This window comes from Celeribacter baekdonensis B30 (assembly GCF_000299875.1).
Classification (GTDB): Bacteria; Pseudomonadota; Alphaproteobacteria; order Rhodobacterales; family Rhodobacteraceae; genus Celeribacter; species Celeribacter baekdonensis_A.
Genome location: NZ_AMRK01000006.1, coordinates 57,672 through 236,413 on the forward strand (window position 1 = coordinate 57,672; position 178,742 = coordinate 236,413).

Consider the following 178,742-nt stretch of genomic DNA (forward strand, 5'->3'; position numbering starts at 1 on the left):
AAATTGACTATTTTTTATGCATTTGGGCGAAGCAGCCCGTTTTCAAAGGAAAACTCCTGTTCACGAAAAGTTATAAGCACAGTTATCCACAGAAATGGTGGATGAGTTTCCTCTTGCTCTCAAAGCGATAAGATTGCAGCCAGAGGTAGGAATCAGACAAAGAGTCACATGAGCGAAAAAGACGACATAACCGCCCTGAGCGACCCCCACAAAGACGTCCCGCGCGGTCATGCCGTGATCGAGGGCTATCTACGGATGTTGGATGGGTCCCCCGGTGTGTACCGGATGCTCGATCCCGATCATCGGGTGCTCTATGTTGGCAAGGCCAAGCACCTGAGAAACCGGGTGTCGAACTATGCGCGGCCAAGCGGCCATTCCGCGCGCATCGCCAAGATGATCTCGGAAACATCGCAAATGATGTTTCTCACCACGCGCACGGAAACCGAAGCGCTGCTGCTTGAGCAGAACCTGATCAAGCAACTCAAACCGCATTACAACGTGCTGTTGCGCGACGACAAATCTTTCCCGAACATCCTCGTGACCAAGAATCACGACTTCCCTCAGATCACCAAACACCGCGGCGCCAAGTCCAGCAAAGGTGCCTATTACGGTCCCTTCGCCAATGCGACGGCGGTCAATCGCACGCTCAATCAGTTGCAAAAGGCGTTTTTGTTGCGCACCTGCGCCGACAGTGATTTCGCCAATCGCACCCGGCCGTGCCTGCAGTATCAAATCAAACGCTGCACCGCGCCTTGTGTGGGAAAAATTTCAAAAGAGGATTACGCCACCCTGGTGAATGACGCCGAGCGATTCCTTCAGGGCAAGGATTCGGGGATGCAAAAGCGCCTCGCAGAAGAGATGCAAGCGGCGTCTGACGCGATGGAATTTGAGGTAGCTGCTGGTCTGCGCGACCGCATCCGCGCCATGACCCAAGTCCAGACCGCGCAGGGCATCAATCCACGCACCATCAGCGAGGGCGATGTGATCGGTCTGCATATGGAAAGCGGGCAGGCCTGTGTTCAGGTGTTCTTTATTCGCGCCCATCAAAACTGGGGCAACCGCGATTTTTACCCGAAAACCAATGGGGCGGAGGCCGAAGAGGTGCTCAGCGCCTTCATCGGTCAGTTTTACGATCAAAAGGAACCGCCGCGCCAAATCATCCTGTCGCATGATCTCGAAGAGCGGGAGTTGATCGAAGCGGCGCTGTCGGAAAAGGCCGGGAAAAAGGTCGAAATCCTTGTGCCGCAACGGGGCGAAAAGGCCGAGATTGTCGCGGGGGCTGTGCGCAATGCCCGCGAAAGTCTGGGCCGGAAAATGTCGGAAACGGCGGCGCAGGCCAAACTTTTGGCCGGGGTGCAGGCGGCGTTTGATCTACCGAACCTGCCCGCCCGCATCGAGGTCTATGACAACTCCCACATTCAGGGTGCCCATGCGGTGGGGGCGATGATCGTGGCAGGCCCCGAAGGGTTTATGAAAAACCAATACCGCAAATTCGACATCAAGGGCGACGAGATCACGCCGGGCGACGATTTTGGCATGATGAAAGAGATGCTGACGCGGCGCTTCAAACGTCTGCTCAAAGACGACCCGGACCGCAGCAAAGGGCTATGGCCGGACCTGTTGTTGATCGACGGTGGCGCGGGACAGGTGTCTGCGGTGCGCGAAATCATGGTGGAGCAGGGCGTGACCGACATCCCGATGGTCGGTGTGGCCAAGGGCATTGATCGCGACCAAGGCAAAGAAGAATTCTACCGCACGGGCAAACGCCCCTTTGCGCTGCAACGTAACGATCCTGTGCTGTATTTCATTCAACGCCTGCGCGATGAGGCACACCGTTTTGCCATCGGCACCCACCGCGCCAAACGGTCGAAAGCCATTTCTGCCACGCCGCTCGACGATGTCCCCGGCGTTGGGGCCACACGCAAACGCGCGCTTTTGGCGCATTTCGGCTCGGCCAAGGCAGTGTCATTGGCCAATCTGGCGGACCTCAAAGCCGTCACTGGCATTTCCGAGACCATCGCCCAAACCATCTATGACTTCTTCCATGAACAGCGCTAAGCGGATAAAGAGACATCTATGACCTGGAACATTCCCAATATTCTCACTGTGTTTCGCCTGCTTTGCGCCCCCGGCGTGGCTTTGGTGTTTTTGATCCTGCCGCGTCCACTGGCGGATTGGGCGGCACTGATCCTGTTTGTCTCGGCCTCTACCACCGATTTTCTGGACGGCTATTTGGCGCGCAAATGGGACCAGATGTCAAAGTTCGGTACGATGTTGGACCCGATTGCCGACAAGGCCATGGTGGTCACCGCCCTTGCGGTGTTGACCATGTTGCATGGCATCAACGCGCTGGTTGTCATCCCGGCGGCCTTTATCCTGTTGCGCGAAACCTTCGTGTCGGGATTGCGCGAATTTTTGGGCGACACGGCAGGCACATTGAAAGTCACCAAATTGGCCAAATGGAAAACCACGGCACAGATGGTGGCGATTGCGGCGTTGTTTGGCTATGGTGCTTTGGATTTTCCGCCGCTGTTCACCTTGGGGATTTTGATTCTGTGGGTTGCGGGTGTTTTGACCGTGTTGACGGGATGGGATTACCTGAGCAAAGCCCTGCCATATTTGCGAGATGACCATGACGCTTAATCTGCTCTATTTCGCATGGGTGCGCGAACGCATCGGGGAGCCGCGTGAAACCGTCGAGACCTCTGCTGAGACGGTGATGGACCTTGTGGCCGAGTTGAAAGCCCGTGAGCCGCGCTATGAATTGGCCTTCTCCGATCTCGCCTCCCTAAGGGTGGCGTTGGATCAGGAATTGGCGGAATTTGATGCACCTTTAGCGGGGGTACGCGAAGTGGCGTTCTTCCCGCCGATGACGGGCGGCTGAGCATGGCAGTTCCGGTGCGCATTTCGGTTCAGGCAGAGGATTTCGACCTCGCCACGGAGTTGAGCGGCTTTGGTCATGCGGCCAACACCGGCGCAACCGTGACGTTCACCGGGTTGGTGCGCGATGACACGGGCGCATTACAGCACATGGAAATTGAACATTACCCCGGCATGTGTGAGGACGCGATCCGCAAAATCGCCGACGAGGCTGCTAACCGCTGGGCGCTCACTGATTGTCTGGTGATCCACCGCTTTGGGCGCCTTGTGCCAGGAGAGCAGATCATGATGGTCGCCACTGCGGCCCGGCACCGATCAGAGGCCTTTGCCGCCGCTGAATTTTTGATGGATTATCTCAAATCCCGCGCACCGTTTTGGAAAAAAGAAGTCACCCGCGAAGGGGCCGAATGGGTCGCCGCCAAAGACAGTGACGAAGACGCGCTGAGCCGTTGGTAGGCGCATCACAGATGAGGGTCAGCCTGCGCTGTGCTTTTCGATATAGGCGCGCAGCTCTTCGGCCTCTTGCCGCGCCTCGCGCAGCCCGTCCATCGCGGCGCGCAACTCTGCATCTGTTTGGCTTTGCTGATTGATCAACTCGGATTCACGTTGCTGGTAATAGGTGATCGCCTGGTCGCGGACCTCTTCGGCTTCGTGAAGTTGCTGCGCCATTGTGTCGAGATCGCTCATTTCGCCTTGGCCAACGCGTACAAAACGGTGGACCAGCCAATGCGCAAACCATCCCATCAAAAAGGCGATAAAAAGCACGATCGCCGTGGCGATGATCAATTCAATTCTGTTCATTCGGTTGTTCCGTCCGTTGTCTCGCCCGTTTTATCGACCTGGGCCTCACCCGCAGTCTCGTCTGCGGGGGCGTCAGGGGCCGCCTCGGGAGTCACATCCGTGCCGTCGGCCTGTGCGTCTGTCGGCGTTTGCGCGCCCCCGTCGATGAGTTTGAACTCAATGCGCCGGTTCGCCTCCCGGCCTTCTTCGGTCTCATTGTCGCCAATCGGATTGGCCTCGCCATAGCCTTTGGCGGTAAAGCTCACACCGGCCACACGCCGCATCAAAAGCCCGTCCAAAACGGCGTTTGCGCGCTGGGCCGACAGGTTGAGGTTCATTTCCTCACGGCCCTGACTGTCACTGTACGCGCCGATTTCCATTTCGACGTTTTCGCAGTCTTTCAGCGTCTCGGCGATGCGATCCACTGTCTCATTGGCGGCGGCGTTCAATTCCGTGGACCCGGGATCAAACACGATCTTTGAGGCCGCCAAAATTTGGTTGGCGTTTGCAACGCAGTCCGCAGGTGTCGGCAGGTTCAGGACCGGATCGAGTTTGCGGATATAGTCGACAGAGATGTTGAAATTCTGTCCCTCACCCAGTTTCTCAGACAACAGCCCGGCGATCGCGGCTTTGGCATTGGGGTCGCCGGTTTGACCACGCACATCAACGGTATTGGCGGTCATGGTCACGGCGCCTTGGTTGAGTTGCGAGAGCGCTTCGATGGCGGCCATCGCGCGCACGGACCAGCCCTCGGGCAGGCTGTCATCCACGCGCATCGCCGAATAGACGGATTGTGCACCAAAGGCCGCGCGGGCCAAGGCTTCGGTGGCCAATTTGCTGCGTTCATCCGCGATCCGTCCGCGCAATTGGGTCTGGCCTTCGGGCGAACGGGTCACGGTGAATTCCGGGCGGGCGTTTTCTGCCTCGGCCACGTCTGGTTCTGGCAAAATGCTGTGCAGGGTGAAGGTCGGTGGTAGGTCCGCTTCCAATTCGCCAACCACTTTGTCAAACAGCGCTTCTGAGGTGCCTTGACTCGCGATCAGGCTGACATCGCCGTCCGAAAAGGTCACCGATCCACTACCCAATTCTTGCAGTGCGCGCATCCCGGTTTCGACCGCCTGTGCCCATTGCGCCGAAGGGGCACCAAGCCCGATGGTGCAATTTGGATTGGCAATGCCTGCAGCACGCGCCGCGGCAGTGATCCGGGCAAGGCCTTGCGGGGTTTCGGCGGCGCAGGCGTCAAACCGCGGGCCCGTCTCATCAATCAAGAACCGCACGGTGAACGGCGTGATCACCGGGCGTGGCGCCGATATTTCGATCGTCACGGGGATGGCCTTTGGGCGTTCCTCTTTGAGGGTTTTCTCAAATGACGCCTTTTGCGTCTTGCTGTCGGCAAGGGCCGTGACGGTGATTTTGTCTGCGGCCAAGGAAATTTTGGACCGTGGCAAAAGGCCGATGGCCTCCAGGCCAAATTCCATCGCTACGTCCCAATGTTCGGGGCTTGGATAATCCGCCTTTTCGAGGAAATCAGCGATTGACCCTGTGCCACCGGCCTTTTTCAACAGGTCGATGAACTTCGGATGATCCCAAGACGACGGCACCAGCCCGATCAGAGAAATCCCATCGTCATTGCGCAGGATTTCGATAGAAAATCGCGGGGCAGGGATGGCCTCTTTTTGGACCACGCTCATCACATTCATCACCCGCGCCGGATCGACCACATGGCCTGCGGCCCGCTGTGCGGCCAATTGAGTTTGCTCGTCGGGCGCGATGCCTGTCAGGACGATTTGCAACCCATCGCCTTGCACATCCACCCATTCATAACCACGCAGGTTCATTTGATTTTCAACCGCATGGGCCGACATCGTTTCAATCGTACGGGCCCCAACGGCAGCGGCGGCCAGACTTAGGACGGCTCCGGTGAGAATGGCGGCGAGGATGGGTAAAAACTGTGTAATCCGCATGGGCTGCGCTGGCCTATATATTCAATTTGGCCTTTGTCTTAGGGGCATATGGCCTTTGCTGCAATCAAAGGAACACAGATACGGCAAGAAACAGCGCAGCCAAAAGCCCTGTATCGCGGTTGGCGCGGAACAGTTTGAGGCACATGTCTGGGTTTTCGGTGTCAAGTTTGGTCATCTGCCACGTCATATGAAGCCCCATCGCCCAAGGTGCGCCCAAGGCGACGACAAGCGCCAAAATCGAGCGGTCCACAAGGGCCTCAACCACGCCCGCCCCCATCAACACAACGGTGATGACCAAAAACCGTCTGAGCCACCGCGCCGTATCGTCGCCAAACAGAAGTGCAGTGGATTTGATGCCGATCATCGCATCGTCGTCTTTGTCTTGGTGAGCATAGATCGTATCGTAGAAAATCGTCCAGGCGATGCCGGCGAAATAGAAAAAGAACGGGGCGGTGCTCAGGCGACCGGATACGGCAGCATAGGCCAAAATTGCGCCCCAGTTGAAAGCGAGGCCCAAAAACACCTGTGGCCACCATGTAAACCGCTTGGCGAAAGGGTAAATCATCACCGGGACAAGCGAGAGTAGTCCCAGAAGGATCGCCAGCTTGCCAAAGCTCAACAGAATCACAAGGGCGATCAGAGCCTGGAGGACCATCCAGATCGCCGCCTGTTTGACGGTGACTTGACCCGAGGGGATCGGGCGGCTTTTGGTGCGTTCAACTTTGCCGTCAAAATTACGGTCTGAGATGTCGTTCCAGGTGCATCCCGCGCCACGCATCAACCACGCGCCCAAAGCACAGCCGATCATGATCCACAGCGTGCGCAGCCCAAATGTCCCGGTTTCCGCCGCCGCCAATAACGCGCCCCACCAACAGGGGAGCAGGAGCAACCAAGTGCCAACAGGCCGATCCGCCCTTGAGAGGCGCAAATAGGGCCGGGTCCATGCGGGCGCATGACTATCGACCCAATTGCCTTTGACAGCGTCAAAAACCTGTCCACTCGTCTCTGGTGCTTTCGGTGTGTCGATCATATGTTTGCTCCATGAGCGAAGAACAGTTTCAGGCGAAGATCCGCCTCTATGTAGATCACCCTCTGGCCGAGGGGCAATCCATTCCTCTGGAGAGGGATCAGGCGCATTACCTTTTTGGGGTGATGCGACAGCCAGAGGGGGCGTATGTCGCGCTGTTCAATTCGCGCGATGGCGAATATGTGGCCGAGATCACGCAGGCGGGCAAACGCGGTGGGGAACTGACCTGTCGGATACAGAGCAAACCTTTGCAACTGCCGCCCGATCTGTGGCTTTTGTTCGCGCCGATCAAAAAGGCACGCACCGATTTTATCGTGGAAAAAGCCGCCGAGATGGGCACGCAGCGCATTGTGCCTGTGCAGACCGAGTTTACCAATTCGGAACGCATTCGTCAGGATCGGTTGCAAGCCCATGCCATTGAGGCGGCTGAGCAATGTGGTGGGACCTATGTGCCCGAAGTGGCGGGGCTTCATCGTCTGGACCGGATTTTGGCCGATTGGGACCCGGAGCGTCAGATTATGTTTTGTGACGAAACCCTCGTCGGGGCGGCGCAGGCCTTGCAAGCGGTCGAAAGCGGCAAATGGGCGATCTTGATCGGCCCTGAGGGCGGGTTTTCCGAGGCCGAGCGCAAACGCCTTCACGCGCTGCCCTTCACCCATGCCGTCTCGCTTGGTCCGCGCATCCTGCGCGCAGACACCGCCGCCGTCGCCGCCTTGACGATCTGGCAAACCCATCTTGGGGATTGGTCCTGATGCGACCCGAGGTCAAAGCGATGCTGTGGCGCTGGCGCGAGGTTGCCGTAGCGCTCGTCGTTGTGGCGCTTTTGGGCTGGTGGGCGGTGTCCTCTTTTGGCGTGATGCGCTGGATCGCCTTGGGCTTTACCGGACTGGCCATTGTTTTCGCGGTGGCCGCCGTGCAGCGCGCGCGCTTTGCCCATAAGGGCGATGGCTATGGCTCGGTCGAGGTGGACGAGGGCGTGGTCAGCTATTTCACCCCCTACACCGGCGGTCAGGTCGAGATTGACGCGATGACCTGCGTGACCTTGCTTCCTGCTGTCAAAGGCCCGGCGCATTGGCAATTTGACGCACCCGGTCAGCCGCCACTTTTGATCCCTCTGGATGCGTTTGGGGCGGATCGGTTGTTTGACGTATTTGTCACGCTGGATGGGATTGAGACCGAAAAAATGCTGCGACAAATCAAACAGACGCCCGATCATCCAGTTGTGATCTGGCGGAAACGCACAGCGCTTCTGCGCTGAGATGCGAACCGAATGATGGCCTTCGCATTGACTTCATGATCCTCTTGACCCAAGTCTACCGCACTGAATTCAACGCTCCGGAGTAGCCCCATATGTCCATTCCCCAATCCGGCGGAGGCTTGATCGAAAGCTATGACGATCTGGTCAACTTTTTTGCAGAAGGCTGTAAACCTCGCGAAAATTGGAAAATCGGCACCGAGCATGAAAAGTTCGGCTATTGCAAAGACACGCTGAACCCTCTGCCTTACGCGGGCGATCGCTCGATCAAAGCGCTGCTTGAGGGTTTGCAGGATCGGTTCGGTTGGGACCCGGTGTTTGAAGGCGAGCACCTAATTGGTCTGACGCTCAATGGCGCAAATGTGTCGCTTGAGCCGGGCGGGCAGTTGGAATTGTCCGGCGCGCCTTTGGACACCATCCACCAGACCTGCGACGAGGTGAACGAACATCTGCGCGAGGTGCAATCGGTCTCCGACGAGATGGGCGCGCGCTTTATCGGTCTGGGCATGGCGCCGCATTGGACCCATGACCAGATGCCGTTGATGCCCAAGGGCCGCTATAAATTGATGGACGCCTATATGGGCAAGGTCGGGACCACCGGCACCCAGATGATGCGCCGCACTTGCACGGTTCAGGTGAACCTCGATTTCTCCTCCGAAGCCGATATGGTGCAAAAGTTCCGCACCGCTTTGGCGTTGCAACCTGTTGCCACCGCATTGTTCGCCAATTCGCCATTTATGGAGGGCAAACTCAACGGTCATAAATCGTGGCGTTCTTACATTTGGCGTCACCTTGACCCGTCGCGCACCGGCATGTTGCCGTTTGTGTTTGAGGATGGGATGAGTTTTGAACGCTACACCGAGTATGCCCTCGATGTGCCGATGTATTTCGTCTACCGCGATGGCAAATATATCGACGCGCTGGGCATGTCGTTCCGCGATTTCTTGAAGGGCAAATTGCCCGCTCTGCCGGGTGAAAAGCCAACACTCTCTGATTGGGCGGATCACCTCACCACGCTGTTCCCCGAAGCGCGGATCAAGCAATATATGGAAATGCGTGGTGCCGATGGCGGGCCTTGGCGGCGTCTTTGCGCGCTTCCTGCCTTCTGGGTCGGCTTGATGTATGACCAAAACGCGCTGGATGCGACGACCGACCTGATCAAAGGCTGGACGCCGGAGTTTCGTGAGAACCTGCGCGTGGCCTCCTCTGTTGAGGGGCTGCAAGCCCAGGTGGATGGGGTCAAAATGATCGACCTTGCACGCGAATGCGTGTCGATTGCCGAAGCGGGCCTGAAAGCGCGCGGTTGCCCCGGCGCCGGTGGATTGGTGCCGGATGAAACCCATTTCCTGAACGCGCTCAAAGAGAGCATCGAGACCGGACATGCTCCGGCCGACGAACTTATTGAGAAGTTCGAAGGCGAGTGGAATGGCGATGTAACCAAAGTGTTTGGTGAATATTCCTACTGAGACCTCTGAGGTTTCAAACATGAAAAAGGCGGCAAACCAGATGGGTCTGCCGCCTTTTTTCTTGCCATGGATGGCTTATTCGCCGCGATTGACCGGCGGGATTGCACTGTCTGTGTAGCTCAACGGAGCCTCTTCGCCCGTGATCGGGTCGGGGCCAAACCGGTTCGGACCGGATGTGCCTTTGGATACAGCCCAATAGAGAATGAGGAGGACCCCGACGAGCGGCACAAAGCAAATAAAATACCACCACCCGGATTTATTCACATCATGCAAACGTCTCACGAGGACTGAAAGCGACGGTAGAATGATCGCGATAGAGGTAACAGTATAGAAAATCGGCGGCAAACCCAGATTGGATGCGAGCACGATATCAAGTGCCAACGTGCCGAAGGTGGCGAGAAGGGTAAACAGAGCGAAATACCAATATTCTGAGCGTGAGGCGCGGCCACTGAAGGTGATGTATTTCGAGAAACAGGTTTTGATTGCAGTTAAAAAGGTCATGTCATCTTTCCAAATAGAGTCTGATGCGACCTTTTTCTGATCTTACTGCGCCCTACAAGGGGAAAAATACGCCTGATTACACGGTCTTTCCCAAAACGCGCGTTTTGTAATACTCTTGGATTTCCCGACGGCGGGCGTCTTCAAACTCTTCTGAACTGGCCCCACCGACATCCGGCACACGCATCAACGCAGCATAGGCCGAGGTCGAAGAGGGGCTATTGCCCCACCGTTGATTGCCGCCATTCGGCGGCGGTCCCCACCTGTTTTCGCGGGTCTCAGAGGGCAAGATGTAAAAGATGAGAAGGACAAGCGACCCAATGGGGAGGACGCTCAGCAAAAGCCACCACCCGGACTTTCCAGTGTCGTGCAATCGGCGGAATTGGAGTGAGAGGTTGGGGATGATGTTGAGGACAAAGAACCAAACGAGTAATGTGCCGCCTTTGTACAGGTCAATACACAAAAGCCCGAAAACAATCGCGTAATACAATGCAAACCACCAAAATTCAGACCGCGATGCGCGCCCCGAAAAGGTGAAGGCTCTGAAATAGCCGTTCTCAACGGCTTTCAATGGTCCAGCCATACTCGTATTCCCAACCCAATGTCGTCATGGTTAAGCTGACGTCAAATCGGGACAGGAATGGGGCGCAAAGCGCTCTATTTTACGGAAATCAGCCCTTTTTGCCGATCTTTGTTTCCGTGCCGGCTTTCAGGCGGGCGATGTTGTCGCGATGTTTGTAGAAAATCAACGCGGTGAGCACCAAAACAAGGATCGCGCCGTGTAAGTGATAAAACGCCGCCGTGTAAATCGGGGCCATCAATGCGGCGACCAAGGCCGACAGGCTGGAGTAGCGCGTCACAACGGCGACCAAAAGCCATGTTGCACAGGCCAAAAGCCCGACCGGGAGTGAGAGCGCCAAGAGGGTCCCAAGGAAAGTGGCAACGCCTTTGCCGCCTTTAAAGCGCAGATAGATCGGGTAGAGATGCCCCAACATGGCGCAAAGCCCGGCGATCCCGGCGGCCTGTTCGCCCACCAAAAGACGCGCCAAAATCACCGCCAAAGCGCCTTTGCCACTGTCGCCCAAAAGTGTGAGGAAGGCGGCCAGTTTATTGCCGGTGCGCAAAACATTGGTCGCGCCAATGTTGCCCGACCCGATCTGACGCAAATCGCCAAGTCCAAACAGGCGCGCCATGACGATGCCAAAAGGGATCGACCCCAAAAGATAAGCGACCAGCGCGGTGACAATCAGCATCAATAGCGTCATCGGTGTTCTCCGTGGAAAATGAGGGGTCGATTGACGGCGTCTCAGCCTTCGAACACCCGCAGGCCATCGACCCAAGTGCCGATGACTTTGCCTTGCATTCGCGCGCCGTCAAAGGGGGTATTTTTCGATTTCGAGCGCAGTTTAAACCGATCCAGCACAAAAGGCGCATCCGCATCAAACAACACCAGATCCGCGGGCGCACCTTCCGAGAGCCGACCCGAGGCCAGCCCCATGCGATGGGCGGGGTTCAGCGCCATCGCCCGGAACAATTGCGGCAGGCCGAGTTGTCCCGAATGATAGAGGCGAAGCGCGGCGGGCAGCAGTGTTTCAAGAGCGACAGCACCGGACGCCGCCTCTTCAAACGGCAAGCGTTTGCTTTCCTCATCCTGCGGCGTGTGCATCGACGAGATCACATCAATCAGCCCGGAGGCCACACCCTCGACCATCGCCAAACGATCATCTTCGGATCTGAGCGGCGGTTTGACTTTGAAAAAGGTGCGGTAGTCGCCAACGTCCAAATCATTGAGCGTCAGATGGTGGATCGACACGCCTGCGGTGACATCAAACCCGTTGTGTTTCGCACGGTCCAAGGCGGGCAGGGCGCGCGCGGTGGTCAGTTGGTCAAAATGATAGCGCACGCCGGTCATCTCGATCAGCGCCAGATCGCGGTCCAATCCCATCCGTTCGGCCATGGGTGACACGGCGGGCAGGCCGCGCAGGGTGGCGAATTTGCCGGATGTCACGGCGGCACCTTTTGAGAGGCCGGGGTCTTGCGGGTGACCGATGACCAGCGCGCCACAGGAGCGCGCATAGGTCAGCGCGCGCTGCAACACTTTGGTGTCCTCAACCACATGATCGCAATCGGTAAAGGCCACGGCGCCCGCATCCAACATAAAACCGATTTCAACCATCTCACGGCCCGCGCGGCCCTTGGTCAGCGCGGCCATATGTTTGACCTTCACAATGGCGTCCTCCGCCGCGCGGCGTCTGACAAATTCCAACACTTCGGGGGTATCAATCGCGCTTTGGGTGTCGGGGCGGGTGATCATTGTGGTCACACCGCCCGCCGCCGCCGCCCGTCCGGCGGAGGCGAAACTTTCTTTGTGACGCTCGCCCGGTTCCGACACTTTCACCCCAAGGTCCACGATCCCCGGTGCAAGACATTTGCCGCCGCAATCAATGCTTTCGCCCCGTGGTGGTGTGCCCGTGCCGGTTTCTGCAATCACATTGCCTTCCATGCGGAGCCAGCCCAGATCATCGGTCAGGGTTTCGGGATTGATCAGACGCGCATTGGTGAAAATCGTCATGCTTTGCCTCTCTGGATGTCGCGGATCAGCCCAAACACATCTCGGGCGTTTTGAATTTTGGTAAACATGGGCGCGCCATCAAAACGCGTGCCCACAAGCGGTGTGGCCTTATCGAGAAACCGCAATGTGCCGGGGTCCTTGCCGTCGAATTCGATCCCAAGCGCGGGCGTTAGGTCCAGCGCATTGAGGGTGGGACCGACAAAGGGCAGGTGCGTGGCAAAAAACGCCCGACGATTGGTCAGCGAATACCATGTGCGCGAGGCCACAAACGGCATGACGAAAATCGGCCCGATCGCCACGGCCAGCCCGGCAAACAGATGGATCAGGCCAAAGACCCAAATCGTCCCCGCCCGCATCGCCATCGACATCCAAAACACCGCAAATCCCGCGAACATCATGCCGAACAAAAAGACCGGAATCTGTCGCGGCGACAGGCGGGGCGGCACAGACGGCTGTCCCTGCCACAGCACATGTTCGCCGGGTGCCAGGATATCCTGCCAGCCATTCGTCATCTGCCGACCCAGACAAAGGCGGCGACAAACACCGCCAAAAACAGCAAAACAACGGTCGCGACCATGCCCGACATGCGCGCGGATGACATGGGGGCTTTGCCTTCGGGCAATTGGCCAAGGGCGCTTTCGGATGTGATGTCTTCGGGCAAGGTCAGATCCGTGGTCAAGCCATAGCGCCCGATCAGACGGAACGGCGCGTCGGGGTCAAACCGGCGCTCGGCCTCGGCCAGGCCTTGGGAAAACACCACCAAGACCGGGCCGGTGAGCGCGTTCAACATCGCCGCATCATTGCCCACGGCCATGCCATTGGCCTCGCTGAGGTAACGCGCAAATCCGTAGTCTTCGAGGTGTGAAAGATCAAACCGCTCCATCGCCTCAACTTTTGGCGCGCTCCATAGCCCCAAAGCCTCCGCCAAGGCCTCGGGCGAGAGCGCATCCAGTTCGTCGAGCGGTCCGTCAAAGGCAAAGACCCAAACACGCCGTGTTTCACCGCCGGGGATCTCAAAGGGATCGCTCACACCATCACCCCTTGGCCCGAGGTTTCGCGTGAGGCGCGCAGGTTTTGCGCCAAAAGGTCCATCGCCGCCATGCGCACGGCGACGCCCATTTCGACCTGTTCCTGGATCACCGAGCGGTTGATGTCGTCGGCAATGGTGCCGTCAATCTCGACGCCGCGGTTCATCGGTCCGGGATGCATGACAATCGCGTCGGGTTTGGCATGAGCCAGCTTTTCGGCGTCCAAGCCGTAGCGATAGAAATATTCGCGCTCGGACGGGATAAACCCGCCATCCATCCGCTCTTTTTGCAACCGCAACATCATCACCACATCGACATCTTGCAAGCCTTCGCGCATGTCGTCGTAAATTTCGCAGCCAAATTCGCGAAACTGTTCGGGCACCAAGGTCGGCGGGCCGACCAAACGCACACGGTTTTCCATTTTACCCAAAAGGATCAGGTTAGACCGGGCCACGCGGCTATGGGCAATATCGCCGCAAATCGCGATGTTCAGGCGGTGCAACCGGCCTTTGGCGCGGCGAATGGTCAGCGCATCCAATAGCGCCTGTGTCGGGTGCTCATGCCGCCCGTCACCGGCGTTCAGAACCGCGCAATTGACTTTTTGTGACAAAAGATCGACAGCCCCCGAATGCGGGTGACGCACCACCAACAGGTCCGGGTGCATGGCGTTGAGCGTCAGCGCCGTATCAATCAGCGTCTCACCCTTTTTGATCGAACTGGCCTGCATCGCCATGTTCATCACATCCGCGCCAAGTCGCTTGCCCGCCAATTCAAACGAGGCCTGCGTGCGGGTCGAATTTTCAAAAAACATGTTGATCTGGGTGAGGCCTTTGAGCGCGTCGGAGTGCTTATTGGCCTGACGGTTCAGATCGACATAGCGATCCGCCACATCGAGAACGGTTTTGATCTCTTCGGGATGAAGCGGCTCGATCCCCAAAAGGTGTTTTTGCCGGAATGCCATGATGCCCTCTCTCAAACGATCGTGCCTTTGCAGTGCTTATAGAAAAGGGGGCGCGGGCGGGCAATGGCTGCTGTGGCCCTGTCACCGATTTACCTTGGCGTTCGCGCATTGTAGCGTGGGCGAATGGAGACTCAGATCGACTATTGGCAAGCACATGCTCTTTTGGAGTGGCAGATCGAACTCGGCGCAACCGAGGCGATCGCGGAGACACCTGTCAATCGCTATGAGGTCGCAGCCGCTGCGCCCACACCTGCGCCTGACGCGCCCGCTGCGGCTCGCCGCCCCGCCCCGCCCGTTGTGGCGGCGGCCAAGGAGGTTGAGCCGGTTGAGGCGGCGATGGCGCTGGCCAAATCTGCCACTTCATTGGAGGCACTGCGCGACGCAATGGCCAGTTTTGATCTGTGCGATCTCAAACGCGGCGCGCGCAATTTGGTGTTTTCTGACGGCACTCCCAAGGCGCGGGTGATGATCATCGGCGAGGCGCCGGGGCGCGAAGAGGATCAACAGGGCAAACCCTTTGTTGGTCGTTCGGGTCAGCTTCTGGACAAAATGTTTGCCGCCATCGGCCTGGACCGAACCTCACCTGACAGCGAACATGCGCTCTATATCACCAATCCGATCCCGTGGCGCCCGCCGGAAAACCGCGATCCGACGCCTGCGGAAATCGCCATGCTGAAACCGTTTTTGATCCGTCATATCGAATTGGCCGACCCGGATGTGATCGTGCTGATGGGCAATTGGGCCTGCACAGCTCTGTTGGGTCGCGCCGGGATCACCCGGCTGCGCGGCACTTGGCAGACCGTTTTGGGCAAACCCGCCATGCCAATGACCCACCCGGCCTATTTGCTGCGCACCCCCGTGGCCAAGCGCGAGGCGTGGGCCGATCTTTTGGACATCCAAGCGCGGCTCCGGACCCTCACATGATTGTCGATCCGCTGACACTCGCGGCGTTTGTGCCTGCGGCTTTGGCGCTCAATCTAACCCCCGGCGCGGATATGATGTTTTGTCTCGCCCAAGGCCTGCGTGGCGACCGGCGCGCCGCCGTGGCCGCCAGTGCCGGGATTTCTGCCGGTGGCATGATCCATGTGACCTTGGCGGGTCTTGGCCTCGGTGCGCTGGTTGCGGCGAACCCGGCGATTTTTGGGGTCATCCGCTGGATTGGGGTCGCATATCTGCTCTGGCTTGCGCTCAAAACGGTGCTGACCCCGCTGCCTGCGATGCGCTCCAACATCACTCTCAAAAGCCGTGCGCGTGCCTTTCGTGACGGGATGATCGTCAATGTTTCGAACCCCAAGGTCATCCTGTTTATTCTCGCCTTTGTTCCTCAATTCGTCGATCCCGCACGCGGGTCCGTATTGGGTCAATTCCTCATTTTTGGCGCTGTGATTGGCCTCGGGGGCTTTGTGATCAATGGCCTTGTCGGCTGGTTCGCGGTCGGGTTGGGCGGCGTTTTGGCACGGAGCCGCGTGATGGAGCGTGTGTTACGCTATGTCTCTGCCAGTATCTTTGGCGGTCTCGCCTTTAAACTGGGTCTCGATTTTACCCGTTAGATTTCACCATGGAGCGCCGCGCATGAGCCGTATTGACGACAGCCTTGACTTTATCCCCATTCGCATCGCGGTTTTGACCGTCTCAGACACGCGCGGGATTGAGGAGGATCGGTCCGGTGCCGCTTTGGTGGAGATGATCACCGAGGCCGGGCATATTTTGGCGGACCGCCAAATTGTCACCGATGATCGACCTTTGATCCGCGATCAGCTTCAGGCCTGGATCGACAGTCCCGAGGTCGATGTGGTGATCTCGACCGGCGGAACGGGGCTGACCGGGCGTGACGTCACGGTTGAGGCCCATCGCGATGTCTATGAAAAGGAAATTGACGCTTTCGGGACGGTCTTTACCATCGTGTCGATGCAAAAAATTGGCACCTCCGCCGTGCAGTCGCGCGCCACGGGCGGGGTTGCGGGCGGCACCTATTTGTTTGCGCTTCCGGGCTCGACAGGGGCCTGTAAAGACGCGTGGAACGAGATCCTGAAATGGCAGCTAGATTATCGCCACAAGCCCTGCAATTTCGTGCAAATCCTGCCGCGTTTGGACGAGCACCTGCGCCGTAAGTGACCCCTGACGGAAACGTGAGCACTGAGCGCGACGGGTTTTTATCGTTTGTGCGTATGATACTCTGTCGTGGACTGTGCCGGGCCAAGCCCTAACTCTATTCAAAATACGCCTCTCGGGGGCATGAACCAAAGGTTTTACGGAATGCGCTTTTTCCGCCGCTCTTTGATCGGTCTTTTCCTTGTCTCTCTGACGCTCGCCTTGCTGGCGGGCGCGGGCTATCGGTTTTATGCGGCCTTTCAGGCGCGTCTCGCGGCGGAAAGCGTGCCGCCACAGGCGCGCGAGCGGCAGTTTTCGGTTAATGTGATGGAGGTGGTGCCAACCACGGTCACGCCGGTCTTGGTCAGCTATGGTCAAATTGCGGCACGGCAAACCCTGGAGTTGCGTGCGCCAGTGTCAGGGCGGATTGTCGCCTTGGCCGATGGGTTTCAAGAGGGCGGTGCGGTCAAGGCAGGTGATGTGATCTTGCGGATTGATCCGGCGGATGCCGAGGCCGCAGTGCGTGTGGCCGAAGCCGATTTTGCAGAGGCCGAAGCGGGCCTGCGCGAGGCCGAGCGGTCGCAGCTTTTGGCGGTGGATGATTTGGCCGCCGCAGAGGCGCAGCGGGATTTGCGATTGGCCGCGCTTGAACGACAAAAGAATCTTTTGGATCGTGGAGTTGGTAGCCCGAGCGGCGTCGAAGATGCGGCTTTGGCCCATGCCTCTGCGGGTCAGTCGGTTTTGTCCAAACGTCAATCCTTGGCCGATGCCGAGGCCAGCGTGGATCGGGCGCACACCGCCGTTTTGCGTGCCCAAATTGATCTGGACGAAACCCGCCGCCGTTTGGATGACACCACAGTCATCGCCGCGTTTGACGGGGTTTTGAGCGACGTCTCCGGCGCCTTGGGCACGTTGTTGAGCAGCAATGAGCAATTCGCCACGCTGATCGCGCCAGACGCGCTCGAAGTCGCCTTCCGCATCTCCACCGAGCAATATGCCCGCCTTGTGCAAGACCGCGGCGCGCTGCCCGATATGGCCGTGACTGCGACGCTCGATGTGTCGGGGCTTGATCTGGTTGCCATGGGCACGGTCACGCGCGAAAGTGCCGCCGTGGCCGAGGGGCAAACCGGGCGGATGCTTTACGCGCGTTTGGACAGCGCCCCCGGATTTCGACCCGGCGATTTCGTGACGGTTCAGGTGCGAGAACCGGAGTTGGCCAATGTTGCGCTTATCCCTGCGCGTGCGGTTGCGGCCAATGGCACGGTGCTTGCGGTCACCGATCAAAGCCGTCTTGAAGAGGTGTCCGCGCCCCTTTTGCGCCGTCAGGGGGACGATGTGATCGTCGATGTCCGCGCGATTTCCGGGCGTCAGGTCGTTTTGGAGCGCTCGCCACTTTTGGGCGCGGGCATTCGCGTCAAAGTCAACGGCGCGCAACGCGGTGACGCGCAAGCTCCAGAGGGAGTGGAGGCCACACTGGTCAAACTCACCCCGGAACACCGCGAAAAACTTTTGGCCTTTGTCGCCAGCAACACGCAGATGCCCGAAGAGGTGCGCGCCCGGATCACCGAACAACTGGCCGCCGATGAAGTGCCGACTGAGCTGATCACCCGCCTCGAAGACCGGATGGGGAGCTAAATATGAACGCCACATTGGGCAAAGCCAAAGGCATCCTGTCGTATTTCACCCGTCACGGCACGGCCGCAAACCTTGTTTTGGTGATCTTGATCGTAGCGGGTCTGGCCGCGCTGCCCCGGATGCGGGCGCAATATTTTCCCGATGTTGTGGTTGATACGGTGCGGGTTTCGGTCGCGTGGAAGGGAGCCGGGGCGGAAGATGTTGATCATGCCATCGTCCAGCTTTTGGAACCCACGCTTTTGGCCGTCGAAGGCGTCACTGAAAGCAGCGCCAGTTCAACCGAGGGGCGCGCGTCGATCAGCCTTGAATTCGAACCCGGCTGGGACATGCAGCGCGCCGCCGACGACGTGAAGGCGGCGATTGATGCCGAGACCGAGTTGCCAGAAGGCGCGGACGATCCGGTCATTCGTTGGGGCGGATGGACGGATTCGGTCACCGATGTGGTGATTACCGGACCTGTAGGTCTCGATCAATTGGCGCGGTTTGCCGATGAATTGGTGGCGCGGCTGTTTGCCCGCGGTGTGACGAAAACAAGTATTTCAGGTGTTGCTGCCTCCGAAATGATTGTCGAAGTGTCGACCCTCAATCTCATCCAGCACGACATTTCCATGGCCGAGATCGCCAGTGCGATTGCGGCCGAGACCGACACAAGCCCGGCGGGCAATGTCGGCACTGGTGGTGCGCGGGTGCGCGCGGGGGTTGAGAAACGTGAGGCGGCGGATATTTCCGCCATCGTGTTGCGCCGCAATGAGGATGGGTCGGAATTGACCATCGGCGATGTGGCGACGGTGCGGGTCAACGGGGTTGACCGCAATGAGGCGTTTTTTGTTGGCGACAATTCGGCGGTCTCGGTGAAAGTCGCGCGCTCGGATCAAGGCGATTCGATTGAGATTCAGCGGGTCGTTGAAGAGGTCAGCGCCGAGATGGGACTGACCCTGCCCGACGGGGTGACACTCGATCTGTTTCGGACCCGCGCCGAGGCGATCCAGGCAAGGCTCGATCTGTTGCTGTCCAATGGCGCGATGGGGCTTGGGCTTGTCGTGATCTTGTTGTTCCTGTTCTTGAACGCGCGCACGGCAATCTGGGTGGCAGCGGGCATTCCAGTTGCGATGTTGTCAGCGATTGCGATGATGTATTTGGCCGGGCTGACGCTCAACATGATCTCGCTGTTTGCGCTGATCATCACCTTGGGTATCGTTGTCGATGATGCGATTGTCGTTGGTGAACATGCGGATTTTCGCGTCAGACGGTTGAAAGAAGGGCCGGTTGAGGCGGCGGAAAATGCCGCGCGGCGGATGTTCGCGCCAGTGTTTTCCTCAACCATCACCACGGTGATCGCCTTTTTTGGCCTGACGGTGATTTCGGGTCGCTTTGGCGATATGATCTCTGATATTCCCTTTACGGTGATAGTGGTTTTGATGGCCTCGCTTTTGGAATGTTTCATCATTCTGCCCAATCACCTCAGCCATTCCATCGCCTCCACCGCAAAGTCGCATTGGTATGACTGGCCCTCACGTCAGGTCGACAAGGGGTTTCATGTCTTTCGCGAACGCCTGTTCCGACCCTTGGTCGGCTGGTCGGTCAAACTGCGCTATCCGTTGCTCGCCGGGATCGTGCTTTTGCTGGCGATGCAGGTGTCTTTGGTGATCACCGGACAGGTGCAATGGCGGTTTTTCAATTCGCCGGAACAGCCGTTGATCTCTGGCAATTTCGCCATGGTGCCAGCGGCGGAGCGCGCTGACACATTTGCCATGATGCGCGAATTACAACGCGCCACCGAGGCCGTAGGCAGGCGCTATGAAGAGCAATATGGCACCAATCCCGTCGCCTATGCCGTGGCGCAAATCGGGTCGAATGCCGGGCGGGGCCTGTCTGGGACGGACACCAAAGAGGACTACCAACTTGGCGGATTGTCGATCGAATTGATCGACGCGGACCTGCGGCCCTATTCGTCTTATGCCTTTGTTGAGGACCTGCAAGCCGAGGTGGTGAACCATCCTTTGGCGGAAACCGTGTCGTTTCGGCGTGGCCATTTTGGCCCCGGCGGTGATGCGATTGATGTCGATCTTTATGGTGCGGAGTCGGCGACACTCAAGGCGGCGGCAGAGGCGCTCAAAACCCGGCTGGCACAGTTCCCGGAAGTTTCGGCGTTGGAAGACAGCCTCGCCTATGACAAAGAAGAGTTGATCTTGGAGTTGACGCCACAGGGCGAGGCGCTCGGGTTTTCCATCGACACATTGGGCACGACCTTGACCCATCGCTTGGGCGGGATCGAGGCCGCGACCTATCCCGAAGGCGTGCGCACCGCGACGGTGCGGGTCGAATTGCCCGAAGGCGAACTGACCGCCGATTTCATGGACCGTACCCAAATGCGCGCCAGTTCGGGCGTTTATGTGCCGCTGTCTGATATCGTCTCGGTGACGCGCCAGACCGGGTTTTCCACGGTACAACGCGAAAACGGTCTGCGCCTTGTCTCGGTCTCAGGTGATTTGAGCGAAGACAACCCGGCCCGCGCTTCAGACATCCAAGCAGCGATCACAGACGAGATCTTGCCCGCCTTGGACGAAGAATTCGGCATCACCCATCGGGTCTCTGGCCTCTCAGAGCAAGAGAACCAATTCCTCTCCGATGCGATGTTGGGTCTGGGCGGCGTGTTGATCGGGATTTACCTGACGCTGGCGTGGATTTTCTCAAGCTGGACGCGGCCTGTTGTGGTCATGTCGGTTATTCCCTTTGGCCTCATCGGTGCCATTCATGGCCATGCGATTTGGGGCATTCCCCTGTCGATGTTCTCCGTTGTCGGCCTGATCGGCATGACCGGGATCATCATCAACGATTCGATTGTTTTGGTCTCGACCGTGGATGAATATGCCAAAGAACGCGGGCTGTTTCCGGCGATCATTGATGCCGCAACCGACCGTTTGCGCCCCGTGATGTTGACGACGCTGACCACGGTTTTGGGTCTTGCGCCGCTCTTGTACGAACGCTCCGCCGATGCGCAGTTTCTCAAACCGACGGTGGTCACCCTGTCCTATGGGCTTGGGTTTGGCATGGTGGTTGTGTTGATGCTGGTGCCTGCGATTCTTGCGATGCAACTGGATGTGGCGCGTCAGATGGCGGCCCTGCGCCGCGCTGTGCGCCATCCGCGCCGGGCCGGGCTTGTGGGCTCTGCGATCTTGGCTGCGGGGGCTTTCGCGGCTTTGTGGTTCGCGCTGACGCTGGGGCAAGTGATGGTCTTTGGTGCGCTGTCACCGCTCTTGGGCGGTGGCGGGATTGGCGCGGCTTTGGCGCTGTTCCTTGGCGGATTATGTGTGAGCTTTGCGCTGTTGTATGTCGGTATCGCAGGGCGGATGGCGCGTCGGCACAAAGCGAGCTGATTGCTTATGATCCGCCGGTACAGCCCTGTGCCTCATAGGCCTGCCCGCCGCCGATGACGGTGATGGTCAAGGCCGAGCGATCCACCATAAACGGTTGCGCGTCAGATGGGACCAGATCGCTTTGCACCGAAACCGAACTACCGGTGCGGGTGACCATCGCCTCCGACACCCACATATAGCGGTCCGGGTGTTCAACAATCGCCACTTCGCGCGGACCCAAATGCGGTACATTGAGCGTTGCGGTCAGGCGCATCCCGTCGGACAGGGGGGTCGCGCTACAGCGCGCGCCCGTGATCTTTTGCGGTTGATCGGTCAGTGCTTTGCGGATCTGGCCGCTGTCCGCAATAGAACCTGTCCGGGCATTTTGCGCGAATGTTGCGCCGATTGCGGCCTGTAAGGGCATACAAATATCGTTGCACACGCCAAGGTCCATCACCCCATCCAGAGCAATGTCTCCCGCCGCGTTTGGCGTGATCTCGATCGGCAAAACCACCTCGCGCTCATAGCCCAGATACCACATGCCATTCTGGGAAAAGAGTTCGGGCACCGGCCAGTGCACGGTGACGGCAGAGACATTTTCAGACCCGCTCCAATCAAACTGTGGCGGAATGCCCGCCTCGCCGGGCGCGCGCCAATAGGTGTGCCAGCCGGGGGCCAATGTGATGCGAATGGCGGCCATCTGATGGCCATTGTCCATCTGCCATCCGGGCAGAACCTCGATCCGCGCCATATCTGCCGGGCTTTCGGCCAAGGCAGCAGGTGCAAATCCAAGACTGGCAAAACCAAGACTGGCCAAACCAAAACAGGCGGCGACGAATGTGTTTGAGATCGGGTGTGTCATGGCACCCATATAGACACGGGATGCGGTCACACAAACTCACATTTGAGAGACAGCGCCGCTCGCGCGGCTTTGTGTTGCGGCGCAACCGCGATTTTGGCGAGGAATGCCTCGCGCCCACTTGCGTTCAGGGCTGGCTTCAGGTGAGGTGGGGGTATGGTACACCCCGCTCCCATAGAGACCTCAGAGTTGACTGGAAAGCTTTTGATCGCGATGCCGGGAATCGGCGATCCGCGCTTTGAAAATGCCGTGGTGTTTCTTTGTGCTCATTCGTCTGACGGCGCGATGGGGTTGATTATCAACAAAACCTCAACCGAGATCGCCGTCTCCGATGTGTTTGAGCAACTCGACATTCGTGCCACACCTGAGATGCAACCGATCCCGGTCTATTTTGGTGGCCCGGTTGAACTGGGCCGTGGCTTTGTGTTGCACAGTACGGATTATGCCGCCGATCATGCCTCGATGCATGTGGGAGAACAGTTTTCCATGACGGCCTCACGCGAGATTTTGCGCGATATGGCGCGCGGTGCCGGGCCGGATGAGCGCTTGCTGTGTCTGGGATATGCGGGTTGGGGGCCGGGCCAGTTGGAGGAGGAGATTGTCAAAAACGGCTGGCTGGCCTGTGATGCGAACCCGGAGATTGTGTTTTCGACGCCGGATTGGGCCAAATGGCAGGCGGCGCTGAAGTCACTTGGCGTGAGCCCGGCGGTTTTGTCTTCAAATGCGGGCCGCGCGTGACGCAGCGTTTGGGTTGGGTGCCCGCACCCGCTTCGTTACGCTTCTCGTCAATCGTCGGGGTGTCCCGACCCAGGCTTGACAAAAATCTGCTGCAACATGTCGATGTTTTGCGAGCAGAAGGAGACCCACATGACCTATCGCGCCCCGGTTTCTGAGTATCAGTTTATCTTTGATCACATCGTTGATTTTGCGACTGTTCTGGAAACGGACACCTTTGCCGAGATTGATGCCGACACGGTTCAGGCCATTCTGAATGAGGCGGCCAATCTCACCAGCGATGTGATCGCACCGCTGGATCGGGGCGGGGATGTGACGCCCGCCACTTTGGTGGATGGCGTGGTTAAAACCTCTCCGGGGTTTGGCGATGCCTTGACGCAAGTGGCCGAAGGCGGGTGGATCGGCATGTTGGCAGACCCGGAAAATGGCGGGATGGGTCTTCCGCTTACGGTGGCGACGGCCGTGAATGAAATGATGTCGGGCGCTTGCCTGTCTTTGTCGCTTTATCCGCTGATGACACAGGGGCAAATCGAGGCCTTGGAGCATCACGCCAGCGACGAGATCAAAGCGCTTTACCTGCCGAAGCTGATTTCGGGCGAATGGTGCGGCACGATGAACCTCACCGAATCCGGGGCGGGCTCTGACGTGGGCGCGCTGCGGACCAAGGCGACGCGCAATGCCGACGGGTCTTACGCCATCACCGGGCAGAAGATTTTTATCACTTGGGGCGACAATGATTTTTCCGAAAACGTCTGTCACCTTGTCTTGGCGCGTTTGCCGGATGGGGTCGAAGGGACCAAGGGCATTTCGCTGTTCATGGTGCCAAAGATCATCCCGAATGCGGATGGCTCGTTGGGAGAGACCAATAGCCTCAAGGTTGTGAGCCTTGAGCATAAGCTCGGCATTCACGGGTCTCCCACCTGTGTGATGGCCTATGAAGGGGCCAAGGGCTGGCTTGTCGGGCGCGAGCACGAAGGCATGAAATGCATGTTCACCATGATGAACAACGCCCGCTTGGGCGTGGGGGTTCAGGGGGTTGGTATCGCCGAGGCCGCAACGCAAAAGGCGCTGGCCTATGCCGAAGATCGGGTGCAAGGCGCATCTCCGATTGGTCGGGAGGACGGCAGCATTCTGGATCATGCCGATGTGCGTCGGATGGTGGCGACGATGCGGGCTGAGACCTTTGTGGCGCGGTGTCTTTCGTTGGCCTGTGGTGTGGCGCTTGATCTTGGGCGTACGGAGCCGGACCAACAGGCGCGCGGGGCGTTTTTGATCCCGATCACCAAGGCATTTTCCACCGACATTGGTCATGAGGTCGCCCAAACCGGCGTTCAGGTCCATGGCGGCATGGGCTACATCGAAGAAACCGGTGCGGCGCAATATGCCCGTGATGCCCGCATTACCTCGATCTATGAAGGCACGAACGGCATTCAGGCGATGGACCTTGTGGGGCGTAAATTGATGGATGGCGGCGATGCGGCCTTTGCCATTTTGGACGAGATCGAAGCCTTTGCCGAAGAGGCGCGGGCGGTGTTGCCGCGTCGCGCGATTGCGGTGTGGAATGCGGCGGAGACCCTGCGCGAAGGGGTTGAGACCATGTTGGCGTTGCCGATGAATGACCGTTTTGCCGGCGCTGTGCCGTTTTTGCGGGCCTTTGCACGGGTGCTGGGCGGGCATTATCACCTCAAAGCGGCGATTGCCGAGGGCGGTGAGGGCAAGCATTCACGGCTTGCGGCCTTCTATATTAAACGTCTATTGCCCGAACACACCGCTCTTTTGGCGCAGGCGCGCCTTGGCGCGGCGGATGTCTATGCTTTGAGTTCTGAGGATCTGACCGCCTGATGACTGCTCCCATCCGCACGCCGTTTGATCCGCCCGAAATGGGCGAGGTCGTTGAGATTGCGCAAGGTGTGCTTTGGACCCGGATGCCTTTGCCGATCCCTTTGGCGCATGTGAATTGCTACCTCTTCGAGGAGGCCGATGGCTGGACCGTAGTGGACACCGGCGTCGATACCGCCAAAACGCGGCGGCTGTGGCAGCGGTTGATCGACGGGGTTTTGGGCGGCAAGCCGATCCACCGCGTCATTGCCACCCATCATCATCTTGATCACATCGGTCTTGCGGGCTGGTTTGTGTCCGAACATGGCGCGGGCCTAACCACCACCCGCACCGCCTATCTGATGGCGCGGATGCTGCAGCTTGATGTGCAAGAGGCTCCAACCCCTGAAATGTGTGCCTTTTGGCGCTCCTGCGGCATGGCGTCCGAGGTCTATGACAAACGTCTCACCGAACGCCCGTTCAACACCGCCGATGCGGTGACGCCAATCCCGCTTGGGTATACCCGCCTGCGCGAGGGCGATGAGATTGAGATCGGTGGTCGCATGTGGGACGTGCGCTGTGGCAATGGCCATGCGCCGGAACACGCGACATTTTGGAGCCGGGATGCGGATTTGGTGATTGGCGGGGATCAGCTTTTGGGCGCGATCTCTCCCAACCTCGGAGCCTCTGCGACTGAACCTTTGGCCGATCCGGTAGGGGAATGGATCACCTCTTGTGAGGGCTTCGTGCCCCATGCGCAAGACAGCCATCTTGTGATGACTGGGCATAAATTGCCCTACACGGGTCTGCCTGCGCGGTTGCGGCAATTGCTTGACAATCACCACCATGCGCTCGCCCGCCTGATTGAGACCCTAAAAGAGCCACATACTGCCTGCGATTGTTTCGATGTGCTGTTTCGTCGCAAGATCAAGGAGGGCGAATACGGCCTTGCGATGGTCGAAGCCATGGCCCATTGCCGCCATCTTGAAGCACAAGGGTTGGCCACCGGGCACGTCCGCGAGGATGGGGCGATCCTGTGGCAAGTGACGCAGGTATAGGCCCTGGATGGCTCAAGCAAAGCGACTTGTGGCTGATCTGAAACAGATTACCCCCTGATCGCACCCTCTGGATGCAAGCAACGGGTGACAGGCCGATCTGAATCGTCTAATTCAATGCCAAAGAAGATAAAAGGACACGCACAATGGCTGAGTATAAACACGGCGAAATGGATACTTCGGTTCAGGAAAAGACCTTTGCAGGCTTTATCAAATGGTCCACCTGGGTGGCAGGCGCTGCGATTTTCGCTTTGATTTTTATGGCTGTTTTCAACAGCTAAGCCTCGTTTAGGAGTCGGACAGTTCGGATGTTCTCTCGCGTTTTCTGGCTCCTGAGCCTTTTGGTCCTGACGGCCTGTGGAGCCGCCGAGCCCAAATGGGCCCCTGACGATGAGGTCGCGCGCGCGCATTATGTGCATGGCGCGCCCTACACGTTGACCCTGTTCACGGTGATCGGCAATCGCAGCGGCGGCGGGGCACATTCATCCTTGTTGGTCAATGCGCCGTCCGAGCGTGCGATTTTTGACCCTGCAGGCACGTTTTACCACCCGCATTTGCCCGAGCGTAACGATGTGCACTATGGCATGAGTGACGCCGCCGTGGCCTTTTACATAGATTACCATGCGCGCGTGACGTACCATGTGGTTGAACAGACCATCGTGGTCAGCCCTGAAGTCGCGCAGCTCGCGTTGTCAAAAATTCAGGCCCATGGCGCGGTGGCGAAGGCGCATTGTACCGATAGCATTTCGGGTATTTTGTCTGATCTGCCGGGGTTTGCCGGTGCACCAAACACGATGTTCCCCAAAAAACTGATGACGTGGTTCGGCACGTTTGAGGGCGTCAGCGAGAAAAAGCATTATGACGACAGCCCGGATGAGAACGGGCGCCTCATTGAAGCCCCGCCGCTGTTGCTACGTCACAGGCAGGGTGCCTGAGTCACCCTATCAACGCGCCGAAGCCGAAAAACAGCCCAAGCCCGATCAAAATCGCCCAAAGCACATTGCGGGTCAAAATCCCCACGGCAATGGTGGCCGCTGCACAGCCCAATCGCAGTGGGTCAAAGGCGTTTTCACCCTGCCCCAGTAGCATCGGTGCAACCACTGCGGGCAGTACCGCCACGGGCGTATAGCGCAGCAGGCGCAAGAGCCAATTGGGCAAAGGACGGTCACCGACAAAGCCCAAAAATGCAAAGCGGATCAAAAACGTACCCGCCGCCATAGACAGGATGATGGTCCAGATTTGACCTGTCGTGGCTTCGATCATGATGCGGCCTTTCGGTGTTCCATCCAAATCTCAACCTGTGCGCCAACGACCAAAGCAACCGCCGCAGCGACCAAAAGCCCGGAGCCAAAGGGCATAAAGCTCAGGGCCAGCACCAACACGACAGAGGTAAGCGCCGCCGCCAAATGCGCCAGTGTTTTCAACATCGGTGAGACCACGGCCAAAAAGGTGATTGGCACGGCGAAATCGACGCCGAGATCGGTGGGGATTTTCTCACCCAAAACCGCGCCGGTAAAGGTCAGCGCATACCATCCAATGCCGAGCGGGATGGCGACGCCAAAGAAATAGCCGAGCTTTTCAGAGACGCTCAGGTCGGGTTCTTTTTCGAATTTGATCGTCGAGAGCGCATAGGGTTGATCATAGAGCATATAGGCGGCAAAGGCGCGGGTCAGCAGCGAGGATTTGCCAATATGCGGGGTGATCGAAGCGGAATACATCCCCATGCGCAGATTGACGGCCAAAGCGGTGGCGATGACGATCACCGTGGGGGCGTTTTCCGTCATCAATTGCAAAGCGGCCAATTGCGCCGATCCGGCGATGACAAGCACGGAAAACCCCATGACTTCCACGATGTTCAGCCCGGCTTGCGTGGCAATTGCGCCAAAAATTGCGGCAAAGGGCCAGAGCACGATGTGAAACGGCAAACCGTCTTTGATGCCTATAAGGAACTGTCGCGAGGCGGGAGATTTAAACATGGATCTGTCACTTTTGGGGTCATGCCAACCTAAGGCATGTGTTCGCGCATGACCAATGTCGATTTGTGAATATGGGTTTTGCAAATGGTGATCAGACGGGGTCGATCAACAGGCGGGGTCGATCAATCAAACGTCCCGGTGACCCGCCCCAAAAGCATAAAGGCACGCGCGGTACGGGTGTCGGAGAGGGCGGAAATTTCTTCGTCCGTTGCGGTCTGTTCAAACTCGGCAAATGTTTTGTCGAATTTGCGCAGGAAATGGTGCACCGCATCGCGAAACACCGCATCCTGTTTCATCCGCCCCGAAGCCAAAGCCAAAGACGACCGATCCCGAACGCCGCCCAATGGCGCGACCGAATGGCCACGCTCTCCGGTGGCGAAGCGTCGCCACACCTCGGGCTTGGCACGGTCAGGACGCAGGTCGTCCATGTAAATCCCGTCTTGTGACAGCAGGGTCAAGACGTCCTGTGCGGCGTGAACCAATTGGCTGACCTTACGGTCAGACAAGGCGCGGCGCAGGGCGCGAAAACCCTCTTTGTCCTCGGCGGTTTCGGGGAAATTCAAAGCCTTGATAAAATCCGCGACCGAAAGGGGCGGTGCGAGGGATTCGGAGGGGGTGCCAAGCGCCAGCGAGGCCTGTTCTTCGATCAGCGCAGGCGAGGGGATCGCCAATTTGTCCTCCGGCGGCGTGGTGCCGGGGCGGATCGAGGTGAACATCGCAAGGGTGGATTCGGTTTTTCGCTGAGCCGCGACAATCTCTTCGAGCTTTTTCTCAACGCTGCTGGATGCCGTGCCGCCGTGTTGTTGCGCCAGATAGGATTGGCGCATGGCGGAAATCGCCGCCTGAAGGCGGCGGCTCTCCTCTCGCATCGTGACAGAGGCCCGCACCGCCAAGGCGCCGACCCAAATCATCGCCACGGGCATGAAAATCGCGATCAACATCATGACAAAGCGGATGCTGTCAAAATCGTCCGTGCCTTTGCCGACGATCAGAAAATAGCCAATGGTCAGCGCCAGCCAGAACAACGACAGGACTGCCGCGATCATTTCTGTCGCGGTGATCCGAGGGGCGTCATCGGGGCGTTGATACACGCCAAGTTCAATTTTTTTGGGACCTTCGTCTGCCAAAGGGGCCTCCACGACCGCGTCTATAAGGTTAAATATACGCGATCTTGAGGATTTCGTAGCTCTTTTCACCGCCGGGCGTGCGCACTTCGACGCTGTCGCCCTCTTCTTTGTTGATCAAGGCGCGCGCCAAGGGGGAGGCGATGTTCAACAGCCCGTTTTCGATATCGGCCTCGTGTTGGCCAACGATCTGATAGGTTTTCTCTTCGTCGGTGTCTTCATCCACGATTGTCACCGTGGCGGAGAATTTCACAGCGCCGGAAAGTGTTTTTGGATCAACGACTTCGGCCAGGGACAACACGCCCTCAAGCTCCTTGATCCGGCCTTCGATAAAGCTCTGTTTTTCACGCGCAGAATGATATTCGGCATTCTCTGACAGATCGCCAAGCTCGCGGGCTTCGGCAATCGCCTGAATGACAGCCGGGCGTTCCACCGACTTGAGTTTTTTCAGCTCGCTGCTCAACGCGGTGTTGCCCGCGCGCGTCATGAGAATTTTTTCCATCAGGCCACTCATCTGCACGAAAAAAGCGCTGCGAGGTCGGAGCCTCCGCGCGCTTTGGTTATCACAATTTATACTCCCAACTGACCCGGAATAGGGGCAGATTGCAAGGGCTCAGTTGTGCGACGTCCGACATGATGTCTGACATGGCGTGGTTTTAGGGGGTGGCCTGGTTGATGAGGGGCGATTCTTTTGGGGCAGACTGTGTGCTCTGCATGTAGCCTTATGAGATAATTGAGGTGTGGCGCGGGGCTTTGGTCACTTTTGATGCGGCGCTGCGGCGCTTTATCGATGTTTACGCCCAAGGGACGCCACGAAAAACACCATCTGAAATTGACCCGGCTATGGCTTAGCGGTTAGGTAAGCGCCGGAAAGCTGTTTGATCTGGGAGAAACTTTATGTCGAATGTCGAACGTGAGGCGATGGAATATGACGTCGTTATCGTTGGTGCCGGACCTGCGGGTCTCTCTGCTGCGATCCGCCTCAAACAGCTGGATGAGGACCTCAACATTGTTGTGTTGGAGAAGGGCTCCGAAGTGGGCGCGCATATCCTGTCCGGTGCCGTGCTCGACCCCTGTGGCCTTGACGCGCTGATACCGGATTGGAAAGAGCGCAGTGCGCCGATTTCCACCAAAGTCACCGAAGATCATTTCCACCTTTTGGGCGAAGCGGGTTCCATTCGTATCCCAAATACGCCGATGCCACCGTTCATGTCGAACCACGGCAAATACATCGTCTCCATGGGCAATGTCTGCCGGTGGATGGCCGAGCAGGCCGAAGGCATGGGCGTCGAGATTTTCCCCGGCATGGCCTGTTCCGAGCTGATCTACGGCGACAACGGCGAAGTCAAAGGCGTGGTTGCGGGCGAGTTTGGCCGTGGGCCGGATGGCGAGCCGACCGAGGCCTATGAGCCGGGTATGGAGCTGCACGGCAAATATGTTTTGATCTCCGAGGGCGTGCGTGGATCGTTGGCAAAAGAGATCATCGCCAAATACGACCTGCAAAAAGGTCGCGACGTTCAAAAATTCGGTCTCGGCATGAAGGAAATCTGGGAAATTGACCCGGACAAGCACAAAGAGGGCAAGGTGTGGCACTCGATGGGCTGGCCTTTGAATTCAAATGCGGGCGGCGGTGGATTTATCTATCACGCCGAAAACAATCAGATTTTCATCGGGTTTGTGGTCCATCTGAACTACAAAAACCCCTATGTCTTCCCGTACATGGAGTTCCAGCGCTTCAAACATCATCCGCTGGTGGCGGAGCTTTTGAAGGGCGGCAAACGTGTGGCTTATGGCGCGCGTGCGATCTCCGAGGGCGGCTATCAGTCGATGCCAAAAGCGGCCTTTCCGGGGGGCGCACTGCTTGGCTGTTCCGTCGGTCTGGTCAACGTGCCGCGGATCAAAGGCAACCACAACGCCATGCTGTCCGGCAAAGCGGCGGCGGAGCATGTTGTGGCGGCTCTCAAAGAGGGCCGGTCTGGCGACACGTTGGAAGGCTATGAAACCGAGCTGCGCACTGGCGCTGTCGGCAAGGACCTGAAACGCGTGCGCAATGTCAAGCCGCTCTGGTCGAAATACGGCCTGACGGCGTCGCTGATGCTCGGTGGGTTGGATATGTGGACCAATACCCTGTTTGGTGGCTCGCTGTTTGGCACGGTAAAACACGGAAAAACCGATGCGCAATCGACCAGTAAGGCCGATAAATTCAAACCGATCGACTATCCGAAACCCGATGGTGTGATCTCGTTTGACCGGCTGACCAATGTGTCATTTGCCGCGACCAACCACGAAGAAAGCCAGCCCTGCCACCTCAAACTCAAAGATCCGCAAGTGGCGATTGATGTGGATTACAAACAATTCGGCGGCCCGTCCGCCCGCTATTGTCCGGCGGGGGTCTATGAATATCTGACACCCGAAGGGGAAGAGCCGAAATTTGTGGTGAACTTCCAAAACTGCGTGCACTGCAAAACCTGTGACATCAAAGAGGCCAGCCAAAACATCACCTGGACCGTGCCGCAGGGTGGCGATGGCCCGAACTATCCGAATATGTGACTCTCTCACGCCAACGTGTTGACGCAAATGACAGAACGGGGGCCCAGGCGGTCCCCGTTTGCGTTGCAGCCGCCCGGTTTGAACGATAGGCTTTGCGCAGATAACGCGAAGGAGATTTCTGGTGACACACCGCGCGGGTTTTTCGCTTTCGGCCCTGACCGCCGTCGGACTGATTTTAGGCGTCGGGCTTTTCAACCCGTCTCCGGTCTCGGCGGATGCGGGTGCCTATCTTGCGGCGCGCCAGGCGACAATGGATCGCAGTTTTCGCGACCTTGTGGGCTATGCGACGCGCTCGCTGGCCTCTGATCCGCAAAACCCGGTCCTGCTCGAATCCGTGATCTCGGGCCATATCTCCATGGGCAACTTTGATCAGATCAAGGGTTACGCCACCGTGTTGCGCAACCTTGAACCCGGCAATCAAATCGCCGCCATGGGCAATCTGACGCTACTGGCGCGTGATGAGGATTATGACGGTGTGATTGCGGCCCTTGATGAGGGACAAAGCATTTCTACCGTCGTTGACGGGATGGTGCATGCTTGGGCTTTCGTCGGCAAAGGCGATATGTCCAGTGCTCTGGCCCTGTTTGACAGCACGGTTGATGCGGGGCAGGGATTTGAGTTTTTTGGGCCTTATAACAAGGCCCTGGCCCTCGCCCTCGTAGGGGATTACGAAGGCGCGCTTGAAACGCTGTCTTCGGTTGGCATGCCCGCTACGCGTTCTGCCGTCATCGCACAAGCCCAAATTCTTAGCCAATTGGAGCGCAATGACGAGGCGCTTACCCTGATCAATGACAGTTTCGGACCGGCCAGTGATGCGCAAATCGACGCTCTCAAAGCCGCCCTGAGTGCGGGCGAAAACGTGCCGTTCACAGTCGTGCGCAGTGCGCGGGACGGTATGGCGGATGTGTTTTTCGCCGTGGCGTCCGCCCTAGATGGCGGGCTTGATGATGGCTACACGCTTTTGTACGCGCGCATTGCCCAGGAATTGCGCCCGGATGAGGCCAATTATGCGTTGTTCAGCGCTGCGCTTTTGGAGCGGCTCGACAATTACGATCTTGCCACCACCGCTTTTGACGCCATTGGTGTTGATGATCCGGCCTATCCGATGGCCACGCTTGGCCGCGCCGAAGCGCTGCGGGCGGCGGGCAAAGACGATGCCGAGCTTGAGGTTTTGCGCCAGTTGACGAAATCCCATCCTGAATTGGATGACGGGCATATCGCGCTTGGCGATGCGTTGCGTCGCCATGAACGCTATGCGGAAGCGGCCGAGGCCTACACCGTTGCAATTGATCTCAATCGGCCGCCCAGCCGAGCACAATGGCCGCTCTATTTCACCCGTGGCATCGCCTATGAGCGCGAAGGTGTTTGGGACAAGGCCGAGGCCGATCTGCGTCAGGCGCTTGCACTGGAACCCGATCAGCCGCAGGTGCTGAATTACCTTGGCTATTCTTTCCTTGAGATGAAAACCAACCTTGATGAAGCCATGGGGATGATCCGCAAGGCCTCTGCTGCGCGTCCGAATGATGGCTATATCACCGACAGTCTGGCGTGGGGGCTGTACCTTTTGGGTCGCTATGATGAAGCCGTCGATCCAATGGAACGCGCCGCCGCATTGATGCCGGTCGATGCGGTGGTGAACGATCACTTGGGGGACGTCTATTGGGCGGTGGGGCGCGAACGCGAAGCACGGTTTCAATGGGAACGCGCCCTGTCCTTTGATCCCGAGGAGGATGAGGCCAAGCGTATTCGCCGCAAATTGGAGGTGGGGCTGGACCGGGTGTTGGGTGAGGAGGGGCTCGCGCCCACGCGCCCCTTGGATGATGGCTAACCCCATATGATCACAAAGATTTTTGCTCCGGCCAAGATCAACCTTGCCCTACATGTCACCGGGCAACGGTCGGATGGCTATCACCTGTTGGACAGCCTTGTGGCCTTCGTCGATCTCGGCGATCAGATCATCGCCGCACCTGCCGTGCAATCGTCCCTGACGGTGACGGGTCCCTTTGCCGAGGGTGTGCCTGCCGATGGCACCAACCTTGTGTTGAAAGCGGCGGCTTTGGCCGGGCGGCCGATGGCCCTGACGCTTGATAAACATTTGCCGCCGGCCTCCGGCATTGGGGGCGGATCGGCGGATGCGGCGGCGACATTACGCGCGGCGGCCCGTTTGGGAACTCAGCCGGTGACCGCCGATCAGGCGCTGTCGCTGGGCGCGGATGTCCCCGTTTGTTTGCGCTCGAAACCGGTGCGGATGTCGGGGATCGGCGAGGGGCTGACCCCCGTCGTCATGCCCGCGCTGCATCTGGTGTTGGTCAACCCTCGGATCGAAGTGTCGACGCCGGAGGTGTTCGCCCGCCTTGAGCGCAAAGACAATATGCCGATGCCCGATAAGTTGCCGCGTTGGCCGGACACCTTGGCTTTTGTCGATTGGTTGAGCACTCAGCGCAACGATCTTGAACGACCTGCAGTGAAACTTGTGCCCGAGATTGCAGCGGCTTTGGCGGCTTTGGTGCTGGCCCCAAAAGTACAAATGGTGCGGATGTCGGGGTCCGGTGCGACCTGTTTTGGTCTTTTCGAGGATCGTTTGTCTGCGGATGCAGCGGCGGCGCAAATGGCCGCAAGCAATCCGTGGTGGTGGGTCAAATCGGCCAGCACGCTGCCGGGCTAAGGCGCGCTATCGTTTGGCGCAGCCGAGCCACATATTAAATTAGCGCAGCCGAGCCACGACATAATCCGCGATGTCCGACAGCATGTGAACAACCTCACCCGCAGGCAGCACAGACAGCGCCGCCTTGGCTTTTTCCGCCCAGTCCAGCGCCACCTCTCGGGTCTCTTCGAGCGCATTGTGGCGGTTCAACAGTGCGATGGCATGGTCCAGATCGCCCTCGTCCTGTTTGCCTTTCTCGATGGTCTTGACCCAAAAGGCGCGCTCTGTCTCGTCCGCTTTGGCAATCGCTTTGATCACCGGCAGGGTCAGTTTGCGTTCGCGGAAATCGTCACCGATGTTTTTCCCGGTCTGCGCCGAGCCCCAATAATCCAAAAGATCATCGACGATCTGAAATGAAATCCCAAGCGCATCGCCATAGTCAAACAGCGCCTTGACCACCGTGTCATCCGCCTCGGCCAAAACGCCGCCGACTTCGGTTGCCGCCGAAAACAGCGCTGCAGTTTTGCCGCGTACGACTTGCAGGTACACGCTCTCGTCGGTTTTCAAATCTTGCGCGGCGGTCAGTTGCAACACTTCGCCCTCGGCGATGGTCGCGGAGGCGTTGGAGAGGATTTGCAACACGCGCATGTTGTCGGCATCTGTCATCAACTGAAATGCGCGGGCAAAAAGATAATCCCCCACCAGCACCGAAGATTTGTTGTCCCACAACAGGTTCGCCGTGGGACGCCCGCGCCGCTGCGCGCTTTCATCGACCACATCGTCATGCAACAGCGTGGCGGTGTGGATGAATTCGACCGTGGCGGCGAGGTGAATGTGATAGGGGCCCATGTAGCCACAGGCCTTGGCCGCCGCCAAGGTCAACATTGGACGCAACCGTTTGCCGCCCGCCTCGATCAAATGCGCGGTGACTTCGGGAATGCGCGGCGCGTGCTCCGAGGACATGCGTTCACGGATCAGGGCGTTGACGGCCTCAAGCTCGGGCGCAAGATATGCGGCCAATTGCTCATGCGGTTTGATCGCCGCTCGTTTTGTCGCCTCACCCAAACTCATGGGACACTCCTTGTCTCGACAAACCCCTCGGTCTGTCTTTAAATCAAGTGATGAAACAGCTCCTGCGCACAACCGACCTGACCCAGATCATCTATGCCAAAGCCATCTTGTCCGGGGAGGATATAGACTGCTTTGAAATGGACGTCCATATGAGCGTCCTTGAGGGCAGTCTTGGCATATTGCCGCGTCGATTGATGGTCTTAGACGAGGATCTCAATCAGGCGCGGCGGATTTTGCGCGATCATGATTTTGAGTTGGAAGATCTGTGAGTTCGGAGACGACGGAGACCTGTGACGCGTTTTTGGGCGGGCGGGTGCAGCTTTACCAACCGGCAGACGGCTATCGCGCCGGTGTCGATCCGGTTATGTTGGCGGCGGCGACGCCTGCGCAGCCCGGACAGCATGTGTTGGAATTGGGCTGTGGGGCAGGGGCCGCGTTGCTGTGCTTGCATGCGCGCGTTGCGGGGCTGTCGCTGACCGGGGTTGAGATGCAGCCGATGTATGCCGATCTGGCCCGACGCAATGCGGCTCTGAACGGTGCCGATATGAGGGTTGTGGAGGCCGATTTGCGGCATCTACCGCCGGATATAAAGACGCGCGGATTTGATCATGTGATGGCCAATCCGCCTTATTATGATCGCGCCCGTTCGACGTCTTCTCTCAATGCCGGGCGGGATATGGCCCTTGCAGGTGACACGCCGCTGAGCGATTGGATTGACGTGGCCGCGAAACGGCTTGCGCCCAAAGGCTATCTGACGATGATCCAAAAGGCGGATCGCCTCCCGGACATCTTGACACCGCTGATGGCACGGCTTGGCTCTGTACGGGTGCGTGCCATTCAGCCGCGTGTGGGGCGTGTGGCCGAGTTGGTGATTGTTCAGGCGCGCAAGGGCGGGCGGGCGGCGTTTGTGATGGAGCCGCCGCTGATCATGCATGAGGGCGAGCGACATCTGCGCGATGGTGAAAGCTACACGGCTCAGGTGTTAACCATTTTGCGCGAAGGCGGGGATTTGCCCTGGGGGCATTAATCCTTTGGCAATATTTCGCGCGCAACCCTGAGCGCGTCATTTTGTTCCAAAACAAACCCGTGACACGACTCAAAATCTATGGTGCACTTGTTACATAGCTTTTACATTGAAGCTAAATCAAACAGAGAGGAGAAGACATGAGCTTGGTTTCCCATATTGAGGAATTGAAGAAAAAGCACAAATCCCTCTCCGAAGCCGTCGAAATCGCGCAACGCTCCCCAAGCGCAGACGACCTTCGGATCGCAGACCTGAAAAAGCAAAAACTCCGGATCAAGGAAGAGATCGCGCGTTTGAGCACGACCTAAAACGTTATTAAAGCGTCACACCTTTCACCTGAGACAGGGAAAAAGTGTGACGCTGTCAGACATATTAATGTTGTGGGCGTTCCGCCATAAACCCGTGAAACAGGTTTATGGCGGAACGCTTTAAGTACAGATCATCATCCGGTCTGGCGGTTTGTAAAAGCGGCCAGACCGGCACCAGCAGTAATCAATCCCGCCGAGAGCAAAAGCATCAAACGCGGCTCAGTCACCCCTCCAAGGATCAGAGCCCCTGTTGACAAAAGTGGCGCGGCATATGCCGCTGTTCCAAGCAGTTGAATATCGCCCTTTTTCATTCCCACATCCCACAAGTAAAACGCACCGCCTGCGGGACCCAGTCCCAATGCGATCAGCGCCCCCCATCCTATGTAGGTTGCGGGCCAAACGGTCTCTTCAAAAGCCAAATGCGAGATCAACGAGAGGAACGCCGACAAAAGGCAAAATACGGCGACAGAGGCAGTGGTGATATGGCCGATCCGGCGCGAGATCACTGAATATCCGGCCCATGTGAAGGCCCCCGCCAAGGCGAGAAGATAGCCAAGTCCGGCCTCTCCCGCAAAGGATGTGCCACGCGCGATGACGAGGATGGCCCCCGCCAGCCCAAGTACGGCCCCTAAAATGTGCAGTGGGCGAAGGCGTTCGCCGGGCAAAAGGCCGGAAAAGAGGACGATCAGCAAGGGCCAGAGGTAGTTGATCAATCCCGCTTCCGCCGGAGGGGCAAGACGCAGGGATGAAAAATACAGGAAATGAAAGCCAAAAATCCCAAGTGTGCCAAAGCCATAGACCAAGGGCGAGACGCGTTTCAAATCCCTCCATGCACGGTTTTTGGCGATCCAGATCAGGCCAATTCCGCCACCAATGGCAAAGCTGATCGCATTGAGTTGCAGTGCCGGGACCGGCGTGCTGGCCACGGTGAACAGCGCCAAAAGCGCCCAGAGAAGGACGGCGAGAAAGCCGATGGATGTGGCGGTTTTGCGTGTCATTGCGCGAGATAGCCGTAAGTCTTTGAGCTGCGCAATCATAAAAAAAGGGGCCACGGCTGTGACCCCCTTCAAACCGTATCTCAACGCCTTAGGTGAGGTATTGGCCGCCGTTCGCCGTGATGGTCGAGCCGGTGATAAAGCCCGCCTCATCGGAGGCAAGGAACACCACACAGCGGGCGATGTCTTCGGGTTCGCCAAGGCGACCAACGGGAATGGTCGAAATGATTGACTCGCGGACTTTTTCCGGCACGGCCATGACCATTTCGGTCGCGATATAGCCGGGGCAAATCACGTTGACGGTGACGCCAGCGCGCGCACCCTCTTGAGCCAAGGCTTTGGTGAATCCGATGTCACCCGCTTTTGCGGCCGAATAGTTCACCTGGCCAAACTGACCTTTTTGGCCGTTGATCGACGAAATGTTGATCACGCGACCAAATTTACGCTCGCGCATGCCTGGCCAGATTGGGTGAGTCATGTTGAACACACCGGAAAGGTTGGTGTCCATGACCTGCTGCCATTGCTCACGGGTCATCTTGTGGAACGGCGCATCGCGGGTGATGCCCGCGTTGTTGACGAGAATGTCTACGGGGCCAAGCTCGGCCTCGACTTTGGCAATGCCTTCAACACAGCCATCGTAATCTGCCACGGACCATTTAAAGGTCTTGATGCCGGTTTCCTCAGTGAACTTCGCAGCAGCGTCGTCATTGCCTGCATAGTTTGCAGCCACGGTGTAGCCTGCGTCTTTCAGGGCCTTCGAAATGGCGGCGCCAATCCCGCGCGTTCCCCCGGTCACGATTGCGACTTTGGACATGATACTCCTCCCTATCAAATCTTCTGTTGGAAATCTTGTTATCCAAAATATTCTGCAGCCGCAACAATATTACTTAGCTGATGCAGAAATTTTTTGGCGCGACGGCATCGTCCCATGACATGGCTCCCAATGTTTTGGACATGAACACTGTACCGTCCAATCATGACAAACTGAATGCGGCGTGGGATCAAGAGCTATTTTAAGAAGGGAGTGTTTGCGCTACCATTTTGTAGGCTTTGGGCTTGTTTTGAGATCAAGCGGAGGGGAGAGGCCCCGAATTGGCCCCTCCCAGATTGGCTATCAATCGCGTTCGACGCAGAGGGCAACGCCCATACCGCCGCCGATGCAGAGTGTGGCGAGGCCTTTTTTGGCATCGCGGCGCTGCATCTCAAACAAAAGCGTGTTGAGAATACGTGCACCAGAGGCGCCGATCGGGTGGCCGATGGCAATTGCGCCACCGTTTACGTTTACCACGGCCGGATCCCAGCCCATGTCTTTGTTCACGGCACAGGCTTGTGCGGCAAAGGCTTCGTTGGCTTCGACCAGATCAAGATCCTGAGCCTTCCAACCGGCTTTTTCGAGCGCTTTGCGGGAGGCATGGATCGGGCCGACACCCATGATCGACGGGTCGAGACCGGCGGTTGCATAGGAGGCGATGCGGGCCAGGGGTTGGATGCCGCGTTTTGCCGCGTTGTCTGCCGACATCAAAAGCACGCCAGCCGCGCCATCGTTGATCCCTGAGGCGTTGCCTGCGGTGACAGATCCCTCTTTGTCAAAGGCCGGGCGCAGTTTTTGCATGGACTCCAACGTCGCGCCGTGACGGATGTATTCGTCGGCATCAACGATGATTTCGCCTTTACGGGTTTTCACCGCGAAGGGGATGATTTCATCAGAGAATTTCCCAGCCTTTTGCGCCGCTTCGGCTTTGTTTTGCGAGGCGAGGGCAAAGGCGTCCTGCATTTCGCGGGAAATCTGCCATTGATTGGCAACGTTTTCGGCGGTGATGCCCATGTGGTAGCCGTTAAACGCGTCCCAAAGGCCGTCTTTGATCATCGAATCGATGAACTTCATATCGCCCATTTTATGGCCAGCGCGCAGGTTGGCGACATGGGGAGACATGGACATGTTTTCTTGGCCGCCGGCACAGACGATGTCGGCATCCCCCAACATGATGTGTTGGGCGGCGAGGGCGACGGTGCGCAGGCCCGAGCCACAGACTTGGTTGATGCTCCATGCGGCGGATTCTTGTGGCAGACCGGCGTTGATATGGGCTTGGCGTGCCGGGTTTTGACCCTGACCCGCAGTCAGCACCTGACCAAGAATGGTTTCAGACACCTCGCCTTTTTCAATCCCGGCGCGCGCTACCAGCGCTTCAAGGACTGCGGCGCCGAGGTCGTGGGCCGGGGTATTGGCGAAAGCGCCCGAAAAGCTGCCGACGGCAGTTCGTGCTGCGGATGCGATAACGACATTGGTCATGATGGTCTTCTCTCCCAGAATGGTTGTGGGGAGATTGCCCAATGGTTGGATTTTTTGCAACAATATTGCGCGGCTCCCCACCAAAGCAGTAGGCTGCGCGCGCAGCATTTTCAACCATCAATCCCAGGATGAGGCGGTTTGACGCCCGACTAGCTGGCTTTTCGGCGTGTTTCTTTGGTTTGCCACGCCGGATCAATCGTGGCCGCGCCGAAGTAGTGGCCCTGCATGCAATCGATCCCGATTGAACTCAAGTATTGGGCATCTGCTTCGGTTTCGACAAATTCGGCCACCGTATACATGTCAAAATGTTTGGCGACAGAGACCAGTGCCTGCGTCAGCACTTGGTTGTCGGGATTTGTTGCGATGCCACGGATAAAGCTGCCATCAATTTTCACAATGTCGAAATAGAATTCTTTGAGATAGCGGAAGGCGGTATAGCCCGCGCCAAAATCATCAAGAGCAAAGGAAATGCCCATAGATTGTAGCTCTTTCATGAAGACAGACACAAGATCAGGCATCACCATGGCGGAGCTCTCAGTGATCTCCAAAATAAGACGTTCGGCGACGGTTGCGTTTTTGGCCAAACCAATGTGAAGCGTTTCTTTCCAGCGTGGATAGCCAATGGAGCGCGCCGACATGTTGATCGCAAGGCGCAATGTCGGGTGTTTGTTGAGGGCGGTGAGCCCAAGTTCAAGTGCGAGACAGTCGAGTTGGCGACCGGTTTCAGTGGTCTCGGCAACGTCAATAAACTCGCGCGCGGGAATCACCCGTCCGGTTTGATCCAAAACCCGAATGAGGCCTTCGAAAAAGGCGGGACGGTCCGGGCGCAACGTTTGGACAATAGGTTGATATGCAAGCATCACCTGTTTTTTCCGCAGGGCCGAATGCACCATATCCATTGTGTTTTGATCGCGCTCTGCGACCGCAGCCGACAGTGGGCTACCCAAATCATCGTGGCCATAGAAAGAGGTATTCATCCCGTCACCTTGCCTTAAAGCATCCGCATTGTGAGACCGACTTTGAAAGACTTGGGATAACGGTGGGTAAACTTTCAAATTTGTTTGAGATTTTAGAGAAGTTTTAAACAATGTCATAAAGCATTGATGCGATTTGAAAATTTAAGGGAAAACGTGAAATTGATCGAAAATTCGGAGTATTTAAATCGAATTTTTCTTTCTAAAAGGGCGCAGGTTTTGCGGGCCAAGGCAAAAACTGCCGTTGCAAAAATTGAATGGCAAAACAGGATCGATTTGAAATGGCTTAACCATATTGAAAGTAACCTTTGCTCAACTGCGATCAAATCAGACAATTGGGCACAACATGTCATTTCAAAACTCTGCAACAGCCTTTTCCTCAAGCCGTGAAGAGGCGCCGTTCTCAATCGACGAACTGTTCTTTTCACGGACAGATGAGCGCGGTGTGATCGCGGCCGGGAACGAAGTTTTTCGCCGAATTTCCGAATATTCCTGGCAAGAACTTGTTGGTGCCCCTCATAAGATCATTCGACACCCCGATATGCCGAAAGGGGTTTTTTATATTCTGTGGGAGCGGCTCAAAAAAGGGCTAGCCACGGGCGCTTATGTGAAAAACCGTGCGAAAGATGGTCGGTACTATTGGGTCTATGCGGTTATTTCGCCGATTGAGGGCGGCTATGTTTCCGTGCGGATGAAACCCTCTTCGAAAGTCTTTTCTCAGGCTCAGGTCGCGTATGCGGAGGCTCTAAAATTAGAGGCAAATGAAGGGCTTACTCCCGAAGAAAGTGCTGCGAAAATTCGTGAAGTTTTGCGAGATCTCGGGTTCCCAACCTATGCGGCGTTCAGTTCGTTTGCGATTGCACAAGAGATGACGGCCCGTGACACCGCGCTCGCCCGGGTCGAAGACGGGCGTTTACGCAGTATGAAAGAGCTTTTGCCCAGGCTGCATGACCTTGAATCAGAGCAACAGAACCTGTTCACGGCCTTCGCCAAAATTCGTGGGATTCCCTCAAATATGCGCATTGTTGCATCGCGGTTGGAGCCTGCGGGAGGGCCGATTTCTGCAATCTCCCAAAATTATAGATTGATGTCGGACGAAGTGACCAACCATCTTGGAGGGTTCAGGGTCGAAAACGGCGCCCGAAGTATGACCGAATCGGTTCTGTCGCGAGTGCACCACGGTATTTTCATGATGGCCGCGGCACGGCTACAACGTGAAGTGAAAATGGTTGCGCTAGAGGCTTTCTTGACAGCGAAAGAAGGGGATAATTTCAAGTATGAGGTGGAGGTTCTCACCACCTTACTCGACACCTACTCCATTGATTCTGGAGCAGTTTTGGTATCCGTCTTTAACGATGTGACCGCGCTCACGCGCTCGGCAAAGGATCTGCGTCAACTTGTGACGGGGCTTGATTCCATCCGGGTGTTGTGCCGCGTCGAAGCTGGGCGTCTTGGGGCGAATTCGGTATCGCTCATGCCTGTCATTGATCAACTCGATAAATTCCATATCGAAATTGATGCGACTTTGGAGCGGATCATGCATCTCTCGGAACGGGTGAAAACATTGGTTGAGGCGGCCATGCCGCGCACCGCTAATGGATCACTACACTATCATCATTCGTGAGGCCGTATTCATTCAACAGTTCGGTCACAATTGCTTGGGCTGAGGGCGAGAACCAGTCCGCATCTCCGGTCATACGTGCGATTTCCTGGCCTTGTGGAGAAATCAAGATCGACACAGGGAGGCCAAGCACCCCCATATCACGCGCCATTGCGCCTTTTGGGTCAAGTCGTGCCGTCAGCTCTTTGATCTGAGCGGTTTCAAAGAATTTTTCGATCGCGGGTGTGGGGTTGTGTCCGGTCGCAATGGGCAGAACCGCAAACCCTTTGCCGTCAAACTCAGCGGAGAGCGCATCAAGCGCCGGCATTTCTTTGCGACACGGCGCACACCACGTGGCCCAGAAATTGAGAAGGACAAGTTTGCCCGCATGGTCCGCAAGCGTTTCCTCAGCACCATCCATCGTCGTGAACGGCAGCGCACTCACTTCTTTGGGTTCAGTGTGAAATCCCAGTTTTTGCAGGCTGTCCTCGCGCAAATCCATCACGCTTTGCATATCCTGTGCGGCAGCAGGAATTGCACCAAGGCTCAGGGCCGTATAAAGGGTGGCGGCAATCAGATTTTTCAACATGCGGGTGTGTCCATGACCGATAAGAAATCAAACGCGATGTGGGGCGGGCGTTTCGCCGCCGGACCTGACGCGATTATGGAAGCGATCAATGCGTCCATTGGTTTCGACAAACGACTGGCCTCCCAAGATATCGCGGGTTCGCGCGCCCATGCTTTGATGCTTGCGCAACAGGGCATTATTACCGATAGCGATGCGCAGGCCATTCGGGAAGGCCTTCTCACGGTATTGTCAGAAATTGAAGCCGGTGAGTTCGTCTATTCCACAGCGCTTGAAGACATTCACATGAATGTCGAATCCCGGCTCAAAGAGATCATCGGCGAACCGGCTGGGCGGTTGCACACGGCGCGTTCGCGCAACGATCAGGTCGCCACCGATTTCAAACTTTGGACCCGCGATCAAATGGATGCAGCGGTTTCTGGCCTTGAGGCCTTGATCCGCGCGTTGATGGCGCAGGCCGAAAAGGGCGCTGATTGGGTCATGCCCGGCTTCACCCATTTGCAAACTGCGCAGCCGGTGACCTGGGGCCACCACATGATGGCCTATGTCGAAATGTTTGGCCGCGATATGTCTCGCTTCAAAGACGCACGCACCCGGATGAACGAAAGCCCGCTGGGCTCAGCGGCTCTGGCAGGCACGGGTTTCCCGATTGATCGCCATATGACCGCTGAGGCGCTGGGCTTTGACCGTCCGACCGCCAACTCTTTGGATGCCGTGGCCGATCGTGACTTCGGTCTCGAATTTTTGAGCTGCGCGTCCATCACCGCCATGCACCTGTCGCGTTTTGCCGAAGAGTTGGTGATCTGGTCCTCGGCGCAGTTCCGCTTTGTCGCGCTTTCGGACCGGTTCTCCACCGGCTCTTCGATCATGCCGCAAAAGAAAAACCCCGACGCCGCCGAATTGATCCGCGCCAAGGTGGGGCGGATTTTTGGCGCAAATGTCGCGTTGATGATGGTGATGAAAGGCCTGCCTCTGGCCTATTCCAAAGACATGCAAGAAGACAAAGAACAGGTCTTCGACGCCGCCGACAACCTTATGCTGGCCCTCGCCGCGATGACCGGGATGGTATCGGATATGAACGCCAACACCGACAATCTGCGCGCTGCCGCCGCCTCTGGGTTCTCCACTGCGACCGATCTTGCCGATTGGTTGGTGCGCGAAGCGGGCCTGCCGTTCCGCGACGCACATCATGTCACCGGCGCATTGGTGGCGATGGCTGAGAAAAAGGGCTGCGATTTGCCTGATCTGAGCCTGGAGGAGATGACATCCGTTCACGAAGCGATCACTGAAGGCGTCTATGATGTCTTAACGGTTGAAAATTCGGTCGCGTCTCGCACAAGCTACGGAGGCACGGCGCCCTCTCAGGTCCGTGCACAAATTGCGCGTTGGAAAGAGGTGCTCGGATGATCCGTTTTATATGTGCTGTGGCGATGATCGGCCTTGTAGGCTGTGGCGTGGATGGCGACCCTGTCAAGCCTGAGGTGGGCGTGTCGACCACCGTGGGCGTGAATTCCAAACGCGGAAGTTACACCGACACGTCGGTTAACATTCATATTCCGCTGAACTGACCGAGGGCCCTTGGGCCCGGCATCTGAAAGACCCTACATGGATCATTTCCTTTACAGAGACGGTGTTTTATACGCCGAAGACGTGCCCGTGTCTGACATTGCGGCACAGGTTGGCACGCCGTTTTATGTCTATTCCACCGCCACATTGACACGCCATTTTAAGCTGTTCGACGAGGCCTTGGGCGGGATGGATCATCTGGTCTGTTTCGCGATGAAATCGAACTCGAACCTTGCCGTGCTCAAGCTTATGGGTGAGTTGGGCGCGGGGATCGACGTGGTGTCGATCGGGGAGTACCTCAAGGCCAAGGCGGCGGGCCTGCCGGGGGATCGGATCGTGTTTTCCGGCGTGGGCAAAACCCGCGATGAAATGCGTCAGGCGCTGATCGGTGGCATTCGTCAGTTTAACGTCGAAAGCGAACCCGAGCTTGAGGCGCTCAATGAGGTGGCGATGTCTTTGGGCGTCAAAGCCCCGATTGCCTTGCGGGTGAACCCGGATGTGGATGCCAAAACCCATGCGAAAATCGCCACCGGGAAATCCGAAAACAAATTCGGCATTCCGATTGCCACCTGCCGCGATGTCTATGCGCGTGCGGGACAAATGGACGGCATCGATGTGGTTGGCATCGACGTTCATATCGGCTCGCAGTTGACCGAGCTTGCGCCGTTTGAATTGGCCTTCACCAAGGTGGCGGAATTGACCGAAGCCCTGCGCGCCGATGGTCACACCATCCGCCGACTTGATCTTGGCGGTGGATTGGGCATTCCTTATGAGCGCTCAAATGAGGCCCCGCCGCTGCCAGTAGAATATGGCGACGTGATCCGCAAAACCGTCGGCCATCTGGGCTGTGAGATCGAGATCGAGCCGGGGCGGCTGATTTCCGGCAATGCCGGGATTTTGGTGTCTTCGCTGATCTATCTCAAACATGGCGAAGGCCGCGATTTTCTCATCCTCGATGCGGCGATGAACGATCTCGTGCGACCGTCGATGTATGACGCTCATCACGACATCATTCCGGTGATCGAACCCGATGCAGGTGTGGAACAATTGCCCTATGACATCGTTGGCCCGGTTTGCGAAACCGGCGATACCTTTGCCAAGGCCCGCAACATGCCGCTTTTGGCGGAGGGCGATTTGGTCGCGTTCCGTTCGGCGGGTGCTTACGGCGCGGTGATGGCGTCGGAATATAATTCCCGCCCGCTCATCCCCGAGGTTTTGGTGAAAGACGATCAATTCGCTGTCATCCGCCCGCGTCCGAGCTTTGAAGAGATGATAAATCGCGATACCATTCCCCAATGGCTTTGACATCCGCGCGATCCGGCGCGGTAAAATGGGCTGGATCGGGCAAACGTCATGGGATTTGACCAAGAAAAACGAACCCTCAACCTGAACGGGCCTTTGGCGCGGAGGGTGCGTTTTGCTTTGACTGCCACGGCTGTCGGGCTTTGGTTTGAGCGTATCGGGCAGGCCTTTTGGCCATTTTTCTCAGTTCTCGTGGGGTTCTGTGGCTTTGCGCTTTTAGGGCTGCATGATCTGTTTACGCCTTTGGCGCGAACGCTTGTTTTGGCCGGGGCCGCTTTGGGCGTTGTTGCCAGTTTCGGCGTGGGCCTTTGGCAGTTCCGCCGCCCGCCGCCGCATGCGGCTTTGGCGCGGGTGGATGCGACCTTGCCGGGGCAGCCGTTGCAAGCGCTCACCGATACGCCCCTGATCGGCGGGGACGATCCAGCATCAAACAGCCTTTGGACGGCCCACCGCGCGCGTATGCTGACGCGTCTCAAAGATATACGCGCAATCGGCCCAACCCTGCGTCTGTCTGCCGCAGACCCCTATGCTTTGCGTTTGATGGCGCTCACGGCCCTTGGCATGGGTGGCCTGTTTGGCTCGCTTGAACAGGCCCGCACGACCACGGATTTGGGCACATCCGGGTCGAACATTGCCGCTGGGCCAAATTGGGAGGGCTGGGTGCAACCGCCAGCCTATTCGGGCAAGCCGACGCTCTATCTGGAGGATTTGAAAGACCGGTTTGACGTGCCGAAAGGCTCCAATGTGACCGTGCGCTTTTATGGCGAGGACGGGGTTTTGACACTGTCCGAAACCGTGTCCGGCGAACCGCTCTCGGGCACAAGTGCCGCGCCGGATTTTGCCGTGCGTCAACCGGGCGAGATCGAGATTGACGGTCCAACGGGGCGTTTGTGGGATGTGGCGCTACAGCCCGACGCGGCGCCCACGGTCGAGTTGATCGGCCCGATGACCCGCGCTCCTTCGGGTGAAACCCGGCAAAATTTCCGCCTCACCGATGATTTCGGCGTGGCGCGCGCGGTGTTGACGATCACCCGCGACCCGGAGGCGGTGGAAAAACGCTATGGCTATGTGCTGTCGCCTGATGCGCGCCCGGCGCTTGAGGTTACTGTGCCGCTGCCGCAGATCGGGGATCGGCGCGAGATCGAGGGCATGATCGGCGAAAATCTGGCCCAACATCCGTTTGCGGGTCTGCCGGTTCAAATCTCTCTCACCGCGTGGGATGAGGCCGGGCAGGCCAGCGACGAGGCGATTGGCGAGGCCATTCTGCCGACTCGTCGGTTCTTTGATCCGCTGGCCGCGGCTTTGATTGATGTCCGTCAAGAGTTGCTGTGGAACCGCGAAAATGCCGCGCGCGCCGCCCAAGTGATCCGCGCGGTCACGGTTGATCCGACGCAACTGTTTGATGATATGCGCCATTATTTCCGCCTGCGCGAAGTGGTCGGTGTGATCGAGGGGCGCGAGAGCACTCTGACGGATGCGCAGCTTGGTGAGGTGACGGACGCGCTTTGGGAGATCGCGCTTTTGCTCGAAGATGGACAGTTGAAAGACGCGCTTGAGCGGCTGCATCGGGCCCAAGAGCGGCTGAGCCAAGCCATGCGGGACGGGGCAACGCCGGAGGAAATCCAAAAGCTGATGCAAGAGCTGCGCGAGGCGACCCGCGATTATATGCAGCAATTGGCTGAGCAGCAGGGTGAGCAAGGTGATGGCACCGACATGCCCGATCAAGGTCAGCAAGACGGCCAGCAGATCACCGGCGATCAGTTGCAACAATTGATGGACCGCATTCAGGAATTGATGGAGCAGGGCCGGATGGCCGAGGCGCAGCAGCTTTTGGACATGCTGGCCGAAATGCTTGAAAACATGCGTGTGACGCAAAGCGAGGGGCAGGGCCAAGGCGGCGAGAGCATGCAAGGCTTGCAAGACATGCTGCGCGACCAACAACAGCTCAACGATGATACGTTTTCTGACCTGCAAGAGCAGTTTGGCGGCGGTCAGCCGCGGAGCGAACAAGGGGATCAGGGCGAAGGCACACAAGAGGGCCAGCAACCCCAAGCAGGCGAAGGACAGGACGGTAAAGGGCAGGGCGCGGAGCCGAATGGTCAATCCTTGGCCGAACGCCAACAAGCGCTACGCGATCAACTGGCGCGCCAACGCCAGTCGATGAATGGTGCGGGCGGTGGCGACGAAGAGGGGCTTGGCGGGGCTTTGGATCGGGCGGATCGGGCGATGGATGAGGCCGAAGAGGCACTTGGCCAAAACGATTTGTCCGGCGCGCTCGACAGTCAGGCCGAGGCGATGGAAGCCCTGCGCGACGGGATGCGCCAGCTTGGCGAACAACAGGCGCAATCGCAGCAGGAGCAGGAGGGCCAGCAGGGCGAAGCAGGCGGGCAATCCGGCAGTGATCCAATGCGGCGTGATCCGCTTGGGCGCGCGGCCGGGGACACGGGGCAGTTTGGCTCAGATGAGCCGCTTTACGAGGGCGAGGACGTCTATCGCCGAGCAGAAGAACTCACCGATGAAATCCGCCGCCGCTCGGCCGAACAAGATCGCCCAGAAGACGAACGCAACTATTTAAACCGTCTTTTGGACCGGTTTTAAATGCGAGAGTGTTGATCTCGATTAGCTGTTGAGCTGGCTCAAAAGCGCGTTGAGGCGCGCACTTGCCGCCGACATGGCGCGGTCAAGCCAGGCGCGGAACCCATTTGCCACGGTCACATAGGCCTCCATCACACCCCCAAGCGCGGGGACCTTTTGCGCGATCAGTGGCGCAAAGAGATACAGCCCGACCAAGATCACGGTGAGAAGCACCAAAAGCCCAAAGCCCGTGCGGAAACTGGAGCGTTCTGCGCGGGCGCGGCGGGTGTCTTCGTCGGGCACTGTGCCGTCTTCGTCTCGGTCCGATGAGGCGCTGAGGGTGGAGTTGATTTCTTCGATGTCAGGCAACAGATCACGGCGTTTGCCGGTGACCGCGGCGGCACTCCCGGCAATGATCCCCGAATCCGCCGGATCAAGCCCGCGCAACCGGGCCATGCGGTCGCGAAGGCTCTTTTTGGCGGCGTCTTGGGATGGCTCTTCCAGTCCCAAATCGGGTTGGGATTCAAGCGGATCACTTTCCGGGCGACGCATGGTTTGGTCAAATTCGACCTCGGCGCGCAGGATGTCGCGCACGCTGTCTTTAAGCACAGAACTCCGCCGGGCCTCGTCGATTGGAGTGGCTTCATCTTCCAGAGCTGTGTCGTCCGCGCCATCGTCGATGTCCGGCTCAGGTTCCGCCTCCGCTTCGGGTGTGACCTCTGGCGCAGGAGTGGTTTTTGATTCTGGTGTTGGTTCTGCCTCGACTTCGGGCTCAGGCTCCGCGTCAAAATTGGGCACCTCGGCGGCGGCTGGTGCTGGGGCGTCAAAACCGGGTTGCTCTGGTGCCTCTTCAGGATGCTCGTAGCCCAGCTCTTCGGCCAGTTCCTTGTCCTGATGCGCGGGCTGTTGAAACCAAGTGTGACCACAGTTTGAGCATTGAACATCCCGCCCCGTGTCGGGAATGACACGTGCGTCAACTTCGTATTGCGCTCCGCAATTGGGACAAATAAGCCGCATTTTTTCCCCTGCCACAGCAAAATCCGTGCTTAGCACGTTTAGTTTGACGGAATTGTTAACGTCCCAAGCCAGATTGTCCATGTTTTTGCGACAGTTGCATTGAAAGCTTTTGACCAGTGAGGCAAAACTGTCGCGACAGAGAACAGGGGTTTGGGTGTGATCGAGTTTCATAATGCTGGCTACGGCTACGGGGGGCGAGAGCTTCTCACGGAGATGACGCTCTCGCTTGCGCCGGGCTCCTTTCACTTTTTAACCGGCCCGTCGGGGGCGGGCAAAACCACGTTCCTCAAACTGTGCTACCGCGAGCTTCAGGCGACGGCAGGGCGGGTTTCGATCCTTGGACAGGACACCCGCGAGATGGGGCGCGATGAGGTGGCCCAGCTCAGACGCAAGATCGGGGTGGTGCATCAGGATTGCCAGTTTCTGGATCATTTGAGTCTGGCCGAAAATGTGGCCCTGCCTTTGACCGTGGCTGACCGGCCGCGCGACGATCAGGATCTGGTGGACCTTTTGGCCTGGGTTGGATTGACGGAACAGATCAAAGCCAAGCCGCCCGAACTCTCCGGCGGCGAACGCCAGCGCGCCGCTTTGGCGCGGGCGGTGATCATGTCCCCCGATGTGATTTTGGCCGACGAGCCGACCGGCAACGTCGATTGGGAGATGTCTTTACGGCTGTTGCAATTGTTGGTCGAACTCAATCGCATGGGCAAAACCGTGGTGATTGCGACTCATGATATGCACTTGATCAGGCAAGCGAAATCGCAGGTGCAAGCGCGCGTTTTGCGGATTTCCAATCGACGCATCCAACAATCGGGGGCGGATCTATGAGAACCATTCTTTTGCCGTTCCTGAATTTTTCTGAAAGCGCGCAGGGCCGCGTTGTGCCACCCTCGGGTTTTACCGCGCGTCTGACGGTGCTGACCGCAGCGGCGATGGCGTTTTTGGCGGTGTTTGCGCTGGCTTTGTCTTTGGCGACGGGCCGATTGGCGGAGCGTTGGGGCAATGAGTTGGCGCGCGCTTCCACGGTACGCATTTCCGCGCCTGAAGATCAGGTCGACGCTCAGATCAAGGCAACGCTTGATGTGCTGAACACCACGCCGGGCGTCGCCTCGGCGCGGGCGTTGAGCCGGGACGAAGAGATGGCGCTGCTTGAGCCATGGTTCGGCCCGTCTTTGCCGGTTGATACCCTGCCTTTGCCCGCACTGATCGAAGTGATCGAGACGGCGGAGGGTTATGATGGTGAAGGCCTGCGATTGCGTTTGGCCGGAGAAGCGCCCGGCGCGGTCCTTGATGATCATAGTCGTTGGCGTCGTCCTTTGATCAAGGCAGCCAGTCGGCTTCGGTTCTTGGGCTATGTGTCCTTGATCTTGATGGCGGGGGTGACGGCGGGGATGATCACCCTTGCCGCCAATGCCGCACTTGCCGCCAATGCCCAAGTGATCCGCACCCTGCGTCTTGTCGGGGCCACGGACAGCTATATCGCCCGCGCCTTTGAACGCCGCTTTACGGTGCGCGGCTTTACCGGGGCCGTCATCGGTGCGTTTTTCGGCACCGTTGCCGTTGCGCTTTTGCCCTCTGCGCAGCAAGAAGGTGGATTTCTCACCGGGCTCGGCTTTTCCGGGCTACAGTGGTTCTGGCCCTGTGTGATCCCGCTGCTGGCGGCCTTCGTGGCGTTTCTGGCCACACGGTTTGCCGCGCTGCAAACCCTACGGAGATTGATGTGATGCCCTATCCGATCCAATGGATTCTCTCTTTGATCTTCGTGGTTCAGATGTATCTGGCGATGCTTGTGCTGGCGATTGTCTTTACGCCCTTCGCAATGATCAACCGGGTCTATGCCTATGCCGCGTGTCGGACCTATTGCCGTTGGGTGCGGTTTTCGGCGCGCTGGCTCGTCGGGCTGCGCTCGGACATTCGGGGCGATATCCCAACAGATGAGGTTTTGATCGCCTCCAAACACCAAAGTTTTTTCGACATCATCATGATCGTTTCGGTCGTCCCGCGGCCAAAATTCATCATGAAAAAGCAACTGAGTTTGACCCCGATTGTTGGCTATTACGCCAAGCGCATCGGCTGTGTCGCAGTGGATCGCGGCAAGCGCGGGCAGGCGATCAAAAAGATGGTTGCGGATGTGAAATCCGGTTCCACCTTGCCGGGGCAATTGATCATTTTCCCGCAAGGCACCCGAGTGGCTGCTGGAGTGCATATGCCGTATAAAGTGGGCACGGGTGTTCTGTATGAACAAACCGGGCAAGGCATCGTGCCCGCCGCCACCAATGTGGGCGTATTCTGGCCGCGTCGCGGCGTGTATCGCGCACGCGGTTTGGCCGTGGTCGAGTTCCTGCCCCGGATCACGCCAGGAAAGCCGATCAAAGAGGTTATGACAGAGCTGGAAGAGGTGATTGAAACTGCCTCTGATCAATTGATGGCTGAGGCTGGGTTTACGTTGCCGTCGCGTGCGACATAATTCGTCATCGTTGTGTCATCCTTTCGGGCTAGGCCGCCTGTAAAAGGAAGATGCAAGATGACGCCGATCAAAACCATTGAAGACCTTGAGGCGTTGTATGGTGTGCCCGGACCCGCCGCGACGCAAAAGGTGGCGCGTCGCGTCACACCGGAGTTTCGCATCTGGCTTGCCCGGTCGCGGTTTTGCATTCTCTCAACGGTGGGACCGGAGGGGACTGACGCCTCGCCGCGTGGCGACGACGGCGCTGTGGTGCGCGAATTGGATGCCGGGACGCTGGCTTTGCCGGATTGGCGTGGCAACAATCGGATCGACAGCCTGCGCAATATCGTCCGCGACCCTCGGGTCTCTTTGATGCTGTTTGTGCCGGGGTCCAATAATGTGGTGCGGATCAATGGCCGGGCGTTTGTCACCGGAGACGACGATCTGTGTCGGTCCTTTGAAAAGGACGGGCGTCATCCCCGGACCGTCATCGTGATCGAGATTGCTGAGATTTACACCCAATGCGCGCGCGCTTTGATCCGCTCCGGGCTTTGGGCTGCGGGGGACGAAAGTGAAGGCCTGCCGAGTGTGGGCGATATTTTGGCGGCGCTGACCGAGGGCCGTGTCGGCGGCAAAGCCTATGACGAAGAATGGCCGGAGCGCGCCGCGAACAGCATGTGGTAAAAACGCCGCGAGAAGGCGGCGTTTTGTCTGAAATAAATGTGTTAGGCCGCGAGTCCTTTTGACCCCACGTCCAGGAACTTCTTACGACGCTCTTTCAGGATCGCATCGGGCTTTTTCTTTTTCAGCGGTGCAAGCAGGGCTTCAATCGCTTTGCCAACGGCGGCGATGGTTGCTTGCGGGTCGCGTTGCGCGCCGCCCAGAGGTTCGGGAATAATCTGATCAATCACGCCGAGTTTCTGCAAATCCTGCGCGGTCAGGCGCAGGGCCTCAGCCGCTTCGCGCATTTTCTCGGCGTCTTTCCAAAGGATCGAGGCGCAGCCTTCCGGCGTGATCACCGAATAGACCGAATGTTCCAACATCGCGACCTTATTGGCCGAGGCGAAGGCGACTGCCCCGCCAGAACCGCCTTCGCCAATGATCACGGAGATCAGCGGGACTTTCAGTTGCAGGCATTTTTCCGTCGAGCGGGCGATGGCTTCGGATTGACCGCGCTCTTCGGCGCCTTTGCCGGGGTAGGCACCGGGGGTGTCGACCAAAGTGATCACCGGAAGGCCAAACCGATCCGCAAGCTCCATCAAACGGATGGCTTTGCGGTAGCCTTCGGGGCGCGCCATGCCGAAATTGCGTTCGATGCGCGATTTGGTGTCATGGCCCTTTTCCTGACCGATGACTACAACGGGCTGATCATTAAACCGGGCCAGGCCGCCCATCACCGCATGGTCATCAGCGAAATTGCGGTCTCCCGCCAAGGGGGTGTATTCGGTAAAAAGCGCCTCGATATAGTCGCGGCAATGCGGACGATCCGGATGACGCGCGACCTGGCATTTGCGCCAAGGACTCAAACCTTTGTAGAGGTCTTTCAAGATGTCGGCAGCTTTCTTATCAAGGCCGGCGGCCTCTTTTTCCACATCCATCTCCGCATTGGCCCGCGCCAAGGCGCGCAGTTCTTCGGCTTTGCCTTCGATTTCCGCAAGGGGTTTTTCGAATTCGAGATAATGGGTCATGCTGTACTCCGACACTGGTCTTGTCTGTATATGGCGATTTTCGCGCGCCGGTGCAACTCGGCAAGATTTGCAAAGCGCATCTATGCGAGGACAAGGGGCGAAAGGGGCAAAAAATGGCACAAGATTACGATCATCGACTGTTGCGCGTGCTCACCTATATCGAGGCCAATTTGGAAGGGGATTTGTCGCTGGACCAATTGGCGGAGGTGGCCGCGCTCAGCCGATTCCATTTTCATCGGGTGTTTCGCGCGATGACCGGGGAAACCGTGGCACAGGCGGTGCGGCGCGTGCGGTTGCGCGCTGCGGCGGCTGAATTGTTGCGCGGAGGTGAGCCGATTGAGGCAATCGCCGCCCGCCATGGCTATCCCAATCTGTCCAGTTTTTCGCGCGCCTTTCGCGATCAAAATGGAATGAGCCCCGGCGCGTTTCGGGAGCGTGGCTTTGTCACGCCCCAGCCGTTGTCCGAGACACTGCCACGGCAAAAGGAGTTTACCATGTACGACATCGACATTCGCGATATGCCCGCCCATCGCCTCGCTGCGATTGCGCATCTGGGCGATTATATGAAAGTGAACCAAGCCTTTGGCAAAGCCGGTGCCGTGTTTGGCGCGCGCGGGATGATGCAACAGGCAGGGCCGATGATTGGTGTCTATCTGGACGATCCGTCCTCGGTGCCTTTGGACGCGTTGCGCTCCTATGCGGGGATGAGTGTGCCGGAGGGGGCCTTGATCGAAGAGCCATTGGAGGAGATTGCTTTGGTCGGCGGCAAATATGCGGTTTTGCGCTATGTTGGCCCCTATGAGGGCCTGTCCAATGCCTATGCCACGCTGTTTGGGTCGTGGTTGCCGCAAAGCGGCGAAGTGCCTCGCGATGCGCCGCCTTATGAGCTTTATGAAAACACGCCGATGGACACAGCTCCCGAGGATTTGGTCACGCTGATCTGCGTGCCTTTGCAGTAAAAAATGCGCCCTGAGGATTGCTCCCCAGGGCGCGCGTCACCTCAACAGTCAGGGCCTCCCCGCCCCAGCCGGAGGAGATCAGCTCTTGGCGATCAATTCGGACTGGGCCACGATGACCTCAGCCTGTTTGATCGACGCGATGTCAACGAGCCGGCCTTTGTACACGGTCGCGCCTTCGCCATTGGCTTTGGCGATTTCCATTGCGGCCAAAATCTCGCGGGCCTCTGCGACGGCTTCCTCGGAGGGGGTGAACACCTCATTGGCCAAGGCGATCTGTTTCGGGTGGATCGCCCATTTGCCGACCATGCCCAATGTTGCGGAGCGGCGCGCCTGTGCGCGGTAGCCTTCGTCATCGGAGAAATCGCCAAACGGACCATCGACCGGCAACACACCATGGGTGCGACAGGCGGCGACGATGGCGGTCTGGGCCCAATGCCACGGATCGGAATAGTGGCGGGTGTCGCCGTGCAGCATGTAGTAGTTTTCTTGTGTGCCGCCGATACCCGTGGTTTGCATGCCCATGCTTGCGGCAAAATCCGCAGCACCAAGGCTCATCGCCACCATGCGTGGGGAGCTTGCGGCGATCGCTTCGACATGGGCAATACCCGCCGCCGATTCGATGATCACTTCGAAATTGATCCGCTTGGTCCGGCCCTTGGCGCGCTCAATTGCGGTGACCAAGGCATCAACGGCATAAATGTCCTCGGCACAACCGACTTTCGGGATCATGATCTGATCCAGACGCTCACCGGCCTGTTCCAAAAGATCGACCACATCGCGATACCAATAGGGGGTGTCGAGCGAGTTGATCCGCACGGCCAGCGTTTTCTTGCCCCAATCAATCGTGTTGATGGCTTCGATGATATTGGCGCGGGCGATGTCTTTGTCGGACGGCGCGACAGAATCCTCAAGGTCGAGGTTGATCACATCCGCGTCCGATGCCGCCATTTTCGGGAACAGTTTGGTGTTTGAGCCTGGGCCAAAAAGTTGGCACCGGTTTGGCCGTTCCACGGGGGTGGGCTGAAGGCGGAAGGACATGTCGGTTCCTTTCGGTAACGATGTTTCTAAATTGATGTTCGCATTGATATAATCTTGCGCAAATATCCGCAAGAGTCATTTTGCTCCTGCGGCAAATCCCGCATCAGTCCACAAACCAAGTTTATTTTTTGCCTATTTTGTACACATAAGAAAGTATCTCCCGAGAATATGAAATAAATGACGTATTTATCCCAAAAGGACAGCGTTGCTGCCCAATTTTCGAAGCACATTGCAGCGATTCACCAGCACACTCATTCAAACGCAACTGGAGAGCTGCCATGATTGAAACGCCATACCTTCTTTTCCTCGGTGACGCCCCTGACCAACTGGCCGCAAAAGTGGCGCAGGGGATCAAGGACTGGCGCCCGGAATTTGCCCTTGGTCAATTCCGTATGGACGGCTGCAAAGCCGATATGAAATTGCCCGACATGGACCTCACCGAGGCCAAAGCGGCGGGCGCAAAGACGCTGGTGATCGGTGTGGCCAACCGGGGTGGCGTGATCAGCCCGGCTTGGAAAAAAGTTCTGATCCAGGCGCTGGAGGAGGGGTTCGATCTGGCATCGGGCCTTCATAACCTGCTGCGCGACGAGGAAGACCTCGTCGCCGTGGCCAAAGCCTGCGGTCGCACGTTGCATGACGTGCGTGTCCCTTCGGTGAAATACCCCATTGCCAATGGCGTAAAGCGGTCCGGCAAACGCTGTTTGGCTGTTGGCACCGATTGTTCGGTGGGGAAAATGTACACCGCGCTGGCAATGGACGCGGAAATGCGCGCTCAGGGAATGAAATCCACCTTCCGCGCCACGGGTCAGACCGGCATTCTGATCACCGGCGACGGCGTTCCTTTGGACGCGGTTGTGGCCGATTTCATGGCGGGATCGATCGAATATCTGACGCCCGACAATGACGATGATCATTGGGATTTGATTGAGGGTCAGGGCAGCCTGTTCCACGTCTCTTATTCTGGCGTGACCATGGCTTTGGTTCATGGCGGTCAACCGGATGCGCTGATCCTGTGTCACGAACCGACCCGCGAACATATGCGCGGCCTGCCGGGATATGCTTTGCCGACGCTTGAAGCGCTGCGCGATGTGGCGCTGACCTTGGCCAAAGTGGCAAACCCGGACTGTGTCGTGGTTGGCATCTCCGTGAACACCCAACACATGTCCGAAGAAGAGGCTGTCGCCTATCTCGGGCGGGTTGAAGCCGAGATGGGCCTGCCCGCGGTCGATCCGTTCCGCCATGGCGCGGCGCGTCTGGTCGCAGCATTGGCGAACGTCTAAGATTAAACGAGGGCGTCTTCGGGCGCCCTCATGTTTAGGCCCTCATATTTGTTAGGGAAGAGTTCATGACCAAGCTCACCGTCACCTCCGAGAGTTTCCGCTTGGCCGAGGTCTTTACCATCTCGCGCGGGTCGCGCACCGAGGCCAAAGTCCTGACCGTGCGCGCCACCGATGGCGATCTGATGGGGTGGGGCGAATGCGTGCCTTATGCGCGCTATGGCGAAAGCCTTGAGAGCGTCACGGAGGAAATCATGACGCTGCCCGAGGACATCACGCGCGCGACCCTGCAAGAGGCGCTTCACCCCGGTGCCGCGCGCAACGCGGTGGATTGTGCGCTTTGGGATTTGGAAGCAAAGCGGGCCGGAAAACGCGTGTGGCAGATGTTGGGCCTGCCCGCGCCGATCCCGATGATCACCGCTTACACGCTCTCGCTCGGCACGCCCGAAAGCATGGAGGCCGCTGCCGCCAAACATGCTCATCGGCCGCTGTTGAAAATCAAACTCGGCACGCCCGATGACATGGCCCGGCTTGAGGCGGTGCGTCGCGGCGCGCCAAAATCGAAAATTATTGTGGACGCGAACGAGGGGTGGTCCGCCGAGGTCTATTCGGACCTTGCGCCGCATTTGGTGCGGCTTGGCGTGCAGCTTGTGGAGCAACCCTTGCCTGCGGGGCAGGATGATATGTTGGCGGAGATTGCGAGACCCCTTCCGGTCTGCGCCGACGAATCCTGTCATGATCGGGCGAGTCTCCCGGAGTTGAAGGGCAAATACGATGTCATCAACATCAAGCTCGACAAAACCGGGGGGCTCACCGAGGCCTTGGAATTGCGCAATGCGGCAAGGGCCGAGGGCTACGGCATCATGGTCGGCTGTATGGTCGGGACGTCTTTGGCGATGGCACCTGCGGTGCTTGTCGCCCAAGGGGCGCGCGTTGTGGACCTTGACGGACCTCTGCTTTTGGCCGAAGACCGTGCCGAACCATTAAAATTCGACGCGGAGGGCGTTCACCCGCCTGTTCGCGCGCTTTGGGGCTAAGCCCCGTCATTTAAGGAGATCATGATGACGCGCACCGTCTATGTGAACGGCGAATACCTGCCGGAAACCGAGGCCAAAGTATCCATTTTCGACCGTGGCTTCCTGATGGCGGATGCGGTGTATGAGGTCACATCGGTGATCGGCGGCAAGTTGATCGACTTTGCCGGCCACACCGCGCGTCTCGAACGCTCGCTGTCTGAACTTGAGATGGCGTCCCCGGTCACCATGGACGAACTGTTGGCGATCCACCGGGAATTGATCGTGAAAAACAACATCGACGAGGGCGGTGTCTATCTTCAGATCACCCGTGGTGCTGGCTCTGACCGTGATTTCGTCTGGCCGGACCCCGAAGAGGTGCCGGGCGGTATCGTGCTATTCACCTTCGCCAAGCCGCTTTTGAATTCCAAAACCATGGACGAGGGCATCAAGGTGATTTCCGTCGAGGACCTGCGTTGGGGTCGTCGCGACATCAAAACCACCCAACTTCTCTACCCGTCTTTTGCCAAGATGCAGGCGAAACGCGCCGGGTGTTCAGATGCGTGGCTGGTTGAAGATGGCTTTGTGACCGAGGGCTACGCCAACAACGCCTATATCGTTAAAGATGGCACGATCATCACCCGCCAACTGTCCAGCGACATCCTTCACGGCATCACCCGTGCCGCGATCCTGCGCTTTGCCGAAGAGGCGCAGATCAAGGTCGAGGAACGTCCCTTTACCATTGCCGAGGCGCAAGAGGCGGATGAGGCATTCGTGACCTCCGCGACCGGGTTCTCCCAGCCGGTGATCGAGATTGATGGCGAGATGATTGCCGATGGCACACCGGGCCCCATCGCCAAGCGCCTGCGTGAGATTTACGTCGAAGAGATGCTGAAAACCGCGATTTGATCCGATTGTTTTCATGTAAAAGGCACCGTCTCTCGCGAGGCGGTGCCTTTTTCGTGTCTTACCGTCGGGGTCAGGCCCTGGGTGCCTTGAAAGCCGTGCCTTTTATAGGAGGATTTCAAAAATACTTGACGGATCGGCTGGCAAATTCGCGGCGGTGATACCATTGAGCACAGCCACTGTTTCACCCAGATAGGTGACCGCAAGCCCCTCAGGCGTGTCAGAAAAACTCAGTTCTTCGTTGGTCAATTCCTGAAGATTGTTGCCATAGACATCCACAATGAGCTTGTCCTCGCTCAGGTCGAAATCGGTGACGGTGATCGCGGTTTCCGCAATATCGCGCTGGAAGGCGGCGGCAATCGAGTCGGCCCCGGTGCCGCCGGTGACCTGATCGCCATTATCGGCGAAAATCACATCATTGCCCGCGCCACCGATCAAGTGATCGGAGGTATCGCCGGTCTCAGGCGGAAGATTGCCCGAGGTGGCGAGCTCATCCACGACGTCATAGCCATAGAGAATATCGTCACCCTCTCCGCCGCTCAAAACATTCGCACCCGAGATATCGATAATCGTATCATTCCCTTCTTGGCCAAGCACCGTGTCATTGCCGCCTTGCAAGTAGATCTGGGCGTTGTCTTCCAGATTGCCGGCGGTCAGGCCAAAGCCATAGGTGTCATCCCCACCGCCAAGCTCAATGCGATCATCGCCCCAGCCGCCTTCGGCAATATCGTTACCCGTCCCAGCGTAGATGAAATCGTTTCCGCCATTGCCGACGAGGGTGTCATCTCCGCCTCCGCTGGTGATGGTGTCATCGCCACCGCCAGCAAAAATCGTATCATCTGATGAAGTGCCGATGATATATTCCCGCGCATCTGTACCGTTGAACACCTCGCCTTCGGTCACGGCGTGGTCGTATATCGCGTCATAATATCCAGCCACTCCGCTGGCGTAGATTGTTATATTTGGGAAATCGTCTTCGGTCAGCCCGGCAAGAACGGCCACTTCGGTCCCATCAATGTCGATGGCCAAACCGGCGTCGGTGTCGCGATAGGTGAGTGTGGAGTCGTTTTCTGGGGTATGGAGTTCGCCCGACGTGAGGTGGCTGAGATCCCGGTCCAACCACTTGATGATAAGATCATCTTCGTCGGTGTTGAAATCGGTGATGAAAACGCTGTCAGTGTCCCCAGACTGAAACAGGCCAAAGGTATCGGCGCCCGCGCCGCCGGTCATTGTGTCGCCATCGTCACCCACGATGTAGTCATCGCCGTCATCGCCAAACAACATGTCCGGGGCCTCTGTGCCCTTGACATCCTCGCCAAATATCCTGTCGTCACCGTCTCCGCCGTGGAGGATGTTTGCGCCAATCTCGTCGATCATCAGGTCATCGCCCGCGCCGCCGTCGATGTAATCATCGCCGGTTTCCATATATCCGGAGCCAGTTATCTCATCATCACCCGACGAAATCCCTGAATAATCGTTGCCCCCGCCCAAGAACAAATAATCGTTGCCATAGCCGCCCTCGACGGTGTCATCGCCCTTGCCGCCATAGATCACGTCATCGCCACCATTGCCTTCGACATAATCGTCACCCGACCCGGCGTGGGCCCAGTCATTGCCTGAGCCAAGTGATATGGCGTCGTTGCCGCCGTAGCCCTGAACAAGGTCATCACCGCCGTTGGTGACAATCTCTTCGCCGCCCATGGTGCCAAGGATTTCTTCGCTCTCATCCGTGCCTTCATAGGCATTGTCCGTCGGAGCCATTTCGATCGTTGTTTCCGGTGTGGGCTGTTCTGGCATATCCTCTATCGGATCGTCGTCCGTCTCTGTGTCATCAGACGAGTCCCCGAGATCCAAAGCGTAAACCGCGCCGATCAGCATTGGCAAAGCAAGCAGTGCAAGAAGCATGTTCAAATCCTTGAGCTTGTAAAAATTCGGTGTTGGAAAAATCGAAAAACACCCTTGCTCGGCTATTTCAGAGCGGGGTGTTTTGGTCAATAAACTATTAATATTACACTGGGTTACGCGCAACAATATCTCAAATCTCGCGGGATTGTTGCGCGAGGGAAAGCTATGATTTGTCAGCTTCGCCTACGTTTTCGGCAAAAGCCGTTTTGAAGGCGGCGTGTTGTTCGGCGCTGGCTTCTGTCTGAGACTGGGCTTTCCAGTCCTCATAGGGCATGCCGTAATACAGCTCACGCGCCTCGTCTTTGCTCATTTCAATACCGCGCTCATGGGCGGCTTCTTGCACCCAACGCGACAGGCAATTGCGGCAAAACCCGGCCAGATTCATCATGTCGATGTTTTGCACATCGGTGCGCTTTTCCATCAAATGCGCGCGTAAGGTACGAAAGGCGGCGGCCTCAAGTTCGATCATGGTTTTTGCGTCGATTTGGTCCATTTGACTTATCCTTTCACACGTTTTGCATAGGCGGCTTTGTTCATGTCGCGGACATCTACAGAGAGGCTGCCGACATTGGGCAGCACCGCATCCATCGCGTGCAACACGATGTCGGACAGTCGTGCCTTGGTGTCATCCGCGCGCCCGGCCAAAAGGTAGAACGTGGCATGGGCGAAGGTCTGCGGTTCGGTTCCGATGTGAAAATAGGGTTGCGGTCGGGCGCGAATTTTGAGTGCGGGCGCGTTGATTTCAACATCCAGAATCAGCGCGTCAAACACGGATTTACAGAGCAAATCCATGTCAAAGCTGTTTTCTAAACCAGCGGAAAAATCAATCACGACATGGGGCATGGGTTACAGTCCTGTTGTTTTGAGGGTCTCGGTTAAAATCGGTGCCAAAAGCCCCGCCCAACGGAGCTGATCCGCCTCAGTTTCGATCAGATCAGAGCGCAGTTCAATCAACAGGTTGAGCCGTCCGTGTTTGAGCGCATGGATGTCAATCGCATCGCCGGGGAGGTGGCCGTCATAGGGTTCGTTGTCGCCAATCACCAACCGTTCACCGCGCTGCTCAACCTCGGCTTTCAAGGTCGGTGAAGCCTCCAGCGCCTTGATAAACGGGTCGGTGAAGCGGCGATCATAGGCCGACAAGATGCCGATTTGCCACGGGCGGGGCGGGCGGGTTTTGAGTTGCGGCGTAAAGGAATGCACCGCACAGATCACCACGTTGTCACGCTGTGCGGCAAGCGCTTCATACGCCATATGATAGGGGCGATGATAGGCGTTGAGGCGGCGTTCGACTTCTGCGGCGTCAGCATTGCGATTGCCGGCAATGATCGTGCCATCGTAGAGTTTCATCACCAAAGTCGGGTCGGTTTCGCCACGATTTGGGTCGATCACAAGCCGCGAAAAATCGGTTTCGATGCTGGGGCTGTTCAACAGGCGCGCCAATTCCCGCGTGACCCCACGCGCGCCAATGTCATAGGCAATATGGCGCTGCATGTCGGCCTCAGAGATGCCAAGATCGCCGCCCAATTCCTCAGGCACGCGGTTCGTCGCGTGATCGCAGGTCACCAGAAACCGACCTGGACGATCCGCGCCAAAGATGAGAAATGGGGCTTTTTCGGTCATTTTAACGTCACCTTGCCATGTCATTCCCCAATACGCGCTTTGATGGGAAAGGGCCAGTTGTGCCGCAAGGCCATTTGCGGCATAGAGGGGGTGGCCCGCCGCGAACCTACAAAAACCGAGAGGATTAAAGGCATAATGAGACGCCTTCGGAATGTGAAAATCGTGGCCACTTTGGGCCCCGCTTCCAATGACTATACCACCATCCGCGCGCTGTCAGAGGCCGGTGCGGATGTGTTTCGTTTGAATATGAGCCATGGCGACCATGAAGAAATCCGTGCCCGCCATGCAATCATTCGCAAGATCGAAACCGATCTTGGCCGCCCGATTGCGATTTTGGCCGACCTACAGGGGCCGAAATTGCGGGTGGGTAAATTTGCCTCCGGTGCGCATGATTTGGAGGAGGGCGACAAGTTCCGCCTCGATCTGGACGCGGCGGATGGTGATGGCAAACGCGTGCAACTCCCGCACCCCGAAATTTTTGCCGCCCTCAAACCCGGCGCTTCACTGTTGGTCAATGATGGCAAAATTCGCCTGACCGTCGAAGATTGCGGCGAAGATTACGCCAATTGCGTTGTGGTGGTTGGCGGGACGATTTCGAACCGCAAGGGCGTGAACGTTCCCGATGTGGTGTTGCCGCTGGCCGCACTGTCGCCGAAAGACCTTAAAGATCTCGAATTCGTCTGCGAACTCGGCGTCGATTGGGTGGCGTTGTCTTTTGTGCAGCGTCCCGAAGATGTGCTTCAGGCCAAAGAGCTGGTCAAAGGCCGCGCCTCGGTTTTGGCGAAGATCGAAAAACCCTCCGCCGTGGAGAGTTTTGATGACATTCTGGCCGTCTCTGACGGGATCATGGTCGCGCGCGGTGATTTGGGCGTGGAACTGCCGGTTCAGGCCGTGCCGCCGATCCAAAAACGCCTGACGCGCAAATGTCGCGCCGCGGCCAAGCCGGTGATCGTGGCGACCCAGATGCTTGAGAGCATGATCGAAAGCCCGATGCCAACCCGCGCCGAGGTCTCTGACGTGGCCACCGCCATCTATGAGGGCGCGGATGCGATCATGTTGTCGGCGGAATCTGCGGCGGGGAATTACCCGGTCGAGGCCGTGACCACGATGAGCAACGTCGCCAAAGAGGTCGAAAACGATCCGGTCTACCGCGATGTTTTGGATGCTTCGCGCTCTGGCACCAAAAAGAAAACCGTGGCCGATGCTATGGTCTCCGCGGCGCGCGAAATCGCCGAAACCACCGAGATCAAAGCCATTGTGTGTTATTCCGAATCCGGCACCACGGCGGCGCTCACCGCGCGCGAACGGCCACATGTGCCGATCATTGCCATGACCTCGCGCCGGGGCACCGCGCGCAAGCTGTGCCTCTATTGGGGGATGCATTGTGTCATGACCGGCGAAGTCGAACGGTTTAAAATGGCCGTGGTCAATGCGGCGCGTGCGGCGCGGACCTCGGGCTTTGCCACAGAGGCCGACAAAATCGTCGTTATTGCAGGCATTCCGTTCAACCAACCGGGATCGACCAACATCTTGCGCGTCGCGCCCTGCGAGGAACGCTTGATTTTCAACACCGATCCCGAATAATGGCCGCAGCGTAAGGCCTTTCAAAGGAACGGCATGATGGATACGGATCTTTTTCTTGTGCTGGGCACCGCGATTTGTGTGCTCGCCGTTCCGGCCTTTGTCAGCGCCTTTTCCGACAGTCGTCCCCCACGGGGGGCGGCGATCATGGTGATGATCGGCGGCGGGCTTTTGGTCGCCGCCGTCACCAAACACCCCGGTGGATATGCCATCAACGACATCCCGGATGCCGTGATGCGGGTGATCGGGCATTATTTCTAAGCCCATCTGAAACTCAAGGCTTGCAAACACCCGAATTGGCCTGTACTTGCACGCGCTCATGGTGCGCGTCCGGCGAAATGGCATGCCGAGTCGCGCGTATAACCATCCGATCACTCGAATAAGGAGATGGAAATGCCAAAGATGAAGACAAAGTCGAGCGCTAAAAAGCGTTTCAAAATGACCGCCACTGGCAAGGTCAAAGCGGGTCAAGCCGGCAAACGCCACGGCATGATCAAGCGTACAACGAAATTTATCCGTGACGCACGTGGGACAACCACGCTCTCCGCACCCGATGCGAAGATCGTGAAATCCTATATGCCGTACAACCGTTAATAGGGAGACACAGATATGTCCCGCACCAAAGGTGGTACCGTCACCCACGCCCGTCACCGCAAAGTCATCAAAGCCGCAAAAGGCTATTATGGCGCGCGTTCGCGTAACTTCCGCACCGCCACACAGGCTGTCGACAAGGCCAACCAATACGCCACACGCGACCGTAAAGTCCGTAAGCGTAACTTCCGCGCCTTGTGGATTCAGCGGATCAACGCAGCTGTGCGTAGCCACGACGAGTCCCTGACATATTCCAAATTCATCAACGGCCTGTCCTTGGCTGGCATCGAAGTGGACCGTAAAGTCCTCGCCGATCTCGCCATCCACGAGCCGGATGCATTTGGGGCCATCGTCAATCAGGCGAAGGCCGCGCTCGCGTAAGCTCACTCCCTATTGGAGTTGAATTATTTAGGAAGCCGCGGACCTTAGGGTCTCGCGGCTTCTTGTCTTTTGGGCCTCCCGTGATACCAAGCGGGGAATAAAGCGTTCCGCCATAAACCTGTTTCACGGGTTTATGGCGGAACGCCCACAACATTGATATGTCTGGCAGCGTCACGCCTTTCCCCTGTCTCAGGTTAAAGGCGTGACGCTTTAGGAAACAGAGGGTTCGGGATGGACGATCTGAAAAACAAATACCTCACCGCCATTCTGACGGCGGGGGACGAAGCCACGCTCGAAGACATTCGCCTTCAGGCCGTTGGCAAAAAGGGCGAAGTCGCTCTCAAGATGCGCGAACTGGGCAAAATGACCCCGGAAGAGCGCCAAGAGATGGGGCCGAAACTCAATGCTTTGAAAGACGAGATCAACTCTGCGCTGGCCGCCAAGAAGGTTGCGCTCGAAGATGCCGCTTTGGATGCGCGTTTGGCCGAGGAATGGTTGGACGTGACATTGCCGTCGCGCGCCCGCCGGCAAGGCACCCTGCACCCGATTTCGCGCGTCTCCGAGGAAATCTACGCCATCTTTGCCGATCTTGGCTTTGCCGTCGCAGAGGGCCCACAGATCGAAGACGATTGGCACAATTTCGACGCGCTCAACATCGCGCCGCATCACCCCGCGCGCCAAGAGCATGACACGTTTTACATGCACCGTGCCGAGGGGGATGATCGCCCGAACCACGTCTTGCGCACCCACACCAGCCCGGTGCAAATCCGTTCGATGATCGACCAGGGCGCGCCGATCCGCATCATCGCGCCGGGTCGGGTGTATCGCTCGGACTATGACCAAACCCATACGCCGATGTTCCACCAAGTCGAAGGCATGGCCATCGACAAGGACATCTCCATGGCGAACCTGAAATGGGTGTTGGAAGAATTCTACACCGCATTTTTCGGCACCAAGGTCAAAACCCGTTTCCGCGCCTCGCATTTCCCCTTCACGGAACCCTCCGCCGAAGTCGATGTGCAATGCCGCTGGGAAAACGGGTCTGTCACCGTGGGCGAGGGCGACGATTGGCTCGAAGTCTTGGGCTCCGGCATGATGCACCCGAACGTGTTGCAAGCCGGTGGGATCGACCCGAAAGAATGGCAAGGCTTCGCTTTTGGCATGGGCATCGACCGCTTGGCGATGCTGAAATACGGCATCCCCGATTTGCGGGCGTTTTTTGACTCAGACCTGCGCTGGTTGCGTCACTATGGGTTCAGTCCGCTGGGGGTTCCGACGCTGGCTGGGGGGATTCACGGGTGAGTGATACTTTCAACTATGTTGGCGTGAAGTTTGGCATGGCAGGCGAATACCCCCAATTTCTGGCTGCTGAGCTTGAAAAAGTGCGCGCGCAAGGACAGAAAATGTGCTTGGCAGTTGTCGCAGTGCTTTCTGGAGCTGCGACAGTTGTTAGCTGGCTTATTTCACTAGAAAAACCAGCTAGGGCTGGCATCATTTCAATGGTTTCAGAGGCGTCAATTGGGACACTGCCATTGTTGTTGTGGGTGTTGCTTAGCCTTGTTGCAGGTTTTTGTTGTCTATTTTACTTGGTCTTTGCTTTGCTACTCGCCTTTTCCGCGAACCCTATATTCGCACCAATTGAGAAGCGTGGGTGCTTTCCTCCTCGTTGGCTCCGCAAACTGGATGAAGCAAAATTCTCAGAATCTTCTCCGGACACATGGAAGACAAACTTGGAAAACATTCTGCAAAAAAGACTGGCTCTTCGAGATGCCGCGGACTTTATAGCGTACATGCTGTTAGGGACGTGTGGTGCCTTGGCGATTTTCGTCATTCTACAGGCGTGGAAGTGGGTATAAGAGGCTAAGATGAGATTCACACTCTCCGGGCTCAAAGAGCATCTGGATACCGCCGCGAGCCTCGACAGTATCCTTAACACGCTGGCCATCCGAGCTTCTAAGGCGAAAGACCCGAAAAAATGACCGACCATAACGACAACATGGAAGACCTCCAAGTCACCTATCCGGGGGCGGGGACGTTTAAATTGGCCGACACGAAAGGCCGGGTTGAGCATCTCAACAGGTTGGTCGCGGCCAAACAAAAAACCGCCACTTGCCTGCCGTGGTCGGAGTTTGAGAACGACCAAGGTGCCCTGCCGCAAAAGGGCCGGTGCGACATCATCGCCAACTGGGACGGCAGCCCCGCCATGGTCGTGCGCACGCTCACCGTTGAAAAGATCAAGTTCCGCCACGTGACGCCTCAACTGGCCCTGGCCGAGGGCGAGGACAAGGACATCGAGGCCTGGCGTAAACGCACCGCCAAGGCCTTTGGCACGAAAGGCGTGTTGGACCGCGACACGTTATTGGTGTTTGAAACATTTGAACTGGTCGAGGATTTGAGCGTCCGCTGACGCCCCCTCCCATCGCAGGACACGCCCGCCAAAAGACAGCAGGCAAAGGAGATGACGACATGAAATTCACCCTCTCTTGGCTCAAAGAGCATCTGGAAACGGACGCCTCCCTTGATGACATCCTCTATGCGCTCACCGATTTGGGGCTTGAGGTCGAAGGCGTTGAAAACCCCCGCGATGCGTTGAAGGGGTTTAAATTGGTCAAGGTCCAAGAGGCCGAGCCACACCCGGACGCCGACAAGTTGCGCGTGTGCAAGGTCGAGACCGATGAGGGCATGACCCAGATTGTGTGCGGCGCGCCGAACGCGCGGGCGGGGATCACCGCAGTGCTCGCCAAACCAGGCATGTATATCCCCGGCCTCGACATCACCATTTCGGTTGGCAAAATTCGCGGCGTCGAAAGCCACGGCATGATGGCCTCGATGCGCGAGCTGAACCTGGGCGAAGATCACGATGGGATCATCGAGTTGGAAGGCGGCGAGATCGGCATGGAATTCGCGGATTATCTGGCCCAGACCGATCCGTCGAAAGTCGATCCGGTGATCGAGATTGCGATCACGCCGAACCGCCCCGACGCGCTTGGCGTGCATGGCATCGCCCGCGATCTGGCCGCACGGGGTCTTGGCACGTTGAAGCCGCTCAAGGTTGAGACCGTCGAGTCCACATTCGCCAATCCGATCTCGGTTGAGATCACGGAGGCGGCCAAGGATGGCTGTTACCTCTTTGGCGGACGCTATATTCGCGGCGTGAAGAACGGCCCCTCGCCGATGTGGTTGCAGGACCGTTTGACCGCCATCGGTCTGCGTCCGATTTCCATTCTGGTCGATGTAACCAACTTCTTCACCTATGACCGCAACCGCCCGCTGCACGTGTTTGACGCGGCAACGGTCAAAGACGGTTTGGTGATTGATCGCGCCAAAGGCGGCGAGGAATTGTTGGCCTTGGATGAGAAGACCTACACAATGCCCGAGGGCGCGATGTGTATTTTCTCAGGCGGCAAAGTCGAGAGCATCGGCGGCATCATGGGGGGCGAAGAGACCGGATGTTCCGACGACACCGTGGATGTGTTTGTCGAAGCCGCGGTGTGGAACACGCTCGACATCGCCAAGGCGGGACGTGCGTTGAAAGTCAATTCGGACGCGCGCTATCGCAACGAACGTGGCATTGATCCGGCCTACAATATGCAGGCCTTGGATGATGCCACCGCGATGATCCTTGCGCTTTGTGGCGGTGAGGCCTCTGACGTGGTGATGGCCGGTGCCGTGCCTGATGTGTCTCGCGCTTATCGCCTTGATACCGACCGGGTGCAGAGCCTTGTTGGCATGGACATCGCCCCCGCGCGTCAGGTTGCCATTTTGGAAAGCCTCGGCTTTGTCATGGATGGCGATATGGCGCAGGTGCCAAGCTGGCGTCCCGACGTATTGGGCGAGGCCGATTTGGTCGAAGAGGTGGCGCGTGTTGAAAGCCTCACCCACCTTGCGCCGAAGGCCATGACCCGGCCCGCAGGCGTCGCCAAACCGATCCTGACGCCGATGCAGGTCCGCGAAAGTGCCGCGCGCCATCAAGCGGCGGCCTTGGGGTATAACGAATGCGTCACCTATTCTTTCGTGGACGAAAAATCTGCCAAACTCTTTGGCGGTGGGACGGATGCAGTGAAATTGGAAAACCCGATTTCCTCCGAGATGAGCCACATGCGCCCCGATCTTTTGATCGGTCTGTTGCAAGCCGCTGCACGGAATCAGGCGCGTGGCTTTGCCGATCTGTCACTGTTTGAATGCGGCCCTGCCTTTCATGGCGGTGAGCCGGGCGAACAGCATTTGCAAGTGGCGGGGCTTTTGGTCGGGGCCTCTGGTCCAAAAGACGTCCATGGCGCACGCCGGGTGATGGATCTTTATGATGCGAAAGCCGATGCCGAGGCGGTTTTGGCCGCCATCGGTGCGCCCGCAAAGGCGCAAATCCTGCGCGACACCTCGCCGTGGTTCCACCCTGGTCGGTCGGGCAAAATCTGCCTCGGTCCGAAAAAGGTCTTGGCGCAGTTTGGTGAATTGCACCCGAAAGTGCTCAAGGAAATGGGCGTCAAAGGCACGGCAATGGCCTTTACCGTCTATCTGGAAGAGGCACCTTTGCCGCGTGGCAGCAAAGTGGCGCGCTCGGCGTTTTTCACCAATGACCTGCAAGCGGTCGAACGCGATTTCGCCTTTGTCGTCGATAAATCCGTCAACGCGTTGGATTTGGTCAATGCGGCCGCAGGCGTCGACAAAGTGCTGATCGAAGAGGTCCGCGTGTTTGACGAATTCATCGGTGGCTCTTTGGGCGAAGACAAAAAATCGCTGGCGATCACTGTGCGCCTTCAGCCTGTGGATGCGACGTTGAAAGACAAAGATCTCGAAGAGATTTCGGCCAAGATCGTTGCGAAAGTCGAAAAGGCCACCGGCGGCGCGTTGCGCGGCTGATCGGTCTTGAAATGTGAGGAAAGCGGCGTCTATTCGGCGCCGTTTTTCAATTCGACTATCGCGTAGGGCACGTCGATGGTTTTCACGTCCTCGAACCGATAAGGCAGGGTGGCGCTGTGTTGTATCACCTTGGCGATCGCGTCTGGTTTGATGCCGTGCTCGGCCAAAACCGCCTCAGACCGCGCGACCATGTCGCCACCGACAAGCACCACCGCAACCGTGCCCGGCGCGGGGACGCGGTTGGGCAGCGGGGCGAGGGCTTGCCAGTCTGGGCGGTGATATTTCAGGTTGCCGGCGAAGTAGTAATTGCCACTGATCACTGCGACAGGACCCCCGGGCAGGTCTGCGGCAATGGCCTGGGCCAGGACATCCACCCGCATCGAATCTGATCCGGCACCGCGCAGCCTTGTGTCGGCCATGGCGGCCAAGATCAGGACGGCCAAGGCGGCACAAACGCCCAAAATCGCGCGTTTCGTGCGCGGGCCGAGGCTTTGTGTGACCCAGATCATCAGACCGATGGAAAGTGGCACCAACATCGGCAACAGCCAACGCGGTTGAACATCGGTGACGCCAAATCCAACAACGGCTACTGCGCCCAATCCCAACCCGATCATCCCGGCCCGCATCAACCAAAGCGCCATAGGCATCGCGGGACCAAAGCGCAGAGCGGCGCGGCCTTGCGCCAAACGCGCGCCAATGAGGACCATAAGCAACAATGCCAGCGCCGCGAGCGTTTGAACGCCGTATTCGACCAGCCCCGCAAGCCATGTGGGCAGGGTCTCATATTTCGGCGGATAGTAGAATTTATAGGCCGAGGCCATGGTTTGATCCGAATGCAGGACCATCCACGCCATCGGTGCGATGAGGATCAGGGCTGCGACAAGCCCCGATTGCCAAAGGGTGCGCCACATTAGTCGAGCCCTGATCTCTGGCACAGTGAGGGCAGATAGGAACAGCGTCAGAGGGAAGAGCCAAAAGTTAAACTTGGCGAGCCCGCCTAAGCCTAGAGCCAGACCAAGCGCGATAGGGTGCCACGGCTTTGGCACCTCTGTCTGACGTGCCATCACCCAAAAAGTTGCGGCCATCGTGGCCAGCATGGCGATGCTATGCGATCCGGCGCGCTGCCCTTCCCAAGACACATTGGGCAAAAGCAACAGCGCAAGCGTGCCAAGCACCGCCGTTTGACACGGGAGAACCCGCCGCAAACCATCAAAAAACAGCGCATAGGTGATAAAGAGCAAGAGGTTTTTGGCCGCGGCGACGGCGAATGTATTGGCCCCAAACAGCGCAAACGCACCGGCTTGAATCCAATTATAAAGCGGCGCTTGTGGCCCGTAACCCAAGTGGACCTCTTGCGCCATGACGAACATTTCGGCCTCATCGACCTCGAACGACCCGCCCAGGACCGTTCGAAGTACAGTGTGGGTCGCGAAATAGGCAGCGATGATCCAAATGAAGAGCCGATCTTGCCGCATGGGTCCTCTGTCTCAGCGCCTGAAGGTGCGCCGGTTACTCCGGCCGCGCCGGGATGTTTTTCGCCCGATCAACCGCAGGACGGGCATAAAAGCGGGCGACATAGGCGGGCACGTTTTTCAAATCGTTATAGCCTGTCACCTCTTTTGCGCCATAGAAATCAAGCGCATTCAGCCAGGGCGCGATGGCCATATCGGCAATCGAATAGTCTCCCACAATCCAATCACGTCCCTCAAGTTGGGCGTCCACCACGGCCAAAAGGCGCTTGGCCTCACCGATGTAACGCTCGCGGGCAGTTGGGTCCTCCATCTTGGCGCCTGCGAATTTATAAAAGAACCCAAGTTGACCAAACATCGGGCCAAGGCCGCCCATTTGGAACATCAGCCATTGGAGCGTCTCATAGCGCGTCTTTGGGTCTTTGGAGAGGAATTTGCCAGATTTTTCAGCCAGATAAATCAGAATTGCACCGGATTCGAACAATTCGATTTGCGCCCCATTCGGGCCGTTCGGATCAATGATGGCGGGGATTTTGTTGTTTGGGTTGAGCGCCAAAAATTCGGGACTTTTGACATCCGCATCGGCCAGGGTGACCAAATGCGGCTCATAGGCCAGCCCCATTTCCTCAAGCGCGATGGAGATTTTGACTCCGTTTGGTGTGGGAAACGAATAGAGCTGAATTTTTTCAGGCTCGGTTGCGGGCCAGCGGGCGGAAATCGGGTGATTGACAGTCTGGGTCATCGAGGCTCCTGCGGTGAAGGGCTGGTTAATCTCCCCTAAGGTATTGCTGGAATGCCGAAAGAAAACCATTAAAGGATGTGCGTCAATGTGCTACGCAATGTGCGTCACTGCGTCGTTTGGACACGGCGGAATTGGTAAGAACGGGGACAGAGAATGTTCAAAGAATTTAAAGATTTCATCGCCAAAGGCAACGTCATGGACATGGCGGTTGGTATTATCGTTGGTGCCGCCTTTACTGCGATCGTCAGCTCCATGGTCGCCGACCTGATCAATCCGTTCATCGGGCTGTTCACCGGCGGTTTGGATTTCACCAACAACTATCTGGTGCTGTCCGGCGAGGTGCCCGCGGGCGCGTCTTTGGACGCGGCCCGCGAAGCGGGTGCGGCGGTGTTTGCCTATGGGGCATTCCTCATGGCGGTCATCAATTTCCTGATCATCGCCTTCGTGGTGTTCATGTTGGTGCGCTACGTCAACAAACTCAAAGCCGCAGCCTTGCCTCCGAAAGAGGTTACTCCGGCAGGCCCGTCCGAGCTCGATATTCTGATCGAAATTCGCGATTCTTTGAAAAAGTAACAACCCGAGTGCTCGCAAGGCATGGAAGACATCAAAAAGGCCCGTTGGATCGCACCAACGGGCCTTTTCGCGTGATGCTATAAGGCATCACGTCTCGGGGACACATCTTTCATACGCAACAGGCGGCCATATCCGTCGCGGCTTGCCGAAAAAAATAAACTGTGGGAGATTGGGACGAATTATCTGGAAAAACCGGGAGAGGCTGCCGAGATGATCAAAATTGACGAAACGGATCGGCGGATTTTACGAATTTTACAGCGCAAGGGACGCATTTCAAACGCCGATCTTGCGCAAGAGGCGAATGTGTCCAGCTCCGCCTGTCATCGTCGGGTGCAGCGGCTTGAAGCCGAAGGGTTGATCCGCGACTATGTGGCACTTTTGGACCCGCGCCATTTGGATCGTCGCTCCACTGTTTTTGTCGAGGTCACGCTCACCAGCCAAGCCGACGATATTTTGCACGCTTTTGAAAAGGCGGTGCGCAATGTGCCTGACGTTTTGGAATGTCACCTGATGGCGGGCAAGGCGGATTACATCCTCAAAGTCGTCGCCGCCGACACCGATCACTTTGCCCAAATTCACCGCCGCCTCGTCGCGCTGCCCGGCGTGCAAACCATGCAATCGTCTTTCGCCATGCGCACCGTGTTCAAAACCACGGCATTACCTGTCTAAAGGTCTGGGTTTGGTGATTGACCGACCCTGTGGTAAGTCTACGACCTGTCGCATTTGGGAGGAGGCGGCATCATGGCACGCATAAACCACGCAGAACACGTCATTTCTACCGTCGAATCGGGGTCCGTTGGCACGCGTTTGACGGCCAGTTGGCGGCGGTCTCTGAAAAAGCATGGGCTTGATCCCGAACGCCCGGTGACGCCGCGACGGTTCTCGGAGGCGGAAATCTCGGAGCGTCGCGAGCGGCTTGGCGGTTTTATGAATCTTGCCTCGCCAAAACTCGACCAACTGTTTCAAATGGTAGGTAACACCGGCTGTTCGGTGATGATGACAGATCGGGACGGGGTGGTCTTGGATCAGCGCTCCAAAGATGCTGATTCTGACACGTTTCAATCTTGGGGGCTTTGGACCGGGGCCGATTGGTCGGAGGAATCCGAGGGCACCAATGGCATCGGCACCTGTATCGCCGAGGCACGTCAGATCACGATCCACCGCGACGAACATTTTCTAAGCCGCAACACGGTGATGTCCTGCATGGATGCGCCGATTTTTGGCCCCGATGGCGAATTGATTGCCGCCCTTGATGTGTCGTCCTGCCGCGCCGATCAGACCGAAGCCTATGCGCGGTTGATTTCCAATGTTGTGGCCCAAACCGCCAAGCAAATAGAAACAGATGCCTTCCGCGCCGCGTTCCCGAAAGCCCGGATCATCACCGCCCCTGAAGATCGCCCGGATGGGGCGGTGCTTTTGGCGGTGGATCATGACGATTTGATCATCGGTGCCACCCGTGCGGCGCGCCGTGCGTTTGGACTGGGGCAGGGGGCGCATATCGTGCCCACACCGGCGTCGGATATTCTGGGGCGGGATAGCACCGTGTCTGCCTTGGAGCGGGCCGAGCGAGCGGCGTTGAAACGGGCGATTGCGCGGGCGGGTGGCAATGTGTCTGCGGCGGCGCGTGAACTTGGAATCGGTCGTGCCACGCTCTATCGCCGGATGAAACGGCTCGGGATTGGCGAGAACGGTGAAAACTGATCCGTACCTGTCTCACCCCTGAGACATTGCCGCGCTGCGGCGTGGGAAACAGGGGGTGACCGCAGCTTAAGGTCGCGTTCACACTCTCTTCATATGTTGGCGTGGGAGACGTCAACACCCTGAGGAGGAAAACAATGAACGTTCAAGCTGACGCGAGCGCACAGTACGCATCGCCTTTCAAAGCCCGTTATGACAACTTTATCGGTGGTAAATTTACCCCGCCTGTCCACGGCAAATATTTCGACAACACCACGCCGATCACCGGCCAGAAAGTGTGTGAAGTGGCCCGCTCTGACGCGGCCGATGTCGAGTTGGCCCTGGATGCCGCTCATGCCGCCAAAGACGCATGGGGCCAGACCAGCGCTACGGAGCGCGCCAACATCCTGTTGAAAATCGCCGACCGGATCGAAGAGCACCTCGAAGCCATCGCAACGGCAGAAACCTGGGACAACGGTAAGCCGATCCGTGAAACCATGGCTGCCGATATTCCGCTTTCCGCCGACCACTTCCGCTACTTTGCGGGTGTTCTGCGCGGCCAGGAAGGTTCCATGTCGGAAATCGACTCGGACACCATCGCCTATCACTTCCATGAGCCTCTGGGCGTTGTCGGCCAGATCATTCCGTGGAACTTCTCCATCCTGATGGCCGCTTGGAAAATCGCGCCTGCTCTGGCCGCTGGCAACTGTATCGTGCTGAAACCGGCAGAACAGACCCCGGCTGCGATCATGGTGTTCATGGAACTCATCGCCGATCTTCTGCCGGCTGGCACGCTCAACATCGTCAACGGCTATGGTGCCGAAGTCGGTGCGCCGCTTGCGCGCTCGCCGCGCATTGCTAAAATCGCTTTCACCGGTTCGACCGCAACCGGCCGCATGATCATGCAATATGCCACCGAGAACCTGATCCCGGTGACCTTGGAGTTGGGTGGCAAATCGCCGAACATCTTCTTCTCCGATGTGATGCGCGAAGATGACGCCTTCCTCGACAAAGCTGTCGAAGGCTTTGTTCTCTTTGCCTTCAACCAAGGCGAAGTCTGCACCTGCCCGTCGCGTGCTTTGATCCAGGAAGACATCTACGAAGAGTTCATCGAACGGTGTATTGCTCGTGTGAAAGCCATCAAACAAGGCGATCCGCGCGACATCAACACCATGGTTGGCGCTCAGGCGTCTGCCGAGCAGCAGGAAAAAATCCTGTCCTACCTGACCATCGGTCGCGAAGAAGGTGCCGAAGTTCTTGTCGGCGGCGATGCTGCGCGCTTTGGTGGCGATCTCAAAGACGGCTATTACATCCAGCCGACCATCCTCAAAGGCCACAACAAAATGCGTGTGTTCCAAGAGGAAATCTTTGGCCCGGTCGTCTCCGTGACCACCTTTAAAACCGAAGAAGAAGCTCTTCAAATCGCCAATGACACGATGTACGGCCTCGGCGCTGGCGTCTGGTCGCGTGACATGAACACCTGCTACCGCTTCGGTCGTCACATTCAGGCCGGTCGTGTTTGGGTGAACAACTACCACGCTTACCCGGCGCACGCTGCATTCGGTGGCTACAAACAGTCCGGCGTCGGACGTGAAAACCACAAGATGATGCTCGACCATTACCAGCAAACCAAAAACATGCTGGTGTCTTACAACCCGAACAAACTCGGGTTCTTCTAAGCTCCTCCCCGTGGGGACGCGCGGTTTGCGTGTCCCCTCACTCTACAGGGCGTGGCTTTGGCTGCGCCCTGTCCCCGTTTTGGCGTTTTGTTTTGGAGGGTCCGATGATCCCTGATCGTGTGATTGCTACCCCTGCCGCGCGGGCTTTGCTGGCCGATATCGTCACGGACTATGGTCCGGTGATGTTTGTACAATCGGGCGGCTGTTGCGATGGCTCATCGCCGATGTGTTACAAGAAGGGCGACTATTTGATTGGGCTGCGCGATGTGAAGCTGGGCGAAATTGAGGGGGCCGAGGTTTGGGTCTCCGAGTCTCTGTTTGAAATTTGGCGCTACAGTCAGATGGTTCTGGATGCAGCCCCCGGCCATGGTGCGGGATTTTCGCTCGACACCGGGCGTGGCCAATGCTTTCTGTCGCGATCGCGCCTGTTTAGCGATGACGAAGCGGCGGCTTTGGCACTCTGACCTTTGCCGGTCTCGGTCGATCCCGTTGAATAAAAACAAACCCCCGGAGCTTGCGCCACGGGGGTCGTATTTTTATGTCCCATCATCCTTGCGGACAAGGGCCGCTCGAAACGTCGAGCCTCTCGGGGCCTGACGGCTTAAAGAGACATACCTTCGCGCTGAGCTTTTTTACGAGCCAGCTTACGGGCACGGCGGATGGCCTCGGCCTTCTCGCGCGCTTTCTTCACGGACGGCTTTTCGAAATGTTGCTTCAGCTTCATTTCACGAAAAACGCCTTCACGTTGAAGTTTTTTCTTCAGAGCCCGGAGGGCCTGATCGACGTTGTTATCACGAACGCTAACCTGCATGTGGTGTCACCACCTTCCTAGTTAGATTTGCATGAATTGCAGGAAGTGGCCATATAGCAAAGTCACCCTAGCTTGTCTACTATGCTCGTAAGCCGCAAAAGGACGTATCAGATGACAACAACCGCTTATCCCGATCCGACTCGTGAAAAACTGCTCGATGCCGCCCTTGTTCATGTGGTGTTTGATGGTTGGGGGCCTGAGACGTTTAAAGCGGCGATTGCTGATTCGGGTGTGTCCGAAGGTTTGGCGCGCGTCGCCGCCCCGCGTGGCTCCGTCGATCTGGCCAGTGCTTATCACAAACGCGGCGACCGCGAGATGGTCAAGGCGCTCGCGGAAACCGATCTCTCAACCTTGCGTTTCACTGACCGCGTCACCCATGCCGTATGGCTGCGGTTGCAAACGGTGGATCGCGAATTGGTGCGCCGTGGCATGTCGCTGTTCTCGCTGCCGCTTCATGCGCCTGAGGGCACGAAATTGGTCTGGGAAACAGCGGATGCCATTTGGACCGCGCTGGGCGACACCTCGCGCGATGTGAATTGGTACACCAAACGCGTGACTTTGTCGGGTGTGTTTGCCTCGACCGTGCTGTTCTGGCTCGGCGATGACAGCGAAGGCTTTACCGACACCCGCGCCTTCCTCGACCGGCGCATCGAGGATGTGATGAAGATTGAAAAGACCAAGGCTACGGTGCGCGACAACAAGGCGCTGTCTGCGCTCTTCGCCGTGCCGAACGCGCTGTTTGGTATGATCAAAGCCCCCGCGGGCGCGGGCCGCACAGATGTCCCCGGAACCCAACAGAGCACGCAAGGAGCGACTGAATGACCCCGCCGACCACCCTGCCGACCACCATGCGTGCGATTGAGATTTCCGCGCCGGGCGGCCCCGAAGGTCTGACGCTTTGTGAACGCCCGGTGCCGACGCCCAAAGCCGACGAGATCGTGATCAAACTGGCCTATGCCGGGGTCAACCGTCCCGACGCTTTGCAACGCGCGGGGCTTTATAATCCGCCGCCGGGCGCGTCCGATTTGCCCGGTCTTGAGGGCGCGGGTGAAGTTGTGGCAGTGGGCGCGGCGGTGTCTGAGTGGCGGATCGGCGATCAGGTGTGCGCACTGTTGCCCGGCGGTGGCTATGCCGATTATGTGGCCACCTCGGCGGCCCATGCTCTGCCCGTGCCCAGAGGCCTCTCGTTGAAAGAAGCCGCCTGTTTGCCGGAGACGTTTTTCACCGTCTGGAGCAATGTGTTCATGCGCGGGGCATTACAGGCGGGGGAGCGGTTTTTGGTCCATGGCGGCTCGTCCGGCATTGGCACCACGGCCATCCAACTGGCCCGCGCTTTCGGGGCACGGGTGTTTGCCACGGCAGGCTCCGCCGAGAAATGCAAAGCCTGTGAAGGATTGGGGGCGGAACGGGCGATCAACTACCGCGATGAGGATTTTGTCGAGGTTCTGAAAGCCGAGGGCGGGGCCAATCTGATCCTCGACATGGTTGGCGGCGATTACATCCCGCGCAATGTGCGTGCGCTCGCCATGGAGGGTCGCTTGGTCAACATCGCCTTCTTGCAAGGCTCAAAGGCTGAGCTGAATTTTGCTCAGGTGATGATGCGGCGGCTGACACTGACCGGCTCAACGCTGCGCCCGCAATCGGATGCGGCCAAGGCCAAAATCGCCGAAGCTCTGTTGGCGAAAGTCTGGCCGTTGATCGAAGCCGGGCAGGTTGGTCCGGTGATGCATTCCGAATTCGCGCTTGCGGAGGCAAGCCGTGCCCATGCCTTGATGGAAACCAACGCCCATATCGGCAAGATCGTATTGGCGCTCTGAATATTTTGACCTGCAATGGAGGGTTTTGCGCCTTCATTGCAGGTCAAATACTCACTCTATCGCCTCAAACAACGCGTCATCCAAGGTGCAATCGCGGATCACATCCGCGCCGCATCTGCGTGGTTCCAAATCCTTGGTCAGGCAAATGCGCACCTCTTGGATACGGCTGGCTTTGCAGGTCACGGTGATCTCGTTTTTGTCCAATCCGGCGTTCTCTTTCATAAACGCGTCCTCGATCAAAGCGGCGGGGAGTTTGACGTCCTTGGTCAGTTTGCGAAACACCTCTGGGCGGGTGATTTTTGCGTAAGCGTCGCGTGCGGTGGCAAGGTAATCCGATGCCGAAAGCCCTGCACAGCGCCCGTGTTTCTTCCATTGATACCACGCCGCACCATCGGTCCCCATAATGTCCTCCATCGCCGCAGTTTCGCGTTTCGACGGGTCGCGCGCGGTGGTGTTGCAATAGGAGGGGTAGCCCTGTTCGTACTGCGGCCAAAGCCCATGCAGCACCCATCCCAGATCACGATCACATTGCGGCGAATTGCGTGCCTCACCCTCAAGAGTACACCATGTCGGGGACCAAGACAGAGACAACACATAATAGTCGAAATCCCCGGCCCGCTCGCCCTCTGCCATCGCAGGTGGTGCGATGAGCAAAACCAAGCCCAGCAGGGCACTCACGATCCGTTTACGCATTTTCTCTTCCCTCTTTTCTCGATCCGCAGTATACAGCCGCCAAGTTCCCCGACAACGTGAACCGTCCCGGCCTCCGGGAAAGCCCTTTCAGGCGACGGAGAAGTTGTATTCGGGCAAGACCTATTTATGGAGTGTGTCCTATGGCAAAACCGATCATGGCGAAAGCCACCGCTGTCTGGCTGGTCGATAACACCACGCTGAGCTTTAAACAAATCGCCGATTTCTGCGGCCTGCATGAGCTTGAAGTTCAAGGCATTGCCGATGGCGATGTGGCGGCTGGCGTGCGTGGCTTTGACCCGGTGGCCAACAATCAGTTGACTGCAGAGGAAATCAAAGCGGCCGAAGAAAACCCGATGGCGCGCCTGTCGTTGAAATACAATGCCGCCGCTCAAGGCGAAGAAAAACGCCGTGGCCCGCGCTACACGCCACTGTCTAAACGTCAGGACCGCCCGAATTCGATCCTTTGGTTGGTGAAATTTCACCCGGAATTGGCCGATAGTCAGATCGCCAAACTGGTGGGCACCACCAAACCGACGATCCAATCCATCCGCGAGCGCACCCATTGGAACATCGCCAACATGCAGCCGATTGATCCGGTTGCTTTGGGTCTGTGTAAGCAATCCGAGCTGGACACAGCCGTGCAAAAAGCCGCCCAGAAACGCGCCGCCAATGGCGAAGCGATGACCGATGACGAGCGCCGCAAACTGCTGTCCACGGAACAATCCTTGGGTATGGATGCAGAGCCGAAAATGCCGTCTTCGATCTCCGGGCTTGAGACCTTTTCCTTTGGTCGTGACCATGAAGAGGAAAAAGAAGAGGCCCTGCCAGATGCGGACAGCTTCTTTAACCTGCCCGATCACGGCGATGAGGACGAAGACGACGACAAGTAAGTGTCTGACATCCAGTCGAAAAAGAAAGCCCAGGCCGGTCGGTCTGGGTTTTTTCGTGTTTGGTCGAGGTGTGGATTTAGACGGATTTACGCGCTTTCAGCGCCGCGCTGATCGTGCCGTCATCGAGATAATCCAACTCACCGCCAATTGGTACGCCCTGCGCCAAAGACGTCACCGCGCAGCGTCCGGCCAGCTCATCACTGATGTAATGCGCCGTGGTTTGGCCATCGACCGTGGCGTTGAGCGCCAGGATCACCTCATGCACCTGTTCGTCCATCACCCGTTGGATCAGCGCCGGAATGCGCAGGTCTTCTGGCCCGACGGCATCGAGCGCGGACAATGTCCCGCCCAGCACATGATAGCGGCCTTTAAATCCGCCCGCGCGTTCCATCGCCCAAAGGTCCGACACGTCTTCGACCACGCAAATCTCACCTATGGCGCGCTTTTCGGAAGCGCAAATGCCACAGAGATCGCCCGTGCCGATATTGCCACATGTGATGCATTCGCGTGCCGTATCCGCCACCAATTGCATCTGTGTCGCCAAGGGGGACATCAGGCGTCCGCGTTTTTTGATCAGGTGCAACACGGCACGCCGGGCCGAGCGCGGTCCAAGCCCCGGCAAACGCGCCATCAGGTCGATCAGCGCCTCAATATCCTGACGATCCTCACCCACAATCGGTTCAGAACGGCAGTTTGAAATCAGCCGGAAGCCCAAGGCCCTCGGTCAGTTTCTGCATCTCTGTTTCGGCGCGTTGCGACGCTTTCGCTTGCGCATCCTTGATGGCCGCAAGGATCAAATCCTCGACCACTTCTTTTTCGTCGGGGTGGAAAATCGACGGATCAATGTCGAGCCCGACCAACTGGCCCTTGGCGGTCGCGGTGGCTTTCACAAGCCCTGCGCCGCTTTCGCCCATGACGGTCATCTCCGACAATTTTTCCTGAAGCTCCGCCATATCGCTTTGCATTTTCTGGGCTTTTTTCATCATCCCGGCCATATCGCCGAGCCCACCTAGGCCTTTAAGCATGTTGTTCTCCTGATCTCTGACTTGGTCTGATTTGGGGGTGAAGTCTGCGATCGTCAATCGCTTTCAAACGGGTCCCATTCATCCTCAACCTCGGGCAGAGCCTCAAGTTGGGCGGCCTGCATTTTGGTCTCGGGGGTGCGCACCTCGGCGATTTTCGCGCTGGGGAAAAGTTCAAACACTTTGGCGACAATCGGATGGGCTTTGGCTTCGATCTCCAAGGCAATGCGTTCGGCATCTTTGACCTCACGGATCGTGCGCACGCCTTCTGGCGCCTCCGCAATCGTCACGCCCCAGCGGTGGCCGGTAAAGGCAAACAGGCGGCTTTGCAGGCGTGGGGCCAGATCGGCGGGGGCCTCATCATGGGGCTGAAATTCGATCCGACCGGGCGCGTATTTCGCCAGCCGCACATGGTTTTCCACGTCGATCAAAAGTTTCGCGTCACGGTGCAGGCGGATCAAGTCGACCACATCCTCAAAGCGCGGATATTTCGCCAAAGCGGTGTCCGGGGCCTGCGCCAAAGCGGTGGCGGCACCCGATGCGCCAGCGCCCATCATCGTTGGCCCGTGGGTGGCGTGACCGCCGCCCATTGGACCGCCTTGGGCCGAGACCGAGCCGCCACCGGAGGGCGCGGCCCCACCGCCGCCAGGGCCACCACTTGGACCAGAAGGTGGGCGCGGCGGTGGGTTTTGCTCGTTAAGTTTGCGCACCAAATCTTCGGGCATCGGCAGGTCGGCGACATGGGTCAGCCGGATGATCGCCATCTCTGAGGCCATCATCGCATTTGGCGCCGCGGAGACTTCTTCGAGGGCTTTCAACAACATCTGCCACATTCGCGACAGCACCCGCATCGGCAATTTCTCCGCCATCGCCAACCCGCGCATCCGTTCGTCCGGGCCGATGGTCGGGTCATCTGCGGCATTGGGTGTGATCTTGATCACCGAAATCCAATGGGTGATTTCGGCCAGATCGCGCAGCACCGCCAAAGGGTCAGCCCCGTCGGCATACTGCCCGCCGATCTCGCCCAAAGCGCCCGCTGCGTCGCCGGCCATGATCATGTCGAACAGATCCAGCACCCGACCGCGATCCGCCAGCCCCAACATGGCGCGGACCTGTTCGACCGTGGTTTCGCCCGCACCATGTGACAGGGCCTGATCCAAAAGCGAGGTCGCATCACGCGCCGAGCCTTCGGCAGCGCGGGTGATCAAAGCCAGCGCTTCGTCGGTGATCTGACCGTTTTCGCCGCCCGCAATTTTGCGCAACAGCGCGATCATCACTTCGGGTTCAATCCGACGCAAGTCAAAGCGCTGACAGCGCGACAGCACCGTCACGGGCACCTTGCGGATTTCGGTGGTGGCAAAGATGAATTTGACGTGGGCGGGCGGTTCTTCGAGCGTCTTGAGCAACGCGTTGAACGCACTGGTCGAGAGCATGTGAACTTCGTCGATGATGTAGATTTTATATCGCGCAGAGGCGGCGCGGTAATGCACCGAGTCGATGATTTCGCGGATGTCGCCCACGCCCGTGCGCGAGGCGGCGTCCATTTCCATCACATCGACATGACGCCCCTCGGTGATGGCGATGCAATGTTCGCATTGGCCACAGGGTTCGGTCGTCGGCCCACCATTGCCATCCAATCCGATACAGTTCATCCCTTTGGCGATGATCCGCGCGGTGGTGGTTTTGCCGGTGCCGCGAATGCCGGTCATGATAAAGGCTTGGGCGATGCGATCCGCCGCAAAGGCGTTTTTGAGCGTGCGCACCATGGCGTCCTGACCGACGAGGTCGGCAAAGGTTTCCGGGCGGTATTTGCGTGCCAGAACCTTATAGCCTGCGTCGGTGTCAGACATGCGTTTTCTCCCAAGTGATCCGTTGCGGCTAAGGTAAGGCTGCGGGGCAAACCCCGCAACCGTGTTTCATGCGATCTTTGCGATTGGGCTCACTCGCCGCGTTTGACGCTTTTGACCTTTTTGGCTTGTTTCACCATTTTGGAGAACTTCCGCCCGCGCCCGCGCGCCTCGGAAATGCTTTCCGAATTGCGGCTGTCCTCTTCCATCAGCTTGCGCCAACGCTCGACCCGTGGCTCATCCAGTTCACCCGTTTCAATTGCCGCACGGATGGCACAGCCGGGTTCGGTGCGATGTTGGCAATCCGAAAATTTGCAGGTCATCGCCAGATCGGTGATGTCCTCAAACAGGGTGCCAATTCCCTCCATCGCATCGTGCAACGCCAATTCGCGCATCCCCGGCGTGTCGATCAACCAGCCGCCAGCGTGCATCCGGTGCATGGAGCGTGCCGTGGTGGTGTGGCGACCTTTGGCATCGTCTTCACGAATGTCGCCGACGTCCAAATCCTCGCCCGTCAGCCCACGCGCGATGGTGGATTTGCCCACCCCTGACGAGCCGACCAGCGCGAGGGTTTGCCCCGTGCCGCAGTAATGCTCCAAACGCGCGATGTCGGCGGGGTCTTTGGCGTTGATCGCCAAAACCTCGGCCTGATCGTAAATCGCCTTGGCTCGGTCCACATAGGCCTCGACCGGGATGTCTTCGGGTTTGTCGGCCTTGGTGATGACGATCACGGGCGTGGCTTCGGCTTCGATCGCAATGGCAAGATAGCGTTCGAGCCGCGCTTCGTTGAAGTCGGTGTTGCACGATGTGGTGATGAACAGCGTGTCGATATTGGCGGCGATCAGTTGCGCGGAGGCGGCAACGCCTGCGGCGCGGCGCGAGATTAGCGTGCGCCGATCCAGCCGCCGGATGATGCGTTCGCCGTCCGAAAGGACAAAGTCACCCACCGCCATATCGGTGGCGACATGATCTCCGGTCAGAGAAATGTCGAGCCGATCAAGCCCGGCGGAGAGCGCCACTACGGAGCGACGACGCACTTCGGACAGGCGCATGGGGGTGAGGGTTTCGAGTTCTTCGATGCTGAGTTGGCTGGTGAAAAACTGGCTCCAGCCGAGGGTTTTCAGGTCTGTAGATGTGGTGTCTTGGGTCATTGGTCTGCCTTGCGTGACACAAAAAGGGCCTCGCGCCGGGTAGGGCGGCGAGGGCATTCGGTCTCGGGCAGTCCGAAAATGGGAAACGCCTTAAACGGCAACAGCCCGAGGGGTGCAAGACAAGACAATCATCAAATTCCTCCTCGGTTGGCGGTTGCGGGCCACGCTTTCAAAGCTGCGACCCGGTGGCGTTAGGTGAGAGGCTGGACAACGACCCAAGCTGGACTCGTTACGGCTGCTTCCTTCCGGATCTGACCGGGTTGGCGAGGCGCTCGCCCGCGCCAACCTCTCAAGGGGTTACATAAGCGTCACAGGGCGGATTCGCAAGAGGGCGGATGACCCTCGCCCTCTTGATGATGTTTTTACCCCTATGGGCATTCCGCCCATTCATCCCTGTGGGCGTTCCGCCCAACCGGCAAAGATTTTCTCCAGCGCGACGACGATGTAATAAAGTACGATCCCCAAAAACGCCAAAGCGATCAGAACCGCGAACATCAGCGGGTAATCGGCGTTGATTTTGCCGCTATCAAACAGGTGGCCAAGGCCGCGCCCATGCGGTTCGACGATCTCCATCAGGTTGGTGCCGATAAAGGCCAGCGTGACCGACACTTTCAACGCGCCGAAAAATTCCGGTAGGGTTTTGGGCAAGGCGATCTTCCAGAAAATCGTCCATTTCGAGGCCCCGAGCGAGCGCAAGATGTCGCGATATTCCGGCTCCAAGGTGGACAGGCCGATGGAGACCGCCACGGAGATCGGAAAGAACGAAATCATGAAGGCGATGAGAATGGTGTTGAAATCATGCTGACCGATGAAAATCAGCGCGATCACCGGGACAACGGTGGCTTTGGGAATGGCGTTGAAGCCGACCAAAAGCGGGTAGAGCGCGTCGCGCATGGTGCGTGAAAAGCCCATAACCATGCCGATCAAGGTGCCGAAAATAACCGCAACGATCAGCCCGACAACGGTGCGCCAGAGCGTTTGCCAACCGTAAATGAGGAACAGGTTCCAATATTTCGCATAGGCGGGGATCAGATCCGAGGGCGAGGCCATTTTGTAATTTGGCCAGTGGTTGAACCAAACGATGAATTCCCAAAACGCCAGAAACGCGATGATGGCGAACGTTGGCGTGGCGACTTTTTTCCAATGTTTCATTGTGCCACCACCTCTGCGCGACCCTGCGCCACTTCGATCTGATGGCGCAGCCGATGCAGAATATCTGTGGCCTCCTGCGTGTAAATCACTTCCAAATCGGTGCGACCCGAAAGTTTTACATTTTCAACATGTTGGGTCGTTGCTGGTCGACCAGAGAGCACAATGACCTCGTCGGCCAAATAGACGCTCTCGCGCAAATCGTGGGTGATCAACACACCGGTGAACGGTTCTTCGGCGCGCAGGCGGTGCATGGTTTGCCACAGGTCTTCACGGGTAAAGGCATCAAGCGCGCCAAAGGGTTCGTCCATGATCAACACGTCGGGTTTGTGGACGATGGAGCGACACAGAGAGGCGCGTTGGCGCATCCCGCCGGAGAGTTCAGAGGGGCGTTTGTCCTCAAATCCATCAAGGCCAACGAGCGCCAAAAGATCGCGGGCGCGGTCTTGTTTTTGGCGTTTGCTCATGCTGTTGGGCACGATTTCGAGCGGCAGTAACACATTGTCCAAAATCGTGCGCCATTCCAAAAGCACCGGGTTTTGAAACGCCATGCCCACGGTCGAGCGCGGCGAGGTAACGCGTTCGCCATGCAGCCAAACCTCGCCCTCATCGGGTTTAATCAGCCCGGCGATCAGGCGTGTCAGCGTGGATTTGCCACAACCAGACGGGCCAACCACGGCGCAAAAATCGCCTTCCGGCACCGAAATGTTGAGGTTTTCGAGAACGGGCAGGGGGCCGTTTTCGGTTTTGTAGGCATGGGTCACGCCTTTGATGTCTATGAGGTTTGTCATCTGGCTCTCTGCCGTATCTGGGCCGTGTCTGGCTCCCGAATTCAGTCGGGTCTTGCCATAAAAAGCGGGCGCGGCCTTTGAAAAGGTCCCGCACCCGCATCATTCAGTTCAGGCGCTTATTTCAGCATCCGATCCGCCGCGGCGGGCAGATAGGCGTCGGTGAAATAGAGGCTCGCATCTGGTGCGGCCTTGAAGTCATAGACCATGCCGAGCTGCTCCAAAGAGCCTTCAAACCGCGCGTCGTCAATGCCACCAAAGCCGTTGGCCACAACGTAATCGGTCAACACGTTGCCTTCGAGCGCAAGCTCCAAGCGGCGGGTTTCAAGATCGACATCAGAGGCCGGGTTGTATTTCACCATGTTTTCCACGGCGGCTTTCGGATCGACAACCGCGTCTTTCCAACCGGCGACAACCGCGCTCAAAAAGCCTTTGATCGCGTCGGGGTGTTCGGCGGCAAAGTCGGTGTTGACCAAAAGCACGTTGCCATAAAGGCTCACGCCAAAATCGCTCATCATAATGGTCGAAATGTCATCCTCAGGCACGCCAAGACGCACGAGGTTGAGGTAGGATGAAAAGTTAAAGCCGGTGACAGCATCGACTTTGCCTTCGGCCAACATCGGTTCACGGGTTGGGAAACCCACCGGCTCGACGGTGATTTTCGACATGTCGAGATCGTTTTCGGCGGCAAAAATCGGGAACTGTGCCCATGCGCCATCGGGCGGCGGTGCGCCCAAAACGTGACCTTCAAGGTCTTTCGGTGCTTCAATACCCAAGGATTTGCGACCCACAACCGAAAACGCCGGGGCGTCATAGATCATCATAATTGCGGTGACGGGCGCGCCGGGGTTTTGATCGAGAAATTTCACCAGGCTGTTGATGTCGGCCATGCCAACGGGATAGGCGCCGGTGGCCACTTTCGGGATCGCGTCAAGCGAGCCCTGACCGGCAGAGATTTCCACCGACAGGTCCTGATCGGCGAAATACCCGGCCTCGATCGCGGTGAAAAACGGGGCGGCGGGGCCTTCGAATTTCCAATCGAGCGCAAAAGGCAGCGCGGTTTCGGCATAGGCAGCGGTTGCGGTCAGCGCAAAGGCTGCCAGAGTTGTAATGGATTTATAGAACATGGATTTCCCTCGTGTCGTTCCAACTCAGTGTGGCGCAGAGGTATTTTTGCCGCGAGGGTAAGGTCCACAATGGTGTATACGATTTATGCGCTGCGCAAAATCACAGCGCATAAATTCACTTATGCTTAAATATTGCGCAAATATGGCGAATCTCGACGTCTGCATGACGTAAGGGCACTCAGAAGTGTGCGACTCGCTGGGGCGGGTCTAGGTGACCAAACCCACCCCCCTGATATTCAAAGCGTGATGCGGAATTGCGCAAAGCCATCATGGCCTTCCCCCGCGTCCTCAATTGTGAGCCCTTCGAGATCGGCCAAATGTTGACGTGCGGCGGGGCCGGTTTCGAACAACACCGTGGTGTCACCCAAGGGGGCAAGTGACCAATTGTTGTCGGCGGCCGGATTGATCGTCCCTTGGTCCACGATATAGCGCACGATGATGTCGCGGTTGGTGTCCGGGCCTTCGAAAATCACGGTCGAGCCATCAGCGCCGGGGAAGGTGCCGCCACCGCCCGCGCGATAGTTGTTTGTGGCGACGATGAATTCCATGTCTTTGGTCACCGGTGCGCCATTGTAAGTCAGATTGACGATGCGCGAGGCGTTCGGGTTCAAAACCTCGCCATTGGTGTCAAACCGCGACGGCTGCGAAATGTCGATTTGGTAGGTCACGCCGTCGATGACATCGAAATTGTAGGAGGCAAAATCCGGGTTGAGCAAAAGCGCATCTTTCGCGCCTTTTTCGACCTGATTGAACATGCCAGCGGAGCGCTCCAGCCAGCCTTTGAGTTGCGCGCCGTTGATCCGCACCGCGCGGATCGTGTTCGGGTAAAGGTAAAGATCGGCGACGTTTTTGATCGCCACATCGCCCACGGCCACATCGGTGTAATACTCAGCCCCGCCACGACCACCGGCCTTAAACGGTGCCGCAGCGGAGAGGATTGGCAGGCCGTCATGTTCGGTGCCTTTCATCATCTCGGCAATGTACCAAAGCTGGGCGTTGGAGACGATTTGCACCGACGGGTCATCGGCCACGAGGGCAAAATAGGAATGTAGCGGCGCGTTGGTTTTGCCCACGGCGCGGCGCACATAGGCGAGCGTCTGTTCATGAACGTCCAGGATCGAGGCCAAAACCGGTTCGACACTTTCGACCAAAGGCGATATCGAGCGGTCTTCGTTGCGCTGCGAGATCGGGCGAGTTTCGACCGAATTGGTCACCACGCGCCACGCAGTGCCATCTTTCTCCAACAGCAAATCCATGACACCCAGATGCGAACCCCAATAGCCGCCCATCACCGCCGGTTTGCCGTGGATCAGGCCCTTTTGCGCATCGACGGCCGCATAGCCATCATAGGTCGCGGACGGGAAAACAAGGTGGGAATGCCCAGTCATCAGCGCGTCAATGCCGTCAATCTCGGCCAGAGGCACGGAGGCATTTTCCATCTTGTCACTGTGATCGGCAGAACCGATGCCAGAGTGGTTCAGTGCGATGATAATATCCGCGCCTTTTTCTTTCATTTCAGGCACATAGGCCCGGGCTGTTTCGACGATGTCGCGGGCCTCAACGGCGCCTTCAAGGTTCTTGCGGTCCCACATCATGATCTGCGGCGGGACAAACCCGATTAGGCCGATTTTGATGGTGTGGGTCTCGCCGGAGCCATCGGTCAGCTCGCGATCCAAAATCACATAGGGTGGCAAAAGCGTTTTATCGGCGCGTGGGTTGGCACCCATCTCGGAGACGACATTGGCGGAAATCACCGGATAATTGGCCCCGGCCAAAGCCTTCATCAAAAAGGGAATGCCGTAGTTGAATTCATGGTTGCCCAAAGTGGAGGCGTCAAAACCCACGGTGTTCATCGCGGTGATGACGGGGTGCATGTCACCCTCTTTCATCCCGCGCTCATAGGCGATGAAATCACCCATCGGATTGCCCTGAAGGAAATCGCCATTGTCCACCAGCATGGTATTGGTCGCCTCGGCACGCACGTTATTGATATGCGCGGCAGTGCGGGCAAGCCCGACTGTGTCGATCGGTTTGTCCGAGTAATAGTCATATGGAAAGACATGCACATGCAGGTCGGTCGTTTCCATAATCCGCAAATGTGCTTGGTTTACGCCTGCACGCGCTGAAAAAGGGTGAAGAGCAATCAAGGCAGATCCTGCGATTGTACCGGACATAAAGCCGCGGCGATTCATATTTGTTTTCAAACGGCTCATGATGCGCCTCCTTCTGACTAACGATGGCGCAAACATTTACACGCCACAAGACACTGGTGTGACGGATACAAATTTATCAGCCCTATGACTTGAAACAAATCCTTTTGGGGGGCTTTTCAATCGAGCCAACAACCTTGAGTTGTATTTTCAACTATTGTCGCACAGATGCAACATAATCTTGTGTTTCCTGCAAAGAATGTGGAGTTGAAATACTGGCTGCGTATCAAAAACCAACATATGGCTGAACGCATGAGAAAAGAATCTGTGGTTTTTGCAGCGGGAGCGCTGCGTCGTGAGGCCCATTTGCGACCTGATGCCAAGCGGCTTTGGGGGCAAGAAAACGCTTTGGTTATAACCTTTTGGCACAAAATGCCTTTGATGCGACGAACGGGCGGGCTTGCGTTTTGCACAACCGACCATGTCGCCTATGATCCCGGCAAACACCCCTGTCTATTCTTAGGCCTCTCGGACGAGAATGTGCCGATTTTTGCGGTCGATGTCGATCATTGGCAGGTCGCTGTGCCGACAGAAGAGGCGGCTTTGCCATGGTCAGGGGGCGCCGTTCCCTGTGCAGAAATCGAAGGGACGGAGTTTCGCGACCTGAGATCGCTGATGACGCTTTTGACTCCCTGGGAGGCAGAGATTGCGGCCACGGCGCGCGGCATTTTAGAATGGCATGGGCGGCACATGTTCTGTGCCAATTGCGGCGCGCCCACGGCGATGTCCGATGGCGGTTGGCGGCGCGATTGTGCGGCTTGTTCGGTGCAACATTTCCCACGCACTGACCCTGTGGTGATCATGTTGGTGACCCATGGAAATTCCGTGCTTTTGGGGCGCGATGCGGCCTGGCCCGAAGGAATGTATTCGCTTTTGGCCGGTTTCATGGAGCCGGGCGAGCCGATTGAGGCCGCCGTGCGGCGTGAGGTTTTGGAAGAAGCGGGGGTGGTCGTTGGCACGGTCGAGTATGTCGCCAGCCAGCCTTGGCCATTTCCGGCCTCTTTGATGATCGGCTGTCGCGCTGAGGCTTTGACAACTGAGATCACGCTGGACCCCAATGAGCTTGAGGATGCGCTTTGGCTGACGCGCGAAGAGCTTGCAAACGCGATGGCGGGTCTGTCTGGCAAAATTCGACCTGCCCGAAAGGGCGCATTGGCGCAATTTCTTCTGACCAAGTGGCTTGCGGACTGTTGGGAATAACGGGATAACATGCCCTGGGGCACTGATCACAAGTGAGTTGGCATGAAATTTTCGACCCGTCAGGACATTGAAGCACCGGCAGAGTTTGTGTTTGAGCGCTTCGCTGATTTTGAAGGCCTGGAGCGTCAGGCAATGCGGCGCGGCATTGATGTCAAGCGCAAATCGCCCAGTCAGCCGCGTGGAGTTGGCGCCGGATGGACGCTGAAAGTGCCGTTTCGGGGCAAACTGCGCGATTTGGCCGTTGAAATCCGCGACTATGATGCGCCCAATGGTTTGGTGGCCGATGCGAAATCCGGCGGGTTGGACATGATTTTGACCGCCGATCTTATGGCGCTGTCGCCGCACCGCACGCGCATGACACTTGGCTACGATGTGCAACCAAACACCTTGTCGGCTCGGATTTTGGTTCAGTCCGTGAAATTCGCCAAGAGCACATTGCAAAAGCGGTTCGAGACGCGGGTGTCAAAGTTTTGCGACCATTTATCGGATGAATACAAAGGCGCGCCCAGAAAATAATCGGGACGCGCCTAAAAATGTGTGTTTAGGTTCGACGCGGATCGGCCGGATAGACGCCTAAAATCTCAACCATTTCTGTGAAATAGCCCAATTCATCCAGGGCACGACGCACGTTCTCATCGTCGGGATGGCCTTCGATATCGGCATAAAACTGCGTCGCGGTGAACACCCCGTCGACCATGTAGCTTTCCAGCTTGGTCATGTTCACGCCATTGGTGGCAAAGCCCCCCATCGCTTTATAGAGCGCGGCGGGGAGGTTGCGGACGCGGAACATAAAGGCTGTGACCATTTTGTCTGCGCGGCGGGTATAATCGGCCTCGCGCGCCATGATCAAAAAGCGGGTGGTGTTGAGTTTGTGGTCCTCAATATGGCGTGCCAGCACATCGAGGCCGAAAATTTCACCGGCAAGTTCCGAGGCAAAAGCCCCGATCTGTGGATTGCCCTCTTCTTTCACGGAACGCGCAGCGGCGGCATTGTCGGACCAATTGACCGTGGTCAGGCCGTGGTCGCGCACAAAGCCGCGCGCCTGACCCAAAAGCACCGACATGGCGCGCACCAGTTTGATGTCGGAGGGGTTTGTGCCGGGCAGACCCAAAAGGTTCACATGCACCCGCACGAAGGTTTCATCAATGATGTGCAGACCTGATTCCGGTAAAAGATGATAGACGTCCTGCACACGACCGTAGGTCGAATTTTCAACCGCAATCATGCCCAGGTCAGCCGCCCCCGAGCGCACAGCTTCCATCGCATCCTCAAAAGTCGGGCAGGGCAGGGGCTCAAACTCGGGACGTGCTTCGCGACATGCCTGATGGGAATATGACCCCGGTTCTCCCTGAAATGCGATGCGTCTGGTCATTCTCGACCCCTTTTGTCTCATAGTTTTGCGCTAACTTGCGTGGGTGACGGTCTTATACCTTGAAATGCAGTAGGGGAAGCGGGTAGATAGCGCGCGACGAATGCATATAAACGGAACGCGACATGTTCAACACTATGACCATCACCAAGGTCGTCGGCGGCCTCTGCGGCACCTTCTTGATCTTCCTTTTCGCCAATTGGGCTGGGACTTCCATCTACTCGATGGGCGGCGCAGGTCATGAGGGCGAACACGCCCAAGCCTATGTGATTGCCACGGGCGAAGAGGATGCGGCCCCGGCAGAAGAGGTGGTCCAAGTGAGCTTTGACGAGCTTCTGGCCTCTGCGGATGTTGCGAAAGGCGAAAAAGTCTTTTCCAAATGCAAAGCCTGCCACAAGGTGGACGGCACCAACGGCACCGGTCCGCATCTTGATGGCGTGTTTGAACGTGTGGTCGCAAGCGTCGATGGGTTTGCCTACTCCGACGGCATGATGGCTCATGGCGGCGCATGGACACCCGAGGCGCTCAACGAATTTCTGCTCAACCCGAAAGGCGTTGTTTCGGGCACAAAAATGTCTTTCGCAGGACTGCCGAAGATCGAAGATCGCGCCAATCTCGTGGCCTATCTTCAGTCGATCTCTGGCTGATCTCAACAGATCGCGCCTGATTGCATCACAAACCCCCATTGGCCGCGTGCCAGTGGGGGTTTTCTTATGCAAACTCTTACGCGCTTGGGTGTGATCACGGTTTTTCGATGTGTTGTAACTTGCATGTGGGCGCGTCGACACATTACCGTCGCACAGAGCAAGACGCGCAGCCCAACTGCGCCTCACAACACTTTCGGAGGTTCCATATGTTCGCACGCCCCGCTTTTCGCACAGGTTTCCCGATCTTGGCCCTGTTGGCGCTTTTGAGTGGAGCCGCGAAAGCTGAGGACACGATCACGCGCACATGGTTCACCGACTGGGATACGGTGAAATACTCCGAACCCTTTGATCATCTCGATTACGTCAATCCAGACGCGCCCAAGGGTGGCGGCATTGTTTTGGGCACAGTTGGTACTTTTGACAGTATGAACCCCTTCTCTACGCTGTCAGGGACGCCTGCCGCCTTGTCGTCAACCCCGTATGAGCGGCTGATGGACGGGACGGCGGATGAATTCACCGGCGCGCAATACTGTCTTTTGTGTGAAACATTGGAATATCCTGAAAGTCAGGAGTGGGTGATTTTCCACCTGCGCAAGGATGTGCGTTTTTCCGACGGCTCGCCGATGACCGCCGAGGATGTGGTGTTCACCCATAATAAATTCATCAACGAAGCGACGCCGTCTTGGCGCGCGGGCGTCAGTGCGATGATTGCGCATGTCGAGGCGCTTGACCCTTATACCGTCAAATTCACCTTTCAGCCGGACATCCCGCGCAAAGGGTTGATCGGACAGGCCGGGTCCACCTTGGTGATGCAAAAGGCGTGGTTTGAGGACAATGACGCCAAGTTGGATGAGAAGCGTTTCGATGTTTCTCCCGGCACAGGGGCCTATATGTTGGACAGCTACGACGCCGGCCAATGGGTGAAATACAAACGCAACCCGGACTATTGGGGCGCCAAACATCCGCTCAAAGTCGGGCGCGAGAATTTCGACACCATCAAGGTGATCTATTTCGGCGATACGATTGCAGCGTTTGAGGCGTTTAAATCGGGTGAAATCACCTTTCGCCAAGAGACCTCGTCTTTGAATTGGGCCACCGCCTATGATTTTCCGGCCTTGAAAAAGGGCTGGGTGATCAAAGCTGCGCTTCATGATGGCTCGCTGCCGGGTGCGGCCGGATTTTTGTTCAACCTGCGCCGGGACAAGTTCCAGGATCGCAATGTGCGTTTGGCGCTTGGGTTGATGTATAATTTCACCTGGACCAACGACACGCTGCAATACGGGCTGTTCAAACAGCGCGAGAGCTTTTGGGAAACGCCGCAGCTCAAGGCCACCGGCCTGCCGGAGGGCAAAGAATTGGCCTACCTCGAAGAGGTTCGCGACCTGGTCCCGCCTGAGATTTTCACCGAAGAGGCGTTCGTGCCCCACACGTCGGGAGAACGCTCTTTGGATCGTAAGAACCTGCGCAAGGCATTGGCTTTGCTTGAAAAGGCTGGGTATACGCCCGACTCTGACGGGAAATTGCGCAATGCCAAGGGCGAAACGCTGGATGTGGAATTCCTGCATTACAACCCGGCTTGGGATCGCATCATCAACCCCTATATCGAAAACCTCGTCGCGCTGGGCGTGAACGCCAGCTACAACCGCGTCGATGCAAACCAATACCAAGCCCGGACCCAAAGTTTTGATTACGATATGATCTACAGCGGCTATACGAACGGGTTTGAAGAAGGCTCCAGCTTTGATCAGAAATACGGATCGGACAACGTGAACGACGTGTTCAACCCGGCGGGTCTGTCTGATCCGGCGATTGATCATCTGGGCAAACGGGTGCTTGAGGTCGAAAGCTATGATGACATGGCCGCCCTTGTGCGCGCCGCCGACCGGATCATGCGCTACGACTATTTCATCGTCCCCGCGCATATGAACGACAAACACTGGGTGGCCTATTACAACATGTATGAGCATCCGTCCGAGGATAAAATGCCGCCGCTTGATCTGGGGTATCTGGATTTCTGGTGGGTCAATGCCGACAAAGAGCGGGCGCTCAAAGCCGCCGGCGCGTTGAAATAAGCCAGTCAGGACAATCCGCATGGGAGCCTATATTTTAAGGCGCATTTTGTTGATCATTCCGACTTTGCTCGGCATCATGATCCTCAATTTCGCGCTCACCCAATTCGTGCCCGGCGGCCCTGTCGAACAGGTGTTGGCCAACATGCGTGGCGAAGGCGACGCCTTTGCCTCCTTTACCGGCGGTCAGGGCGACGCGGGTCAAAACATGGATGTGCTCGATGGCAACGGCTATGAAAGCGAATATGCCGGGGCGCGCGGCCTTCCGCCCGAGTTCATTAAAGATCTGGAGCGTCAATTTGGCCTCGATAAGCCGCCTTTGGAACGCTTTTTGTCGATGATGTGGAACTACATGCGGTTTGATTTCGGCGAGAGCTATTTCAAATCCGAGAAGGTGCTTGATCTGGTGTGGGACAAGCTGCCCGTGTCGATCACCCTTGGGCTTTGGGCGACGCTGATCTCCTATATGATCTCAATTCCCTTGGGCATCCGCAAGGCGGTCCGGGATGGATCGAACTTTGACACATGGACCTCCGGCATCATCATCGCGGCCTATGCCATTCCCGGATTTCTCTTTGCGATCATGCTGTTGGTGTTGTTCGCGGGTGGCTCTTATTGGCAAATCTTCCCGCTGCGCGGGCTGACCTCACCGAATTGGAGCGACATGACGCTGGTCGGCAAGGCATTGGATTACCTTTGGCACATCACCCTGCCGGTCTTGGCCTCGGTGATCTCGTCTTTTGCCACGCTCACGCTGTTGACCAAAAACTCCTTCCTCGATGAAATCCGCAAACAATACGTTGTCACCGCCAAGGCCAAGGGCCTGTCCGAATCCCGCGTCCTCTACGGCCATGTGTTTCGCAATGCGATGTTGATCGTGATCGCGGGTTTTCCGGGTCTGTTTCTGGGTGTTTTCTTTGGCGGCTCGGTCATCATCGAAACGCTGTTCTCGCTCGATGGGTTGGGGCGTTTGGGCTACCAGGCCGCGCTTGAACGCGACTATCCGGTGATCTTTGGCACGTTGTTTTTCTTTGGTCTCATCGGCCTGTTGATCGGCATCCTCTCTGACCTGATGTATGTCTTTGTCGACCCGCGCATAGACTTTGAAAAGAGGGACACATGACACTTTCCCCCCTCAACCAACGGCGTTGGCGCAACTTTCGCGCCAACCGTCGTGCGTTTTGGTCGCTGATCATCTTTTCGATCCTGTTCGGCCTGTCGCTGTTTGCCGAATTTCTGGCCAATGACAAACCGATCCTCGTGCAGTATCGCGGCGGCTATTACATGCCGATTTTCAAATTCTACCCGGAAACCGAATTTGGCGGTGATTTTAAAACCGAAGCGGTCTATCGCTATGCCGAGGTACAATGTTTGGTCAAAACCGGCGGCATGGTCGACTGTTTCGACGATCCTGACACCCTGATCGAAGATGCCAAAGATGGCGTCATCAACGGGGACAAGATCGAGAAAGGCTGGATGCTCTGGCCGCCGATCCGCTATTCGTTCAACACCCAAGTTGAGGGGCCGGGGGCCGCACCCTCGCCGCCGACCTCCCAAAACTGGCTGGGCACCGATGACACCAAACGCGATGTCGTCGCCCGCGTCATTTACGGCTTCCGCCTATCGGTGTTCTTCACCCTCATCGTCTCGGTGCTCTCGTCTTTCGTTGGCATCATCGCAGGCGCGCTTCAGGGATTTTTTGGCGGACGCACCGACCTGATTTTCCAACGGATTTTAGAGATTTGGGGCGCGATGCCGTCGCTCTATGTGATCATCATCCTGTTTGCCATTTTGGGACGAAGTTTCTGGCTTTTGGTGATGGTGACCATCCTGTTCGGCTGGACCGCCTTGGTCGGGGTGGTACGGGCCGAATTCCTGCGGGCGCGCAATTTCGAATATATCCGTGCGGCGCGTGCGCTTGGCGTTTCCAACGGCACCATCATGTTCCGCCACATGTTGCCCAACGCCATGGTCGCCACTTTGACGATGCTGCCCTTTATCGTGACGGGCAACATCGGCACGTTGGCCTCGCTGGATTTCTTGGGATTCGGGCTGCCCTCATCCTACCCCTCATTGGGCGAAATGACGCTTCAGGCCAAACAGAACCTTCAGGCGCCATGGCTGGGTTTCACCGCTTTTTTCACCTACGCGATCATGCTGTCGCTGCTTGTCTTTATCTTTGAAGGCGTGCGCGATGCTTTTGACCCGAGAAAGACCTTTCGATGAGCCTTTTGCGCTACACAGATCTCCGCGTTGGCTTCCGTCAGGACGGGGGCACGGTCGAGGCCGTCAAAGGCGTGTCTTTTGCCGTTGAAAAAGGCGAAACCGTTGCGCTTGTGGGTGAATCTGGCTCCGGCAAATCCGTCACGGCGCTCTCCAGCGTGAATCTTTTGCCCGACACGGCCGAGATCACGGGCTCGATCATCTATCAGGGTCAAGAGCTTGTCGGGGCGTCCGAAAAGGAACTCCGCAAACTGCGCGGCAATGACATCAGCTTTATCTTCCAAGAGCCGATGACCTCACTCAACCCGTTGCACACGCTGGAAAAACAGCTTTCCGAGGTGCTTTTGATCCACCACGGCATGACCGGCACCGCGGCGCGCACTCGGGTGATTGAACTCCTGGAACAGGTCGGCATCCATGAGCCGGAAAGCCGTCTCAAAGACTATCCGCACCAACTTTCGGGCGGCCAACGTCAGCGTGTGATGATCGCCATGGCTCTGGCCAATGACCCCGAGCTTTTGATTGCGGACGAACCGACCACGGCGCTTGATGTGACCATTCAGGCGCAGATTCTGGAGCTGTTGCGCGAGCTCAAGGATCGGCTTGGCATGTCGATGCTTTTCATCACCCATGACCTCAATATCGTGCGCAAAATCGCCGATCGGGTCTGCGTGATGAAAGACGGGGAGATTGTCGAAACCGGCCCGACGGCGTTGATTTTCGACAATCCGCAACATCCCTACACCCAAATGCTTTTGGCCGCCGCTGCGACGGGTCGCCCGGACCCGGTGCCCGAAGGGGCCAAGGTTGTGGCCGAAACCGAGAAATTACGCATCTGGTTCCCGGTGCAGCGCGGGTTTCTGCGCAAAACGGTGGGCTATGTCAAAGCGGTCAATGCCGCATCGTTTTCGGTACGCGAAGGCGAAACCGTGGGCATCGTGGGCGAATCTGGTTCTGGCAAAACCACGTTGGCACTGGCGATGATGCGGTTGATTTCCTCACAGGGGCCAGTGGTCGTTTTGGGGCAAGACATTCAGGGCTGGTCCAACCGTCAACTTCGACCACTGCGCGCCGATATGCAGATCGTGTTTCAGGACCCGTTCGGCTCCCTCTCGCCGCGGATGACCGTGGCGCAGATCATCGCCGAAGGTTTGAGCGTGCATAAGGTCGACGGCTATGCCTCCAATGAGGCGGCGGTGATCGACATCATGCGCGAGGTTGGGCTCGACCCCGAAACCCGCCATCGCTATCCGCACGAGTTTTCCGGCGGGCAACGCCAACGCATCGCCATTGCCCGCGCGATGATCCTGCGACCCCGCCTGTTGGTCTTGGACGAGCCGACCTCGGCGCTCGATATGACGGTTCAGGTGCAGATCGTTGAGCTTTTGCGCAAGCTGCAAGTCACGCATAGGCTGGCCTATCTGTTCATCTCCCACGACCTGCGGGTTGTGAGGGCGTTGAGCCATAAGGTTCTGGTGATGAAGCGCGGCGACGTGGTTGAGGCGGGCGACGCCGATGCGATTTTTGACGCCCCGCAAATGGCCTACACCCGCGCCTTGGTGGCGGCGGCGTTTGATCTAAAAGTAGAAGAGGGCGCAGGGTTGTAACACCCCACGCCCTCTCTTTTCAGCTTAATGTATCTGGTTCAGGACGGGCCGATGGGCGCACAGTCCGTGCCGCGCGCTTCCAACCGGCGACAGGTCATCGCGGCCAAATCCTCGGTCAGCCCAAGGAAGTTGGCGTCATAGCCGCGTTTGGTTTTGACCACTTTGCGCAGTGCGCCATCAAGCATTTCGATCTCTGTCAGCGCGGTGCGCAACAGCTCCTTGCGGGCTTCATATTCCGAGCCGTACGTGCCGATGTTGATGCCCCAATGGCGGTTGCCAGAGGTCGAAATCCGCGTCACCACTTCGGGTCCTGTCGGGACCGGATCGGCGGCGACGGCGGATGTGGGTTCGATCGAGGCGAGTTGCAATGTTTCAGGCGCTTCGGTGCGCGTAGGGCGCAGGATCGGCGCGATGGCGGGTATCGCAGGCGCGGTTTGAGCCCGCGAGGCTTCCGCCGCTAAAATCGTGCTGGCTTCTACCGTGGCTTCGGTCGCAGCGGCCAAAAGTGCGGCCTCTTGATTGGCTTTTTCCAAAGCGGAGAACACGTCATCCGAGGCGGCCAGTAACATTTGTTCATCCTCGGGTGCCAGTTCGCGCATTGGGCGGGCTTTCGGGATCGGGCTTTTGGCCATATTGACGCTCACCCGGACGATTTTCGACGCCACTTTCGGCGCGGTTTGGCCCTCGGCGACCATAACGGCGCCGCCGCCAACCTGACCCAAATAGGGTGGCTTTTTCGGTTTGATGACAGAGACATTGGTCGGCGCGCGTTTGAAGCCAAGGTCCATCAATTCGGCCACTTTGGCATTGCGCGATGCGGTGGAACGACCACCGAAAACGGTGGTGATGATCCGCTCACTGCCATGCTGTGCCGAGGCCACGAGGTTAAACCCTGCCGCCGCAGTGTATCCGGTTTTGATGCCATCTGCGCCGGGATAGGCGCTCAGAAACCGCGAGTTGGTGTGGGTGACGGTGGTCACACCCGCGTCGGCAGTTTTGCGTGAAAAGATGTTGTAATATTCCGGGTAGTCATAAAACACATGGCGCCCCAAAACGGACATGTCGCGGGCGGTCGACAGGTGGCCTTCTTCGGTCAGGCCATTGGCGTTTTTGAACGTGGTGCGCGACATGCCAAGCTCTTTGGCGGTGCGGTTCATCCGGCGGGCAAATGCGGCCTCGGAGCCTTCGATGGCCTCGCCAATGGCCGTGGCGGCATCATTGGCGGATTTCACGGCAGCGGCGCGGATGAGATAGCGCAGTTTGATTTTTTGACCGGCCTTGAGGCCCAATTTCGAAGGCGGTTCAGAGGCGGCATTGCGCGACACGGTGACGAGGGTGTCGAGGGTGATTTCACCATGTTCGACCGCCTCAAAAGCGATGTAGAGCGTCATCATCTTGGTCAGGGAGGCGGGGTGCAACCGGGTGTCGGCATTGGTAGCGTGCAACACTTTGCCATTGCGTGCATCCATCACCAGCGCGGCATATTCCGCCGCCATCATCTTTGCCGACATTGCGACGGTCATCGCAAAGGCGATCAAAATAAGAGGGAAAATGCGTCTTGATACGGCACGCAGGACACCCCGCGCTTGCACGTTGCTCATCATGATAAATCTGCCTCGTCCTGCCGGATCATCTCGCCCAGCTTATTTTGAAAACGTAGCACAGGCTTTCGTTTGAGAAAACCGCGAATTTTCAAAGACTTTGTGAGGGTGCAGAGTTGCAACGCCACATGTGGTGGCTATGGCCGCGTTGCCCACCACATGGTGAAGTTTGCAGTATGAAAAAGAAATCTGTGGAGGCTCTGTTCAAAGGTCGAGCGTTTCGATGAGCGTAGGCAGCGCCCCCAAATCACCCAATTGGCGGTATCGGGGATGATCTTCGGGCGCTTCCGCATGTTCGATTTCCCACGTCCAATTGTGCGGAATGAACACGCCCCAGGCCCCGGCTTCAAGCGGCGGCAGAACATCGGATTTCATCGAATTGCCCACCATCATCGCGGCTTCGGGGGCCACATTATGGCGCGCGAAAATGCCGGCATAGACCTCGGGTGTCTTGGCAGAGACGATTTCGACCCCATCAAACAGATCGCCCAAACCGGATTGCGCCAATTTGCGTTCCTGATCCAACAGATCGCCTTTGGTCACCAACAGGATTTCATGCTGCTCGGCCAAGGCGCGTACTGTCTCTTCGACGCCATCGAGCAGGTGAATCGGGTGGCGCAACATGTCCTGTCCGGCGGCAATCAATTCGGCGATCACCGAGGCAGGAACGCTTTGATCTGTTACCTCAATCGCCGTTTCGATCATCGACAAGACAAAGCCTTTGATGCCGAATCCATATTGGCCAAGGTTGCGCCGTTCCGCCGCCAAAAGCCGCCCCGCCAAGTGATCGCGCTCGGTGTAATCGGACAAAAGATCGGCGAATCGTTCTTGGGTCATGCGAAAAAACGCCTCGTTTTCCCAAAGCGTGTCATCGGCATCGAACGCGATTGTCGCGAGTTTGACAGACATATGCTATGCTCCCTTTACTGCTTTTGGCATAACCCTCTTTATTCATGCGAAAAAGGGGCTATATAACGCCAATCAAGACCGTAAGTTTGTGCAAAATCCAAAAATCGGAGACGCCAGAGTGACCCTCTTGCCTCACATGATGTCCGACAAAGACGACCGTTTCGACGACGGCGATGTCGATCTTGCGCTTAAAACGAAGCCGAAAACCAAGCGTCCGCCATTGTATAAGGTGATGCTTTTGAACGACGATTACACGCCGATGGAATTTGTCGTTCTGGTGCTGGAGCGCTTTTTTGGCATTGGCCATGGTCATGCGACGGAGATCATGTTGACCGTGCATAAAAAGGGCTTGGCCGTCGTTGGGGTCTTTCCGTTTGAGATTGCCGAAACCAAAGTGCAGCAGGTGATGGATTTCGCCCGCCGCCATCAACATCCGCTGCAATGCACGATGGAAAAGGAATAGGCGTTTCGCCGCTTCATGATGTCTTCCCGCCTCCCTCTTTTGCTCGAAGGCCACGATCTGTCTGGTCACGATCTATCTGACTCGGTGCCTGCGCGCGTTGTGGTTTATAGCCCTACGCATGATGCCGATCTGTCCGATCTCGCGGGCGCAACTCTTCAGATCGTTCAGGGGTTTAAACCCGATTTCGATGCGCTCACCGCGCGCGGGTTTGATACCCGTGTCGCGGCTGAGGGCGCATTTGATTTGGCCATTGTTGCCGTGCCGCGGTCCAAGGCGGAGGCGCGGGCGTTGATCGCCGATGCGGTCGCTCGGGCGACGCGTGTGATCGTGGATGGGCAGAAAACCGATGGCATCGACAGTCTTTTGAAGGACGTGCGCAAACGGGCCGAAGTGGCGCAGATCGTGTCCAAAGCCCATGGCAAGGCCTTCGCCTTTTCTGGCGGTGATTTCACCGATTGGGCCGATCCTGGTGCGCTGCATCTGATCGACGGGTTCTCCACCCGGCTTGGCGTCTTCTCGGTGGATCGCATTGACAAAGCCTCGCAGGCGCTTCTGGCCGCGTTGCCCGAGAAATTACCGTCGAAAATCGCCGATCTTGGCGCGGGCTGGGGCTATCTCTCCCGTCATATTTTGGATCATCCGGGGGTGAAACGCCTGCATGTGGTCGAGGCAGAGGCCGCCGCTCTTGCCTGTGCGCGCGAAAATGTCACCGACCCGCGCGCGGAATTCCATTGGCAGGATGCGACCAAATTCACCCCGCCGACAAAACTGGATGCGGTGATCATGAACCCGCCGTTTCATACCTCACGCGCGGCTGATCCGGGGCTGGGCCAAGCCTTTATCCGGGCCGCCGCCGGGATGCTGTCGCCTCAGGGTCAGCTTTGGCTGGTGGCCAATCGGCAATTGCCCTACGAGGCAACGCTTGCCGAGATGTTCGGCACATGCCAACCGATTGCCGATACGGGCGGGTTTAAGGTGCTTCACGCCGCAAAACCGCTTCGCATGAGCGGTAAAACAGCTTAAGATGGCGCTAACACATTGCGGAGACGACTGATGAGCTTTTCGATTGAAGGCAAGACCGCCATCGTGACCGGGGCGGCCAATGGCGTTGGTCTGGCGATTGTGCGGCATTTCGAGTCTCAGGGCGCGCGGGTGATGTGCGCGGATATCGACGAGGCCAGCCTGATTGAACAATACGGTGAGGCGGCCAACGTGGATGACGGCCATATCGCATATTTCGCAGGAGATCTGCGTGAAAAACTGACCATCGCCAACCTGTTGTCTGCCACGATTGATGCCTTTGAGGGCGTTGACATCCTGATCAACGCCTCGCGTCAGGTGGCGATGAGCGATCCTTTGTGCGTCGAGGAAGACAATGTCGCCCATTTGATTGAGCAAAACCTGATGACCTCGCTAAGATTGACGCAGCAGGTGGCGAAATGGATGATCAAACAATCTGAGAAAAGCAGTGAAGACGAGGGCATCGTCGGCTCGATCGTGAACCTGTCCTCGATTGCCGCGCGCCGTTCACAACCGGAGCTTTTGGCCTTTTCTGTCTCCTCCGCCGCCGTCGATCAACTGACCCGCTCCATGGCGGTGGCTCTGGCGCCCAATCGCATTCGGGTCAATGCCGTGGCGTTTGGCTCGGTGATGAGTGCAAGCCTGCAAGGGATGTTGGCCGAAAACCCTGATTACCGAAATGAGATCATCTCTAAGACGCCGCTGGGCCGGGTCGCACAGGCCTCAGAAATCGCCGAGACCGTGCAATATTTGGTGTCTGAGGCCTCTGGATTTATGACCGGGCAAATCCTGACCTTGGATGGCGGGCGCACACTGGTTGATCCGGTTCACGCGCCCACGCATTAAGTTCGAAAGACCCTACAGTCTCAGCTTGGGTATTGCTGCACACAGGCTTGGGTTGCGGCCTCTGCCTGTGCTGCCAATTGCGCCTCTTTCTTTTTCAGCGCCGCCAATTTTGCCGCTTCGGCATCAAGGTCGATGGCTTTTGGAACACGCCGGGTTTCGACGTCGGGCACGCGACAGTAAATAGGTTTGCCGTCCGCATTTTCACCGCAGCGCTCAATGTCGTAGTCGATGTATTCTTTTTCGACCAGGGCATAGCCGCGCGCGAGATTGCCCTCGGATTCGGAAATAAAGCTTTGAACCTGACGCAAATCCTTGGTGGCGCGGGAAATGCACATCTGTTGTTCGGAACAGGCGGCGACAAGCGGCAAAAGCATAAGGGGAGCAAGCCAACGCATTTGAAAATCTCCATTTCAACTCTGTCCATATCATAGGCTTTTTCTGGCGCGGGGGAAGGGATCTTACTGCCCTTGCTGCTCTTAGCGCATTCCTGCTACCTCTGGACGCAACATGATGCGCCGGAAAGGACAGCCCGAATGAGCCAAGATACCCGCGAAGAGATGAGCCCAGAGATGATTGACGAAAAATCCCGCGCCTCCCTTTGGTTTCGGGATTTGCGCAATCAGATTGTCACCGCGTTCGAGGCGCTCGAAGACAGCCAAACCACAGGCCCTTTTGCAGAGTTGCCCGCTGGGCGTTTTGAGGTCACCGAGACCAAGCGCAGCTCGGATGACGGCTCTGATGCGGGTGGTGGCGTGATGTCAGTGATGCGTGGGGGCCGGGTGTTTGAAAAGGTCGGCGTCAATATCTCCACTGTTTACGGTGAGTTGGGCGAGCGGGCGCAAATGGCCATGGCCGCGCGCAAGGGCATTCCGGGGATGAAAGAAGATCCGCGGTTTTGGGCGGCGGGGATTTCGCTTGTCGCGCATATGCAAAACCCGCATACGCCCGCCGTTCACATGAACACACGGATGTTTTGGACGCCGCATGCATGGTGGTTTGGCGGCGGATCGGATTTGAATCCTTGCATCGAATATGCCGAGGACACGGAGGCGTTTCACGCTGTGCAAAAGCATCACTGTGATCGCCATGACCCGAACTATTATCCGCGCTTCAAAGAGTGGGCGGATGAGTATTTCTATGTCCCGCATCGCGGTCGGGCGCGCGGCGTGGGGGGTATCTTTTTTGATGATCACAACACGGGCGATTGGGAGGCGGATTTTGCCTTTACCCAAGACGTGGGCCGGGCGTTTTTGCCCGCCTTCTTAGGCGCGACAGAAAAGCGCCGCGATACGCCATGGACAGAGGCGGACAAAGATACACAACTGATCCATCGCGGCCTCTATGCCGAATACAATCTCGTCTATGACCGGGGCACCAAGTTTGGTTTGGAAACGGGCCATGACGCCAACGCCGTCTTGATGTCCCTGCCGCCGATGGCGAAATGGGTATAGGTCGATAGAACAGGAATTGAGAGGGCCCCGGGAAGGGGCCATTTAGATATCAAAAGATAAAATCGCTTGCGCTGAGATCGCTCAGGGTGGTGCTATCCAAGTAGATGATGTTGCCGCCGCCGGCATCAATGATGACGTTTGAGCCAGATTCAGTCATATGCGCGTTGTTGAGATCACTCCAACTTGTGATGGAGGCCACATTGCTGAGATCAATGATATCATTTCCGTTATCGTCAAAGTCGGTGATATGATCCACTTGGAACGTACCGGAAAAAACAAACGTGTCATTGCCTGCACCACCGTCAAGCGTGTCATTGCCCACGCCGCCATCAAGTCGGTCGTTCCCGGACCCGCCATAAAGGGTGTCGTCTCCGTCTTCGCCCCAAAGTTTGTCGCTTGCATTGTCGCCGACAAGGCGATCATCGCCGTCGCCGCCGTAGAGGTTATCGTATCCAAGCCCGCCATTGAGAACGTCGTCGCCCGCGTCCCCATGCAGGATGTCGTTTTCACCATTGCCGATCAGGGTGTCATTCCCGGTGCCCCCGGAAAGCGTATCGTCCCCGACACCGCCATACAGCGTGTCCACTCCATCACCGCCAATCAGGGTGTCATTGCCATCTTCTCCGACCAGACGGTCGTTGCCGGCTTCCCCCTCCAGAAGATCGGCGCCACTCCCCCCGTTCAACGCATCATTGTCGTTGCCGCCATGTAATTTGTCGCCGCCATTGCCTCCCAATATGTTGTCATCACCATGACCGCCAAGAAGAGTATCTCCACCGAGGCCCCCGACGATCAAGTCAGCGCCGTACCCGCCGGAGATGTAGTCAGCGCCGTCACCGCCATCGGCTTTATCGTTCCCATCGCCGAGATTTAGGGTGTCATTTGCGTCACCGCCGATGACATAGTCATCGCCCGCCCCGGTTTTGATCCAGTTGTGCAGATCAGAGCCAATGATATAGTCGTTGGTCGCGGCTTCCTCCAAATATTTGTAGGAGGTCCCATATGTGACGTCGTTAAATTGAACCGAGACCTCTTCGACCACGTCATATGCGGTGTAGGTGATCACTGCGACCTCGTAGGCGTCCAAGGTGATTGAAATCTCGGTGAGATCAGAGTAGGTCTCACTGCTCAATGTCCCAAGCGTGTTGGGGTCTTGCCAGGCGGCCAAATCAACTTCGTTATAGTGGCCGCCCGTGTAGACACCGTCGGTTTGGGCGTAATCGACGCCAATGATTTGCACTGTCACGGTTCCGTACCCGATTGCGTACATATCCGCGAGGTTGATGGTTATGACTTGGTCCTGACTTTCGGACAGGGACGACAGGAAAACAGCGCCCTCTCCGCCGCCAATAAACCCGTGAATGTCAAAGCTGGACCCGCCCTCGGCTGTCACATCCAGCACCTCTTTTCCCACAAGAGTGTCATTCATCAGGTCAACCAGAATGCCAATCGGGCGGAGCTTGCCGCCGTTATTGGCCAAGGCTGTCGTGTGGTACAGAAGGGGCCACATGTCGGCGCTGTCGATGCCATGTTTCATCATCGCGGAGAAGATTTCCAATGTTGGGGCCAACTGCATCAAGCCCCAATAGCGCGCATCCTCAGAGAGGGCGGTGTGTTGCACGCCCCATTCGCTGAGATGCAAATCCATGTCCTCGCCCCACTCGGCCGCCATATCTGCGAATTTTGCCACAAGATCGTCTATGTTGTCGTAGCTGTGACCCCACTCGCCCGTTGCATCCGTCGCGGACTGTTGACCGTCTTGGTAATAGAAATGTGAGGCAAGGCCGTCGATCATATCGGCGACCCCCGCATCCATATCGGCGACCCCCGCATCAAGATTTTCAAGCACGCCGTTGATATTTTGAGTTGCGAAATCATCAAGGGAAACATTGCCGTCATCTTTGGTATTGATCGACATTTGGGCGATGATGTCGGGTGCATCGGCCCCGTCACCTAAAACACCGTCAATCACGGGAACGAGCGCGTTGAGTACTTCGGCATAGCCTTGGGCGGTGTAGACGCCGCGATATTCATTGCCGATTTCAAAGCCGTCGATGGTTGCGCCTGTGTTTTGCGCGATCTCAATCACTTTGGTGACAAAGGCCGCGACGGCGTCAAGTTCCACCTGCGTGATGCCACTCGCGACATCCGCTCCGCTGGCATATTGGCTGTCGGTCAACCATTCTGTTGGAATGATGATTTTTGCGGACACCCCGTTGTCCCCACAAAATTCAAGGAAGTCCTTCAAAAGCGCGATGTTCAGTTGCTCTTGTCCGGTAATGTCCTCTTTGGGAACCAGATCGACGGCACCATTGGCGTCCACGTTCAGCGCATATCTTTCGATATCCGCACCACCCGGCCAACGGAGGGACGTGAGGCCCATACCATTCAGGCCTTCAGTCCCATTCTGAGTATCTTCAAGAAAATCCGAGAGCCCTGCGGTATTGCTCTCGTGTTGGACGTGATCAAAGGCGTCGACGAAGTTCACGCCGAAATGGTCTTTGGTGACAGCTTCACCCAGGGGCAATGACACCGTAATGGATTCCGTGCTCATATCGAGATCTCCTCAAATTGATTAAAATCTGAGGAGAGAATATCCCGCTTGAGATGCTTCTCAATGTGCGAAATCAATCGGGAGCTGTGCTAGCGCGTTTCCCGAAGGGTCTCGATCATCAAAGACACATTGTCCGGGTCGGCGTCTGGTGTGATGCCGTGACCGAGGTTGAAGATATGCGGACCTTTGGAGAAAGCGTCACGGACATGGCGCACTTCGTCGATCAGGCCTTGGCCACCTGTGACCATGTGGCTTGATGCCAGATTGCCCTGAACGCAGCCGTCTTTTTGCACGTTTGCCGCGCCCCATTCGGGTGTGACAGAATTGTCCAAGGCAACGCAGTCGACACCGGTTTTGGCGTGAAAGCCGATGTAGCCATCGCCCGCTTCGCGTGGGAATCCGATGACCGGAATGCCCGGATGGCGTTTTTTCAATTCGGATGTGATCCGGCGCGTCGGTTCGACGGCGTATTTTTCAAACGCCTCGCCCTTGAGGCTCCCGGCCCAGCTGTCGAAAATCTTGACGACTTCGGCACCGGCTTGGATTTGCATGTCGAGATATTCGATGGTGCTCACCGTCAACAGGTCGATGATCTTTTCAAAGAGGGCGTTATTGCCCTCGCGCAGGGCATGGGCGGGGCCTTGATCCGGGGTGCCGCGACCCGCGATCATATAGGTCGCAACCGTCCAGGGCGCACCGGCAAAGCCAATCAATGTGGTCTCTTTTGGTAATTCACGCGAGAGAATTTTGACCGTTTCGTAGACCGGGGCGAGCACCTCGTGGATGTCATCTTTGCCCTTCATCGGCGTAAAATCTGCCTCTGAGGTGATGGTCGACAGGCGCGGACCTTCGCCGGTGACAAACCAAAGGTCGGCCCCTAAGGCTTGTGGCAAAAGCAAAATATCGGCAAACAGGATCGCCGCGTCAAAGCCAAAGCGGCGGATCGGTTGCAGCGTCACTTCGGCGGCCAGTTCCGGGTTGTAACACAGGCTGAGGAAATCCCCGGCCTGTGCGCGCGTGGCGCGGTATTCCGGCAGGTAGCGACCAGCTTGCCGCATCATCCAAATCGGCGGAACCTGTTGCGTCTCGCCTTTGAGCGCTTTGAGGATCGTTTTTTCGGACATCTGCGGCCTCCCGGTTGTGTGTCCCCGCGTTGGTCCCTTTCCTGCGGGCTTTTGTCAAGCGGCCATGGCTTGTCAGGATGATCCGCCGCAGGTATGGCTTTGCCATGACACTCACACTCCCGACCCCCGCTCAACCGCTGAAAATTGGCACCCGTGGTTCCCCGCTTGCGCTGGCGCAGGCCCATGAGACGTGCGCGCGCCTTATGAAGGCGTTTGATCTGCCGCTTGAGGCGTTTCAGATTGTGTCCATTTCGACCCGTGGCGATCGGGTTCAAGACCGCGCCCTGCGCGAGTTGGGTGGTAAGGGATTGTTTTCAAAAGAGATCGAAGATCGGCTTTTGAATGGCGAGGTCGACATTGCCGTGCATTCGACCAAAGATATGTCGGTGGAACAGCCCGAGGGGCTGGTGCTTGATACCTATCTGCCGCGTGAAAATCCCTTTGACGCCTTCATCACGCTCGATGGGCGCGCGCTTGCGGATTTGCCGCAGGGCGCTGTGGTCGGCTCGTCGTCCCTGCGCCGCAAAGCGCAATTGTTGAACAAACGCCCCGATCTTCAGGTCATCGAATTTCGCGGCTCGGTGCAAACCCGGTTGCAAAAACTCAAAGATGGCGTGGCGGATGCGACGTTTTTGGCGCTTGCGGGGCTTAACCGTCTAGGCTTTGACGATGTGCCGCGCGTGGCGGTCACGGCCGAAGAGATGCTGCCCGCCGTCGCCCAAGGCGCGATTTCGATTGAGCGCCGTGCGGCGGATCATCACATCGCAGACATGCTTGCCGCCATTCATCACGCGCCCACGGGGCAGGCTTTGGCCTGTGAACGGGCGTTTTTGGCTAAGCTTGACGGCTCCTGCCAAACCCCGATTGCCGGGTTGGCACAAATTGTTGGGGGCAGCTTGCGTCTGCGTGGGGAAATCCTGCGCAGCGATGGCTCCGAATCTCTCAGCGATGATGTGTCTGGCGCGATTTCGGACGGTCCAGAGATGGCCGTGGACATGGCGACCAAACTGCTTGAGCGAGCGGGTGAAGGATTTTTCGACTGGAAATAAAGGGCTTGGACTAGGGCAGGGTCTTGCCCGGATTCAAAATCCCTTTCGGATCAAACGCGGCTTTCACGGCGCGCATCATGTCCAGCGCGACAGGGTCTTTGCGACGCTGCATCGAACTGAGCTTGCCCAAACCGATGCCATGTTCGGCGGAGAAACTGCCGCGCATGTCTTGGACAATGTCCTCCACCGCCTCCATCAACGGGTCGCACAGCGCCGCCGTCGACGGGTAAATCGTATAATGGACATTGCCATCACCCAGATGGCTGACCGTGCAAGAGGTCACACCGGGATCAAGCGGTTTCAGGCGCGCCTCGGCACGGCTGAGGAAGGTTTCGATCTGATCGACGGGCAGGCAAAGGTCATTGATCACCAAAGGCTTGGTGTTGACCGAGATTTCCGCCGCAGCTTCGCGAATCTCCCACATCAATCGCCGCTGTGCCACGGACCCGGCCAAAGCGGCGTCCAAGACCAAGCCGTCTTCAAACATCTCGCCCAATATCTCTTCCAGCGCGCTCAGAAGGGGCACTTGGCCGGTGTCATCCACGCTACAATCGCGCGGCACGGTGGAGGCGATTTCCAAGAAAATCATGTGGTCCACGTCATGTCCCAAAGGCGGGATCAGATCGGCGCGAAACTGCGCCAGACGGGTCAGGTAGTCGCGCGGCATATATTCAAATGCCTCGACCATGCCGCCAGTGTGTTCTTGTAACCGGTTCAAAAGCTGCAACGCATCCGGCAGGGACGGCACGGTGACCATGGCGGTGGCGTAGGCCTGCGGCAGGGGGGTGAGTTTCAACACGGCGGCGGTGATCACGCCCAATGTGCCCTCTGCGCCAATCATCAGATCGCGCAGGTCATAGCCGGAATTGTCCTTGTGCAGCTCGCTCGTCAGATCAAGCACACGCCCGTCGGCCAAGACCACCTCAATCCCAAGGCAGAGATCGCGGGTGTTGCCATAGCGCAAAACATTGGAGCCGCCGGCATTGGTGGCCAATGTGCCGCCGATCCGCGCCGATCCTTTGGCGCCAAACGTCATTGGGTAGCTGAGACCCTGTGCTTCGGTGGCGATGTGGAGGTCTTGCAGGATCACCCCGGCCTCAACCACGGCGATCCGGGCCTCTGGGCGGATCTCGCGAATACGGGTCATCCGCTCCAGCGAGAGGATCAAAGCCCCCTCGGCGGCGGTCGCGCCGGTCAATCCGGTGTTGCCTCCCATCGGGACAACGGGCGTGCCCGTCTCATGCGCCAGCGCCATGATGGCGGAAACCTCGGCGGTTGTGTTTGGGCGCACCACGGCCAAAGGCGTGGTCACATATTTGCCAACCCAGTCGCGGCCATAGGGCAGGGCGTCAGGCCCGGTCAAAACATGCGGTGTGATCGCGCGCAGGCGGTCTATGAGGTCCATCGGTCGCTCCGGTGTTTGGTCCTCGCGGTGTCGTGGAAAATGCGCGGTTTGGCAAGTCTGGGACGCTGTCAACTATTGTGCCAAACCCCGCGCCGAACAAAATCCGTCCCTGCGGGGGAGCAAGGACGGATCTGGGACACATCAGGGTCTGTTGCGATCAGACGGCGGAGGAATGCTTGGCCTGTGTCATGTCATAGGCGTCAAAATGGCGGGCGATCATCCGGGTGAGTGGGCGGGCCACGTCAAGGATGACAATTCGCTCCGGCGAGGTTGCGAGCATCTCGGGAAACGCGTCACTTACACTTTTGGCAAAGGCATCAAATCCGGCTTGCGACAGGCCATAGTTTTGGATCAATTCGGCAGCTTCGACCCGGAAATCACACATCAATGCCTCAATGATCCGACCGCGCAAATGGTCTTCGGCGCTGAAGGTATGGCCCTTGGCGATGGGCAAAATGCCAGCGCGCACTGCGGCTTGATATTTTGACGTGGCGGGGTGGTTTTGGGCGAATCCTTGCGGGTATTTGGCAATCGAAGAGGCCCCCACGCCGACCATGGTCGGGCATTTGTCGTCGGTGTAGCCTTGGAAATTGCGATGCAATGTCCCTGTACGCAACGCGACCTCAAGACCGTCGCCTTTCTTGGCGAAATGGTCGATGCCAATCTCGACGTAATCGTCCCAGACAAACAGGTCCCGCGCCACGTTGAACAGGTCCAGCCGCTCTTCGGGCCGGGGCAATTGGTCGGTTGGGATCATGTTTTGCCGCCGCGCCATCCAGGGCACATGGGCGTAGCCAAACAAGGCGACCCGGTCCGGCGAGAGGGTCAGGAGCTTTTGAACGCTTTCGGCGATTTTTTCCGGGGTCTGTCCGGGCAGGCCGTATAAAATATCGGCGTTGAGCGAGGAAATCCCTCGCGCGCGCAGCCCATCGACGGCGGCTTTGGTGATCTCATAGGACTGAATGCGACCGATGGTTTCCTGAATGGCGGGGTCGAAATCCTGCACCCCGATTGAGGCGCGGTTCATCCCGGCGGCGGCCAGCGCGTCCAAACGCGCGTCATCGACCTCGTTGGGATCAACCTCGACGGAAAATTCATAACGCTCGCTAAAAGGGGCCAGATCATGGATCGCCGCGGAGAGATCGGCGATCATTTCGGCGCCAAGCAGCGTTGGCGTCCCGCCACCCCAATGCAAATGGCCGATTTGAATCCCCTCCGGGATGTGTGCTTTCAAAAGCGACAATTCCGTCTTGAGCGTCTCGACATAGGCGGCCACAGGGCCAGCTGTCGTTGTGCCCTGCGTGCGACACGCACAGAACCAGCACAGGCGTCGACAAAACGGCACATGGATGTAAAGAGAGATCGGCTGAGACGGGTCCAGAGCCTTGAGCCAACCTTCCACATCCCCGGCGTTTGTGGCGTCAGAAAAATGGGGTGCGGTTGGATAGCTCGTGTACCGGGGGACACGAGCGTCAAAAAGGCCAAGCTTGCGGAGTTGCGTGTGCGTGTTCATGAGGATACGATCTAGTGGAACTAAGATTGGGCGCATTGACCCAGATCAAAAAACGTGAGCGCACCTATGAGTGACATTGTATTCGACCACAAAGAGTGTGGGTCCTGTCCGATCCGTCACCGGGCTGTCTGTGCCCGGTGCGAGACAGATGAGCTCAATGAGCTCGATTCCATCAAATACTATCGCTCCTATGAAGCGGGCCAACCCATTGTCTGGTCCGGGGATCGCATGGATTTTGTGGCCTCCGTGGTCACCGGCGTGGCCTCTTTGAGCCAAGCCATGGAAGACGGGCGCACCCAGATGGTTGGGCTGTTGTTGCCCTCTGATTTTCTGGGGCGTCCGGGGCGCGACGTTGCCCCATATGATGTGGCTGCCGTCTCCAACCTCACACTTTGTTGTTTTCGTCGTAAACCTTTTGAAGCGCTGATGACGCGCACACCGCATATCGCACAGCGCCTTTTGGAGATGACGTTGGACGAACTCGATGCGGCCCGCGAGTGGATGCTGATCCTCGGTCGTAAAACTGCGCGGGAAAAAATTGCATCTCTGCTGGCGATCATCGCCCGGCGCGAATCCTCGCTGGCGCTGAAGAGCACGGGCGATGGCATGATGTTTGAATTGCCGCTGACCCGCGAGGCGATGGCGGACTACCTTGGTCTGACGCTTGAAACCGTGTCGCGGCAGATTTCGGCGCTCAAACGCGAGGGAATCATTACGCTGGAAGGCAAACGTAGAGTGATCATCCCGGATTTCGATCGGTTGCAGATCGAGACGGGGGATGACATGGACGGCGGGATGATGGCCTGAGGCCAGGCTTGCTTTAGGCCTTGATCAAGTCAAATTCATAAATGTTTTCCGGCCCGTAGATCGTCCTGTCTGCGGGCCGGATTGCGGTATGTTCGTGGTGTTGAGCGTCAGTGTGACATCAACTCAGTGCGACATCAGCACCGGAATATCCGCCAATTCCAACATGTGGCGGGTTGCACCGCCAAGGATCGATTCGCGGAAGCGGGAATGACCATAGGCCCCCATCACCAAGAGATCGGCGTCCTTGTCGCGCAGCTGACGGCAGAGCACATCGGAGACGCGCGGCATGGTTTTGGCCAGAACCGACACTTCGGCGCGCACACCGTGACGCACCAACATTTGGCACAACGAGCCACCCGGATCAGAGCGATCGGGGCCATGCTGCGGCGGGTCGATGATGGTGATGTCCACAACATCGGCTTTTTGCAGAATCGGCAGAGCGGAACGCACAGCGCCCAAGGCTTCGGCGCTTTCATTCCATGCGACGACGACACGTTCGATGTTTTGCGGCACATCGGCGGTGTCGGGCACAACGAGAACCGGAACATGACCGGAGAACAACGCGGCTTCCAAGATTTCTTCGTGCTCGTGGCTGCGGCCCGGACCGTAAGGGCGGGGCAGGACGACGACATCAGAGAAGCGCAGGAAATGTGCGAGTTGGGGCGTCAGACCGGCCATCTGCGCGGTTAAGGGGTTGGTCACCCACGAAATTTCCTGAACTCTCAAGAATTCCGTGACCTGAGACTCAATTTCGCGACTCTCGGTTTGGGCCTGTTGCAGGTTGTCTTGCAAGGCCATCGCATTGGTGCCGGCATAGTAGAAGCCGGGCTGTGTGCGGTCGAGACCCAGACAAATCACGTCAAGATGCCCTTCTTCGCGCCGAGCAAGAGCGGTTGCGGCCTCAAGGGCATGGCGATCCGCGTCCATATTACAAATAATGGTTGTGATGGTTTTAAAAGGCATGGCGACCTCCATTCGGGAATTGCGACATTTCGACCTATACAATGCGCGCATGTGCTCGAAATGGCTTTGATTGAGATCAACAAATTTGAGGGGCGCGGCGATTTGCGCGGGGGTTCATTTAAATTTAACTATGTAAAAGGAATAAGGGTGCGCACACTAAGGGCGCACACGGGGCTGTTTCTGTGGTATTTAACCCATTGAGGAATGCATGCGGACATTACACGAAATTTGGGCGAGAAATCCCTTTCTCGCGATGCTTTGACTCAGATCAAGGAGGGTCGCCCGGATGTCGTTCAAACCGCAAACTGTCGAGACCTGTGCCAAACACGGGGCGACATGCCTAACATAAATGGGCATCAGAACGAAGGGACGCAACATGTGGAACTACATTAAGTTGGCAGTGCTGGGGATCGCCGTGGTCCTATTCGGCCTTGCCGCAAACTACGGGCGCGATTTTGGCTATCAAATCCATGCGCTTATTTTCATGGCCGCGGCGGCCATTACTTTCATCTACACTCTGCGGACGACAGGCGACGTCAAAGCACAGCCCGAGGGCTACTTTGATGGTGTCGTGCGCTACGGTGTTATCGCAACTGCCGGCTGGGGCGTTGTGGGCTTTCTGGTGGGGACGTTTATTGCCTTCCAGCTCGCTTTTCCGAGCCTCAACTTCGAGTTCCTGCAAGGTCACGGCAACTTTGGGCGCTTGCGTCCGCTGCACACCTCTGCGGTGATTTTCGCTTTTGGCGGCAACGCCTTGATCGCGTCGTCTTTCTATGTGGTGCAACGCACCTCTGCGGCGCGCCTGTTTGGTGGTGGCCTTGGGTGGTTCGTGTTCTGGGGCTATAACTTGTTCATCGTGCTGGCGGCGACGGGTTATGTCTTGGGTGTGACCCAATCCAAAGAATACGCTGAACCGGAATGGTACATCGACCTATGGCTGACCATCGTATGGGTCGCCTATCTCGTCACTTTCATGGGCACGATCTTTAAGCGTAAAGAAAAGCACATCTATGTGGCGAACTGGTTCTACCTGTCGTTCATCGTAACCATTGCCATGCTCCACATCGTCAACAATCTGGTGATCCCGGTCTCCTTCCTGGGCTCGCGCTCCGTGATGGTGATGTCTGGCGTTCAGGATGCGATGACGCAGTGGTGGTACGGTCACAACGCTGTGGGCTTCTTCCTCACTGCAGGTTTCCTCGGCATGATGTACTACTTCGTGCCGAAACAGGCCGAGCGTCCGGTGTTCTCCTACAAACTGTCGATCATTCACTTCTGGGCTTTGATCTTTCTTTACATCTGGGCTGGCCCGCACCACCTGCACTACACCGCTCTGCCGGATTGGGCTTCGACCCTCGGTATGGTGTTCTCCATCGTGCTATGGATGCCGTCCTGGGGTGGAATGATCAACGGTCTGATGACGCTGTCTGGCGCATGGGACAAGCTGCGCACCGACCCGGTCATCCGTATGATGGTGATCTCAGTGGGCTTCTACGGCATGTCGACCTTTGAGGGTCCGATGATGTCGATCCGCGCGGTGAACTCGCTGTCTCACTACACTGACTGGACCATCGGCCACGTGCACTCCGGTGCTTTGGGTTGGAACGGTATGATCACCTTTGGTGCTCTCTATTTCCTCACCCCGCGCCTGTGGAACCGGGATCGTCTTTACTCGCTTGGCCTCGTGTCCTGGCACTTCTGGCTCGCCACTATCGGCATCGTGCTTTACGCCGCGTCGATGTGGGTGACGGGTATCATGGAAGGCCTGATGTGGCGCGAAGTCGACAGCCAGGGCTTCCTCGTGAACGCCTTTGCAGACACCGTGTCCGCCAAGCATCCGATGTATGTGGTTCGTGCTGTGGGTGGGGTTCTCTATCTCACTGGTGCGATCATCATGTGCTACAATCTGATCATGACTGTGCGTCGTAGCCCTGCAAAAGCAGACGTTCCGGCCATGGCTCCGGCCGAATAAGGGAGGGTTTAAACAATGGCTCTCATTGACAAGCATAAGATCATTGAAACCAACGGCACCCTCCTTATGGTTGGCGCACTTTTGGTGGTCACCATCGGCGGGATCGTAGAGATCGCACCCCTTTTCTACCTCGAAAACACCATCGAGGATGTCGAAGGCGTGCGCCCCTATTCCCCGCTTGAATTGACTGGGCGTGAAATCTACATCCGCGAAGGCTGCTACGTCTGTCACTCTCAGATGATCCGCCCGATGCGCGACGAAGTGGAACGGTATGGGCACTACTCTCTGGCAGCGGAGTCGAAATACGACCACCCGTTCCAGTGGGGGTCCAAACGCACCGGCCCGGATTTGGCCCGTGTGGGCGGCCGTTATTCCGACGCGTGGCATGTCGATCACATGACCGATCCACAGTCGGTGGTGCCTGAGTCGGTTATGCCGAAATATGGCTTCCTTGCGGATCGTTATATCGACGCGGAATACATTCAGGACCTGATGTCGACCCATCGAATCGTGGGCGTGCCTTACACCGACGAAATGATCGAAGTTGCGCAAGCGGACTTTGCTGCGCAGGCCGATCCCGACAGTGACTTTGACGGGTTGATGGCCCGTTATCCCAAAGCCGTTGTGTCCAACTTCGACGGTCAACCCGGTGTCACGGAAATGGATGCTCTGATCGCCTATTTGCAGATGCTTGGCACATTGGTCGACTTCTCGACCTTTACGCCTGACGCATCACGCTAAGGGGGTATGTGATGAACTATCATATCCTTCGGGAATTTGCCGACAGCTGGGTGCTGCTTGCGATGTTTGTGTTCTTTGTTGCGGTCATTGTCTGGGTGTTCCGCCCGGGGTCGCGCAAAGACTATCAAGACGTCTCGACCAGCATCTTCCGCAACGAAGATACACCCGCCGAAAAGGAGGCGAGGACATGAGCAAGAAAGATGTGGAAACAACAGGCCACTCCTGGGATGGGATCGAAGAACTCAACAACCCCCTTCCACGCTGGTGGTTGATGGTCTTCTATGCCAGTATCATTTGGGCCATCGCGTATTCGATCGCGATGCCTGCATGGCCGGGGATCAAAAGCGCAACCGCCGGGATGCTTGGCTGGTCCACTCGGGCAGAAGTGGCCAAAGACATCGCCTCTTTTGAGGAGATGAATGCGGGCGTGAACGCCGAGTTGGCCTCTGCCGACGTCACCACAATCGACGTGAACTCGGATCTGCACAACTACGGCGTCAACATGGGGGCCGCCGTGTTCCGGGCCAATTGTTCCCAGTGCCACGGTTCCGGTGCGGCCGGCAACGTCGGCTATCCGAACCTTTTGGACAACGATTGGCTTTGGGGTGGTACGATTGATGAGGTCGCCTACACCATCCAACACGGTGTGCGCAACGAAACCGATGAGGCGCGCTACTCCGAGATGCCGCGTTTTGGCGCTGACGAGTTGCTTGAACCGGCTCAGATTGATCAGGTCGTGGAATATGTCCTGTCGCTGTCCGGTCAGGACCACGATGCGGCGATGGCCACCGAAGGCGCTGTTGTGTTCGCCGACAACTGTGCGGCGTGCCACCTCGAAGACGGCACAGGCGACATCTTCCAAGGCGCGCCGAATCTGACCGACGCGATTTGGCTCTATGGTGGCGATCGTGCCACCCTCAAGGAAACCGTCACCAACGCCCGCTTTGGCGTGATGCCGGCTTGGGGTCAGCGTCTGTCTCAGGCTGAGGTCAACGCAGCCGCGCTTTACGTCCATCAGTTGGGCGGCGGCCAATAAGCTAATAGGAATCCGGGCGGCAACGTCCGGGTTGCGGCACTGACCCTTGATCCTGTTCGCGCGTTTCTTCAGGGTTGGTGCCAACAAACGACAACAAAGCTGCGCTCTTGACGGGTCGCGGCTTTGTTTCAATTTCGACGGCGTTCCGCTCCTTGCCGGGGGCGGCAGGATGTCACAGGAAAAAGAAACTTTTTTGATGCATCTTTAGGGCCGAGTCTAAAAATCTTGATCCACATCAAGGCTCCATAAAGGTCTCCGCCCCATTAAGGGGAAAACGCGAACCGTGCGAAAAGGCAATGCTCCATGAGCTCTACCGATACCCCCCCCGAAGACAAACTCTACGCCTCCCGTGAACCGATCTTTCCGCGTCGTGTGAAAGGCTATTTCCGGACTCTCAAATGGGTCATTATGGCGGTTACCTTGGGGATTTATTATCTCTCGCCTTGGATTCGTTGGGACCGTGGTCCGCAATTGCCGGATCAGGCGATTCTCATCGACCTTGCCGGGCGTCGTTTTTATTTCTTCTGGATCGAAATCTGGCCGCACGAATTCTATTTCATTGCTGGCCTGTTGATCATGGCGGGACTTGGCCTGTTCCTGTTCACCTCTGCGGCTGGGCGCGTGTGGTGTGGCTATGCCTGTCCTCAAACCGTCTGGACCGATCTTTTCATCCTCGTCGAACGTTGGATCGAAGGTGATCGCAACGCCCGTCTGCGGTTGCATCGTCAGAAAAAATGGGACCTGCGCAAGGTGCGGCTGCGGATCGTCAAATACATTTCCTGGGTTGTGATTGGCCTGGCGACCGGTGGGGCTTGGGTGTTTTATTTCACCGATGCGCCGACGCTGTTGAAAGATCTTGTGACCGGGCAGGCCCATCCGGCCGCTTATATGACCATGGCCGTTTTGACTGCCACGACGATCTTCTTTGGCGCAATCGCGCGAGAACAAATCTGTATCTACGCCTGCCCTTGGCCGCGGATTCAGGCCGCGATGATGGACGAAGACACGCTGACCGTGGCCTACCGCCACTGGCGGGGGGAACCGCGCGGCAAGCACCGGAAGGGCGAAGGCGCGGATCAATTGGGCGATTGCATCGACTGTATGGCCTGTGTGAACGTCTGTCCGATGGGCATCGACATCCGCGATGGTCAGCAACTCGAATGCATCACCTGCGCGCTCTGCATTGATGCCTGCGATGACATGATGGACAAAATCGGCAAGCCGCGCGGTCTGATCGACTATATGGCGTTGACCGATGAGCCGCGCGAAATCTCCGGCGAACCGACAAAACCGGTGTGGAAACACATCCTGCGTCCGCGCACGATCCTGTACACCGTGCTTTGGGCCGCTGTTGGCTTTGCTTTGGTCTTTGCCCTCTTTATTCGCTCGGACATCGACATGACCGTCGCCCCCGTGCGCAACCCGACCTATGTGATGCAATCCGACGGTGCGATCCGCAACATTTACGACTTGCGGTTGCGCAACAAACATGGCGAAACGCGCGAGTTCCGTGTGAGCGTCTCTGGCGAGGCCGACTTGACGGTGACGTTGCAAGGCGGCGACAATACGGCGGGCGATACCATTGCAGTCAACGCCGATGAAATGCGCATCGTGCGGGCCTATGTCGAGGCACCCGCCGGGTCCGAGGCCGCAAATTCCGAACGGAAAGAGTTCTCGTTCTGGGTCGAAGATGTGGCCAGTTCCGAACGGGTTTCCGTCGACTCGGTCTTCAACGGCAAAGGAAACTAAACCATGCGCGAAATCACTGGCAAACATGTTCTCATCGGGACTGTGTCCGCCTTTACCGTGATCATCGGGGTCAATGTCTTCATGGCAGTTCAGGCCGTGCGGACCTTCCCCGGTCTCGAGGTCAAAAACTCCTATGTCGCCTCGCAGACCTTTGATCATGACAAGGCGTTGCAAGAGGCGTTGGGGTGGACCATCGAGGCCGATGATGAAGATGGCAAACTGTACATCTTTATCCGTGACGCCAATGGCAACCCGGTGCAAGCCGCCGAAATGGGCGGCACGCTGGGCCGGGCCACCAATGTTGTTGAAGATCAAACGCCTGAATTTACTTTCAACGGTGAGGCCTATGTGGCCGAGACGGGCGAGCTTGCCGAGGGCAATTGGAACTACCGGATGGTGGCCACTGCACAGGATGGGACGCCGTTCAAACAGCGTGTTATCATTCACGTCAAACGTTAAACGAGAAAGAGGCCCCGGATGTCTGAGGTTCAGATTTCAGCCTGTCCCGCCTGTGTGGCGGGACCTGCTGCAAATGATGTGGCTCATGCCCGCGATGTGCGCGACACCCGGTTTGTGCTCTCTTTGCCTGCGATTTATTGTGCGGCCTGTATTTCCGGCGTGGAGCGCGAGTTGACCAAACAGCCCGGCGTGCGCGCCGCGCGGGTGAACCTGACGCTCAAACGCGCACAGATTGAGGCGGACGAAGACGTTTCTGTTGACGACCTTGTCAGCGCGTTGACCCAAGCCGGCTATGAGGCCTACGAACTTGATGCCGGCGCGATTTCGGCGACCGAAACCGACCGCCGGGGCCGTGCCATCCTGACCCGCATCGCCGTATCCGGCTTTGCCATGATGAACGTCATGTTGTTGTCGGTCGCGGTTTGGTCCGGGGCCTCGGATGCCACCCGCGACATGTTCCACTGGATCTCAGCCGCCATCGCGCTTCCGGCCATTGCCTATGCGGGTCAGCCGTTTTTTGGCTCCGCGTTCACGGCGTTGAAAGCCAAGCGTCTCAATATGGATGTGCCGATTTCCCTGGCCATCCTTTTGGCGGGCGGCATGTCTTTGTATGAGACCTTCGAATCCGGCGCGCATGCCTATTTCGACGCCGCCTTGTCTCTGACCTTCTTCTTGCTCGCGGGCCGGTATCTGGACTACCGCACCCGCTCCGTCGCCCGGTCTGCCGCCGAAGAACTCGCCGCCCTCGAAGTGCCGCGCGTGACCTTGGCCGATGGCCGGGTGATCTCCATCACCGAGGTCGAAAAGGGCGCGTTGATCCGCGTCGTGCCCGGCGCGCGCGTGCCCGTGGACGGCATTGTCATGGAGGGCGCCTCCGAGGTGGATCGCTCTTGGCTGACGGGCGAAAGCCTTCCCGCGCTGGCCGAAGTGGACACGATCGTGTCCGCCGGAGAAGTCAATCTCACCGGGCCTTTGGTGGTCAAAGTCACCGCGGCGGGCGCAGACAGTTCGTTGCACCGCATGGCCGATTTGGTCGCGATGGCTGAAACCTCGCGCAACCGCTACACCTCTTTGGCGGACCGTGCCGCGCGCATTTATGCGCCTGCGGTTCATCTTTTGGCGCTTGGCGCGTTCATCGGCTGGATGATCGCAACGGGCGGCGATGTTCGTCATGCGTTGAATGTCGCCGTGGCCGTGTTGATCATCACCTGTCCTTGTGCATTGGGGCTTGCTGTGCCTGCGGTCACCACCGCGGCTTCTGGCCGGTTGTTCCGCGCGGGCATGTTGATCAAATCCTCCACGGCGCTCGAACGGCTGGCCGAGGTCGATACCGTCGTTTTCGACAAGACCGGCACCCTGACCGAGGGACGTCCCGAACTGTCTAATCTGGCCGACATCCCGCCGCGCGCCCGAGGCGTCGCCATGGCTTTGGCCTCCGGTTCGGCGCATCCTTTGTCTTCCGCGCTGTTTGCCGCGACCCGCGCCGCCGATGTCATCCCGGCCAAACTGACCGATATTCGCGAAGTGCCGGGGCAGGGGATCGAGGCGCGCTGTGATGGCATTTCGGTGCGACTTGGCCGGGCGGGTTGGCTCAATGCGGTGGCCAAGGCCCAAACCGCCACTTATCTCAAAATCGGCGATGAAGCTCCGCTGGCTTTTACCTTTGTCGACCATCTTCGCGATGGCGCGGCGGAGGCCGTGGCGGCGCTCAAACGCCAGGGCAAAGATGTTGTGTTGTTGTCGGGTGACACCGCCGCCGCTGTGGCTGACATTGCGCATCGCGTCGGAATCTCGGCGTGGGATGCCGATTGTCTGCCTGAAGGCAAAGCCCTGCGCGTTGCCGAACTCACCCGGTCGGGCCGCAAAGTGTTGATGGTCGGGGATGGTCTCAATGACACCGCCGCCTTGGCCGCCGCCCATGTGTCGATTTCACCGGCCTCCGCCCTTGAGGCCACGCGGGTCGTCTCCGATATGGTGCTTTTGGGCAAATCTCTTGCACCTTTGGGCGAGGCGACGCGCGTTTCGATTTCCGCCACCCGCCGCATCAAAGAAAATTTTGCCATTGCGGCAGGCTACAACATGATCGCCATTCCGATCGCTTTGGCTGGATTTGCCACCCCGTTGGCTGCTGCTCTCGCGATGTCGCTCAGTTCCATCACTGTATCGCTCAATGCGCTGCGCCTCAGAGGTAAATCATGAACGTTCTCGTCTATCTGATCCCAATCTCGCTTTTGCTCGGGGGGATTGGGCTTGTTGCGTTCTTCTGGTCGCTCCGGTCGCGTCAATATGATGACCCCGAAGGTGATGCGCGGCGCATCCTGACGGGTGATTATGACGATCATCCGAAAGAGTGATCACTCGACAGGGGTGTCGTTCGCACGATTGACCAAGGCTTCGACCGTCGGCCCCATGGCTTCGACAATCACCGATACGCCCATGGCATTGGGATGCACCCCATCTGCCTGCATATGGGTTTTAAGTATCTGTTCCCAAAGGCCTAAGTCGGTGAGGGGTTTGAGGAATCCGTCAAAATACAGCGTGTCATAGGCCTCGGCCAAATCCGGGTATATCGCATCGAAATGCGCTTTATACTCGGCGCCATAATTGCCAGGGGCTTGCATCCCGACCAACAGGACAGGCACGTTTTTCGCCTGCGCCACCTCCAAAATGCCTTTCAGGTTGGCGCGGCTCAACTCTGGTGACAGCCCGCGCAATAAATCGTTGCCACCCAAGGCCACAATCATCGCATTGATGTCCGGGGTCAGGGTCCAATCCACACGCGACAAGCCCCCCGCCGTGGTGTCCCCCGACACGCCCGCATTGATGATGGTTGCGCCGACGTGATGCGCCGCCAGCCATCCCTGCAATTGCGCGGTGAACCCGTCTTGTTGCATCAATCCGTAGCCTTGGGTCAAACTGTCGCCGAGGGCTGCGATCCGGACAGGCTCGGCCATGGCCGCATGCGTCGCGCCAATCATCCAAATCTGAACCAAAACAAGGGTAAATGTCTGGGCAAACCGCTTGCCGATCCGCCGCAACACCCCATATCCAAAGGGTAAAGATACAAGGATGCCCCCCATGCCCGATCCGATCATTTCGCTGCGCGATGCCCGCCTGACCCTTGATGGAAACGCCGGGCAGGTCGAGATTCTGCGCGGGATTTCCCTCGATGTCGCGCGGGGTGAAACGCTTGGGCTTGTTGGACCTTCGGGATCGGGCAAATCGTCTCTCCTGATGTTGCTCGGAGGGCTGGAACAGGCCACATCCGGGCGCATTTCGGTGCTCGGGCGCGATTTGACCACAATGGACGAGGATCAACTTGCACGCTTCCGTAGGGATCATATGGGGGTGGTGTTCCAATCCTTCCACCTTTTGCCGACTATGACCGCTCTGGAAAATGTCGCAATCCCTCTCGAACTCGCGGGGGTGAACGATGCGTTTGATCGGGCGCGTCAGGAGCTTGAGGCGGTGGGGCTTGGCGCGCGGATCGGGCATTATCCGGCACAACTGTCAGGCGGCGAACAACAACGCGTCGCATTGGCCCGCGCCGCAGCACCACGTCCCGAAATCCTTTTGGCCGATGAACCCACCGGCAACCTTGATGGCACCACAGGCACGGCGATTATGGATCTTCTGATGGGGCTGCGTGATCGGCATGGCTCGACCCTGGTGCTGGTCACGCATGCACCCGAATTGGCGGCGCGGTGTGACCGGATCATCCGTCTGCGCGATGGCCAATTGGATTTGTCCGAGGTCGCCGCATGAAACTGCGTCTGGCATGGCGCATTGCTCGGCGTGAATTGCGTGCGGGCCTTCGCGGGTTTCGCGTCCTCTTGATTTGTCTTATCCTTGGCGTGGCTGCAATTGCCGCTGTCACCTCCGTGCGCGAAAGCATCTCTTTGGGCCTCGCTCGCGAAGGCGCTGCTCTTCTGGGCGGGGATGCGGAGATGACATTCACTTATCGCTTTGCCACCCAAGAAGAACGCGATTGGATGGGGGGGCGGTCTGTTGCGGTCTCCGAGATCGCCGATTTCCGCTCCATGCTCAGCCGCAAGGATGAGCGCGCGCTCACCCAAGTCAAAGCCGTCGATGCCGCTTATCCTCTAATCGGGACTGTCGGTTTGCGCCCAGACATGCCGCTCGCGGCGGCGCTTACGGGTCGCGATGGCGTGCCTGGTATCGTCCTCGATCCAATGTTGAGTGACCGGCTCGGACTTACCCTTGGCGAGACTGTACGTCTTGGCGATGTCGCCTTTGTTGTCATGGCAGAACTCACACGCGAACCAGATGGGGCCTCGGCCGGGTTCACCCTTGGCCCGCGCAGCATCGTGGCGCGCGAGGCACTTCGCAACACCGCGCTTTTGTCGCCCGGCTCCTTGTTCGATGCGGCGTATCGGCTCAAACTTGCGCCACAAACCGATCTTGATGCACTCAAATCCCGCGCAGAAGCCGAGGTTGCAGAGGGCGGATTTCGCTGGCGGGATTCCCGCAATGGTGCGCCCGGTGTGAATCGGTTTGTCGAACGGCTCAGTTCCTTTTTGGTGCTTGTGGGGCTTGCTGGCCTTGCGGTCGGCGGCGTTGGCGTTTCCTCTGCGGTGCGCGCTTATCTCGATCGTAAAATTGCCAGCATCGCCACGCTCAAAACCCTTGGTGCAGATCGCGCCACAATCCTGATGATCTACCTGTTGCAGGTGGGCGTTTTGACGCTTTTGGCGATTGTCGGTGGGTTGGTCCTTGGCGCGCTCATCCCGTTGATCGCAGCGCCGTTTTTGCAAGGTATTCTCCCCGTTCCGATGGACACCACCGTTCATGCCGGCCCGTTGTTTGAAGCGGCTCTTTATGGTCTGCTCTCCAGTGCCATTTTCGTGCTTTGGCCCTTGGCTCTCACCGAAAAAATCCGCCCCGCCGCCCTGTATCGAGACGCGCAATTTGGCCTTAAAGGTCTGCCGCGCTGGCCCTATCTTTTGACCGTTTTCGTCCTGATCGCCGTGCTTGTGAGCGCCGCAGTTCTGTTTTCGGACAGTGCGCGCCTAGTGCTTTGGGCGGGGGCCGGATTGGCGCTTTCCTTTGGGGCTTTGGTTTTGGCTGGTCGGGGCATGGCTGCACTTGCGCGCCGCTTGGCCCGGCTCAAAGCACTGCGTGGCATTTTGCCCCTGCGCTTGGCACTGGGTTCGGTCGGCGGACCCGGTGGCGAAACCATTTCCGTTGTCCTTTCGCTTGGGCTGGGCCTCACCGTATTGTCCGCGATCGGCCAAATTGATACCAATTTGCGCGGCGCGATTGGCCGTGATCTGCCGGATGCCGCGCCTTCCTATTATGTGGTCGATATTCAAAAAGATCAGATCGATGGCGTGCGGAACCGCTTGGCTGAGGACCCCGGTGTCACCCGGTTTGAGACCGCGCCGATGCTGCGGGGCATCATCACCCGCATCAATGGTCAGGATGCTCAAACCGTGGCGGGGCCACATTGGGTTTTGCGTGGAGACCGGGGCATCACCTACGCCGCGCAAAAGCCCGACAATGCCGAAGTGACCGAAGGTGTATGGTGGCCAGAGGGCTACGAGGGGCCACCGCAAATCAGCTTTGCCGCCGATGAAGCCGCCGAGATGGGGCTGAAGCTCGGGGATGAGATGACCGTGAACATCCTCGGACGTGACATCACCGGCACGATCACTTCCTTGCGCAATGTTGATTTTTCCAGCGCGGGGATGGGCTTTGTCCTGACGATGAATCCAGCGGCTTTGTCCGGCGCGCCGCACACCCATATCGCCACGATCTATGCCACGCCTGAGGCGGAGACCCCTTTGATCCGTGATCTGGCGCGGGCCTATCCCAACATCACCACGATCCGCGTACGAGATGCGATTGATCGGGTCAGTTCTATCCTCAAAAGCATCGCGGCCGCCACCACTTTGGGGGCGATGGCCACTTTGGTGACAGGGGCTGTTGTGTTGGTCGGGGCTGCGGCGGCGGGCGAGGATCGTCGTCGATTTGAGGCGGCCATTTTAAAAACACTCGGCGCAAGTCGGAACCGGATTTTGGCAAGTTTTGCCCTGAGATCACTTTTGTTGGGGGCGGCTGCGGGCCTTGTTGCTTTTGGAGCGGGAGCCATTGCCGCTTGGGCTGTGATTCATTTCGTCATGGAGGCAGAGTTCACCCTGTCCCTCCTGTCGGCGCTCTGGATCGTGGTTGGTGGGATCAGCGTCACGCTGATCACCTCCTTGTTCTTTTCATGGCGTGCCATGTTGGTCCGGCCTGCGCGGGTGTTGCGCAGCGCGGATGGCTAAGGCCTAGTGGCGCGGTATCAAGGCCCGTGCCACCGCATCCGCGATCACCTGTTCTTCGTCTGTTGGAATGACCATCACAGGCGTCGGGCCTTTGCCGATGTCTCGGGCATTGCAGTCGTTGGCGTCCCCATCCAGCTCAATGCCAAGATACCCAAGTCGATCAATGATTTGGGCTCGAATCCTGGCTGAATTCTCCCCGATCCCGCCGCAAAAGATTAGCGCGTCGATGCCAGATAGCGTTGCTGCCATCGCCCCTATTTCACGCCGCACACGATAGACGAAATACTCTATTGCATCCTTGGCTTCGGGGGCATCGGAAGCCTCCAAAACTTGCATATCCGCACTGAGTCCTGACAGGCCCAACAGCCCGGATTCGTGGTAGAGCATATGTGTCAGCTCTTTCGCGCTCATGCCTTCGGTTTCCATCAAGTACAGCAGGATGCCGGGATCAAGCTGGCCGGAACGTGTCGACATCGGGAGGCCATCGAGCGGCGAAAACCCCATGGTGGATGAGATCGAGTGCCCGTTGTTTACCGCGCAAATGGAGGCGCCACTGCCCAAATGGGCGATGATCAAGCGCTTGTTGCGCAACTCCGGGCGTTCTCGGACAATCTGATGAGAGACGTAATCATAGCTCAGGCCGTGAAAGCCATAGCGTTTGATCCCCTGTTTGTAGAACCGCCTCGGGATCGCATAAATATCGTTTTCCCAAGGGTGGTTGCGGTGAAACGCCGTGTCGAAACAGCCGATTTGCAATGCATAGGGAAAGGCGCGTTTGGCCGCCTCGACCGCAGACAGATTGTGCGGTTGGTGCAGCGGGGCAAGCGGATTGAAGGTCGCAAGATCGGCCATCACATCGTCGGTGAGTTCGGTCGGCGTGGCGCGCAAAGGGCCGCCGTGAACAATACGGTGCCCAACGCCTGCGACCTCCTGACCCTCCAAAAGCGGCGTGATCCTCTCAAGGATCACCATGAGGGCATCGGTTTGATTGGATGCTTTGACGGAGTGGGTGCTGTCCGGCCCACCGTGTTTGAACTTGAAACTTGAATTTGATCCGATGCCCTGTACGAGACCGCGCGCAATCATTCTGGGGTCTTCACCAGATTTATAAAGGGCAAATTTGACCGAAGACGATCCGGCATTCACCGTCAGAATGCGTTGTCCCATTACTGAACGCCTTGCATCCGATGGGCGTGTAGCGCGGCGACTGCGCAAGAGGCGAGGCGGGATTTGTCGCTGTCTGAACGCGAATTTAAAATGATCGGGCAGCTTGCCCCCATGACGACGCCCGCTGCTTCTGCATGGGCGATGAAAGACAGCTCCTTGGCCAACATGTTTCCGCTTTCCAAATTCGGTGCAACAAGGATTTCGGCACATCCGGCAACCAGGCTCTTTAGCCCTTTTGACCGAGCCGCCGCCAAGCTTACCGCATTGTCCATGGCCAGAGGACCGTCCACGATTCCGCCGGTGATTTGACCACGCTCCGCCATTTTTGATAGGGCGGCAGCATCAAGCGTTGACGGGATTTTTGGGTTTACTGTCTCAACAGCGGACAAGATCCCGACTTTTGGGAGTTCGATCCCAAGGCTTTGCGCAAGGTCGATGGCGTTCTGGACGATGTCCACTTTCGTGGGGAGGTCAGGCGCAATATTGATGGCCGCATCGGTGACCATCAACACATGCGGAAGGCCGGGAACATCCATGACAAAAATGTGGCTGATGCGGCGTCCCGTTTTCAATCCGCCGTTTGATCGCAAAATCGGTCGCAAAAGATCGTCTGTGTGAAGGTGTCCCTTCATAATTGCGGCCGCACGTTTTTCATGAATCATGTCGACTGCAATTTGAGACGCCTCAATGTGATTTGTACAGTGTATGATGTCGATGCCATCGAGGGACAGGCCGTTCTCTTGTGCCGTACGGGCGATTTTATCCTGATCACCGATCAAGATCGGGATGATAATTGTGTGCTCTGCTGCCAGCAACGCTCCACGCAATGAATTGACATCCTCGGGCGCGACGATGGCAGTTCTTATTGCTGGCAGTGGCTCGGCCATTTCTAGCAGCTTATCAAAATGACGATGGCTTTCGACAGTGAGGCCCGGTACGTCATGCGCGTCAAAGCGGTCTTTTTTATCCGGCGCGATAACTTCGGCTTCACCGTCTACCAACAAGGTTCCATCTGCGAGGGACACTGTTGTATGAAAAATCGCGCAACGGTCATTTCCTTTACGGATCAGCTTGACGCGGGCAACCAACTCGTCCCCGGCATGGGCTCGGTCGAGAAACCGAAGGCTCTGAGATTTATAGAGTGTCCCCGGACCCGGAAGACGATTTCCAAGGACCGATGAAATGAGAGAACCAACCCAAAATGAGGGCGCAACGGCTTCAGGCTTCCCGTCTTTGTCGCCATCCTCATGCGGGAGATGCATTGGATTTAAATTGCCTGAAGCATGGGCAAAAACATATAGATCATCGGCGACGCATAAACGCCGGGTCTCTGCTTCCATGCCGATCTCAAGCTGATCGAATGGAACATTTTGGAATACAGTCACGTGCAACCCTTGCTGCGCTGGAATTTCAGTTGTCCTACACTTGTGACATAAAGTGGTGCGACTCTATGAGCCATATCAATGCAAACCTGTGGTTTTATGAAACTTGAACATTTTTATCATGTTGATGATCGTTGTGCACCACTTCCGGCGACCAAATTGCTCGCGAGAACAGTCTGAGCTGTCTCAATGAGCCGGAGCCGGGGTAAGGCGTCAAATGGGTGTGTGGCCATTTGAGCGCCCTGCGCGGTTTAGGACGCAATGCTGAAGTCAACTTTATTGCTTGAGGCGGGGGTTGGTTTGGTGGAGGGCACATAAGTGTCTTCTTTCAAAACAAACTGTGAAACAATCTCGCTGAGCGTCGCAGCTTCGTTGGCCAGTGAAAAGCTTGCGGCTGTTGTCTCTTCAAACATAGCCGCGTTTTGTTGGGTGGTTTGATCAAGGTTGGCGACCGCCGTGTTGATCTCGGAAATCCCAGCGGATTGTTCTTCGGCAGAGGTCGCGATCTCTGACATATGGGTGGCAATCTCGGAGACATCATGCACGATCGAGCGGAGGGCTTCGCCCGTTTGGTCGACAAGGGAAACACCACGCCCCACCTCTTGCCCGGATTCCGAAATCAAGTTGTTGATTTCACGCGCGGCCTCTGAGGATCTTTGTGCCAGAGCGCGAACTTCGGATGCAACAACTGCAAAGCCACGGCCTGCCTCGCCCGCACGGGCGGCTTCGACGCCTGCGTTGAGTGCAAGGAGATTGGTTTGAAAGGCGATATCGTCGATCACACTGATGATTTTGGAAATTTTTTCCGAGGATTCAGAGATTGCATCCATAGCAGAAATCGCCTCTTTCACCACCGTGCTTGCAGATTGAGCATTCATCTTTGCTCCACCAACGGTTTTGTTTGCGAGGGCTGCTCCGTCAGCGGCGGATTTGACGGCCGCGGTCAGTTGCGTCAACGCTGATGCGGTTTCTCCGAGTGTCGATGCAGCACGCTCTGTACGGCGAGACAAATCATCAGCGGCGTTTGAAATCTCACCTGAGTTCGAGTGTATTGTTTGAGCTGTTTCGGAGAGGCGTTCGACCACCGAGCGCAAAGAACTGACTGCCGCGTTATAATCCATGCGCAGTTGTTCGTAGCTCGCTGGAAATTGTTGATCAATCGTTTGGCGAACGTCACCTTGGGACAGGCGGCGGAGCCCCTCTGCAAGGGCTTCGACAACAGCACTTTGTTCGGCGTGGCGGGCTTTGCGCTCGGACTCTGCGGCATCTTCAAGTGCGCGGCGCTCCTGTTCGGCGGCAAGTTCACGTTCCCTGTCTTGGGCGGCTTGTTGCTTTTGCCGCTCAAGTTCTGCTGCTTCGCGTTCCGTTTTTTCACGGGCGGCTTCTTTTTGCATTTGGGTTGCACGCCGTGCATTTTCGGCGGCTTCGCCTTCCATACGGTCTTTTTCGACCAGATTGTTGCGGAATACTGTGAGCGCGGAGAACAGTCGTGCGATTTCTCCGTATCGGCCCCCAACGCGTTTGATTTCTGACATGTCCCCGATGGCAAGGCGTTCGGTGCTTGCTGTCACGGCGGACAGGGGGCGCATAATCAGGAGAAAAGTCAAAACCGGTGCCCCAAGAACAATTGCCGCAGCAATCAAGGCGATTCCGTTCATTGTTACAGACGCTTGTTTGGCGGTACCCATCAACGTTTGGCTCGCGTCTGCGATGCCGACGATGGAGTCTTTTGAAATGCTCATGACAATATCGCTGATCCGCAAAAGGCCCGACGAGACAGAGTCGGTTGCGATTTGACCCAGACCACGTGCTTCCAGAGCTTCGATCCGGGTGGCTAAGAGACCGGTCTCGGCATTGGTGGCCTCAAGAAGCAAAGCCACTTTTTCTGCGAGGTCTGGCGGGAGATTTTGTAACGTTTCCCGGATGCGTGGGGTTTCGCCATCAATTTCAAACTGCAAGGCATGGATATACCCCGCGTTGATGGAGGCCGCACCTTGCAGAGCTTTGATCAAGATGGATTTAAGTGAGGTATCGAGGCGTGCGAGATCGGCGATGTTCTTGACGTCAGTGTCGAGAAGGTCTTTGACGACTTTGGCGTTTTGCGCGAGCGTATTTGTGCTCTCGGTATCCAGACCCGCAAGAACACGTTCCACAGCCTGCGACGTCACTTCGTTCAGGGTCTCTTGGGACGTGCGCAAAAGACGGGCGCGGACCTTCATATCGGAAGGTGACAAAGTAATAAACTCGGCCTGAAAAGCGGCGGCTTCGCGAATGGAAGGCACGAACTCAGCAGAAGACGTGTTGTGTTCCATTTCCACGAGCAGCGCATCAATCCGTGCCTGGGCCTCGCCGGCCATCGCCTGAAGGTCTGAGCGGGTTCCGAAATCGTTGGTTTCAAGAAGCGCCTGGGTTGCCCCGACCGTGAGATTCAATTCTGCCTTGAGTAGCAATGCGAGTTTCAGAGCGTCAACTTCGCGTTTAAGGAGGTGTTTGACGCTTTGGTTGGATTTCGAACTGGCATTATTCCCTGCCAACAACAGCGCAAAGGAGGCGCGGTCAATCCGGTCCTGTAGGGCTTCGCTCAATTCACGCGATTGCTGGTTGAGTGTTGAGAGCGCTTTCATGTTGCGGCTTTGGGCCATCAATTCGGCGTTACGGGCGGCCATCAATGTATCAATGTCGGAGGTGAGAGCACTCATTTCAGTCTCGACATTCGCGTATTTGTCGAGATCCAGATCCTGGATCTGAGTCAGAAGACGGGACCGCGTTTCGCGCACGGTGTCGGAATTGGATTCGATGGCGAGATGCGAGTTTGTGGTCAGCAGCGTGTTGATTGCATCTTTGAGGCTGGACACGGAATTGGCGATACCAGAGGCCGTTTCAAGCGGTGGAATAGAATCTGCCACCAGTGTTTCAACCTCATCATTGATCGTTGAGATCAGTGAACCAGACACGAGGATCGCAGCGGCGGTGGTTCCAGCCAGCGCCAGCATAATCACCAAAATTTTGGCCGCGACCGATCCAAGGAGGGTCCTGATTTTCGTCTTCATACTGCGCTCCGTTCCGTCATTTTCCGAACCCGAACTGTGAAAGGGTCCTGTGTCACTCGACGGGTAAGGTTGCAGTAAGGTGCTAATATTCGGTTGATCGGGGCGGAATCACTCAAGTTATATATATTTTGAGTGCGGGATGCGGCGGAATCACTTGGCCTCAGACAGTGTTTGCGTGGAGCAAAGCAAACGCCATACCTTTATCTTTCGCGCATCAATATGACAATTCTTTAAACATATGCCTAAAAAATAATCAAATTTAATGGATTTGATCCGCGGACATTTGTGCATTTGTATACAGGCTTGTGTGCGCGTTTTCTGAGAACACAGACTGGTCCTGCGCGCCATTGTCGTGGGACATCCCGACATCTGAGGTGCGAAAGAGGACATGCGGTGGCGACGAACTTGCCGGTAGCCACCACCGCATTCACAGCAACTGAATTACGCTGCAAAGGGGAATGTAGGCGTTTTGTCCAAAAATTCAATCAATTGAATGGGCGCCTTTTAAAGGCAGACGCTGCAATCCTGCGGCTTCCAACAAGGGAACATGGAAGTGAAAACCAAACTCAAAGCCACTCTGGCGACTGCTCTTTTCGCAAGCACCGCGATGGCCTCTGCGGCCTTCGCCGAGTGCCCGGTCAAAGTTGGTGTGTTGCACTCGCTCTCGGGGACGATGGCGATTTCCGAGACCACGCTCAAAGACACAATGCTGATGCTCATCGATGAACAAAACGCCAAAGGTGGCGTTCTGGGGTGCCAAATCGAAGCTGTGGTTGTGGACCCTGCGTCCGACTGGCCGCTGTTCGCTGAAAAAGCCCGCGAACTTTTGACCGTTCATAATGTGGACGTGATGTTCGGCAACTGGACCTCTGTGTCGCGCAAATCTGTGCTGCCGGTGATCGAAGAGCTCAACGGACTTCTGTTCTACCCGGTGCAATATGAGGGCGAGGAATCCTCCAAAAACGTGTTCTACACGGGTGCAGCGCCGAACCAACAGGCGATCCCGGCGACGGATTATTTCCTCGATGAGCTGGGGGTCGAGAAATTTGCGCTCTTGGGCACCGATTATGTCTACCCGCGCACCACGAACAACATCCTTGAGTCCTACCTCAAATCCAAAGGCATCGCGGCCGAAGACATCTTTGTGAACTACACGCCGTTTGGTCACTCGGATTGGTCCAAAATTGTCTCTGACGTTGTGGCGTTGGGCGCAGACGGCAAAAAAGTCGGCGTGATTTCGACCATCAACGGGGACGCCAACATCGGCTTCTACAAAGAACTCGCAGCGGCTGGCATTTCCGCCGATGACATCCCGGTTGTGGCCTTCTCGGTCGGTGAAGAAGAACTCTCCGGTCTCGACACGTCCAACCTTGTGGGGCACTTGGCCGCCTGGAACTATTTCCAATCCGCGGAATCCGACCTTAACGCTGAGTTCATTGCCGCATGGAAAGCCAAAATGGGCGAAGAGCGCGTGACCAACGACCCGATGGAAGCTCATTACATTGGCTTCAACATGTGGGTGAATGCCGTTGAAGCGGCTGGCAGCACCGACGTGGATGCCGTGCGCACGGCAATGTACGGCCAAGAGTTCCCGAACCTAACAGGCGGCACCGCCGTGATGAACGTCAACCATCACCTGTCGAAGCCGGTTCTGATCGGTGAAATTCAGGCCGATGGTCAGTTTGACATCATCTCCCAAACCGCTGAGGTGCCGGGTGACGCATGGACCGATTTCTTGCCGGAATCCGCAGTGTTGATGTCGGATTGGAAAGATCTCGGGTGTGGCATGTACAACACCGAAACCAAGACCTGCGTTCAGATCAAATCCAACTACTAAAACGTTTCGGGTTTAAGTTGAGAGATGACGTAAACCCGAAACATGTGAAATCTGACTTAGGCCGTGGGCGTTTCGGGACATCTCGATGACCTATTTGATCCCGAAACGCTTTAAGCTGCCATTTAACGCATGAAGGGCGGCGCTCCTGTTGCCCTTCTTTTCCAGCCAAAAGAGATTGCTCATGATCCGACGAATTCTCGCGGCTTGTCTGGTGTTTCTGACCCTTGCGCTCACCGCTCAGGCTCAGGACCGGACGATCCAAGATGTGCTGCAAGAGCATGCCGAGGCCATCGTAAAATCCTCGCGTACAACCATCGGTCCGGCGATTGAGGCCGTGGCCAATTCCGGCCAGCCTTCGGCACAAACCGTTTTGCAAAAATGGCAGAACAAGGACATGTGGCAGTGGTCGGAGAACGGGTTTTTCTACGCCGCAACCGTCGCGGGCTCTGACGTCACTTTGACGGATTTCGACACCGGTGAGACCGTTGCAATCGTGTCAAAAGGCGATGTGACCCAGCTCAAACCGAACTCCGGTATCCGGGCGATGATCGGCGCGGCTTTGGTTCAATTCCAACTGAACGACCCTGATGCAGAGCGACGTCGTGAAGCGCTTTTGGCGATTCAGCGCGATGGCGAAGCGTCGCATCTTGCCCCTCTGCGCGCCTCAATTGAAAACGAGGACAACCCAGAGATCAAAGCCCTCAAAGAGGTCACAGAACGGCTTTTGACCATTTCTTTCGACAAGGATGACGCAAGGCGGATTGCTGCGATCAAGGGCTTTACCTCCTCCCTGTCGCTGGATGCCCGCGCCGCGCTCAACCCGGTTTTGAGTGCCAAGCTGGTCTATGCCGAAGACCTGCCAGAGACGGCAAACATCAAACGTGAGATCAAACCAGGGTCAGAGGCGCTGTCGGTGCGGGATGCCTTCGCTCTCATGGTCTCCGCCGGTGCCGCAACCGCGCAACCAACGATCTCTGAACGCAAATCTGCTCTCTCAGAGCACATCGTTGACGGCAAGGTCGGTGGTATCCCGGTGACCGAGTTGATCAGTCAAGAGGCCCGCGATCACGCTTACCAAGCCCTTGCGTCCGAGGGGTTTGTGGCTGCTTTTGATCCCGCCTTCTCCATGGAGGCCGCCGTCAAAGGCGTACGCTTTGCCGAGGTCTATGACGAACCTTCCGCTGCGGTCACCGACGCCGCACAAGAGACGCTTCACACCATCAACCGCGCCGTTGGGTTTAACCAATTCCTCGATCTCTCATTGGACGGTCTGTCGCTGGCGTCGATCTATTTTCTCGCGGCCATCGGTCTTGCCATCACTTTTGGTGTGATGGGGGTGATCAACATGGCGCATGGCGAATTTATCATGATGGGTGCCTACACCGGCTATGTGGTGCAACAGATCATCCCGGATTACACCGTCTCAATCCTCGTCGCGATCCCGATGGCCTTTGCTCTCACTTTCGCCGCTGGCGTGGCGATGGAACGGCTGATCATCCGATGGCTGTATAACCGCCCGCTTGAAACATTGCTCGCGACCTTCGGCGTCTCGATTGCGCTGCAACAAATCGCCAAAAATATCTTCGGCACCCAAGCCCGCCCGCTCACCTCTCCCGGTTGGCTTGATGGCGCTTTGGTCTTCAACGATGTGCTGGCGATTTCTTACATTCGCATCGCGATTTTCGTCCTCGCACTGGTTTTCCTGGGCATTTTCCTCTTTATCATGAAGAAAACCCGCCTTGGTCTTGAGACCCGCGCGGTCACTCAAAACCCGCGCATGGCGGCCTCGATGGGGATCAACCCGGACCGTGTGAACATGCTCACCTTTGGCCTTGGCTCCGGCATCGCCGGTGTCGCGGGCGTGGCCATCGGGCTTTATGCCAAGGTCACCTCGGAAATGGGTACAGATTATATCGTGCAGAGCTTCATGACCGTGGTCGTCGGTGGTGTCGGCAATATCTGGGGCACGCTTTTGGGCGCTTTGGGCATCGGGTTCCTGCAAAAAGGCATCGAATGGTTCAACCCGTCCAACACCTTGGCGGCGCAGACCTACATGATCATCTTCATCATCATTTTCATTCAGTTCCGTCCCAAGGGCATCATCGCCCTCAAGGGCCGCGCGGCGGGGGATTAATCCATGGATTTCTTGAAAAAATACCCTTCGCTTCCGGCCTTTATCGCCACGTTGCTGATCTTTACCCTCGCGGTCACGTTCCTGTCGGAGGCCTATGGAACAGGTGCGATTTCGACCTCTTTCGTCAAAACACTGGGCAAGACACTGTGTCTCGCCTTGGTGGCGATCTCGATGGATTTGGTTTGGGGCTATACGGGCATTCTGTCGCTCGGCCATTTCGCCTTTTTCGGCCTTGGTGGCTATATGATCGGCATGTGGCTGATGTTCGCACGCACCAAACTCATCGTGGTCGAAAGCATGGCCGCCGCTGACATTCCCGCCACGGCGCTGGAGATCAAAGACGCCGTTGGCACGCAAATCTTTGGCGTTGTCGGCTCGTCCGATTTTCCTCTGGTCTGGATGTTCGCCCATAGTTTCTGGGCCCAGATCGCTTTGGTCGTTTTGGTTCCGGGCCTCCTCGCGTTGGTCTTTGGCTGGCTCGCCTTCCGCTCGCGTGTCACCGGCGTTTACCTGTCGATCCTCACCCAGGCGATGACCCTCGCCCTCTCGCTTTACCTGTTCCAAAACGACAGTGGTTTGCGCGGCAACAACGGCCTTTCGGGCCTGCAAAACCTACCCGGACTGGATGCGGTCTCCCAGGATGCGGTGTCGATCTGGTTCTTCTGGGCGTCGGCCTTTGCGCTGCTTGTCACTTATCTCATCGCCAATTTCGTCGTCTCCGGCAAATTCGGCTCGGTCATTCGCGGCATCCGCGATGACGAGGCGCGGGTGCGGTTTTTGGGCTATTCGGTCGAGGGGTTCAAACTCTTCGTCTTTGTCCTCACCGCGATCATCGCGGGCATCGGCGGCGCGCTCTATTATCCGCAAGCAGGGATCATCAACCCGGCTGAAATCGCGCCCATTGCCTCGATCTACCTCGCGGTGTGGGTCGCCATCGGCGGCAGGGGCCGCATCTATGGTGCGGTGATCGGCGCGGGTGTGGTCTCGCTTGTCTCGACCTATTTCACCGGCGGTCAAGCCCCCAATATCAACCTCGGATTCTACACGATCAAATGGGTCGATTGGTGGCAGGTGCTTTTGGGCCTCTCCTTTGTCCTCGTCACATTGTTCGCGCCCAAAGGCATCGGCGGGTTGTTTGATCTGATCTCCGGGCGCTTGTCCCCCGACCGCAAAGGTGCGCCGCTTGGCCCCGACCAAGGCAGTTTGCGCGAAGAGGAGGCGGAGCAATGAGCCAGCTTTTAGAAGTCTCAGGCGTTTCCGTGTCTTTCGACGGATTCAAAGCGATCAACAACCTTTCCTTTTCCATCGGTCCCGCGGAAATGCGCGCCATCATTGGGCCGAACGGCGCGGGTAAAACCACATTTATGGACATCGTGACGGGCAAAACCAAACCCGACGAAGGCTCTGTGCTTTGGGGCGATATGTCGAAAAATCTCATTGGCATGAACGAAGCCAAAATCGCCCGCATCGGCATTGGGCGTAAATTTCAACGTCCCACTGTGTTTGAGGATCAAAGCGTGTTTGAAAACCTCCTCATGGCGGTCAAAAATGACCGCTCGCCGTGGTCGGTGCTGTTCTTCAAACCCAAATTCAAGGACCTCGCCAAGGTCGAAGCGCTTGCCTCCGAAATCGGTCTCTCCGATCAGCTGGAGCGCAAATCCGGCGAGCTGTCTCACGGTCAAAAACAATGGTTGGAGATTGGTATGCTCTTGGCCCAGGATCCGCAGCTTTTGCTGGTCGATGAACCGGCCGCTGGGATGACCTTGGGTGAGCGTGAACACACCACAGACATCCTCAAAGAGGCCGCCAAAACCCGTGCCGTTGTGGTGGTTGAACATGACATGGATTTCGTGCGCCGCCTTGAATGCAAGGTCACGGTTTTGCACGAAGGATCGGTTTTGGCCGAAGGGTCTCTTGATCACGTGACGCAAAATAAAGACGTGATTGACGTTTATCTTGGCCGCTAAAGGAGAGAATACCATGCTCGATGTGAAAGATCTCTCACTGCATTATGGGGGCTCTCAGATCCTCTACGATGTCGATCTTTCCGCTCGCGCGGGCGAGGTCACCTGTGTCATGGGCACCAATGGCGTTGGCAAAACCTCGCTGTTGAAAGGTATTTGTGGCACCCATCCGCGCTCCGGTGGCACCATGATGCTTGATGGCGAAGACGTGGGGCGGGCCCCGGCGCATGAACTGGCCAAAAAGGGCCTTGCGGTGGTGCCACAAGGCCGGATGATTTTTCCGCTTTTGACAGTGAAGGAAAACTTGGAATCTGGTTTCACCTGCCTGCCAAAATCCGAACATTTTATTCCTGATGAGGTGTTCGAACTGTTCCCCATTCTCAAGGAGTTTATGCACCGTCGCGGCGGTGATCTTTCGGGGGGGCAGCAACAACAATTGGCCATTGCTCGTGCCCTGATCATCAAGCCGAAACTGTTGCTTTTGGATGAGCCGACCGAGGGCATTCAGCCCAACATCATTCAACAAATTGGCCGCGTCATTGCACTTTTGCGCGACCGGGGCGACATGGCGATTGTCTTGGTCGAACAGTATTTTGAATTTGCCTATGACCTCGCGGATCAGCTTGTGTTCATGGAACGCGGTCGGGTGACCTCTCGCCATTCAAAATCCGAGATTTCGAAAGAAGAGGCGGCCAAAACCTTCCGCATCGCCTGAGATTTTCATCGCCAATCAAAGACTTCTGACTCTGCGGCGCAGCATACATGCCGCGCCGCAAAATCAGACTGTTTGATAAAAAGCCGTTGCCGAAACCGGTTTCGGAGGCCCAGTGTGGGGCCGAGGAGGCGAATCAGGTGTGGTCAGACGTCAAATTAGATCGACGCTCCCGCGACAATGGGCGGGTGACGATCAGCGATCTTTCGCAGGCACTGAGTCTGACGAAAGGCACCGTGTCCCGTGCCCTCAACGGGTATCCTGACATTGCTGAAACCACGCGTGTGCGCGTTATTCGCGCCGCAAATGCGATGGGATATCGCCCGCTGAGCCACGCCCAAGCGATCAAAACCGGGCGCAGTTGCTCTTTGGGACTTGTCATCCAATTGTCCGAACATGATGCGCACCGCCCCTTTTTGGCGGAGTTTTTGGCCGGATTGACCCAAGCCGCTTCGAAAGAGGGCTGGACCCTGACCGTTGCGACGGCGGAAAATGACGCCGACACGCTGCGCATCATGCGCGATCTGGTTGTGCATCAAAAAGCCGATGGGTTTATCTTGCCGCGTGTGCTTTGGGACGATCCGCGGATCGCAAGCCTTTCAGGTGAGGACACCCCGTTTATTTGTTATGGGCGGCCAAGAAATTCAAAAGACATGTCCTATTTTGATGTCGAAGGCGAAGCTGCCATGGCCGAAGCAGTCAGCTATCTTGCCGATCTCGGGCATCGGCGCATCGCTTATATCGGCAGTGCCGAATACTATGCTTTTTCGCACATGCGCCGTGACGGATACAAAGCTGGCATCGACGCGATGGGGTTGGGGTTTGATCCCGATCTGATGCAAGAGGGCGCACTGTCCCCGGAGCAGGCAAGTGCTGCCACCCGCCGCCTTTTGGCGCTCGACACCCCGCCCACCGCCATCATTTGTGCCACGGACAGTTTGGCGCGTGGGGTCTATGATGTCGCCAATGAACTGGGACTTGCTATTGGCACCGAGCTGTCGGTCATCGGCTATGATGGCTCGCCCGAAGCCTCCGCCATGTGGCCCAGATTGGCCAGTTTCGCCGTTGATACCCGCAAAGCCGGGGCGACTTTGGGAGAGATGTTCATCGCACGCATCCGCAACCCCAACGCCCCCGTGGCCCAGCACCTGATCCGGGCGGAATTCCGTCCCGGTGGCTCCACAGGACATCCAAAACTGACGCCAGAGCAACTGGTGCGCACATTGGCCCAACGAGGGGCCACACAAAACACGTGACGCAACTCATCTAGGGAGAGAGACATGCGACTTACCAAACTGACACTCATGACAACGGCGGCCACCGCCTTGGCGTTGTCCAGTCTCGGGGCATCCGCCGACACGCTGCGGTTTTGGACCACCGAAGAACAACCCGAGCGTTTGGCCCGGCAAGAGGCGATGGCCGCAGAGTTTGAGGCCAAAACCGGCCACACCGTCGAAGTGATCCCGGTCACGGAATCCGATCTTGGCACCCGCGCCACCGCGGCCTTTGCCGCAGGCGATTTGCCGGATGTGATTTACCATCCGCTGCAATATGCGCTCCCTTGGGCTGAGGCCGGTATCCTTGATACAGACGCGGCCGCCGACGTGATCGAAGAGTTGGGCGTCGACACATTTGCCCCCGGTGCGCTTGCCATGGCGGCGATTGACGATGGCTATGCTTCCGTGCCGGTCGATGGCTGGACCCAGATGATCATCTACCGCAAGGACCTGTTTGACGCGGCGGGCCTTGCTGCGCCGACGTCCTATGCTGCGGTTGAGACCGCTTTGGCCAAATTGCACAATCCGCCCGAAATGTACGGCTTCGTCGCCGCGACCAAGGTCGACGAAAACTTTATGTCTCAGGTGCTCGAACATGTGTTTTTGGCCAATGGCGTCAGCCCGGTTGGCCCTGAAGGGTTCAAACTGCTCGACGTGGCGAAAACCTCCGAAGTGCTTGATTTCTATAAAGCCATTTCTAAGGCGTCGCCTCCGGGCGATCTCTATTGGGATCAATCGCGCACGCTGTATTTCTCTGGCAACGCCGCGATGATCATCTGGTCGCCCTTTATTCTTGATGAGTTGGCCGGCCTGCGCGACAGCGCCCCGCCCACGATCAACGATGATCCAACCTCGCCGGAATTGGCCTCTAAAACCGGTATCGTCACCACCTTTTCCGGGCCGTCCAATCCCGATGGCGCGGCATGGGGTGACATTCGGTATTTCGGCATCACTTCGGATGCGTCCACCGACGCGGCGGAGGAGTTCGTGAAATACTCGATGGACGAAGGCTACACCCAAACCTTGTCGATTGCGCCAGAAGGCAAATTCCCGGTGCGGCGCGGCACTGCCGAAGATCCGGATGCGTTTGCCAAAGCCTGGGCAGAGCTGCCCGTTGGCGTCGATCGCAAAGCCGCTTTGGGCGATCTTTATGCACAAGACATGATCGACGAAATCGTCGGCGGCTTGAACGTGGCGCAGCGGTGGGGCGTGAAAGACGGCCAACTCGCATTGGCGTCCAAAATGATCAACTCTCAGGTCATCAACCGCGTTGTGCGCGAATATATTGACGGTAAAGTCGATGCAGCCACCGCCGTGGCCGAGATGAACAAAGAGCTTGGCGCGATTGAATAAGCGCGTTCTTTGATCTCCTGCGGGGCGACCAGATTGCCCCGCTTTTTCTTACACCGGACACGGGGTACACCATGTCGGACATCGGACCTCCGCGCGGGGCCGGGCCATTGGCCCGGACCGAGGCGCGCCTTGCCTGGGGGCTTTTGGCCCCAACCATCACCGCCGTTTCTCTTGTGGTGATCCTGCCGCTTTTGGCAATTTTCTGGATTTCGGTCAAACCCGTTTCGCTCTCTGATCTGCGCGCGCCGGAGGCCATTGTGCGCGAGGATTTGCGTGGCAAACCCAGCGTGGCGGGGGATGAAGCGACGTTGCGCTACCGTTTGCGCAACTCCTCTCCCAAATCTGAAATCACCGGGGTCACGCTTACCGATAGCTGGCCTGTAGGTCTGAGCATTGTGGGTGATCTTGATCCGCGCTGTACGGTTTCGGACGCGATGCTGCGTTGTGATTTGGGCGATTGGGAGGGCGGCTTTCGTGACACATTGACCATCCCCGTGGTGACCGAACAGGCGTTTTTTGACCAAGCCACCGACGTTGAGACCAGCCCCGTTGAGGTTGACGGCAAAGCCTCCTTTGTCCTCACCAATGGCGATTTCACGTTTAAGAATTTTGTATCCGTCTTTGACGGGGGCGAGTTCTGGTCGGTGTTGGGTGTGACTTTATTTTACACCATCTTCGGCACATTGGGCGCGATGATCATGGGGCTGTTCGCCTCTCTTTTGCTCAATCATTCGTTTCGTGGCCAAGGCATTTTACGTGGGTTGTATCTGTTCCCCTATGTGGCGCCCGTCATCGCCGTGGCCTTTGCGTGGATTCTTTTGTTTGATCCGTTCTCGGGGTCTGCCAATGCGCTTTTGATCCAAATGGGCGTCACCGAAGGCGCGATAAATTTCTTTGGCGAGCGGCCCTTGGCGCTGATCATGGTCACTTTGTTTGAGATTTGGCGCTATTTTCCACTGTCGTTTCTGTTCATTTTGGCGCGGATGCAATCCATCCCGACCGATATGTATGAGGCCGCCGACATGGACGGCGCGTCACCGTTTCAACAGTTTTGGTATCTGTCGATGCCGCAACTGTTGGGCATTCTTTCGGTGCTGTTCCTGTTGCGCTTCATTTGGACCTTCAACAAATTCGACGACATTTTCCTTTTGACGGGTGGCAATGCTGGTACGCGGGTTTTGACCGTCAATGTCTATGAACAGGCCTTTGCCGTCTCCAACATCGGTGCGGGGGCGGCGGTGGCCGTGGTGATTTTCGCCTGTCTTTTGTTGTTCTCCGTGTTCTTTTTCAAAGTCATCTCAAAGGAGGAAGGGCTATGAAAATGCTCCGGTTCGGATCTCTCACTGGCCCGCTTCTGGGCGCGCTTTGGACCTTTGTCCTCGCTGTCACGGTTGCTGTGGCGATGAGTTTTGCCACAGGCGAGGCCTTTCGCCCGTCGCTGTTGTGGTCGCTGCTCTTTGGTGGTCTCACCGGGTTTGTACTGGTTGGACGGGGTCATATGCGTGTTGTCGTGGCGGCTCTTTGCATCGTCTATTTTGCGGTTCTCAGCCTCGGCATAGGCCCGGTTTTGACTGGAAATGTCTCCCTGGTCGCGCGTCTTGCGGCAGCGCTGTTTTTGGGCGTTGGGATCGGTTGGCCGATGGTGCGTTTTGTCGAAGACCTCCCAATGGGCACGCTCACGCGGCATGAATTCGAGGGCGCTGTGATCATGGCGCTCAAAGGGTTCGGCTATATTTTCTTCACTGCCATTGTGGTCATTCCCTTCTATGTCATGGTGATGACCAGCCTCAAAAACCAATCGCAGCTGATGCAAAATCCGCTCGATTTCTCGATTGATCTGTCTCAGGGCTGGGGGCTGTTCCGCTCCTATACCGAGCTGATGACAGAGTTCAATTTCGGCTCTTACATGTGGACGTCTTTCTACATTTCGGTGCTCACAGTTCTGATCACCTTGGCCTTTGCCATCCCCGGCGCCTATGCCGTGGCGCGGCTCCGGTTTCGTGGACAGGTGGCGTTTTCGCGCTCTATCTTGTTGATTTACATGGTACCGATGATCGTTTTGGCGCTGCCGATCTACATCGGCTTTTCGATGATGGGTCTGCGCAATTCGATCACCGGCATCGTGATGATCTATCCGGTCACGACCATCCCGGTGGCGCTTTACATGCTCCAAGGCTACTTTCGCGGCCTGCCTGCGGAGATCGAAGAGGCGGGGTTGATGGACGGTCTGTCGCGGCTTCAGGTGATCTGGAAAATCACCCTGCCGCTCTCACTGCCCGCGCTCGCCTCGGTGTCGCTTTACGTCTTTATGATCGCCTGGAACGAATTCCTTTTGGCCTTCATGCTCTTGGATGATCCATCCAAATTCACCCTCACGCGCGGCATTGCCTCGCTCAACTCGTCTGAAATTCCGCGTCAACACCTGATGGCTGGGTCGGTCATCGCGACGGTGCCGATCATGGCGCTGTTTTTAGGCCTGGAAAGATTCATGACCAAAGGCCTTACGGCAGGGAGTGTCAAAGGATGACATCGGCAATCGAAAACCCCCTTGATCAAGCGGCGCGCGATGTCCTTTTGGGCAATGATCGCGGCGGCTACACCATCCCAACGGCGCGGCTTTATCCCTATCAATGGAATTGGGACAGCATGTTTTCGGCCTGGGGTTATGGCACGTTTGATATGGCGCGCGCGTGGCAAGAGGTTGATCTTTTGTTTTCCTCTCAATGGGATACGGGCATGGTCCCGCATATTATTTTCCACAATCCCGACCCGGATTACTTCCCCGGACCGGGCGTGTGGGGCGCAACGCAGACGCCGCCGACCTCTGGGATTTCGCAACCGCCCGTGGCTGCTACGTTGATTTTGAAACTCTACGAGATGGACCCAAAAGCGGGCCTGCCGCATCTCAAAACCCTCTACCCAAAGCTGGTCGCGTGGCATGCGTGGTGGATGCGCGAGCGCTGCAAAGATGGGCCGGTGGCGATCATTCATCCGTGGGAATCCGGGCGCGACAATTGCCCGGATTGGGACATTGGCATGGAGGGGGTGCAGATCAATGAGGACGATCCTTACACCCGGCGCGACACTGGCCATGTGAACGCCGACGAGCGCCCATTGAAATGGGATTATGACCGCTATCTCGCGATCCTGGCCTTTGGCCGTTCGGTTCATTGGAACGATCGCGCGATGTATGAGGACGGGCCGTTTTTGATGGCCGATCCCGGCATCACCTTTGTGCTGTTGCGGGCTTTCTCTGATCTGATCGAAATTGGCCGGATCTTGGGCGAAGACACCGCCGATTTGAGCGCGCAACACGACCAGCTTCGTGAGGGAGCTTCAAAGTTATGGAACGCCGAGAAAGGGTGGTTTGACGCCTATGATCTGCGCACGGGCCAGTCCGCCAATGTGCTCGGGTCCGGCGCATTTCTGGCCTATTTCGCGGGGGTGTCTCGTCCGGCGTTGGATGCGCATTTTGCCCGGATTTGGGACAAGGTTGCCTTTGGTGTGCCCTCTGCCGACCCGGAGTCGGAGCGCTTTGATCCAAGGCGGTATTGGCGCGGGCCAACGTGGCCGGTGGTCAATTCCCTGATCGCCATGGGGCTGACCGACATGGGGCGGAACGAGGCTGAAACGCGCCTGCGCAATGAAACCGCGGCTTTGATCGAGGCGGGCGGATTTTGGGAATATTATGATCCGATGGACGGCACGCCCTGTGGCGGCGCGTCCTTTGGCTGGACCGCCGCGATTTGGCTGACATGGTGCGGCAAGGACCGCGCGGCAGTGCAAACGGCAGGCAAGGAGACAGAGTAATGGCGAGTATTGAACTTCAGGCCGTCGAAAAATGGTTCGGCACTATTCAGGTGATCAAAGGCGTTGATCTTAAGATCGAAGAGGGCGAATTCATCATTTTCGTCGGGCCTTCGGGCTGTGGCAAATCCACCCTGTTGCGGATGATCGCAGGATTGGAAGAGACCTCGCGCGGCAAGATTTTTGTCGGTGATCGCGATGCCACCTCGGAGCCACCCTCCAAACGCGGCCTTGCCATGGTGTTTCAATCCTACGCGCTCTATCCGCACATGTCGGTGCGTGACAATGTGGGTTTTGCGCTCAAAGCGGCGGGTGAGCCGAAAGAGGTGATCGCCCAAAAGGTCGATGAGGCCGCACATGTGCTCAAGCTGACCGATTACATGGATCGGCGGCCCAAAGACCTTTCCGGCGGTCAACGACAACGCGTTGCCATCGGGCGGTCCATCGTGCGCGACCCGACCGCGTTTTTGTTTGATGAACCACTGTCCAATCTGGATGCCGCGCTGCGGGTCGAGATGCGGTATGAATTGGCGAAACTGCACCGCTCACTGGCTTCAACGATGATTTATGTCACCCATGATCAGGTTGAAGCCATGACTTTGGCCGACCGCATCGTTGTCTTGGAAGCGGGTAAAATTGCGCAGGTCGGATCGCCGAAAGAGCTATATGAACGCCCCGGAAACCTGTTCGTGGCGCAATTCATCGGCTCGCCCAAAATGAATGTGATCCCGGCCACCGCCGTAGGACTGGGCGAAACCGCGAAAGATTTTGGCGTGCGCCCCGAACACATCACCATCGTGCCCGCAGGGCAAGGCGACATCGACGGCGTGGTCGATGTGGTCGAATATCTGGGGGCCGACACCTATGTCATCATCGACATCGAAAACGGCGCAGGCCAAATGACCATCCGCGATCTGGGCGATGCGGCGCATCAACCGGGCGAAAAGGTTGGCCTTAAATTCGCCGAAGGCCGCACCCATCTGTTTGACGCAGACGGGCTTGCCATTCGCTAAGGTGCCCGCGGCCTGGCACCCCTACTCGTCCTTGGCGAGAGGGGCGGTCTCGGTGCGTGCCGCTGCCCAGCGATTGAGCCAGGCTAGGCCCGCCAGAGAAAGTCCCAAGAACAGCAATGAGAAGATGCGGATAAGACCCCCGAGGCCGCTGATATCCAGGAAGAAAACCTTGGCCACAGCAAGACCGATAAACACCAGTCCGGCTTTACGGAGCGTGGCATTGGGGCGAGCGAGGGATTGATAAAACACGCCCGCGCCGATCACCAGCAAGGCAACGGTGTAGCTGTAGAGTTCAGGTTGATCCATTCCGGGCCATTCCATGCCCGTGGCACCGCGCCAGAAATGGCGGATCGTCAGAACCAACCACAGCCCGGCAAGGGCCAAAGCGGCGCCAAGGAATGCCATCTTTTGTGGCTTTGAGATCATGCGCAAATGCCATGTTCCGGCGCCGAGGGCGAGGGCTGGCAACAGGTAGGCCGGGATCAGTGTGTTGAAAATTTTCGGTCCCAAAATGAGGTTGGCATAGGAGTCGAACAGCGGGTTTGAAACGGTGATTGCCAGCAGGACAAGGAAGCCGCCGAGCAACACAAAGAGGCTCCCAAGGCCGAGCCGAACCATGGCAAAAGCCCCGCCGATCTGTACCCGGTGCAGTTGCGCCATGCCCAGCACGATCCAAATCGTTGCGCCGATGCCAAAGGCCCAATGGCTGTCCACATCATTCACGCCGCTCAGGCTGACGATGGCGCGATAGAGCAGGATCGACACAAGGATGCCGAGTGAGGAAAACACGGCGCTTTCCAACAGGATCATGGCGTTTTGACGCTGTGCGGCTTTCACCAAAACATAGGACACAGCAAAGGCCACAACCGCACCGCCATGGGACAAAAGCATATCCGCAAGCGGGGCCTCAATCGCCCAGTCCTTGCCCGGATCGATGACCAACCGATACCCAACGAAAACAACGCCCGCAAGCATGTAGAGGCTCATCAGCGGCAGGTTGAATTTCCGGTCCAGCCACGCCGCCGCGACAATCGTCAGGGCGATGGCGGTGGTCAGGGCGCTGGAGCTGAACATAATGATCATCGCAAAGGCGATACAGGCTAAGGCGGAGAGGATAGCAAAGGACATGCGCTCGCGGTGCTCGGGGCCGTCAGCGTGGGCAAACCGTTCCGCCATGCCGACCATGACCGCGCCAATGATCATCGCATGTAGGGCCCAAGCGTAAGTGCCCAGTTTGTCGGCGGGGTGCCAAAACACCTCCATTGCGATGGCCAGAGCGGGGGCCAAGGTTGCGGCCCCCAGGGCGACAAACATCTGTGCCGGACCGTTTTGCAGTGATCGCCACGCGCCAGCGATGGATAGCAAAAGCCCGATGGCCACGACGATACTGGCCATAAGGGACATCTGCGGCGCCTGAAAATCAGAGCCTAAGTCTTGCGACAATTGCCACAGCTGCGCGTTTGAGGCGACAATCGCAACCAACGCCCCCGCGGGTAGAATGGCCAAGTCCACAAGTGAGGGGGCTTTGCGCGCCCAAATCAGGACCGCGAGCGTGAGCAGGGACAGCATGGCCACAGCCGTCCAGAACAAATCGACATGGGTGGTTTCAAGTGCGGCAAAGAGAATGAGGCCGCTTGATGTGAGGACCGAACCGCCTGCGAGGCGTACGGGAAATTCGGGCCAAGCGATGTCGGTTTCTCTGGAGAACACGGTCAGGCTGAGCAGGGTTCCGGTATGGTCTGGCATCCATTTGCGCACGGGAATGGCAATCGCGATCACCGCCAAGACTGCGCAGTACATCGTGAAATAGAGCGGCACCGGCCAACCGGCTGCGAGCATCAACATCGTGCCCGCGCCAAACCCCGCGACCAAGGAGATGACCGACACCCACGCCCAGCGGCGCAGGGTGTCAATGGACAGCCCAACGGCTGAAATGATGAAGAAATACAGCAACAAGAAGGACGGGGTGTCAGAGGCTCCGCCGATGACAAAGGGCGCGATCATCGCCCCAATCACACCGACAGCGGCCAAAAACGGTCCGTAAAACCACCCTAAAATCAGGGCCAAAGCCCCAACGATTGCCATGCCAATCAACGCCACTTCTGGGCCGATAAAATTGTACAACAGGCGGGCCGCAAGCACGGAGGCGAAGAGGGTGACGATCCCCGCGCCCGAGAATGTCGATGGCAAATAGGCCGTGCTGCTGCTTTCATCATCGCCGTGGCGCCGACGAATATATTCACCGGCCGCGACCAAAGCTCCACCAAACACAAAGGCGGCGGTGATCCGCACGGCGGGGGGCAAAAGGCCCTGCTCCACACTGTAGATCACAAGGAAAATACCGGCCAACGCCAAGGATAAGGCCGAGGCCACGTAGAACCAGTTCTTCGTGAGCCATGTGACCAGAGCCTGCACGTTGTCCGCGTTAAAGACCACCGCTTGCGACGGGGCTTCGGGGGTTGGTTCGGTCTGAACTTGGGCTGTGGTGACTGTGTCTGTTTTTGGCTCGACTGAGTTTTCTGGGTCCGGCGGTACGTGTGAGGCCGTGGGCGCGAGATCATGGGGCGCAGTCGCTTGGATCAAGGTGGCGCCCTTGCCGTCATGCAGCCGCGTTTCAAGAGCTGTGAGGCGCTTTTTCAAATTGGCGTTAGAGATCAAAAGATACACAACGGCGATCGGCGTTGCGGCAACCAAAACAGCAAGAATAACAAGCAGAGCTTCCAAAGACCCATTCCACATATGAAAAACATCATAGTGTTTGAGCAGAGCTTTTTATGAAAGTCTAGACCCGTGGCGGGTCAAGCTGACGAGGCGGGCCTTACCCTGTGTCGCGATATTGGACCCAGCCCTGATATGCTCGGACGGTTGATGTTGGATTTGACTTGGGAGGGATGGTGGCGGTGCAGGGACTCGAACCCCGGACACGCGGATTATGATTCCGCTGCTCTAACCAACTGAGCTACACCGCCGAAGTGCCGCGTAGTTAGTCGGTCGGGCGCAGGGGGTCAAGAGGGAAATTGCGCCAGATCCCGAACAAATTGTGCATTCCAATCGCGATCTGATTTTTGCGACCTGTGGGCTCTATGCCTCTGTCGGCTTGTTGCTTGGGAGATGATCCAATAGGTTCGCCCTAAGGACGACAATCAGGGCGGGATTTCGACGGATGGGCGCGGCACAGTGGGAGTTTTGGATTGATCGCGGCGGCACGTTTACCGATGTCGTCGGGCGCGCACCGGATGGGACATTGCACACCCATAAGCTGCTCTCCAACAATCCCGAGCGCTATGTCGATGCGGCGGAACAGGGCATTCGCGATCTGCTTGGCCTGAGCTTTGACGACACGATTCCCCAAGGCCGCATTCGCGCCGTTAAAATGGGCACGACCGTTGCCACCAACGCGCTTTTGGAGCGCAAAGGCGAGCGGGTTTTGCTTCTTATGACCGAAGGGTTCCGCGACCTTTTGCGGATCGGCTATCAAACCCGACCCGATCTGTTTGCCCTTCATATCAAGCGGCCCGATCTTTTGTACGAACAGGTGGTCGAGGTTCCCGAACGCCTTGATGCCAATGGCTGTGTGGTCACGCCGCTGGACGAAGAGGCCGCACGCGCCGCCCTGCAAGCGGGTTATGACGCGGGGTTGCGCGCGGTTGCCATAGCCTTTTTGCACGCATATTTGAACCCCGATCACGAGGCCCGCGTGGCCGAGATCGCCCGCGCCATTGGTTACACCCAAATCTCCACCTCGCATGAGGTGTCCCGCCTCGCCAAACTGGTGTCGCGTGGCGACACCACTGTGGTTGACGCCTATCTCTCACCCATTCTGCGCCGTTATGTCGATCAGGTCGCATCGGCACTTTCTTTAGGGCACGCCTGCGAACGGCTGTTGTTCATGCAATCGAACGGCGGTCTCACCGACGCGGCGCTGTTCCAAGGTCGCGATGCAATCCTGTCCGGCCCGGCGGGCGGCATTGTTGGCATGGTGCGCACGGGCGAGGCGGCGGGGTTTGATCATCTCATCGGCTTTGACATGGGCGGCACCTCCACCGATGTGTCCCATTATGCGGGGCTCTATGAGCGCTCTTTTGAGACCGAAGTCGCAGGCGTTCGAATGCGCGCGCCGATGATGGATATTCATACGGTTGCGGCGGGCGGTGGCTCGATCTGCACCTTTCGCGATGGGCGGTTTCAGGTCGGCCCAGAGTCGGCGGGGGCCGATCCGGGGCCTGCCTCGTATCGGCGTGGCGGGCCGCTCACGGTTACCGATTGCAACGTCTTTTTGGGCAAACTGTCGCCCGATCATTTCCCGCCTGTCTTTGGCCCGGAGGGCACTGAACCGCTTGATCTGGCGGCCACCCAGCGCGGCTTTGCGGTCCTGACCCAAGAGATCAACGCGGCCACCGGACAGTCGCTCAACCCGGAACAGGTTGCCGAAGGTTTCCTGAAAATCGCGGTCGATAATATGGCCAATGCGATCAAGAAAATCTCGGTCGAGCGCGGCCATGATCTCAGCGATTACACTTTGCAATGTTTCGGCGGCGCGGGCGGGCAACACGCCTGTCTCGTGGCCGATGCTTTGGGCATGACGCGGGTGCTGATCCACCCGTTTGCCGGCGTGCTTTCGGCCTATGGCATGGGCTTGGCTGACATTCGCGCCCTGCGGGAGGCACAGGCGGATTGTCCGCTCTCGAACCTTGCTCCGGCTGAGGCCATAGTCGCTCGGTTGCGGGCCGAAGCAGAGGCCGAAGTCGCCGCCCAAGGCCTGTCGAACATCCGCATTCTGACCCGGGCGCATCTGCGCTACACAGGCTCGCATCAAACCCTCGATGTGCCGTTTGGCACCGCATCAGATATGACCCAAGCCTTTGAAGATGCGCATAAATCGCGTTTTGGTTTTGCGCCTCCGGGCCGTGATCTCATCCTTGACATGATTGCCGTCGAAGCCATCGGTGACACCGGCGAAGCGCCCACACCGCAGCCGATGCCGACAGATGCCGTCAGAGCCAAAGCGCATGTCACGGTCCGTGCCGAAGGTTGGGGTGAGGTGCCGCTGTATGACCGCCAAACTTTGCCCCAAGACAGCGTCATCATCGGTCCTGCTGTCGTTTCAGAACCAACCGGAACCAATCTCGTCGAACCCGGTTGGGCGGCGCAGTTGGATCGGTTCGGCAATCTCATTTTGACCCGCGACACCGCCGCCACGCGCATGGCTGCCGTGGGCACAGACGCCGATCCGATTCTGCTCGAGGTCATGTCGAATTTGTTCATGTCCGTGGCCGATCAAATGGGCGCGACCTTGGCCAACACCGCATGGTCGGTGAACATCAAAGAGCGGTTCGATTTCTCTTGTGCCATCTTTGACGCGCAGGGTCATTTGGTCGCCAATGCGCCGCATGTTCCGGTGCATTTGGGGTCGATGTCCGACAGTATCCAAACCGTCATGCAGCTCAACCCGGATGTAGCGGAAGGCGACGCTTTTGTACTCAACTCCCCCTATCGTGGCGGCACGCATTTGCCCGATATTACCGTGGTCACGCCGGTGTTTTTGGACGGTGAACCCGCGTTTTGGCTCGGCTCGCGCGGCCATCATGCCGATGTCGGTGGGCGGACCCCCGGCTCGATGCCGCCCGACAGTCGCAGCCTCGAAGATGAAGGCGTCGTGATCGAAAACACGCGCCTGCTCAAAGGCGGTGTGTTCCAAGAGGCGCATCTTCGCGCAATCTTGGCCTCTGGCCGCTACCCGGCTCGAAATATAGACCAAAACATCGCCGATCTTCAGGCCCAAGTGGCCGCCAATGAAACCGGAAAACGTGCCTTGATGGGGGTGGTGTCGCGCTACGGCGCGGCCACCGTCACCGCCTATATGCAACATGTCCAAGACAATGCAGAAGCCTCTGTGCGCGCCGTGATTGATCGCCTCTCGGACAGCTCCTTCACCTATCCAATGGACAGCGGTGCGCAGATCCAGGTGGCCATCACGGTCGATCGCGGCACCCGCTCCGCCATCGTCGATTTCACCGGAACCTCGCCACAACAAGAGGGTAATTTCAATGCGCCCTTGTCGATTTCGCGCGCCGTTGTGCTCTATGTGTTTCGTACGCTGGTGGGTAAAAACATCCCGCTGAATGAGGGGTGTCTGACGCCATTGACGATCAAGGTGCCCGAAGGGTCCATGCTCAACCCGCGCGCCCCCGCCGCCGTGATCGCGGGCAACACCGAAGTGTCGCAAGCTGCCTGTAATGCGCTGTTCGGCGCGCTCGGCGTGATCGCCGGATCACAAGGCACGATGAACAATTTCGTCTGGGGCAATGCGCGGTTTCAGAACTATGAAACCATCGCGGGCGGCACCGGGGCGGGGCCGGATTTTGACGGCTCTGACGCGGTGCAAAGCCATATGACCAACACGCGGATGACCGATCCCGAGGTGTTGGAATCGCGCTTTCCGGTCCGGCTTTTGGAATTCTCCATTCGTCATGGATCGGGCGGTGCGGGCGCGCATCACGGCGGCAATGGTGCGGTGCGACGGATGCAATTTTTGGAGCCGGTGACGGTCACAACGCTGTCCTCGCATCGGGTTATTCCGCCTTTTGGAGTGGCGGGGGGCGCGCCGGGGCAAGTAGGTCGCAATTGGGCCGAATTGCCCGATGGCACCCGCGTCGATTTGCAAGGCAACGATGAAATTGATCTGCCAGAGGGCGGAATCTTCGTCATGGAAACGCCGGGGGGCGGGGGCTTTGGGGCATAGCTGCGCCGCTGTTTTCAGTGTAGAAAAATACTCCCGGCCAAGGCTTCCTAAGGGGCCCGGCCATTAGCCGCGCGTCACCACCCAAGGTGTCTCGAACACATGTTCTTCCAAATTCGGCGTCTCACCGATGCGGTCGATCACGGCGAACAACCCATTGCCCGCGAGCGGCGTCAAAACCCCGTGCCATGTGCCTCGGTGAAAATTGATCGCTTGGGTGCCATCCGTCAGAAACGCTTTGGGCGTGGTTTCCGGCCCGTCAGAGACGATCACTAAAAACGGATCGTCCGACATCGGAATGAACGCTTGCGATCCCTCGGGATGTCTTTCAATCAAATCAAACGTATAGGGCAGAGCGCGCAGATCGGCTTTGAAGATCGAAATGCCAACACGCGCCTCCATCACATCGACCTTGGCGCGATCATGAAATCGCCCACATTTGCCTGCGTTGATCAGTTTGTCGGGTGCGCCGCGGGCCTCCAAGACATCGCCGTAGGGGGCAAAGGCTTTGGCCGTCAAAGGCGTTATGGTGATCTTGCGGTTCATCAGCGATGACCGGCAAGTTCAAGAGAAACGTGGCGGTTCACATCTTTATAGAGCAGATAGCGAAACGGCGCGTCGCCTGTGGCAATACAGGCTTGCGGGCAAAAGGCGCGCAACCACATGAAATCACCGGGGCCGACCTCGACCCAATCTTTGTTCAACAAATATTTAGCTGTGCCCGAGAGCACATAAAGCCCGTGTTCCATCACATGGGTTTCGGCAAAGGGAATGCGGCCACCGGGCAGGATATTGACGATATTGACATGGAAGTCATAGCGCAGATCGAAAGGGTCGAAAAACCGCTGTGTCGCCCAAACGCCATCGCAATCGGGCATCTCGCTTTTGGGGACGTCGGTTTCGTGCACGGTGAAGGCTTCGAGCGGATTGAGGCTTGCGATATGTTCGAACCGTTTGCGGACCCAGTGAAAGCCGCAGGGGGTTTCGGAGGTATTCCAAATCTCCCAAACCGCACCTGCGGGGATATAGGCGAAATGTCCCGCCGTGAGGGTTGAGCGCGCTCCGCCGATCGAGAGACGCAGCTCGCCAAAGGCCACAAAGATCACCGCCTGGGCCAAACGATCCGGTTCAGGCTCAGAGGTGCCGCCACCAGGAGCCAATTCGACCGCATATTGGGCAAAGGTTTCGGCAAAGCCTGTCATCGGGCGCGCCAAAACCCACATGCGCATGCCGTGCCAGCCGGGTAGAAAGCTGGTGACAATATCGCGTTGCACAGAGGCGGGGATGACCGCGTAAGCCGGTGTAAAGATCGCCGTACTTTCGGGGGTTTCACTTTGAGAGGGCAAGCCGCCGGGGGGGAAGGCGTAAGTCATTCAGGGTGTTCCATGGTGCTAAACAGGTCGACCAGACGGTGCCAAGCGATGCGTTCGACTTGGGCGCAGGCCGTAGAGAATTCGGTGTCACGTGAGTGCTCCAGACGGGTTTTGAACGCCGCAAGGATGCTGTCTTTGGTATTGTCTTTCACGGCGATGATAAAGGGGAAGCCGAATTTTTCGGTGTAGTCCGAATTGAGGCGTTCGAATGTGGCGCGTTCATCGTCGGTCAAGGCATCCAGCCCGGCGGAGGCTTGTTCTGCCGTGCTTTCCGCCGTGAGGCGTTTGGCGGCGGCGAGTTTCCCGGCGAGGTCCGGGTGCGCCGTCAAAACGCCGAGCTTTTCCGTCTCAGAGGCTGAGCGGAACATGCGAAACAGCGCGGAATGGATGCCGACAGCGCTGTCATGAGCGGGCCCGAGTTCCAGATCAAACGCACGTTCGGCAATCCATGGGGAATGCTCATAGATGCTGCCAAATGTGCCAACGAAATCTTCGCGCGTCATTTGACTTGGACGGGGCTTGCGGCTGTGCGGATGGGTCTTGGCCCAATGCCGCGCAATGTCGATGCGTTTCGGTGTCCAAACGCCATCAAACCCTTGGATATAGTCGATAAACTTCTTAAGGCCCGCGAGTTTGCCGGGGCGGCCGATCAGGCGACAATGCAACCCGATGCTCATCATTTTCGGCGTCGCCTCAGAGCCTTCGGCATAGAGCACGTCAAAGGCGTCTTTGAGGTAGGTATAGAACTGTTCGCCGGTGATATAGCCGGGAGCCGTGGCAAAGCGCATGTCATTGGCCTCAAGCGTGTAGGGGATGATCAGTTGATCCCGTGTGCCGACCTCGATCCAATAGGGCAAGTCGTCATCATAAGTGTCAGAGATATAGTCGAATCCGCCTTCTTCGGCGACCAAACGCACGGTGTTTTCCGAACACCGCCCGGTGTACCAACCATTGGGCCGTTCGCCCGTGACCTCTGTGTGTAGCCGGATCGCCTCGGCAATGGCGGCGCGCTCTTCGGCTTCGGGCATGTCCTTGTGTTCGACCCACTTGAGGCCATGCGAAGCGATTTCCCAACCCGCGTCTTGCATCGCGGCAACCTGTTCCGGGCTGCGGGCCAAAGCGGTGGCGACGCCGTAAATCGTCACCGGAATTTTGGCCCCGGTGAACAAACGATGCAGCCGCCAAAACCCGGCCCGCGCCCCATATTCATAGATGCTTTCCATGTTCCAATGGCGCTGTCCGGGCCACATGGCGGCTCCAGCAATATCGGACAGAAACGCCTCAGACGCGGCATCGCCATGCAACACGCAATTCTCGCCACCCTCTTCATAGTTCAGCACAAATTGCACAGCCACTTTCGCGCCGCCGGGCCACTGCGGATCGGGCGCGTTGGCCCCATAGCCCTGCATATTTCGGACATAACGCGGCGGATATTTTTGCATTTTGAGAGGCCTTCGTGAATTTTGACTAATTGGTAGGCTTTCGCTTGTTTTTTCTACGTTTACCGTCGGGGAAGTGCAAAAGATTGATTGCCCTTTCCTTCATCATAGGCCAGCCTTTTTGAGAAACGCATTGAAAATGAGCAAGAAACACATGACTTCCGGGTTTTTGACCACCCATGTTTTGGACACGGCGCGCGGTGTTCCGGCTGCGGGTCTGACGATCAGATTATATGACTTGGGCGGAGGTGACCGCAAGCTTTTGGCGGAGATGGTCACCAATGCGGATGGTCGAACAGACAGTCCGATCCTGCCCAAAGAGTCGTTTTCAATCGGAACCTATGAGCTGATCTTTTTGGCGGGTGATTATCTGCGCGCCTCAGGGCAGGGCGGGGAAGAGCCGTTGTTTTTAGACATTATTCCGATCCTTTTCGGTGTCAGCGATCCAGAGTCGCATTACCACGTGCCGTTGTTGTTATCACCTTTTGGCTACTCAACATATCGGGGGAGTTGAACGCATGTTCTTGGCGATTTTTTGGGAATGGGCCGAGTTCGCCTTGCGGTGGGTTCATGTGATCACGGCGATCTCGTGGATCGGCTCGTCGTTTTATTTCATCGCACTGGATTTGGGCTTGCGCCCCTCCACGGATCGCCGCCAAGGCGTGTCTGGCGAAGAATGGCAGGTCCATGGCGGCGGCTTTTATTTCATCCAAAAATACATGGTCGCGCCGGCGCGCATGCCCGCCGATCTGATCTGGTTCAAATGGGAAAGCTATGCGACATGGCTGTCGGGCGTCGCCTTGATGTTCGTGGTCTATTATCTGGGGGCCGAGCTCTATCTCGTTGATCCCAATGTGCTCGACATGCCGCTTTGGGCCGGGATAGGGTTGTCTCTGGCCTCTTTGACGATTGGTTGGATCGCCTATGATTTTGTCTGCAAAAGCAAATTTGGCGACGACAACACCCGGTTGATGCTGTTTCTCTATGTTGTGCTTGTGATCATGGCGTGGGGCTATACCCAAGTGTTTTCAGGTCGCGCCGCCTTCCTGCACCTTGGGGCGTTTACCGCCACGGTGATGACCGCCAATGTGTTCTTTATCATCATCCCGAACCAGAAAATCGTGGTCAAAGATTTGGTCGAAGGCCGCACGCCGGACCCGAAATATGGCAAGATCGCCAAGCAACGCTCAACCCATAACAACTACCTCACCCTGCCAGTGTTGTTCATGATGCTGTCGAACCACTATCCGCTGGCCTTTGCGTCGAAATACAATTGGATCATCGCGGCGCTGGTGTTTTTGATGGGGGTCACGATCCGCCATTTCTTCAACACCATGCACAAACGCGGTGGCATGTTGTGGTGGACCTGGGGCCTGACGGCAGGGTTGTTTGCGGCGATCATGTGGTTGTCGACGGCGGGGATTTTCCTTCAGGACAAAGAAGATGGCGACGAGGCCGCCGTGTTTGGCCCGGCAGCGCAGAGGTTCGCCAGTGCCGAAGGTTTTGAGGATGTGCATGACATCGTCTTGGGCAACTGCTCCATGTGTCATGCCCGCGAACCCGTGTGGCAGGGCATGGCCTCCCCGCCCAAAGGCGTGCGGTTGGAAACCTCGCAAGAGATCGCGACGATGGCGAAAGAGATTTGGCTTCAGGCTGGCGTTACCCATGCCATGCCGCCGAACAATCTGACCTATATGGATGACGAGAGCCGCGAGATGATCCGCAAATGGTATGAGGCGGGGCTGGACGGTTAGTCTTTCGAAAACCGCCAGAGGGTCTCTTGGGCATAGGTCTCACCGGGACGTAAAATCACCGAAGGAAACGTGGGCTGGTTTGGCGCATCGGGCCAGCGTTGCGCTTCCAGGGCCACACCACAAAACCCTACCTCGGGCACGTCGCGATGACCGGAGAACGTGCCACTGTCAATCGGCGCTGCGTCAAACACCTGTAGCCCCGGCTCGGTCGTCTCCATCACAAGGGTCACCCCGGTTTCGCCTTTGAGAACAGCGGCCTGTTTCATCTCGCCGGGCTGATCCGAGAGGCAAAAATTGTGGTCATAGCGTTGGGCGTCCGAGGGCCGCAAAACCCGTCCCTCACGCAGGTCAAACCCAGTGCCCACCACATCACACACCCCGGTCGGGATCAGTCGCGCATCGACCGGCGTATAGCGATCCGCGTTGAGTTTCAGCCAATGCCCCTCGGTGGTGGCGCGACCATCCAGCGACCAATAGGAGTGGTTGGCGATGTTCATAAAGGTCGGCGCATCGGTTGTGGCCGAAAGGCGCAGGCGCAGGGTCGTGGGGGCTTCAACCTCGTAACGAGCGGTGATCTGGCGCGTGCCGGGAAAGCCGCCTTTGCCGTTGGACAGGGTGAGCGTCAGCGTGACCGAATGGTCTGTGTGATCGGCAATTTGCCAAATCTCGGTGTGCATCCCCTCGGTGCCACCGTGCAGCGTGGTCTCGCCCTCATTGGCGTCAAAGGTCAACACCTGCCCATCGAGCGTGGCAGAGGCCCCCGAAATCCGATTGGCCACAGGACCGACCAAAGTGCCAAAATAATCCATCGGCCCACGGTCATAAGCGGCCAGGTCGTTGGACCCAAGCGTCAACCCATAGGGCACGCCTTGGAGACGGACATCATTGAGGATCGCCCCAAAGGTCAGGATTTTGGCGGTTAAATCGCCTGCGCTGATCGTGATGGCGTCCACCGGACGCCCCGCTTTCGTTGTGCCAAAGGGCGCAATCATCCAAATGCCTTCCTGAAAGCCGCGTAAAGCCCTGCACGGACCATTTCTGTACGGTCATAGACGGTGATCATGGCATATTGCGCGTCCAAGGCCAGCCTGTAAGGTGCGCGCAGATCGGCATCGCCAATCAGAGCAATCGGTTGACCCAGCCAATAGGGCCGCGTCGCCGCCAGTTCCGCCCCGATCAAAAGGCCAAGTGCCGTGGCGCGCGCGCGCGCAGGGGCGAGAGCGCCCAAATAGGTTTCGGCCTCGAGCGAGGCGATGCGGTAGCTGACCTGTTCGGGCCGCGACATTGCATCCGAGACGGCATCCGTAAAGACCGCTTGGTCCAAGGCCTCGCCGGACAGGAGCGTGTCAAAACCTGCCTGCTGTGTCAGCCCGGTCATGATCAGCCCGGTTGCGACCGAACGAAACGACACGACCTCTTCGGCCGAGATATGCGCCCACACCGTCATGCGCGCACCGGGCAGGCATAAAACGCCATCGAATTTTGGGTTCTGGGCCACAAATCCAGCAATCGCCGCCTCCATGCCAAGGGTCACATGGCGGGGCTCTTGTTGGGACAGGGCCGGGAAATACAGCGGCGAGGTGGCGGAAAAATGCTCCGGCATCGCCAAACACGGCACCGGACGGGGCGCATGGGCAAAGCGGCCAGCGCCCACGATCGGTGTGCTGGCGGGGATGGCCCAGCCCTGCAAAATCGTTGCGAGCACGGTGTCAAACCCGGCGGTGTCGGTCGGGGCCTCTGCCTTGGCCTCGGCCAAAACCGATCCCTCGGCGTTCATGCCCCAAACGGTCAAACCGAGCGCGGTCCAATCGACGGCAATCCAGTCTGGCGTGGTCATTGTCATCCCCATGCTTTTGCCCTTGATCTCAGCGTTAGCGCGCAGAGCGATAGGGTGCAATGGTGGCGGACTAGCTTTTCAGTTCTGCCGGATATCCCGCCGCCTTCAACGCGGTGAGAATGGCCTCATCACCCGCCTCGGAAAACACGTCAATCTCGCGCGCGTCCATATCGACGGAGATTTCAACTGTGTCGTCCACGGCCTCAAGCGCTTCGGTGATCGCGGCTTTGCAATGGCCGCAGCTCATATCGGGGACGGAAAAGACAGACATTCATTTGACCTCGTGCAGAAGGGAAAGAGGGATAGGGCGCTATGTCACGGCGTGGTGCCTTGCCCTCATGGTATCAGACTCTTACTTAACCTCTATGGACCAAAAAGCCAGAGCGACAAAAATGCACAGCACCCGTTTATCCGTCGAAGGTATGACTTGCGCCTCTTGTGTGGGCCGTGTTGAGCGCGCCTTAAACAGCACGACGGGTGTTTCAAACGCCAATGTGAACCTTGCCACAGAGACGGCGGAGGTGACATTTGATGCCCCGGCGGATGTTGCGGGGTTGGTCGCGGCCTTGGACAAGGCGGGCTATCCGGCGCGGACCGAAGAGGTGACATTTGACGTTCAGGGCATGACCTGTGCGTCTTGTGTAGGGCGGGTCGAACGTGCGCTTGCTGCGCTTGAGGGGGTGCGGGAGGCCTCTGTCAATCTGGCCGCCGAGACGGCGCAGGTGCGCTATCTGGCGGGCGTTCAGGATGTCCAGAGCCTGACCAAAGCCATTGCCAAATCCGGCTATGACGCGCGGGCGCGGATGGATCGCGAGGCCGCTCCGGTTAACCGCAAAGCCGATGAGGCACGAGTTCTACGCAAGCGGCTGGTCTTGGCCGCCGCGCTCACCTTGCCGATTTTTGTCATCGAGATGGGCGGGCATTTGATTCCGGCGCTGCATCATTGGTGGATGATGACCGTGCCGGAATGGCTTTGGCGGATGGTGCAATTCGCGCTCACATGCGTGGTGCTTGCGGGACCGGGGCGGGTGTTTTTCAGCAAAGGCATCCCGTCGCTGTTGCGCGGTGGACCGGATATGAACGCGCTTGTGGCGCTGGGATCGGGGGCCGCTTTTGCCTATTCCACCGTCGTGACCTTTTGGCCGCAAGCCGTGCCGATGGGCGCACAGAATGTGTATTTCGAAGCCGCCGCTGTCATCGTCACGCTGATCCTGCTGGGACGCTGGTTGGAGGCGGGGGCCAAGGGGCGCACGGGTGAGGCGATCCGCAAACTTGCCGGGATGCGTGCCAAAGTGGCGCGGGTCGAACGCGCAGGGGCTGTGATCGAACTGCCGATTGAAGAGATCAAGGTCGGCGATGTCCTGCACCTGCGTCCGGGCGAAAAGATTGCCGTCGATGGCCGGGTGCTCTCGGGTGAAAGCCATGTTGATGAGGCGATGATTTCCGGCGAGCCGATCCCGGTGGCCAAGGCTGAGGGCGCGGCGGTGATCGCGGGCACGGTCAACGGCGAAGGCAGCATGACCTATGTCGCTGAAAAGGTCGGTGCGGATACGATGCTGGCCCAGATCATTCGCATGGTCGAAGAGGCGCAGGGCGCGAAACTGCCGATCCAGTCGCTCGTCGATAAGGTGACGATGTATTTCGTGCCCGTCGTGATGGCGCTGGCGGTGTTGACGGTATCGATTTGGCTGGTCGTTGGGCCGGAGCCTGTGTTGGCCCATGCTCTTGTCGCAGGGGTTGCGGTGCTGATCATTGCCTGCCCCTGTGCGATGGGGCTGGCGACGCCGACCTCGATCATGGTGGGCACTGGGCGCGCCGCCGAGCTGGGAGTTTTGTTTCGCAAAGGCGATGCGTTGCAGGCGCTTCAGGGCGTCAAAGTCATCGCCTTTGACAAAACCGGCACGCTGACACAGGGACGCCCGGATGTGACCGATGTGGTGGTTTTAGAGGGGGACGAAGACATGCTCCTTGCCATGGTTGCCGCCGCCGAGGCCCAGTCCGAACACCCGATTGCCCGCGCCATTGAGCGCGCCGCCGAGGCGCGTGGGTTGCGCTTGCCAGAGGTCACCAAAGCGCGCGCTGTCGCTGGCCATGGGATGAAGGCCGAGGTGGAGGGCAAAGACATCCTGATCGGCAATATGCGCCTGATGAGCCGGGAAAAGATTGCCACAGATGCGTTCGAAGCGCCGTTGTCCGATTTGGCTGAGCAGGGCCGCACTCCGGTTTTGGTGGCGGTGAATGGCGTTCCCGCTCTGGTGATTGGTATCTCCGATCCGGTCCGCCCAACCTCGCGCCGGACGATCGAGGCGCTGCATGCGCGCGGGATCAAGGTTGCGATGGTGTCCGGAGACACGCGCAAAGCGGCCGAAGCCATCGCGCGTGACCTCGGCATTGACCATGTCGAGGCCGAGGTCTTGCCCAAAGGCAAAGCCAAAATCGTGAGCGCGCTGCAACAGAGTTTCGGCTCCGTCGCTTTTGTTGGTGATGGGATCAATGACGCCCCCGCCCTGGCCTCTGCCGATGTCGGCGTGGCGATTGGTACCGGGACCGACGTGGCGATTGAGGCGGCGGATGTGGTGTTGATGGGGGGCGATCCGGGGGCCGTGGTCACCGCTTTGGATGTCAGCCGTAAAACCATGGCCAATATCCGGCAAAACCTGTTTTGGGCGTTTGCCTATAATGCCGCACTCATTCCGGTTGCGGCGGGTGCGCTCTACCCCGCTTTTGGGATTCAATTGTCGCCGATGTTGGGCGCGGGTGCGATGGCGATGTCTTCGGTTTTTGTGCTTTCGAACGCATTGCGGCTGCGCGGACTGCGCGCGGCATTTTAAGTTCGGCGGCATCTTTACCTGTATTCTAGATATAGCATAAGGCGCTACATTTACACGTATAGGGTGAGTTTGGTCGCCTATCTGGTGGAAAAATGGGCCAAATTTGTACCGACGTGACATTTATCCTCTAGCGGGAGAATCCTCGATCCTATAGTTTGCTGGGAGAACTAGTAACAAGTTGCGACCATTTTTTGGGTACGCAACGGTACATCGAGCAGAAGTGAATTGGTAAAATGTTGGGCATTCAGTATTCGGTCCGCGATCTCGCGGGCAATGTAGACACAGGTACACTCCCCCTCTCTGAAAATGTTGAATCGATTTCGGTTCAGGGCGTCGAAGATATCTCTTTGAACATGTCGGCTGCCGCAGTTTCGGGGTATTCTCGTGACGGCGGAAACCTTGTTGTCGAGTTGATCGGCGGCAAGTCGATTGTTCTTGAGGGGTTCTTTGAGGGGGGCGATCACGATCTCTTTCTCTCGGAACGCGGCCTGATGACCAAGGTCGATTTCGCGGATGAAAATCAGGGTGATCTCGTCGCCTCTTACCAAGACATCGACTTGACCGGAAAATGGAGCGAATACGATCAGCTTGCTTTTCTCGATCTGGAGCGTATCGAACCGGTTGTGGCACCTCTGGCGTTTGCAGGGCTTGGTCTTGGCGGCGCGGGTGCCGCAGCAGCGGCGGCGGCTGGCGTCATTTTGATCGACGGTGGCAATGGCGGCGGCACTGGTCATGGTGGTGGCGAAGGCGACACGACCGCCCCCGATGTTTCTATCGTGACTGGCGTTGAAAGCGTTGGCGACTATGTGAACGGTGAGATTTACGACAGCGGCAGCTTTGAGATCACAGGTGGTGGTGAGCCGGGGGCCGTTGTGGAGGTCACGATCAATGACACCACGGAAACCGTCACGGTCGGTGAAGACGGCACTTGGACGGCGGTTTTTGACAGCGACGCGATTGAGACCGGCGAATACACCACCGACGTGACCGTCGTGGCCACCGATGAGGCGGGCAATTCGACAACGGTCACCGACACGCTATTGGTCGACACCGCCCCCGAAGATCTCAGCTTTGATACCGTCGAAGGCGACGATATCGTCAATATTTCTGAGGCAAGCGATGGGATTCCGGTTTCGGGTCAATCCGAGGCGGGGGCGACCGTTGTGGTCGAGCTTGAAGGTCAGTCCATCGAAACCGTGGTGGGTGCAGATGGTACATGGTCTGTCACCTTTGATGGCGCCCAACTGCCTGCGGGCACCTATGACAGCACCGTCACCGCTACCGTGACGGACATTTACGGCAATGCCGCGACCTACACCCATGACATCGCAATTGACCTTGAGGCATCGCTGTCGGTGAATGCCGGAGCCGCGGGTGGCGATGGTATGGTCAACCTGTCCGAAATGAACGGCGGTGTCGTCTTGACCGGGCTGGGTGAAGCGGGCGCTTCGGTCACTGTCACCGTGGCAGGCGTTGCGCGCAGCGCGACCGTTGGCGAAGATGGCACATGGTCCGTGACCTATGAAAACGGTTCCCTGCAGCAGGGCAGCTACACCGCAGAGGTCACAGCCGTGTCCACCGATACGGCGGGCAATACGGCCTCCGCGACGGGCACCTTTTCGATCGACACCGAAACCGGTGTGGCGATCAACGCGGGTCATTCGGGTGGCGACGAAACCATCAACTTGGCTGAGAGCCAGCAATCCATGAGCTTTGCCGGGACGGCCGAGCCGGGCGCAACCGTCGTTGTGACGCTTTCGGGTGTTTCCGTGACCACCGTGGCGGATGGGGCGGGGCATTGGACCGCGGCCTATGCGGCGGGCAGTTTGGCGAGCGGTGAATATGACACCACCCTGACTGCCGTTGCCACCGATGCCGCAGGCAACACTGCGACCACCACAAGCACGGTTCATGTCGATACGGTTGCGGGCGACATTGCGCTCTCCGCCAACCCGATCGAAGGCGATAACGTGATCAACGCCGTTGAGGCCTCCGATGGGGTCTGGGTCAGCGGCACAGCAACCCCGAACCACACGATCACCGTCACATTGGGCGGCGTGACCCATACGGTCACCTCGACCAATGCCGGGACGTTCGCGGCCTTCTTTGCCGCCTACGAAGTCACTCCGGGCGAATATGACACCGGTGCGTCGGCCACGATTTCCGATGCGGCGGGCAACACGAAAACTGTGCAAACCGCCGTTGAAGTCGACACGTTTGTCAGCAATTTTGCCGAGACCGCCCAGCAAGGCGGGTCAGACGGTGTGGTCAACGGCCTCGAGTCCCAGTCTGGCGTTCAACTTGCGGGAACGGTTGAGGTGGGGTCCACTGTTGTGTTGTCCTTTCAGGGCCAAAATTACATGGCCGCCGTCGATGGCGCGGGCAATTGGTCCGCGACCATTCCGGCCTCTGCGCTGCCCTCTGGCGAAGGCTCCGCCAACGTTATCATCAACGCGACAGACCCGGCGGGCAATACCGCGTCGCTGTCTGAAACCATCACTTATGACACTTTGGTCACCTCTCTGGGCCTGAGCGGAGATGCCAGCGGCGATATGTTCATCAACCTCGCGGAGGTGCACTCTGGTGCAACTTTGACCGGGTTTGTTGAGCCGGGATCGACTGTTTATGTGACCCTCAACGGCATTCGCCATCTTGCCTCCGTCGATGCGGCGGGCAATTGGAGCGTGAGCTACGCAGCTGGTGAAATTCCCGAAGGAACCTATGCCGCCAATGTGCAAATCGACGCCACCGATGCCGCTGGCAACACGCGCACCGAGACGGCGCAGGTCACCATCGACACCGAGGTTTCGTCACCCTTCGTCGAAACCGTGACGCGCGGCACGGATGGGGTGCATTCGGTCTCCGTCAGTGAGATGGGCGACGATGTGTCGGTCTATTCTCTCGATGAAAGCGGGTCCTCGACCGAGATTTCGCACACCGATTATGACCTTGGGGCGCAGACCTTGCTCAACTTTGGCAGCCATGTGTCGAACGGCGACCAGATTGTCATCGCGTTCGAAGATGTGGCGGGCAACCAGTCCGATACATTGCTCGTGCTCGACACCACAAACGAACGTCCCGATGGGGCCTATTTCGAGGTGGATATCGACAATTCCGGGCTTGATCAATTCGACCTTGGCGCGATTGATCTTCAATTCGTCAACGGCGGTGAGGTCACGCTGTCTACGGCTGATTTGGACCGGATCGTAGGCGAAGATGGCGTTTTGACCATCCATGGTGGCGCAGACGATCGCGTGGTGCTTGAAGGTGGGGCGGTGACGGGGGACAGCGCCACGATTGATGGTGCGACCTACGACATCTATACGCTGGGCGATGATCAAGTGATGATTGATCACCACATCGAAGTGGTCCTGCCGTAACGGTGAAAACAATGGGGGCGGGTGCGTTTCTGTGCCCGCACTCGCTAAGGAAGCGCGGGGGCGGGGGAGCGCGACGGGTGGTATGAAGTCTTTGGGTAAATTGAGTGCGCTCTTGGGGGCGGCAGTGTTTGTGACTGGCTGTACCGCCGGTTCGTCTGGGGTATCAAACCTGCTTGACGTCAAGCCTGTGGCCTTTTTCAAGGGCAATACAGGGGCGAAAGCCGGAACGGTTGCCGAGGCCAAAGACCCCGCAACCCCAAGCCTCTCTGCCGCCAATTCCGGTGAAGCCTCGCCCTTGATTTCTGATCTGATCGCGCGTCGTTCGGTGTTAACGCCCGGCTCCGCCTACGACACGGTCGCAACCGCCGTGCTTGCCACCTCGTCGGGTGTGGCCGAAGCCGAATTGCGCGCCTCCAAAATGCGCGCGATTGCCCGCTCTACCAATTGGATGCCGACCATCGGCCCCTCGATCACGCTCAATTCTTTGGGCGAAGTGGTCGCGGGCCTGTTGGTGGACGTCACCCTCTATGACAACGGCAAACACAAGGCCGAGCGCGAATTTGCCGCCGCCGATGTCGAAGTTTCCGCTGTGGCACTGTCGCAAGACGTCAATGACCGGCTGTATGAGGGGCTTACGCTTTACATCACCGCCGCCGAGGCTCATGAAAAATCAGGCATGGCCGAGCGTGGCTTGGGCCGAATGCAGGAGTTCAATCGGGTTGTCACTGAGCGGGTCAAAGGCGGCGCGTCGAGCCTGTCGGATCAACGTGTCGTGCGCTCGACCCTGTCGGAAATGCAGCATGAAACCAGCACCCACCGCGAGGCTGAAGACAGCGCATGGGCGGAGCTGGACACGCTGACCGGCGGCGTCAAGCTCCCGGTTCTTGATCAGGCCATGGGGATTTCTTTGCCCTCCGGCTCTGTGACGACGCTTGAGGTTCTGCGCGCCGAAGCCGAGGCCAAACGCACCATTGCAGAGGCCAAAGCACAGCGTGCCGCGATGTTGCCGACCCTCTCCGCCTCCACCCTTTTGGGTCAGAAGAACAGCACCGGAGCTGCCTATGATGGGGCGGGCTTGGGGCTTGGCACTGGCGCGGAAATGGAGGCCAGCCGTGCGCGTGAATTGGCCGCCAGCGCACAGGTCGCAAAGGCGCGTGAAACCTCCGCACGCAAAAGGGCGCGGCTCGATAGTCAACTCTCGGCCCTGCGCCGCCAAGAACGTGACGCTGCCGATTTGGTCGAACAAACCCGCGCCAATTACCGCATTTTCCAAGACCAATTCGAAGCCGGGCAAAAAAGCGTCATGGACGTGTTGAGCGTCTATGAGCAAATGATCCGCGATGAGTTGAAACATATTGATTTGAAATATGAAATTGCCCTGACCGAACTTGAGATCGCGCGTGTGTCAGGAGCACTGGCCGATGGGGTGGACATATGAGGAAAGCACCAAAACTTGCTTTTACTGTCACCTCAGCCAGGCCTGAGACTCCCGAAGATGTGTCCAATCGTCCAAAGGCCCCTTTGACCGTTCATCTGGGGTCCCAAGGCCGGGGTGGTCTGAAAACGAAAGTGGCACCTGCGGTTCATAACCCTGCGCGCGTAGTTGATCCGATGGTGGAAAAGAAACGCGCAGCGACCGAGGCGGTGCGGCGCAAGGTGGCCGACACGGCGCGTGAGGCACGGCTGCGCGAAGAGGTAGCCGAAAAGCTGCGCGCCGAGGAACGCGAGGCACGTGAAAGAGCCAAGGCACAGCGCGTTGAAAAGGCCCGCCAAGCCGCAGAAGCCGCGCGCAAACCCAAACGCGATGCGGCAGAGGTGAAAGCCGAAGCCAAGGCGCGCCAAGCGGCCCGTGATGTGCCGCCTGCTCCGCAAATGATACAGGACGAAACGGTCACACAGCACCAAGAGGCGCAGGTCGCCACCCCTGTTGAACCTGCTGATATTTTCCCGCAGACTCAGCAACAGGTCCAGATCCCGGAGCCGGAACCGGCCCCGCGTCTGGACCAAACGGTGTTTTCGCGCAAGTTTCTGCAACGTGCCGAATTGGTCGCGACACTTGCCGCGCGTTTTGGTCAACGCGCGATGATCTCTGACCTGATTGAAAGCTTTGCGGATCAAACTGGCGAAGATGTCGCCCCCGCCGCCATGGCGCGTGCGATTGGCCTGACGGGCCTCTCCGCCGAAGTCACCCATCTGGCCGCGATCACGCCCAAGGCCTGGCCCGCGTTGGCTTATATGTCATCTGGCCATATCGTCCTTGTCTGGTCGCAAAAGGGTGAGGTTCTGACCGTTTTCGACCACACCGGGACCGATCACGTGGCCGAAGTACCGCTCTATGAATTTGCGCCGTTCTTCACCGGAACCATCGTGCGCGCCGGGAAAACTTTGGACACACTAGCGGCCACTCATGTGCCACTTTTGTCAAAACAGCATTGGTTTTGGGGGCAATTCGGGGCGTTCAAACGGCAGATTGGCGAGATCGCATTGGGTTCGCTCGTGGCCAATATGTTGGCCGTGGCGGTCGCTCTGTTTTCGCTACAGGTCTATGATCGGGTGATCCCGCATCAATCGCAGGCCACCCTTTGGGTGCTGGCGCTGGGCGCGGTTTTGGCCATCGCATTGGAAGCGGTTTTGAAACTCGCGCGCTCGCGTTTGATGGATGGGGCCGGGCGTCAGATTGAAATGCGGGTTCAGTCGATGTTGATGGAGCGCCTTCTGGGGATGCGGTCTGATGCGCGGCCGACAACGCCGACAGGGTTGTTTTCCGCCATGCGTGAATTCGGTTCGGTGCGTGAATTTTTCACCGCCTCGACCATTGGATCGGTCGCTGATATTCCGTTTATCTTTTTGTTCTTTGCGCTCGTGGCCTCGATTTCTGGCCCAATCGTTTGGATTTTGGTCATGGGCGCGATCATCATGGTGGTGCCCGGCTATTTGTTCCAAAAACGAATGATGCGCCTGACCCAAGAGACCCAGGGCGCATCGGCCAAATCGACGCGGCTTTTGCATGAGGCGGTGTTTGAACTCGACACGATCAAAACTCAACGCGGCGAAGATCGGGTGCGGCGGATTTGGGATGAGTTGAATTTCTTGTCTGCGGCGAAATCGTCGGAACAGCGCAAACTCTCCGGCATGCTGACCTTTTGGTCCCAAGGTGTGCAGCAATTGACCTATGTTTTGGCCGTGGTCGCCGGAACCTATTTGGTTTTTGCCGGCGAATTTACCGTTGGGACGATCATCGCAACCGGCATCTTGACCTCCCGCACTTTGGCACCTCTGACCCAGCTTTCGGCGACGATGGCGCGGTGGACCAATGTCAAAACGGCGCTGGATGGATTGGACGCAATTGCCGCTGCCCCACAGGACAATGGCGGGGATCGCAATTTCCTCCGTCGTCCGCAGATCAACGGCGCATTCGTGCTGCGCGAGGCACAGTTTCGCTATGACACAGAGGGCGCGCCGACGCTTGATCTGCCGGGGCTCGATATCAAAGCGGGACAAAAAATTGCGGTGCTGGGTGCCAATGGATCGGGAAAAAGCACCTTTCTGAAACTTCTCGCCGGGCTTTATGCCCCGACGCAAGGGCGCATTTTGCTGGACGGTGCCGAGATGTCGCAAATTGATCCGCGCGACATTCGTCGGTCTGTCGGTTACCTTGGCCAAGATGTGCGGCTGTTTGCCGGGACACTGCGCGACAACCTGAACCTGGGCGGAATGGAGCGCGATGATGACCGCCTGCTCGCCGCCTTGGATTTTGCTGGGCTGGGCGCGTTTGTGCGCGGGCATCACCGCGGGCTGGACCTTGAAATTCGCGATGGTGGCGAAGGTCTTTCTGTCGGTCAACGACAGTCGATTGGCTGGGCACGGCTGTGGCTGCAAAACCCCTCTGTCTGTCTGTTGGATGAACCGACCGCGGCCTTGGATCAGGCGCTTGAAACCGCGCTTGTGGCGCGGCTCACTGACTGGCTTTCGGGCCGCACCGTCGTCGTTGCCACACACCGTTTGCCCATCGTCGCCCTTGCCGACCGGGCAATGGTGTTTAAAGACGGGCGATTGGTGGTCGACGGACCGCGGGCTCAGGTCATGGCGCATCTCGAAAAAGCGAGCACGCGCTGATGGCCACGTTCGACGACATGCTCGACAAGGACATGGATCGTCCGGGTTGGATCATTCGCATTTCGGCCGTTGTGATTGTGATCTTTTTGCTCTGGGCGGCCATTGCGCGGGTCGATGAGATCGTGCGTTCCGATGGCGAAATGATTTCCTCTTCGCGGCCGCAAATTGTGCAAAACCTTGAGGGTGGGATTCTGTCCGAGCTTTTGGTGCACGAGGGCCAAGAGGTCGAACAGGGGCAAGTGCTTGCCAAATTGCAGGGCACGGAGTTTCGCACCTCCGTCGATGATCTTCAGGAAAAAATCGACGCCTTAGAGGTGCGGCGTTTGCGGCTTGAGGCGGAGCTTGAGGGTGAGGACGCGTTTGTCGTGTCTGACGATCTTGCAACGCGGGCAGCAACAGTATTGGCCTCGGAAAAGGCGCTTTTGAAAGCGCGGGTTGGCGATTATTTGGCCCGCAAAGATGGCGCGATGGCGGTTTTGAAACAGGCGGAGACCGAGCGGGCCTTGATGGAGGACATGCTGACGAAAAACGTGGTGTCACTGATCGAGGTGACCCGCGCGCGCAAATCGCATTCTGATGCGCAACTCAAATACAATGAGATCGTCACGCAGGCGGAATTGCAGCGTGCCGAAGACTATTCCGACACGCTGAAAGAATTGGCCTCAGTGAAACAGGCGCTGACCTTGGCCAATGATCAACTGGGTCGCACAGTGATTGTCGCGCCGATGCGAGGCATTGTGAACAGCCTGATGGTGACGACGATCGGCGGCGTGATTCGGCCCGGCGAGGAGTTGGTTCAGATCATTCCGGTGGACGAAGAGCTGTTTGTCGAAGCACGTGTACGCCCCGAAGACATTGCTCATGTGCAACCGGGCCAAGACGCGACGATCAAGTTATCCGCCTATGATTACACGATTTATGGCTCTTTGAAGGGCAAGGTTCAGGTGGTGTCGGCGGATACATTTAAAGATGAGCGCGATCCGAAGGCCGAGCCCTATTACCGGGTGACGGCGACGGTTGATCTGAGCAGCTTGACCGAGCGGCAACAACAGATCGAGATCCGTCCCGGTATGCGCGCGCAGGTCGAATTACACACCGGATCAAAGACGTTTTTGCAATATCTGCTGAAACCGCTCTACAAATCACGCGAGGCCTTTCGCGAGCCTTAGGGTTGCGCGTAGGATGACGGTATGAGCCAAGATATTCCCATACGCGACGCCGCAACGGTGGTCCTGCTGCGTCAGGACACCGAGGTGCCGCGTGTCTTGATGGGGCAGCGTGGCCATGGCGCGGTGTTCATGCCGGGCAAATTTGTCTTTCCGGGCGGTGCTGTCGATGCGGAGGATTTTGATCGTGATCCGCCCGGTCAGTTGACGCCGGTTTGCGCGCGCCGACTGGCCGCTGACTCCCCGCCTGAGATGACGCGCGCGTTGCCCAACGCGGCGTTGCGCGAGCTGCGCGAAGAGACCGGGTTGATTTTGCCGGACGTTACGGATTTGCATTTCGTGTTCCGCGCCATCACCCCGCCGGGACGTCCGCGTCGGTTTGATGCGCGGTTTTTTCTGGTGGATGCGGCACGTTTGGCCAACGACCCGGATGATTTCTCAAGAGCCGAGGACGAGCTGTCGCATTTGCAATGGGTGACACTTGCGGGCGCGCGCGGTTTCGATCTGCCCTTTGTCACGCGAGTGGTTTTGGCCGAGGTCGAGGCGGCGATGCACAAGACGTTGCCGCCAGAGCAGGTGCCGTTTTACGATCACCGCTCTGATGTGGGACAAATCCGGTCCCTGCCGTAACCCGTCACGCGTTTTCGGGCTGATTGGCGTCCTGCAACAGGCGTTTATGTTTGCGCATTTCCGTCAGAGCATCGCCAAAGGTCACAATCCCCCGCTCCTCGGCCATGCGCAGCATTTTGATAAACACTTGTGCGGTCGCCACCGTATCACCCATGGCGGTGTGGCGCGCCTCGGGCGGAATTTTGACACCGAGGCGGGCGGAGATTGCATCGAGCGTGTGTTCTTGCGACTGACCAAACACGATGGCGGAAAGCAGCACGGTATCAAGCACCGGGTTGTTGAACGTCGCGCCAATTCCGGCCTCGTGGCGGCGTAGAAATTCCAAATCAAACGGTGCGTTATGGGCGACCAAAACTGCACCGCGGGCAAAGCTGTGAAGCTGTCGCCCGACCACATCAATCGAGGGCGCATCTTTGACCATGGCGTTGGTGATGTGATGAACTTCGGTGGCTGAGGCGGGGATGGGGCGTCCGGGATTGACCAGCGCGTCGAGCGTTTCCGTATTGCGGACCTTGCCATTGACCACGCGCAGCGCCGCGATTTGACAAATCTCGTCGCCTTGCGAGGGCAAAAGCCCGGTGGTTTCCGTGTCAAACACCACATAGGTCAGGTGAGAGAGGGGGGTCTCCATCACCTCTTTCGATGGCCGATGCGCTAACAGATCAAAGTCATAGCTCACGGTGCGCCGCCCATCGACCGGGGCGCGTCGCACAGGGCGCGCGGAGCGGATCGGCAGTTTCAGGACGGCACGGGAGGCGCGGCCAAATTCCGGCCAGATGTCGGTGCCATGTGCTGCAAGGATGTCGCGCCCGGTCATATCGGCCAAACCTACGTCAAGCGGCTGGGTCAGCCATGTTTCCAACCGATCAACGGACAAAGGCGCGCCCGACCATCCCAGTGCCAACATCGCGCCGCCGTCCTCTTCGCGGGAAATCAAAAACGACAATGCCCGGCCGCCGTCTTGGGTCACCAGTCGGGCGATATGGGCGATCAGGGTGATGATCTGGACCGCGTCCAAGGTGAGGACAAGCGGTTCGACCACATCGGCGGTCAGGGCGGTGTCGCCTTGCGCCAATTGCGCGCGCAAAGCATCGCAAAGTTCAGAGCCACGCACCGAAGCCATCGGCCACCAATCGGCCTTTGTTGCCTCATATTCAGCGTCAAACGTGGCGATGGCCGTGGTCAGGACCTGCATTTCGCTGACCAGTGCGGTGTTCAACCGGGGATCATTGCGCAGCGTGTCATCCGCCTCACGCGCCGCCAATGTGGTCTGCAAAGAGGCCATGGATGGGCGCAGGCGATCAAACATCCGCGACAACAGCTTTTCGCGTTTGGCATGGATCGCGAGGTCGTCGGTCACGTCATCCAAACTCAACACATAGGGCGGTGTTGCATCGCCCTCATTGGGCGCATGCATCAACCGCATGCGGGCCGACAGGATTTGACCGCCATGCCGCGTGGCCACGGTCAGAGGCAGGACATGACCCTCGCCACCTTCGCCCGCACAAAGCCTGGCATAGGCCGAGCGGATCGGAGCGGGGCGCAGGAAGTCAAAGATTTCATGGTCCAAACCGGGCGTATGATCGGCGGACAAAAGATGTGCTGCGGCGCCGTTGTAAAAGGCGATTTTATGCAGACCGGACAGCAAGACCACGCCATGCGGCATCTCGGCGGAGAGGGTGGAGAGCCGCTCTTTTTCGTCGACCAAACGGGTGGTTTCCATCGCCACGGTCTCGGCCAATTTGTTGCGGGTGCTGACCAGGTTTTCGGTCAAAGCGTGGGCGGCGGGGGCAAGATCGCCCAGGTAGCGCGCGGTTTTCTCGTTCAGCGCCTCATCGACATCGGCGTGCGCCCGCGCCAACATGCCGCCAGCCAGACGTTGGATTGGTTTGGCAACATTTTCGTCAAACATCAGCCAAATCCAGACCACCATGGCAAGAATGGCAAAGCTGGCAATCGCACCGGCAAAGATAAACCCATCGCGGGCCTCAGGCACATGCAGGCGGGCAAATCCCAGATAAAGCCCCGCCAGGACCGCCATGATCGCCCCTGCTGCCAGGCCCGCGAAGAACAGAAAGACCCGAAGCCGCAGCGACCAATGTTCAACTTTCATCTCGATCTCCCGTGATCAGCTCGGCCACGCGCGACCGCAGATCATCCATCGCAAAGGGTTTGGTCAAAAACGCGTTGGCCCCCATGGCAAGCCCCTTGCGTTGTTCGGCCTGTGAGGCGCGGGCTGACATCATCAACACCGGGGTCGCGGTCAGATCGTGGGTCATGCGCATGGATTGGCAGACCTCATAGCCGGATTTCCCCGGCAATGTGACATCCAAAATCACCAGATCGGGCTGTTGTGCGCGGATGTTGGGGATGGCTTGAGTGCCATCCGCAACACGCAGGATGTCATAGCCTTCGCGCGACAGCAAAAGCTCAATGGCAATGGCGATATTGTCCTCGTCTTCCACCAAAAGAATGCGCGGTTTGCCTTGCATCTTTTACGGTCTCCCCTCCGTGGTGTTATCTCAACGCATCGCAGGCGGTGCGCAGGATCGGATTGTCGCTTTGCATGGCGTACCAATCGGCCTGTGCCAGCATCTCGTTGATCGGGCCTTTTTTAAGACCAACCAAATCGGCGCGACGGCCCTGAATGCAATCAAAAGCGGTCGGTACGATGGCCGCATCGCCGCGCCGCGCCATCAGATACATGTCGGTCATAACCGTGCCGTCCTCAACAGTCGCCCCGTCTTTGTCGAGGGCGATAAAGCGGGTGGTGACCGGAACGAGATAGGTCCAAGGCCGCCAGACCTGGCTTTTCTCAATCGTGGTGGCCACGACTTTGCCTTCGCCAATGCCGTCCAGCGCGCGGTTGTACCACGAATAATCGCTCCAGATCGCAAAGGCCAACATGGCCGCACCTGCGGCGGCGGGCATGGCCCATTTCGGGAATTTGATCCGGGTGAGTTTTTGCAGGCCAAGGATAAATCCGGCAGCGCCGACGCCGGCGGTGATGGTGGCGATGAATTCGAGAAGCATGGGGATTGGTCCCTTCTTTCAGGTTTGGTCAACTGCGCGCGGCGGACGAGCCGAGCGAGGATTGCATGGTGCGCACGATGACGAATGCATCGCGCAAATGCGAGCGCTCAAAGGCCGGAAGGGCCGAGGGGCTCATGAAATTGTCGGGCGGGGTGCCATCGCGCACCTGCGCGGCCTGATGTTCCAACCGGGCGGTGGCGATTGTGTCATAGGCGGCAAGCAAATCCTTGCCGCCACTCTCGGAAATCACGTGGGCCTCAATCGCCGCCTCGATGCGCGCGCGGGTGTTTACGGCTGTGAATGTGCCCTGAAGCGCATAGACCCTCCCAAGATCAACAATCGGCACCACCCCGTTGTGTTTCATGTCCAAAGCATTGCGATGTTCGCCGGATTTGATCGTGGCAAAGCCGCGCAGCAGGCCCAAGGGCGGGGTGTGTTTGAGTGAATTGGCAATCATATGGGCGACAAAGATCGAGTTCTTCGCAGCGGCTTTCAAAGCCGTGTCCTGCAACGGTATGAACAGGCTGTGATCGCCTGAAATCGGTCGCAGGTCATACATGACGGAGGCCAACATTTGCGCCTCAGTGTCGGGGGCGCTGATCCATTTGTTGAAATAGCCCTCCCAAACCGACAGCTTTTGACACCACCGATCCGTGATCGCCATCATGTCGCCGGGACAATAGACATAGCCGCAGGCGTTAAGCCCGTCGCAGGTGAATTTGGCCAGCTTGCGGAAATAGGCCATATCGGTCTCTGTTGCAGCATTGTCGATGATCAAACAATTGTCCTGATCCGACACGCCAGTCTGTTCACGCCGCCCTTGCGACCCACAGGCGGCCCACAGATAGGGCACAGGAGCGGGGCCAAATTCATCCTCGGCCATTTTCAACAGGCGCCGGGTGACGATATCGGCGATGTCGGTGATCTTTCGTGTCACCACATCATGCGCCAGATGTGCGCCGACAAGTTGCATGAGAAATTCGGGCAAGCGGGCCGTGACCGCAGCCATATCGACGATGGTTTTTGCGTTTGAGAGATCAAACACCATTTGGGTTTGCGACGAGCCAAAGAATCGCGTGATGTCGGTTTGGGTGACCATGCCGACCAATGTGCCGCCCTCGACAACCGGCAGGTGACCGATGTGATTTTCCAACATGACATGGATGACATCGGTGCCAAGCGCGCCGGGGTCCAGGGTGATCGGATCGCGCGCCATGATGGTGGAAACGGGCAGGGTGGTATCAAGGCTGTCGGCCAAAACTTTGTTGGTCATATCGCGCACAGTCACCAAACCAGTCAGCCGGGCACCTTCGGTCACCGCCACAGAGGAGACCATGTGATCGCGCATCATCCGCGCGCAATCGGAGATTGTGGTGGTCTCTAAGCAGGTCACAGGCGCATGGGCCATCAGGTCGGAGACATGTTGGGTCATCAGCCCCGTGGCGACTTTGGGGCGGGCTTGGCCGCGGTTGAAATAGCGGGCAAAGGCCGGGTTCGCGGCCACTTCGGTTTTGAACGCCTCCGGTGTGAGTACCAAAACCGTGCACTCGGAGGCGGCGGTCGCGGTCGTCGCCGCATGCCCGTCGCGCAACAGGCCGCGTTCACCGAAATGGTTCGATTTTTGCAACAGCGAGACCTGTGCGCCGTTGATATCGGTGATCTCAACCGCACCTTCCTTGATCAGATACAGCCCCTCAAGCAACTCGCCATGGGCATAGATCACTTCGCCGTCGTTAAATTTTTTGCGGGAAAAGGAGGTGGACAGCTCCGCCAACTCACTTTCGGGCAAAACATCGTAGGGGTGGGTGGTGTGGAGAAAGCTGATGATCTTTGCGGTGGTTTCCATCGCGACTGTCCAAAGTAAAATTGAAAGAGGCGCGAAAGCCACTGGCCCCCGCGCCCCTGTACTATGGCGACGGGCCAGCCCTGAGGCCAGCCCGAAACCCAAAGTTTAGTGATCGACCGCCTGGCCAGCACCGCGCGGGATGCGGATGCTTTCGACCAGTTCCTGGATCTCTACCGGCGGCTCTTCTGTTGCATTCGAGACAATGTACGCAACCGCAAAGTTGAGGATTGCACCGACGGCTCCGAAGGAGGTCGATTTGATCGACAAGATCATCGGATCAGCGTCAGAGAAGGACGCCGTCGAGGCCACGAAGAACCAGCCCTTGTGCAGGAAGATGTAGACGATGGTCACAACCAAACCGGTGATCATGCCCGCAACCGCGCCCTTGTTGTTGATGCGCTTTGAGAAAATGCCCATCATCAACGCCGGGAAGATCGACGCCGCCGCCAAACCAAAGGCCAGAGCCACCGTTTGCGCTGCGAAGCCCGGAGGGTTCAGGCCCAGGTAGGTTGCCACTGCGATCGCCACAGCCATTGCGACCCGAGCGGCCAAAAGTTCGCCCTTTTCGGAAATGGCTGGGTTGATCTGCGACTTGATGAGATCGTGCGACACAGCCGATGCGATGGCCATCAAAAGACCTGCGGCGGTGGACAGAGCGGCGGCAAGACCGCCAGCGGCCACCAGCGCAATCACCCAACCCGGCAGATTGGCGATTTCCGGGTTCGCAAGCGTGATGATGTCGTTGTTCACGGTGAACTCATTTGCGTTCTTGTCGGCCACATAGTTGATCAGGCCATCACCGTTTTTGTCGTCAAAGCCCAAAAGACCGGTCAGTTCCCAGTTTTTGACCCAATCCGGACGCGCTTCATAGGCAAGCGGCGCTTCGGTTGTGCCATTCGGGTAGACAGTGTCGATCAAGTTAACGCGTGCCATAGCACCCACAGCCGGAGCGGTGAGGTACAAAAGCGCGATGAACACCAAGGCCCAACCGGCAGAGGAGCGTGCATCAGACACTTTCGGCACGGTGAAGAAGCGCACGATCACATGCGGCAGACCCGCGGTCCCGATCATCAAAGACATGGTGAACAGGAACATGTTGAGGGTCGTGTCAGTCTGTTTGGTGTATTCGGTAAAGCCCAAATCACCCAGCATGCCGTTCAGCGTTTCCAACAAAGGCAGGCCAGTGGATTTTGCATCCGAGAACAGGCCCAGCGGCGGGATCGGATTGCCGGTTAGTTGCAGCGAGATGAAGATCGCCGGGATGGTGTAGGCGATGATCAACACGACATACTGTGCCACCTGTGTGTAGGTGATGCCCTTCATGCCGCCGATAACCGCATAGAAGAACACGATAGCTGCACCGATCAACAGGCCGGTGGTGTTTTCCACTTCGAGGAACCGGGAGAAGGCCACGCCCACGCCGGTCATCTGACCGATCACATAGGTCAGCGATGCGGTGATCAAGCAGATCACAGCCACGGTGCGTGCCGTTTGGCTATAAAAACGGTCGCCGATGAATTCCGGAACCGTGAATTTGCCAAACTTGCGCAGGTAAGGGGCAAGCAACATGGCGAGCAACACATAGCCGCCGGTCCACCCCATGAGGTAAGCAGACGTGTTGTAGCCGCCAAAGGAAATGATACCGGCCATCGAGATGAACGATGCAGCAGACATCCAGTCCGCGCCGGTGGCCATGCCGTTGAGCACAGGGTGAACACCCCGGCCCGCCGCATAAAATTCAGATGTGGAACCCGCACGGGCCCAAATCGCGATGCCGATGTAGAGCGCAAAGGTCGCGCCCACAACGATCAGGTTGAGGGTAAACTGGTCCATTCCATGCGCTCCTTATTCGTCGACGCCGTGTTCTTTGTCGAGTTTGTTCATTTTTATCGCGTAGGTAAAAATGAGCACCAGGAACACGAGAATCGAGCCCTGTTGTGCAAACCAAAAGCCAAGATCCGTGCCGCCGATCTTGATGCCCGCAAGCATCGGGCGCAGCAGGATGCCAAAGCCAAAGGAGCAGATGAACCAAATCACCAGCGAGATGACGATGATCCGCTTGTTTGCGGCCCAGTAGGCATTGTTTTCTGAGTTGTCCGCCATGTGCGGTCCTCCCTTTTGTCCCCGACCCATGCGCACCCTGTTCCGGGCAGCATCGTGGGTCCTTTACGTTACGGGTCCCACCTCCTCGTGGGGCCCGGCTCCCTTCCCAGATGGATCAACACGGGTTGTGCGTGCGATCCGGGACCTGTGGCACCGCCCCTCATTTGGTGGAGGCGATGCGTTACTCTACCATATCTGCGTAAAATTCACGCAGTTTTTTGATACAACGAATTGCTGATCAATT

At 57.7% G+C, this 178,742-nt stretch carries 162 protein-coding genes, 1 tRNA gene and 1 other RNA gene; 96 read left to right on the forward strand and 68 right to left on the reverse strand.

The genetic code is table 11. From position 1 onward, the window contains the following. Positions 1-168 precede the first annotated feature (168 nt). Genes uvrC through B30_RS11925 form a run of 4 tightly spaced genes read left to right on the forward strand, consistent with a single transcriptional unit; the run spans position 169 to position 3,336 of the window. Positions 169-2,058, forward strand: a complete 1,890-nt coding sequence (uvrC, locus tag B30_RS11910) for an excinuclease ABC subunit UvrC (protein ID WP_009572329.1) — start codon at positions 169-171, stop codon at positions 2,056-2,058. Positions 2,059-2,076: 18 nt separating this feature from the next. After that, a complete protein-coding gene (gene pgsA / locus B30_RS11915; RefSeq protein ID WP_009572330.1) occupies positions 2,077-2,643 on the forward strand; it encodes a CDP-diacylglycerol--glycerol-3-phosphate 3-phosphatidyltransferase in 567 nt (188 codons plus the stop codon). Next, positions 2,633-2,884, forward strand: coding sequence for a molybdopterin converting factor subunit 1 (gene moaD, locus B30_RS11920; protein ID WP_009572331.1), 252 nt, complete (start codon positions 2,633-2,635; stop codon positions 2,882-2,884). Before pgsA ends, moaD begins: the two co-directional genes overlap by 11 nt. A gap of 14 nt (positions 2,885-2,898) precedes the next feature. Then, positions 2,899-3,336, forward strand: coding sequence for a molybdenum cofactor biosynthesis protein MoaE (locus tag B30_RS11925; RefSeq protein ID WP_040402418.1), 438 nt, complete (start codon positions 2,899-2,901; stop codon positions 3,334-3,336). Positions 3,337-3,354: 18 nt separating this feature from the next. Here B30_RS11925 and B30_RS11930 read toward each other — a convergent pair whose 3' ends face one another. The 3 genes from B30_RS11930 to ubiA all read right to left on the reverse strand — a co-directional run bounded on the left by B30_RS11930 (position 3,355) and on the right by ubiA (position 6,654). Further along, positions 3,355-3,681, reverse strand: a complete 327-nt coding sequence (locus B30_RS11930) for a hypothetical protein (protein ID WP_009572333.1) — start codon at positions 3,679-3,681, stop codon at positions 3,355-3,357. Further along, the gene (locus B30_RS11935; RefSeq protein ID WP_009572334.1) at positions 3,678-5,624 is read right to left on the reverse strand and encodes an OmpA family protein; all 1,947 of its coding nucleotides are present in this window, start codon (positions 5,622-5,624) and stop codon (positions 3,678-3,680) included. Before B30_RS11935 ends, B30_RS11930 begins: the two co-directional genes overlap by 4 nt. 64 nt (positions 5,625-5,688) lie before the next feature. Beyond that, complete coding sequence (gene ubiA, locus B30_RS11940) at positions 5,689-6,654, reverse strand: 4-hydroxybenzoate octaprenyltransferase (RefSeq protein ID WP_009572335.1); 966 nt, start codon at positions 6,652-6,654, stop codon at positions 5,689-5,691. A gap of 11 nt (positions 6,655-6,665) precedes the next feature. Here ubiA and B30_RS11945 point away from each other — a divergent pair, with 11 nt between their 5' ends. The 3 genes from B30_RS11945 to B30_RS11955 all read left to right on the forward strand — a co-directional run bounded on the left by B30_RS11945 (position 6,666) and on the right by B30_RS11955 (position 9,372). Then, complete coding sequence (locus B30_RS11945) at positions 6,666-7,403, forward strand: 16S rRNA (uracil(1498)-N(3))-methyltransferase (RefSeq protein WP_009572336.1); 738 nt, start codon at positions 6,666-6,668, stop codon at positions 7,401-7,403. Beyond that, positions 7,403-7,909, forward strand: coding sequence for a hypothetical protein (locus B30_RS11950; protein WP_009572337.1), 507 nt, complete (start codon positions 7,403-7,405; stop codon positions 7,907-7,909). The genes B30_RS11945 and B30_RS11950 overlap by 1 nt, the downstream gene beginning before the upstream one ends. A gap of 92 nt (positions 7,910-8,001) precedes the next feature. Next, positions 8,002-9,372, forward strand: coding sequence for a glutamate--cysteine ligase (locus B30_RS11955; RefSeq protein WP_009572338.1), 1,371 nt, complete (start codon positions 8,002-8,004; stop codon positions 9,370-9,372). Between the two features lie 75 nt (positions 9,373-9,447). On the opposite strand, the gene B30_RS11960 is transcribed toward B30_RS11955, so the two are convergent. The 7 genes from B30_RS11960 to B30_RS11990 all read right to left on the reverse strand — a co-directional run bounded on the left by B30_RS11960 (position 9,448) and on the right by B30_RS11990 (position 14,431). Beyond that, positions 9,448-9,873, reverse strand: coding sequence for a DUF805 domain-containing protein (locus tag B30_RS11960; RefSeq protein ID WP_009572339.1), 426 nt, complete (start codon positions 9,871-9,873; stop codon positions 9,448-9,450). A 76-nt stretch (positions 9,874-9,949) separates the two neighbouring features. Then, a complete protein-coding gene (locus B30_RS21760) occupies positions 9,950-10,453 on the reverse strand; it encodes a DUF805 domain-containing protein (protein ID WP_009572340.1) in 504 nt (167 codons plus the stop codon). Between the two features lie 88 nt (positions 10,454-10,541). Beyond that, complete coding sequence (plsY, locus tag B30_RS11970) at positions 10,542-11,135, reverse strand: glycerol-3-phosphate 1-O-acyltransferase PlsY (RefSeq protein ID WP_009572341.1); 594 nt, start codon at positions 11,133-11,135, stop codon at positions 10,542-10,544. A gap of 41 nt (positions 11,136-11,176) precedes the next feature. Continuing rightward, positions 11,177-12,442, reverse strand: coding sequence for a dihydroorotase (gene pyrC, locus B30_RS11975; protein WP_009572342.1), 1,266 nt, complete (start codon positions 12,440-12,442; stop codon positions 11,177-11,179). After that, positions 12,439-12,954, reverse strand: coding sequence for a hypothetical protein (locus tag B30_RS11980; protein ID WP_009572343.1), 516 nt, complete (start codon positions 12,952-12,954; stop codon positions 12,439-12,441). The genes pyrC and B30_RS11980 overlap by 4 nt, the downstream gene beginning before the upstream one ends. Continuing rightward, positions 12,951-13,472 carry a hypothetical protein gene (locus B30_RS11985; protein ID WP_009572344.1) on the reverse strand — a complete coding sequence of 174 codons (522 nt, stop codon included), beginning with the start codon at positions 13,470-13,472 and terminating at the stop codon, positions 12,951-12,953. The genes B30_RS11980 and B30_RS11985 overlap by 4 nt, the downstream gene beginning before the upstream one ends. Beyond that, the gene (locus B30_RS11990; protein ID WP_009572345.1) at positions 13,469-14,431 is read right to left on the reverse strand and encodes an aspartate carbamoyltransferase catalytic subunit; all 963 of its coding nucleotides are present in this window, start codon (positions 14,429-14,431) and stop codon (positions 13,469-13,471) included. Before B30_RS11990 ends, B30_RS11985 begins: the two co-directional genes overlap by 4 nt. A gap of 123 nt (positions 14,432-14,554) precedes the next feature. Here B30_RS11990 and B30_RS11995 point away from each other — a divergent pair, with 123 nt between their 5' ends. The 5 genes from B30_RS11995 (at position 14,555) to B30_RS12015 (ending at position 21,534) form a co-directional block, all read left to right on the forward strand. Further along, complete coding sequence (locus B30_RS11995) at positions 14,555-15,355, forward strand: uracil-DNA glycosylase (protein ID WP_009572346.1); 801 nt, start codon at positions 14,555-14,557, stop codon at positions 15,353-15,355. Then, the gene (locus B30_RS12000) at positions 15,352-15,981 is read left to right on the forward strand and encodes a LysE family translocator (RefSeq protein WP_009572347.1); all 630 of its coding nucleotides are present in this window, start codon (positions 15,352-15,354) and stop codon (positions 15,979-15,981) included. The genes B30_RS11995 and B30_RS12000 overlap by 4 nt, the downstream gene beginning before the upstream one ends. A 22-nt stretch (positions 15,982-16,003) precedes the next feature. Beyond that, the gene (moaB, locus tag B30_RS12005) at positions 16,004-16,546 is read left to right on the forward strand and encodes a molybdenum cofactor biosynthesis protein B (RefSeq protein ID WP_009572348.1); all 543 of its coding nucleotides are present in this window, start codon (positions 16,004-16,006) and stop codon (positions 16,544-16,546) included. Positions 16,547-16,687: 141 nt separating this feature from the next. Then, on the forward strand, positions 16,688-18,157 hold the full coding sequence (locus tag B30_RS12010; protein ID WP_009572349.1) for an efflux RND transporter periplasmic adaptor subunit: 1,470 nt from the start codon (positions 16,688-16,690) through the stop codon (positions 18,155-18,157). Between the two features lie 2 nt (positions 18,158-18,159). Then, positions 18,160-21,534, forward strand: a complete 3,375-nt coding sequence (locus B30_RS12015; protein ID WP_009572350.1) for an efflux RND transporter permease subunit — start codon at positions 18,160-18,162, stop codon at positions 21,532-21,534. Between the two features lie 4 nt (positions 21,535-21,538). On the opposite strand, the gene B30_RS12020 is transcribed toward B30_RS12015, so the two are convergent. After that, positions 21,539-22,375, reverse strand: a complete 837-nt coding sequence (locus tag B30_RS12020; RefSeq protein WP_040402425.1) for a protein-disulfide reductase DsbD domain-containing protein — start codon at positions 22,373-22,375, stop codon at positions 21,539-21,541. Between the two features lie 153 nt (positions 22,376-22,528). On the opposite strand from B30_RS12020, the gene B30_RS12025 reads away from it, so the two are divergent. From B30_RS12025 to B30_RS12045, 5 genes are all read left to right on the forward strand, one after another. Next, positions 22,529-23,110: a YqgE/AlgH family protein gene (locus tag B30_RS12025; protein WP_040402396.1), complete on the forward strand. Its 582-nt coding sequence runs from the start codon at positions 22,529-22,531 to the stop codon at positions 23,108-23,110. 129 nt (positions 23,111-23,239) lie between these two features. Further along, positions 23,240-24,949: an acyl-CoA dehydrogenase gene (locus B30_RS12030; RefSeq protein ID WP_009572353.1), complete on the forward strand. Its 1,710-nt coding sequence runs from the start codon at positions 23,240-23,242 to the stop codon at positions 24,947-24,949. Next, positions 24,949-25,983 carry an MBL fold metallo-hydrolase gene (locus tag B30_RS12035; RefSeq protein WP_009572354.1) on the forward strand — a complete coding sequence of 345 codons (1,035 nt, stop codon included), beginning with the start codon at positions 24,949-24,951 and terminating at the stop codon, positions 25,981-25,983. Before B30_RS12030 ends, B30_RS12035 begins: the two co-directional genes overlap by 1 nt. Before the next feature lie 143 nt (positions 25,984-26,126). Continuing rightward, positions 26,127-26,261, forward strand: coding sequence for an aa3-type cytochrome c oxidase subunit IV (locus B30_RS12040; protein ID WP_009572355.1), 135 nt, complete (start codon positions 26,127-26,129; stop codon positions 26,259-26,261). 27 nt (positions 26,262-26,288) lie between these two features. Then, on the forward strand, positions 26,289-26,915 hold the full coding sequence (locus tag B30_RS12045; protein WP_009572356.1) for a hypothetical protein: 627 nt from the start codon (positions 26,289-26,291) through the stop codon (positions 26,913-26,915). 1 nt (position 26,916) lies between these two features. On the opposite strand, the gene B30_RS12050 is transcribed toward B30_RS12045, so the two are convergent. From B30_RS12050 to greA, 4 genes are all read right to left on the reverse strand, one after another. After that, complete coding sequence (locus tag B30_RS12050) at positions 26,917-27,243, reverse strand: AzlD domain-containing protein (protein ID WP_009572357.1); 327 nt, start codon at positions 27,241-27,243, stop codon at positions 26,917-26,919. Then, positions 27,240-27,956, reverse strand: a complete 717-nt coding sequence (locus B30_RS12055; RefSeq protein ID WP_009572358.1) for an AzlC family ABC transporter permease — start codon at positions 27,954-27,956, stop codon at positions 27,240-27,242. Before B30_RS12055 ends, B30_RS12050 begins: the two co-directional genes overlap by 4 nt. A 122-nt stretch (positions 27,957-28,078) precedes the next feature. Further along, entirely contained in the window at positions 28,079-29,095 is a 1,017-nt protein-coding gene (locus B30_RS12060; protein WP_009572359.1) for a hypothetical protein, read from the reverse strand. Positions 29,096-29,111: 16 nt separating this feature from the next. Next, positions 29,112-29,582 carry a transcription elongation factor GreA gene (gene greA, locus B30_RS12065; protein WP_009572360.1) on the reverse strand — a complete coding sequence of 157 codons (471 nt, stop codon included), beginning with the start codon at positions 29,580-29,582 and terminating at the stop codon, positions 29,112-29,114. A gap of 395 nt (positions 29,583-29,977) precedes the next feature. Here greA and B30_RS12070 point away from each other — a divergent pair, with 395 nt between their 5' ends. The 3 genes from B30_RS12070 (at position 29,978) to B30_RS12080 (ending at position 34,295) form a co-directional block, all read left to right on the forward strand. Beyond that, positions 29,978-31,630 carry an electron transfer flavoprotein-ubiquinone oxidoreductase gene (locus tag B30_RS12070; protein WP_009572361.1) on the forward strand — a complete coding sequence of 551 codons (1,653 nt, stop codon included), beginning with the start codon at positions 29,978-29,980 and terminating at the stop codon, positions 31,628-31,630. 121 nt (positions 31,631-31,751) lie between these two features. Then, positions 31,752-33,458 carry a tetratricopeptide repeat protein gene (locus tag B30_RS12075; protein ID WP_009572362.1) on the forward strand — a complete coding sequence of 569 codons (1,707 nt, stop codon included), beginning with the start codon at positions 31,752-31,754 and terminating at the stop codon, positions 33,456-33,458. 9 nt (positions 33,459-33,467) lie between these two features. Continuing rightward, positions 33,468-34,295: a 4-(cytidine 5'-diphospho)-2-C-methyl-D-erythritol kinase gene (locus B30_RS12080; protein WP_040402427.1), complete on the forward strand. Its 828-nt coding sequence runs from the start codon at positions 33,468-33,470 to the stop codon at positions 34,293-34,295. Between the two features lie 39 nt (positions 34,296-34,334). Here the strand turns inward: B30_RS12080 and B30_RS12085 are convergent, their stop codons facing one another. Beyond that, entirely contained in the window at positions 34,335-35,345 is a 1,011-nt protein-coding gene (locus B30_RS12085) for a polyprenyl synthetase family protein (RefSeq protein ID WP_009572364.1), read from the reverse strand. A 50-nt stretch (positions 35,346-35,395) separates the two neighbouring features. Here B30_RS12085 and B30_RS12090 point away from each other — a divergent pair, with 50 nt between their 5' ends. The 3 genes from B30_RS12090 (at position 35,396) to B30_RS21765 (ending at position 36,677) form a co-directional block, all read left to right on the forward strand. Beyond that, positions 35,396-35,614: a putative signal transducing protein gene (locus B30_RS12090; protein WP_009572365.1), complete on the forward strand. Its 219-nt coding sequence runs from the start codon at positions 35,396-35,398 to the stop codon at positions 35,612-35,614. Continuing rightward, positions 35,611-36,372: a tRNA1(Val) (adenine(37)-N6)-methyltransferase gene (locus B30_RS12095; protein WP_009572366.1), complete on the forward strand. Its 762-nt coding sequence runs from the start codon at positions 35,611-35,613 to the stop codon at positions 36,370-36,372. The genes B30_RS12090 and B30_RS12095 overlap by 4 nt, the downstream gene beginning before the upstream one ends. A gap of 137 nt (positions 36,373-36,509) precedes the next feature. Beyond that, positions 36,510-36,677 (forward strand): YdcH family protein, encoded by a 168-nt coding sequence (locus B30_RS21765; protein ID WP_009572367.1) that lies wholly within the window; start codon positions 36,510-36,512, stop codon positions 36,675-36,677. Between the two features lie 134 nt (positions 36,678-36,811). On the opposite strand, the gene yddG is transcribed toward B30_RS21765, so the two are convergent. The 4 genes from yddG to B30_RS12115 all read right to left on the reverse strand — a co-directional run bounded on the left by yddG (position 36,812) and on the right by B30_RS12115 (position 40,939). After that, entirely contained in the window at positions 36,812-37,675 is an 864-nt protein-coding gene (gene yddG, locus B30_RS12100) for an aromatic amino acid exporter YddG (protein WP_009572368.1), read from the reverse strand. Positions 37,676-37,763: 88 nt separating this feature from the next. Continuing rightward, the gene (locus B30_RS12105) at positions 37,764-38,486 is read right to left on the reverse strand and encodes a beta-ketoacyl-ACP reductase (protein ID WP_009572369.1); all 723 of its coding nucleotides are present in this window, start codon (positions 38,484-38,486) and stop codon (positions 37,764-37,766) included. 300 nt (positions 38,487-38,786) lie between these two features. Next, positions 38,787-39,962 carry an acetyl-CoA C-acetyltransferase gene (locus B30_RS12110; RefSeq protein WP_009572370.1) on the reverse strand — a complete coding sequence of 392 codons (1,176 nt, stop codon included), beginning with the start codon at positions 39,960-39,962 and terminating at the stop codon, positions 38,787-38,789. Positions 39,963-40,111: 149 nt separating this feature from the next. Beyond that, a complete protein-coding gene (locus tag B30_RS12115; protein ID WP_009572371.1) occupies positions 40,112-40,939 on the reverse strand; it encodes an EAL domain-containing protein in 828 nt (275 codons plus the stop codon). A 153-nt stretch (positions 40,940-41,092) separates the two neighbouring features. Here B30_RS12115 and B30_RS22180 point away from each other — a divergent pair, with 153 nt between their 5' ends. After that, positions 41,093-41,326, forward strand: coding sequence for a hypothetical protein (locus B30_RS22180; RefSeq protein WP_152002964.1), 234 nt, complete (start codon positions 41,093-41,095; stop codon positions 41,324-41,326). Continuing rightward, on the forward strand, positions 41,283-42,560 hold the full coding sequence (locus B30_RS12120) for a PAS domain-containing protein (protein ID WP_009572372.1): 1,278 nt from the start codon (positions 41,283-41,285) through the stop codon (positions 42,558-42,560). The genes B30_RS22180 and B30_RS12120 overlap by 44 nt, the downstream gene beginning before the upstream one ends. Here the strand turns inward: B30_RS12120 and B30_RS12125 are convergent. Continuing rightward, positions 42,529-43,125, reverse strand: a complete 597-nt coding sequence (locus B30_RS12125; RefSeq protein ID WP_009572373.1) for a TlpA family protein disulfide reductase — start codon at positions 43,123-43,125, stop codon at positions 42,529-42,531. The two genes, B30_RS12120 and B30_RS12125, sit on opposite strands and share 32 nt — an antisense overlap. 12 nt (positions 43,126-43,137) lie before the next feature. On the opposite strand from B30_RS12125, the gene argH reads away from it, so the two are divergent. The 4 genes from argH to B30_RS12140 are packed head-to-tail and all read left to right on the forward strand — an operon-like array spanning position 43,138 to position 48,588. Beyond that, on the forward strand, positions 43,138-44,529 hold the full coding sequence (gene argH / locus B30_RS12130) for an argininosuccinate lyase (protein ID WP_040402398.1): 1,392 nt from the start codon (positions 43,138-43,140) through the stop codon (positions 44,527-44,529). Further along, positions 44,526-44,690: a hypothetical protein gene (locus B30_RS22375; protein WP_176832867.1), complete on the forward strand. Its 165-nt coding sequence runs from the start codon at positions 44,526-44,528 to the stop codon at positions 44,688-44,690. The genes argH and B30_RS22375 overlap by 4 nt, the downstream gene beginning before the upstream one ends. Positions 44,691-44,727: 37 nt before the next feature. After that, a complete protein-coding gene (gene lysA, locus B30_RS12135) occupies positions 44,728-45,993 on the forward strand; it encodes a diaminopimelate decarboxylase (RefSeq protein ID WP_009572375.1) in 1,266 nt (421 codons plus the stop codon). 48 nt (positions 45,994-46,041) lie between these two features. Next, positions 46,042-48,588 carry a DUF4175 domain-containing protein gene (locus B30_RS12140; RefSeq protein ID WP_009572376.1) on the forward strand — a complete coding sequence of 849 codons (2,547 nt, stop codon included), beginning with the start codon at positions 46,042-46,044 and terminating at the stop codon, positions 48,586-48,588. A gap of 21 nt (positions 48,589-48,609) precedes the next feature. Here the strand turns inward: B30_RS12140 and B30_RS12145 are convergent, their stop codons facing one another. Beyond that, complete coding sequence (locus B30_RS12145) at positions 48,610-49,581, reverse strand: zinc-ribbon domain-containing protein (protein WP_157789810.1); 972 nt, start codon at positions 49,579-49,581, stop codon at positions 48,610-48,612. 156 nt (positions 49,582-49,737) lie between these two features. Between B30_RS12145 and B30_RS12150 the strand changes: the two genes are divergently transcribed. Genes B30_RS12150 through B30_RS12165 form a run of 4 tightly spaced genes read left to right on the forward strand, consistent with a single transcriptional unit; the run spans position 49,738 to position 52,711 of the window. After that, on the forward strand, positions 49,738-50,409 hold the full coding sequence (locus B30_RS12150) for a cell division ATP-binding protein FtsE (protein ID WP_009572378.1): 672 nt from the start codon (positions 49,738-49,740) through the stop codon (positions 50,407-50,409). Next, positions 50,406-51,305, forward strand: a complete 900-nt coding sequence (locus tag B30_RS12155) for a cell division protein FtsX (protein ID WP_009572379.1) — start codon at positions 50,406-50,408, stop codon at positions 51,303-51,305. The genes B30_RS12150 and B30_RS12155 overlap by 4 nt, the downstream gene beginning before the upstream one ends. After that, a complete protein-coding gene (locus B30_RS12160; RefSeq protein ID WP_009572380.1) occupies positions 51,305-52,048 on the forward strand; it encodes a lysophospholipid acyltransferase family protein in 744 nt (247 codons plus the stop codon). Before B30_RS12155 ends, B30_RS12160 begins: the two co-directional genes overlap by 1 nt. A 57-nt stretch (positions 52,049-52,105) precedes the next feature. Next, complete coding sequence (locus B30_RS12165; protein WP_009572381.1) at positions 52,106-52,711, forward strand: pyridoxamine 5'-phosphate oxidase family protein; 606 nt, start codon at positions 52,106-52,108, stop codon at positions 52,709-52,711. 41 nt (positions 52,712-52,752) lie between these two features. On the opposite strand, the gene B30_RS12170 is transcribed toward B30_RS12165, so the two are convergent. Further along, positions 52,753-53,715, reverse strand: coding sequence for an acetyl-CoA carboxylase carboxyltransferase subunit alpha (locus B30_RS12170; RefSeq protein WP_009572382.1), 963 nt, complete (start codon positions 53,713-53,715; stop codon positions 52,753-52,755). Positions 53,716-53,828: 113 nt separating this feature from the next. Here B30_RS12170 and B30_RS12175 point away from each other — a divergent pair, with 113 nt between their 5' ends. Then, the gene (locus B30_RS12175; RefSeq protein WP_009572383.1) at positions 53,829-54,674 is read left to right on the forward strand and encodes an AraC family transcriptional regulator; all 846 of its coding nucleotides are present in this window, start codon (positions 53,829-53,831) and stop codon (positions 54,672-54,674) included. 78 nt (positions 54,675-54,752) lie between these two features. Here the strand turns inward: B30_RS12175 and B30_RS12180 are convergent, their stop codons facing one another. Then, complete coding sequence (locus B30_RS12180; protein ID WP_009572384.1) at positions 54,753-55,712, reverse strand: L-malyl-CoA/beta-methylmalyl-CoA lyase; 960 nt, start codon at positions 55,710-55,712, stop codon at positions 54,753-54,755. 278 nt (positions 55,713-55,990) lie between these two features. Between B30_RS12180 and dgcN the strand changes: the two genes are divergently transcribed. The 3 genes from dgcN to B30_RS12195 all read left to right on the forward strand — a co-directional run bounded on the left by dgcN (position 55,991) and on the right by B30_RS12195 (position 58,911). Beyond that, the gene (gene dgcN, locus B30_RS12185; RefSeq protein WP_009572385.1) at positions 55,991-56,992 is read left to right on the forward strand and encodes an N-acetyltransferase DgcN; all 1,002 of its coding nucleotides are present in this window, start codon (positions 55,991-55,993) and stop codon (positions 56,990-56,992) included. A 65-nt stretch (positions 56,993-57,057) separates the two neighbouring features. Then, positions 57,058-58,026: an N-acetyl-D-Glu racemase DgcA gene (gene dgcA, locus B30_RS12190; protein WP_009572386.1), complete on the forward strand. Its 969-nt coding sequence runs from the start codon at positions 57,058-57,060 to the stop codon at positions 58,024-58,026. Between the two features lie 24 nt (positions 58,027-58,050). Beyond that, entirely contained in the window at positions 58,051-58,911 is an 861-nt protein-coding gene (locus tag B30_RS12195) for a D-amino-acid transaminase (protein ID WP_009572387.1), read from the forward strand. Positions 58,912-59,013: 102 nt separating this feature from the next. On the opposite strand, the gene B30_RS12200 is transcribed toward B30_RS12195, so the two are convergent. The 4 genes from B30_RS12200 to B30_RS12215 form a co-directional block, all read right to left on the reverse strand. Then, positions 59,014-60,813, reverse strand: a complete 1,800-nt coding sequence (locus B30_RS12200; protein WP_009572388.1) for a calcium-binding protein — start codon at positions 60,811-60,813, stop codon at positions 59,014-59,016. Between the two features lie 163 nt (positions 60,814-60,976). Next, complete coding sequence (locus B30_RS12205) at positions 60,977-61,297, reverse strand: DUF1244 domain-containing protein (RefSeq protein ID WP_040402437.1); 321 nt, start codon at positions 61,295-61,297, stop codon at positions 60,977-60,979. A 14-nt stretch (positions 61,298-61,311) separates the two neighbouring features. Then, on the reverse strand, positions 61,312-61,656 hold the full coding sequence (locus B30_RS12210; protein ID WP_009572390.1) for a 5-carboxymethyl-2-hydroxymuconate Delta-isomerase: 345 nt from the start codon (positions 61,654-61,656) through the stop codon (positions 61,312-61,314). 3 nt (positions 61,657-61,659) lie between these two features. Further along, the gene (locus B30_RS12215) at positions 61,660-62,433 is read right to left on the reverse strand and encodes an N-formylglutamate amidohydrolase (protein ID WP_009572391.1); all 774 of its coding nucleotides are present in this window, start codon (positions 62,431-62,433) and stop codon (positions 61,660-61,662) included. A 135-nt stretch (positions 62,434-62,568) separates the two neighbouring features. Here B30_RS12215 and pyk point away from each other — a divergent pair, with 135 nt between their 5' ends. The 8 genes from pyk to pheT all read left to right on the forward strand — a co-directional run bounded on the left by pyk (position 62,569) and on the right by pheT (position 69,846). After that, entirely contained in the window at positions 62,569-64,017 is a 1,449-nt protein-coding gene (gene pyk, locus B30_RS12220) for a pyruvate kinase (protein ID WP_009572392.1), read from the forward strand. 36 nt (positions 64,018-64,053) lie between these two features. Continuing rightward, positions 64,054-64,275 carry a hypothetical protein gene (locus B30_RS12225; protein WP_009572393.1) on the forward strand — a complete coding sequence of 74 codons (222 nt, stop codon included), beginning with the start codon at positions 64,054-64,056 and terminating at the stop codon, positions 64,273-64,275. A gap of 132 nt (positions 64,276-64,407) precedes the next feature. Next, complete coding sequence (gene rpmI / locus B30_RS12230; protein ID WP_009572394.1) at positions 64,408-64,608, forward strand: 50S ribosomal protein L35; 201 nt, start codon at positions 64,408-64,410, stop codon at positions 64,606-64,608. 15 nt (positions 64,609-64,623) lie between these two features. Beyond that, the gene (rplT, locus tag B30_RS12235; RefSeq protein WP_009572395.1) at positions 64,624-64,986 is read left to right on the forward strand and encodes a 50S ribosomal protein L20; all 363 of its coding nucleotides are present in this window, start codon (positions 64,624-64,626) and stop codon (positions 64,984-64,986) included. Between the two features lie 231 nt (positions 64,987-65,217). Next, on the forward strand, positions 65,218-66,288 hold the full coding sequence (pheS, locus tag B30_RS12240) for a phenylalanine--tRNA ligase subunit alpha (protein WP_009572396.1): 1,071 nt from the start codon (positions 65,218-65,220) through the stop codon (positions 66,286-66,288). Beyond that, entirely contained in the window at positions 66,285-66,842 is a 558-nt protein-coding gene (locus B30_RS12245) for a hypothetical protein (protein ID WP_009572397.1), read from the forward strand. The genes pheS and B30_RS12245 overlap by 4 nt, the downstream gene beginning before the upstream one ends. 119 nt (positions 66,843-66,961) lie before the next feature. Beyond that, positions 66,962-67,393, forward strand: a complete 432-nt coding sequence (locus B30_RS12250) for an ASCH domain-containing protein (protein ID WP_009572399.1) — start codon at positions 66,962-66,964, stop codon at positions 67,391-67,393. Between the two features lie 59 nt (positions 67,394-67,452). Then, a complete protein-coding gene (pheT, locus tag B30_RS12255) occupies positions 67,453-69,846 on the forward strand; it encodes a phenylalanine--tRNA ligase subunit beta (protein WP_009572400.1) in 2,394 nt (797 codons plus the stop codon). 29 nt (positions 69,847-69,875) lie between these two features. Here the strand turns inward: pheT and B30_RS12260 are convergent, their stop codons facing one another. After that, on the reverse strand, positions 69,876-71,321 hold the full coding sequence (locus tag B30_RS12260) for an ArnT family glycosyltransferase (protein WP_009572401.1): 1,446 nt from the start codon (positions 71,319-71,321) through the stop codon (positions 69,876-69,878). Positions 71,322-71,355: 34 nt separating this feature from the next. Beyond that, on the reverse strand, positions 71,356-72,057 hold the full coding sequence (locus tag B30_RS12265) for a glutathione S-transferase N-terminal domain-containing protein (RefSeq protein ID WP_009572402.1): 702 nt from the start codon (positions 72,055-72,057) through the stop codon (positions 71,356-71,358). A 153-nt stretch (positions 72,058-72,210) separates the two neighbouring features. Between B30_RS12265 and mscL the strand changes: the two genes are divergently transcribed. From mscL to B30_RS12290, 5 genes are all read left to right on the forward strand, one after another. Next, complete coding sequence (gene mscL, locus B30_RS12270) at positions 72,211-72,630, forward strand: large conductance mechanosensitive channel protein MscL (RefSeq protein WP_009572403.1); 420 nt, start codon at positions 72,211-72,213, stop codon at positions 72,628-72,630. 213 nt (positions 72,631-72,843) lie between these two features. After that, positions 72,844-73,299, forward strand: coding sequence for an Lrp/AsnC family transcriptional regulator (locus B30_RS12275; protein ID WP_040402438.1), 456 nt, complete (start codon positions 72,844-72,846; stop codon positions 73,297-73,299). Positions 73,300-73,371: 72 nt separating this feature from the next. Further along, complete coding sequence (locus tag B30_RS12280; RefSeq protein ID WP_009572405.1) at positions 73,372-74,331, forward strand: GAF domain-containing protein; 960 nt, start codon at positions 73,372-73,374, stop codon at positions 74,329-74,331. Between the two features lie 134 nt (positions 74,332-74,465). Beyond that, on the forward strand, positions 74,466-75,986 hold the full coding sequence (gene adh, locus B30_RS12285; protein ID WP_009572406.1) for an aldehyde dehydrogenase: 1,521 nt from the start codon (positions 74,466-74,468) through the stop codon (positions 75,984-75,986). A gap of 104 nt (positions 75,987-76,090) precedes the next feature. Beyond that, positions 76,091-76,450, forward strand: coding sequence for a DUF779 domain-containing protein (locus B30_RS12290; RefSeq protein ID WP_009572407.1), 360 nt, complete (start codon positions 76,091-76,093; stop codon positions 76,448-76,450). 137 nt (positions 76,451-76,587) lie between these two features. Here B30_RS12290 and rpsU read toward each other — a convergent pair whose 3' ends face one another. Next, positions 76,588-76,797, reverse strand: a complete 210-nt coding sequence (rpsU, locus tag B30_RS12295) for a 30S ribosomal protein S21 (protein ID WP_009572408.1) — start codon at positions 76,795-76,797, stop codon at positions 76,588-76,590. A gap of 111 nt (positions 76,798-76,908) precedes the next feature. Between rpsU and B30_RS12300 the strand changes: the two genes are divergently transcribed. Continuing rightward, positions 76,909-77,619: a COQ9 family protein gene (locus B30_RS12300; protein WP_009572409.1), complete on the forward strand. Its 711-nt coding sequence runs from the start codon at positions 76,909-76,911 to the stop codon at positions 77,617-77,619. Between the two features lie 14 nt (positions 77,620-77,633). Further along, positions 77,634-78,614 (forward strand): NAD(P)H-quinone oxidoreductase, encoded by a 981-nt coding sequence (locus tag B30_RS12305; protein WP_085952035.1) that lies wholly within the window; start codon positions 77,634-77,636, stop codon positions 78,612-78,614. 51 nt (positions 78,615-78,665) lie between these two features. Here the strand turns inward: B30_RS12305 and B30_RS12310 are convergent, their stop codons facing one another. Further along, a complete protein-coding gene (locus B30_RS12310; RefSeq protein WP_009572411.1) occupies positions 78,666-79,307 on the reverse strand; it encodes a ribonuclease T2 family protein in 642 nt (213 codons plus the stop codon). Positions 79,308-79,447: 140 nt separating this feature from the next. On the opposite strand from B30_RS12310, the gene B30_RS12315 reads away from it, so the two are divergent. Beyond that, on the forward strand, positions 79,448-80,197 hold the full coding sequence (locus tag B30_RS12315) for a DUF1013 domain-containing protein (RefSeq protein ID WP_009572412.1): 750 nt from the start codon (positions 79,448-79,450) through the stop codon (positions 80,195-80,197). A 76-nt stretch (positions 80,198-80,273) separates the two neighbouring features. Here B30_RS12315 and recR read toward each other — a convergent pair whose 3' ends face one another. The 9 genes from recR to B30_RS12355 all read right to left on the reverse strand — a co-directional run bounded on the left by recR (position 80,274) and on the right by B30_RS12355 (position 89,494). Continuing rightward, entirely contained in the window at positions 80,274-80,912 is a 639-nt protein-coding gene (gene recR / locus B30_RS12320) for a recombination mediator RecR (RefSeq protein ID WP_009572413.1), read from the reverse strand. Further along, entirely contained in the window at positions 80,878-81,222 is a 345-nt protein-coding gene (locus B30_RS12325; RefSeq protein ID WP_009572414.1) for a YbaB/EbfC family nucleoid-associated protein, read from the reverse strand. The genes recR and B30_RS12325 overlap by 35 nt, the downstream gene beginning before the upstream one ends. Positions 81,223-81,275: 53 nt before the next feature. Then, positions 81,276-83,069 (reverse strand): DNA polymerase III subunit gamma/tau, encoded by a 1,794-nt coding sequence (locus B30_RS12330; RefSeq protein WP_009572415.1) that lies wholly within the window; start codon positions 83,067-83,069, stop codon positions 81,276-81,278. Between the two features lie 89 nt (positions 83,070-83,158). Next, positions 83,159-84,217: a ribosome small subunit-dependent GTPase A gene (gene rsgA, locus B30_RS12335; RefSeq protein ID WP_009572416.1), complete on the reverse strand. Its 1,059-nt coding sequence runs from the start codon at positions 84,215-84,217 to the stop codon at positions 83,159-83,161. Between the two features lie 193 nt (positions 84,218-84,410). Further along, an RNA gene (gene ffs / locus B30_RS21770) (signal recognition particle sRNA small type) lies at positions 84,411-84,509 on the reverse strand. Between the two features lie 95 nt (positions 84,510-84,604). Further along, complete coding sequence (locus tag B30_RS12340) at positions 84,605-85,369, reverse strand: ABC transporter permease (RefSeq protein WP_009572417.1); 765 nt, start codon at positions 85,367-85,369, stop codon at positions 84,605-84,607. Next, on the reverse strand, positions 85,366-86,157 hold the full coding sequence (locus B30_RS12345) for an ABC transporter ATP-binding protein (RefSeq protein WP_009572418.1): 792 nt from the start codon (positions 86,155-86,157) through the stop codon (positions 85,366-85,368). Before B30_RS12345 ends, B30_RS12340 begins: the two co-directional genes overlap by 4 nt. A gap of 116 nt (positions 86,158-86,273) precedes the next feature. Further along, entirely contained in the window at positions 86,274-87,281 is a 1,008-nt protein-coding gene (locus B30_RS12350; protein WP_009572420.1) for an ABC transporter substrate-binding protein, read from the reverse strand. A gap of 236 nt (positions 87,282-87,517) precedes the next feature. Further along, complete coding sequence (locus B30_RS12355; protein ID WP_009572423.1) at positions 87,518-89,494, reverse strand: bifunctional 2',3'-cyclic-nucleotide 2'-phosphodiesterase/3'-nucleotidase; 1,977 nt, start codon at positions 89,492-89,494, stop codon at positions 87,518-87,520. A gap of 249 nt (positions 89,495-89,743) precedes the next feature. Here B30_RS12355 and nudC point away from each other — a divergent pair, with 249 nt between their 5' ends. Further along, positions 89,744-90,691, forward strand: a complete 948-nt coding sequence (gene nudC, locus B30_RS12360) for an NAD(+) diphosphatase (RefSeq protein ID WP_040402443.1) — start codon at positions 89,744-89,746, stop codon at positions 90,689-90,691. A gap of 42 nt (positions 90,692-90,733) precedes the next feature. Beyond that, the gene (locus tag B30_RS12365; protein WP_009572427.1) at positions 90,734-91,207 is read left to right on the forward strand and encodes an SRPBCC family protein; all 474 of its coding nucleotides are present in this window, start codon (positions 90,734-90,736) and stop codon (positions 91,205-91,207) included. Positions 91,208-91,232: 25 nt separating this feature from the next. Here the strand turns inward: B30_RS12365 and B30_RS12370 are convergent, their stop codons facing one another. Next, positions 91,233-92,063: a prephenate dehydratase gene (locus B30_RS12370; protein ID WP_009572429.1), complete on the reverse strand. Its 831-nt coding sequence runs from the start codon at positions 92,061-92,063 to the stop codon at positions 91,233-91,235. Between the two features lie 122 nt (positions 92,064-92,185). Between B30_RS12370 and B30_RS12375 the strand changes: the two genes are divergently transcribed. The 5 genes from B30_RS12375 (at position 92,186) to B30_RS12395 (ending at position 98,606) form a co-directional block, all read left to right on the forward strand. Further along, entirely contained in the window at positions 92,186-92,707 is a 522-nt protein-coding gene (locus B30_RS12375) for a c-type cytochrome (RefSeq protein ID WP_009572430.1), read from the forward strand. 206 nt (positions 92,708-92,913) lie between these two features. Next, positions 92,914-94,779 (forward strand): extracellular solute-binding protein, encoded by a 1,866-nt coding sequence (locus B30_RS12380; protein WP_009572431.1) that lies wholly within the window; start codon positions 92,914-92,916, stop codon positions 94,777-94,779. A 19-nt stretch (positions 94,780-94,798) separates the two neighbouring features. Continuing rightward, positions 94,799-95,899, forward strand: a complete 1,101-nt coding sequence (locus tag B30_RS12385) for a microcin C ABC transporter permease YejB (RefSeq protein ID WP_009572432.1) — start codon at positions 94,799-94,801, stop codon at positions 95,897-95,899. Next, positions 95,896-97,002 (forward strand): ABC transporter permease, encoded by a 1,107-nt coding sequence (locus B30_RS12390; RefSeq protein WP_009572433.1) that lies wholly within the window; start codon positions 95,896-95,898, stop codon positions 97,000-97,002. The genes B30_RS12385 and B30_RS12390 overlap by 4 nt, the downstream gene beginning before the upstream one ends. Further along, on the forward strand, positions 96,999-98,606 hold the full coding sequence (locus tag B30_RS12395) for an ABC transporter ATP-binding protein (protein WP_009572434.1): 1,608 nt from the start codon (positions 96,999-97,001) through the stop codon (positions 98,604-98,606). Before B30_RS12390 ends, B30_RS12395 begins: the two co-directional genes overlap by 4 nt. Positions 98,607-98,644: 38 nt before the next feature. Here the strand turns inward: B30_RS12395 and B30_RS12400 are convergent, their stop codons facing one another. Continuing rightward, complete coding sequence (locus tag B30_RS12400) at positions 98,645-100,210, reverse strand: D-alanyl-D-alanine carboxypeptidase family protein (RefSeq protein WP_009572435.1); 1,566 nt, start codon at positions 100,208-100,210, stop codon at positions 98,645-98,647. Positions 100,211-100,411: 201 nt separating this feature from the next. Next, positions 100,412-101,116: an HAD family hydrolase gene (locus B30_RS12405; RefSeq protein ID WP_009572436.1), complete on the reverse strand. Its 705-nt coding sequence runs from the start codon at positions 101,114-101,116 to the stop codon at positions 100,412-100,414. A gap of 139 nt (positions 101,117-101,255) precedes the next feature. On the opposite strand from B30_RS12405, the gene clpS reads away from it, so the two are divergent. From clpS to B30_RS12420, 3 genes are read left to right on the forward strand one after another with little or no spacing between them, the layout of a single operon-like run. Continuing rightward, positions 101,256-101,579, forward strand: coding sequence for an ATP-dependent Clp protease adapter ClpS (gene clpS / locus B30_RS12410; protein WP_009572437.1), 324 nt, complete (start codon positions 101,256-101,258; stop codon positions 101,577-101,579). A 15-nt stretch (positions 101,580-101,594) separates the two neighbouring features. Further along, positions 101,595-102,602, forward strand: coding sequence for a class I SAM-dependent methyltransferase (locus B30_RS12415; RefSeq protein WP_009572438.1), 1,008 nt, complete (start codon positions 101,595-101,597; stop codon positions 102,600-102,602). A 30-nt stretch (positions 102,603-102,632) separates the two neighbouring features. After that, positions 102,633-103,445 carry an SDR family NAD(P)-dependent oxidoreductase gene (locus tag B30_RS12420; protein ID WP_009572439.1) on the forward strand — a complete coding sequence of 271 codons (813 nt, stop codon included), beginning with the start codon at positions 102,633-102,635 and terminating at the stop codon, positions 103,443-103,445. A 20-nt stretch (positions 103,446-103,465) separates the two neighbouring features. Here the strand turns inward: B30_RS12420 and B30_RS12425 are convergent, their stop codons facing one another. Next, positions 103,466-103,840: a hypothetical protein gene (locus tag B30_RS12425; protein ID WP_009572440.1), complete on the reverse strand. Its 375-nt coding sequence runs from the start codon at positions 103,838-103,840 to the stop codon at positions 103,466-103,468. A gap of 162 nt (positions 103,841-104,002) precedes the next feature. On the opposite strand from B30_RS12425, the gene hemF reads away from it, so the two are divergent. Continuing rightward, positions 104,003-104,896, forward strand: coding sequence for an oxygen-dependent coproporphyrinogen oxidase (hemF, locus tag B30_RS12430; protein ID WP_009572441.1), 894 nt, complete (start codon positions 104,003-104,005; stop codon positions 104,894-104,896). 49 nt (positions 104,897-104,945) lie between these two features. On the opposite strand, the gene B30_RS21435 is transcribed toward hemF, so the two are convergent. Further along, positions 104,946-107,450, reverse strand: a complete 2,505-nt coding sequence (locus tag B30_RS21435) for a calcium-binding protein (RefSeq protein ID WP_009572442.1) — start codon at positions 107,448-107,450, stop codon at positions 104,946-104,948. An 89-nt stretch (positions 107,451-107,539) separates the two neighbouring features. Then, positions 107,540-108,574 (reverse strand): uroporphyrinogen decarboxylase, encoded by a 1,035-nt coding sequence (hemE, locus tag B30_RS12440; RefSeq protein ID WP_009572443.1) that lies wholly within the window; start codon positions 108,572-108,574, stop codon positions 107,540-107,542. A gap of 104 nt (positions 108,575-108,678) precedes the next feature. Here hemE and hemC point away from each other — a divergent pair, with 104 nt between their 5' ends. Then, positions 108,679-109,623 (forward strand): hydroxymethylbilane synthase, encoded by a 945-nt coding sequence (gene hemC / locus B30_RS12445; protein ID WP_009572444.1) that lies wholly within the window; start codon positions 108,679-108,681, stop codon positions 109,621-109,623. A gap of 10 nt (positions 109,624-109,633) precedes the next feature. Here hemC and B30_RS12450 read toward each other — a convergent pair whose 3' ends face one another. Together B30_RS12450 and hemN are read right to left on the reverse strand one after the other, a co-directional pair. Beyond that, positions 109,634-111,028 carry an FAD-binding oxidoreductase gene (locus B30_RS12450; RefSeq protein ID WP_009572445.1) on the reverse strand — a complete coding sequence of 465 codons (1,395 nt, stop codon included), beginning with the start codon at positions 111,026-111,028 and terminating at the stop codon, positions 109,634-109,636. Positions 111,029-111,185: 157 nt separating this feature from the next. Next, positions 111,186-112,541, reverse strand: coding sequence for an oxygen-independent coproporphyrinogen III oxidase (gene hemN / locus B30_RS12455; RefSeq protein ID WP_009572446.1), 1,356 nt, complete (start codon positions 112,539-112,541; stop codon positions 111,186-111,188). A gap of 66 nt (positions 112,542-112,607) precedes the next feature. Here hemN and fnrL point away from each other — a divergent pair, with 66 nt between their 5' ends. Further along, positions 112,608-113,348 (forward strand): transcriptional regulator FnrL, encoded by a 741-nt coding sequence (fnrL, locus tag B30_RS12460; protein WP_009572447.1) that lies wholly within the window; start codon positions 112,608-112,610, stop codon positions 113,346-113,348. A gap of 123 nt (positions 113,349-113,471) precedes the next feature. Here the strand turns inward: fnrL and B30_RS12465 are convergent, their stop codons facing one another. Continuing rightward, positions 113,472-114,311, reverse strand: a complete 840-nt coding sequence (locus B30_RS12465; protein ID WP_040402405.1) for a universal stress protein — start codon at positions 114,309-114,311, stop codon at positions 113,472-113,474. Between the two features lie 376 nt (positions 114,312-114,687). Here B30_RS12465 and ccoN point away from each other — a divergent pair, with 376 nt between their 5' ends. From ccoN to ccoS, 8 genes are all read left to right on the forward strand, one after another. After that, positions 114,688-116,283, forward strand: a complete 1,596-nt coding sequence (gene ccoN / locus B30_RS12470; protein WP_009572449.1) for a cytochrome-c oxidase, cbb3-type subunit I — start codon at positions 114,688-114,690, stop codon at positions 116,281-116,283. Between the two features lie 15 nt (positions 116,284-116,298). After that, positions 116,299-117,024, forward strand: coding sequence for a cytochrome-c oxidase, cbb3-type subunit II (gene ccoO / locus B30_RS12475; protein ID WP_009572450.1), 726 nt, complete (start codon positions 116,299-116,301; stop codon positions 117,022-117,024). Positions 117,025-117,035: 11 nt separating this feature from the next. Further along, positions 117,036-117,215: a CcoQ/FixQ family Cbb3-type cytochrome c oxidase assembly chaperone gene (locus B30_RS12480; RefSeq protein WP_009572451.1), complete on the forward strand. Its 180-nt coding sequence runs from the start codon at positions 117,036-117,038 to the stop codon at positions 117,213-117,215. Continuing rightward, positions 117,212-118,060 carry a cytochrome-c oxidase, cbb3-type subunit III gene (ccoP, locus tag B30_RS12485; RefSeq protein ID WP_009572452.1) on the forward strand — a complete coding sequence of 283 codons (849 nt, stop codon included), beginning with the start codon at positions 117,212-117,214 and terminating at the stop codon, positions 118,058-118,060. Before B30_RS12480 ends, ccoP begins: the two co-directional genes overlap by 4 nt. A 303-nt stretch (positions 118,061-118,363) precedes the next feature. Continuing rightward, positions 118,364-119,809, forward strand: coding sequence for a cytochrome c oxidase accessory protein CcoG (ccoG, locus tag B30_RS12490; RefSeq protein WP_009572453.1), 1,446 nt, complete (start codon positions 118,364-118,366; stop codon positions 119,807-119,809). 3 nt (positions 119,810-119,812) lie between these two features. Continuing rightward, positions 119,813-120,268 (forward strand): FixH family protein, encoded by a 456-nt coding sequence (locus B30_RS12495; protein ID WP_009572454.1) that lies wholly within the window; start codon positions 119,813-119,815, stop codon positions 120,266-120,268. Positions 120,269-120,286: 18 nt separating this feature from the next. Continuing rightward, entirely contained in the window at positions 120,287-122,467 is a 2,181-nt protein-coding gene (locus B30_RS12500) for a heavy metal translocating P-type ATPase (RefSeq protein WP_009572455.1), read from the forward strand. After that, positions 122,464-122,622, forward strand: coding sequence for a cbb3-type cytochrome oxidase assembly protein CcoS (gene ccoS / locus B30_RS12505; protein WP_009572456.1), 159 nt, complete (start codon positions 122,464-122,466; stop codon positions 122,620-122,622). Before B30_RS12500 ends, ccoS begins: the two co-directional genes overlap by 4 nt. Here ccoS and B30_RS12510 read toward each other — a convergent pair whose 3' ends face one another. Continuing rightward, complete coding sequence (locus tag B30_RS12510; protein WP_009572457.1) at positions 122,623-123,348, reverse strand: arylesterase; 726 nt, start codon at positions 123,346-123,348, stop codon at positions 122,623-122,625. Here B30_RS12510 and B30_RS12515 point away from each other — a divergent pair. Further along, positions 123,347-124,033, forward strand: a complete 687-nt coding sequence (locus B30_RS12515) for an ABC transporter ATP-binding protein (protein ID WP_009572458.1) — start codon at positions 123,347-123,349, stop codon at positions 124,031-124,033. The genes B30_RS12510 and B30_RS12515 overlap by 2 nt on opposite strands. Next, positions 124,030-126,555, forward strand: coding sequence for an ABC transporter permease (locus tag B30_RS12520; RefSeq protein WP_009572459.1), 2,526 nt, complete (start codon positions 124,030-124,032; stop codon positions 126,553-126,555). The genes B30_RS12515 and B30_RS12520 overlap by 4 nt, the downstream gene beginning before the upstream one ends. Positions 126,556-126,558: 3 nt before the next feature. Here the strand turns inward: B30_RS12520 and B30_RS12525 are convergent, their stop codons facing one another. From B30_RS12525 to B30_RS22380, 3 genes are all read right to left on the reverse strand, one after another. Then, positions 126,559-127,722, reverse strand: coding sequence for an acetate/propionate family kinase (locus tag B30_RS12525; protein ID WP_009572460.1), 1,164 nt, complete (start codon positions 127,720-127,722; stop codon positions 126,559-126,561). Beyond that, on the reverse strand, positions 127,722-129,113 hold the full coding sequence (locus B30_RS12530; protein WP_040402406.1) for a bifunctional enoyl-CoA hydratase/phosphate acetyltransferase: 1,392 nt from the start codon (positions 129,111-129,113) through the stop codon (positions 127,722-127,724). Before B30_RS12530 ends, B30_RS12525 begins: the two co-directional genes overlap by 1 nt. A gap of 242 nt (positions 129,114-129,355) precedes the next feature. Further along, positions 129,356-132,154: a methyl-accepting chemotaxis protein gene (locus B30_RS22380; protein WP_009572462.1), complete on the reverse strand. Its 2,799-nt coding sequence runs from the start codon at positions 132,152-132,154 to the stop codon at positions 129,356-129,358. A gap of 547 nt (positions 132,155-132,701) precedes the next feature. Between B30_RS22380 and urtA the strand changes: the two genes are divergently transcribed. The 11 genes from urtA to B30_RS12590 all read left to right on the forward strand — a co-directional run bounded on the left by urtA (position 132,702) and on the right by B30_RS12590 (position 146,251). Then, positions 132,702-133,991: an urea ABC transporter substrate-binding protein gene (gene urtA, locus B30_RS12540; RefSeq protein ID WP_009572463.1), complete on the forward strand. Its 1,290-nt coding sequence runs from the start codon at positions 132,702-132,704 to the stop codon at positions 133,989-133,991. Positions 133,992-134,172: 181 nt separating this feature from the next. Further along, positions 134,173-136,125: an urea ABC transporter permease subunit UrtB gene (gene urtB, locus B30_RS12545; RefSeq protein ID WP_009572464.1), complete on the forward strand. Its 1,953-nt coding sequence runs from the start codon at positions 134,173-134,175 to the stop codon at positions 136,123-136,125. A gap of 3 nt (positions 136,126-136,128) precedes the next feature. Beyond that, entirely contained in the window at positions 136,129-137,355 is a 1,227-nt protein-coding gene (urtC, locus tag B30_RS12550) for an urea ABC transporter permease subunit UrtC (RefSeq protein ID WP_009572465.1), read from the forward strand. Continuing rightward, positions 137,352-138,092: an urea ABC transporter ATP-binding protein UrtD gene (gene urtD / locus B30_RS12555; protein WP_009572466.1), complete on the forward strand. Its 741-nt coding sequence runs from the start codon at positions 137,352-137,354 to the stop codon at positions 138,090-138,092. The genes urtC and urtD overlap by 4 nt, the downstream gene beginning before the upstream one ends. Positions 138,093-138,105: 13 nt before the next feature. Further along, on the forward strand, positions 138,106-138,804 hold the full coding sequence (gene urtE, locus B30_RS12560; protein WP_009572467.1) for an urea ABC transporter ATP-binding subunit UrtE: 699 nt from the start codon (positions 138,106-138,108) through the stop codon (positions 138,802-138,804). A gap of 137 nt (positions 138,805-138,941) precedes the next feature. Continuing rightward, positions 138,942-140,057, forward strand: coding sequence for a LacI family DNA-binding transcriptional regulator (locus B30_RS12565; RefSeq protein ID WP_198430609.1), 1,116 nt, complete (start codon positions 138,942-138,944; stop codon positions 140,055-140,057). Between the two features lie 24 nt (positions 140,058-140,081). Next, positions 140,082-141,431, forward strand: coding sequence for an ABC transporter substrate-binding protein (locus tag B30_RS12570; RefSeq protein WP_009572469.1), 1,350 nt, complete (start codon positions 140,082-140,084; stop codon positions 141,429-141,431). Positions 141,432-141,502: 71 nt separating this feature from the next. Further along, on the forward strand, positions 141,503-142,750 hold the full coding sequence (locus tag B30_RS12575) for a carbohydrate ABC transporter permease (protein ID WP_009572470.1): 1,248 nt from the start codon (positions 141,503-141,505) through the stop codon (positions 142,748-142,750). Further along, a complete protein-coding gene (locus tag B30_RS12580) occupies positions 142,747-143,958 on the forward strand; it encodes a carbohydrate ABC transporter permease (protein ID WP_009572471.1) in 1,212 nt (403 codons plus the stop codon). The genes B30_RS12575 and B30_RS12580 overlap by 4 nt, the downstream gene beginning before the upstream one ends. Then, on the forward strand, positions 143,955-145,241 hold the full coding sequence (locus B30_RS12585) for an MGH1-like glycoside hydrolase domain-containing protein (RefSeq protein WP_009572472.1): 1,287 nt from the start codon (positions 143,955-143,957) through the stop codon (positions 145,239-145,241). Before B30_RS12580 ends, B30_RS12585 begins: the two co-directional genes overlap by 4 nt. Continuing rightward, positions 145,241-146,251 (forward strand): ABC transporter ATP-binding protein, encoded by a 1,011-nt coding sequence (locus tag B30_RS12590; protein WP_009572473.1) that lies wholly within the window; start codon positions 145,241-145,243, stop codon positions 146,249-146,251. Before B30_RS12585 ends, B30_RS12590 begins: the two co-directional genes overlap by 1 nt. Positions 146,252-146,272: 21 nt before the next feature. On the opposite strand, the gene B30_RS12595 is transcribed toward B30_RS12590, so the two are convergent. Then, positions 146,273-148,975 carry a DUF2339 domain-containing protein gene (locus B30_RS12595; protein ID WP_040402453.1) on the reverse strand — a complete coding sequence of 901 codons (2,703 nt, stop codon included), beginning with the start codon at positions 148,973-148,975 and terminating at the stop codon, positions 146,273-146,275. 168 nt (positions 148,976-149,143) lie between these two features. After that, a tRNA-Met gene (locus tag B30_RS12600) sits at positions 149,144-149,220 on the reverse strand. Positions 149,221-149,414: 194 nt separating this feature from the next. Here B30_RS12600 and B30_RS12605 point away from each other — a divergent pair. After that, positions 149,415-152,993, forward strand: a complete 3,579-nt coding sequence (locus B30_RS12605) for a hydantoinase B/oxoprolinase family protein (protein ID WP_009572475.1) — start codon at positions 149,415-149,417, stop codon at positions 152,991-152,993. A 63-nt stretch (positions 152,994-153,056) separates the two neighbouring features. On the opposite strand, the gene B30_RS12610 is transcribed toward B30_RS12605, so the two are convergent. Genes B30_RS12610 through puuE form a run of 3 tightly spaced genes read right to left on the reverse strand, consistent with a single transcriptional unit; the run spans position 153,057 to position 155,805 of the window. Next, positions 153,057-153,536: an ureidoglycolate lyase gene (locus tag B30_RS12610; RefSeq protein WP_009572476.1), complete on the reverse strand. Its 480-nt coding sequence runs from the start codon at positions 153,534-153,536 to the stop codon at positions 153,057-153,059. After that, complete coding sequence (locus B30_RS12615) at positions 153,536-154,363, reverse strand: bifunctional allantoicase/(S)-ureidoglycine aminohydrolase (RefSeq protein ID WP_009572477.1); 828 nt, start codon at positions 154,361-154,363, stop codon at positions 153,536-153,538. The genes B30_RS12610 and B30_RS12615 overlap by 1 nt, the downstream gene beginning before the upstream one ends. After that, the gene (puuE, locus tag B30_RS12620; protein WP_009572478.1) at positions 154,360-155,805 is read right to left on the reverse strand and encodes an allantoinase PuuE; all 1,446 of its coding nucleotides are present in this window, start codon (positions 155,803-155,805) and stop codon (positions 154,360-154,362) included. Before puuE ends, B30_RS12615 begins: the two co-directional genes overlap by 4 nt. Before the next feature lie 136 nt (positions 155,806-155,941). Between puuE and uraH the strand changes: the two genes are divergently transcribed. Then, positions 155,942-156,316: a hydroxyisourate hydrolase gene (uraH, locus tag B30_RS12625; protein WP_009572479.1), complete on the forward strand. Its 375-nt coding sequence runs from the start codon at positions 155,942-155,944 to the stop codon at positions 156,314-156,316. 4 nt (positions 156,317-156,320) lie between these two features. Continuing rightward, a complete protein-coding gene (locus tag B30_RS12630; protein ID WP_009572480.1) occupies positions 156,321-157,556 on the forward strand; it encodes a urate hydroxylase PuuD in 1,236 nt (411 codons plus the stop codon). Here B30_RS12630 and B30_RS12635 read toward each other — a convergent pair. From B30_RS12635 to B30_RS12645, 3 genes are all read right to left on the reverse strand, one after another. Further along, positions 157,553-158,548: an aldose epimerase family protein gene (locus B30_RS12635; protein WP_009572481.1), complete on the reverse strand. Its 996-nt coding sequence runs from the start codon at positions 158,546-158,548 to the stop codon at positions 157,553-157,555. The two genes, B30_RS12630 and B30_RS12635, sit on opposite strands and share 4 nt — an antisense overlap. Next, positions 158,545-159,393: a 2-dehydro-3-deoxygalactonokinase gene (locus tag B30_RS12640; protein ID WP_040402454.1), complete on the reverse strand. Its 849-nt coding sequence runs from the start codon at positions 159,391-159,393 to the stop codon at positions 158,545-158,547. The genes B30_RS12635 and B30_RS12640 overlap by 4 nt, the downstream gene beginning before the upstream one ends. Before the next feature lie 70 nt (positions 159,394-159,463). Next, on the reverse strand, positions 159,464-159,664 hold the full coding sequence (locus B30_RS12645) for a heavy-metal-associated domain-containing protein (RefSeq protein ID WP_009572483.1): 201 nt from the start codon (positions 159,662-159,664) through the stop codon (positions 159,464-159,466). Positions 159,665-159,785: 121 nt separating this feature from the next. Here B30_RS12645 and B30_RS12650 point away from each other — a divergent pair, with 121 nt between their 5' ends. The 6 genes from B30_RS12650 to B30_RS12675 all read left to right on the forward strand — a co-directional run bounded on the left by B30_RS12650 (position 159,786) and on the right by B30_RS12675 (position 171,516). Beyond that, entirely contained in the window at positions 159,786-162,224 is a 2,439-nt protein-coding gene (locus tag B30_RS12650) for a heavy metal translocating P-type ATPase (RefSeq protein WP_040402409.1), read from the forward strand. Between the two features lie 233 nt (positions 162,225-162,457). Continuing rightward, positions 162,458-165,604 carry an Ig-like domain-containing protein gene (locus tag B30_RS12655; protein WP_009572485.1) on the forward strand — a complete coding sequence of 1,049 codons (3,147 nt, stop codon included), beginning with the start codon at positions 162,458-162,460 and terminating at the stop codon, positions 165,602-165,604. 82 nt (positions 165,605-165,686) lie between these two features. Then, the gene (locus B30_RS12660; protein WP_009572486.1) at positions 165,687-167,042 is read left to right on the forward strand and encodes a TolC family protein; all 1,356 of its coding nucleotides are present in this window, start codon (positions 165,687-165,689) and stop codon (positions 167,040-167,042) included. Then, positions 167,039-169,720, forward strand: a complete 2,682-nt coding sequence (locus B30_RS12665; protein WP_232616920.1) for an ATP-binding cassette domain-containing protein — start codon at positions 167,039-167,041, stop codon at positions 169,718-169,720. Before B30_RS12660 ends, B30_RS12665 begins: the two co-directional genes overlap by 4 nt. Then, positions 169,720-170,889: an HlyD family type I secretion periplasmic adaptor subunit gene (locus tag B30_RS12670; protein ID WP_009572488.1), complete on the forward strand. Its 1,170-nt coding sequence runs from the start codon at positions 169,720-169,722 to the stop codon at positions 170,887-170,889. The genes B30_RS12665 and B30_RS12670 overlap by 1 nt, the downstream gene beginning before the upstream one ends. A 21-nt stretch (positions 170,890-170,910) precedes the next feature. Continuing rightward, entirely contained in the window at positions 170,911-171,516 is a 606-nt protein-coding gene (locus B30_RS12675) for an NUDIX hydrolase (protein ID WP_009572489.1), read from the forward strand. Positions 171,517-171,520: 4 nt separating this feature from the next. Here B30_RS12675 and B30_RS12680 read toward each other — a convergent pair whose 3' ends face one another. The 6 genes from B30_RS12680 to B30_RS12705 all read right to left on the reverse strand — a co-directional run bounded on the left by B30_RS12680 (position 171,521) and on the right by B30_RS12705 (position 178,498). Next, a complete protein-coding gene (locus tag B30_RS12680) occupies positions 171,521-173,629 on the reverse strand; it encodes a 3'-5' exonuclease (RefSeq protein ID WP_009572490.1) in 2,109 nt (702 codons plus the stop codon). Continuing rightward, positions 173,619-174,008 carry a response regulator transcription factor gene (locus B30_RS12685; protein WP_009572491.1) on the reverse strand — a complete coding sequence of 130 codons (390 nt, stop codon included), beginning with the start codon at positions 174,006-174,008 and terminating at the stop codon, positions 173,619-173,621. The genes B30_RS12680 and B30_RS12685 overlap by 11 nt, the downstream gene beginning before the upstream one ends. A gap of 25 nt (positions 174,009-174,033) precedes the next feature. Then, positions 174,034-174,549 carry a hypothetical protein gene (locus B30_RS21445; RefSeq protein ID WP_009572492.1) on the reverse strand — a complete coding sequence of 172 codons (516 nt, stop codon included), beginning with the start codon at positions 174,547-174,549 and terminating at the stop codon, positions 174,034-174,036. Positions 174,550-174,577: 28 nt separating this feature from the next. Continuing rightward, positions 174,578-176,395: a putative nucleotidyltransferase substrate binding domain-containing protein gene (locus tag B30_RS12695; RefSeq protein WP_009572493.1), complete on the reverse strand. Its 1,818-nt coding sequence runs from the start codon at positions 176,393-176,395 to the stop codon at positions 174,578-174,580. A 105-nt stretch (positions 176,396-176,500) separates the two neighbouring features. Next, the gene (locus B30_RS12700) at positions 176,501-178,228 is read right to left on the reverse strand and encodes a sodium:solute symporter family protein (RefSeq protein WP_009572494.1); all 1,728 of its coding nucleotides are present in this window, start codon (positions 178,226-178,228) and stop codon (positions 176,501-176,503) included. A gap of 12 nt (positions 178,229-178,240) precedes the next feature. Continuing rightward, positions 178,241-178,498, reverse strand: a complete 258-nt coding sequence (locus B30_RS12705; protein ID WP_009572495.1) for a DUF4212 domain-containing protein — start codon at positions 178,496-178,498, stop codon at positions 178,241-178,243. Between the last annotated feature and the right edge of the window lie 244 nt (positions 178,499-178,742).

What these genes read in the sequence shown, in the direction of transcription:
- uvrC (WP_009572329.1), top strand. Translation starts at nt 169, where the DNA reads ATGAGCGAAAAAGACGACATAACCGCCCTGAGCGACCCCCACAAAGAC.
- pgsA (WP_009572330.1), top strand. Translation starts at nt 2,077, where the DNA reads ATGACCTGGAACATTCCCAATATTCTCACTGTGTTTCGCCTGCTTTGC.
- moaD (WP_009572331.1), top strand. Translation starts at nt 2,633, where the DNA reads ATGACGCTTAATCTGCTCTATTTCGCATGGGTGCGCGAACGCATCGGG.
- B30_RS11930 (WP_009572333.1), bottom strand. Translation starts at nt 3,681, where the DNA reads ATGAACAGAATTGAATTGATCATCGCCACGGCGATCGTGCTTTTTATC.
- B30_RS11935 (WP_009572334.1), bottom strand. Translation starts at nt 5,624, where the DNA reads ATGCGGATTACACAGTTTTTACCCATCCTCGCCGCCATTCTCACCGGA.
- ubiA (WP_009572335.1), bottom strand. Translation starts at nt 6,654, where the DNA reads ATGATCGACACACCGAAAGCACCAGAGACGAGTGGACAGGTTTTTGAC.
- B30_RS11945 (WP_009572336.1), top strand. Translation starts at nt 6,666, where the DNA reads ATGAGCGAAGAACAGTTTCAGGCGAAGATCCGCCTCTATGTAGATCAC.
- B30_RS11950 (WP_009572337.1), top strand. Translation starts at nt 7,403, where the DNA reads ATGCGACCCGAGGTCAAAGCGATGCTGTGGCGCTGGCGCGAGGTTGCC.
- B30_RS11955 (WP_009572338.1), top strand. Translation starts at nt 8,002, where the DNA reads ATGTCCATTCCCCAATCCGGCGGAGGCTTGATCGAAAGCTATGACGAT.
- B30_RS11960 (WP_009572339.1), bottom strand. Translation starts at nt 9,873, where the DNA reads ATGACCTTTTTAACTGCAATCAAAACCTGTTTCTCGAAATACATCACC.
- B30_RS21760 (WP_009572340.1), bottom strand. Translation starts at nt 10,453, where the DNA reads ATGGCTGGACCATTGAAAGCCGTTGAGAACGGCTATTTCAGAGCCTTC.
- plsY (WP_009572341.1), bottom strand. Translation starts at nt 11,135, where the DNA reads ATGACGCTATTGATGCTGATTGTCACCGCGCTGGTCGCTTATCTTTTG.
- pyrC (WP_009572342.1), bottom strand. Translation starts at nt 12,442, where the DNA reads ATGACGATTTTCACCAATGCGCGTCTGATCAATCCCGAAACCCTGACC.
- B30_RS11980 (WP_009572343.1), bottom strand. Translation starts at nt 12,954, where the DNA reads ATGACGAATGGCTGGCAGGATATCCTGGCACCCGGCGAACATGTGCTG.
- B30_RS11990 (WP_009572345.1), bottom strand. Translation starts at nt 14,431, where the DNA reads ATGGCATTCCGGCAAAAACACCTTTTGGGGATCGAGCCGCTTCATCCC.
- B30_RS11995 (WP_009572346.1), top strand. Translation starts at nt 14,555, where the DNA reads ATGGAGACTCAGATCGACTATTGGCAAGCACATGCTCTTTTGGAGTGG.
- B30_RS12000 (WP_009572347.1), top strand. Translation starts at nt 15,352, where the DNA reads ATGATTGTCGATCCGCTGACACTCGCGGCGTTTGTGCCTGCGGCTTTG.
- moaB (WP_009572348.1), top strand. Translation starts at nt 16,004, where the DNA reads ATGAGCCGTATTGACGACAGCCTTGACTTTATCCCCATTCGCATCGCG.
- B30_RS12010 (WP_009572349.1), top strand. Translation starts at nt 16,688, where the DNA reads ATGCGCTTTTTCCGCCGCTCTTTGATCGGTCTTTTCCTTGTCTCTCTG.
- B30_RS12015 (WP_009572350.1), top strand. Translation starts at nt 18,160, where the DNA reads ATGAACGCCACATTGGGCAAAGCCAAAGGCATCCTGTCGTATTTCACC.
- B30_RS12020 (WP_040402425.1), bottom strand. Translation starts at nt 22,375, where the DNA reads ATGACACACCCGATCTCAAACACATTCGTCGCCGCCTGTTTTGGTTTG.
- B30_RS12025 (WP_040402396.1), top strand. Translation starts at nt 22,529, where the DNA reads ATGGTACACCCCGCTCCCATAGAGACCTCAGAGTTGACTGGAAAGCTT.
- B30_RS12030 (WP_009572353.1), top strand. Translation starts at nt 23,240, where the DNA reads ATGACCTATCGCGCCCCGGTTTCTGAGTATCAGTTTATCTTTGATCAC.
- B30_RS12035 (WP_009572354.1), top strand. Translation starts at nt 24,949, where the DNA reads ATGACTGCTCCCATCCGCACGCCGTTTGATCCGCCCGAAATGGGCGAG.
- B30_RS12040 (WP_009572355.1), top strand. Translation starts at nt 26,127, where the DNA reads ATGGCTGAGTATAAACACGGCGAAATGGATACTTCGGTTCAGGAAAAG.
- B30_RS12045 (WP_009572356.1), top strand. Translation starts at nt 26,289, where the DNA reads ATGTTCTCTCGCGTTTTCTGGCTCCTGAGCCTTTTGGTCCTGACGGCC.
- B30_RS12050 (WP_009572357.1), bottom strand. Translation starts at nt 27,243, where the DNA reads ATGATCGAAGCCACGACAGGTCAAATCTGGACCATCATCCTGTCTATG.
- B30_RS12055 (WP_009572358.1), bottom strand. Translation starts at nt 27,956, where the DNA reads ATGTTTAAATCTCCCGCCTCGCGACAGTTCCTTATAGGCATCAAAGAC.
- greA (WP_009572360.1), bottom strand. Translation starts at nt 29,582, where the DNA reads ATGGAAAAAATTCTCATGACGCGCGCGGGCAACACCGCGTTGAGCAGC.
- B30_RS12070 (WP_009572361.1), top strand. Translation starts at nt 29,978, where the DNA reads ATGTCGAATGTCGAACGTGAGGCGATGGAATATGACGTCGTTATCGTT.
- B30_RS12085 (WP_009572364.1), bottom strand. Translation starts at nt 35,345, where the DNA reads ATGAGTTTGGGTGAGGCGACAAAACGAGCGGCGATCAAACCGCATGAG.
- B30_RS12090 (WP_009572365.1), top strand. Translation starts at nt 35,396, where the DNA reads ATGAAACAGCTCCTGCGCACAACCGACCTGACCCAGATCATCTATGCC.
- B30_RS21765 (WP_009572367.1), top strand. Translation starts at nt 36,510, where the DNA reads ATGAGCTTGGTTTCCCATATTGAGGAATTGAAGAAAAAGCACAAATCC.
- yddG (WP_009572368.1), bottom strand. Translation starts at nt 37,675, where the DNA reads ATGACACGCAAAACCGCCACATCCATCGGCTTTCTCGCCGTCCTTCTC.
- B30_RS12105 (WP_009572369.1), bottom strand. Translation starts at nt 38,486, where the DNA reads ATGTCCAAAGTCGCAATCGTGACCGGGGGAACGCGCGGGATTGGCGCC.
- B30_RS12110 (WP_009572370.1), bottom strand. Translation starts at nt 39,962, where the DNA reads ATGACCAATGTCGTTATCGCATCCGCAGCACGAACTGCCGTCGGCAGC.
- B30_RS12115 (WP_009572371.1), bottom strand. Translation starts at nt 40,939, where the DNA reads ATGAATACCTCTTTCTATGGCCACGATGATTTGGGTAGCCCACTGTCG.
- B30_RS12120 (WP_009572372.1), top strand. Translation starts at nt 41,283, where the DNA reads ATGTCATTTCAAAACTCTGCAACAGCCTTTTCCTCAAGCCGTGAAGAG.
- B30_RS12125 (WP_009572373.1), bottom strand. Translation starts at nt 43,125, where the DNA reads ATGTTGAAAAATCTGATTGCCGCCACCCTTTATACGGCCCTGAGCCTT.
- argH (WP_040402398.1), top strand. Translation starts at nt 43,138, where the DNA reads ATGACCGATAAGAAATCAAACGCGATGTGGGGCGGGCGTTTCGCCGCC.
- B30_RS22375 (WP_176832867.1), top strand. Translation starts at nt 44,526, where the DNA reads ATGATCCGTTTTATATGTGCTGTGGCGATGATCGGCCTTGTAGGCTGT.
- lysA (WP_009572375.1), top strand. Translation starts at nt 44,728, where the DNA reads ATGGATCATTTCCTTTACAGAGACGGTGTTTTATACGCCGAAGACGTG.
- B30_RS12140 (WP_009572376.1), top strand. Translation starts at nt 46,042, where the DNA reads ATGGGATTTGACCAAGAAAAACGAACCCTCAACCTGAACGGGCCTTTG.
- B30_RS12145 (WP_157789810.1), bottom strand. Translation starts at nt 49,581, where the DNA reads ATGCGGCTTATTTGTCCCAATTGCGGAGCGCAATACGAAGTTGACGCA.
- B30_RS12155 (WP_009572379.1), top strand. Translation starts at nt 50,406, where the DNA reads ATGAGAACCATTCTTTTGCCGTTCCTGAATTTTTCTGAAAGCGCGCAG.
- B30_RS12160 (WP_009572380.1), top strand. Translation starts at nt 51,305, where the DNA reads ATGCCCTATCCGATCCAATGGATTCTCTCTTTGATCTTCGTGGTTCAG.
- B30_RS12165 (WP_009572381.1), top strand. Translation starts at nt 52,106, where the DNA reads ATGACGCCGATCAAAACCATTGAAGACCTTGAGGCGTTGTATGGTGTG.
- B30_RS12170 (WP_009572382.1), bottom strand. Translation starts at nt 53,715, where the DNA reads ATGACCCATTATCTCGAATTCGAAAAACCCCTTGCGGAAATCGAAGGC.
- B30_RS12175 (WP_009572383.1), top strand. Translation starts at nt 53,829, where the DNA reads ATGGCACAAGATTACGATCATCGACTGTTGCGCGTGCTCACCTATATC.
- B30_RS12180 (WP_009572384.1), bottom strand. Translation starts at nt 55,712, where the DNA reads ATGTCCTTCCGCCTTCAGCCCACCCCCGTGGAACGGCCAAACCGGTGC.
- dgcN (WP_009572385.1), top strand. Translation starts at nt 55,991, where the DNA reads ATGATTGAAACGCCATACCTTCTTTTCCTCGGTGACGCCCCTGACCAA.
- dgcA (WP_009572386.1), top strand. Translation starts at nt 57,058, where the DNA reads ATGACCAAGCTCACCGTCACCTCCGAGAGTTTCCGCTTGGCCGAGGTC.
- B30_RS12195 (WP_009572387.1), top strand. Translation starts at nt 58,051, where the DNA reads ATGACGCGCACCGTCTATGTGAACGGCGAATACCTGCCGGAAACCGAG.
- B30_RS12200 (WP_009572388.1), bottom strand. Translation starts at nt 60,813, where the DNA reads ATGCTTCTTGCACTGCTTGCTTTGCCAATGCTGATCGGCGCGGTTTAC.
- B30_RS12210 (WP_009572390.1), bottom strand. Translation starts at nt 61,656, where the DNA reads ATGCCCCATGTCGTGATTGATTTTTCCGCTGGTTTAGAAAACAGCTTT.
- B30_RS12215 (WP_009572391.1), bottom strand. Translation starts at nt 62,433, where the DNA reads ATGACCGAAAAAGCCCCATTTCTCATCTTTGGCGCGGATCGTCCAGGT.
- pyk (WP_009572392.1), top strand. Translation starts at nt 62,569, where the DNA reads ATGAGACGCCTTCGGAATGTGAAAATCGTGGCCACTTTGGGCCCCGCT.
- B30_RS12225 (WP_009572393.1), top strand. Translation starts at nt 64,054, where the DNA reads ATGGATACGGATCTTTTTCTTGTGCTGGGCACCGCGATTTGTGTGCTC.
- rpmI (WP_009572394.1), top strand. Translation starts at nt 64,408, where the DNA reads ATGCCAAAGATGAAGACAAAGTCGAGCGCTAAAAAGCGTTTCAAAATG.
- rplT (WP_009572395.1), top strand. Translation starts at nt 64,624, where the DNA reads ATGTCCCGCACCAAAGGTGGTACCGTCACCCACGCCCGTCACCGCAAA.
- pheS (WP_009572396.1), top strand. Translation starts at nt 65,218, where the DNA reads ATGGACGATCTGAAAAACAAATACCTCACCGCCATTCTGACGGCGGGG.
- B30_RS12250 (WP_009572399.1), top strand. Translation starts at nt 66,962, where the DNA reads ATGACCGACCATAACGACAACATGGAAGACCTCCAAGTCACCTATCCG.
- pheT (WP_009572400.1), top strand. Translation starts at nt 67,453, where the DNA reads ATGAAATTCACCCTCTCTTGGCTCAAAGAGCATCTGGAAACGGACGCC.
- B30_RS12260 (WP_009572401.1), bottom strand. Translation starts at nt 71,321, where the DNA reads ATGCGGCAAGATCGGCTCTTCATTTGGATCATCGCTGCCTATTTCGCG.
- B30_RS12265 (WP_009572402.1), bottom strand. Translation starts at nt 72,057, where the DNA reads ATGACCCAGACTGTCAATCACCCGATTTCCGCCCGCTGGCCCGCAACC.
- mscL (WP_009572403.1), top strand. Translation starts at nt 72,211, where the DNA reads ATGTTCAAAGAATTTAAAGATTTCATCGCCAAAGGCAACGTCATGGAC.
- B30_RS12280 (WP_009572405.1), top strand. Translation starts at nt 73,372, where the DNA reads ATGGCACGCATAAACCACGCAGAACACGTCATTTCTACCGTCGAATCG.
- adh (WP_009572406.1), top strand. Translation starts at nt 74,466, where the DNA reads ATGAACGTTCAAGCTGACGCGAGCGCACAGTACGCATCGCCTTTCAAA.
- B30_RS12290 (WP_009572407.1), top strand. Translation starts at nt 76,091, where the DNA reads ATGATCCCTGATCGTGTGATTGCTACCCCTGCCGCGCGGGCTTTGCTG.
- rpsU (WP_009572408.1), bottom strand. Translation starts at nt 76,797, where the DNA reads ATGCAGGTTAGCGTTCGTGATAACAACGTCGATCAGGCCCTCCGGGCT.
- B30_RS12300 (WP_009572409.1), top strand. Translation starts at nt 76,909, where the DNA reads ATGACAACAACCGCTTATCCCGATCCGACTCGTGAAAAACTGCTCGAT.
- B30_RS12310 (WP_009572411.1), bottom strand. Translation starts at nt 79,307, where the DNA reads ATGCGTAAACGGATCGTGAGTGCCCTGCTGGGCTTGGTTTTGCTCATC.
- B30_RS12315 (WP_009572412.1), top strand. Translation starts at nt 79,448, where the DNA reads ATGGCAAAACCGATCATGGCGAAAGCCACCGCTGTCTGGCTGGTCGAT.
- B30_RS12325 (WP_009572414.1), bottom strand. Translation starts at nt 81,222, where the DNA reads ATGCTTAAAGGCCTAGGTGGGCTCGGCGATATGGCCGGGATGATGAAA.
- B30_RS12330 (WP_009572415.1), bottom strand. Translation starts at nt 83,069, where the DNA reads ATGTCTGACACCGACGCAGGCTATAAGGTTCTGGCACGCAAATACCGC.
- rsgA (WP_009572416.1), bottom strand. Translation starts at nt 84,217, where the DNA reads ATGACCCAAGACACCACATCTACAGACCTGAAAACCCTCGGCTGGAGC.
- B30_RS12340 (WP_009572417.1), bottom strand. Translation starts at nt 85,369, where the DNA reads ATGAAACATTGGAAAAAAGTCGCCACGCCAACGTTCGCCATCATCGCG.
- B30_RS12345 (WP_009572418.1), bottom strand. Translation starts at nt 86,157, where the DNA reads ATGACAAACCTCATAGACATCAAAGGCGTGACCCATGCCTACAAAACC.
- B30_RS12350 (WP_009572420.1), bottom strand. Translation starts at nt 87,281, where the DNA reads ATGTTCTATAAATCCATTACAACTCTGGCAGCCTTTGCGCTGACCGCA.
- B30_RS12355 (WP_009572423.1), bottom strand. Translation starts at nt 89,494, where the DNA reads ATGAGCCGTTTGAAAACAAATATGAATCGCCGCGGCTTTATGTCCGGT.
- nudC (WP_040402443.1), top strand. Translation starts at nt 89,744, where the DNA reads ATGAGAAAAGAATCTGTGGTTTTTGCAGCGGGAGCGCTGCGTCGTGAG.
- B30_RS12365 (WP_009572427.1), top strand. Translation starts at nt 90,734, where the DNA reads ATGAAATTTTCGACCCGTCAGGACATTGAAGCACCGGCAGAGTTTGTG.
- B30_RS12370 (WP_009572429.1), bottom strand. Translation starts at nt 92,063, where the DNA reads ATGACCAGACGCATCGCATTTCAGGGAGAACCGGGGTCATATTCCCAT.
- B30_RS12375 (WP_009572430.1), top strand. Translation starts at nt 92,186, where the DNA reads ATGTTCAACACTATGACCATCACCAAGGTCGTCGGCGGCCTCTGCGGC.
- B30_RS12380 (WP_009572431.1), top strand. Translation starts at nt 92,914, where the DNA reads ATGTTCGCACGCCCCGCTTTTCGCACAGGTTTCCCGATCTTGGCCCTG.
- B30_RS12385 (WP_009572432.1), top strand. Translation starts at nt 94,799, where the DNA reads ATGGGAGCCTATATTTTAAGGCGCATTTTGTTGATCATTCCGACTTTG.
- B30_RS12390 (WP_009572433.1), top strand. Translation starts at nt 95,896, where the DNA reads ATGACACTTTCCCCCCTCAACCAACGGCGTTGGCGCAACTTTCGCGCC.
- B30_RS12395 (WP_009572434.1), top strand. Translation starts at nt 96,999, where the DNA reads ATGAGCCTTTTGCGCTACACAGATCTCCGCGTTGGCTTCCGTCAGGAC.
- B30_RS12400 (WP_009572435.1), bottom strand. Translation starts at nt 100,210, where the DNA reads ATGATGAGCAACGTGCAAGCGCGGGGTGTCCTGCGTGCCGTATCAAGA.
- B30_RS12405 (WP_009572436.1), bottom strand. Translation starts at nt 101,116, where the DNA reads ATGTCTGTCAAACTCGCGACAATCGCGTTCGATGCCGATGACACGCTT.
- clpS (WP_009572437.1), top strand. Translation starts at nt 101,256, where the DNA reads ATGTCCGACAAAGACGACCGTTTCGACGACGGCGATGTCGATCTTGCG.
- B30_RS12415 (WP_009572438.1), top strand. Translation starts at nt 101,595, where the DNA reads ATGATGTCTTCCCGCCTCCCTCTTTTGCTCGAAGGCCACGATCTGTCT.
- B30_RS12420 (WP_009572439.1), top strand. Translation starts at nt 102,633, where the DNA reads ATGAGCTTTTCGATTGAAGGCAAGACCGCCATCGTGACCGGGGCGGCC.
- B30_RS12425 (WP_009572440.1), bottom strand. Translation starts at nt 103,840, where the DNA reads ATGCGTTGGCTTGCTCCCCTTATGCTTTTGCCGCTTGTCGCCGCCTGT.
- hemF (WP_009572441.1), top strand. Translation starts at nt 104,003, where the DNA reads ATGAGCCCAGAGATGATTGACGAAAAATCCCGCGCCTCCCTTTGGTTT.
- B30_RS21435 (WP_009572442.1), bottom strand. Translation starts at nt 107,450, where the DNA reads ATGAGCACGGAATCCATTACGGTGTCATTGCCCCTGGGTGAAGCTGTC.
- hemE (WP_009572443.1), bottom strand. Translation starts at nt 108,574, where the DNA reads ATGTCCGAAAAAACGATCCTCAAAGCGCTCAAAGGCGAGACGCAACAG.
- hemC (WP_009572444.1), top strand. Translation starts at nt 108,679, where the DNA reads ATGACACTCACACTCCCGACCCCCGCTCAACCGCTGAAAATTGGCACC.
- B30_RS12450 (WP_009572445.1), bottom strand. Translation starts at nt 111,028, where the DNA reads ATGGACCTCATAGACCGCCTGCGCGCGATCACACCGCATGTTTTGACC.
- hemN (WP_009572446.1), bottom strand. Translation starts at nt 112,541, where the DNA reads ATGAACACGCACACGCAACTCCGCAAGCTTGGCCTTTTTGACGCTCGT.
- fnrL (WP_009572447.1), top strand. Translation starts at nt 112,608, where the DNA reads ATGAGTGACATTGTATTCGACCACAAAGAGTGTGGGTCCTGTCCGATC.
- B30_RS12465 (WP_040402405.1), bottom strand. Translation starts at nt 114,311, where the DNA reads ATGCCTTTTAAAACCATCACAACCATTATTTGTAATATGGACGCGGAT.
- ccoN (WP_009572449.1), top strand. Translation starts at nt 114,688, where the DNA reads ATGTGGAACTACATTAAGTTGGCAGTGCTGGGGATCGCCGTGGTCCTA.
- ccoO (WP_009572450.1), top strand. Translation starts at nt 116,299, where the DNA reads ATGGCTCTCATTGACAAGCATAAGATCATTGAAACCAACGGCACCCTC.
- B30_RS12480 (WP_009572451.1), top strand. Translation starts at nt 117,036, where the DNA reads ATGAACTATCATATCCTTCGGGAATTTGCCGACAGCTGGGTGCTGCTT.
- ccoP (WP_009572452.1), top strand. Translation starts at nt 117,212, where the DNA reads ATGAGCAAGAAAGATGTGGAAACAACAGGCCACTCCTGGGATGGGATC.
- ccoG (WP_009572453.1), top strand. Translation starts at nt 118,364, where the DNA reads ATGAGCTCTACCGATACCCCCCCCGAAGACAAACTCTACGCCTCCCGT.
- B30_RS12495 (WP_009572454.1), top strand. Translation starts at nt 119,813, where the DNA reads ATGCGCGAAATCACTGGCAAACATGTTCTCATCGGGACTGTGTCCGCC.
- B30_RS12500 (WP_009572455.1), top strand. Translation starts at nt 120,287, where the DNA reads ATGTCTGAGGTTCAGATTTCAGCCTGTCCCGCCTGTGTGGCGGGACCT.
- ccoS (WP_009572456.1), top strand. Translation starts at nt 122,464, where the DNA reads ATGAACGTTCTCGTCTATCTGATCCCAATCTCGCTTTTGCTCGGGGGG.
- B30_RS12515 (WP_009572458.1), top strand. Translation starts at nt 123,347, where the DNA reads ATGCCCGATCCGATCATTTCGCTGCGCGATGCCCGCCTGACCCTTGAT.
- B30_RS12510 (WP_009572457.1), bottom strand. Translation starts at nt 123,348, where the DNA reads ATGGGGGGCATCCTTGTATCTTTACCCTTTGGATATGGGGTGTTGCGG.
- B30_RS12520 (WP_009572459.1), top strand. Translation starts at nt 124,030, where the DNA reads ATGAAACTGCGTCTGGCATGGCGCATTGCTCGGCGTGAATTGCGTGCG.
- B30_RS12525 (WP_009572460.1), bottom strand. Translation starts at nt 127,722, where the DNA reads ATGGGACAACGCATTCTGACGGTGAATGCCGGATCGTCTTCGGTCAAA.
- B30_RS22380 (WP_009572462.1), bottom strand. Translation starts at nt 132,154, where the DNA reads ATGAAGACGAAAATCAGGACCCTCCTTGGATCGGTCGCGGCCAAAATT.
- urtA (WP_009572463.1), top strand. Translation starts at nt 132,702, where the DNA reads ATGGAAGTGAAAACCAAACTCAAAGCCACTCTGGCGACTGCTCTTTTC.
- urtB (WP_009572464.1), top strand. Translation starts at nt 134,173, where the DNA reads ATGATCCGACGAATTCTCGCGGCTTGTCTGGTGTTTCTGACCCTTGCG.
- urtC (WP_009572465.1), top strand. Translation starts at nt 136,129, where the DNA reads ATGGATTTCTTGAAAAAATACCCTTCGCTTCCGGCCTTTATCGCCACG.
- urtD (WP_009572466.1), top strand. Translation starts at nt 137,352, where the DNA reads ATGAGCCAGCTTTTAGAAGTCTCAGGCGTTTCCGTGTCTTTCGACGGA.
- urtE (WP_009572467.1), top strand. Translation starts at nt 138,106, where the DNA reads ATGCTCGATGTGAAAGATCTCTCACTGCATTATGGGGGCTCTCAGATC.
- B30_RS12570 (WP_009572469.1), top strand. Translation starts at nt 140,082, where the DNA reads ATGCGACTTACCAAACTGACACTCATGACAACGGCGGCCACCGCCTTG.
- B30_RS12575 (WP_009572470.1), top strand. Translation starts at nt 141,503, where the DNA reads ATGTCGGACATCGGACCTCCGCGCGGGGCCGGGCCATTGGCCCGGACC.
- B30_RS12580 (WP_009572471.1), top strand. Translation starts at nt 142,747, where the DNA reads ATGAAAATGCTCCGGTTCGGATCTCTCACTGGCCCGCTTCTGGGCGCG.
- B30_RS12585 (WP_009572472.1), top strand. Translation starts at nt 143,955, where the DNA reads ATGACATCGGCAATCGAAAACCCCCTTGATCAAGCGGCGCGCGATGTC.
- B30_RS12590 (WP_009572473.1), top strand. Translation starts at nt 145,241, where the DNA reads ATGGCGAGTATTGAACTTCAGGCCGTCGAAAAATGGTTCGGCACTATT.
- B30_RS12605 (WP_009572475.1), top strand. Translation starts at nt 149,415, where the DNA reads ATGGGCGCGGCACAGTGGGAGTTTTGGATTGATCGCGGCGGCACGTTT.
- B30_RS12610 (WP_009572476.1), bottom strand. Translation starts at nt 153,536, where the DNA reads ATGAACCGCAAGATCACCATAACGCCTTTGACGGCCAAAGCCTTTGCC.
- B30_RS12615 (WP_009572477.1), bottom strand. Translation starts at nt 154,363, where the DNA reads ATGACTTACGCCTTCCCCCCCGGCGGCTTGCCCTCTCAAAGTGAAACC.
- puuE (WP_009572478.1), bottom strand. Translation starts at nt 155,805, where the DNA reads ATGCAAAAATATCCGCCGCGTTATGTCCGAAATATGCAGGGCTATGGG.
- uraH (WP_009572479.1), top strand. Translation starts at nt 155,942, where the DNA reads ATGAGCAAGAAACACATGACTTCCGGGTTTTTGACCACCCATGTTTTG.
- B30_RS12630 (WP_009572480.1), top strand. Translation starts at nt 156,321, where the DNA reads ATGTTCTTGGCGATTTTTTGGGAATGGGCCGAGTTCGCCTTGCGGTGG.
- B30_RS12635 (WP_009572481.1), bottom strand. Translation starts at nt 158,548, where the DNA reads ATGATTGCGCCCTTTGGCACAACGAAAGCGGGGCGTCCGGTGGACGCC.
- B30_RS12640 (WP_040402454.1), bottom strand. Translation starts at nt 159,393, where the DNA reads ATGACCACGCCAGACTGGATTGCCGTCGATTGGACCGCGCTCGGTTTG.
- B30_RS12645 (WP_009572483.1), bottom strand. Translation starts at nt 159,664, where the DNA reads ATGTCTGTCTTTTCCGTCCCCGATATGAGCTGCGGCCATTGCAAAGCC.
- B30_RS12650 (WP_040402409.1), top strand. Translation starts at nt 159,786, where the DNA reads ATGCACAGCACCCGTTTATCCGTCGAAGGTATGACTTGCGCCTCTTGT.
- B30_RS12655 (WP_009572485.1), top strand. Translation starts at nt 162,458, where the DNA reads ATGTTGGGCATTCAGTATTCGGTCCGCGATCTCGCGGGCAATGTAGAC.
- B30_RS12660 (WP_009572486.1), top strand. Translation starts at nt 165,687, where the DNA reads ATGAAGTCTTTGGGTAAATTGAGTGCGCTCTTGGGGGCGGCAGTGTTT.
- B30_RS12665 (WP_232616920.1), top strand. Translation starts at nt 167,039, where the DNA reads ATGAGGAAAGCACCAAAACTTGCTTTTACTGTCACCTCAGCCAGGCCT.
- B30_RS12670 (WP_009572488.1), top strand. Translation starts at nt 169,720, where the DNA reads ATGGCCACGTTCGACGACATGCTCGACAAGGACATGGATCGTCCGGGT.
- B30_RS12675 (WP_009572489.1), top strand. Translation starts at nt 170,911, where the DNA reads ATGAGCCAAGATATTCCCATACGCGACGCCGCAACGGTGGTCCTGCTG.
- B30_RS12680 (WP_009572490.1), bottom strand. Translation starts at nt 173,629, where the DNA reads ATGAAAGTTGAACATTGGTCGCTGCGGCTTCGGGTCTTTCTGTTCTTC.
- B30_RS12685 (WP_009572491.1), bottom strand. Translation starts at nt 174,008, where the DNA reads ATGCAAGGCAAACCGCGCATTCTTTTGGTGGAAGACGAGGACAATATC.
- B30_RS21445 (WP_009572492.1), bottom strand. Translation starts at nt 174,549, where the DNA reads ATGCTTCTCGAATTCATCGCCACCATCACCGCCGGCGTCGGCGCTGCC.
- B30_RS12695 (WP_009572493.1), bottom strand. Translation starts at nt 176,395, where the DNA reads ATGGAAACCACCGCAAAGATCATCAGCTTTCTCCACACCACCCACCCC.
- B30_RS12700 (WP_009572494.1), bottom strand. Translation starts at nt 178,228, where the DNA reads ATGGACCAGTTTACCCTCAACCTGATCGTTGTGGGCGCGACCTTTGCG.
- B30_RS12705 (WP_009572495.1), bottom strand. Translation starts at nt 178,498, where the DNA reads ATGGCGGACAACTCAGAAAACAATGCCTACTGGGCCGCAAACAAGCGG.